The organism is Parapedobacter sp. (assembly GCF_035556095.1).
Classification (GTDB): Bacteria; Bacteroidota; Bacteroidia; order Sphingobacteriales; family Sphingobacteriaceae; genus Parapedobacter.
Window position 1 is genome coordinate 57,672 of record NZ_DATMFT010000011.1, and the last position, 230,686, is coordinate 288,357.

A 230,686-nucleotide genomic window follows, 5' to 3' on the forward strand; every position below is an offset into this window, starting at 1 on the left:
AAATCCGTAACGGCAACAACCGTCGTAAACAATTTCGGCGATTGGCGGACCAAAACCTGTATTTTTTCATCGCCGCTGGTTACTTCTATGGTTGCGTTGCGATGTTCGACAAGTAAGTTTTCCGAGACACTCACCTGTAAGGCGTCGCCGACTATACTCACCGTACACCATTCGCTATCCTCAGAGACTAATTTCACTTTGGTTTGGCCGGCAACTGGGTTTTCGATGCGGATCGTTTGGGTTGCCTCATTACTTTTGAAGTTCAAACTGGTTTCAGAAAGTGAAAAATAGGCCTTTAACTGCTCCAACTCACTGTCACTGCAGGCAACGATAAGAAATTGGACAACTAATGCGAATAAAATTTTTGTTCTCATATCGTTCTTAAGTAATAAGGGCAATAACCTTCTATAGCTATAGTTAACCAATGCAATTATTCGACCCTTGTTAATATTTCTACCACCTGCACCCAATCGGATTGCGTGGGTAACTTGTATCGGTAAGACAGGTTAAACGTTTGGAGTTCCGGATCATAATAACATTCGTCGGCATCATCGATTTGGATATCCCTAAACGGCTTTACCCGAACGGTATTATCATCGTTTATAATTAAAACAATGGTTTTATCCCTTATATCTTCCCAGACTGTCGAACTCGCCAAGTTTTCAGGAAACATCCTTACGCGATTACTCGCCAAAGGGACAATGGATTTGGTAGCGGTAATATTGGAGGAGCCCGCTCCCTCCCGCTGCCGAGAACCCTTCATTTTATAAAAACGCGACGCAGGCGAGGAATATACATTCGCTAATTCGGGCTGGTATAAAACAAATGATTTGACTGGATTTACCTCATGACCCGACGCTGATACGATTCGGAAAGGAATCATATACGTGGTATCGGGCGACAATTCATTGGCATCGATCTCTATCGGGAAAAAGGTGGTTGCTGCTGACTCCCCTTTCCGGAGAATGATTTGGAATGAGGGTAATACATATAAATTACTATCTACTAATTTTACGTGCTTTGAATACTCCAACCCGTAGTTTCGGTAATTATAACTATTTAAAATGGATGTATCGATTTCAAGTGTTACCCGTACGTCTTCATCCAAGGGCATACTTCCACCACTACCAAGCGTCAAGAAACCAGTGGATATGGAATCGTTCATTTTGTGTGTATAGGTGAAGATATTATTTTCGTCACTCTTCAGGTAAATTATCTTTTCGTAATGTTCCTGGTCGAGTAACTTTTCCTCACAGGACACCGCTCCTATAGCAATGACGATGCTACCAAGCCATATAAAAATTATCGTTTTTCTCATGAGCGAATAAAGATCATCGTTAATATTATTGTTCCCACCCCGGGTTCTGGTCGAGCGTTTGGACACGCATAATCTCTTGCCTATCTATGGGCAACAAAATCATTTTCGGCTTAAAGGTCCGGTTTCGCACGGCGGTATAATTAGCGATCACGCGGTTAAAATATCCCGCCCGTTCGGTTCGTTCCGTATCCATCCCCATAATTGGCTTAGCCTCCTCTTCTGCAACAATACCCCAACGTCTCGTATCGTAATAGCGCAATCCTTCATGTAAAAACTCCACTAGCCGTTCGCGTTTCAATGCTTCAAAAAAAAGGTCTGGGTTAGCTAGTTCATCTGGTGTTAGCCCCGGTAGTCCACTCCGGTATCGTACGCTGTTAAATGCGGTCGCGATTTCATTTACATCTCTTGAAAAGGAAAATGTATTTCCAGTGATGGTGTCCGTCATTTGGTATGAACGGGTCAGGTTGTTTAATGATTCGGCATACATTAGCCGTATGTCTGCAAGGCGTACAATTGAAAAAGACTTTTCCAGTACCGCGGCATTCGAGCCGCTCCAGGCATCATCGGGGTGGATGTATTTTTTAGAAACATAACCGGTAATTGGATAATTTCGGGTATCTCCACCCACCGAGGCGCTTTTACCCGCGTTGCCATCGATTGAATAAAACACTTGCTGCGCAAATTTACCACTCTCAGTTGTCGAATTCATAGGCCAAAAACACCCGTGGTAGCCAATAGAGGCATAAAAACGAGGCTCCCGATTCAGGTACATGGAGTTGACATTTGCCTTAATCAAATACCCGGAAAACGTAGAGTCCCTTGTACTGAACCCTTCTTCCGAATAGGGGAAAAGGGTACTCGAATTTTCAATGCCTCTTCCATCGGCCATTCGATAGGCATCGATTACCTTTTGCGGAATTCCATAACCGTTCCACCCACCAAATTGCGCAGGAAACGAAAGGTAGCTTGCGTTGGTTACTTCCGCCGACTTCATACCAAAGACAAACTCCTTATTTCTAAAGCCGAGCGTCTCGCCGTTAAACATTTCTGAGTATGACTTGAAATGATCGATGCCATTAGCACCCTCCGGCCAATTTTTGTAATAATTGGGATCGTGCAACACACCTTCGGGCAAGCGAGGTGTACTTGAAGAGGCCTCGACCGTATGGAGCTGGTAGCTCATATCCATAACACGTTTACAGGCTGCAGCAGCTACTGCCCATTTTTGTTCGTCATAGGTTTGCGAAATATAGTTGACCTTGTCAGATTGCCGTTTAAAGTCGGAAAAATAAATCCGCGCAGCTTGTCCACCATTGAATAGTGGACTGGCAGCATAAACGCGTAGCCTCGCAATCAAACCATAAGCGGCACCTTTAGTGGGTCTACCAAAAACAGGAATGGGTACATCCGCTGGGATATAACTTGCTGCGAGCTCCAGTTCATTACACACATAATCAACACTCTCGTCATACGTTGATCGATATTTCTGGTAGGCCTCCGCTGGAAGACTAGTATCGTATACTTGGTCGCCCACAATCAATAATGGCCCGTAGTTTAGTAACAGATAGTAGTACGAATAACCTCTTAAAAAGTGGGCATATCCAATAATTTCACGCCTTTCCTGACCGGACAACCCCGGACATTCGTTGATTCTGGCAAATATGGTGTTTGCTTTTCGGATAACCTGGTAAAGTGCAGCCCAGGTATTCATCGGACCCAAGTTGTCCGCATTGATCCGATCTAACGGGAAGCGTTGTGCAGCATAATCATCTTCCCACATGGTAAACCCTTCATCGCTTCCCAAAATAGCCGGATAATAACTATTCCGAAAGATATTGCTTGGATCTGGCAACAGTGCCGCAGCTCCCCATAGGTATCGCTCTAAGTATATCCTATTCTGAAAAACAGAATCGATATTAAGCGTATCTTCGAAATAGTCTGTCACATCCAAAAAGCTACACGATGAACTAAACGTCACAATGGAAGTGAGAATGAGCAGCATATTCCTTATCTTTTTCATATATCGAGAGTATTAATGGTATTTTCAATTAAAAGTTGACGTAGAGCTGAAAGGCAAAACGCATTGGAATGGGGTATGCATATCCATTTTGATTCGCCAATTCGGGATCCCATATTTTCACTGAGTCCCAAACCGCTAGATTGTATCCAACAAACTGTAAGTCGATTGACCGCATATTCAGATATTCGGTCAGAATGGTTGGCCGTAGGTTGTAATTTATGGAGACCTCCTGCAACCTAAGGTAGCGACCATCACCGAGCCAAAAAGACGAATAAACATCGTTGTTCTCATTCCGACCATAGGTCAACCGTGGGAAACGGACATCTTGTTTTTCAGTAGACGGATCTCCCGAATACCACGCAGGTGTCCACCGATTGGCTTGGTCATTTGCCACAGAAAGCACGTTGCCGATCATTCCGCCATAAAAAGGAAGATAGCCATACCCATTGTTGTTCATGAAAAAATCAGTGCGGCCTGTCCCTCTAAGCAATACACCAACGGTAAGGTCCCGACGGCGGAATTCGACACCAAAACCATACATCAAACGAGGTATCGGTGAATAGGACAACGGAATTCGATCGTCGTCCGTGATTACGCCATCGCCGGTTACATCTTTGTATTTGATATCGCCAGGCCGTACCTTTCCGAATTGTGTGGGACTATTGATGACGTCCTGCTCATCGACAAATAAACCGATGGCTTTAAAACCCCGAAGCACATTATAGGGCTTGCCGGTAAACGATAAATAGTCATATTTTTGATACGGTTGTTCCCAATTGGTCACCTTATTGGTAGCATAGGTAAAATTCCCCCTAAACGTTAGCGCCGACTGTTCGCCAATATCTAAAACATAACTCAGGTTACCGTCTGCACCGTAACTTTTCATGGAACCGACGTTGCCATATGGCATCGTGACTGCACCAACCCAAGTAGGCAGCTGCGTTCTCCGTTGAAAAATACCCTCGCGGTTGTCATTGAAAAAATCCACGATAAACTCCAGCTTATTATCAAACAATTTAGCCTCGAGACCTATATTCGCCTTTTTTGCAACCTCCCAAGCTAAATTATCTGCACCTACCACGCTTTCTATAAGCCCGGGACCACCCCAGCCACCCGCGGCGTTTGAATTAACGATGGTTAGGTATGGGAACCGATCGTCACTGATCCGGTCATTACCTACCGTGCCATACGATCCTCTGATCTTTAGAAAGTTGATTACGGGCAGATGATCTTTTACCCATTCGTATTGCGTTGGCACCCACCCTACGGCTATTGATGGGAAAAATCCAAACTGTTCGCCCCTTTTAAAGTTCTCCGATCCGGTGTAACCGAAATTTCCGTCAATCAAATAGGTATCCTTGTACCCATAGGTAATCCGCGACGATATCCCCTGGTATCTTTTTGGGATTGCCATCATGCTGGACCCTTCGTTGGTCGCACCTTCACTGCTCATGTAGTAGTAAAGCAGACCGCCTATCCGATGGCCGCTTTCATAAAACCGGTCAAAATTCAAATTTGCTTCCAGGTGGTATTTACGCCATTGGCTCTCGGTAGTTGAATACTGGACATCATACGCATTCACGCGCTTAATCATGATCAACTCGCCATTGGTATTGCGACCGGTAGAACTATACAAATCCGGCCGCTTATCTCGCCGCTCATTGAAGTATGCCCAATTATCAAATGCACCTTGAATTTTACCCTTCAAACCCTTAATTAGAAAACCAAAATCTTGGTTAACGGCTATTGTCGCCATGTTCCGGTATGTTTGATTGGTAGACATCCCTGTTTTGTTCAAAAGGATATAGGGAGATATTTCGTCGAAATTCCCAAATGCCGGTGCTGCTCCATTTGAGTACTGCATGGGTACGGTAAGCGGTGTCAATTTAGCTTGGGAAGACCATAGCCAGTCGGTATTTGCCATACCTGGCAGGAAATTCACCGAGTTATGACCATCAAGTCCAAGGTATACCGATGTAGTCTTGGTAACATTTACATCGAGATTGAGGCGGTAGTTATAGGTATTGTAACCAATATTCTTTTTGTACTTGCTCACATCATCTTGTTTGTAAGCAGCCGATTCATTAGACATTCCTAGACTAATGAAATACCGGGCAAGCGACCCACCTCCTCGCGCACTCAAATAATACGTCTGTTGCAATGACGTTCTCTTCAAGATTTCCTCCTGCCAATTCACATTGGGGTACAAATCGGGATCCAAGTTATTCTTGATCAACTCCATTTGCACATCATTATACAGCGGTTGATTGCCCGAAACCACAGAAGCTTCATTAGCCAAATTGGCATAATCATAGGCATCCAGGTAATCTGGTGTCTTATTCAAGTAGGAAACAGTCTGACTAAGTCGACCCGTGATTTGTAACTTTTGATCATCGCCCCGTTTGGTGGTGACCAGGATAACACCATTGGCGCCGCGAACACCGTATACAGCTGTTGCAGATGCGTCTTTTAATACAGAAAAAGACTCGATATCAGCCGGATCGATTTGGCTTAGTGTACCTTCTAAACCATCAACCAAGACCAATGCGCCACTATTGGCACCAAACGTGCCGATTCCGCGCACCCAAAATTCGGAAATGTTCTTTCCGGGTTCCCCGCTCTGTTGCATAGAAATAATACCCGGAACACGCCCGCCAATGAGGTTGTTGAGCGAAGTTGCCGGGACCTGTAAATCCTTGACATCTACACTTGTCACGGCGCCAACCAAACTTATTTTCCGCTGTGTTCCCAGGCCAATTACAACTGCTTCCTCAAGTACATTTTCTGATGCCACCATCACAATTTTGATGTCATTTTCGGGGTTTGTAATCGCATACTCCTGGCTTTCAAAGCCAGTAAATGAAAAAGCCAATACATCACCGGGACGGCCGCTTAGCTGAAACTGCCCGGCATCGTTGGTTGTCCACCCCACACCGGGCCGATTCTTGATATGGATACTTACCCCCTCCATGGCCTTGTCCATTTCATCGTACACCGCACCTTCCAACACAACCTCCTGTTTTTCTGTTGTACTTTGTTGAGCAGCAATGTGATTTGGAAAACAGAACATGACGATTGCGGCACATATTAGTTTCATCATTGGGCACGCTATTCTTTTTATAAATCTCTCCATGTTACTGTATAGTTATTTTACGAATACACCTATTATAATAATCAGAAATGTACAAGGTACCGTCCACATCGATTTTCATCCCCCAAAAGCGATCGAATAACGCTACGTCCGGGTCTCCGTCTAAATATCCGGAGGTTCCTGGAATTCCAGCGATGGTAGAAACAACACCCTGTGGCGTAATCATACGTACACAATAATTATCGGTATCGCCCACGTAAAGGTTGCCGTCACTATCAAAGCTTATTTGACAGGGATTACTAAATTGCGCCAGTTCTTTCGGCCCGTCGGAATGCCCTTTTATACCCGATCCTGCGTAATCTTCGACTTCCAATGTTCTCATGTCCATTCTATAAATTCTATCCGTGCCCGGTATAGGACCATCATTGGGGGCCATTGAAGAAGGGTTGACAAAATAGAGTATGTGCTTATCAATTGGATGGAAAGTCAAATATACTTGTAATGATGACTGGACCCTGTCCTTTAAGATACCTTTTTTAACCAGCGATGCTTCATGAGTCCTCGGATCAATCTTCACTAATTCGCCCTGCGTCGTTATCGTATAGAGTGAGCTGTCGAGTTCGTTGAATGCCAATGAATACTTACCGGTTAAATCGAAATCATCACCGGCACGCTTTGTCGGATTGACACGCCTCGCGAGCCATTGTTTCTCGGGATCAAATTCATAATAATACGGGGCACCATTCATCGGAAAATAAAACGTCTTACCATCCTTGTCCGTACAGCCTGAAGCCATTTCCCCGTATGCCGTAGTATTTAATAAAGTCACAACAGAGTTTCGCTCTTCATTAATCAACCTTGCACGTGCTTTCCATTCGCCGACAAGAATATTCTTTTCTCTATCTACCGCGATGTACCAAGGGTTATCGAATCTGGCCTCAACCAATGTTCCATCCACGCTTTCCCTTTCGCTATGCGGCGTACCCGAAATCGTTGACACCTGAACCTTCGGTCGATAATAGAAAGGCTTTTTGTACTGGATTGAATCGTTTCCCATGACAACCGAAACAATACAGGTATCGCCCGGCAAACGCGGCGCAAGCACATACGCGAGATCACCTATTGTCCGTACAACCTTGGCTTCCTTATGATTAAAATAAACTTTAAGCTGAGATGCGTCTGTGCCAAAGTTTGATCCCCGAATGATAACCTGTGTAGACATGCCGCCCGAATCGGGAATAAAGTCAGTTAACTGGATGGGTACATTCGGGTCATGTGGAATCGAGGGAACTTCCCTTGCTTTCTGCTTATCACACGCTAGCAGAAGTAGCGTGCAAACCGCTATAACAAACGAAAACTTGCTTTTCTCAACTATCATAAAAGTATATTTCAGTTTAAAATCAGTGGTTATAATGAGATAAATTCGCTTTGCGGCCTGCCGTGGTGCCAAATACCGCCGTAAATTCCGTACACTTCGGTTTATTGCACGGATTAACGAAGTATTTTTTTCAGCGCATCCACTTCAATAAGACTTGCCTGGATTTCGCGTAACAAGCAAAAACACTCAAACTACATTCGCGCCTGTGCGAATACTTTTCTTCTGATTAAATTGATTTTATTCATAATTTGGCCGATTAAAACCTCGTTAGTTCATCATCGCAAAATGGTTACGAATTGTTTAGCAAAGCTATTTTTTTTTTATTAATTTATCAAATAAATAATATATAAAACAATATAAATCACTATAAATCAGAATTATAAATATTATTTATTAACTGAACATACAATTAACAACTTAGGCGTACTCACCGTTTACTACTATTATAAGCGGACCCCAAGCTTTTACAATAATATTAAATGAATATACAATTAATCAAAAATCTAAATAATGTTGTAGATTTTTGTACTTTCGCACAGACTAATAAACGCTCAATTATGGGAAGGAAGAGCTTAAAAGAAATCCGACAACTCGAGATCATCAAGGTCTTTTACAAGGTTGCCAAGAAAGAAGGATTAGAAAACACGTCTATTGCAAAGATTGCAAAGGTAATGGACATCAACCCCAGTCTCATTATCCACTATTTCAAAACCAAAGAAGAGCTCACCTACGCACTCATCGATTACATCCTCGATAAATATTTGTTAATCTATAAAATTAAGCGAGAAAACGGCATCCCTTTGAAACAGTTGCTGGTAACCGTTATCGATGATCTGTTTTCAAGAAAATGGAACAAGCTATTTGACGACGGATTATTCTATAGTTGCTATGCACTCTCCTTTCGCGAAAAAAAAATAAAGAGCAAGTATAGAAAACTGACCGATTCACTTCGTGAGCATCTTACCGAGCTGATTGAAGAATGCAAAGAAGCGCAATTCATTGATGTTCGAAATCCGCGGCTTACAGCCGACATCATTTTCGCATTGATAGACGGTGCGTATTTTTATTTAAGTCTTTTAGAGAATACAAAAACCTTTGACGAAAAAATAGCCAAATATAAAATAGAAGCCTTGCGCCTACTCGGTCTCCCTCATCCGACTACTGTGCCTTAGGTCCGATCGTCTTCGCGAATATCGAATAACCCCAAACAATGCGATGAGTGCCCATATACCATTGGCCGCGAGGTTGGGTGTATCCTTAAAATAGAAAGCGCTAATAACCAATCCTACCCCACCGATCACATTCAAAACCTGATAAAGCGGATTGTCAAACCGCAATACTTTCAAGTTGAGGAGCATATAAGCCAATGAGCAAAAAATAAATCCAAACCATCCAATAATCATCACCGTTGTTTCCGTCATTTTAATGTTTTCAAATCTGTGAATATACGTAACCTTTTATCAGGGCCAAGCAGCATTGCGCGAACTAGCCCGCAGATTGAGTGGTTACCTATACGCCCCTGAAACAGCACCCTCATCGGTAAGTCAATCCAAATTGCTGGCTCTACCAATTATCGCCGTAAGCCTCGATGGCTCGAAAGCATAATCGTCAAGCAGCATATTGGGCTTTGGCGTTAAGGCAATTTCGGTTACCGAAAAAGGCTGAAGGCAGGCTGCATGGGCGGCCCGCTGGGCAACCGCAGCTTGGGCTGCCGATACGCCATCAGGGCGGTACCGATCTACTGGCGCCTCCTGACCAAACAACACTTCAAACCATGTGCAGGCTGCTATGAAGCGACCGATATGGAGGTCGAGGTGATATCCGTCGCGCGTTAGGTTATCACCGATAAAACTGTTCCGCGCGTTCTGAATCGCCGTACCACATGGAACCAACAGACCGATCGGGACCAACTTCTGCGCCTTTGCAGAAGCGCCCATGATGGCTTGGTACATTTCGTTTTGGTCGTTATGGTAGTTCGCAAAACCTTTATGGGTGGAATTAGCAGCGTAAGCCCAAGTTTGGTGCCAAATGTACTTCACACCGCCGGCCGTTGCACTATCGATGTAGTAATGCAGTGCGGTGAGTGGCGCAACATAACTATCGAACTGGCCCGACAGCGGACTAGCTTGCTGCAAGGAAACATAGTCCCAATGCTCGTCTCGTAATGCCGTGAGGATACTCACCTCTTCTTTTGTGGTTTTTACACCATCAACATCGATTTTCCGGTAACTGTATGCCGCCTTGTCTGTTCGCGCGTTCTCCCAATGTAGTGACAGCGGTGCCCCACCGATATACATATTGGCGATAACAATCGGCTTATCGGCCGCAGCAGCCAACTCATACAGGTATTGTTCAACAGCATCCTGTGAAAAACTATTCCCAATAGCCAATATCCGCAAGGTATCCGGTTGCCCTTGTGTATTTGCCCAGCAAAAACTTATTGTTAGCAAGTTTATAACCAGTAAAAAACGAGTAATTCGAAACATGCCCAATTATAGGTACTTTTTTCCTTGCATCAATGGATTTTTTACTATAGTTTTGCCGCCGAACCATTTGCATGTGGTAACATGCTGGTAAACAATTAATGTCTGCATGTTTCATAAAAAGGCAATTTAATGAACCCGACATGATTAATCCACCAGCTAGCGGATTAAATCATCAAAGGCTCCATCTGACAACTGAAAAAGAAGAAATAAACAGATGAAAAAGAAAACTTCAATAGCCTGCCTGCTATTCGCTTGTTTATTTGCCGTGTCACAAGCACAAACATCAGCCGACCAGTCTACAGATCCTTCGGACCCGGACAATTTAGCCAAAGATTACTTTTCCCAGATCATGGGCGTAGCGGTATCAGCTTCCACCAATACCAAACTATATCAGTTTATCTACGAGTGGATAGGCACCCCCTATCGTTTGGGTGGAAAGACCAAACGGGGAGTTGATTGCTCGAGATTTGCATACGAGCTATACGACAAAGTCTTCAACACCACACTTGGCCACAATAGCCGTAACATCTACACACAGGTAGACCCCATTGCGAAAGATCAGCTCATGCCCGGTGACTTGGTATTTTTTAAAATACGCAGCCGCAACATTACTCATGTGGGTGTTTATATCGGTGACGATAGATTTGCACACGCTTCGTCTAGCCGTGGGGTGATGATAAGCGACCTGAATGACGCCTATTGGAAACGCTATTATTATAACGGCGGTCGGATGCTGGCCGTTGCTACAGCCAGCAAATCAGATGACGAAGAGTCGACATTATCACCACCGATGCATTAATGCGTCTAACCATCCTTTTTATACCCTAAGCGCTTATTAGTTATCCATGAAAGGATGCTATTTTAGTACCCCCCCTTTGAGGGCTTGGTGAATATACTTACCTTTACCAAGCCATTGCATGACAATTAAGTATATGTCCACGAAAAAAGTATTAATTCTCAACCAAGAGCAGATAGCAAAAAAGATTACCCGTATTGCTTACCAGTTGATGGAAGACAATTTCGAGGAGGCTTCGCTGGTTTTGGTGGGAATCGCGGACCGCGGTTATGTGCTTGCTCAACGCCTAAGAGCCGAACTTGAACGGATTTCAACCTTCGATATTTCGCTGATCAAAGTTACGTTGGACAAAACAAGTAGCACGTTGCTCGCCCAGACAGATACTCCCGTCGAACAGGCAAAAGACAAAGTAGTTGTATTGATAGATGACGTGTTGAACAGCGGACGTACGTTAGCTTATGGTATCGGCGTGTTTTTCGACGTGCCATTAAAGAAGATGCGTACCGTGGTGCTGATTGACCGCAGCCATCATAAATTCCCAATCTTCAGCGATTTTTCGGGATTGAAACTCTCCACCATCCTCAAGGAACATGTAACCGTCCAGCTCCGCGAATGCGATGGAGGCGACGATGCTGCTTGGCTCATTTAATCGAACGACTTAACCGTTATTTCACTTTTATTTTCAATGTCATTCCCGGCTTAATCCGGTTGCTACGCAGGCCATTGTCTGACTTGATAGTCGAAACGCTGGCCTTTCGATACCGTTCGGCGATACCGGACAACGTATCTCCGCTTTTAACACGATATGTGATGTACGATGCTTTGGTAGACGGTGAGGTTGATTTATTGGATTGCTCACCGGCAGCCATAATGCGAAGCTGTTGTCCCGGGACAATCGTATTTTTCTTAAGTCCATTCCAGACCTTTAAATCCTGGACACTGACGTGGTATTGGTTTGCTATTTTCCCGAGCGTTTCACCCTTACGAACCCGATGCGTAGCCGCGATCGCCCCAACGTCCTGTTGTGCCTTCCCTTCGGCGGCGTAAAATGCCTGCATTTCATTGGGTGTATTCAATACGACATATAAAGCTGGGTACGCATGTGGAGGTGCCTCGGGCAATATCAGTCTTTTCGGCATGTCGGTAGTACCGTTCACGACCCCTCGTTTATAGGCCGGATTCAATGACTTAACGACCTCTTCTTCTACGCCCAATGCCTGGGCTACTCCACTCAGCGGCACGTGTTTCTGCACCCATATCGCTTCCGTCTGCTTGGGGATGCTGGTTGCCGCGGCCACAATACCATGTTCTTCATGATACTCCATCATATAAGTAATGGCAATAAAAGCAGGCACGTAATTGCGAGTTTCGCGCGGAAGGAAAGGACTAATGGCCCAGTAGTCCGGATTGGTCAATCCAGACCGTTGGATAGCCCGCAACACATTTCCTTTCCCACAATTGTAAGAAGCGATGGCCAACAACCAATCTCCGAATTCGTTGTACGCATCTGTCAAATAAGCGGCAGCCGCACGACTCGCCGCGATTGGATCCTTTCGTTCATCTACATAACTGTCAATAGCAAGGTCATACATCCGTGCTGTAGCATACATAAATTGCCACAATCCGGTAGCCCCGACCCGCGACACCGCATGGGGGTTCAATGCCGACTCAACGATGGATAAATATTTAATTTCTTTAGGAATACCTGCTTCGGAAAATGCCCGTTCATATATTGGGAAGTAATACTGGGACAATCCCATCATTTGCTCGAGATGTCGTTTATATCGCGCGGTGCTGTACGCATCAATGTAGGACTGGACTTGCGCGTTGTAGGTAAGTGGTACCATTTTCTGCAAGTATGCTAAGCGCCCCTCGACGGTAGCTGGCACGAACGTAAACATCGGAAACAACTCCAGTTCATCTTCCAAGTCGACAAAACTTATACTATCTGCTATCAGTTCAAGCCGAATATCAATCGCACTGTCGTCGCTATTCTCAGTGGTTAATGTGTCAGGCGGCAGATTAGGAGAGAAGGGTTCAGCGCATGCCACATGGACACACAACATACTGCCTACGGCTACTGCCGAAATCTTAGTTAACACCATGCTTTGCTAGTGGGTATGTATATGCCATAATTTCACATCTCAGCTATCGGTTAGCTTATTAGTGAGTTACCAATGTATACTGGGTAAGTATGCATTATGTGAAAAACGCAAGGATTTGCTTTTTATTGTACGGCCAATAAATAAAATTGCTATCGAGTAAGCGGCCGTTAAAATAAAGGGACTTTACACCAAGGTAGACAATCCGGCATAAAGTCCTTTCCGTAATTTGGATAGTTATTTACTGCTTGTTTCCTTCCAGCTCTTCCTTAGGCTCATTAGGGTTCTCTTTCTGCCCTTCTTTGAACTCTCGGATACCTCGTCCCATTCCACGCATCAGTTCCGGGATTTTCCGGCCACCAAATAATAAAAGGAGCGCTAAAACAATCAGGATAATCTCTTGAGCACCAAGAAATAACAACACTGAATCTACCATAACCGTTGTTTTAAATTTTCAAATCCACCCAGCCTTCAATAACTAGGCGATGCTGCAAATGTAAGTATAATATTTAATTTCATCTATTTTATTCTTTTCAATGGTGGATGAAGGCTCAATTTACAGCTCGGTTTCTGTCATATAAATTGCCCTCTACCTTGGCATCGCGAGAACGCCAATCACCACGTTATTTTGCTAACCACGGCTCCGGGTTTATGGGCGCTGCACCTTCCCATATTTCGAAGTGAACCTCTGACGTCCCGTCTTGCGGATCTACCAGTGCTGTCCCTAACGCCTGCCCGCGCTGAACCGTCTGTCCACGCTTCACGGTGGGATTGCCAAGTTTCGTATAGACCGTAAAATACTTACCATGCTGCACGATAACGGCATAAGATCCGGCCATATTTGCTACTTGAATAATCGTGCCGTCGAAAATCGCCTGCACCTGCGCGTTGTTATTCGTGCGAATCGTGATACCAGAATTTTCGACAGTCACGTTCCGACCAATCGTGTGCCGCCCGAAACGCTGGGTAATGACGCCCTGCTGGACAGGCCATGGCAAACGCCCGCGGTTGCCCGCAAAATCGGCCGAAAGTTTTGCTGCTGCCGGTGTATTGGCCAAGACCTCTGTATCGCTTTTTCGGACGACCGGCTTTTCCGCTTCTACCTCAGCGACGGTTTTACCGGTACGCTCGGCCTCAACTGCAAGCGCCGCCCGACGTGCCTCCTCTTCAATCCGTCGCTGCTCCTCAATTTCCCGCTGGATTGCCGTACGGATTGCCCTTGCCAAACGCTCATCTTCTTGCTGTTTCTTCCGCAGTTCCTGCTGGAATTTCTTCTCCTGCTGGGTTAGCGCCTGCAATACCTTAGATTGCGCCCCTTGCTCTTGCGCAATCGTCTTACGTTCACTCTCTTGCTCGCCAAGCAATGCTGCTTGTTCCGTTTTGCTGGCCTCCAGTTGTGCTACTTTTAAGGCAATCTCCTTCTGCGTCTCTTCAATATCTTGGGCGCGCAACTTTCGCGATTCATTGAATTGCTGCAGGTATTTGACACGCTTGAATGCCTGGTTGAAATCTTTGGCGGCAAAAATAAACATCATCTTATTGTATGCATTCCGGTTACGGAAGGCAAACATAATCATGCTCTCATAGTCTTTACGCAATTTTTCCAGCTGGTCACGAAGGTTTTGGATGGTCTTGTTATGGGACGCAATCTGATTGTTGATTAGCTTGATTTCACTACTGATGGTGCTGATTTTCTTTTCCCGCAGGCGCAACTGGGTGTTTAGCGCGTTTACTTGCTTGAGCGACAGGCTCCGATCGCTTGATGTGGCTTTTAGGCTTTCGTTAAGTCGCTCAATTTCCTTGTTCAACTGCTCACGTTGTTTCCTTAATTCAGCACTGCTCTGTGCATAGCCAGCAGCCAGTGTTAAAAAGAATACAACTACGCTTAATGTTCCTTTTAGATAACTCATCTATATACCACTTAATCTGTTATAGGTAATGATAACCTTCTTCCTATAACCACATCCCCCAGCCCGTTATTGTCTGCGAAAGTAATAAATCTACCCCGATAATCACGCATCGTTCTACATTATTGGACTTCAGTATACTTCGATGGGGCAATGAAGGGCAACTCAACCTTTTCGTCGTAAACCACCTTGCTGTATCTCATCTCGGATAGCAGGGTCAACTGGGGGGTAACTATTGAAATTTTCATCTGATGCGGGAAGGAGTTTTCGGCAACCGCCTGGTAGTCGGAGTAAAACGCTTCTAGTTGTTGGCCACGTGCCGGTGCCGCAATCGACGTATAACTATTTTGGTAAGCAGTATCCACGTGTACCGCATATTGCAGACTATCCGCTTGTCTTTGCAACAAGTACCCACTGGCACGTTTCCAAACTTCCAAATCACGTCCGCTAACCTGGTCAATTACGTCGCCTACAAGCAGTCGCTCTAAGCTGGAAAAATCCAACCCACTGCCCGTAAAACCACTTAGGTAGGCAAAGGGCTTTCTAGTGTATTCAGATTGCATGCGATTGATAATCTTTATGCTGTCGGGTGTGATAAACACACGCGCCACTTCGATACCCATGATTGCCGTCACCGAAATCCAAATCGCTTCATCGCGCACCACACGCACATTGGCTGTCACATCGTAACGTTCCTTCCCATTGATGGTGAGGTTGCTCTTGGCACGACCGCTGAAGGTAGCGTAGTGTAACTGTTGTTGGGCTACATGATCCATCACTGCCGCCCTTGCTGCTCCAGACACCGCTGTTTCATTACCCGCGGACGAAACGATCCGCTTTTTTGGCCCGCAAGAAAGCAAGAGCGCTAAAACAAAACAGAACCCCGCCGCCTTAGTCAATGTATTGCTTCGCATCAATTTTTTGGGATAGTTTATCAATATCCTTGCCAACCGCTTGAGACAGCGTTCTAGCCTTTTTCCATTGGGTCAAGGCTTTGCTGACATGCCCTAACTTCGCTAGGATATCGCCATAGTGCTCCAGCAATGTTTCCGATGCGGTATCGGAACTCGCTATCGCTTTTTCTATCCATGAAAGCGCCGTTTTATAGTCACCTTGCTGAAAAAGCACCCAAGCGTAGGTGTCTTGGTAGGACGGGTAATCGGGTGCCAACTCATTCGATCGCTTTGACATCTCGGCGGCAAGAGGCAGCTTCTCTTTGCGGAGCGCCAGGTAATAGGCATAGTTATTCAATGCGTATGCATTTGCACTGTCCAGCGCGATGGCTTCCTCGTACGCCACATCTGATTCGGCATACATGTCCATTGCGTTATAAACATCGCCCAAACTGCTATACAACTGAGTCAACAGTGGAACATGCTCCCCATTTGCCTGATTTAGCGCAGTCTCCAAATACGTACGGGCTTCTTGATAGCGCTTGTTCCCCAAATAACCATGGCCCGTAAAAAACAGGATGAGCGGTTGGTTGGGGAAGAGTGCCAACGCCTCTTTGCCATGTGATTCAACATCGTCATACCGCCCCAATTGAAGTTCTACCTGCAACAACTGCTGCCAGACGCCCTCGATATACCGATTAATATCCAGCGCACCCAAATAAGCATCACGGGCTTCATTTGGTCTTTGCAATTGCATATATATGTCACCACGCACCGCATGTGCCTTAGCCTCATTGGGGTAGGTCTGGGCAAATAAATCGGCCAATTCTGCAACATAAACTTTATCAAGTGGGTGCCGCGTATTTCCGAGTGTACTGTAAAGTAAACCCGCTTTGGCATCTATTCCCAAGCTATCGCTACTGAACGCTTCCTGAAGATAATGATAAGCCTGCCGTTGTTTTTCCATGGCTAGGTAAACATCAGATTTACCAAGCAACACGAGCGGGTCATCCGGAAAAATATCCGCCGCATCATCCAGCAGGGCAATGGCTTTCTTCGTCTCATCTGCTTTGGTATATAATTCGGCCAGCAGGATGTAAGCCTTACTTTCGTTGGGTGCTGTTGAGACCAACATCTCCAATTCATTGATTGCAGCGTCCATGTTGCCTTGGGCAAGGTAAATCTGATGCTTGGTGAGGTGTTGGTCTTCAGTTGCCCCGAATCGAGCACTCATGGTATCACAAACCGCTAATGCTGCATTATACTGCTTATCAACAAACAATGCGTAAGCTTTTTCACGATAAAGGGAAGCATTCTTCGGATTAAGCCGGATGAGCTCATCCAATACGACGGGAATGGCTTTCACGTTTCTTGTCTTCCGGTAAACATCCAATATGGTATTCCAGTAATTTTCATTATCCGGACTGAGTTCGGCCGCCCGTAATGCGGCCCGTTCCGCAGCGACAAGGTTTTCCGCATCGATGTATAGCTGGGCCAGCTGGAAATAAGCTCCGTCATGATTGGGCTGTAGCTGAATTACCTGTTCAAAGGTTTTCTCGGCCAGCGCCAATTGCCCGGCTGATTTTTGATGCATCCCTTTGTCATATAGACTTTTGGCCGACAAACTATCCGCAGATTTCGGTGTCTGCGATACCGCGGTTTCCTGGGCAAAGGCCGAACCCGTGGTATACCACATGCCACTAGTCATAACCAAAACCCGGAATACTATAATTATTACTCGCCACATAACTTTGAAAAATAAATTTTATTGTCGTACCTTTGCAGTCCCTTAAAATAAAGGGGTTAAATATATTTATTAATTATTTCAAAACAAAGCAAGTGAATACGTTAAGTTACAAAACTGTCTCTGCCAACAAAAACACCGTCAACAAGGAGTGGATTGTTGTTGATGCTGAAGGCGAGATTTTGGGGCGCTTGTCATCCCAGATTGCCAAGGTGATCCGGGGGAAACACAAGCCTTCGTACACCCCACACGTAGACTGCGGCGATAACGTGATCGTGATCAATGCAGACAAAGTAAAGTTGACTGGCAACAAGCTCGAAGACAAAGTGTACCAACGGTACACCGGCTATCCGGGCGGCCAGCGTTTCAATTCTCCTAAAGAGTTATTGGCGAAGCACCCCACGCGTATCGTAGAAAAAGCCGTACGCGGCATGTTGCCCAAGAATCGGTTGGGTCGTGCCTTGTTCAAGAACCTGTACGTATATGCAGGCAACGAACATCCCCATGCAGCGCAAAGTCCAAAAACTGTTAAATTCTAAGGAGTAAAGAAATGTCGACAACGAACACGTCAGGAAGAAGAAAAACCGCAGTAGCCCGCATTTATTTGTCTGCTGGCAGCGGTAACATTACTGTAAACGGCAAAGATTACAAGGAATATTTCCCTACCTTGCCATTGCAATACATTGTGACCCAAAGTACAGAAGTAGCCGGTGCGACTGGCAACTACGATGTAAAGGTTAACGTAGCCGGTGGCGGCATCAAGGGGCAGGCGGAAGCCGTTCGCCTGGCGATAGCCAAGGCATTGATCACGCTAGATCCGGAGGTAAAACCTGCTTTACGTGCAAAAGGACTGGTAACGCGCGATGACCGCATGGTGGAGCGTAAGAAACCAGGACGCCGCAAAGCGCGCAGGAAGTTCCAATTCAGTAAACGTTAATCTTTTAAGGAGAACAGAAAAATGGCAAGAGCTACATATCAAGAGTTGTTGGATGCAGGTGTACACTTCGGTCACCTTACCCGTAAATGGGATCCGAAAATGGCCAAGTACATTTTCATGGAACGCAACGGCATCCATATCATTGACTTAAACAAAACACTCACCAAACTGGAAGAAGCCGCATCCGCGATCAAACAGGTGGTGAAATCGGGAAGAAAAGTGCTATTCGTAGCCACTAAGAAACAAGCAAAGGAAATCGTCGCTGAACAAGCCAAGGCCGTAAACATGCCGTTTGTGACCGAACGGTGGCTCGGCGGGATGCTTACGAACTTCGCGACCGTCCGCAAGTCCATTAAAAAGATGTCGAACATCGACAAAATGACCAAGGACGGCACATTTGATGTATTGTCGAAAAAGGAAAAACTGATGATACAACGTGAGCGTGTTAAATTGGAAAACCTATTAGGAGGTATTGCCGATTTGAACCGCTTGCCTGCTGCCCTTTTCATTATCGACGTGAAAAAGGAGCACATTGCCGTAAGCGAAGCACTGAAATTGAATATCCCTACGTTTGCTATGGTAGATACCAACTCGGACCCTACCAACATCGACTTCCCAATCCCTTCCAATGATGACGCGTCCAAATCGATTGCCCTTATTACTGGGCTCATTGGTAAGGCGATTCAGGAAGGACTTGAAGAACGTAAGCGCGATAAAGAGGAAGAAGCCGAGCGGGAAGCTGCAGCTGCCAAAGCCAAGATAGACAATGGCGAAGAAGCCGAAGTTGAAGGCAAAGAAGAAGCTAAGGCAGAAACAACCGACACTGGCGGAAAACGCCCGCGTAAAGCAAAAGCTGAGGCGACAGCCGAAGCGGAAGGTAGCCAAGACGGAGAATAACTGGCATCTTAAAAGCCGGATGGGCAAGGGTGCTGGAAGCGATTAACTTCCGTCAACCAGTGTACCATCCGGTTTTTTTTATCCGATCCGTTAATGGAAACCCAAAATCTCTGCCTTTTTTCGGCACAATAGATTAAACTGGTTTAGCAACCAAGAATCGTACATAACAAAATAAGGAAAATAGCATGTCCACAGTACAAATTTCAGCATCAGACGTAAATAAGCTGCGCCAACAAACCGGTGCCGGCATGATGGATTGTAAAAAAGCGCTAATTGAAGCGAATGGAGATTTCCAAGCAGCCATCGATTACTTGCGTAAAAAAGGGGCAAAGGTGGCCGCTAGCCGCCAGGACCGAGACTCTAACGAAGGCGTAGTTATCGCGAAGACTACCGCAGATGGAAAAAAAGGCATCGTCATCGAACTGAATTGCGAAACCGACTTCGTAGCAAAAAACGCCGACTTTATTGCATTTGGCGAAAGCATTGCAGATGCAGCTGTAGCCCAAGCACCAGCAACGGTTGAGGCATTAAAACAACTGGAAATAGACGGTGTGAAAATTGCCGACCTATTGCTCGATCAAACAGGCAAAATCGGTGAGAAAATCGACGTGTCAAAATATGAAACAGTTGAAGCCGAAAAAGTAATTGCTTATATCCATGGCAATTATCGCTTAGGCGTTTTGGTAGGTCTCAACAGCGCAGCGGATGGTACGGATGAAGCGGGCAAGGATGTGGCCATGCAGATTGCTGCCATGAACCCCGTAGCGATCGACAAGAGCGACGTAGACAGCCGTACCGTTGAGCGCGAGTTGGAGATTGCAAAAGAACAAATCCGGGCAGAAGGCAAGCCTGAAGAAATGGTTGAAAAGATTGCCCAAGGTAAACTCAACAAGTTCTATAAGGAATCCACGCTCTTAAACCAAGAATTCGTGAAAGATTCTTCGAAAAACATTGCCCAGTTCCTGGATAGTGTTTCTAAGGGATTGACAGTTACTGTCTTCAAGCGGGTTCAATTGGGCGCGTAAATTCATTTAGTAAAATTAGAGCGGCAATCTTCTTCTACCGCAGCCGCTAATATGATTTTTGATGCCGTCTCCCTGTTTCCTTCGGGGGACGGCCTTTTAACCCATTGAGGGGTTCAACTATTACGAAACAAGTTTTCCCAAATAGACACGTCTGTTTCATAAATAGCCTGGTTTTATTATTAAAACGAGCTATATTAGCGTGTATATTTAAAATATTTTTGATTTTTGACTATTTGAGTGCGAAAATTAGTAACTTGGGATTGTTGAAATGACGGTCTTTTTCCCGGCAGGAGTAAACTTATAAAGGGTGACTGCCAAAATATTGCGTTGCTGTTTGTTGTAGAAATTGTTTTAAAAAAATGGGTATTGGCTTAAAATCCGCTGAAACATGGAAACGAAAATTTCCGTTCTGTATGTAGACGATGAAGAGAATAATTTGATTTCTTTCAAAGCTACCTTCCGTCTAAAATATAAGATATATACCGCTTTGAGTGGTATCGAGGCCATGCAAATCGTCGAACAGCATCCCATAGACATCATCATCACCGACCAGCGGATGCCACAAATGACAGGCGTCGAATTCCTTGAAGAGGTCATTAAGATAAACCCCGACCCTATGCGGATTTTACTCACAGGATATGCCGATATGAGTGCGGTGGTCGACGCGGTAAATAAAGGAAAGATATTCCATTACCTGAGTAAGCCTTGGAGTGAGGAAGAGTTGGATGAAACCATACAGCGGGCTTATGAGCTATTCTCCGAACGGAAGAAAATAAAGGAGTCTTTCTCGCAACTTGAAATCACAAATGATCAACTCGAGTTTTTGCTTAGGCAAAAACTACTCTCATAAACCCACTGTTGGAAATTCGACTATTTGCTTGGAATGGTCACAACAAAGGTCGTACCTTCGCCTTCGATTGAGCTGACTTCAATCTCGCCGCGAAGCTTGGCCAATGCACTTTTCACATTATAAAGCCCAAATCCCGTACCCTCAGCTTGGTCACTTCCCCTAAAAAACAATTTGAAAATCTCTCCAATATCTTGCGCTGCGATGCCTATCCCAGTGTCCATAACACGTATCGTTGCTTTCCCTCCTTCGACAACGACTGACAATCGAACTTTTTTATTGTCGTCTGCCTTCTTCTGGTACTTAAACGCGTTGGAAAGCAGGTTATGCAAGATAAGCTTCAATGTTGTCTCGTCACCCTTGAACCCCTCCCGTTGATCACTTTCAATAGAGAAGGTTACGCCGTTGTTCTGTGTATAGATACTGTAAAAGCTTTTCAGGTACTCAAAAAGGGTTTTAAAGTCAATATCTGAAATGGTCAGCTCTCCACGCTTCAACAGGTAATAGTCGTGCAAACTGTTGATGTAGGTGTTCAATCGCAATACCGAGCTTTCCATCAATGCTAGAATTTCGTGTATCCGTTCAACCGAATCAAACTCCAACCCCAATTTTATCGCCGACAATACACCGGTCAACGGATCACGCAGGTCGTGGCTGACACTGTAGGCAAATTTGTCGAGTTCATCATAGGCCTTCTGAAGTTCTTCATTTCGTAGCGCTAACATCGAATCGGTAATGAAAAACTTATTGGCTTCTTCAATAGACGAAATAATCTCCTCTTCTACCCACGGTTTACGTACAAATCTGAAAATGTGGCCTTTATTTACGGCGTCTACAACAGTTTCCAAATCAGCATAGGCAGTTAATAGGATTCTTACAGGCAAGGGAAAATCTTTCCTAATCTCATGTAAAAATTCAATCCCAGTCTCCCCGGGCATGCGCTGGTCACAAAAAATCACCCGTATATTCGGGTTTGAGCGCAATATCTCCCTGGCTTCATCGGTGCTTATTGCCGTATGAACCGGATACCGATACCTGAAAGTCGCCTTGAAACTGATCAGGTTATTGGCTTCGTCATCAATGTAAAGTATTTCCGGAGCTTGGAGCATCACACAAGGAAAAGTCTATATGGTTAATGATCTATTTTAGCAAAATTAACATAATTGATTTAATAACGTAAACTTATTGCACCTGTTGATTGAGCGGGATAATAATTAAAAAAGATACCCCTTCACCAAGCGACGATTCAACTTTGATTTCACCGCCGTGCTTTTTAATGGTATTATAGACTATTGACATGCCCAAGCCAGTACCTTCACCCACTTCCTTGGTCGTAAAAAAAGGTTCGAATATTTTCTCTTTCACCTGATCCGACATACCCACCCCGTTATCGCGAATAGCTATGTATGCATTTTCAGCGTCAACGGTTGTCTTGATTTCCAACACACCCCCCGGCTTTCCCTCGAACTTTTTATTTATGGCGTAAATACCGTTCGTAATGATATTTAGGAAAACTTGGTTTAGCTTACCTGGATAGCATTCTACCGGTGGTAATTTGCCGAATTCCTTATTGACCGTAATGCCTTCCTTAATCACACTATTAAGGATTACCAACGTAGATTCCAGCCCTTCGTTAATATCTGCAAATTTCAACGACTCCTCATCCACACGCGAGAATATGCGTAGGCTTTTAACAATCTCGGCTGTCCGTGTAGCACCCTCATGCATTCCCTTCAGGAGAAAATCTATCTCGGTTTTCAGATACGCCACATCTATTTCGTCTTTATAGGCCTGGATACGGCGCTCCTTTTCTTCGAACGGTATCCCGTCGGTCAGCGCAATACGCTCTACCTCGTCTAGTACGTCCCAAATCATACTGACATCCCGCTTGAGCGGTGCGACATTGGATGTCACAAAGTTTATGGGATTATTGATCTCATGAGCAACACCCGCCGTCAATTGCCCCAGAGAAGCCATCTTCTCCGCCTCCACCAATTGGGTTTGTGCCTCTTTTAAATGCGTTAGCGCTTCCTGCAAAGATCCATTCGATTCTTTCAATGCACGGGTGCGCTCTTCCACGCGTCGCTCAAGAACGACGTTCTGTTCACTGACAAGTTTTGCATTCTCCTCAATCATCGCCAATTCCCTCGCTTGAGACTCCTCTTTTTCCTTTTTATAAACATTGATCTTGTTTGCCAATGCAAGGGACAACAACGCCATCTCGATTCCCGACGCGGCTTGTACCGAATACACGGTAAACATATTATAGGGAAGGACGCCGTAATCTTTAAATAAGAAAATCAGAGAGCCCAGCAAAAGGATCGACCATGCGCCGAGGAATATCGTTGACGAAGACACTTTGGGCTGCCTATAAACTACGTATGCTGAAATCAAAAGTACGCCCACAGACGACAGGGTCGTCGATGATTGCATGATAGAAAAAGCAAGATAGTGGTCGAAAAACAGCGCGACAAGCGCACCGGCAAATAGCGAGATAAAAAACAATAGGACAAAATAAATCCTTCTAAAATTCCTTTTTACATCCAAAAACTTAATGGTGAAAAATAACGCGGCTATTCCAGTGAGTGATCCGAACAGTACGATGTCATAATTCTCGAATTCGGGATTGTTGGGCCAAAAAAATTGAAAGCTTGTCCCCTTTACTCCCATTTGCGTAAACCCAGCGCCGAAAACATAACATATGTAATAAAGATAGTTTTTGTCCTGCGTAGATAAATATAAACAAAAATTATAAATTCCCATGATTAACACGATACCCATGTATATCCCAGAAATCAAATATTCCCTGGCCACTGATTTGACATGCTGCTGCGGGCTTACAATATATATCGGTATAATGATGGGCATTTTGCTCTTAATACGAACGTAAAAATCTCTGGTTTGGTCCGACGGCACATTTAAATCGAATAAATAATTAACATCCAGGTATTTTCGCTCGCCGAACGGTTTATCTTTGGTAATCAATACACTATCTACCAATACAGATTGATCTGATAATGAATACAGGGTTACTTCATCAAAATTCGGGTTGGCCAGTTTCAGCAGGTTATCGGCACCATCGGCGGTGTTCGTTACCGAGAATTTCACCCACACTTCACCCTTCGTTATCCCTAAATTCGGAATCTTCGCAGTGGGTCGAAAAAAAGCTGCCTTCGTTGCAGAATCGATGGTGATACGCGTAGTTGTTTTTAATACCAGTAAGTCGTTGCTTTCCAACATGCGTTGCGTCGCCTCATGCGTATGAATGGTTTGCGCCAATCCAACAGCCAAAAACTGCATGAAAAGAAAGGTTGCACCAACGTATCTCCACATAGATAATCTTATTTCATGGCGGTAACGACAACCAAGTTGATGGAACAAACGAAGCAGCCCCTACTATCGGCCTGCTGCAAGGCATCAAGGAATGTACGATGCGCTTCCTGGGTGATATGGCCCTTTTGTTCCATCATGGTCAAGGCATAATCTATACGGAGGGTCGCCATGCACTGCTCAAGTATATGCGTGGTCAACGGATATAACCGGATGCGTAAGTCCGTAAAACCGGCCGTCTCCAAATCATGAATCAAATTAGTGGCAGCGTTCCCATTTTTTACCTGGTGCGCCGCAAGATATTCCCTGAGGCGCTGAACAGTCTGGAGATCGCCGTTGTAGAAAGATACGCTGTTCCAGTCCGTTTCAACAATCACTACCGGCGAACCGTCTTTTAAAACACGGTAAAACTCGCCAAATACCCGTGGTGGATTAGCTAAATGCTGCACCAGGCGCTCCGCACGCAATCCCGATAATTCAGCCTCGGCAAATGGAAGAGTGTCGGCATTTCCGACCAGGAACTGGACATTGCTACAATCCCCCTTATTGAGGTTTGCTTGATCAATCATCCCTTGATCGGCATCGACCCCTACAAATGCGCAATCCTTAGCACCTAATTTGGCCATATTACTGACATCAGCACCCACGCCACAGCCGATGTCTGCAATTTTACCGGAACGGCTTAGCAGCGGCCCATACGAATCCTGCTTCATGTTTTCCAGCAGTTTCTGCGTCTCCCGCAAATAGTCCGGATTGTAAAGGTGTGTGTTCATAAGTTAGCGATTACGAATCGACTTCCATTTGTCTGAGTTAGCAATTTCCAAATTATATTCAACCTCGAACGTTCCCCGAGGTCCCCGTTCGAACAGCTTCTGATGGTTATTGGCACGTAACGACATGATTTTTTCCTGTTCCGACTTATCAGCATGTTGTAAATCATGGATATCCCGCAGCCTCATCGCTGTTGCGATTAAGTCATCTTTGGGGTAGTAAAAGAGCCCATCATTGCCCAAACTGGCTTCAACAACCGCTCCTACACGTTTACCCATCCGTACCGTAATGGGGGCACAAAGCACAAAAATACTATTCACCGGTAACTGGACAGCTACCACTGCGCCAATCCGTGCCAAAATATAGCTACCTATTCCCATCCCAGCCACCTCTCTCGAATTCCAAAGTCCACATAACTCGCAAGTCCCGCCCCGTTCGCGATCGGCCCGCACCATGTCATATATCTTGGGATCATACTTACCTAGCGCAATCTCAATAGGCAATTCATACTCACCCGTCGCAATTTGCAATCTAGCCCCACCGTACACGGCCTTCGTTTCAGCATGCTCAACTAATATTACGACCGTATTTTCGTCATCCACCCAATCCTGTCGATTTGAGGTAATTTTGGTGATACCAAATATCTCCAACAACTTTTGATGGCCAATAATAAACTTTTCGCAAGCTTCCTTATCGTGTGGAGCTACAAATGTGCGGATCTGAATCATGTATCAATTTTGACGAATAGAATCGTAAACCGTGATCGGCTTAGCGCTACATCTACGGATTCTGAGCATAAAGTTAAAAAAATCATTTTTATTCACCCTATATTACTAAACATTAGCACGTTTTCTTTGCACAATCCCTTCCTAAGCTTTACAAATTGTCAATACTTAGCAAACGGATTTAACCATCGAAATACAACATGCAACTTGAGAAACCGCTGGTCATGGGCAACTCACCACACCGATGGAAGTGAAATAACGCCACATTGACGCTCAAAACGATAGAAGGAGAGTACCAAACCGGTCTCTCCTTCCTTGATTCGAGTAGCGGGGAGCAGGATCGAACTGCCGACCTCAGGGTTATGAATCCTGCGCTCTAACCATCTGAGCTACCCCGCCGAAAAATTGTTTGCAAATATAGTTTATTTTCCCTTTCTTTAGAAAAAAAGTTATTAAAGCTCAAAGAAGCAACATAGACGCTTAATCATCATAATTGGCATGGCAGAAAAAACCAAATTCCATTTGGAATACGAAATCAAGTCCTCCCCGAAAATTCTGTTTTCTTTCTTGCACGAGCCCAATGCGTTGGCCCAGTGGTTTGCGGATGACGTAAACTTTAAAGATGGTATTTATGAATTCAGTTGGGATGGTGAGCTGCACGTTGCCAAGCTAATCAGCCTTAGGGAAAATAAGCTGGTCAAATATAAATGGTTGGATGATGAGCCTTATCATTTCGAAATGGAAATCGTGCAGGATGAACTCACCAATGACGTTGCTCTTGCCATCACCGATTTTTCATGGGAAGAAACCCTTGATGACCGCAAACTCATTTGGGATAACCAAATCGAATATCTCCAAAGCGTTATCGGTGCTTAAAAAAATCGTACCTTTGCATTGAGGTAGTCCGGGGCACGTATTTTGATGAAAAAAATCCATCTTCTCATCCTGAAGTCTTTCATCAGGCCATTTATCGTCACGTTCTTTATCGTGATGTTTGTTCTCCTCATGCTTTTCCTTTTCAAGTATATCGATGACTTGATTGGCAAGGGATTCGAATGGTACGTGATCTTGGAATTGCTTTGGTATGCGGCCGCCACCAATGTCGCCATGGCGCTACCACTTTCCATGCTACTGTCATCTATTATGACCTTCGGCAACTTGGGCGAAAGCTATGAATTGGTGGCCATCAAAGCCGCCGGGGTTTCGCTACGGAAAGCCATGGCCCCGTTATTTATCCTTGTTGGCTTATTCAGTGTCGGCGGGTTCTTATTCAGCGATTACATCATGCCCGTCGCTAACCTTAAAATGGGGTCTTTGCTCTATGACGTCCGGATCAAGCAGGCCGACTTTTTCGTCAAACCCGGTATATTCAACAATACCATCCCAGGATACGCTATTCGTGCCAAAGGCAAAAGCCAAGATGGGAAAATCCTTTATGACCTGATGATCTATGATCATAAAACGAGTAATACAGCCAATAATGTACTGCTGGCCAAGGAGGGATACATCTACAATTCGCCGGACAACAACACGATGATCCTCAAACTTAAAGACGGTGTCCGCTATGAGGATACCAGGGTACAAAAGGCCCGCGTGTATAACCCCCGGCAACAATTCACCCGGTTTTATTTCGAGGAAACCGAGCAAAAGTTTGATATGTCCGCTTTTCAGATGAAACGAACGGATGAAAACCTATTCAAAAGCCATCACGCGATGCTCAACCTGAAGCAGCTAGCGCATTATACGGACTCCAATGCCCGCCAGATGGACAGCTTGCGAAATACCGTGTTTCGTGAGATCAAATCCTATTACCACTATTTCAATGACTATTATAAGACGAAGGATACCAGTGAGCGTTTATCAAACCCAATCCGTTATCAAAAAGACTTCATCACGACTATTCCAAGCGAAAAGCGAAATATGGCCATCAGTAGCGCCCTGAGCCAGGTGCGGTACATCAAGGATGTGGTTATGCTTAAGGCGGATGAAGATGCGTTTTACAGCAATAAAGACATTTTATACAATGTCGAATTCCAGCGTAAGTTCACCTTGGCGGTCTCTTGTCTGCTATTGTTTTGTATCGGCGCACCGCTAGGTGCTATCATTCGCAAGGGGGGACTGGGCTTACCTGTTGTCGTCGCTATCATTTTTTTCCTAATCTACCACATCATTTCGACGGTCAGCGAAAAATCGGCCAAAGAGGGCAATATCGACACCTTTTGGGGAATGTGGATGGCTATCTTTGTATTATCCCCATTGGCTATTTTTCTAGCCTATAAAGCGGCCACGGATTCCGCATTATTTGATATCGAGCAGTACCGCCTTAAGCTCAACAAAGCACTGGGGTGGGTCAAGGTACGGCTCGGCATGGCCGATCGAGCACCGATTACGCAGCGCAAATCTTTACATGACGATTATATGAAGTCGTCTTGATAAACGATACCTTTGTAGCGTGATAAAAGTAGATAAATGAGCATCAAGTTACATACCATTGAAGAGGCTATCAAAGAGATACAGCTTGGCAAAGTGGTCATCGTGGTGGATGATGAAGACCGTGAAAACGAAGGGGATTTCGTCACTGCCGCGCGCAATGCCACACCGGAAGTTGTCAATTTCATGGCCAACCACGGGCGTGGCTTAGTTTGTGTGCCCCTTACCGAAGAACGCTGCAAAGCGCTCGACCTGAACCTCATGGTCGGCAACAATACCGCTGTTTACGAAACTAATTTCACGGTGTCGGTCGACCTGCAAGGGTATGGCTGTACCACCGGCATATCAGCATCAGATCGTTCAAAAACCATCAAGGCACTCATCAATCCTAACATCAAACCTGAAGAATTCGGCCGCCCGGGGCATATCTTTCCGTTGATTGCTAAAGATGGCGGTGTACTTCGTCGTGCCGGTCACACTGAGGCAGCCGTCGACCTCGCCCGGCTCGCCGGGTTCGAATCGGCAGGCGTGCTGGTTGAAATCCTCAAAGATGACGGTGAAATGGCCCGATTACCCGATTTGATCGACGTAGCCAACCGGTTTGACTTGAAAATCATCTCTATCCAAGACCTGATTGAATATCGGCTCAACAAAGACTCACTGATTACCCGAGAGGTATCGGTCAATCTACCCACTGAATGGGGCCAGTTTAACCTCACGGCTTACACACAGAAAAACACCGGCGAGCAGCATGTCGCGCTTTATAAAGGTGAGTGGGTCACCGATGAGCCCATTCTGGTCCGCGTGCATAGTTCATGTGTCACAGGCGACATCTTCGGGTCCTGCCGATGCGACTGTGGGCCACAGCTACACCGGGCCATGCAAATGATCGAAGAAGCGGGGAAAGGCGTGGTTGTCTATATGAATCAGGAAGGCCGGGGCATTGGTTTGGTTAACAAACTCCATGCTTATAACCTACAGGAAAACGGCCTCGATACCGTCGATGCCAATCTTGAACTGGGCTTTAAGCCCGATCATCGCGACTACGGCGTTGGCGCCCAAATATTGCGGGACCTCGGCGTGACGAAAATGCGGCTGATGAGCAACAACCCTACAAAACGGGCGGGGTTGGTAGGCTATGGATTGGAAATCGTGGAAAACGTACCTATTGAGATTCCCTCCAATCCCTTTAACGAGCAATACCTCCGCGCCAAACGCGACCGCATGGGGCATACCATCATGCGGGATCGCCGTCCATGATTTGGCGGTAAATATGCCTCATCACTAGAACCAAACAGATAAGGACGCCCCCTAGGAAACCACCGATGATAATGGCCTTCGCCTTCCCTATTCGGTCACTTTCCAATGGGAGTATGGGCTTATCTAATACCTGAATAACCGGCTTTTCATTTCGTAGCGTTATTTTCGCAAGCTCTTGATTTTTAACTAATTCGGTCAATATCGCGGTATTAGCCTGAACATCCACGGCACGTAGCTGCGATCCCACGCGGAGGCTCTGAAATGCCCTGTTGGGGTTTGGATTAGCGTCTGCGGCAGCAGCCACTCCGCTGATAGCATCATTAAGCTCCTGACGCACGGAGTCTACTTGGTGTGTGAGTATAGCTAAATTCTCTTTGGCTTTCCGCGTTCTTGTTTCGATATAAAAATTGGATGCGTTCTCAATTAGTGTTTCAACGAAAGCTTTCGAAAATTTCGGGTCTGGAGATTCCATCTCGATGGCGATGATGTTGATTTTTTTGTCCGGTTTGCCGATAACCAGATTACGCGCCAAAATCAATTTGTAGAATTCGGCCATCAAGCTGTCTTGTAGATATACCCCGGTAGTGTCCTTGAATTGAATACCCGTCAAAGACGCTTTTTCTCTCCATTTCTCCCTAAATTTATTATATTCAATATACCGATTCACCAGTAAATCCCGCTCGCCGTCAATGACTACTTCCGTAAGCAACGTTTTATCCAACATCGATCTTGACTTGAGGAATTCAATAATATTATCTCCCTCGAAAAAGCCACCCGAGCTGCTTATTCCCCCAAGATTAAATCCAAATTGAGCAGCGATGCTAGCCGCTGCGCCTAAGCCCCCACCCGAGTTACTTTGGTCCTCTAGGATAAAGCTCAATTTAGCGGTATAGTTAATTTCCTTAGTTAATGAATATAATAGTCCGATACCACTAGAGAATACTACAACAATTAATATGACTAACCATTTTGTCAATAAATACCTCAACAAACCGTGTGTCTTTACAATCAATTCTCTAAGACTGATTTGACTCGCCTGCCGTTGGATTATTCTAGCGTTCTCGTTTTCTGTCATCTGTGAAAAGGTTGATTAACGGAATATCGTCACAATTATTGCTGCCAGCGAAGCTATACCCGTACCAAATCCTAACCACTGTTGAGCACCGATTGGGGGTTTGATTTCTTTCTGCGGCACAAAAATCTCTGCCCCCGGTTTGATAGGCGGATAATTATTGAAAAACAAAAAGCGGTTCGTGCTTTTCACCGATCCGTTGGCGTATAATACATACACACTTTTACGCAAGGCTCGCGATGAAAATCCCCCGGCTTGCGAAATGTATTGTTTGAAACCTTTGGAAGGCGAGTACACAGCCGTCGATGGTGCCAAAACTTCTCCCGATACCTTTACCGTTTGTAATTCTTTAGGTACGTGGATTACATCACCGTCTTCCAAAATCAAATCACCCCGATAGCCCGGCTTCATAATAATGCGTTCGAGGTTTATTCCCACAAGATTATTATCAAAGCTTTTGTCGATATTCAGTTTATTAAAAATTGACACATCACTTTGTAACTGTTGCAACGCAAGTAATCGGTCATATTCCTCCTGCTTCTTTCGCTCGCGATTAGCAGCTTCTGTTCCCGCTTCGGCCGCAACCGTCCCAGTGTCCGTCAACCCACCCCGTTTCAACGAGGCCCCATCTACATAGGCAAGTGGTGTAAGACCTCCTGCACGTTTGATAAGGTCCGAAATACGCTCATCTTTCCGATGAATAGTATATAATCCTGGATAAAGCACTTCGCCCACGATACGAATCGTCTTTTGCGTTTCATAACCAGTTGATGTGCGGACCACTACCCGATCAAATGGCATCAACACAAAATCCTCCTCCCGTTTACTTAGCCCCATATCGGCATCTACCTGAAAGATTTCGGCAATATGGGCCGATTGAGACATCACGTCCGCATTTGTTACCCGCCGCGATATCTCAATCCGGCTACCCGATGCACTCTCCCGGAATCCACCTGCCCGCACAATTAAGTCTTTCAAAGTCATTCCCTCAGAAAAGGCGAAATGACCAGGCGAACGAACCTCGCCGTCGATATCCACGGTATAAGCTTCCCTCAATTCGAAAATTGAAGATATGTTGACAACGTCCTCACGCTTTAACTCAATATCAGGTTCGATACCCGCCATAATCGCAGCAACATCGAACGATAAGTGTTCATGCTGTAAATCATCTTGCAATCGCAAGATACTGCCCCGATTCACAAAGGCGTCCTCTTTCAGTCCCTCGGCTTTTTTAATGAGCATTGATAGCGTTAATCCGGGACTGAGTTCATACTCGCCCGGACGAAATACCGCACCTTCAATCGTTACCCTGTTCTCGAATCGATTTAAAATACGTTCCACAACATAACTATCCCCTCCTTGAGGCTCATAGTGAGCATATTGACTGCTCAACAGGTCTTCAATACGCTGCTCAGTATCGGTTCGCTTGGTAACTTTGATCCTGGCGGTATAAGCTTCCTCAGTGAATCCACCCGCATAGGTCAACAACTTATCAAACGTTTCACCTTGCTTTAGTTCAAATATGGCCGGTCGCTTTACTTCCCCATTCACTCTTACCCTATTTTCATAGGGTGGAACCATCAATACATCCTGATCTTCCAAACGGATGTTCTGGCTAAAATTACCTGAAATTAAGAAATCATAGATATCCAGTTGGGCAATCTCCTCGCCGTTACGAATCAGTCTAATATTCCTGAACGAGCCATCCTCAGAAGGTCCCCCCGAATAGTAAAGTGCATTGAACACTGTAGCTACAGACGGCAAAGTATACGTACCCGGTTTAACAATTTCACCGGTTAGAATTACCTTGATACTCCGTATGTCCCCCAACGTAATGTTCACTTTGGTGGCACCTGTACGGACAGCACTATATACGGAAGACAGTTCGCTCTTGATGCGTACCGTAGCGTGCTCGATGGTCATACCGGCAACATGTACGATACCCACGTAAGGGATATTAATCGTTCCCTCGGGGGTAATAGTCAGCGAATAGTTTTCTTCAGACTGCCCATAAATATCAACTAAGATTTGGTCCCCTGGTCCGAGCACATAATTCCTAGGGGTAGCCAGACGTAAGTTGGGCTCAAACAAGGCGGGTGCACTTTGAAAAAGCGACGCTCCAAAGACCTTCAACCTCCTTTCGTCGGGCGTATGGGATGAGGGCGGCATCGGAGTAGCCAAGGTATCTACAAATCGACGTTCCGGGCGATATTCCGAAGTGTGGCTAGTAGGTGTTTCCTCGATTGGTAACGAATTCAGCGCTGTTATTCTCGCACGCAATTTATCCACTTCTGATGCCGGCATTCCACGTTGAAGCGCCGCCTGTGTTAATTCTTCCTCAGACAGCCCCATCGCCTCTGCCTGCCGCAAATACACCAAAACTTGTTCATCGGATAAATCATCAACGCGTACTTGAGAAAGGTCACTCGAACTTGCGGGCTGAGCAAAAACTCCATGACTTAAACTGAGGGCGAAGCTCCATATAATACATAAGAAATAACGTGCGACCTTATAATTCATTAGCATATTACCTTGTTTCAAACTCAAGCTAAACTGGCATTTATCGTTGTCCTCTCCAAGCACAAAGATAATTTAATAAAATTAGATTCTCCCCTTGGGTTTCCGATTGTTCTAGAACTGGTACATCAATCCGAGTTCGACCGCATTACAAATCGCAGTTTCCTTTTTTCATTGTTGACGCATTTCGCTTAATTATAATATTGGCATTCATCATTTGGATGATTAACGTAACAAACGATTACCTACCACGAACGGATGCTATTTCTACTTGGTATCTTTCAATAACCCGTTCTACCGAAAACTCGGCTACCATCTTTTCCCGCCCGGAATTTCCCATCATCCGTCTTTTACATTCCGATAACCTCAAAAACTTCTCCAATTGTTGGATGAGGCTTGCAACATTTTTCACCTCACATAGAAATCCCGTCACGCCATCATCGACAAGCTCCTTGCAGCCTGCAATGTCACTGGCTATTATCGGCTTCGCTAACGAAGCACTTTCCTGCAAGACGGTCGACATCCCTTCTCTATACGATGGCAGTACGACGCAATCCGCTTGGAGCACATATGGCCTAACATCATCCGTATGTCCCAAATACTCGACGATGTCATCTTTTACCCATTTCATCAATTCCTCTTTCCGCACCGCGGCCGGGTTATCCACATTTAAATATCCCAGTATTTGAAAGCATACGTTGCGATGGTGCTGACGGATATAAGCCGCTGCCTCTACGTATTCCTTAATACCCTTATCATACAATAACCGTCCAACAAATAAAAATCGCAGCACTTCCGATTCCGAAGTGTTTTGATTTAACTGGAGCGCTGGGTTAAAACGTCCATGGCAATCCACCCCTTCTCCGGGAATCAACGAAACTTTGTGTGCATCAACCAGTCGATAGCGAAAGAAATAATCCCTGTCGTCTTGATTCAAAAACCACGCTTGCGTAACCCTACTTAAGGCTAATCTATACAACCTTCTTACCACCCAAGTGACTAGTCCACTGTTGATGAAAGCATAGCCCAACCCGGTGATGACCGCGATCGTGGGAATACCTAATCGCGATGCCGCAAGCGAGCTATAGATATTTGGTTTAATGGTATACTGAAAAATCAAATCGGGTCTTTCATTTTGATAAATCGACTTGAACTCATAGTAGAGCCGGATATCATCAATCGGATTGAGACCTTTACGCGATAACTCCTTAAGTAAGATGACCCGAACGCCCAATGATTTAAGTGTAACCACGTCATCATCCGGTGGCGCTAACAACAACACCTCACACCCCGCATCACGTAGTGCCACGATAACATCAATACGAAATCGAACAAAACTCCAGGCAGTGTTTGATACAAGGCAAATCTTTACGGCTGTCATACACTTCATTCAGTTATCCATCTCCTCATCAAACGCATAAACCGGTTATGGCCACGCTGTCCAAATAAAATCACCAACAACCTATGCATATAAAACTTAAATGCCAGCCACCTTGTTTTTTTTACCCATCCCCCATCAAAATGATGGATACAAAAGGTCTCATCGTTAACAGCGTAATGTTGGGTAAAAGCATTTTTAGGGGAGAAAAAATAAAATGGAAATATATTAATCCCATCATAGGCCTCATTCATCTCCGCGCGTCCTGTTGTAACACCGAATTGAGATTTCAAAACATCAGCAATCAGTAGTGGCACAGTTTTCATAGTTAGCGTTCTGTCATCTTTGATGAAATGCTTGTCCTGATACGCGTCTAAGCAAGTTTTGATCCAAGGCATTCCAGGCTCCGCCCCGATCACTGCTCCTTCGATATAACCATTAATGTCATACCCTATAAAAGACCGGTTAATGAGCAAGGGGTCAAATGTTTTCAGTACCTCTACATCTACATCCAAATAAATTCCCCCAAATCGATACAACGCGTAAAAGCGAATATAATCAGCCGCAAATGCATATTTTTTTTGGTTATACGCTTCCATAACCCAAGGCACTTTCGGTGCCCGTGTGAGGTCCCATCGGCAAAACTCATATCCAGTCAAATTCTTTTTCCAGCTCGTGAGACATCGCTCAACCAATTCTGGATAAGGATCGTCGCTTAACCAACAATAATGGATCACCCTGGGAATCATAGTTCTTCTATAATATCGTAAGCAACTTAGAAATCAACCGCCCTATTCGTCCTAAAGAATTGAATAAGGCCTGACTAACTCTATATCAATCATCTTAAAACCATAGTAAAGTAAAAACATCATAGAAACAAATCGAATAAGCAAACCTAAATTACGCTCATTGGCATCATCTTCCATGATACAAAAAACATAGGGCATAACGAAAACAATAACCGTAAACAATAATGAGGACAACCGTTGCATAATAGCAAACGAGATAAATGTCAGGTTGATGAACGAACCTAAAGACAGTGCAACAAAAAAAAGATCTATAGCTCGTTCATTGTAAAACTCCAATAATTTACTTCTGTAAAAATAAATTACCAGCATAAAAATCTGTGCAATTGCAGATAACATATACCCCCCTCTCCCAAATTCCTCTTGCTGCACGTAACCAGCTAATGTAGGGGGTAAGCCCCCTAACGTAAATAAAAACATAACTGGATCAAAAAAGCTTACGATAAACCCTACAATTGGCAAAATCAAATAAAACAAATGATTTCGGATTAGCGCGTAAAACAAATAAAACAGCGGTACAATGAGTATCGAACTGTGGATAAAAGTAGCAAAGAAGATGAACGCCGCAGACCATATGTATTTTTTTTCTGCTAACAAACATATCACCCAAAGGCCCACTGCAGCCGAAAGCGCGTAACGAATTTGTGTAAAATCCCTATAGAGGTAAAAAAAACATAGGTAAATTAAGACCGAAAGAAAAGGCATCGGACTGTATTTAAAGATCAATGTGAAATTAACCAAGCCCGTTAGCAAGGCCATCACTATAAATACTACGTAGATATCACCACCTAAGGTAAACACTAACTTGTTAAACAGTAAATACCCACGTTCCATCGTTTCCGGGTAATTTCCCCTTAGCAAATCGGACCACGCATACTCGCCCGCCAATTGGAATGCATCTTGGTAAGCAATACCATCATTATCGACTCCCAATGACCGCAATCCTACGAAAGCGATTAATAGCAAGCAAAGCGGCACATAAGCAAAAAGCCTGATATACTGTGACTGTATGAAGTCAAAGACCGTAAACAAAAAAGTAACGAAGAAAAGTAGGTAATAAACTAACATCACTCGTGCGACCGGCTCAATGACTTATAAAATTTTAACACTACCATTGTAGGATACATGATGTAAGACCAACACGTGCCAATAGCTTTTCTATTTTCCATAAACGAAACCTGCCTATCATAAACTGCGAATCTCCAATAATTCAATGCGGCCTTGAACCGTTGAATCTTCGTCAATCCGGGCAGTTTCGCCATTTCTGCATAGTACAGGCAAGCCCCTTTAGGGCTGTTCTGTCGGAGCTTAACGGATGTATCCGTAATCCCCCCCGGTAAGTATTCACAGACATAAATGCCTTTATTGAAAAACCGCATCACATAATTAAGCGCTATACGGTTCCAAACCAATGCATCTGCGCAAAATCGCTCGCCACGAAAAGATGGGTATCGGAATTTTGCAATAATACTGGTTCGAACAACTTCCGCTCGATCCCCTTTGTAGCCTAACTTAAATCGGTAGTCTATGGCAGATACATCGAGCACGTCGTAATCTACATCACCGCCGATTACCCGACCATCTTGATGCACACGCAATCCACATACACCCGCGAACCGATCGGCATCTGGTCGCGCAAGCACGGCATTCCACTGCTCAGCTACAATGGAAAGTGCGTCGGGCGTTAAGGTATCGTCGCTATCGACAATAAAAAATAATTCACCATTCGCCAACTCCACGCCCTTATTTATAGCTACATGTTTCCCCGCATTCTCTTGGAAATGATACCGGACTGGAATCACGCCCTCAACGATAAAACCAGCAACTTCCTCACCCGTACCGTCTGTACTGCCATCATCCACAATTATCCATTCAAAACGGCGATAAGCTTGCTGTTTGATACTATTGTACAATGGAAGCAAGTAGGGTTTCCTATTATAGGCAGGTGTAAACAACGTAATAAACGGGCTAGCCTTTTCCATCCTAACTTTATGAAACGGGTCTCCGCAACAGTGTCTTCACTAGTAAGACCCCTCTTTTGTCTCCCAAGGTAAATTTATTTTCCAGCAAAATCAATAGCCGTTGAATGAGGTTTGCTTCCATAGCATAGCGGAAATAATTTTGAAACAACCTTTGTTGCGACGCGTTTAACGAATCTTTATATCGATTATAAAACGCCCTATTCGCTTCGTAATGCGTTCGACTGATTACGGGTTTGGACCGTACAAAAAAAGACAAAATTCGTTGAAATAAGCCGAGATCTTGGTTTCCAGTAACATTGGACTCGTGTTGACGATACAGGGTGAGCACTTCGTCGAGGTAAACCAGTTTCCCAAATACCACTGCACCCAACGTTAGCAGGTGATCGTGCATGGCAACCGTCTCTGGAAACGGTTTCAATTTCTCTAGCAACGCCCTGTTGATGATCATGGCACAACCTTGCATCCCCGAATTTAGAAAGAGCGTACTCCGCAATGAGGTCGGGTGAATCCGGGTTGATAATTGCCGCACTACCTGGCTGCCCACATACAAATAAGAATTGGCATAAGCCGCCGCGGCACCGCCATCGATCGAAATAGTTTCAACCATTTTGGCGACTTTATCACGTAGCCAGATATCGTCTTGATCGCAAAACATACATAAATCCGTGTTTACATGATCCAGTAAGTGGAGGAAATTACGAGTGGCGCCCAACCCAGTTATGCCGTCATCCAACAAGGCAATTCGTGCGTCCTGCCGCATATACTTATCGATTATGGTTAAGGTTCGGTCGGTCGAGCCATCATCGTGCACCAACAACCGCCAATACGGATATGTCTGCCCAATTAGCGAATCAAGCTGCTCCCGCAGGTGCGCCTCGCCGTTATAAGTGGCCATGACAATCGTTATTTCCACATGGTCAGTCACAGGCAATCAGTTGGGCAAAATTCACCGCACGGACGTCATGGATATAGCGTCCCATCAGTAGTCGGTTGTGTTCACTCTTTCTAGCAGGCAAATTTGCGGAAAAATCGGTATATCGAAGATATTCGTATCCCATTTCTTCAAAATCACCAATCTTTGGCGTCAATACGATGGGTATAATACCGGCCTGCAAGTACTCTACTAGCTTTGTGGGGCAAGAGACGCGATTGATTACCATATCCTCGCGCAAAACAAACCCATAGTGGGCGATTCTGTAATAATGCTGGAGCTCTTGTGGTGCAACTGTAATTACTGAAAGGCGTTTATCAGTTGCCATTCCAATCGCAGCCACCCGACGTAACATGGCTTCGCGCTGGCCAGTCAGGATCCAAAACCTCATCCTGCTCCCACGATGCTGGCTGATAAGGGATAACATCAGTTCGATATTTTGCCACGACTGAAGATTACCGCTATATACGACATTCACTATTTCGCCGGTATCCGATTCACCACCGGTACTCACGTCCGAATCTATTCCAATATGACTGGGCAGAATCGGATAAGTCATCGCCGGACCGCTCCATCGGGGATACTTTTCCCGAAAATGGCCGGTCATAGCGTCTGAAACGGAAATCAATTTGTCTACTCGACGGAACACTATTCGTTCTGCTATTCCGTACATCCTGCTTTTCACTTTACTGCCGGCAAATCGACTTTCTTCCGGCACCACGCCGTGTGCATCCAATATTACAGAGGTATGCCGGGGGATCGCCGATAGAAATGGAAGTAACGGCAGTACATTAATCACCGAATGAAAATAACAAATATCCGCCTGCCTAAACAGGCTATTGATAAAAGTGGCGTGGGCCACAGAATTGCATCGGTACTGTATAGCGTTTTCTCCGAGCTGCCGTCGCTCCTTGATCCAAAATCGACGGTGCGACACAAATAAGTATACTCGCCGATGTACCGCACAAAGCCGGTCGATGGCCATCACCCGTTGCGACATGCCTTCGTGTTGCGTCTTCGTGTCCGGGTATTCCGCCAAAATCAACAGCATCTTTGTCCCATTAAAAGTTCAACATAACATCGGCTATCCGCTCCGCACTTTGGCCGTCGCCGTAGACCATAGAGGTGACCGACATACGCCTGAATACCTCATCGTTATCCAACAACTCGGTGGCCGCCGCATATATCTGTTCGCTGTCCGTTCCCACAAGCTTTACAGAACCTGAATCGATGGCCTCTGGACGTTCTGAAACATCGCGCATCACCAATACGGGCTTACCCAAGCTCGGAGCTTCTTCCTGAATACCACCGCTATCAGTAATGATAAAATGCGAACGTAGCATCAGCCAAGTAAAGGCAGGATATCCAAGCGGATCCACCAATATGACATTTGGGAGGTTGCCCAATAAGTCGTACACGGGTTTATGTACTTCAGGGTTTAAATGTACAGGAAATACGATAACGATATCATTGCGTAGCGCGATCTGCTGCAATGCTTGACAGATACCGATAATGCCCTTACCATGGTTTTCCCGACGGTGCGCAGTGACAAGTATGACTCTACCGGCATTACTAATGACCTCATGTAAGGTTTTTATTTCATCATCTTGATAATAAAGCAGTTTTTCCTTCGCCCAATGCAGGGCATCGATCACCGTATTGCCGGTAACCTGGATTCGCGATGCCTGTATTCCCTCTTTTATGAGGTTTTCTTTAGCTTTCAGTGTCGGTGCAAAGTGTAAGTGGGCAATACGTCCTGTCATTTGCCTATTTATTTCCTCAGGAAAAGGGGCATAAGCATTGTATGTTCGAAGGCCAGCCTCTACGTGACAAACAGGAATCTGCTTATAATAAGCTGCTAAGGAAGCGACCATTGCGGTCGTCGTATCACCATGTACCAACACATAACCCGGTCGGCTAGCTTCAAGCACTTCCTTCATTTTAAGCAGTACACCCGCAGTCAGTTCGAAAAGATCAGGTTTACTACGCATCAGGTCCAAATCATAGTCAGGCACAATTTCAAAAAAAGAAAGCACCTGATCGAGCATATAGCGGTGTTGAGCGGTCACACAAACTTCCAGGAAGAAGTCATCTTTTCGCTGTTGAATAGCTCTAATCACAGGGGCCATTTTGATGGCCTCCGGTCGAGTACCAAACACAACTAATATTTTTTTCATATTCAAGACCGTACAATAATACGAAATACTTTAAGGTAATGTCCGTCCCAACGAAAGAGACCTCTTATCAATGTCTGAAAACTCAATATTACCTTAACCGTACAGGCAGCAATGCGCCCCTGTGTTTTCCTGAAATACAGCTGCCTACTTTTTTCAAACAGCCTGACTTTATCATACCGATATATGTCATCCTTCTTTTTAAAAGAAGCTCCCTCCAAATGGACGATACGGATCGAAGGAACCAGGACAGAAGAATAGCCACTACGCTTCATCCGATAAGCGAATTCGGTTTCTTCGAAATACATAAAAAAGTCCTCATCAAACCCGCCCAATTCATTAAACACAGATTTACGGACAAACATATCCGCACCGCAAATATAGTCAACAGCCACGGGCGTGTCGGAATGATTAACCCGGCTGATTGCCAATTTTTCGCGATAATACCTTGGATATAACCGCCAAAAACCGAATTGAGAAAAGAGTTCGAAAATCGTAGGAAAGTTCCCATAGCACACTTGTTGGTTCCCAAAGTCATCTATTAAGTCTCCCCCGCAACACCCCACACCCTGATTTTCCGCATGCTCCATAAAATCAAAAAAAAACTTAGGGGCATTATCTAACAGGTAAGTGTCTGGATTCAGAAAAAAAAGATACTTCCCTGTTGCTCTTGCGGCTCCGCGGTTATTCGCTCGCCCAAACCCGGCATTTTCGGATCGTTGGATATATATAATGGAATCCAATTTCCCCAAAACTTCTTTTGAATTGTCCGATGACGCGTTGTCGACGACGATGATTTCGTATGTTAGCGAGGAACAATATTTGACAATCGACTGGATACAATTTAATGTAAGCCGAGCAGTATTATAATTGACAATAACAAACGATATCTGCAATTCTATCATTGGCTGAGCTTTTTATCAATCGTTTCGACGATGTCAGGCCACCAAAAATTTTGATAAGCATAATCCTGAATTTGGCCACTAATCGACTCCATTATAGATTCACGTGCTACAAAATCCTTCAATGCGCTTGTTATTTCTTCAACCCCTTCAAAAGGGACAATTGCACCCAACTCACCGTTTTTTGTAATATCAAATGCAGCAGAAACCGGCGTCGTGATGATATAACACCCTGATGCCATGGCTTCAAGATATACTAAGGGAAACCCTTCCCAACGAGACGGAAGCACAAAAACTTTCGCCCGGTCGTAATATGAGACCAATAGCGCCCGATCAGCAACCTCATTGGCACGTATAACCCTGCCTCGCAAACACTCTTCTTCACCTAAAAGGTTATCCAAATAGTCACGGAAAGCCGGCTCTTCTGCGCCCACCAACATTAATGTCCACTCTGGATAAGCGGGGATAAACTTCAGAAACGCTTCACAGACAAGCTCCGTTGCTTTCTGTTCGGCACCCAACCTCCCTACGGAAAGAATGACATTAGATTTATCCGCATACTGAATCCTGCTATTTCGCCCTCTGTTCTTATAAAATCCGTTAGGAACGTATACCACTTCTTTTCCCATTCGGTGGCTGTGATTTAGGTTTGTACAAATTGGAATGGATTCCGCCGTGACTAAGGAGATGGAACGAAACAGAAAGCGGGCGAATAAACCACGGATTCCATGGTATTTGAAATTCCTTACACGGTCATCCGCATCAAGCTTGAGATACGTCTGCTTTCTGAATAGACCCAACATTCTAAACATGAACAACAGGACCAGTGTCTCTCTGGAATAGTGATACATCTGTAACACATCATACCTCCTGTGCTCCGATAAAACAAACACCACTAAATTCAGGAAATCGTTTTTAAACAATTTCCTTATTTGCCTTATTTTTAGTCCCTTAGCCTCTTGGTTAAGATAGGGGTAATTCCCTTTTCCAAAACAAGCGATTGTACATTCGTAACCCCTTTCACGGTGTAAAAAGTACGGTATCATGCCAACATCTTTCGCTAGATGAACATTTTCTAATTCGGGGAAAATTGTCAAAAACCTCTTCATCTGTAAAAAAGCATTACCCTCGAAATAATCGTTTCAGATACCTTCTCTCGTCAAGCCTAAAAACAACAACGAATGTAGCCACAGAAAACACCGCCACACCTGTATATAAGGTCAAACGTACTACATCGGATAACATGAACGTTATACAATGATCAAATACGTACATGATCCCCACCGTTGAACCGATTAATCCGAAATATTTAATCGTTTCAAAAAACAATTTCCTGATACGGAATGGAAAGAAAACAAACATTACGATAGCACCAACCGAATGGCCGGTGATGTACGCTACTGGAAAGGCTATTTCTCCTAAACGTTTCACCAATGCTAGGTTTAAACCTATAGCAATAACTTGGGCGACTACTGCGAAGTATGCATGTTTTTTTCGGTTGTTGGAAGATAGCAATGCCATACCGAATGCAAAATACAGGTATACGACAAGAACGCCCCACGCATATAACATTGATAACCTAGTTATCACTTCTAACTCACCTGCTTGTATAGAATCTTGACTATAAAATAAATTGACAAAGACATCAGGAATTACCGAAAATACAGCTACAAAAACAGCTATTATCAAAAGTCCCCATTGATAAATCAATCGGAAATCACCGAAAAAAGCATCATAATCCTTTTTTATAAAATGCTGAGAAATGGAGGGTACCATAAAAGTCATCAAAATACCCGACAATACCATGATTAGCATCTCCGAAAACTTCCTGCCATAATCCACCATAGATACCATGCCAATGCCTAGTGTGCTTGCTAAAGACTTCTCGAGAATCGTATTTACCTGGCCTAGAAAATACGAATAAAAAAACGGCAATGAAAAACCGAAGAAAACCCAAAAGTAGGAAAACCGTAAGGGACCGGCATTCGAAAACAATGCAATTTTTAATCGGGAGACCTGCCATAACAGCAACGCAGTAAGTAACAAAACCCCCAGATAGTAAGAAATTACCAATGAAAATATTCCAATAACTGGAGCAAGCAATATCAGCAGGATGATATTGGCCACCGTGCTAATGAATGCCACAACATCTGGGATAACATAAGAATGGTAAGCATTCAACAACCCGGTCAGCAACAGGTTTAGTTGATTTAAAAGCAACGCAGGAACGAGCAACAAAAGCATCAGCGACAGTGAGCTTAATGCAGCATCGTCAAAACCAGGTGCCAACAATCTAACAAATAAATCATGGAAACAAGCGATAAGGACAACTAAGACGACCGATACGATGAATGTATAAAAAAAAAGAGACTTTACCTTCACCAATGCTTGCTGCTCCCCTTCATCTTCACGGATAAAGATAAATTTCGTCCGAAAAATCTCATTCAATGGGCCCCATAATGCCGCATCTAATACGATGATGCCATTCAAAGCAAGCAACCATACATCCCGCCACACCGATGTACCGAAGTACTTAGCAGACAACCATAAGCTTAAAATCGATAAGACGATCTTGGCAAACCTTAAGACGAATAGAAAGCTTATTTTCTTTACCACAACAGGGAAACGATTACCGTTGCAATTCCAATTTATAGTCCAGATTTTCGATAATCACGTTCTCTCCCTTCATGGCGAAGGTATATCGTGGTAAAGCAGCGTTGATTGCCTCAAAAAAAGACCGAGAACAACCACTCTTGTCAGCGTCATGTAATTCTATTACAATAGTCTTTACCCTTCCCAACCACTCATGGCTATCACCCTCAAACAACTCTTTTTCACTGGATTCGATATCGAGTTTCAAAACATCTACGTATTCAATGTCATACTTATGGAATAATGACTGCATTGACATCGCTTTTATATCCCCATTTTCAACGTCCTCTTCAACAACTACTCCCCATTTTTCGGCATTAGGCTTATTGTAGGTTTTCAATACCGAATCATACTTCCACAGTCCAGCTTGCTCACTATAAATCTCATCATACATTACGGTATTTTTTTTCAAGATACCGAAGTTCTCGCTGTCTGGCTCAATACAGATAATCTTTGCATTGGGATATTTGTTTTTCATGAATATCGCAAAAAGCCCCACATTTGCTCCCCCATCGATAATGACGCTTGGATTACCAAATTCGATATCATAATGACCATTATAGAATACTTGGTAAAATACATCAATATCCGACGTATTAGCTCGCAATGAAAATGGATGTTTAACCGATGCCAGTTTAATGCAATCAACACGACCTGTCTTCACCTGAAAATATAACTTCAGACCAGGCCATAAGCCGTATCGTATACAAAAACTAACAAGCAATTTGATTCTTTCCATTGTGGTCAATTACCGTATTTTGAAATAAAATACTTTCGGTCATTCCTTAAAGCATCGGAAACAAAGGTACGCTTATTGACTAATATAACAATCAGGCGAAAAACCATTAGCATAGCAGAACGTTAACATGAAGCACATCAATAATTTTTAACAATGCAAAAATCCATAACTAATTTCAACGCCTACCTCAACGGCAAATTCGTTAAGGGCCGGAAAACCTTTGATGTCATCAACCCCGCCACAGGTAATACAATCGCTTCGGTACCCGACCTCACCGTGACCGACTGTAAAAAAGCAATCAACTACGCCCACAACGCATGGCCAGCCTGGCGCAACACCGACGTAACCCAACGCAGCCACATCGTACGGAAATGGTACGATCTCATCATAGCACATAAGCAGCAACTGGCGCGCACCATGACCATGGAGAGCGGCAAGCCGCTGTCCGAAAGCCTCGCCGAGGTGGATTACGGTGCTTCATTCGTCGAATGGTTTGCCGAAGAGGCTAAGCGGGCCTATGGCGAAACTGTCCCCGCGCCAAAAACAGGCCAGCGGATCGTTACCATCCGCCAGTCGGTGGGCGTTGTGGCAGCAATCACGCCGTGGAACTTCCCGCTCGCCATGATTACGCGGAAGGTAGCACCCGCCCTGGCCAGCGGCTGCACCGTGGTCTTACGACCGGCATCGCAAACACCGCTTACGGCATTGGCCCTAGCCAAACTAGCCCATGAGGCGGGCTTCCCGATCGGTGTGTTCAACGTCATAACCGGCAAAGACAGCAAAGGCATGGGCGAGGAACTGACAACCAACGAGCGCGTGCGTAAGATATCATTTACGGGCTCTACGGAAGTGGGGCGCGCACTGATGGAGAACGCCGCTGGTACAGTTAAAAAAGTTTCGTTTGAACTGGGCGGGAATGCACCGTTCCTCGTATTCGATGATGCCGACATCGATGCTGCCGTAAGCGGGGCAATCACCGCAAAATTCCGTAATTCGGGCCAAACGTGCGTAGCGGTAAACCGATTCTATGTACAGGACGCCGCATTTGATGCATTCGCCAACAAATTAACTGCGGCCGTCAAGAAGTTGAAAGTCGGCAACGGCCTCGATGAGGGCGTACAAGTGGGACCACTCATCAGTAAAGACGGACTGGACAAAGTAAAAGCGCACGTGAAAGACGCACTAGACGGAGGGGCTGACCTCCTTACCGGCGGCAGGGCAAAGAAAGGCCTTTTTTACCAACCTACCGTGCTGACTAATTTGGCTGCAACGGCATTGATCGCCCACGAAGAAACCTTCGGCCCGGTTTGCGCCTTGTTTCGCTTCAAGACAGAAGCGGAAGGTATTGCCAAAGCAAATGACACCGAATTCGGCTTGGCGGCCTACTTTTACAGCCGGGATGTCAACCGCTGTTGGCGTGTGGCCGAACAGCTGGAATCGGGTATGGTAGGCGTCAACACGGGGTTGGTCTCCAATGCGGCCGCGCCGTTTGGCGGGGTCAAACAATCTGGTATCGGCCGCGAGGGCTCCAAGCATGGATTGGATGAATATATGGAAATCAAATATCTTTGTTTTAGCGAATAATTTCGGCTATCGGCACCTACTTTTTTCCGCTCGTTAACCTGTAGTTGTCTTTTACCCAAGGTGAAAGACCCGATTTCAGCTGAAATAACGACAACTTGCTGAAGGTTCTAAAAAAATCAGAAACACATCTGCCTTGGAATGAGTTAGGAAGTTTACCGTAGTTTTCATACTTTAGAACGTTGTAACGACAATTATGGCGTCAGCGGAGTGAAAACTATTTTTTTAAGCAGGTACTAATTAGCAACATGTCCAGTAAACCGATTACAATAAAGGACCTCGCGTCCCGACTGCAGCTCTCTGTGTCCACCGTGTCCAAGGCGTTGAATGATCACCCGAATATTCACGAGAGCACAAAAAATCGCGTAAGGAAACTAGCGACAGAGCTCAATTACGTTCCAAACCGGGCTGCAATCTATTTTAAGCAACGTAGATCCTTTACATTGGGCATCATTGTTCCCAGTCTGATGGATCACTTCTATACCATTGCACTGGACGGTTTTGAAAAAATCGCTTCATCTCATGGTTACAATGTAATCGTTGGCCAAAGCCATGAAAGCTTTACCCGCGAAGCCGAGCTCGTGTCTGTGATGCAATCGAGTTCAATCGACGGCCTGCTTATTTCGGTATCCAAAGAGACAAAAGAATTCGAACATCTTAACAGGCTAGAACACGCCGATATACCCGTTGTCTATTTTGCCAGGAAACCCCAAATCCCGTGTTACAGCGTCGTTAGTGACGTTTATTCGGCAGCCATTGAGGCGGTATCCCTGTTCGTAGCCCGTGGTCATCACCACATTGGGTATCTAAATGGTCCCCGTTCATGGTCTACCAGCAAAGGCCGTCTACTAGGTTACCGTGATGGCCTTTTGCGCAATAACATTCCATTTGAGCGGTCTCTGGTCAAAGAAACCGACCTGAGTGCTGCGCAAACCGATGCTGCCGTCAGCGAGCTCCTCGGCCAGGTACCTGCACCTACCGCCATCTTGTGCTTCAAGGACTATATCATGCTGGACGTCATCAAATGCCTCCGTCAACGTTTCCCCGACAAAGTCAGTCCCGTAGAACTTATTGGTTTTGGCGCACTGCCCTTCTTCGATTACATCAACCATCCCCCATTAGCCTCCGTGCAGGAACAGCCGTATATGATTGGCGAAAAAGCAGCTGAACTGCTGCTCGACCTTATAAAATACCCAGACAAACAACGGACGGTAAAACAACTTTCATTTCCATGTTCCTTAAAAATCTTCGAATAAGCCAGCTATCTTTTACTAACCTACCCAATTGATCTGTAGGTTAGTGAAAGAAGGCTGGAGGCTGTTAATAGCGGTAAACACCGATCTCAGCCAAGGCGATGTTCTTGCCCCCGTCATGCGCATCTTTGGCAATCATTTGGAAATACCTGGCGTTAACGGGTGCATCAACATCAAAGAACTGTTTCTCCGCAACATTGGCCAACTCTCTGTTCCCATGGCTCTGCCATGTTTCCCCATCTTCACTGGTCTGAAATTCGACATTTTTCGCACGGGAAGCGGCAGATAGCCGGGAAATGATGGCGAAACCTTCGATACCTTCTTGCATTTCACCCATATCCACAGTAATTGTGTGCGGGAACTCGGTTTGCGGATTGATTTGATTCACCCACAAGGTTTCCGGATCCCCGTCGATTGCATTGCTAGACGGACGATAACTGGCTCCTGAACGCGTGTCAAAACTAGACGCAGTAGCCGTCCAATCAATCTTAGGCAATTCAATTGGATCACCCTTTAGGCGAGTGATTTCCGCGGTAAAATATTCGGTGTAAAAAGTGTCTATCGCAATGGGCGATGGTAAATATACCGTCCTGTAGCGCAACGGCACCGTATAGTTAGCGTCCGTGAGGTACAAGAGCTCCCGCTCTGGCAAGACAGTGATCACCTGTTCATTACCATCCAGATCCACGTACACCAGTTCCGAAAACACACCTTCCTCACTGGCATTCGCACCCCAATTCACCGTTACACTGTCCCGCTTCGAGGTGGCCTGATTAATAGGCCTCACTAACAGCGAGCGCTCGTAATCATCACCATAAGAACTGGCGTTCACTTCCGTTTTAACCGATCGGTTACCCAAATCATCGTAAACATAAATCTCAAACAGATACGAACCTTCTGGCAGGTTATTGATTAGGACATCGACGGTGTCGTTTGGTGGATTTTTGAGATCTACGATCATGGAGTCTGCACGGTCGTTCCAATAAATGTGTGCCCTGGCTGTTTTTGGATCCGGCGCAGCAGGCCATGAAAGTTGGATCCGGTCCCTACCAGGATGCACCTTCAGTGAATCACCTGGAGTTGCCGCATAGATAATGCGCCCATCCTTGATAAAATCCTTATACGTTTCGTCCATTTTACCGCATCCTGCCAGCCACACGCCAGCAAGCAGCAATGCTGCAAATAGCAGTCCGATGTTTTGATTGTTACGTTCCATAGCGTTCTTCGTTAATTTACGCGTTATCATTCTTCAACCCTCCCCCAAAAGCTCAGCTCTGCGATATAAAAATAATCCAGGTAATCCCAGGTTTCCAATATCCTGAACCTGAGGTAACGAACTGCTCCGATTTCGTTGTCTGTCGGGAATTCAAAATCTTCCCCGTTTACCGTAGCATAATCATTATCTTCTGCCGTGTTTGTTCCTACGGGATTCCCCGAGGGCTTGTAAGACTCAAACGTTCCCAATAATTCCCAACTGTCCCACTCGTCCGTCGGATCATTGGAGCCGTAGATTTCCCACGTCTTGGGAGCGCCAAGCTTATAGGAATACGTATTACCCGGACCGCGGTGCACCAGGTTATAGCGGCTCAACGTGCACTTTCTTCCCAGATCAAACGTAAAATGTTGGGGCATTCCGGCACCGGGCCTGGTGTGAAACACGGCGTCTGCATTTCGTTCATCCCAAAGTTTATCAATGGTATAAGACGCCGAAGGGTGCGGCGTAATGTAATCAGAAGGCAATGTATAGGCCCTAAAAGGCTTGGGAATGACCTCCTCAAAAATAGGCGTAATCACCGCAACCGCTGTATCCGACAAGCTGCCAAACCGGTCACGGACAACCGCACCGAACCTCCGCTCCTCCGCGGCGAATCCCCTCACGGTAAACCGGCCGTTTTTGGCCTCGCTATAATAGGTGTCAACCTCCACCCACTCGTTGTTCTCATCGGGAGTAAAGATACCTATCGCCATCGGTGCCTCCCCCGAGTTTTCGAAATTGATGGTTACGCCACCAAACGCTTCCGTAAACGTCAAGGTGTTGCGTACTTCTTGGAGCGGTGGCGTCAGCGGGTTTACTTTAACAACAACTGGTTCGGAGCTCTTTTCGCCTCCGTTTACCGAATACAGCTTGACCTCATACTCTTCAGTATCCGGAAAGCCATCGACAGTGACGAAATCCACATAATTGGATGACTTCGATACCCGGGCAGCGTCGCTCCTGATATTGTACTCTGCTCGAACGTAGCGGAAACTCGTTTCCGGTGGAATCGAATACGTGATCTTGGCACCGCCAGGCAGGGGTTCAACCCGGATGTTTGTTACCGGCGACGGAATCTCGCCGTCTTCCAGTCTGATGTAATTGCGATCTTCATCACATCCGCCGAATACTAAAATCAGCGCACAGATGATATAATTGATATATTGAAAACGTTTCATAATTTTCTTTATTAGTAATGGTGAGATTGCGTTACCAACCCGGATTCTGTACCGTATTTTTATTAGCCAGCAATTCGGCCTCACTCACCGGCCACAAATAATCCTTTTGAGCAAACCGGCGGTTATAAATCACATTTACACGGTAATATCCTTCCGCGGTCTGCTGCCTGATATCCCAGCCGGAAATAGGCGTATTCAACTCTTCCAATGCCAGTTTCCACCGTCGAAGGTCCCAGAGCCGCTTTCCTTCAAAGGCCAGCTCAATCAGCCGTTCCTGCCTGATGATGTCACGCAGACCATCCTGATTGGCTGGTTTCCCCGGATTGACGGAGTACGTCGCCCAAGACTCCTCCACGCCAGCCAAACCGGCCCTTTCCCTTACGCGATCGATCCATTCATAAACATCTGGACCAGGCCCTTGCACTTCATTGAGTGCTTCGGCATACATCAGGTATAGATCGGCCAAGCGAATGACCGGCCAGGGATAATCCGTACGGTTGTAGGTATTCTGCACCTGGGCATTGGTATAATAGACTAGTTTTTTCGGCCAATAACCGGTTACGTTGTGCGCATGGTTCGCAATGGTGGATGCTGCCTGCCCTTTTTTGGCCATCACATACCATAGGTCGTTATTTGAGTACTTACCCTGCCCAAACCAGATACCACCATCGAACCCTAGACTGGCGTAAAAACGCGGTTCCCGGGAAAAATGGAGATTAGCCGTCGTGTAGTTCTCCCTGATATAGAACCGATCATCCGTAGTGGCCGTACTGAGTCCATATCGGTTTGCGTAATCCCAGGTTTTATCCTCTTGGATGGGCACCCCGTTGTGTGAGTAGAACGTCTCTACGATTTTCAAGGGAACAGCCATATTGCCCGCAACAGATCCATTTGCCCGTAAAGCCGGATCCAGCCCGCGTGGATGCGACTGTACCTGAACGGTGTTGCCCATACTGTTGGTATTGCCCCATATGATTTCCTTATTCCATTTTTCCGTTACGCTATTTCGGATATTCATCTGTAAACGTAGCGTGTCCGACACGTTGTATTGTAGCGAACTTTGGTCATACGTATACAGGCGGTTTCCCATCTCCTCAGCAAGTTCGATTGCCTCTTTACAGGCAATTGCTGCTTTTTCCCATTTTTCCGAGCTATAAGTTGTGTTAAACAGCTGCTGACCTTCCTTGTCACGGAAATTAACATAATCGGCGTTGCCGTTAAAGAATGGACTAGCGGCCGTAAGCAATACCTGTGCCTTGACTGCAGCCGCGATAGGCCTGGTTATCCGTCCCATCTCCGATATTTCGATCATGATCTGATCCGGAAGCATGTTGGGGGCAAGTGCTTCATCCAATAGCTCCACAATATAGTCGAAACAGTCGTCAACCGGATCCCGCCTTACCTTCACTTCATTGATATCCGCATCCACAGGCAGGTTTTCCTTCTTCAATGGAATTGGGCCATACATGCGTACCAGCCAAAAGTGATAATAGGCCTTCAGAAACTTCGCCTCGGCGATCCACCGGTTCTTTTCATACTCATCTGCGTCCGGCACATTGCCTACGTTCTCCAGGAAAATATTGCAATCACGTATTCCCTGGAAAAGATCCTTGCCGTCTCGCCCCCCCTGCCAGAAGTTGAGGAATGGATTCACCACATTCTGTCCACCGCGGGCTATTTGAAAGCCGGATGTCAGGTAGTTATCGTGCACCCAGATCTCGTCACCCGTGGTAAATGCGGGGTTTCCGGCGAGGCTACTGTGCAACGGCATGTATGAATAGCACGTAAACAAAAAACGCTCTGCCGTAACCCTCATCGTAAATGCATTCTCCAGTGTAGGTATATCATCAGGTATCACATCGAGGTATTTTTGGCAGGATGAGGATACCGTAAGTGCCGTTATAAGCAAGCAAAATCTTATCGTTTTCATAATCTGATCTCCTAAAAAGTAGCACTAAGTCCAAAATTAAATACACGCTGAACGGGGTACCCCAACCCATTACCAGCCATCTCCACATCCCAAAGATTGAATTTGCTCAATGTAAACAAGTTTGTACCCGTTACATACAGCCTGAGACTGCTCATGCTAACCCGCTGAACCAGCTGCATTGGTAATGAGTAACCAACCTCAACCTGCTTCAACCGCAAAAAACTGCCGTCGCGCATAAACCAAGTACTGGTTTGTGCATTGTTGTCGCGGTAGGTGGTACTCAGCCTGGGCCACAGCGCATACACGTCACGATTCTCTTCAGACCAATGATCGTCGGCATAGGCCTTAAGCAGTTGCCGCTGGTTGCCGAGGAAAGGCAGGGTAGAATCTGGATTATCATCGGGGTGCCATTGCTTCGTATTCAGCCAAAACGATTCCCTAGCCAGTCCCTGCAGGAATCCGGATAGATCGAAACCCTTGTAGCTTGCCGAAAACACGAGCCCATAGATGATCTCCGGAGTTGTCGGGTAGCCGATAGGTACCTGATCCAACGTGGTGATCACACCATCACCGTTGATATCACGGTATTTGATGTCGCCCGCCATATACTCACCGAAGCTCTGTCGAGGCGAGTTCGCCACCTCATATTCGTCGACAAACAACCCTTCGGCAATGTATCCCCATTGCTGATGGATAGGATAACCAATCCGCGATCGCCACGGAGCATTTTGATAATCATATTCTTCAAAGACAGTATATTTACCCGTGGCGTAGGTAAAATTCCCTCTCCCCTGCAGGAGCAACCCATTTGTAAACGCATGGTTATACTCTAAGGCTAGATCAACACCCCGGCCTGTCGCTTCGCCGATATTGGCATAAGGTTGTGCAGCAAGCCCCATGGATGCAGGCGTAGCGACCCGTTGTTGTAAGATATTTTCCCGCTTTTCGGTATAATATTCTGCTACCAGCGACAACCTGTCCATCAGGCCCAATTCCATCGCGAAATTGGTTTTCTTGGCGGTCTCCCAAGTGATGTTTGGATCCGAGTAGCGGACCATTGTGATCCCTTGTCTCGAATAGCCGTTCTCCGTTCCAAACACCGCGCCATAGCTCGAATTAAACATATTGACCTCCGAGAGGTACAGGAAACGGCTGCTGCTGATGTTATCGTTGCCCACAATACCATAAGTAGCGCGGAACCTCAAATTGGAAATCACATCTTTCAAAGGCTCGAAGAATTTTTCGTTAGATACACTCCAAGCCAATCCCGCTGCCGGGAAAAACCCATACCGGTGGTCTTTATAAAAGCGTTCGGTACCATTGAAACCAAAGTTGAATTCTGCGAAATAACGACTGTCATATGCATAAGTAGCACGGCCAGATAACCCGAAATTGCGGAAAGGCAGCGACTCTTGCAGTGATTCCGACCTGCTGGTCAAGCTTTGCCGAAGGATATTCACCAACATACCGCTCACAGCATGCTTATCGAAAGTCCGGTTGTAGCTGGCTGCGGTCTCTATATAAAACTGCGACCGAATATCCCGTTCATTGAGTCCGTAAGTCAGGAAGTCCGTACCTGTATCTGGATTGAGGATATTTACACGGTACGTATTTTCCCGGCGGCTGTAATCACCCATTATGTAATAAAATGGGTTATACGCACGCAGTACGTCAAAAAACGAATATCGGGTAGTATTGACCATCGAACGTACAGCCAACCCCTCCGTCAGCATGGAAAGATCCTGCTTCAATTCCAATTGCGCAACAATGTTGGACCGGGCATACTCCTTGTAGCCCCTTACCATATCGGCATAGGGATTCATAAAGTTGCCATCACCGTAATTCCCAAACATGATGTGGTTCACAAACCGGTGGTCATCGTCTACCGGGTAGGTGGCAGGAAACAATACCGGGTTGGCCCACATGGATTTCCGATACATCCCTGTACCGCCGTCCAACGGCCCGGTATAATCATCAAAGCTACCGCTTAACAGTACTGCCATTTCCGTAGACTTGCTCAGGGAGATATCAACGTTCGTCCGCAGGCTGTATGTCTTCAGGTCGATGTTATTGTTGAAATTATTACGCCCGTTTACACGCAAAACACCGTTATCCTGCGTCAAGTTCCCAGCCACATAATACCTGGCTACAGAGCCACCGCCGGAAACATTCAGCGTAACACGCTGGTTGGTTGTATAATCTTTAAACAATTCCTGGCGCCAATCCGTTGCGGGATAAATAATAGAGCCCGAACCGGGCACGGTATTCTCTATTTTATCATCTTTATAAAACAGTTCCTCTAACGGATTTCTAGTCAAAATCGCCTCATTGTGGAGTTTCATATAGGTAACCGGATCGGCTAGTTCCACATTCTTGGTGGGTGCTGAGATCGAGTGTTCGAGCCTTAACATAATAGAAGGCTTACCCTCTTTACCCCGTTTTGTAGTAACCAGTATAACACCGTTTGCCGCTCTAGACCCATATAGTGCTGTTGCCGTCGCATCTTTCATGATCGAAAAGCTGGCAATATCATCGGGCGGTAGCCGTGCCAGGTCGGTCGTCGACAGCTCAATACCGTCAATCAAAATCAGCGGGTTCTGGTTAGCGCCGAAGGTCGTTATTCCCCGGACAAAGAAATTGGCATTATCCTGCCCAGGTTCACCACTCCGCTGGAAAGCGATGACACCAGCCAAACGACCAGCCAATGCCGTGGTCAAGTTGCTTGACGGAACCTTCAGTTCCTTTGGGCTGATGGTTGTTATGGAACCGATAACCGACTCTTTCTTCTGCGTACCGAAGGCCACGACAACGGCCTCATCCAGCGCCGAATGGGTCTCTATCATGGTCACATTAATCGCCTCTTTCCCAGCAACCGGGATTTCCTGGGTTTCAAAGCCCACCATACTGAAAACTAAGACCGCATCCTGAGGCACCTCCAATACAAATCTGCCATTCACGTCGGTCGTCGTGCCAACGCTCGGTGTGCTCTTCACCAAAACAGAAATGCCGACCAGCACACTCCCTGTAGAGTCGGTAACGGTGCCGTGCACGGTCTTCTGCTGCAAAAGCAAAGCTCCTGTATGGCCGCCTTCGTTCAAAGCCACACCATTGTCCTCCTCGGCAAAACCGGTTTGTACAATCAGCAACCATAAAATGGCTGCTAATGCCATGCCGTATCTCCTCACAGATAGGTTAGTTAAATTTTCCATCATAATTCGTTTTTTAAATGGTATTACATTAAAATCATTCAGATGATTTTTCGCTATCGCACAGCAACAATCAGTTCGTGTCGTATCACGTTGTGCAGATTGATCACTACAACTGCTACCGCCATGAACGGCCCTATCGGTACTTTAAAACCAAACAGACTCAGGATTTATCACAAGCGCGATTTACTTATTGAAATGTTCATTAGATTTATAAATGGTGATTAATAGTTTGTTTACTCCATAATTCCCTTATTTAAGATTATCCATAATTTATTTTGTTCTCCTTTATAATTTATGTTCAGGCATCCGCAATACCGATTTCCCTACTTTTCAATTGGTTAAGTGAAGCAAAACCAATCGCATTGCATAAACGAAACTATGGTTTATTTCTAAATACAGACGGATACAATATGAAACACTTCGGCTTAGAACCTTAAAACAGGCCTTTTCTCCGTATTCAAACGTTGTAATATTCCGACCCCCAATTGGTTGTAAGATAGCCGGGGTAAATCCGCGGCTGCGTAATGTCCTACGCGTACCTTTGACGCGCTATCACGATATACCGATATAGAGGTGCTTTTGCTTGTAACAGTTATCTATATTTTGCAACAATACTGTATAACTTATTGTTAATAACCAAATTATCAGTATCCTTGTGTAAAGAAACGGACGTTATGCAAAAACTCGTCGTTTGTTTTCTCGCTGCATACCTTGGCTACCTTCGATAGGAAGCGCCCAGCAGGAAGTTAAGCTCATCAAACTCGACGCATTGGAAGAGCGGCTTGCCAACGGTGGCGATACGACGTACGTCGTGAACCTATGGGCCACATGGTGTGAACCGTGTGTAGCGGAACTACCCTATTTCGAACAATTACAACAAACCCATAGTGCTCAGCCGTTGAAGATAATCCTGCTTAGCCTAGATGCACCCAAAAACCACGAACGCGTCGTTAAATTCGGTGAGAAAAACGGCTTACGCAACGAGGTGCTTATCCTCGATGAGCGAAACCAACAGGAGTATATCAACCGCGTAAGCGAGAAGTGGTCCGGAGCCATACCTGCGACATTGTTTATTAATAAAACGAAAGACGTACGGTTATTCCATGAGCGGGAATTTGATTTCGAAACACTAAACAAAACTTATTTGTCGATTGTTAACCCTTAAAATACACAGTTATGAAACCATCACCATTAAAACCGCCGAAGCCAGCATGAATGCCTTTAGAAAAAAAAACGATGAATAAACAAATTTAGATAGATGAAAAAAGCAGCCAGTTTATTTTTAGCAATGGTTTTTTCAGCTGCCCTATTCGTGCATGCACAAGAAACCGGCGGGTACCAGATCGGTGATGTCGTCGACGATTTTACCCTAGTCAACGTGGACGGGACAACCGTATCACTGGGTGACTACACTGATCAAAAAGGAATAATCCTCATATTCACCTGCAACACGTGTCCGGTTGCAGCAGCTTATGAAGACCGGATCATCGCGTTGGATGCCAAATACAAACCACAAGGCTTTCCAGTGGTGGCCGTGAACCCCAATGACCCTGGCGTGGATTCCAGGGAATCGGGGGAGGAGATGAAAAAGCGGGCGGCCGACAAAGGCTTTACGTTTCCCTACCTATTAGACCCCGGCCATCTGACCACCTTGAAATTTGGTGCAACCCGGACACCACATGCATTTGTCGTGGTCAATACCGATGCGGGTATGCAATTGCAATACATAGGAGCCATTGATGATGATAGCGAAGGCGGGGAGCCCGAAAACAACTATGTTGAGGACGCCATTGCGGCCATAAATGCAGGCCAAGCACCTACGCCGTCGTTTACTAAGGCAGTCGGTTGCACTATCAAATGGAAGAAAGGGGGCTGAGCCTTCGGGCTTGGTACTACCCCCGCTCCCTGATTTTCTTGTATAACCTCACAGCAACCATCAACATCATCCCCAAAAGCAGCAAACCCACCACCCCATAAATCCAATTGATAGCACTTTTGAGCACCACCACAAAAACAATCGCAAACAACAGTACAGTAGCGAGCTCGTTCCACAAACGCAGGCGCATGGAGGTCCACGTGTTCGTCTCAGCACGTAGGTTAAACATCACACGCTGGCATACGAAATGGTAGCCCACCAACCCAAGTACAAAGGCCAATTTCACATGCATCCACCCGGTCTGCAAAAGTGCCGGATTAACGTATAGCATCACGAGTCCCGCAACCACGGTTATGTACATAGCGGGTGTGGTAATGATCCACCACAGCTTGCGTTCCATCACCATAAACTGCCGATGCAGCACCTGATACTCCGCCGCCGGCCGTTGCCGTGCCTCCGTGTGGTAGATAAACAACCGTACCATATAGAACAACCCGGCCATCCAGCAGATAACGAAGATGATGTGTATGGCTTTTGCGTACAGGTACAGCATGGCAGCGCTAAGTTAAATCGTCGAATCTAATACCTAAAATCCTTCACGACTTCAATGGCATATTTGACATGATCGAATGGAATGTCCGGCATGATACCATGCCCTAGATTAAAGATAAACCCGTCCTGTCCGCGCATACGCTCAAACAGCTGCAAGATTTTATCCTTGATTACCTTTTTATCAGCGTACAATACAAACGGGTCCAAGTTACCCTGCACCGCTACACCCTGCGGGAGGTTATCTTTGATGTTACGCAGATCCGCGTTCCAATCGACGGAAACCACATCAGGGCCAGCTTCCGCCATGAGCGGTGCAAACACCGAGCTTCCCTTACAGAAAGAAATAACGGGGATATCCTTCCGGTGTAGCTTGGAAATGATTTGGGTGTTATATGCATGGGCAAACGCCTGGTAATCGTTCCACGAAAGCGCTTGTGCCCAGCTATCAAATAACTGTACCGCATTTACCCCTGCCGTAATCTGCATATTGAGGTATTCCACCGTCACATCGGCGATTTTCTGTAAAATCAGGTGTGCCAAGTCGGGTTCGTTGTTGAGCAGCAACTTGGTGCGCTTGAAATCGCGCGATGAACCGCCCTCTACCAGGTAGCTCAATACCGTAAACGGTGCACCCGCAAACCCAATGAGCGGAATACGTCCTTGTAGACGCTGCTGAATAACACGGATGGCGTCACCAACGTATTGCAGTTTGTCGAGCACATCGGTACGCAACGCTTCCGCATCCACCTGCGTACGTACCGGGTTTGCAAAGCGGGGCCCTACGCCTTGCTCAAAGCTCAGCTGCCCGCCCATCGCCTCGCCAGTCACGAGGATGTCGGAAAACAGGATAGCGGCATCCACGTCCAGCAAATCAACGGGCAACAGGGTCACGTCGGCCGCTATTTCGGGCGTCTTGCACATTTCCAAAAATGAATACTTGTTTTTGATGGCCCAGTATTCCTTCATGAACCGGCCCGCTTGCCGCATCATCCAAACCGGTGGCCGCTCAGTAGGCTGCGAGAAAGCCGCCCGGATGAGCAAATCGTTCTGTAAATTGTTTGTCACGCTTATTCTTTTGGTATTTCGTTTTCGATTTTATTAATGATTTGCGCTACGCGGGAGGTCACTTCCAGCTTGCGCGCCAGCTCGACATATGCCCGTACCCGTTCGTAGTCTTTTTTACGGAGATTAATGTTAGCCAAATGGACGAGAATAATGGCCTTGTCGTTCGGCCGGCGGAAAGGCAGCCGCGAAGCGATCTGGAAATGCCGCTCAGCAGCAACGTAGTCTTCCGCCTTAAGGGCAATATTGCCACACATAAACTCGTAGTAATTGCGCCGCCCTTTACGTAGGTACTCGGGCTTCCTGATATCTGCCAGCAGCAGCCGCGCCTTCTCATAATCCTTTTTCTGGAAAGCCTGCGTGGCGATAAAGACCGTACCTTCCCGGTAATGGCTCCAGATTAGGTAGCCCATGGCACCCGCCACCATCGCCGCAACTTGGTACGCTTCGGTGTAGATTGCCCACACCAGCAAAAAAAAAGCAAGTACCAACACGATGGCACGTGCTCGGGAAGTCATCATGATGTTTGCTGATTGTCGGTAAATTTATAACCTACCCCACGGATGGAATGGAAATATATCGGGTGTTTCTGGTCGGGCTCGAAGTACTTCCGAAAGGTAAGGATGAAATTATCAATCGTACGGGTAGATGGGTACACATCATAGTTCCACACCGTCTCCAATATCTGCTCCCGCGATACCGCTTCATTACGCCGCTCAATCAGCAACTTAAGTAGCATGGTCTCCTTTTTGGTCAGTGACGTCACCGTACCGTCTGCGTGATGGAGTTCGAACGAGTTAAAGTAAATGGTTTTGTCGCCAATCTGGTAGGAATTGAGCTCTTTGAGGTCATCTCCCTTCATTCCCCGGCGCACCAAAATCCCTACACGCAGGATCAACTCTTCCAAGTTGAACGGTTTCATGAGGTAATCATCCGCTCCTTTTTTGAGTCCTGTGATACGATCCTCGCTGCTATTTTTCGCTGTAAGGAACATAATGGGTACTTCCGTATTTTGCAACCGGATGGTTTCAGCCACTTGGAAACCGTCGATCTCAGGAATCATCACATCCAATATTACTAGGTTGAACCGCTCTTCCTTAAATATCTTCAGTGCCTTTTTCCCATCGGTGGCTGTAGACACGCGGTAACCTTCCAATTCGAGGTTGAGCTTGATGGCGTCCAACAGGTGCTCCTCATCTTCTACCAATAGAATGCGTTGCTTAGTTTGTTGCATAATGATTATTAAACTTAGATAAAGTTACTTTATCGCTTTTTCCGTTGCCGCTAAAAAAACAGTATTCGTTAACGGAAACATAACTTCAAAAATACTTCCCGATGGCGTATTGTCTTTCACACTGATGTGTGCACGATGCCGTTCAAGCACGGTTTTCACGATATATAGCCCCAACCCCGTTCCCTTGGTCTTTCGTGTATCCTCGTTACCTACCCGATAAAATTTATTGAAAATCAGCTTTTTTTCATTGTCTGCAATCCCAATACCATGGTCTGCAACGCTAAATACCACGCTACCGTTATCCTGGGCAAGCTTTACGGAAACGTGTGCACATGGTGGGGAGTACTTCACGGCATTCTCGATCAGGTTGGTCACCACGTTAGTGATTGCAAATCGGTCGCCCTCGATCTGCAAGCCGGGTTCGAGTTCGGTTTTGATCACTTGTGTGGTACAAGAGTGGATCTGCAGACGGCCGGCAACGTTCTTCACGAGTTCACTGAGGTTGATATCTTCTTTAGGGAAATTATAGCGCAGGTTTTCCAGTTTGGTCGCAATAAGCACATTTCCCACCAAATCATCCAACCGTTCGATATCTTTCAGCGAATTAGACAGGAACTGGTTACGCTGTTCTTCGCTCAAGCTTCGCTTGAGGATGGTCTGGATAGCCAATTTAATAGACGCAAGCGGCGATTTCAGCTCGTGGGTCACCGCCAGAAGAAAATTCTGCTGCTGTTGCTGTATTTTATGTTCACGTACGAATGCTTTTTTTAGCTTAAGCGCTCCCACAACGAAAATCAGCATAAAAAATATACCCTCACCAATGATCATCACCTTTCGGTGGGGCTGGGCTTCAATAAGCAACACCCCCCACCAAACCAGTTGTGCCGTGGCATAAAAAACGAGGAAATAAAACAACACCAAAGGCTTCCGCATAGCAAAACTCCTGAAAAGCAATCACAAAAGTATCGATTTACATCGGTTAGTTACAAACTACAGGTTACATTATGACAATATTAGGAAACTCCCACGGGGAGATTAAATATAAACCCGCGCCCCCGAGAAGTTCTCCCTGAATTCCCTCGGCGTGCAATTTTTCTTTCGTTTGAATATCCTGTTGAAATTCGAAATGTTGTTAAATCCGCAATCATAAGCGATCTCCGCAATCGTCCGGCTCGTATCAATCAGCAGTCGCGTAGCGTGCCCGAGCCGGATTTCATTGAGGCTATCGATAAATGTCTTCCCTGTACTTTTTTTAACAAACCTACTGAATGAGGCCTCGTGCATATTGGCGTATGCTGCCATATCGGCCAAGGCAATGGGCTCGCTGTAGTGTTCGTTCAAGTATTCGAATACTTTCATGATGCGCCTGCTGTTAGACCGCGCATGGTGGTCATCGAAACCTACGCTGCTCAATGTCTTCATGCCGTCGGCTTGGGAGAGTCGGTGTAAAATTGCCATCAGCTCCAGCACCGAGTCGAAGCCGGTCTTGGCTTTAAGGCCAATCAGCCGGTCTTTGAGCGAGAGGGTCGTTTCGCGGCTGAACAAGATACCTTGTTGCGACTTGTCAAACATGTTGCGGATAAAGTTCAACTGATTTTTGCGCAGAAAGTCTTCACTGAACAGGTTACGGTGGAACTGGATGGTCACCTCGGTGATTTTCCGGCTTTCGCACGCATCGTCAAACCAACCGTGGTACAGGTTAGACCCTACCAACACGAGCTCCACGTCATCGATACGGGCTACATGATCGCCAACGATACGCCGCGCACCTTCGGCATTAAGGATAAGGTTGAGCTCATATTCATCATGATAATGCAGTGGGAAATCAAAATGGTCCTTTATCCGCCAAAATAACGTGAAGCAATCGCTCTCTGTAAGCGGCGTTACTTCCCGGGTGATTTTCTGGAGCATGGGCGTTTCATAATCGGTGTAGCAAACTTATGGTATGGCAAACTTAGATAAAGTTGCCTCGAAATACAAGTTATAACCGTATGGAATCAAAAAACAATAAATCATGCAAAGAAATGTTCATCACATCGCAGTTGTAAGAAGTTCATCACAAAACGCTAAAAAAGTATTATTTTCGAACAGTAGACATCCCGTATGTTTGCTTTTGTAATAACCCGATTATTAACCGTAATGAGCATTGTTAAACAAATTGGTACCTCGATTATTGTTTTTTGCCTCGCCACATGTACGACGGTTGCCGACCGCTCTCCCGAAACAAATGCTTTACTGGCGGCACTGAAATCACTAAGTGGCCAATACATACTACTGGGACATCAGGATGCTACGGCATATGGGGTGGATTGGTCGGCCGAACCGAACAAGGCTGACGTAAAGAGTACCACCGGTGCATACCCTGCTGTTTATGGGTGGGATGTGGGTCACCTGGAAATCGGCAAGCCAGCCAATCTGGATAATGTATCGTTCAACCTAATGCGCACCCGTATCATCGAAGCGTACAGCCGGGGTGGCATCAACACCATTAGTTGGCACACCACCAATCCCACAAACGGGCAAAGTGCATGGGACACGACCCGAAATAGCGTAAAAGAAATTCTCCCCGGCGGTAAACACCACGATACCTATAACAACTACCTCAGCCGATTGGCCGCTTTCTTTAAAACGCTCAAAACCGACGACGGAACCGCCATTCCAATCATCTTCCGGCCATTCCATGAACACACGGGAAGTTGGTTCTGGTGGGGTGAAGCATTTTGCTCCCCCCAGGAATACGTGGCGCTATGGCAATACACCGTGCACTATCTCCGCAACAAAAATGGCCTAAAAAACCTGCTTTTTGCCTATTCCAGCAGTACCATCGAATCCGAGGCGCACTACTTGGCGCGTTACCCCGGAGACGATTATGTGGATATCATGGGGTTTGATGACTACTGCACGGGCGATGAAGCCGCCTATGTGAAGCGGATGGCCAATAGCTTACGTGTCCTTACGAAAGTCGCGAAAGAACGGGATAAGGCGGCCGCCGTGACTGAAACGGGATACGAACAGATTCCTAACGCCAACTGGTTTACCCAGGTGCTCTACCCCGCTATCAAAGATTATCCTGTGGTGTGGATACTGCTGTGGCGCAACGCCATCAATCGCCCCAACCATTATTATGTACCTTATCCAGCACATCCCGCTGCCGACGATTTCCGTGAGTTCTACCGGCTGCCGATCATATGCTTCGAAGACGGGCTCGCTCCCTTCGATATTTACCAACCGACTAAGCCCTAATCATCCATGCTACTCCAAACCATCGATATCGTCGTCATCCTGGTCTATTTGGCCGCCATGATCTTGTTAGGCATCTTGTTGAAAAAACGGGCCCAGCGCGATAAAGAGTCTTATTTGCTGGGTGGCAAAAAACTGCCCTGGTATATGCTGGGCATGTCCAACGCTTCCGATATGTTTGATATATCGGGAACTATGTGGATGGTTACGTTGGCGTTCGTATATGGCATGAAAAGCATCTGGATACCATGGCTCTGGCCGGTGTTCAACCAGATTTTCCTGATGATGTACCTTTCGGTGTGGCTGCGGCGCAGCAATGTCACCACCGGTGCCGAGTGGCTGGGTACACGCTTCGGCAACAAAGGGCAGGGCGTGACGGCGTCACACACCATCGTGGTTGTCTTCGCACTCATCAGCTGCTTCGGCTTCCTTGCTTACGGCTTTATCGGACTGGGTAAATTTGTCGAAATCTTCATTCCATGGAGCAGCGTGGAGCCGTATCTGCCATTCTCTGTCGCCCCGCAGTATGTGCCGCACTTTTACGGGGTGGTATGCTGTCTGCTCACCATGTTTTATTCCATTTTGGGAGGCATGACCAGTATCGTCATTGGCGATGTGGTTAAATACACCATTATGTCGGCGGCGGCCATTGTTATCGCCATTATCGCTGCCCAACACCTCGCCAGTAAACCACTGGATGTGCCCGACGGATGGCTCTCACCGTTTTTCGGATGGACGCTGGATGACCTCAACTGGACGGGTATCATCGATGAGGTAAACGGCAAAATCCAAAGCGACGGCTTCAACCTATTCACCATTTTCTTTATGATGATGCTGTTCAAAGGCGTTTTCGCGAGTCTCGCCGGTCCAGCACCCAATTACGATATGCAGAAAATCCTATCTACAAGATCGCCGAAAGATGCCGCCAAAATGAGCGGGCTGGTTTCCGTGGTGCTGCTACCCATTCGCTATGCGATGGTCATCGGCTTCGCCGTGTTAGGCCTCCTATATTACGACCAGCTTGATCTACAAACGGCTTCCGGCGTCGATTTCGAGCGGATTTTACCCTCGGCCATCCTCCAGTTTGTACCCGTAGGCCTGATGGGGCTGTTGCTGGCAGGCCTCATGGCAGCTTTCATGGGTACCTTTGCCGGCACGCTGAATGCCGCCCAGGCTTACTTCACTAACGACATCTACCTCAAATACGTCAATCCACAAGCCTCAAACAGGGCAATCCGCAACACCAATTACATCGCCGGCATCGTTATCGCCATCATCGGCATTTCATTGGGTTTCTTTGCGGAAGACGTAAACAGCATATTGCAATGGATTGTATCGGCACTGTACGGTGGGTATATCGCTGCCAATATGCTGAAATGGTACTGGTGGCGGTTCAATGCTTCAGGCTTCTTCTGGGGTATGCTGGCAGGTATCGTCCCTGCATTGGTATTCCCCCTGCTGTTCGACTTCCTCGATTTATATTATTTCCCATTACTTTTTGCCTTGTCACTGGCCGGGGCTATCATCGGTTCGCTATGCACCAAACCTACCGACACCGAGGTGCTGAAGGAATTTTACCGCACGGTAAAACCCTGGGGTTTCTGGAAACCCATCCGATTGATGGTCGCCGCCGAAGATCCCACATTTGTACGCAACAAGCATTTCAAGCGGGATATGTTCAATGTTGTACTTGGCATCATCGGGCAACTGTGTCTTACCATCCTGCCCATGTACCTTGTGCTGATGATGGAAACGGAACTGCTGGTTACCGTCGCGCTGCTGGCGGTGATCGCCTTTACGCTGAAGAAAACGTGGTGGAACAAACTGGAAAATTAATTAGTCAATATAACGATTGTGTCCTTGTCAATAACTGATTTCGAAGCCAAAAAGGCGGCCCTCATGGAGAGGCATAAGGAACTTCTCAGCCGGAAAAACGAAGCCATATGGCCGGATAACGGGATATTCACGCGGTTTCGGCACCCGGTACTCACGGCTGCACACGCACCGTTGGAATGGCAGTACGACTTCGACCGGCTGGCCAACCCATTCCTCATGCAGCGCATCGGTATCAATGCCACATTCAATGCTGGTGCTATCAAGTGGCAGGGGCAGTACCTACTCATGGTCCGCGTAGAAGGCACCGACCGAAAATCTTTCTTTGCTATTGCGGAGAGCCCCAATGGTGTCGATAATTTCCGCTTCCGCAAATATCCCATCGACATCCCGCGGTTAGCCGATTCCGATACGAACGTGTACGACATACGGCTCACACAACACGAAGATGGATGGATTTACGGCCTGTTCTGCACCGAGCGCCGCGATCCCAGCGCACCCCAATCCGATCAGTCTGCCGCCATTGCGCAATGCGGCATCATCCGCACGCGCGACATGGCCCAATGGGAACGGCTCCCTGACCTGAAAACGAATTCGCCACAACAACGCAATGTGGTGTTGCATCCCGAATTCGTGGACGGTAAATATGCACTATATACGCGGCCCCAAGATGGCTTTATTGAAGCCGGCAAGGGTGGCGGGATCGCCTTCGCGCTGACGGAGCGCATGGAAAATGCCGTGGTGCACGACGAGTGCATCATCGACGCCAAACAATACCACACCGTATATGAGGCCAAGAATGGACAGGGCCCTGCACCACTGAAAACACCCGAAGGATGGTTACACTTAGCACACGGCGTACGCCATACCGCCGCCGGGCTAAGGTACGTGCTGTACCTCTTTATGACAGCACTCGATGATGTTTCACGGATTATCCACAAACCGGGCGGTTATTTTTTGGCGCCGGAGGGCGATGAGCGCGTTGGCGACGTGTCCAACGTTGTTTTCTGCAACGGGTGGATTGCAGACAACGACGGTAAAGTTTTTATCTACTACGCCTCGTCCGATACGCGGATGCACGTGGCAATCAGTTCAATAGCACAATTGGTCGACTATGCCAAAAACACACCCGAAGACCGGTTTTTTTCGGCCTTTTCTGTAGAAAACATCCAAAAACTCACCCGGAAAAATGAACGCATTGAGCAACATAGCGGCGCCCGGTTTGAAGGCCATTGAATTCGAATCTGAGCTCGAACGCATATTGGATTATTGGAGCGATACGGTGTTTGACCATGCCAACGCTCGCTTTTACCCGAAAGTGGATCACGCAGACAATCGCCATCGCACTGCCGCTTCGGGCTCGGTAATGTATGCACGCATCTTATGGGCCTTCTCGGCAGGATACCGCCATACCGGCATACCCCGGTACCTAGAGCTAGCAAACATCGCTTTTCGGTATATCCAGCAGCACATGGTAGACACCGAATATGGCGGTGTATATTGGTCGGTACACCCCGATGGCAATCCGGCCGACAGCCGGAAACAGATCTACGCCATCGCATTCGCCATTTACGGGTTGGCAGAATACTATAAAGTCAATAACGATAACATGGTATTGGCCCTCGCCGAAGCGCTATATAAAGTCATTGAAAAATACAGCTGGGACAACTGCCATGGCGGGTACATCGAGGCGTTCGGTAGGGACTGGTCGCCTACCACGCACCTGAGCCTTAGTGCGAAAGACGACAATGAAAAGAAAACCCTGAATACACATCTCCACGTGTTGGAAGCTTTTACAAACTTATATGAAATATGGCCAAACGACATCCTAAAACAACGGATTACGGCGATACTCGAACTATTCGAAAAGCATTTTATCAATCAGCACGGCCACCTGACCTTATTTTTCGATGAACACTGGCAAGCGAAGTCATCCCTCCGTTCCTTCGGCCACGAAATCGAGGCTTCATGGCTGCTCTGCGAAGCAGCACGTGCCATTAACGACGGGCAACTCACCGATACCGTACGCACGCTAGCGCTACGCTTAGCTTCGGCAAGCGTAAAATGGCTCGACAAATCGGGCGCATTACTCTATGAATTCAACGCCGCTACAAATACGCTGGTCGCCGAGAAACATTGGTGGGTGCAAGCCGAAGCATTGGTGGGCTTCTACCATGCCGGGCTATTGGTTGGAGATGACAAGTACCTGGCAGCAGCCTCGGGGATATGGCAATATACTAAGAAACACCTCATCGACTATCAAAACGGCGAATGGTATTGGGGGCGGGATGCCAACGGGCAGGTAATGGCATACGAGGACAAAGCGGGGCTTTGGAAATGCCCCTACCACAATAGCCGGTGCTGCCTACAGCTGATCCGGTTGATTGGGTAATTACACAACCTTGTTTGTTTTTAACAACAATAGGCAAAAATAGTATTAACACAAGCGCAAAAATCAACATACATTTGATATCAGTTTAACCACCAATTTTTAACCTTATGATTCCACATTTATTAAAAAACGCAGGACTGCTTTTCTTGGCCATAGCCATTGTACAGCTAGCTATCGGCCAAAGCAACAACCAGCGCTTGGTGAGCGGAACCGTAACAGATGAGTCTGGAGCGACGCTCTCCGGGGTCTCCGTCAGTGTGAAAGGCCAATTACAATCTACCTCCACGGCAAACGACGGCGGCTACCGATTGACGGTACCCACAGAAAATGTTGTGCTCATATTCTCTTACTTAGGTATGCAAACAGTTGAGGAAGCCGTCGGCGACCGTAACATCGTCAATGTGGTGTTATTGAGCGCCACTTCCTCACTAGAAGAGGTAGTCGTGGTTGGGTACGGCACGAACAAGCGCGGCAACCTCACCAGCGCACAGACCACAGTAACGGCGGACGACATCGGAAAAACGGTAAACACGACCATCGAGCAAGCCATACAAGGCCGTGCAGCGGGCGTCTATATTACCCAAAACTCGGGCCAACCCGGCGGCGGGATATCGGTAAATATCAGAGGCATAAATTCCATTAACGGTACCAATGAACCGCTTTACGTAATCGATGGGGTTCAAATCGCCGGCCAAGCGGTTTCTTTCGGCGAGCAAAGCTCATCCAATCCGTTGGCCGGGCTTAATCCCGCCGACATCGAAGATATCCAAGTACTGCAAGGGCCATCCGCCACGGCCATCTATGGATCAAGGGCCACAAACGGTGTGCTATTGATCACTACCAAACGCGGTAAAGCGGGACAAACGAAAATCGACTACGGTGCCCAGTACACCATCCAAACGGCTCCGCCCCGGATGGAAGTGATGAACCTGCGGCAATACGCACAAATGGTGGGTGAATACCACGAAATAGCCGGAGGCGAAACGCCACTCGAATTTCTTGATCCCTCGCTTTTGGGTTCAGGTACCGACTGGCAACGGGAGTTATTCAAAAACGCGCCGATGCACAAACACCAATTGAGCCTTAGCGGCGGAAATGAAAAAACCACCTATTACCTCTCGGGTGAATACCTCAACCAAAAAGGCATCGCCGCAGGATCTGGGTTTGACCGGTATGGCACCCGGCTCAACGTCGATACGAAACCCCGTGACTGGTTCTCCATAGGCACCAACCTCAGTTTCAGCCAAACCGATGAAAACCTCACGACAAGTCAGGAAAACATCATATCCAATGCCTTGCGATTGACACCGCAAATCCCGGTAAAGAACCTGGATGGCTCATGGGGCGGCGGCGACGAAAATAATGGGGCCAATAATTTTGCCCCCGTCAATCCACTTGCCATCGCTAGCCTGACGACCAACAACTTGGTTAGGCGGCAATTTATCGGCGGAATTAACTTAGGCATCAATCTGATCGAAGGGCTCCAGTTCAGATCGTCATTCAATACCAACTTCGGCTTTTCGAATTCGTCGTATTACATCCCGGTTTACAAAATCGGCTGGGCCGAGAATGCGACCGCTTCGTTGCAAAGCCGGGCCAACCTCAACACGTATTGGAATTGGAACCAACTGTTGGAATACAACAAACAGCTTGGCGACCACCACTTCAATGTAATGGTTACCCATGAGGCACAGGAATCCACTTGGAAAAACCTAGGCGGTAGACGTACGGGATTCCTTACCAATGATATCCTCGACCTGGAAGCGGGTGATCCGCTAACAGCATCGGCCAACGGTGGCTCGGGCAAATGGGCTATGGAATCGTACTTGGGTAGGATAAACTACAACTATGCCGACCGATACATCGTTTCGGGCACCATCCGTAGCGATGGTTCGGTGAATTTCGGACAGGATAATAAATGGGGTATATTCCCCTCTGTATCGGCAGCATGGCGCATCTCACAAGAACCGTTCTTCGATATCCCTGCCATCAGCGAATTGAAATTGCGGTTTGAAACCGGAACTACCGGAAATCAGGGTGGCAGTGGATACATCTACTCACCCATGTCTCCGGGGGCCACACCGACTGGCACGGGCTTCTTACCTAGCCGGTATAACAATCCGGGATTACAATGGGAGGAAACTCTCACCTACAACTACGGCCTGAATATAGGCCTCCTGCAGAACCGTATCCAACTAGAGGCAGACTACTACATAAAAAACACCGACAACCTGTTGATGGAAAATCCGCTGCCGTGGTATATGGGTACCAACGGCACAGGCGCGGTAGCCGCTCCGCAAGTGAATATCGGGTCGCTGCAGAATAAAGGATGGGGGATCACACTGAATACCACAAACATCAGGAATGACCAGTTTACCTGGGAAACCAACTTCAATATTTCAGGATTTAAGACCACGATTGAAAAATTCTATTCCGATGCCGCACAAATAAACCGCACATCCTGGTGGCTGGATGATTGGACCCAGCAATCGGTGGTGGGCGTGGCACCGTGGCAATTCCTTGGCTATATCGAAGAAGGTATCTTCCAATCGGTGGAGGAAATCGAAAAGAGTGCCGTACCGGCAGACAACAATGGCAACCGGATGCCCACCAATGAGGCAAACATTTGGGTGGGCGATGTCAAATTCAAAGACATCAGCGGCCCCGAGGGTACACCCGATGGCATCATCGACGTGTATGACCAAACCTACATCGGCAATCCGTACCCCAAATTCTTTGCAGGATTTACCAATTCGTTCAGCTACAAAGGTATCGACCTGAGTATCCTATTCACCGGTGCATTTGGAAACGATATCTACAACTACATCGCCCGCGTAAACTCAAACCCAAATAACATCAACCTGAGTAGGAACCTCATGATACATGCGATGGATTATGCAAGGCCTATCACGGGTGAGGACGGTGTGGTGCGGCTCGAGAATCCCAATACCGATGTGGCACGGATTTCACACGGACCTAATGGGAATTACGAACGCCACACCGACAAGTGGGTGGAAAACGGCTCCTATATCCGTATCAAAAACATTACCCTGGGCTACAACCTGCCCCCGTCATTACTCGCAACGCAGAAGGTCCTGCAAAGCATACGAGTGTCGTTCAGCGCACAAAATGTCGCTACGTTTACCAAATATTCAGGATTCGACCCTGAAGTGGGTGCCTACATCGGGCGGGATGCCAGCAACGTAAACCAAGCAATCGGCTTGGACTTCGGCCGCTACCCGTTAACCCCCATCTATTCATTCAGTTTAGGACTAAGTTTTTAAATCCGACGATCATGACAATTACTAAACATATTCCTATCGGCGTAGCACTGACCACCGTCCTATTGGCCTTTTCCGCTTGCAACAACAGCTTTCTCGAAAAGCCACCTACGGACGCCATCGTGGACGCCAACTTTTACCAAACAGACGACCAGGTATTGGCGGCCACCGCACTACTCTATAGCAAGGTATGGTTTGATTACAACGATAAAGCCTCGTACAACTTGGGGGACTTCCGTGCCGGAACGGCATATTCCGCTTACAATGACCGCGGTAATGTGCTCTTCAATACAACTGGCGACACGCCCGATAATGGGGCCGCTTGGCGTTCATTCTTCATCGTAGTCGGCCAAGCCAATCTGGCTATTCAAAACATTCAGACGTATGCCGGCTCGGGCGTCTCACCGACAATCAAGCAATTGGCTATTGCAGAAGCCCGGTTTATGCGTGCACTAGCCTACCGTTTCCTGGTGATGAACTGGGGCGCTGTACCCATCATTGAAAATAACCTCACGCTCCTTTCCGACACGACCATCCAACGGAATACGCCCGAAAGCGTATGGAAATTCATCACTGACGAAATGCGGGCTGCCGCAGAACACTTACCCGACGAGCCTATTCGCCCGGGTAGGCTCACCAAATGGTCGGCCGAAGGGATGTTAGCCCGTTTTTACCTCACCCGTGCGGGCGTAGTGTCGGGCGGTGCCGGCACCCGCGACCAAGTCTTCCTCGACAGCGCAAAATATTATGCCGAGCGGGTCATTAGCCTCAGTGGGGCTTCCTTGCTGACAAACTATGCCGACCTGTTCCTGTATCCCTACGACAACAATGCCGAGTCGATATTCTCACTGCAATGGGCGTTCGCACCCGGTGCTTGGGGCATCCAGAATTCAACCCCGGCATACCTCGCCTATAGCGGCGATATCGCCAATGGCGACGGCTGGGGCGGCGATAAAGGGGCCACATGGTGGATGATGTCCTTATATGATGGCATCACACCTACAGAAAACGGCATGGAGGGGCGCACATTAGACCAACGGCTCAAAGCAACGTTCATGCTGCCCGGTGCGCATTACCCCGAAATTACGCAGACCATTCCCGGCGGTTCGCAAGAACTCGTATTCCCGTTTACCGGTACCGATGTCAATTTCGTATCCATCAAGAAATACGTTACCGGTAAAGCGGACGACGTGGGCGGCCAAGCGGCATCCCAAAACTACGGACATGACACCTACATGCAACGATTGGCAGAAATTTATCTTATCTATGCTGAAGCCGTACTAGGCAACAGCGCCTCCACCACAGATGCTACCGCACTCGAATACTTCAATAAGGTACATACACGATCAGGGTTACCGCCGTTTGAAGACCCGCTCACGCTGGATGTGATTCTCAAGGAGCGCTTCATTGAATTCGCCATGGAAGGTATGGCGTGGTACGATTTGGTAAGCTTACACTATTATAATCCTACCAAAGCGTATGAAATATTGAATGGACAGGACCGTGAACGGTTCTTTGTTGCGCCCGACCAATTCCCGAACCCCACGTCGTGGACATTTACGAAAACCCCTTGGGTAGAAGTCGATATCAGGAACATCGATGCCAATGCGGGCAATTTCCTCTTGCCCATCCCCACGGCAGAGTTGAGCCAGGCACCCAATTTAAGAAAACCGCCAGTGGATTATTTCAACAAATAGTGACAGATAAAACCGAATGATAATGAAATCGATATATACTCAGCTACTATTCCTTGCCATTGCGATAGCGATGGTGGGGAGTTATACATCGTGCTCCGAAGCCGACCTTCCAAATAATGGCGACCCAAGGATCAGATACATACGGATAACGGACCCGCTGTCTGCAGATTCACTGTTGATTGGTGCTGGCCAGGGCAACCTCATTGCCATTGTAGGTGAAAACCTCGGTGGTGCGCGCGAAATCTGGTTCAATGACCGGCAAGCCGTACTGACCACCACATACATCACCAACACGAGCATACTGGTCAGCGTACCCAGTTTAGTCCCCTTAGACATCACCAACCAAATGCGTATCGTTTTTGCCAATGGAAATACCTTGGAGCATGAATTTGAAGTGCAAATCAGTGAGCCACACGTCAACTCCATCAACAACGAATATGCTCTCGCAGGGGAAGTAGCCACCATTCGGGGCAACTATTTTTACGAGCCCCTCACGGTCACCTTCACAGGTGGTGCCGTGGGCGAATTGGTTTCTGTTGAAGACGACTTGCTGGAGGTGCGAATCCCAGAAGGAGCACAGCCGGGGCCAATCACCGTCGAAACCAACTTCGGGCAAACGCCGTCCGATTTCTGGTTTAGGGATGGTCGGAACATCATCCTCAGCAGCGATCCATTCACCGGTTGGTGGAACGCCGCATTTGTGGTCACCAATCCGGGGGCCGGCGATCCGCCCGCCATCAATGGCAACTACATACGGGTAACCCGCGCAATCTCGGGGTGGGCATGGACGGAAGTAGCGGGAGGGGCCGCCGACGCCATGGGCGATATCAGTAAGAATATTCCCGATGAAGCGATTCTCAAACCGGAAAATTATTACCTGAAATTCGAGATCAATACGTTGAAACCTTATAACAACAACATGATCAAATTCAATTTTGGTCTCCCCAGTGAAGTCAACGACGCCTACCAATGGGCTCCACCCTTCGACACAGGCGGCAAATGGCAGACCGTGGCCATTCCGTATGAGGTGGTAATGCAGAGTTACAAAGACCTTGGCACTACGCCGGTCGTCAATCCAAACGGATACTGGACGCGGATATTGATCCACGGTCCAGGCGATTTGGATTGTGACATTGCGTTCGACAATTTCCGGATTGTGCCCAAAATCGACGAAAATAAAAGCAAATGACACCTAAAACACGAAGACGATGAAACTGATAATACCCATGAGGATGATGGTTGCCTGTTTGGCAACGGTTACCCTACTGACAATAGGCGCCTGCGAGAAAAAAGAAGTTACATCCACCGCCGTGGAATTGCTTAGCTTCGGCCCCGCCGGTGTAGGGCACGGTGAGCAAATCCGGTTTATCGGAAATAACTTGGATAAGGTGACAGCCATCGACCTCGTTGGTGCGAGCATCCCAAGTGCTGATTTTGTTGAACACACCGCCGAATTGATTGTCGTTACGGTCCCCATAGCGGCCGAGCACGGCTTGGTTACACTGAAAACATCAGCAGGGGATATTGTGTCCAAGTCGCCCCTCAACCTTAGTGTACCCGTCGAAATAACGTCGATAACCGAAACGGTGAAACCCGGTGAAACAATCATCGTTGAGGGCCAATACCTCAATTGGATATCCGCGGTAACTTTCGAAGGTGGTGCGGTTGTTGACGAATTTGAAAGCCAATCTCGCACGGAATTGGTAGTTCGTGTCCCGCTGGAAGCACAAACTGGACACTTGATTTTCTCCTGTGGTGGCACCGAACCCATTGCGCTGGAAAGTGAAACACCTTTGGAAGTAATCCTTCCTTCACCTTCATCTTTTACACCATCTCCTGTGCGCCATGGCGATGAACTGACGATATTGGGCACCAATCTTGATTTGGTTAAAAGCGTACTTTTCACTGGACTCACCGAACCGATTGAAACGTTTATTAGCCAAACGGAGGAAGGTATTGTGCTGTCGATACCCAATGGTGTGAACAATGGGAGTTTCGAACTTATCGCATTTTCAGGGATAACCGTCGAAAGTGAAACACCACTACAGGTCGTATTACCAACCGTAACAGCGCTCTCACCAAACCCCGTAGCTCATGGCGGGACATTGACCCTATCGGGCACCGAATTGAAGTTAGTGAAAGGCGTGTTGTTCAAAGGAATGCAAGACACGATTACCGCATTTTCTAACCAGACCGACACGGAGCTAGAAATCGTCGTCCCCGAAAAAGCCAACAAAGGCACACTTACCCTAATTACCCATCCCTTGATCGATGTGGAAACGACAATCGCCTTGGAACTCCTCGGTGACCTTCCACCACTAGATCCTCTTCCCCTACCCATTTATGTCGATGCTATAGCGCCCGGTTGGTCTGATTGGAGCTGGCCGGCTAAATCGGTTGATTTCAATAATCAGGATAACGTCCGCAACGGCGAGGCTGCAATAAAAAAGACATACGACGGATCTTATGGCGGTCTCCGGCTCCATAGCGACGGAACAACGATCGGCTCATACGCGTTCGTTACCTTTTCTGTCTTTGGTACGACCGGCACGGATGGAAAAAAAATCAACGTAATTGCCAATGAGCAATGGGGCGCACCCCACGTGGTTACAATCATTGAAGGAGAATGGGTCACGTTCGATATCGCAAAATCCGATCTTGGCATCAGTGGCACCTTGAACGACCTGATACTCCAAGACACCGGTTGGTCGGGTGTTATATACATAGACCATATTGGATTAAAGTAAACTCGATGGCAAATCGAATCTGTCTATATTTTTACTGTTTTTTTGTTACTGCGGCGTGCGGCAAAGAACCCATTGCTAACCAAACGGAAGAGCGGGTGGATTCAACGCCTCCGCCAGCCGAAAGTAAGGAGCTTTCTCTTGCAGAAATAAAATTGCAGTTAGTAGATCAAAATGCAACCGACGAAACCGCCGCACTTTTCTATAACCTGAAGCAGGTAGCAGAAACGCACATCCTCTTCGGCCACCAGGATGCCACAAAGCGCGGCGTCGACGACGGAACGGAATGGGCAAACGAACAGCACCTACCTTCCGTCTCAACCGAAAGGTCGGATGTAAAAAACGTAACGGGCACGTATCCCGCAGTGTATGGGCACGATTTCAATCACATTGCGGGATTCTTCGACCCAAGTAATGGATGGTTTGGCTACGAAAAAGAGATAGCCCGCCGACTCACCATTGAAGCTTATGATCGGGGCGGCATCAATACGTACAGTTGGCATTATGGGAATCCAGTATCCGGCGGTTCTTTCTATTGGAGTGATTCACCCATTAAGGCCGTACATCGCATCTTGCCCGGAGGCGACTACCATGACGTCTATAAAAACTCCTTGAAAACGATTGCTGACTATGCCAAATCACTCATCGGAGCCAACGGAAAACCAGTTCCTATCTTATTCCGTCCGTTTCATGAGTTTGACGGTGACTGGTTTTGGTGGGGCCGCGCACATTGCACCGCAGAGGAGTACAAGCAATTGTTCCAATTCACGGTCACATACCTACGGGATGAATTGGGCGTACGCAATTTCTTATACGCTTGGTCTCCTGACCGGAATTTCAATACCGAAGCGCAGTACCTTGAGCACTACCCCGGCGATGCCTATGTAGACCTGGTAGGTATGGACAATTATGGCGACTTGCAGACCAGCGAAACCATGACAATCGCCGCACAAAAAATGAAAATCGTATCCGACTATGCCGAGCAACACCAGAAGGTAGCTGCCCTTACGGAAACGGGACTTTCAAACCTCGGCCAAGCCAATTGGTACACCGCAGTATTACTCAAGGCACTTCAACATCATCCTGTCCGGCTTTCCTATGTGCTTGTATGGGCAAACCGTAAAGATAGCTTCTGGACACCCTACAAAGGCCATCCCGCGGAAGCAGACTTCCTTTCATTCAAAAACAATGATTACATTTATTTCGCCGATGAAATGCCGGATATGTATCAGCTACCACAAGTAACCGAATGAACCCGACATCAATAAATAATCATCTTCAATGAAAGCTTTATACACTTCTATTCCCTTGGCACTGTGCCTGATTATTTGTGCATGCCGGACCGACGGTCGAGAAACCCCCACAATAGCAACGCCCGTCGCACAACACGGCGTGCTCCAAACAGTGGGCAATCGTATCGTTGACCAACACGGTGCGCCTCCCCAACTACGGGGCATAAGCTTCTCATGGAGCATATGGGAAGGACGGAAGTACTATAACGATGCCGTAGTGGATTGGCTGGTCGACGATTTCCATGTTTCCCTCATCCGGCTATCGATGGCCATAGAACCGGATGAAGGGTATCTTCAGCAACCCGAAAAACAAATGGCTTTGATTAGACAAATCGCCGACCGTGGAATTAAACGCGGCATTTACGTAATCATAGACTGGCACGACCACAACGCCGACCGAAACATTGAACAGGCGAAAGCCTTCTTTGGCGAGATGGCAAAACGATATACGGGTATACCCAATATCATATACGAAATATGGAACGAACCGGAGCGGCAATCGTGGCAGACCATCAAAGAATATTCCATTACCATTATCGATGAGATCCGAAAATACGACACCGAGAATATAATCGTTGTTGGAAGCCCCCATTGGGACCAAGATGTAGATGTGACAGCCAATGACCCCATCACCGGATACGACAATATAGCCTACTCCTTCCACTTCTATGCCAGTGACCCGCACCATCAAGACAACCTCAGGAAGAAGGCAGAGACGGCGCTGGCCAACGGGCTCCCGATAATCGTCACGGAATGGGGTGTGGGCGAGTCGAACGGAGACGGTGTATTTGACGAAGAGAAAACGGGACGCTGGATGGAATGGATGGAAGACCATCAACTCAGCTGGGCGAATTGGAACATCACGGATAAGGATGAAACCACGGCCATACTCGCTCCCGGCGCACCCATTTCGGGCAATTGGACACCAGCGCAACTCACCCCGGCAGGCAGATACATACGCGAACAGTTGCGGAAGTTCCATATCCGGTAGAATAGCTATCTTTGCTTGATGCAACACGCAGGCAAAACGGATATTTTTTTTGATTTAGATCACACCATCTGGGATTTCGAAAAGAACGCTGCGGAAACGCTAATGGAGTTGTTCGATACCTATCGTTTCAACAGCTTCGGCATCGCGTCTGCAACGGTGTTTATCGACACCTATAACCGGAATAACCACCGCCTATGGGCACTTTATCATCATGGTAAAATAACCAAAGCAGAACTCCGTGTTGCGCGGTTCGCCGATACCTTCCGCGAATTTGGAGTCGATCCGAAATGGTTTCCAACTGCTTTCGAAGAAGACTACCTCCGGTTATGCCCACAGAAAACGAATCTCTTCCCCCACGCGCATGAAACGCTCGCCCATCTGCAACAGAAATACACGTTGCATCTTATCTCCAATGGATTCGGAGATGCTTCAGAGACTAAAGTCACCGCGTGCGACCTGAAAAAATATTTTAGTACGATTGTTATATCCGAGGTGGTCGGCTTCCATAAACCACATCCGAAAATCTTCCACCATGCTGTCGGTAATGCCAATACAACCATCACAAACAGCGTCATGATAGGCGATAGTTTAGACGCAGACATCCGGGGTGCCCAGAATGTAGGCATGGATGCCATCTACTTCAACCCCAACAACGCAGAAGTACCCCCAGACGTCAAACAAAGCATCAACACCCTGGAAGAACTGAAACAGCTGTTTTAAAACTGCTGCTCACCGCCTCCGTTGCCGAAGTCTTCCGTACCTTCGTTACCCCGTTTGCGATCATCCCGCTTGAGGCTTTGGTCGCCAAAGCGATAGCTGAATGATAGCGTGAATGTACGCCGCATCCACCTGTGTTCGAAATACCGATGCACGCCGTTGCTCGTGGTAAACCCGCCAAACCGCCGTTGGTCCAACAGGTCACGAGCATTGAACATGATACTACCCTTACGGTTCAGCACATCGAGCTTCAATCCCGCATCGATGACATAATTTTCAATCATCTTTCCCTGCGCCATGATCCGGGGAGCCCGGTAGTCAAACCTAGCCTGCAGCGAAAATATCGGAGTGAACCGATAATTCGTCATCACGTTGCCGTTCCAACTGAAACCTTCAGATTCATCGATATCAAACTCCTCACTCCCCTGGAAGCGCGTGTGGAACGCATTCACATTGGCCATAACATCCCACTTCTTGGATATGTCTATTCGTGAAATCAGCTCCAAGCCGGTAGATTCATTCCGACTGATGTTTTGCCACTGCATGAGGGTGACACCTGTATTATCGTCCACTTCACGGATGATGGGCTGGGTTACATCGTTGACGATACGATGGTATACAGATGAAGTAACCAACAGCGACGGCCACGTTTTCGTATAGCCCAGTTCGAACGAATGGATATCTTCCGGCAACAGATTCGGATTCCCCTGCCGGTGGTTCAGGTTATCGGATACGTCTACAAAAGGATTGACCTGCCATCCACGCGGTCGGCTTACACGGCGTGTATAGCTTAGCTGTACCTGGTTCTGATTACCGAACTCCTGCGTTAGGAATACACTGGGATAAAGGCGGAAATAATCCAACCGCCCCGTTGTGGTACGGTCGTCTTCAGACAGGCCCGGCGTAAGCAGTCCAAGTTCCGTGTCGAGATAGGCCTGTTCGGCGCGGAGGCCTACTTGGTAACCCAACTTTTCGGTCAGCTTATTCTGATAATTCGCATACAGTGCGTGTACGCTACTGGTCATGTCAAAGTCGTTGCTCACCTGGTAGTCGGGGCGTAGGCCATTCGTAGAGTCCACTTGTGAATACTGGTGCTCTAAACTACTGCGCACCGTCGTGCGGTAGCCAGCCTCAAATTTGTGGTTGTCGCCAAACGGGCGTACATAATCCAGTTGGATATTGATATTTCTACCATCTTCCTCGGTGTCATTGATACGCATAAGCTCATACATTTCCTCGGGTGGCGTAGTATAGTCTTGGTTAAACCTATTTACCCCTTTTTCACCATCATACCCGAACGCGAAGTTAGCCAGCAGCTCCTCCCCTTCGTGCTCGAAGCTGCGTTTCACATCCAACGCGACCTCATACCCCAAATCGTCTTCGTCCTGGCGGGAGTACCTGCTACTATTACCCGATAGCTGGGGGTGGTTGAGGTATTGGTAAAATAGGTCCTCGTTGCGATCGTTACCGCGCAGGCTCAGGTTACCTGCCAAACCAATGAGTGTTTTTTCGCCGAGGTAATAATCGACGCCCAGCTGTACGCTGTGGTTGAGCCCCAACCGGGCGCTTTCGCTCACGTTATTGGTTTGGCTATTATTACTCAGTATCTCGGTATTATTCACACCTCCGCCTATCATATTCCGGCGGTTAAATGTATACCCCCCGTAGTAGTTAAAATTCCGGTTGCGGAAATTAAGGTTAAGGCCGGCCATATAATTATCATAGGACCCGCCGGAGGCATTAACCGATCCGTTGAAACCCAGATAGGTGTTTTTCTTCAATACAATATTGATAATGCCAGATTGCCCTTCCGCATCGTATTTTGAAGATGGGTTGGTCACGACTTCAATCCGCTCCACGGCATCGGCCGGCAATGCCTGCAAGAATTGCGACACATCACTGCCCGCCAGTGCCGACTCACGCCCATTAATCAAAATACGCACACTGCTGGAGCCACGCAAGCTAACCGTACCATCCATATCAACCTGCAATGAAGGTACATTAGCCAAGAGATCCGTAGCCGTTCCCCCTACACTCAGGGTACTTTGTGCAACGTTAAATATCTTGCGGTCTATACCCAACTGCATCGGTGGCGGCGTACCTTCCACCACAACTTCTTCGAGCACCTCCCCCGTGGCCTTCAACGGTAGGTCTCCCAAATCAACGTGTTTACCGGCTTCCACCCGCACATCCTCTTTCAAGTAACTGTCGTAACCAACGTACGAAACCCGAATGGCATAAACGCCCGGAGCGACATCGTTAAACACGATCTTGCCATCATCAACGGTTTGCATCCCTGCCACATGTGATTTGGCGGCTTGCGTAAGCAGCGCGGCACTGGCGAATCCGATAGGTTCTTTCGTTCCGGCATCAATCACCACTGCGGACACCCTACCGGATGTCTGTTGTGCAGACACCGCAAAAGGCAAAGCGAAAGCCAGCAATAACCCAATGTATTTCATCTCCCTCATCGTACGTGAAGCGTTCATCTGTTTGTTTTCTAAATAATAGTACCTGCGTATCGGCCGCAAAGATTGTGCTTTTATTGCAATCTAATCATGATGGTAACCGCTTTATTACAGCTGGGCCACTGCTTCACGTACATTGTTACCTTGGTATGAGCCGTTATTCTACACTTACCGTGAGACCTTCGGATTTAAGTATTTTCCGGTACACCTCCACCTCCGTGTAACTTCCTTCCAACACCGCGCATTTCCCTTCGTTATGTACCTTCCATGCGATATCTTCAGCCTCCGTTTCCGTGTACTGGAGATGCTTAACCAAGCAATTGATGACGTGATCAAAGGTATTGGTATCGTCATTCCATAGAATTAAACGATGACCGGGGGTTACAGCGGCCAATATCTGATCTAGTGTAAAGGTTTCTTCCTGCGTTTCGACCGTCATCCGCCAAAGTTACGTCTTTTTATAAAATTTCCGTAAAATTGCATCAAAGAACCCGGTTTAAATAGCTTCATATGTATCAATCGAAGATAGCAGGTATCGGCATGTATGTGCCAAGCAATGTGTATACCAATTCGGATTTGACCCGTTTCATGGAAACGAGCGATGAGTGGATCAGCGAGCGGACAGGTATACAAGAACGCCGTTTTGCGGACCGATACGATGAAACCACCACGACCATGGCCATAGAAGCCGCAAATATGGCTATATCACGGGCTGGCACAACAGTCCACGATATCGATTTCATCATCTTCGCCACATTAACCCCCGATTATTACTTCCCAGGCTGCGGCGTATTGTTGCAACGTGAAATGGGCATGCGCGAAGTAGGGGCGCTGGACGTTCGCAATCAATGTTCGGGATTCGTATACGCCTTATCGGTCGCCGACCAGTTCATAAAAACGGGCATGTACAAGAATATCCTGGTGGTGGGTAGCGAAAAACACTCTTTCGCCATGGATTTCGCGACCCGGAGCCGCAATGTATCGGTGATCTTCGGCGATGGCGCCGGAGCCGTAGTGCTTCAACCTATCGAAGAAGCGGGTAAAGGCATACTTAGCACACACCTCCACAGCGACGGCGCAGATGCCGAACTATTGGCGATGTACTACCCTGGCGCCCATGCCAACAAATGGCTAAGCGACGCTGAGCCGTTCCCCGAACAGGAACTGGGTGGGCTTTTCCTTACATCCGATCAGTTAGAAAGCGGCGCCGCCCTACCGTACATGGATGGACCAGCGGTATTCAAGAAGGCGGTTATCAAATTCCCCGAAGTTATTAAGGAAGCCCTCGCTGCCAATGGACTCTCCGAGCATGACATCGACCTCTTGATACCCCATCAAGCCAACTTACGAATCAGCCAATATGTGCAGAAATTATTAGGGTTATCAGACGACCAAGTCTTCAACAATATCCAAAAATACGGGAATACGACCGCAGCTTCTATACCCATTGCGCTTTGCGAAGCGTGGGAGGCAGGGAAAATCAACCCCGGCGACCTCGTCTGCTTGGCAGCCTTCGGCTCCGGATTTACGTGGGCTAGTGCCTTGATCAGGTGGTGAAGGTCATCGGAAAATTGGCGGCTGACCGCCGGGGCGGCTAATTGTCGATACGGTTTAACTTACCGAATCCAACGCCTCAAAGGGTGAATTCTTACTGACGAACTCCGGAACGATCTCTTTCATCTTCCTAACGACACCACTGCTGTTCTTTCGCTCATTTAGCGCTACAAGTTCATAAATCGTACGTTTTGCGTATTCGTAGTCTACAGGATTGACACGTGCAATATGAATCTTATCGTGATGCGTAGGCAACACTTTTTCACCGTCGTTCAACAACTCTTCATAAAGCTTTTCACCGCTCCTTAAACCCGTATAGATCACTTCAACATCTTTATCGGGCTTTAAGCCGGCAAGCTGAATCATCTTCCGGGCCAAATCAACGATCTTGACGGGTTTACCCATATCAAACACGTAGATTTCGCCACCTTTACCCATGGTGCCCGCCTCCAATACCAACTGCACCGCCTCGGGTATAGTCATGAAATACCGTGTAATTTCTGGGTGTGTCACCGTCAAGGGTCCGCCTTTTTCAATCTGCGCCCTAAAACGGGGTATTACGGACCCATTCGATCCGAGGACATTACCAAAACGGGTAGTGATAAAGCGCGTACCCTTCACTGTGGAACTCCGCCCTGAAGTGGAATCAACAAATTGCAGGGACTGCTGCCCATCCAAGCTTTGGGTATAAATCTCCGCGATACGTTTCGAGGCCCCCATCACATTGGTTGGATTCACGGCTTTGTCCGTGGATATCATTACGAACTTCTTCACACCAAAAAGGATGGATAAATCGGCGACGTTCTTGGTGCCACCTACATTGGTGCTTACCGCTTCGCCGGGGTTTCGCTCCATCATGGGAACATGCTTATAGGCAGCAGCATGGTACACCAATTCGGGCCGATAGTCATTGAAAATCTGGTGCATCCGCTCCAGGTTACGGATATCGGCAATCGCTACCACCACATTGCTACTTGGAAACTTCTCTTCGATCTCCAGCTGGATTTCATGCATGGGTGACTCCGCTTGATCGCAAAGCACGAGCATCTGGGGTTCGTAACGTAATACCTGCCGGACAATCTCGGAACCGATCGATCCCGCAGCACCCGTTATCAAAATACGTTTGCCACAAAGGTCATCGCATATTTTGTCATTATTGATCTTAATCGGTGCCCGCTGCAACAGATCTTCAATACGAAGATTCTTGATCTGCTGCAATCGCAGCCTGCCCGATACCCACTCCGACGCCGGGGGAACGGTCAATACTTTAATACCAAGCCGCAGGCAACGTTCCACGATGACCTTCTTATCCCGGCTTCCCAAGTGGTCTTTCACAAAAATCATCTGATCGATCGCATATCTGTCTTTCAGCGCCGGAAGATCTTTCACATGGTAAACCCGTTTCCGCTCAATATAACTGTTCAGCTTGCTCCGGTTGGTGTCGATGAAGCCGATGATAATAAATTTCGATTCTGTGCTGTTCTCCAATGCCTGCTTCGCCATGACAGCATTCTGGTCGGCCCCATAAATCAAAACCCGCACCGTATCCACGTCCTGGGCTTTCCTCATCAATATAAAATAAATGCTTTTCACTGTAATCCGCAACATAATGAGCAGCGAGGTCGCAATGAAAAAGTTGATGAGCATCACCAAGCCCAATTGGGCATCGCGGATATCCAAAAGCGGACCGAGAATCAAATAGACCACCATAAGGTACGCTGCGGACGTAAACAGCATCGCCGAAAATATCTTCAACATATCCCGCGTATCCGAGTACCGGATTAAACCCGTGTGTATACGCATTAAGAAAAAGACAGGCAGTGCAATACCACTATACATTACTGTATAGATAAAAAAGTGTCCACGTACAATCTCGTGGAAATTAAACTGCTTAGCTATAAAATAAGATAACGAGAACGACCAGGTCAATATCAATAAATCCAATAGTAGGATTGCCCAACGAGGCACCGTTTTGAAACGAAGAATAAGTTCTTTCATGTAAGCCGGATAACGTAGCCCTCTACACTTGGAATGATAATTAACCAAGTTTGCCCCACACTCGCTACAATAAAAATAGATAAATGATCAAAAACCTTGATCCCGCGCACGTTGCGATTCCTTTTAATCAATAACCTTGCCAAAGAGCGAAATCACATCGTACGTCAAAGACAACACAAATATAACCGATTTGTTTTCGGGAAAATATACCTATTTGTGGGTATTTTAAGCTTGTTTACTATCCATGAACAATATGAATAAAAAAAGGACATTGAATGTCCTTTTTAGTAAGCAATCTGTAACGTAGCTACCTAGCCATTAGACAGTGCAGCAGCACCGCTCACAATCTCTGTAAGTTCAGTGGTAATCGCCGCTTGGCGTGCCTGGTTGTAAGAGAGTTTCAAAGATTTGAGTAATTCACCGGCGTTATCGGTAGCCTTATCCATAGCTGTCATCCGTGCACCGTGTTCGGATGCGTGTGAATCCAATACCGCTTTGTACAGTTGCACCCGAATGGCTTTAGGGATCAACTCCTCAACGATTTTCTCTTTTGAAGGCTCGATGATGTAATCAACTTCGGTTTCCGATGTGGCGGAAGCCTCCTTTGCAGGCAATAGGGGAAGTAATTGCTCCGTAGTCAACAGCTGCACAGCGGCATTCTTGAAGCGGTTATACACCAGTTCCACCCGGTCGTACTCGCCTGCTGCAAAACCTTCCATGATTACTTCGGTAATCTTGGATGTATTTTCAAAATTAAGTGCCGTAAATAAATCATTATGGTTGCCTACCACCTGATAGTTTCGCCTAAGATAATAATCCTGCGCACGTTTCCCGATACCAATCACATGCACATTTCCGGCGCGCAACTGCTCACTGTACCGTTCGGCTATGAGTTGGTTGGCTGTTTTGATGACATTGGTATTGAATGCCCCGGCCAACCCACGGTTGGATGCGATGACAACAACCAGCACTTTATTGGGCTTACGGTCTACCGTGTAAGGCGATGCTCCGCTTTCCACACTACCGGAAACATTGGCCAAGATTTCCCGAAGCTTCTCAGCATAAGGGCGCAATTGAACAATAGCGTTTGTCGCCCGTTTGAGCTTGGCGGCCGAAACCATCTTCATCGCCTTCGTAATCTGCTGTGTAGACGAAACTGATGTGATCCGGTTCCTGACTTCCTTTAAATTTGCCATTTTTTATGCTTTAGACACTAGATATTAGACATTAGACCTGCTTCTATCAGACACGTCCGATGTCTCTTGTCTGATGTCTGATGTCTCTTGTCTAAATAATTAATACTTATCTGCCAACTCTTTTGCAACCTTCTCCAATACGCCTGTCAGTTCGTCGTTGTATTTGCCTTCTTTCAAGGCTTTTAACACCTCCGGATGACGCTGCTCCAGTTGCTGCAAGTACTCTGCTTCGAATTCTTTCACTTTATCTACCGGCACATTGCGGAATAGTCCTCTTACACCGGCGTAGATAATTGCTACCTGCTTCTCTACCGGCACCGGTGCAAACTGTCCCTGTTTCAGAATCTCCACGTTACGCACCCCCTTATCGAGTACGGCTTTCGTAGCCGCATCGAGGTCGGAACCGAATTTGGAGAACGCCTCCAATTCGCGGTACTGCGCTTGGTCGAGCTTCAACGTACCCGCCACCTTCTTCATCGACTTGATTTGGGCGTTACCACCTACACGTGATACGGAGATACCCACGTTGATTGCCGGGCGTACACCCGCGTTAAACAGATTGGATTCCAAAAAGATCTGTCCATCTGTAATGGAGATCACGTTGGTGGGGATATATGCCGACACGTCGCCCGCTTGGGTTTCGATGATCGGCAATGCCGTAAGGGAGCCACCACCTTTGACCAGCCCTTTGATTGAATCGGGCAGGTCATTCATATTCTGCGCAATGGTATCGGAGCTGTTGATTTTCGCGGCGCGCTCCAACAAACGGCTGTGTAGGTAAAACACATCACCCGGATATGCCTCACGGCCCGGTGGGCGACGCAACAGAAGTGATACTTCGCGATATGCTACCGCTTGCTTCGACAAATCGTCGTAGATAATCAATGCGGGCCGGCCGGTGTCACGGAAGAATTCACCGATAGCGGCACCCGCCATGGGTGCATAGAACTGCATCGGTGCGGGGTCGGCAGCAGAAGCCGCTACCACCACCGTGTAAGGCATGGCACCGCTCTCCTCCAATGTACGGACGATATTGGCAACCGTTGAGTTCTTTTGGCCTACGGCTACATATATACAGAATACGGGTTCACCAGCATCATAAAATTCCTTCTGGTTGATGATCGTATCGATACATACCGCGGTCTTCCCTGTCTGGCGGTCGCCGATAACCAATTCGCGCTGGCCACGGCCAATCGGAATCATCGCATCAATTGCCTTGATGCCCGTTTGCAACGGCTCGTTTACCGGTTGGCGATAAATGACACCCGGTGCCTTGCGCTCAATCGGCATCTCATACGTATCGCCCACGATTGGACCCTTACCATCAATGGGCTGTCCCAATGTATTCACCACGCGGCCCAACATGCCCTCACCTACCTTAATAGAGGCAATCCGGCGGGTCCTCCTGATGGTGTCACCCTCCTTGATCTCGTCGGACTTCCCAAGCAATACCACACCCACGTTATCTTCCTCGAGATTCAGTACAATGCCTTGCAATCCGTTGTCAAATTCAACCAATTCACCGGATTGGACTTTCGTTAAGCCGTATATCCGTGCAATACCGTCACCGATCTGCAGTACGGTACCGACTTCTTCAAGCTCGGCTTCTGATTTAAAGCTCGACAATTGTTCTCTCAAAATTGCCGACACTTCATCGGGTCTTACCTCTATCATCTTATTTGTATTAGGGGTTTCTTTATTATTTTGCTATTTGCTATATGCTTTACGCGGCATGCTTCAGGCATTAGCCTGCGTTTCAAAATGACGCTTCAGTTTATTCAATTTGCCACTGATGCTGGCATCAATCTGCTTGTCGCCTACCTTTACTACAAACCCGCCGATTAGTGACGGATCTACCGTATTCCGCAACACGACCTCCGCATTAATCTCACTGGCGATAACTTTTTGAAGCCCATCCAGGTTCTTCGCAGAAAGCTTGGTTGCCGAAACAACGGTAGCATGCACAATACCTTTCACCTCATTATATTCACGGATAAACTCGCGCGCTGTTGCATACAGGATACCTGCACGTCCCTTCCGTACCATGATATGGAAAAAAGCCACGATGGATGGATGGATTTTACCACCAAACAACGCATCAAGGATATTGCGCTTTTTATCCTGCTTCATGATGGGGTTCTTCAATACAGCTTGCAGTTCGCTATTGGCACGTAGTGTCGCTACGAACTGCACCATATCCTGCTTAACCACCTCCAAGTTCCCTTGTTCCTGTGCCAGGTCGATGAGTGACTTGGCATAGCGCGACGCAACTTTAAACTCCGACATATCGTTTTGCTGTTTGCCTCGGTGTGTTAATTCAACTTCACGTCCTTCAACAGGTCTGCCACCAAAGCCTCCTGCCGTTGTTCGTTTTCAAATTCCTTTTGCAGTACCTTGCGGGCAATGTCTAGCGAAAGTGATGACACTTGGTTCTTCACTTCTGCCAATGCTTGTTTTTTCTGATCGTCAATCTCTTTCCGCGCTTGCTCGATGAGCTTGGCCCCTTCTGCTTGGGCAAGCACCTTTGCATCGGCCACCAACTGATCTTTCAACTCCTTCGCTTCTTTCAGAATAACATCCCGTTCCGCACGAGCGGCCTTGAGCAATTGCTCATTCTCGTTGGTGAGCCTGGCCATTTCTTCTTTTGCCTTTTCGGCCGAAGCCAACGCGCCTTCGATTGATTGCTCACGTTCACCGATAGCCTCCATGATGGGCTTCCATGCAAATTTCCGCAGCAGAAGCAAAAGCAGGACGAAAGCAATCAGCGTCCAAAAAACCAATCCATAACTCGGATTACCAATATCAAAACTCATATACGATGTTTAAATTTCCTCTAAAAAACTTTCTCTCAACGGCAGCGGAGAGTCTAAGTCTGATGCTGTTTAAATGAAGGCCGGACATCGGACCAACCGTCGGTTGTCCGGCCCTCGATTCAGTACGCTTTGCGGATTAATTTAATCCCATCAAAGATACAACGACTGCAAACAGGGCCACACCTTCGATAAGGGCCGCTGCAATAATCATCGCAGTCTGAATTTTAGAAGCAGCCTCGGGCTGGCGCGCAATACCTTCCATGGCTTTGCCACCTACCTGTCCGATACCGAGTCCGGCACCGATCACTGCTAATCCGGCACCAATTGCCGCAATTGAACCTACCATAACAAATTGAATTTAATGTATATATTTATATATAGTGTAAAACTTATTAATGATGCTCCTCTACAGCCATCCCAATAAACAAAGCCGTCAGCAATGTGAAAATAAAGGCCTGCAAAGCCGCAACGAGCAGTTCCAATACGTTCATAAACAGCACAAATGCCACCGAAACCGGTGCTATAGCCATCGATTTAAACACGAAAATCAGTGAAATGAGGCTCAAGATGATGATGTGCCCAGCGGTGATGTTTGCAAACAAACGAATCATCAATGCAAACGGTTTAGAGATGACCCCAACCAATTCCACCGGAATCATGATGGGGTACAACCACCATGGTACGTCCGGTGCCAGAATATGTTTCCAGTAATACCTGTTGCCATTGATGTTCACGACAATCAATACGATAAAGGCCAATACGAACGTCACGGCGATATTACCGGTGACGTTGGCAGCACCTGGGAAAATCGGTATCAGCCCCAGTAGATTGTTAAACCAGATAAAAAAGAAGATCGTTAACAACAATGGCATGAAACGTGCATACTTATGGCCGATGTTCGGCCGGGCGATGTCGTCGCGAACAAAAAGGATAATGGGCTCGATGAACGACTGGAATCCTTTTGGTGCTTTCCCTTCCCGTTTTTTGTACGCACGCGCTACAGAGGTGAAAATCAACACCAACAAAAACACCGACAGAAATATGGCCGCCACGTTTTTCGTAATGGAAAAATCCCACACATGCTTAGACGCCGCTTCATCCACGGCCCCATCCGCGCCCACCACTTGTATTTTCTTTTTATCTACCAGCCGGTAAGTATAGTGTTTCCCTTGGTAATCGTGCTCGCCGTGGTGAAACTGGGAAGACAGGAAAAACTCAAACCCTTTGTCGGTGTAAAGAATCACCGGAAGTGGAACCGAATAATGGCCCACGATATGCCAATCATGGGAATCGCCAATGTGCTCCATAATCACCTCGGTGGGCTTGAATTCTTCTTCGCCATGGGTTTCATGGCTCACCGAAGCAGCGGCTGTGGTGGTGGAGTTGGCAGCTTGTGCAGCAGAAAAGGTTGTTAAAACGGCGAAAATCGCAATGAAGCTGATTTTTTTTGAGTTGAAAAAGTGCCTAAAATCCATCTATTCCCAATTTTTTACGTCTGATTTTGGTCGCGCAAGTTACGTAACAAACAACTAACTTCAAAGGCTGTAAACAAGAAATATAGCGAAAAAAAATTCAATGCCGTAAGCATCTTACTATCAGGGTATTTTATTATTAATACAGCGACTACAGCCAAACAGGCCAGCAGCTTCAGGAAAAGCCCTCCCATGAGGCTTAAAATGGACACTTCACCCCCTTTTCGGATTCCCAAATCGCTCAATAGGTAAGCCAACAGTGTCGTGGCAAATACGGCGGCAAAAAGCAACCAAAAATGGGGACTCAAAATGGGCACTCCCTCGAATAATAACGGCAACGCTATGGCGATGCCTGCGATGACCAATGAAAATCCGTGGAAATAAACGATAAAGCGCAACAACGTCATGGGTTACACGGTTATTTCGCCTTTAAATACAAAGCTAGCTGGGCCTTCCAACGACACGTCCGTGAATCGGCTTCCGTTGCTATGGAAACGGATGGTGAGGTTTCCACCAGCCACCCGGATAGGGATCGCCAATGCACCGCTTTTTCCCTCATGTTCGGCCATAGCCATGCCCACGGCGGTCGCCCCTGTTCCACAGGCTAGCGTTTCATCTTCCACGCCTCGTTCATAGGTCCGCACAAAATACCCAGCTCCCTCTGCCTCCACGAAATTCACGTTAATACCTTGTGCATGGTAGCGCTCGCTGTTACGTATACGGCGCCCCTCGGCCACCACGGGGAAAGTCGCTAGCCCATCTACGAGCACTACATAATGCGGCGACCCCGTATCGAGTACGTAGGCCTCTCCATCGCGTTCGATGACGCCGACATCAATCATCTGCAGGCGTACGGTGCCGTGCTGGCCGTCGATTTCCGCGTGGTGACGGCCATCTACTGCCAAAAAGTCGGTCGTTTTGCCAATTATTCCCGTATCTTTTGCGAACGCTACGATGCAGCGCCCCCCGTTCCCACACATACTCCCCTCCCGGCCATCCGCATTGAAATACACCATCTCGAAATCATATCCATCGGCATCCTGTAACAACATCAATCCGTCGGCACCGATGCCAAAGCGTCGGTCGCATAGTCGGTGCACCAAATCACTATTACCGCTATCAAACAAGAGGTTACGGTTATCGATGACAATAAAATCGTTGCCTGCTCCTTGGTATTTATAAAACGTATGCGTTGCCATGTATTTCCGTTAGCGGGTCAAAGGTAGTTATATCCGTTCAATAATTCATCACGGGCTGTCGGGTGCCGCACTGCGCTGCTTTAACATTATTTAACAGAAAAGTAGACCTTTCCACTTGCTTTGGCTGTCCAAATGGTATTACATTTGAACATCTTTTGCAAGCGCAGAATTTTTCGACTTACAACGAATTTGGAATGATCATGAAACCTGCCTCGCCAGCGATTCAAAACCGCAATGCAACTGCGGGTTCCATGAGCGGAATTTAAACACAACAAAATAGGATACGAATGAAAAAATTAGGATTAACATTATTGACCGCGTTGGTAGGAGGCTTGATTGCTGTAGGCGGTTATAAACTATTTGAAAGCAAACAGGAAAGCAAGATGTCTTTCGAAGAACGGCAACAACTGCATTATGCCAGCAATCCGGTACCGGATGTGGTTTCTTCAACAGGAAATCCAGACTTTACCCAAGCTGCGGCAATGGTTGCACCGGCCGTGGTTCACATTACTACCACCTACCCAGGGCGCTCGAGAGGGTATGGCGCCGCTCCGATGGATTTGTTTGAGGAGTTTTTCGGAATGCCTCGCCAACGTCAACAGCGGTCACAACCGCCCGCCCAAGCCACGGGGTCCGGTGTGATCATCTCGCAGGATGGTTACATTGTTACAAACAACCACGTCGTGGAGGATGCCAATAAAATAGAAGTACAGCTTACGGACAAACGCGTCGTGGAAGCCAAAATCATCGGCCGTGATCCCAATACCGATTTAGCGCTGATTAAAATCAACGAGAAAGGTCTCCCCTTTGTGAGATTCGGCGATTCAGACAAAGTCCGTATCGGCGAATGGGTGTTGGCCGTCGGTTACCCGCTCGGTCTGGAATCCACGGTAACCGCAGGGATTGTCAGTGCCACCGGCCGCTCAACGGGAATCATCGCACGTGAGTTGCAGCAACGGCAATACCAACAACGGGGCGGTTACCCGCAATCCGACGAAGAGCCGATCATCAATACCGCCGTAGAATCTTTTATCCAAACAGATGCCGTTATCAATAAAGGTAACAGTGGTGGGCCCTTGGTCAACGCAGCAGGCGAGCTGATCGGGATAAACTCCAACATCATGACCCCTACAGGTACGTATGCCGGTTATGGCTTTGCGGTACCCGTCAATTTGGTCAAGAAGATTTCCGATGATTTCATCAAGTTCGGCCGGGTAAAACGCGGCTTGATTGGCATTACATTCCGCGAGCTTAATCCCGCAGCGGCAAAACAACTGGAAATCAGTGACGTGAATGGTCTATATGTCATCGATGTCGTACCAGATGGTGCAGCCCAGGAGGCTGGCCTTAGGGAGGGAGACATCGTCACTAAGCTCGATGGACGCATCATCGCCTCGTCTTCGGATTTACAAGAGCGTATCTACCGATTACGGCCGGGCGACAAGGTGAAACTTACCTACAAGCGCGATGGCAAGGAACGTGATGTAACGGTTACTCTGAAGGAAGACATGAGTTCGGTTGAACGCGACACCGAATCGGACGAAGCAAAACGGAGTGCCACAGAAATCTACAACCAACTGGGTGCCGGTTTTGTGCCCACTACTGATGCCAAGAAAAAGGAGTTAGGCGTTTCTTCCGGCGTAACGGTTACGCAAGTACACCAAGGCGGATGGTTCGACTACCAAAACATCAAGCGTGGGCAGGTAATCACCCATATCAACGATGTGCCTGTCAACTCAACCGATGATGTGGAAAATGCACTTAGCAAAACCCAACGTGGAATGATCAAGGTGACCATCGTTCCCCAGCGCGGAGCGGTAAGCACCATCAGCGGACCGGTCGAGTACTGATCGCTGAGTCCCCGTACGGATACCAACAGGAAAGGCGCCCTCGGGCGCCTTTCCTGTTTTGTTTTACTTTTGAGTGCCTTATCTTTAGCAATACTCGTCAAAAGCAGCTACGAGGTTATCTGCTATCATCTGGGCAGGGCGACCTTCAATCTGGTGACGCTCGATCATATGCACCAACTTGCCATCCTTAAACAACGCCATAGCAGGCGACGATGGTGGGTACGGCAACATGTAGGCGCGTGCCTTATCTACGGCATCTTTTTCCATACCGGCAAATACGGTAACCACCTTATCGGGGTGTTTCTCATGCTTGATGGCGGCCACAGCAGCCGGGCGCGCATTGGCCGCTGCACAACCGCAAACCGAGTTAACCACCACGAACACGGTCCCTTCCTGTTTGATAGCCGCATCAACTTCCTCAGGGGTCTTTAATTCCTCAAAACCTACACTCGTAAGCTCATTGCGCATCGGCGCTACTAAGTATTCTGGATACATTGCTTAGTCCTTTCTGTTAGTTCCACTTTAATTATGCCTGCAAAGATACCATGCGAACGGGCGGAAAACAAATCACCAATTTCAAATCAGTGTCAATTTTTAACGGCAAGCTGCTAAGTAAGTTTGAATATAACCACCAAAACCAATACTTTTGCAGTTCACAAAAAAACAACGCATTATGTCATCGATAGACACCGCATACGTACCTTATAAGGTAAAAGATATCAACCTCGCCTCTTGGGGCCGCAAAGAAATTGAGCTGGCCGAGGCCGAAATGCCTGGCTTGATGGCGCTCCGCGAGGAATTCGGTGCTGCCAAGCCACTGGCTGGGGCCCGTATTGCAGGCTGTCTGCACATGACCATCCAAACCGCCGTACTTATCGAAACCCTCATCGAACTGGGTGCCGAAGTCACTTGGTCGTCCTGCAACATTTTTTCCACGCAGGACCATGCCGCCGCTGCCATCGCCGCAGCGGGCATACCGGTATACGCTTGGAAAGGCATGACGGAAGATGAGTTCAACTGGTGTATCGAGCAAACGTTGTTTTTCGGCGAGGACCGGCAGCCACTCAACATGATATTGGACGACGGCGGCGACCTCACCAACATGGTCTTCGACAAATACCCCGAATTGATTAAAGGTATAAAAGGCCTTTCGGAAGAAACCACTACGGGTGTGCACCGGCTTTACGAGCGGATGAAGAACGGCACGTTACACCTGCCGGCCATTAATGTAAACGACTCGGTGACCAAATCCAAATTCGACAATAAATACGGTTGCCGCGAGTCGCTCGTCGATGCCATCCGCCGAGCCACGGACCTGATGCTGGCCGGTAAGGTTGCTGTAGTAGCCGGCTACGGCGATGTGGGGAAAGGTTCTGCCGAATCGTTAAGCAGTGCCGGCGTTCGCGTCATCGTGACCGAAATTGATCCGATATGTGCTTTGCAGGCCGCCATGGAAGGCTACGAGGTGAAGAAATTCGCAAACGCTGTTAAAGAAGCTGACATTATCGTCACAACAACGGGCAACCGTGACATCGTCCGCGGCGAGCATTTCAAAACCATGAAAGACAAAGCCGTGGTGTGCAACATCGGCCATTTCGACAACGAGATTGACGTGGCTTGGCTTAATGGCAATTACGGCGACACCAAGGTGGAAATAAAGCCGCAGGTAGACAAGTATACCATCGACGGCAAAGACATCATCCTGTTGGCCGAAGGCCGCTTGGTTAACCTGGGCTGTGCTACGGGGCACCCTTCCTTCGTAATGAGTAATTCGTTTACCAACCAAACGCTGGCCCAGATTGAACTGTGGACCAATACCGCGAATTACGAGAACAAGGTTTACACACTCCCCAAACACCTCGACGAGAAAGTAGCCCGGCTCCACTTGGCGAAAATCGGCGTGGAACTGGATGTGTTGGAACCGCACCAAGCGGAATACATCGGCGTTTCAGTGGATGGACCCTATAAACCGGAGCATTACCGGTATTAAAAGACATAGAAAAATTCATACCACGGGGGCGCTAAGCTGCAAACTTAGCGCCCTTGTTTTTTATCGAGAAACCGCTTTACCGCTTCCCACGCATTTTCATGTCGTTTTTCGCCTAAGCCCGATACGACGGTATAATTGGCATTGATGGCTTTCAGTTCGTTATGCCACACCCCCATGAAATGTGCTCTCAACTCGGGGAAATCCCGTAGCGGATCGTCCACCCACGGCAGGTCGATATCCATCAATAAGTAAAGGTCGTAATCGGCTGCTCGGAGCGCATCCAACACGTCATCCGGGGTATGCCCGAATAGGTGGTCGCACCAGACTTTGATCGTCAGGAACATGGTATCGCAGACCAATATATTATTTTGCGCAAGTGGCACCAAACTGCGTTCCAATGCCAACTGCCCGTAAAACATGTTCATTTCGTCCTGCAACGTGTACTCCCGGTTAAGGTGGCGGCAGTATTCACGTGCATACTCCGGCACGCATACCGTGTCCAGTTGTCGGGCCAATTGCTCCGCAATAGTCGATTTGCCCGTCGACTCGGGGCCGACCACGGCTATTTTTAGGAGTTGCTTTTTATTTTCCATTCGCCTTCGGGTGCCTGCGTGCCATCAGTCTTCGTCGTCCAGCAAATCGCCCGGGGGCAGTTCCAACGCCTGTACAGGCTGTATCGCATTTCCAGCGATACCCTTAATCGAGCCGTACATATCGATGGTGTTGGTCACCACCTTGTCGATTTGCTTTTCGCGTTCTTTCCATATCCGTTGCATGGCCCGTTTCTCTTTTTCCAAGTCGTTTTTCATGCACGAAAAGCCCTCTACGATGGCTTCTACCTGCATACGGAATGTATTACTGGTAAGGAAATCGTAGAGCATATGCATCTTATCTCCCTTGTTTTCCTGCGAGGCAACCGCCAGTCCGATTTGGATAACCGTTTCGCGCAGCACGGCACACAGGCCTTTGAATTCCTCGTACGAACAAATCCATACCCCATCTTTGATGCCCATGCGTTCAAGTCCGGCGGGCATCGCATCGGTAACCAGTACGCCTACGTCTGCACCTTTCTCCCGCATATCGGCCTTGAATTTCTCGATCCAGCTTGGCTGGAAATCTTTGGTACGTTTGCTCTCATAATAGATTTTGCCGCAACCTACACGGCTATGCGTATTGACCACCTGGATGCAGTCGCCACCACGGGCGCCTTTTTTCACCTCTTCGATGCTATCCAGCGGAAACTGAGCCGACAGCCATTCCTCAATAGCGAGTTCCTGCACTTCGCCCTGCAACTGCATAGACCCCTGCTCCTGCTTGCGCTTCATTTCCTCGGTGAGTTTCTTCTGGTCGTCCAACTGCTTTTGGAGTTCACGTAGCTTCAGCTCGTTCTTTTCCTCCTCCAATTTTTTGATGCGTTCCCGCTCGGCAAGCAGTTGCTCGTTCATTTTCCGTTGCAGGTCGAGCTCGACAGCCTCCTTCAGCTCATCCTTCTCGCGTTTCAAGCGTTCGATGTCGGCCTTGGCACGATTGAGATCTTTGATTTGCTCCGATTTATCGTTGAGTTCCTGTTGCAGCGCTTTGAACTGATCGGCCTGTTCTTCGTTCAGCTTGGCTTTCAGCCGGTCTTCGATAGCCTTCCGTTCCTCCCGCAACTTGTTATCCAAGCGTTGCTGGAACAGCTCGTTTTCCTGTTTCTTCTTCTGTTCGAAGGCCTCACGTTCCTGCTGGAGTTTGGTCTGCTCCTGCTCATATCGCTGGCGTTCGGAAGCCAATTGGTTTTGGTACTTCTGTTTGATTTCGGCTTCCAACTGATGGGCAAGTATATCCTGCACATCAATGGAAGTACCACAGCTTGGACATTTTATCTGGGTGTTGTTTGTCATTTTGTGTGTTTTTTCTTTGGGTTGCGCTTCAGCTGTTTTCCGAGGTCGGTTAATACATACCGTTGCTTACTGCTGGTTGGTCTGTCTGGTATAGTCAACGCAATCAACCCAGCATCTATCGCTGGCTGCAAATATGATTTTCGAAAATGCTCCCTATCCAGTAAACCTAGTATAGACTGCAATTCAGTTCTATTATGTACCGTTTCAAAAACCTTTATAAGCTCTTTGACTTGCGGGGTGACTTGCGGGGTGACTTGCGGGGTGACCACTTCCGAAGCAGGGAACGTCATACGGATAAAGTTACCCATAAACCGGAAGCATTCCCTGCCGTAACTTTCCAAAATCCGTGGCACACCCGAACCAAGCTGCTCCACCAATTCCAAATCCCGATACACCCGCATCAATTCCCGGTTCCTGGGAATGGAAACCCCATCAAAGAAATCCTCCTCGCTCAATCCCTCTGGCAATGTGCCTGCGGAAGTGATTTCGATACGGTCGGCAAAAATTTCGAACTTGGGCGGCACCTCACGGGTAAAGTCGTTGTGCACAATTGAATTTATCACGGCTTCGCGGATGGCCACCGGATTCCAAAGTCTACGGTCTATCCGCTCTTTGGACGTAATTTGGGTTGCCGTCCGATTTTCCAATTCGATTTTATCCAATACGCTTTTCGTTGCCTTAATTAACGAACAATAGCCGTATTCGTTGTTTTCAATGAGGTCTACCCGATTCGTACCCCTGTATTTCGCTACCTTGATGGAAACACCGTTTTCATCGGCCAACAGGTAGGCTGCATAATTGAACACACCATCTTCCGTGAGCAATTCCAAACTTTTCTTGAATTGATTGTTGAGCGGCTTGCGCTTTTCCTCGTAATATATGCGAAGCTGCTCAAAGGTCAAATCCTGCCGGTTCGACCGGATTTTGCCAATGGAATTGCGGGTACGTGTGGAAAACAGTTTATCAATCATGGGCTGCGGCATAGGCTCCGCTGCTGTGCCGATACGGATAAAACAACCTTTCTCCGTCATCCCGTATTTCCTTTTGAAGTACGGCTTTTCACTGCCACTGGCCACGGTGATTTTGACAATTTCCTTACCCTCGCGCTCCTCAACCACCACATCAAACAAACCCATAGCCGATGGTGAAATATTGTTTTTGATACGGTCTTTGATTTTGAGGGCATCGCCATCCGCGTCCGCAATGCCAATTACGTTACCTGTCTTGTCGATGCCGATATAGATTACACCCCCCTCGTAGTAATTCAAAAAGGCAATGACTTCCTTTTCAATATCCACATCGACATGGAGTTCTCGTTTGTATTCTATGCGGTTGGTTTCGGGCATTGTCAATATTATTTCTTTTCCCAAGTTGTGAAAATGAAATCCCGTTATTTATAGCTGCCCCCCAACTCCTTTAAACTTTTCTACAAAGGCGACTATCTTTTGGAACACACGCTGTTTTTTGGTTAAATATTGTGGGTTCAATGGACTCATTTTTGGTAGCAGCGCATTCAACTCTGTTCCGTTTTCAGAAGCATACTCCCGTCTTAAAGAAGCTGTAATATAGCGTTTGGCGGCTTCTTCGTTTAGGTTCTCATCTGTCATTAATTCCGACGCCTCCGTTTTCTGTTTGCCTTGTGCATAGGTAAAAAAAGAATCGATGATACTCGCTTTGTCTTGAATGGTATCGAGATCGGTTTCATTGATAAAGTCAACTACCAAACTTTCTTTTGCCCTGTTACCTATGCTGGCGCGTATCACCCTTCGAATCTCGTCTACTAATTCCGTTTTGTTTTTGGTCTTTTTATTATGTTCGAAAATGAGTTCGAGTATATAGTCCAGATTAATTTCCTGCGATTTCAGCAAATCCACCTCAAAGACCACATCATCCCAATCAATGGTGGATTCTTCTGCTGCATTGCCTTTTTTCTGATGTCGTAACCAATCGCGAATGTCATTATAGGTAGAACGATAATCTTGGATTATACGCTCCGGAGGCATTTCAATAGCCTGCATGGCAGCAATGTCTTCATCGGTAACAAAATGCGTTTCTTTAAAAGCTTCTACCGCTTCCGTGTCGTTCATATCTATAGATTGAAGTTCTTTCAGATGGGTAAATTCATCGTAGTTCTGCAAGATATTTTCTACACGCAGGTATTCTCCAAAGAGCTTGGAGAACTCCTTTTTGGCTGCCTCGGTAGCTATTTCATCGGGATTAGGAAACTTTTCATTGAGTTCATTCACCACTTCAACATACCCTCTGCGGGCTTCGCCTGTAGAGCTATCGGTAAAGCCTTCTAAATATTCCTTGTAGCTTTTTTCCAGTACTACGTTTTTGGTGTTCTTATCCCCAAATAACGTAATGGCATCCACCGTAGCTTTTTCTAAATCGCGGAACGTAATGATGTTGCCAAAGGTTTTGGTAGCATCATAAATACGGTTGGTGCGTGAAAAGGCCTGCATCAACCCATGATAACGCAAATTCTTGTCTACGAACAGCGTGTTGAGTGTAGGTGCATCAAAACCGGTAAGGAACATACCGACTACAATGAGCAAATCTACTTCCTTATTCTTTACTCGTTTTGCGAGGTCGCGGTAATAGTTTTGGAATTCTTTGCTATCCACGCCAAAACTGGTTTTGAATAGGGCGTTATAATCAGCTATGGCTTTCGTTAAAAACTCTTTTGCACTAACGTCCAATGCCGAAGGCTCAAAAGTTTCATCCATTATTTCGCCAATGGCACTTTGCTCCTCATTGGCGGCAAAGGAGAAGATGGTCGCTATTCGTAAAGGCTTATCACTATCCTTTTGTAAGTTGGTTAATTCCTCGTAGTAACATTTGGCGGCATCTACACTGCTCACGGCAAACATGGCGTTAAAACCGCTATTGCCACCTTGTGTTCTATGTGTTTTTATTCTAAAATTATGTTGGATGTATTGGGAAATCTCCTTGATCCGGGCAGGATGCAAAAAGGCTTTTTTATTTTCTGCCGCACTTAATTTTTTCTCGTCGATTTCGGTTTCGATACTTTTGAACTGCGGACGCACATCGTTGTAATCCACCTTGAACTTCAACACTTTCTCATCCCGAATGGCATCTGTAATTACATAGGAGTGCAATTCACGGCCGAATACACTTGCCGTGGTGTCTGCACCCAACGCATTTTGTGGGAATATGGGTGTTCCCGTAAAGCCGAACTGATAGAATTTTTTGAATTTTTTCTTCAAGTTCTTCTGTGCTTCACCAAATTGCGAACGATGCGCTTCATCAAAAATAAAAACAACCTGTTTTTGGTAAATGGGCAGATCATTCTCTGTTTTCATGAGGTTATTCAACTTCTGAATAGTGGTGACAATGATCTTGTTGTCTTCTTTCTCTATATTCCGTTTTAATCCGGCCGTACTATCCGAGCCGTTTACGCTATCCGGTGAGAATCGTTGGTATTCTTTCATGGTTTGAAAGTCCAAATCCTTTCGATCGACCACAAAGAACACCTTATCAATAAAATCGAGTTGGGTAGCCAATCGTGCGGCTTTAAAACTCGTCAACGTTTTTCCCGAACCGGTGGTATGCCAAATATAACCGCCACCTTCCGGTTTAGACCAGTTTTTGGTTTCAAAAGAACTTTTTATTTTCCATAACATCCGCTCGGTAGCGGCAATTTGATATGGTCGCATGATCAGAAGCGTATCACTGGTGTCAAAAACCGAATAGGTCAATAGCACATTAAACAGCGTATGCTTTTGGAAAAATGTTGCCGTAAAATCCTTCAGGTCTTTGATCAACGAATTGTCCGCCTTTGCCCAATTCATGGTAAAGTCAAAGCTGTTTTTATTTCGCTCAACGGTATTTGCAAAATAACGGCTGTCGGTACCGTTTGAGATAACGAAAATCTGCACATATCTGAAGAGTGAGCTTTTACTGTTCAAACTCTCTTTCGTATAGCGATGCACTTGATTAAATGCTTCACGGATAGCGACGCCCCGTTTTTTAAGTTCGACCTGTACCAGAGGCAAGCCATTGACCAATATCGTAACGTCATAACGGTTGGCATGTGTTCCTTTCTGTTCAAATTGTTTGATGACCTGTATTTTATTGCGGGCAATATTTTTTTTATCTACCAGGTAGATGTTTTGGATATGTCCATCGTCAAAAACAAAGTCGTGAATATAATTATCGTGTATTTTCCGTGTTTTTTCAACCAAGTTATCGCTTGGTTTATCCAAATATTCCTCCACATAGCGTGCCCATTCACTATCTGAAAACGCCATGTTATTGAGCGTCTGGAGCTGTATTCTTGCATTCGCAAGCATGGCGTCAACAGTTTTAATGCCAATCGCATGTTCATATCCCTGGTTGATCAAGTCGTTGACGAATTCATGCTCAAGAGCTGCCTCTGTCTGATAGCCGACAGCAGGTTCATTCATCATTGAGTGCTTGATGTAGTTATCAAGTACGATAAAATTGTTGGATTCTGCTATGGTTTTATATTGCGACATTTTGTACTTCTTTCCAATAGTTAAAATTTGTAGTGAGATGCGCTAACAAAAACTTCACTGTTTGTTTTTCAGGCTCTGTCGGCTCTGGTACCACCTCATTCGATAATGTAGAATGGCTTGTAAATTGAATAACCCGATTATAGTATATTTGCTTGTCATCCGGTAGTAATTCTGACCACCTTGGGTATCCTAAGAAATTTGCCGTTTTCTCGTAAAGGTTCCGCAATAGTGTAAAATGGTATTTTTGAATATTATCCGAATTGATGGCCTCTTCAATGGTGTTTTTAAGAAAAAGATGATAGGAAAAGCTCTTGTTGGAGTCTCCATCCTTTTCAGCTAGTTCATAAGTGCCATCGTCAAATTTATGCAACATATAGCAAACTTTTTTCCCCAGTTCGTTGAACAGCACATTATAGAATATAGGGTTGTGTGTTGAAATGATAAATTTCAAACCGGTCGATTTCTTAATGAGTGCCGCCAAGTTAACAGCTAACGCTATCAAGTGATTATCATCCAAAGAGCTTACGGGATCGTCAATGAATACATACTCGAGGTTGTCAAACTGATCGGTGGCCCGCTCTTCAAGTTCCGAGACATTTAAAATTTCAATAACCTGTTCGAGCAAACTATAAAATACGCACCAAATGAAGTTGCTTTCTTCGCCTTTGGATATTTTAACATTATCTATACTTTCGTTATCACCACGTTCAATTGAAAATTTCACTTCAGAGAAGTCAGCGCTAAATTGAGGCGTTAAAAATTGATTTGTGAAATGTTGAAAATTTGAAACGATGTTGCCATCTAAACCTTGATCTTGAAGAAACCCAAGAACCAGATTGGTAAAACCATTGGGTCTAATCACAAGCTTTCTGTTCCTATCAGCATCCAAGTCGTTATCCCAATAGAATAGGTCTTCTGTAAAAGCGTTATAATAAAGCACTTTGATACCTGACTCACCTTGTTGTTCTTCGACGGTCATTTTTGGTGCATTCAATTCTTTGAATTCACGGGATAGCCGTGTTTTCCCTGTGCCATTAAAGGCATAAATCAACTGCACTTTTTTATCTGCGTCCTTTAGAGACTGTGCTATTTCTGGTAATGACTGCCCCATATTATGCGTTCAAATTATTTCTCGGAAAAGTTTAGTAACATATCCCTATAATATTGATACTGCTGTTGCCTCATTTTTATTTCGGTAGGCAACCCCACAGAAATATCATTTACCAAAACATCAAATTTGTCTAATATATCTACAATACGGCTTTGTTCTTCGAGAGAGGGGATAGGAATTTTGAAATTCTCCAGTTTACTGCCGTGAACACGAATGACCTTTGTACCTGTTACATTTTTCTTTTTATAATCGTAAAACATTGGTGTTTGCAGGTAATAAGCCAAATACTTCGGATTTTGATTGTGTTTAAAAATATATGTTTCACCACTTACACAAATCTCTTCGTCCCCGAGCCACACTACTGTTTTACATACATCATCTATATTCTCACTTGTGGTTGCAATGATTAAATCGCCTTTTTGTGCTTTTCGGAATTTCGTTGCAGATTCCTCCGATACAAATGATTTTGTCGTATTCGTAAACGTACCGTAATAGGTGTATATCTGTCCGTAATGAATACAACCAACCCCGCTTTCGGTAAAATCCTTTTTCTGTAACCCATTTCCTCTAACTAACATTCCTATCTCGTTGATTGTTAGCCATTTATACCCCCCCCCCATTTACATTGCTGAAATTCAACAGTTTATCTCGATAATACTCGTACTGCTTCTGCCTTGCGGTAAGCTCTGCGGTAAGCTCTGCGGTAAGCTCGGTGAACTTATCGAGAATGCCCGCAATTTTTTGTTGAACTTCGAGGGATGGAATGGGGATTTGGAGTTTTTCTAAAACGCCCTTTGACAATCGAGGAATACTCGCTCGCCTAACTTGTGATGAAATTTTCTGTTGTTGCGTTAGCAGATAGTGATATAAATATTTATCATCAATGTCATCAGGAGTAATAAAAGAATGAACGTCATCAGCAGCCCAATAATCAACGTCACTAAATCCGATTTCACCTGCTGCACCTGCACAAATTATAAATGCTGTATTTGCACTCACATTGCTTTCGTGATAATAGCCAAGTGGTGTCATCGCATTTTGATAAACAGCATATTGTCCTGTTTCTTCGAGTTGACTTTTTACAAGTCGTCTACCTCGTCGAAGAGTAACAACCTCCCCCAACGTTTTCCACTCCACCTCAGCGCCTTGTAATAGTTTATTTATGTTGTTCATTTTTTGTTTCCTTTTTTTTCCACCTTTTTAAGGTGTTCTAAATATTCTTTTTCAATAGGAGATAGCACTCTTTCTTCGTATGCCCGATATTCTTGTGTTGCTTTTTGGTCGGCTTGCTCTCTGCTAATTGTTCCTGCCGTTTGCAAAACACCTTTTCCGTACATTTCAGAAAATTTATCAAGTTCATCAATCCAGTTTTGCATATTCATTGGCGATTGTTCTTGTGCTTTTATCTCTGCCAAGTCAAAGAATGCCGTAACCAAACGGTTTAATCGGAACAATTCATCTTGTGTAAGATAATTTTTGGCAATTTTTGCTTCGTTTAGTGTGGGCATCGCTCCTTTGAAAGTAGTAAGTCCCATAAAATCTTTTGTGCTATCTGCTCGGTTATAGATAACTTCGGGGGCTGTTTGCTCATTGGTAGCATAGTGCAATTTATTCTGCACGATTTTAAAAAATTGGATGGTAACAGAGCTTTTGGGGTCGTAATCAATACTTGTGGCATATAAGTCCAATACCTGACGATAAATAACTTTTTCACTGCTGCGTATATCCCGAATACGGTCTAATAATTCTTTCCAATACTGTCCACCACCGTTTCCTTTCAGCCGTTCATCGTCCATAGCAAAACCTTTTGCAAGGTATTCCTTTAAAATTGTTGAGGCGTAGCGTCTGAATTGAACCCCACGAACGGAACGCACCCGATAACCTACAGCTAAAATAACATCAAGATTGTAGCTTGTAATTAGCCTTTCAACATTACGATTGCCTTCGTTTTGAACTGTCAACTTTTGGTTGACAGTTGAATTTATATCCAACTCCTGGTCGTCAAAAATTGCTTGTATGTGTTTGCTAATATTTTGTTTACTTGTTTGAAACAATTCTGCTATTTCGAGTTGGGAAAGCCACACAGTACCATCTTCTAAACGCAAATCAAGTTTCGTTAGACCGTCATCCGTCGTGTATAAAATTATTTCACTCATACTTCAATCTCCTTTATTATTGCATCAATATCTGCTCGCAATGTATTTATCTTTTCTACGGTTTTTGCAATCTCGGCGTTCAGCACATTTATATCAATCACTTCACGATTATCCTTTGCTTCTACATACGAACTTACAGAAAGGTTGTAGTCGTTTTCGGCTATTTTGCTATTGTCGATAGTGGTGGCTACGTGTGCTACTTCTTCTTTGCTATCGAATAGGGCCATGATCTTTTCGATATGCTCATCAAGAAGCACATTATTATTGGTTACTTTTTTAAAGAAACCTTCGCCGTTTGCATCGATAAACTGTGTTTTAGTTGAGGTTTTATGTTTTGAAAGAACGAGAATATTTACGGCAATAGACGTACCGTAGAACAGGTTGGGAGCTAAAGAAATAACGGTTTCCACAAAGTTGTTGTCCACCAAGTACTTTCTGATTTTTTGCTCCGCCCCTCCTCGATAAAAAATACCCGGAAAACAGACGATGGCTGCCCTTCCTTTGCCGGAAAGGTAACTTAGCGCATGTAGCACAAAGGCAAAATCGGCTTTTGACTTCGGAGCAAGCACACCGGCCGGGGCAAAACGGTCATCATTAATTAACGTAGGGTCATCGGAACCGATCCAATTTACCGAGTAAGGTGGGTTTGACACAATGGCATCAAAAGGTTTTTCATCGCCAAAATGAGGATCTATAAGCGTATTGCCAAGCGCAATATTAAACTTGTCGTAGTTGATGTTGTGTAAAAACATGTTCATACGGGCAAGGTTATACGTGGTGTGATTTATTTCCTGACCGTAGAAACCTTCTTCGATGATATGGTTGTCGAAGTGTTTTTTGGCTTGTAAAAGCAAAGAGCCCGAACCTGCTGCGGGGTCATATATTTTATTGACGGAAATCTGCTTATGCATCGCCAATTGCGCAATCAACTTGGATACATGTTGTGGTGTAAAAAACTCACCTCCTGATTTTCCGGCATTGGCGGCGTAATTGGAGATGAGAAATTCATAAGCATCCCCAAAAAGGTCGATTTGATTGTTTTCAAAATTCCCGAAATTCAACGCTTTTACACCTTCCAATACGGCAGCTAGTCGACTGTTTTTATTTTCAACGGTATTACCTAACCGTGTACTGGTGGTATCAAAGTCGGCAAATAGCCCTTTTATATCTTCTTCAGATGGATAGCCATTAGCGGAGCTTTCAATAGCGGCAAAAATCCTCGCTAAATCTGTATTGAGATTGGTGTTGGCGCGTGCATTTTTAGTGACATTGACAAATAACTGACTGGGGTAAATAAAATAGCCTTTCGTTTTAATGGCATCCTCTTTTATTTCCGGGGTAATGACATCATCCGACAAGCCCGAGTAGTTTACGCTCTCATCACCGCCCTCGATATAATTAGTGAAATTCTCACTGATAAAACGGTAGAAGAGTGTTCCTAACACAAACTGTTTGAAATCCCATCCATCCACCGAGCCACGCACATCGTTGGCTATTTTCCATATTTGATTTTGTAGTGCAATTCTTTGTGCAGTGCTCGTCATTTTTTATCTTTTAGTAGTTCTGTTGGTTTGACGTCTAATATCTCGGCAATTTCAAAAAGCACCTCCAGCCTTGGCTGTTGCCTATTCTGCACGTACGCATTCACCATGTTATAACTTTTACCCAATTGCTCGGACAACCACGTTTGCGTGACTCCCTTCTCCTGCAAGACCTCTTTGATTCGGTTCATTGTTCAGCTATTGAAATTGCTTCACAAGATACACAAAAATCCGACTATCATCTCATTTTGTGAGATACAATTAGATCGACTTATAACGCAGCATAAAAACCGACACCACGTCATCCAAAAATAATCAACGAAGCGTATTACAAAATACGGGAAACCGGAGACGGCTTATTGTGAGATTTATCAACAATGATGTGTGTGCCACCTGATAATTGTCATGCAATTGCCTACTTACTTCTCCGGCATGGATACGTAAATCATCCTTGGATGATTTCAGGGAACAGTGTTAGCGTGTAGGAAGTAAGCACAATCATCACCATAAACCTGTTTGTTTTTCTAAAGGGGTCGAATTCGACCCCTTTAGAAGCAGTATACAAAACTCAATTACCATCTCATTTTTTGAGATAAACTTATTCCAAGAGCCAGCTATTTTAGCTATATTTGTAATTCCTGAATTCAAAGAAATGAGTAAAAAATTAAATCACCCCTTGTTATGGTGCGGATCAGGCGAAAGCCCCCGGCGCCTCTTTGAAGCGTAGGACACCTAAAACAAGGGATTTTTTGTTTCCTAAATTCAAAGATTATGGTCACCATTGAACCAAACAAACTCATCATTGAGTTTGATCCCAAAGACGTTAGCGGTTTGGAAGCCGACACATTAAGCCGCCTCTATCCGGAATTGATTGAACTGCTCCAATGTGCGCTGATTCTTAATGAGAACGGCGAACGCAAAATCACGGAGCCGTTTTATGGCACGATGAGCTTGCTGAAAGCCATCGCACCGTCCCACGAAGATATCGAGGAGCGTATAATGTAAAAAAACGGCCGATTGCTATTGTTAGGAAGCCCGTTTTTACGAAAGCTGGCTTTCTTCTTTGGCTGATGTCTGATGTCGAGATTGTCTATTCTCATCAAGATTTATCACCACCGGATGATACACCAACTGGTAATGGTCGTCCAGCACACTGGCGTTCACGAACGTGGTATCACCGTTGGTGTATTGACCATAATCCTTATGGATATGTCCAAAAACATGGAGTCTGGGCTTCACTTGATAGACGTTCAGCAATAATTCCTCACATCCAGTCCGTTTGCTATAAACGGTCTCATCCACAATGCCAAAAGGTGGACCGTGGGTAATGAGGATATCAGTTTCTATGGGTATCAGATCCCAATGGAGTTTGATCTCGGCACCACGCTCCCGATTGAATGCCCAATTGTTGAACCACGGCGTGATGGGCGAACCCCGGCAAATATCGGTAATTTGTTTTTGGTTTCCCACCAAAATTCCCTATCTTCACCATACCGATTTACCGTATTGAAAAACATCCACCATGGAACCAACCCTATCGATCCGTTTCCCGGCATTGTCCGATCCTGCTGCACAAGCCACCGTGCGGACCGCTTCTGATGAAATCTCCGCTACGGCCAAAACGACTGTGATTATACACTATACACAAACGGTCATTACGATAGATACACCAGCAGCAACCCGCGCTTCCATCGAAATACCCGAAACTGGCCTATACCTTTTCGTATTGGCGGCCGGTTACCTCGTGATGGAACGTACGGGTACAGACGATGTGCCCGTTACCGCCTCAGACAACCATTGCCAAGCGCTTTATCTTTGCGAAGGCGATTATTACGTTTCCTTCGCGCCCGGTAAACACCGGGTGGTGTGCTTCGCATCCGGTACCGGATGGATACAGCGCATAAAACAGGCGCTTCCTATCATCAACGAAATATCGGCAAGCATGGAACCCCATCAGCAGGCACTGATCTTTCCGCGTTATGAATTGCCAGAAACCCTGGCCAAGTACCTCCTATCCCTCACCTACCAATCCGCTGAAGCTACATCGACCACTGAATTGGATCATTTCCATAAACTGAACGGAATCATAGCTTACTACGACACCTTATTGGCAAAAACCCGAAACAACAATGCACCCCGCCGCAACTACGAAGAAATCGTCTATGCCTTTCTCCGCCACTGTGAACACGCTATGCTCCTCCAGAAACTATTGAGTGCCGAAGCCGTAGCAGCAGCGATCCATGTATCGCCCAAAACCTTGAACCGTGCATTCCGAAGCGTTTCAAAAGGGGCCATCACGCCGGGCCGCATGCTACAGCACCTACGGATGGCAACGGCTCACCGGATCCTGTCGGGCAGTGAAGACGTATCGGTGCAACAAACGGCGCTGATGCTGGGGTATGCGGAAACATCGGCTTTCACGAAAACGTATCACAAAGCTTGGGGCCACTTACCGTCGGAAGCACGTAGCTTCGCCGGGGATAGCCTTCCCGCCATCGAACCCCGCCGTCCGGAATAAACCACAGGAAATGTCCGTAACGAACTAACCACAAGCCCCACAACGGATGATATTTGTTTCCGAATCATCTATACATCTATTATGGAAACAAATGCTACATTGACGCTCCTATTGGAAGAGACCAGAAAAATCCACGACCTGCTCGCTGAGCGTATACCGGACCCTAGCCAAGCAGACTCGGTGCCGCAACCGACTGACGAAGTGCCCGAACATGTCGACATCACGTGGTTAACCGACTATTTTCAAATCTCCAAGGGCACCTTCTACAACGAAGTGGATGGCAAGCTACTGGAGGCTATCCTGAATATCGGTCGCCGGCCCTACTACCTGAAATCGGACGTGATTGAGCTGATGACGGAACGCAAAAGGAAGCACCTCGGGTTCAAAAAACTAAACACCGAACGAAAAAGTAAGGCAACTAAGTGATCGCTTCCGTCCCGCAAGCAACGGCTTGTACATTGCCGGCCGTTGCTTGCGGGCGGGGAGCAATGGTTTCTCGCTTGGAAGGGATTACCTGCGCACGAGAAGTAAACACTTACGCTCCGTAAGCGGTCGTGGCCGTGCTGCAAGCGATGGCTGACGACCCATAAGCAACGGCTGACGCAGCTTAAACCGTTGCCGCCGCAGCGGAAGTAACGCCTTGCGCACCGCTAGTGATGGCTTCCGCACCGGGAGTAACGCCTTCCGGCCCGAGAATGACGACTGACGAACCGGGAGTAACGGCTGACGAGCCACAAGCCGTTGCTGCTGCACCGGGGGTAACGGCTGGCGACGCTTCAGCAACGGCTGGCGCCCCGCAAGCGATTGCTTGCGAGCCGGAAGTAACGGCTGACGGGTCGGAAGCGATCGCTTCCGAAGTGCAAGTAAGTTCATTTCAGTTCAAGTAGGTTCATCTTCGTCTAAAAAATTGACGCGGCCCGCCCCCCGCCCTATGTTTGCCCCTGTCTGTTGCAACGACCAGGGGAAATCCGAAAACCTGAGAACCAGAGTAGGAACGAGTTAATCACTTTAAAAACAACAATCATGTTAAAATCAATTCCATTACCTGCCCCACCGGGCACCATCTATTGGAGCGGTGGGCGCATCGCACGAAATGTATCAGCGTTGCTGGTTGCACTGCTGGCATTTGCCTTCAGCGGACCCTTGCTCCGCCAAGTGGATGCGACCGCGGCACCGTTCGACCCGGGCTTGCTGAGTGCGTTGGCTTTTGCCGCCGCAGCGGTACTGGCTGCCGGCTTGCTGGCCCGTGTACTTACGGTAGCGCTGGTACGCCACGCAACACTTTCTATGGTTAAACCCTCAAATCTGATGAAACCATGGCAACACCTGCTTATGCTGCTGGGCTTGTTCTGCTCGTTGTTCTGGGGCTTTGTGCTGGTGCTGATCGCCCTGCTGTAGCCACGCCCCCAGCCGATGCACGCCAACGGCTGCGAGACACCTACATGGCCGAACTGGGCGTGCGGGAAGCCACGGGCCGCAACGACGGCACCCGGGTCGAGGAGTACCTCCACTACTGCGGCCTCGGGCCCGGCCACGCATGGTGCGCGGCCTACGTAAGCTGGTGTTTTGGCAAAGCGGGATACCCCCAGCCCCGCAATCCCTGGAGCCCGGCGCTCTTCCCGGCCAGCCGTACGGTCTGGACGAAGGGTGACCACACCGGGGCGATCAGACAGGGCGACGTGTTCGGCATCTACTACCCCTCGTTGAAACGCATTGCCCATGTGGGGTTCGTAGACCGGATCGACGGCGACTGGCTGGTTATCGTAGAGGGCAATGCCGACAACCGGGTGCGTCGGAAACGGCGTCCCATCGGGAGCCTCCATGCCGTAGCCGATTGGCTATCGGACCCGGGCACTCGTTAATCCCTTCATTTAATAACTTTTAAATTTCTTCAATCATGAAACGACAAGTAAAAATCAATTACAGCGACTACCGCGATACAGACCTGGGCTACCTGGCCAGTACGGTACTCCAGGCAATCGGCGAGAATGCTACATTCTTCGCCGAACCGAACCCACCGCTGACGGAACTGGAAGCGGCCATTGCGGACTACGACGAGAAGATGCAGTTCACGAACCGCAAGGGTAGCCCGTACGACGCTGAAGCGAAGAATGCCAGCAAGGAAGTGTTGGTGGATGTGCTGCGCAGGTTGGCCTTTTACGTAAATACCACGTGCGACGGGGTGGTGCACCAACTGCTCAGTTCGGGGTTCCGGCTGAGGGATTTGCCCAAAGGCCTCACCGTGCCAAGCACCCCGACCCACGCACGCCTTGTAGATGGCGACCTGAGCGGCCAGCTGGCCCTGCTCTTCGACCCCGTACCCAACGCTACGGAGTTTGAGTACCAGATGGGCACGATGGCAGGCGGCGAAATCGCCTGGGGCGAAATCGCCTCGTTTCGCAGTGGTCGGTACAAGCGCGATAACATCATCGGATCTCTTACCCCAGCGGTAAGGTATTACGTACGTGTACGCGCACGCAATCCGCAGGGGGTAAGCGACTGGAGCGATCCCGTGTCGCAGATTGCCCGATAGCCTCGGATAGTTGAAACCATGAACCCCAACCCCGCCGGCAGCCTTTGTGCCGCCGGCGGGGTTGATTAATCGAAAAGAAAATGAAGTTTATCTTATTGTTATCTCTACTCTGGGCGTTATGCGCCTGCCAAACCCAACTTATGCGGCAGGCATCCCAACGCGACAGCACCCACGTGCGCTACGCAACGGCAGTGGCACACATCGAAAAGGCAACTAAACAGTCCATCCGCCAACATCAGCTGCGGTGGTCCGCTGGCTCAACCGCGGTGGTCATTCTCCCGAAAGGGCCGGTAGCTTACCACCCCGACCGTGGGTTTGAAGGCGAAGCGACGGCCATCGTATCCTACGGTACGCGAAGCGAGCAGACCGAATGGCGGCAAAGCCATGCAACGAACCAAACGGAGGGGCGATCGTCCGCAAGCCATAATACATCCGTTACGCACACCCATGCCCAAAAACGTGCATCGGAAACCGACCGCCAGCCCGCAACTGGCTTTTCGTTCCGGTGGCTGGCCATCGCCCTGATGACGGGCTGTGTATTGTTTGTATTACGCCGCCGTTCCGGGCATAAATAAAAAAATTGCCACTGGTTTTTTAAACCAATGGCAACCTTTCACAAAAAACAGCTCGTTTTTTAGAATACGTAACGGGCGGTCAGACCACTGTTAAATAAGAATCCATTGATTCCCCCATACGATTTTACAAAGTGTGCAGTAGGCCTTAAATCAGCAGAAAATGCAAAGGGAGCATTCTTTAATTTATAATCCACCCCTCCTGTAGGGAAAATACCAATCGAAACACCACCCCAATCTTCGTAGTCAGAAAATGTGTTAGCAATGATGGCACCACCACCTACAAACCATTTAAACCCCTCAATCGAACCAATAGGGAAATGATGTTGATAGGCACCGGATAGTGACAGGTTTGTAATCCCGTCGCTGTAAACTCCATAACCGATGCTCGGTTTAAAACCCAAATCAAACTCCAAAGCAGCAGGTTCAGAAATGAAGGTTTTGAAAGCAGCACCAATCAGATCGTAGTACCCTCCGCCGAGACGGATACCGATGGAATTTTTGTAATCACTCTGTGCAGATGCCGTGAAAGCAAATGCGGCAAACAGGGCCAATAACGTCAATTTAATTTTCATGGTTTTAATTTTATGTTATAAATAAAATAAACGCCCAAAAGTAAGACATTCCCTCGTTAGCAAAAAATAATTTATGTATGAGGAAGAAAAAATACCTAAAAACAGGTAGTTGGGTATGGCTGTTTGTCCCAATTAGCGGAGGTTATTAAAAATATCCATCGTTTATTCCATTAAAAAACATACCTTTGCACTCCGACAAAACAGTCGGAATAACCTCATTTATCACCCCAGGCATTCCTGCTGTTTCGCAAGCGTAGCGTTGAAAATTATTAACATTTTTCACCATATAATGCCCAGAAACACTTCCATCAACTCGGTTTTAATTATCGGTTCAGGCCCCATCGTTATCGGACAGGCCTGTGAATTTGACTATTCGGGATCACAAGCAGCCCTTTCACTCAAGGAGGAAGGGATTGAAGTATCCATCATCAACTCCAATCCGGCGACCATCATGACCGATAAGGTCATTGCCGATCACGTATATTTGCTACCGCTCACTTGCGAGAGCATCGAAGAGATCCTAAAGGAACAGCAGATCGACGCCGTACTCCCCACCATGGGTGGACAAACAGCACTCAACCTCTGCATTGAAGCTTCCGAGCGGGGCCTTTGGGAAAAATACAACGTACAGGTCATCGGTGTGGACGTTGCCGCTATCGAAAAAACGGAGAACCGGGAGGAATTCCGCAAGTTGATGGTTGAAATCGGCGTAGGTGTGGCGACATCCAAAATTGCCAACTCCTTTCTTGAAGGAAAGGAAGCAGCACAGCAAATCGGATTTCCACTGGTTATCCGGCCTTCATATACACTGGGTGGCACCGGCGGCGGATTCGTACATAAAAAAGAAGAATTCGAGGCCGCACTCAGCCGTGGGTTACAGGCTTCGCCCACACACGAGGTGTTGGTGGAACAAGCCGTATTGGGCTGGAAAGAGTTCGAGCTGGAATTGTTGCGCGACGGCGCCGACAATGTCATCATTATCTGTACCATCGAAAATTTCGACCCCATGGGTGTGCATACTGGTGATTCGATTACCGTAGCGCCCGGCATGACCTTGAGCGACCGTTGCTACCAGGAGATGCGCAACCAGGCCATCAAAATGATGCGCGCCATCGGCAACTTTGCCGGCGGCTGCAACGTGCAGTTTTCGGTTAATCCCGAAAATGAAGACATCATTGCCATCGAGATCAACCCACGTGTATCACGCTCTTCGGCGTTGGCGTCCAAAGCAACAGGGTATCCCATTGCCAAAATCGCCTCGAAACTTGCCATCGGTTATAATCTGGACGAAATCGAAAACCAAATCACCAAAACAACGTCGGCCTATTTTGAGCCCACACTGGATTATGTGATCGTAAAGGTACCCCGTTGGAACTTCGCCAAGTTCAAAGGTGCGAACCGCGAGCTCGGCCTGCAGATGAAATCGGTGGGTGAAGTGATGGCCATCGGCCGCACGTTTATCGAGGCGTTGCAGAAAGCCTGCCAAAGCCTTGAAACCGGCCGCCACGGCCTCGGTGCCGACGGAAAGCAACTGCGCAACCTCGAGGAAATTATGTACAGCCTCGAACACCCCAGCAGCGACCGGCTCTTCCACATCAAGGATGCGTTCGAACTTGGTGTTCCGTTGGAGTCCATCCGGAAAGCGACCAACATCGACAAATGGTTCCTTACCCAAATACAGGAGTTAGTTACCTTGGAGACGGAATTGCGCCGCTATCAACTCAACAATATCCCCAAGGATTTCTTCATCACGCTCAAACAAAAGGGTTACTCGGACGAGCAGATTGCCTGGTTGCTAGGCAATGTCTCTGAAGACGATGTTTATAACAGGCGGAAAGAATTAGGTATTCGCAGGGTATACAAAATGGTGGATACCTGCGCTGCGGAGTTCCCGGCCCACACCCCTTACTATTATTCCACCTTCGAAGAGGAAAACGAATCGGTGGCCTCCGATAAGAAAAAAATCATTGTGCTCGGCTCCGGCCCCAACCGCATCGGTCAGGGTATCGAATTCGATTACTCTTGCGTGCATGGCCTGCTTGCTGCCAAAGAAGCCGGGTTCGAGTCGATCATGGTCAATTGCAACCCTGAAACGGTATCGACGGATTTCAATATGGCCGACAAGCTCTATTTCGAGCCGGTCTATTGGGAGCACGTACGTGAAATTATCGAACTGGAAAAACCCGAAGGGGTGATTGTACAGCTAGGCGGCCAAACCGCCCTCAAGATGGCGGAGCAGCTCGAATCCAATGGCATCAAGATCATCGGCACATCCTTCCACGACATGGACCTGGCGGAAGATCGCGGGCGCTTCTCCGACCTGCTCAAATCACTGGACATCCCTTACCCGAAGTATGGCGTAGCAGAAAGTGCGGAAGAGGCACTCAAAGTAGCCAAAAATGTAGGCTATCCAGTACTTGTCCGCCCGAGTTACGTACTCGGTGGCGAGCGGATGAGCATCGTCATCAACGATGACGAATTGGAAACAGCTGTTGTGAAGCTGCTGCGCAACCTACCCGGCAACCGGGTGCTCATCGACCATTTTCTCGACCGGGCTGAAGAAGCGGAGTCCGATTCCATTTGCGATGGCGAAGATGTGCACATCATCGGTATGATGGAGCATATCGAACCGGCAGGTATACACTCTGGCGACTCGAGTGCGGTATTGCCACCATTCAGCCTGTCCGAAAACGTAAAAGACAAGATGGAAGAATACACCATCAAACTTGCTAAAGCATTGAATGTACGGGGACTACTGAACATCCAGTTCGCCATAAAAGACGAAAAGGTGTATGTAATTGAAGCCAATCCACGCGCTTCGCGCACGGTGCCATTCATCGCCAAGGCCTACGACGTGCCTTACGTCAATATTGCCACCAAGGTGATGTTGGGAGCCAACAAGCTCAAAGACTTTACCATCGAGCGCAAGCTCAAAGGATATGCCATCAAGGAACCGATTTTCTCATTCGATAAATTCCCCGATGTAGATAAACAACTCGGTCCCGAAATGAAATCCACTGGCGAAGCCATCCGTTTCATCAAGGATCTTGATGACCCATTCTTCCGGGAGATGTATGCTAAAAAGTCGATGTACCTCAGTAAATAAAAGGTTTGTCGCAAAAATATATACCGCCCCGATACCTGCACAGGTGTCGGGGTTTTTTGTTGGTTTATGGGAAATTAACAGCGCTCTACCACCTGTATATCGCCCGCCGATAATACCGATGGATTTTCGTCCCGCAGCGACCGGCCCAGTGTGCCGAGCACGGGCACACCGTTTACATAATGCTGGATGTAGTAGTTTCCTTTGTACGCATGTTGCTGTAGGAAGCTAACCATCGCCCGGAGGTCGTTTTGCGTTATCAGTTCACTATGCACCGTGGTGCGTACCTCAAACGGTACGTTGGAATTGTTTAACAATGCTAAACTCTCGGCGAACTGAGGAAACAGCCCCGATTTGGTAATCGCTTGGTAACGATGTTCCAGCGCTTTGAAATCGAGGGCGATGTAATCAACCAGCTGTTGCGTTATCAGTGCTTTCAATACGGTTGGTCGAGAGCCGTTGGTATCGATTTTCACCTTAAAACCGTACCCTTTCGCCGCTTCCAGCAACGGGAAAATCGTGGGATGAAGTGTACATTCACCCCCGCTCAATACCACCCCCTGCAACAAGCCTCGCCGCGATCGGATAAACTCCAATGCTTTGGCAATGGACATACGGCCCTTACCCAGCACAATTTCGGGGTTATAGCAGTAGGTACAACGCATATTACAGCCTGCAAACCAAATGATGCAGGCTGTTTTGCCGGGAAAATCCAATAGCGTAAAGGGCGTAATGCTATAGATGGGTGTCGGCACGGCGTTCGGTAAAATGCGTACGTTGCCGGTGTTCCCCTTTCTTTCCGATATTGAAACTCTCCACCGGACGGTGGTATCCCATTACTCGTGTGTAAACCAAGCACCTGCTTCGTTTCTCCTGATTTTGCTGCAAAACCAGATCATGTTGCTGTTGTGTATCCATTTTCTATTGTATGTTGGTGAGTTGCTAAAATTAAATCATCGCACTTCGGGCAGTATTCGTGTTCGCCGTTGAGGTATCCGTGCACCGGGCAGATACTGAATACCGGTGTAACGGTGATATAAGGCAGTTTGAAATTACTGATTACCGTATGCACAAAATTCCGGCATGCATCGGGCGAGCTAATCCGCTCATTCATGTACAGGTGCAATACCGTACCGCCGGTGTATTTACATTGCAGATTATCTTGCAATAACAAAGCCTCAAACGGATCTTCTGTGTAATCCACTGGCAGCTGCGAGCTATTGGTGTAGTAAATATTGTCGTCCTGCCCCGCTTGCAGGATATCGGGGAACCGCTTTTTATCTTCTTTGGCGAAGCGATACGTCGTCCCTTCCGCGGGTGTGGCCTCCAGGTTGTATAGGTTTCCCGTGCTTTCCTGAAACTCGCGCATGCGCATGCGGATATGTTCGAGGATATCGATCGCGAAAGCCATCCCGCTTTGGGAAACGATATCGTCGCGGTCTTCCGTAAAATTCCGTATCATCTCATTCATGCCGTTGACACCGATGGTGGAAAAATGGTTACGGAAATGCGGTAGGTAGCGCTTGGTATAGGGATATAGCCCTCGGTCATACAGCTCTTGAATGAATTTCCGCTTTTTCTCCAAGGTGGATTTGGCAACGTAAAGCCAGCAATCGAGCCGCTGGTATAACCCGGCCTTATCACCCCGGTACAAATAGCCCAGACGCGCCATATTGATGGTGACCACTCCAATGCTACCGGTCATCTCGGCACTACCGAACAAGCCATTCCCCCGTTTGAGCAGCTCCCGGAGGTCGAGCTGCAATCTGCAGCACATGCTCCGCACCGCATTGGGTTTGTACGCTTCTGGGTTTTCCACACGGTTGCCTGCCTCGTCTAACATATACTGGCTACCCACAAAGTTCTGGAAGTAGGATGATCCGATCTTGGCTGTGTTCTCAAATAGTAGGGTGGCATTTTCGCTTTCCCAGTCGAAATCCTCCGTGATATTGACGGTTGGAATGGGAAAAGTAAACGGCTGCCCGTTGGCATCGCCTTCGGTCATTACCGTATAATAGGCCTTGTTGATCATATCCATTTCGGGCTGGAAATGTTTGTAGCACAGGTCTTCCAGCGATAGGACACCGCGCTCACGAGTCAACTGAAGCAGCTCCCCATCTTCCAAACCTGAAAAGAGGTGAATTTCCTTTTTTGTGGGAATCTGGTCTTTCAGGTCGTCCGGTACATTCCAGTCCAGCGTGATGTTAGTAAAGGGCGACTGCCCCCACCGTGCCGGGACGTTGACGTTGTACACGAAGCTGCGGATAGCTTTTAACACTTCGGTATACGGCAACCGGTCCTTGAACACATAGGGAGCCAAATAGGTATCGAACGAGCTAAACGCCTGTGCGCCCGCCCATTCGCTCTGTAGGATACCCAAGAAATTGGCCATCTGCCCGAGCGCTTCCCGGAAGTGGGATGGCGGCCGGCTTTCCACCCGGCCCCGCACGCCGTTGAACCCCTCGTTGAGCAATACGCGTAGGCTCCACCCTGCACAGTATCCCGTTAGGCAGTCGAGGTCGTGGATATGGATATCGCCATTACGGTGCGCGTATCCCTCTTCCTTGCTGTATACCTTATCCAGCCAATAGTTGGCAATCACCTTACCGGCGGTATTGTTTATCAGTCCGGCGCTGGAATAGGAAACGTTCGCGTTAGCGTTGATACGCCAGTCTGTTTGGCTGATGTATTCTTCGATGGTTTGCGTACTGTCCACATAGGTGGTGTCTTCGTTGAAGCCGTGGATATGTTCGCGCTGAAGTTTTCGCGTATGCCGGTACAACATGAACGAACGCATCGCTTCGAAGTGGCCCCGCTGGTAGAGCGCCTTTTCGATACAGTCCTGGATTTCCTCCACTGCCCAAGTATCCTTGGCGTCCAACGACTCCATCACAGTATCAAACGCCGCTTCGTCCAGCTGTTGGGATACACTCTCGAACCCTTTTGCAATGGCATCACTGATTTTGTAAGGCATAAAGGGCTCGTACGCCCCGCTCCGTTTGATGACGTATTTTTCCATATCAATGTATCGTTAGACACACAAAATTATCCCACTTCTTTAGTCGGCTTTATGACCGCACGCACAATCTCAGGGAAAAGATATCCACAAACACGTCCGACTGTGGATAACATAAAAAACGGGGGCACATATGTTGACATGCGCCCCCGTTTTATACGGTATTGATATATTGTAATGATTACCTATCTGGAATCACTTCCAACGTACCATCTTCGTGTATCCGGATGTCTACCTCCTTGCTCCCGGATTGCAATTCGATATCATAATAGTTTCCGACCTCGGTCTCTACGAATTCCACATCGTCCACACGATATGATGCATAGGCCGAAGCAGCTAGAACAGCTTTTATGTTTGCAGGCACATCGGCAAGCATTAGATCCGTTGAGGTGCTTATCCAAGCACCATCCATGGCAAATTCGGCATCACGTTTAGCGTTTCCATCGATGAATTCGACTTCAATACGGCCGTCATCGACATCCACATCGATGATTTTATAGCCCGGATGATTGTCTGTAAGGAATTGTTCGACTTTTGCCGGAAGCTCATTTGGCAGGTAGTCGTTGTCGTCATCATTATCGGGAAATGCCTTAATCAGACTGCCATCGGCAAGGTAATAGAGGTCGTATTCCAAATCACCTTTCTCTACTTCCAAAACAAAAAATGGTTCTTGCCCTTCCCGCTCGATGTAATCGACATCGTCTACTTTCCAATCCTGGTATTCGCCGGACTCAAAGGACGCTTTCACCTCAGCTGGAAGATCTTGGTAGGGAATGTCAGTTTCCGTTAATTTCCATTTCCCTGACACGTCGAACCATGCCTCCGCTTCATGTTGGGATAGCCGGAACTCAGCTACGTAATGGCTATTCTTCTGCTCCCATTCCACCTGGGTAGCCTGGGGATATTTTTCACTAAAAGACACTTTTGCTGCGTGATTGGCAGGCTCATTCCCTTTGTCGGCGCAACCGACAACTGCCAATGCGGCCGCCGTGGCCAAAAATAAACTGTAATACTTCTTCATGTATTTATTCATATTATTATACGATCACGCCAAGCCAAAAATCATTCCATTTTTTCCCCAGCCACTTAGTTTCGATGGACAGCTTGATAATTCCATTGTCAAAAATCAGTGCTGTTTGCGTAGTCATGCAAATTTAACCCTACTTTCGCGGGCGCTTACCAGCGCATTTGTTATTTATGACGAACGAATCAAGAGGGACCACCCGTTGGGGAACATATATGCTGCTTACCGGCATTATCCTAGTGGCGTCCAACTTACGTGCGCCCATCACTAGCGTTGGGCCGGTCATTCCGCAGATCCAGGCGTCGTTGCACCTTTCCAATACGTTAGCCGGCCTTATCACCACGGTACCATTACTGGCGTTCGCACTCCTTTCGCCCGTAGCACCCAAATTGGCCGAACGGTGGACGATTGAAACGTTACTTTGGGCAGCGATTTGGGCCATCGGACTGGGACTGCTCATCCGTATATCGTCGTCGGTTGCGCTGTTGTTTGCTGGTACGGCACTTGTTGGGTGCGGCATCGCCTTTGGAAATGTGCTCGTACCGCCGTTTATCAAACAGCGATTTCCACAAAAAGTCGGTTTAGCCACGGGGATATATAGCGCAGCAATGAACATCACCGCATCACTGGCCTCGGGTTTCAGCATCGCCATCGGCCGTTGGACAGGCCAGGGTTGGAAAGGGTCTATCGGTGTGTGGCTTATCTTTTCATTGATTGCCATCGCGTTTTGGGCGCCACAGCTAAAACGCCGTTCGAGCGGGGCATCAGCTGATCGGTCTGTGGCTCACCCGGATACAGGGGCATCAATGCTTAGATCGCGGCTTGCTTGGTACATCACCATTTTCATGGGCCTCCAATCGTTCCTCTTCTACTGTTCCATCGCTTGGCTACCTGTCGTATTGCAGGATTGGGGTATGGCCTCCGAAACATCGGGCTGGGTATTGTCTTTCGTCCAGTTCACCCAGCTTCCCATTATGTTTGTTGGCCCAATCGTTGCCGACCGCCTTCGCAACCATACACCGCTGGTCTGGTTTATCGGCGTCACATTGGCGCTGAGCCTGTTGCTAATTATTGGCTGGCAAACGCAATTTATCATCCCCGCGGTCATCCTGTTCGGCCTGGGCACTGGCTTGGCGTTCAGTCTGGTGATGATGTGGTTCGTTCTTCGCACGAAAACGACCCGTGAGGCAGCCCGGATTTCCGGAATGGCCCAATCTTTCGGGTATGCACTTGCCGCCATGGGGCCGCCACTCTTTGGTGCGTTGTATGATTGGGTGGGGAATTGGGAAACGCCCTTTCTTCTGCTTGTTGTCGCCACCGTTGTACTCTTTATCACGGGCATTAAAGTCGCCAAGCCGGGATTTGCTAAGGGTTAAACCTTAACAACCCCCATATCCGCTCGATCTCTTCGTCCACCAAATGGGCGTTCTCATCCAGATTACTTTCCACTTAGTGCTTATTTAACCCTAAGTTATTTTTAACTTTTTATTTATTGTAAAATAACCCGTTAATCATTCGGGATTTATTCGCTTTTACCCGAATAAACTCCGAACAAACCCGGGGTAAACTCCGTTTTATCTCCTATTAATTAATAAGCAATAGGTAAATCGGTATCGAGTGGATAGTAAACGGGAATGAACGGTGGTAAGAAGTGGAGTTGCTTTTTTCACGCAAAGAACACGAAGACTTTTACGCAGAGGATGCTAAACATACTTCTCTGTGCCGGTATCTCGTCCTCTCAAACAGGCTGGAACATCGGCTTTTTAGCATTAAAAACCAGTTGAAGCAGTGTCTTCTCCGCATCTGCCATGGCGGATTTCATATCATCGATGTTGGTCTGTGCATATTGTTGCATGGCCGGCATGATGGACCGATAATAGGCGATACCGCCCAGTAAATTATCGCGGAATGTTTGGTAGTGGGCACTTCGCTTTTCAGTAAAATCATGCTGGTGTTTCTCGATTTCCTTTTTCAGGTAGTCGATATAAAGACGGAGCTCGTTGACGAACAGGTTTGACCGGAAGCGGCTATTCAGCAGGTTAGCCGTACCGTAAATATGGCCAACCATCTCCTTGAGTGATGCGATTTTAGAGAAGTAGGCCAAGTTGGGCCCCGGACATACCGTCACCGCTTTGAGGTTGTGCTTGGGCGGTATGCCATTGGTGAGCACGGCCGGTGCGGCAAGCCCTTCGCACAGGCAGTCCTTTTCCACAATCGCGGCTGCCGCTTTTTGGTAGGCTTGCTCGTCGGGGAACTTGATCCGCGTTTCCTTGAGTTTGAGGTGTTGGTATTGCCGGGATGCGGTACATATGGGCTTATCAGTAAACTCCGTATTAAACGAGAGAAATTTTTTATGGCATGGGCTACCCGGCCTGTTCCTAGCAACCCGTTGCTTCCGTTGTTCTTCCGAGCTGCTCGTCCGTAAATTATGGAACGGCACGCCCAGCGGCGAGGCATCACTCAGGTAGAAATCTTCAGGCGCCGCGTTCGTCAACTTCGCCAACGTGTCGTCATCCACATTGGTCGCTTCGGGAACCAGCAGGAACGGACTCCCCCACCCGGTGCCATCCAGCTCGTAGTAATCCAATAAAAAGCGGTCCTCTCCCGCCGTACCGATTCCGCCTTGCACCGTAATGCGCTGCACGGGGTCGGCTTGGAACCCCAACCGTTGCTTATGTCCGAGCGCTGCGTCGCACAGACTTTTCAGTTCGGCATACAGCGTCTCACGTTGTGTTTTAAATGCTTCCATGATCGGCCCCAGCAACATACCGTCACTTACAAACGCATGCCCGCCGCAGTTGAGTCCTGATTCAATCCGGAATTCAGATACCCACAGTCCTTTCTTGGCGAGCAATTTACCTTGGATCAATGCCGACCGGTAGTCACTTACTTTAAGCGTAATGCGTTTGGCAAGCGCTCCATCGCTACCGGGAAAGAAATCGTCAAATTGCTCAAAATAACTATACAGGCGCGGATTGAGCCCTGCCGATAGGATAACGGATGATCGCAGTTTACTCTGGGCAAATCCCCGCAGTGCAGCCAAGGCATCCGAATATTCCGGTGGCAAAGCGGTACCATCCGGCGCGTAATTGGTCTTATCCACCTTGGTCATGATATTTACATCGACTGCTCCCGCGGTAACGGCAGCTCGGAGATCTGCGGCCATTTTTTCGCGTTTATTACCGCTGCTGGCACACATGGTCAGGTAATTGCGTTTAATCGGCGATCCACCTGGCAGCAATTCAAAATAACGGGTAAGTTCGCTATCTGCCTCGAAAGAGTTTGCACGCAATTGTTTCATCTGCGCATTTATTATATCTTGTACGAGGTTGAGATATGCCGTAATCCGCTCGGCCCGATGGTCTTTAGTTTTTTGCGAAATGGGGGTAAAGGGTTGCCCGAACTGTGCAGTGTAAAATTCGCGCATCTGTTCGAGCAAGTGGTCGTCGGCCAAAGATAATGCCGATGAAATGCCAAACCGGGCTACTTTAAGTGGCGTATCGACGGTAAAACCCAGCCCCATGACGGGTATGTGGAACGTGTGTTGATTGGTATCGTTCATGGTGTATGTGTCTGTATGGCAAAATTAGGGTTTCCATACCCTCATCATGTGACGGTGGTCACCGCTATAAATGACAAGAATCATTCTCGTCAAATCATCTCTATTGCAGCCCCATCTGGGCCTTACCCTCGTCGGTAATCCTATCGTAATTCCATGGTGGTTCCCAGACGATCTCAATCTCGATTGCCCGCTCGGGAAAAGCGGCTCCCAGCACATTTTTCACCCATTCCACAATGGTACCGCCCATGGGACAACCGGGTGTGGTAAGCGTCATGGTCACCTTCACTTTTGCCGCGTCGGTAAAATCGACACCGTAAATGAAGCCGAGGTCAACAATATTGACACATAGCTCGGGATCGATCACCTGCATCAGCGCCGTGCGCGTCTTGAGCAATTCGGCGGCAAATGGGTCACTGAGTTTTATCTCCATCTGCTATTAAGGTTTTTGAAAAATTGGCCACATTGACCACGACAGTGGCCAACGTGACCTGCGGCGCCATCACACACCCGCCGCAACAAACCGCTGCTATGCTACCCGCAGGGCTACAATGCTCCTGCGCTACTCAAGCGTTCCTTCTCCAACTTCAGTGCTTTGGGAAACAGGATATTGTTTTCCAAATGAATATGTTGGAAGAGGTCGTTCTCAAATTCCTTGATTTTATCGAAGAGGTAGGTATAGGAATTGCAGGCATCTACCGGCAGCTCATAGTCTTTCGTCAATTTCCGTAACGCCTTGAGCTCGTCGCCTGCAGAGTCGTGCTCTGCCTCCATCATATGTACCGGCCCCTCAATTCCGAACGCCATCTGTGCGGGGTCATCGCTACGCTCCAAGGTCTTGATGGCTGGGAATAATACGCGCTCTTCTTTCTGTACGTGACTGTACAGCTCGGCCATCAGTTCTTTTAACCCCTTTGCCAACCCGAAAAGTTCCGGATGCACGGCGCCGTGGCGCGATGCCACTTTTTCTGCCAGTTGTTCGATAACCGGGCCGCTCTCACGGACGTACTTGTGATGTACGTTATAAATGTAGTCGGCCAAAAAACCCAGGTCCCACGAATCGAAATCATGCGTAGCCTGTCCGCTGCCAGCAGCCGCTGACCGTTCCAGCTCTTCCTTGACCTGCGCTTCCGTCAGTCCTAACTCTGCAATAGCCTCTTTCAGCGTCTTCTTACCACCACAGCAGAAATCGATACCCAGCTTCTTGAATACTTCGGCCTTGCGCATATCCTTTGCCGCAATCTCGCCCACGGTTTCTTCAGCTTCGGCAGCCGGTTTGGTTAGTTGTACCTGCCACGTTTCGGGGCCCGATTCCAGGTAATCCCAAGTAAAAATATTACCGCGTTCGCCCAGCAATTGGTAATAAAGCGGCCGCGGGTCGTGGTCGTTGTGAATGATGAAGCTCTCGCCTTGTTCCAACGCATCGAAATGCTCGAAAATGGTGGGATGTTTCAGCCGCGGTTCAATCTGCGTAACATCCAATACTGCTGTTTTAATCATGACTAATTCGTTTATTTGTTAAACACCTACTAATATCGGACATTTTTGTCCTTTATTTATTTACTACGTTATTTTTTGACATTGCGTTGTCATTTGCTGCAAGGGTTAGAGATCTCGCCGTTCAAAAAACCGCGTGGAGAAACATACGGGGACCGCAACCCATAGCAACAATACCAACGTTGTTATCGCCATGCCCCATCCCGTTCCGAAGAAATTGCGGAAAATGGCACCGGTGTAGCCCATCATTGCCGATAGATCGACCTGCAACAGAATCAATATCCTACTGATATCGATTGGATTGAGCATCGATACGGCAATCATCCCCTTTTCAATCGGGTAATCGGCAAACTGGAATAGAATAAACAGCACCAATGCATCGAAGAGCAGGGCGAAGTATAGCCATAACAAGATGGATAGGCCGATACCTTTTGCCTTATCGCGGATACGCACCGCGGCCCATAGAGCTACCGATACGAATACAACCGATAGTAGCATACCGCAAAGCAGCAGCATGATGCCCGAAGGGGTAAACGCATAAAGCAGGATGGGTATGCCTACGCCGACGAGGAAAGCGAGCGCCACGGCACCGGCCAATCCGGTGAATATACTTAGCCATATCGTACGGCGTTTCAATGGCTGGCTCACAAGCAATTCGATAAATTCGGCGCTGTTATACAGATATACCGTCGAAAAAATGATGCTCACCAAGGGGACGACGAACAGGATGATATTCAGCAGGCTGACCACCCCTTTGTCGGCATTGTCTTCAATACTGAACACACTGAATGATAACACCAGCAGTGCCGCTGCATATACCATGACGGTGCGGCTGCGCAACAGGTCTGCGATGACGTATTTTACAATCTTGTTCATACCGTTACCCCCTTCCCTGCGGCTTCTTTAGCCATGACCTTGGCGATGGCCTTGCCCAGTTTATCGGCGCCGGTTTCTTCTTTCAAGACATCCAATGATTTGTGGAACAAAGGCCGTCCGTCCTGCATGTAGATGATCTGGGTGGCCAAATCATCCAAATCGCTCAACACGTGCGAGGTAATGACAATCAACTTGTCTTTGCTTCTTTCTGCTAATATTTTATCTTTCAACAACTCCGTGGCCACCGGGTCGAGGCCCGCGGTGGGTTCATCGAGGATGAGCACCTCGGGCTTGAACATGAACGCCAGGCAGGCGCTCACTTTTTGCCTTGTCCCGCCCGACAGCGTACCCATGCGTTTATCGAGCATGTTATGTAGTTCGAACACGTCGAAAAGATCCTTATCTAACGTCGCTTCCGGCATTTTGCGGATATCGCGCATCATGTCCAGCACCTGTCCGATAGTCATATTTTCCGGATACCGGCCTATTTGCGGCATGTAGCCGATGTCGCGCCGGTACTCCCATTGCCGACCAATCGGGTTCCCCTTGAAAAAAATCGTCCCTGACTGCGGCACCACCATGCCCAGTATCGCTTTGATCAGCGTCGTTTTCCCGCTCCCATTGGGGCCGATCAGGGCCACGCATTCCCCTCCCAACAAGGTGAGCGAGACGTCATCGAGCACTTGCAGTTTGCCAAACCGCTTGGATAGTTGTTGTATGGTAATCATAGGGCGACAGGGTTCATCATCGGAAAATCATCCTTCAAATCTTCAGGGATAAGGCTGGGCATCACCCGTTCGGTACGGTCGAGCAGCGTAACCATGAAGCTACGAAACAGCAGCATGGCCGTGGGGTATTTCTCCACCACCATGGAAAACAGGCTAACCGGCCGGTACGGAACATCCCCCTCCTTGTCTTTATCCAGGTCGTATCCCTCGTATTTATCCCAGTAATTACGCACAAATGTATTGAGTTTCAAGGAACCGTTGGTCGCTAAATCAAAGGTATTTTGTACAAAATTGTTTTGTGTAAGCATATTGTCCATACAGCTGGATTGCATTTTCATCGCCCAGCCGTTCCCTTCAAATTGGTTGCGTTGTATCTGCACGCGGTTGCTTCCTTCCATCAGTATCCCCGTGGTATTCCGGGAAAACACGTTATGCTCGATGTGGCTATCGGTGATATCCTTGAGCAATAGCCCGTAGGCGGCATCTCCCCAGTTCTCGCTGAATACATTATTTTCCATGCGCACCCGTTTGGTATACATCACGGCCACACCCGCGCCGTTGCGGGAAAAGGTATTCCCGTAGTACCCGTTTTCGTGCGAAAACATAAAGTGGAGTCCATACCGCCGGTTATCCGATGCCACGTTATCGCGCACTTCCGTATGCGTGACGAACTCAAGGTATATCCCGTCGCGGTGGCCAGTGATGCTGTTGCCGATAATGTAGAGGCTATCACTTTTCCAACTGTGTATCCCGTTGCCGGTGAGTTGTTCGGTCTCGCCATACGCTGTAAGCTGATTGTTGCGCACGGTACATTGCTGGGAACCCTGTAAATAGATGCCGAAAAAGTTGTCATCAAGCATATTGTCCGCAATCGTGATGTGGTGCGTATCGTAAACCTTGATGGCCGCAATGTCCCGTATCGACGATTGGCCGGACGCTTTTATGGTAAAACCACTTATCGTCACATAGGGAACGAAAACGGAAAAGGGTTCGTATTCCTTTTCACCGTCGATGATCGGGTTGTCCACACCGATCAAGACAATACCCTTCCGGATTTCGATATTGCCCTCCCGGTATATCCCAGCGTGTACCCGGATGGTATCGCCAGCTACTGCTTTCGCCAAGGCTTGCTTAATGGAAGTTATGGGGTGGGATGGGCCAACCTGAATGGTAGCGGCATATCCCACGCCGCCCACCATCAGGCAAACACACATACAAAAAACACCGTAAACAGGCCTTAACATCGATACATTCCACTTATTTCCAGAGATCTGCCCATGTCAGTTCTTCACCGCCATGAGTCTCTTGCACTTGTGCCAGCTCTTCCCGGGTCGCAAATGCCGCGACATCACCGCGCATGGGACTTTTCAAGGACTCGCTTTTCAGGAAGAAAAGTCCGTCTGAAGGGAGCAATTTATTTGCATGGCTATAATCGGGCAGGTAGTATTCAGCCACATCTTCCTGGGCAACGCTACCAGCCTTCACAAAAGCAATCATACATTGCACATCGTCGAAATTGTACGCCCGGCCCTTCGTGGTAGCGAGCTGGCATCCGAAGCGCGCATCGCTAACCGTCATCCTACAATGACTGCATTGGTCATGCCCGTAGTTGATGGGTTCCGGTCCGTCGCCGCCACATGCCTGAACGGCCAATGCCAACACCACTCCCAATGCGAATAAACTTACTAATCGTATGATATTCATGATACCACTTGTTTTGTATTAACCAATCTCCATTCGGCAAAAACGCAGTATGCTAGCAGTACACCACAGGAAATAAATATCCATCCCCCCACATCGGGTATCGAAAATGCACCGAAGTTCAGCAACTGTTTGAACCCGATCAACGGTGGCTGGTAAGCCATGCCGGGCACCTGTATAGGTGCCGTCGGGTCGAGGTCGTGTCCGTATTCATACAGCCAGCGCCAAAAATCGACCATCGCGACGACCCCGAAAAGCAGGAATGCCCCAAACAGGATGTATAACAACCGCCGCCGCCCCAAAAGCCCCACCACAATAAAGGCAAGCCCGTAGATACCGATCAAGTAAGGCAGTACGGTAAATTCGATAAAATCCTCGGCATGGAGTACTTTCATCCCGATGTAGTGGTTCAATCCATTGATGATGTCGACCTGTCCATCCAGTTTATAACTGTATATCAACAGTTCGAGCCCTTCGGGATACTGTGCAGCGTCCAGTTCGATACGCCATATCGGCAATGCGATGACGGCAAGCAGGGCCACGCCGCTGATAGCGAGTATGGCCCTGTGCAATGATTTCATAGGATATTGGCTTTTCACGTCACTTATTTTTTGGTGCCGGTATAGGCTGTCATGGGTACGTTACTTCCTTTAGGAGAGACACGTACATAGCCTGACATTTCCTGATGCAATGCCGAACAGAAGTCGGTGCAATAGAATGGGAAGATACCCACGCGGTCCGGCACCCACTTGAGCGTTGTCGTCTCACCCGGCATGATGAGTAGCTCGGAGTTATTGGCGCCTTTGATAGCAAATCCATGGGGCATATCCCAATCCTGCTCCAGGTTGGTCACGTGGAAATAAACCTCATCGCCCAACCGTATGCCTTCGATGACGTCGGGAGTGAGGTGGGACCGGATGGTGGTCATGTACACCCGCACAATGTTACCCTCACGTTCTATACGGGCCTCGGCTTCGCCGTTCGTTTTATGCGGGTGTGCGTTGGCATTGATGTCGTATATCTTCAACGATTTATCCATCAGCATCTCCGCTGGTATGGCTTGCGCATAGTGGGGCTCGCCAATGGTCGGGAAATCGAGGAGTAATTCCATTTTATCGCCGCTGATGTCAAACAATTGGGCACTGTGCGCCAATTCGGGACCTGTAGGCAGGAACCGGTCTTTGGTGATCTTGTTGTACGCTACCAAATATTTGCCATAGGGGTTCTTGGAGTTTCCACCCGCCACCATCAAGTGGCCAACAGAATAATACGTAGGTTGCCTATCGAGGACTTCCAGCGACTCTACATTCCATTTTACCACTTCCGACGAAACGAAGAAAGAAGTATAGGCATTCCCTTTGGCGTCAAATTCGGTGTGTAGCGGTCCCAATCCGGGCTTTTGGACTTCCCCATGCAGTACTGACTCGTACTTCATGACGGGTATACCACCGTAACGCTCGCCTTCGAACTCCTTATTGGCAATGGCTTGCTGCAATTTCTCAAAACTGAATACCGGGATTAACGCGGCCAGCTTACCACTGCCTACAATGTATTCGCCAGTAGGGCTCACGTCAGCCCCGTGGGGTGATTTCGGACAGGGGAGCAAATACGCCAAGTCGTCAAATTCGGCCACATCCAACACGGTGACTTCGGTTTTTATTTCGTGGGTAGCGCTGTGGGTATGTTCATCCCATTTGTTGTGTGCATAGCGCACGTTGGTTTGCTTGGTACCACGCCCTGCCTTGAAATATTCTTCTGCTTTCTTCCAGTTGATGGCCATGATGAAGTCCTTGTCGTTCTGTGAGGCGTTGACCTCCTGCAAGGTGTGGGCCTGCTCCGAGTTGTAGCAACTGATAAACAACCATCCACCTGATATGCCTTTTCCAGCACCGGACAAGTCAAAATTCAGACCGGGGGTTTTTAATTGGAACGTGATATCGAATTCACCGGTTTCTTTATCCACACTTACGAAACTGATGTGGCCTTTGAAATTTTCCTTATAGGAATCGATAGGCACATCGCTCTCGGGCCCATCCGGCGGTACGCTGAAGCGTGTTGCGGCAATCACGTATTCCGAATTTTCCGTGGTAAACGGCGAGCAGTGGTTACCGCCCGTATTGGGGATTTCGATGATCTCCGCCGTACGGAACGTCGTAAGGTCGATCCGCGCCAGGCGAGGCGTGTTGTTGGAGTTGGCAAACACCCACTTACCGTCCGGCATACCATCCGTGAAAGACGATTCAATGTGGTGTAAGTCATCCCAGGGAACGAAACCATGTGAGGTCATCAGCATGGGTTTGGTTTCTTCGCTGAATCCCCACGCCTTTTCGGGGTCGACAGAAAAAACGGGGATCACCCGGAATAACCGGCCACTGGGCAAGCCATATACGCTCATCTGCCCGCTGAATCCACCAGAGGTAAAGGTATAAAACTCGTCATACTGCCCCGGCGGCACGTACGTCCGTTGGGCCGCATTTCCAGACACCGCGCTTCCAGCACCCTTGGGTCTGCAAGCATTGAAGGACAGGGATACCGCGGCTACGGCAACCATCCAAAAGAGATACTGTTTTGGGTTCATTATACAATATATTAGTGATCAATAAAAATAATCGCTATTGCACCCCGTCATTTTCACGCATGAACTCCAGGATCTTGCGCGCTTCCTCATCAGCGAGGTTCTGGTTGGGCATGCGCACCAAACAGATCTCCAACTGTGCCTGTAATTCGGGGTCCTTGTCAATCATGGGATCGGGGTTGGTAATAAAATTCATGATCCATTCGGGGCGGTGTTTCTCGGTAACCCCGGCCCATCCTGGGCCCACCAAGCGCTCATCGGTATATTTATGGCAGCTTGCACATTTCAGGTCGGCAATCACTTTCCCCTCCTGGGCCATGGCCGCATCCAATTTGTTGCCCACATCCACGTTTTCAAACTTTCCTTCACCCCGCTTCGGATCGTAGTCTTCGGGGTTAGCCGTAGACTGGGCGGGAGCATTGTTGTCGTTGTTTTGTTTTCCTCCTTGGGAGCATGCGTACAGCGCAACTCCCAGCGTCAGTAGAACCAGTAGCTTTTTCATTTTATTATTTTTTAGGGTTATTATTGTAACCCATGAAGGTACGAATTGTTTTTAATTTACCTTGTATGACGTTCCCTTCTTTCTGAAGCAAAACTAAGTAGCGTGCGCTAGTGATTTTATGCGTACGGTCACAAAACAACCTGTCGTATCGCACAAGGTAACACCAGATAATCATTAACACATTGTATTCCAATAATATAAATCACACTTTAATGATTTATGATTGTTGTCACTTCTACAGTTGACAGCAGTCATGCGGCCTTCATGTACCAGCCATTACCTTTGTATCTATCGCTTATTGCTAACGAAATGTTGATACTATTTTAATCTCAACATCATGATAGACACCGATTTACTATTAGAAAAAGGCGCAACCTATCGGCATACCGAGGCGGGTGAGATCATTTTCAATGAAGGTGCGCAGGCAACATTCTACTATCAATTGGTTTCGGGTAAGGTAAGGTGGTCGCACTTCGATGATAACGGGAAAGAAGTACTTCACAAAATCGTTGAAGCTGGAGAAGCTTTCGGTGAGCTGCCGCTTTTCGATGGGGAGCCCTACGGGGCCAGCGCAGTGGCCGATTCGCCCTGCACCCTCCTGCGGTTGAGCACCACCTCATTCCATGAGCTGCTTGCCGAACATCCCGACATTCACTTGGCATTTACCAAGTCTATGGTTTCCCATTTACGTTTCAAGGTCTTCTTGCTCAATGCGCTGGCTAAAAACAATCCCCAAACTGCCCTTGTTGAATTAATTGATTATTTCAACCGGCACGGCAAGCTGATATGCCAAGACTGCAACCGGTTGATGGTTACCCGGCAGCAACTAGCCAACATGGTCGGTCTACGGGTTGAAACGGTTATCCGGGCCATCAAGCAACTGCAACAAGAGGACAAGTTATGCATCGTAAAAGGCAAAGTATTCGTTCCGGCCGACGGGGTCTGATGGCTGCCCTCGGCCGTATCACTGTGCGCCAATGGCTGTTATTGGCACTTTTCAATCTATTATTGGTTGCCGCGCTCGGCCTATTGATGCGACTGAAAGTGTTGCTTCCTATGCCGGCAATCAACCAGAAATTCCTGCTCCATGCCCATTCCCACTTCGCGTTCGCCGGGTGGGTGTCGCATGCATTGATGGTGTTGGTGGTGGCAATGATCTTCAACCGGCAACAACACGAAAAGCTACCTTGGCGATATCAACTCACGGTTGTTGCCAACCTGCTGGCCAGCTATGGCATGCTCATCAGTTTCTTTCTCCAAGGCTATGGGCTTTACTCTATTGTGGCGTCAACGGCCACCGTTGCGGTTTCCTACGTATTTGCGGTGATGTGTTGGCGGGATATGGCGATCAGTGGCCGTCATTCTCTTGCCTTTAGTTGGCTTCGGGCAGCATTGCTGTTTCTCGTGCTATCATCCGTAGGTACATTTTACTTGGCCCACCTCATGACGTCAAACAATATAGACTCCCGGCTACAACTCGCCTCGGTATATTTTTACTTACATTTCCAGTATAACGGCTGGTTTTTCTTTGCGTGCATGGCCTTGGTGCAACATTGGTTCAATCGTATTGGCGTGTCCGTAAACCATCCAAAGACCATATTTTGGTTATTCGCGTTAACCTGTCCGATCAACTACCTGCTTTCCGTGCTCTGGTGGGATATGCCTGCCTGGCTCTACGTCGGCGTGGTAGTGGCAGTGGTGGCGCAAAGCATTGCTTGGGCCCAATGGCTGCGTAGCTGTGTGGTAAATCGACTGGTGTTCGGGCATTCATTAACCGCCGTGGCAAAATGGCTACTTATCGGCGTGGCCACCGCAGCGACCATCAAGTTCGTCCTCCAAGGGTTGCCGGTCATCCCGTCGCTGAGCCAATTGAGTTATAGTTTCCGCCCCATTGTCATCGGTTACCTGCACCTCGTTTTACTGGCTGTCATCAGCCTCTTCATCATCGCGTATAACTATATTGGTGGATTGCTGCACATCAACCGCCTAGCCGTTGCGTCGACAGCCATCTTCGTGGCCGGCGTTATATGGAATGAATTGCTCTTGATGGCACAGGGCATTTCGGGATTGGCGCGTACGCCCATCCATCATGTGCCCCTGTTGCTGGCGGTCGCGGCCGGTACGCTCTTTATTGGCGTTATGGGGTTATTGTGGAGCCAGCGGCATAAAGGTTCATGAGATACATTTTCACATCTCCTGTATCTTCGTACCTTTGCAACATATCAAAACAACGATTCCATGTCATACCGAATAGAACACGATACCATGGGCGAGGTGCAAGTACCTGCCGACAAGTACTGGGGTGCGCAAACGGAGCGTTCTCGTAACAATTTCAAGATAGGGCCTTCGGCGTCGATGCCCAAGGAAATCATCGAAGCATTTGCTTACCTTAAAAAAGCGGCCGCTTATACCAACACCGATGCAGGTATACTGCCTGCGGAAAAGCGCGACCTCATCGCCCAAGTATGTGATGAGATACTCGCGGGCCAGTTGGCCGACCAATTTCCCTTGGTTATCTGGCAGACCGGATCGGGCACACAGTCCAACATGAACGTCAACGAAGTGGTTTCCAACCGCGCCCATGTGCTGCAAGGCCAGAAGCTGGGTGAAGGGAAGGTCTTTATCCACCCCAATGACGATGTCAACAAGTCGCAATCGTCAAATGACACTTACCCCACGGCGATGCACATTGCCGCTTATAAACGCTTGGTTGAAACCACTATTCCGGGCGTCGAGAAACTACGTGACACGCTGAAAGCCAAATCCGAGGCCTTCGCCCAAGTTGTCAAGATCGGTCGTACGCATTTGATGGACGCTACGCCGCTTACCCTTGGACAGGAGTTTTCGGGTTATGTAGCCCAGCTTGACTACGGGCTCAAAGCACTCCGCAACACCATGGCCCATCTTTCCGAACTTGCCCTCGGTGGTACCGCCGTGGGTACGGGAATCAACACCCCGAAGGGATATGCGGAAAACGTGGCTAAGTATATCGCTGATTTTACGGGGCTTCCGTTCCGTACCGCGCCCAACAAATTCGAAGCATTGGCTTCACACGACGCCATCGTGGAAAGCCACGGCGCGTTGAAGCAATTGGCCGTGTCGTTGCATAAAATCGCCAACGACATCCGCATGCTGGCATCTGGTCCGCGGTCTGGTATTGGTGAGATCGTCATTCCGGAAAACGAGCCGGGCTCGTCCATTATGCCGGGCAAAGTAAACCCAACACAGTGCGAAGCTTTGACGATGGTAGCCGCGCAGGTCATCGGCAATGATGTCGCCATCGCGTTCGGCGGCGCCAACGGGCATTACGAATTGAACGTATTCAAACCCGTTATGGCAGCCAATTTCCTGCAATCCGCCCGGCTTATCGGTGATGCCTGCGTGTCATTCAACGATCACTGCGCTATCGGCATCGAGCCTAATCGCGATGGTATCAAAAACCACCTTGAAAACTCGTTGATGCTCGTGACAGCACTCAACCCACATATCGGCTATGAGCAAGCGGCCAAGATTGCCAAAAAAGCACACAAAGAGAACAAATCATTACGGGAAGCCGCGCTTGAATTGGAACTGTTGACCAACGAGCAGTTTGACGAATGGGTACGCCCCGAAGAGATGATTGGTGGACTGAAATGAGTTGTCGGCTATTCCTGGCCGGCATGTTTTTTTTACTTGCCGGCAGTTGTCGGTTCAATCCCGACGTCCAATACGAAGGCGCGGATTTCCTGCAAGGGATGTGGGTGCAAGACAGCATACCCATGCAGGATGCCTTGCTTCACTATACGCTGCATGACCTGAAGTTCACCTGTGATTCCATCTACGCTACCCTACACGTTACCTCTAAAACCAAGAACATCGCGGATTCATGCTATAACGGCGGACAGTGGACGGAATATGCCAAAGGAATCTATGTGGTACGGGGCGACAGCCTGATTGTGGATGGCTTGTATACAAAACCCGATTGGAGCCAGAAGATTTCGGGTTGCTACCGCAGTGGGCAATACCTTCCGCGATTCAAAATTGTTCGGCATACGACAGATTCGTTACTGCTCGAAAACCGCTACGATCCGCGGCCATTGCTATTGCGCAAAACGGCAGCTATCACCTGCGTCCCCAGAAAACGCTGGGAGTAGCACGCTATTCACCCTTTTTTTCGAATTCCAATTCAACATGGATTTCGGTGCCTTGGGCTGAGGAATAGATATGCACATCACCTTGGAAAGCCGCTACACGCTGCCGTACATTCTTCAAGCCCATACCTTCCGTCACCTGCTGCTGGTCAAACCCCTTGCCGTCATCCTGCACCGTAAACGATATGCGGTCTTCTTCCTGTACCAGCTGCACGTTGATATGATTGGCCTGCGCATGTTTGAGCGCGTTGTTGACCAACTCGTGGATACATCGGTAAATCATGATCTCCATTTTTTCCGGCAACCGCGCCTCATTGCCAAAATAGTGAAAGTCCGCAATAGGTATGGCCGAGCAGAAGTCGGTCAGTGACGCCTTAAGGCCATATCTCAATAGCGACTCGGGCATCATGTGGTGAGCCACACGACGAAGTTCCTGGATGGAATCATCGAGCATGCCGATCGCTCTCTGGAAGCGGGATACATCGATGGTCTCTAATACGGCCGCATCACCCGTTACCTGCGGCAGATTGAATTTAACTAAGGAGAGCATGCTCCCCAGGCCATCGTGCAGGTCTTTTGCCAGACGCGTGCGCTCAGCTGCTTCACCGTCCAGGGTAGCCTGCACGGCTACCAACTGTTTTTCCTGTTCCAGCCGCCGGGCTTCTTCCTCCGCCAGTTTTCTGCGATTCACCGCGAGGCGGTAGCGGATAAAGGCAAAAGCCAGGGCGACGAATAAGATAACCGCTATAGCAACACCAAGCCAAGTGTACAACTGTTTTTGCTTTTCCAACGATGCGATTTTGAGTTCTTTTTTTTCGGTTTGATATTCGGCTTCCAGAAATGCGATATGACGACGGCTATCTTCACCAAAAACGGTATCTTTCAGCAGGTAGGCTTCATGCATTTGTTGATAAGCCTCCTTGTGCTTGCCCATATGTGCATTGACTTGGGCCAATACCGACAGGCCAACCTGGCGGGTACCCTTTGCGCCCTGTAAGTCTGCCGATTGCAATGATTTTTCTGCTGCCTCATAGGCCCTTTCATACTCTTCATTCAACAGATATGCTTGAGATAAGGCGGAGTTGTAGTCTCTCAAATTCCAATCCTGACCCAATGAATCGACAATCTGTTTTGCTCTTTCAAACTCTTGTACAGCCAAATCGTATTTTTTTTCATGATATAGATAGTACTCTCCGTGGTTGAAATAATACGAAAACTTTTTATTCGGGTCGTTGTGCTTTTCCCCGTACTTCAGTACCTCTTGGAATAGGGGCAGCGCACGCTCATATTCTCCCTTTGACATCAAGATATCGCCCAGATTATTTTGGCTGGTAGCCACTAACAAGGCATTGCCCGCGTCGCGCGACAGCGCCAGGCACTGCCGGGCATATTTTTCGGCTTTATCAAGGTTATTCAAGGTTGAATATAAAGCAGACAGGTTATTGAGTGTATAGGGGCGTGTTTTCATGTCATTCACCTCATCGAACAAGCGTAGTGCTTGGATATAATGGTTCATAGCTGCTCCATAATCACCTTGGGTTTGCCGGATAGTTCCGGAATTATGTTGTATTCTGCCCATACTGACCGTGGACGTAGTCGATGGATGACGCCGATAGAGCTGTTCGGCCCTATCGAAATAAAAAAATGCCGAATCAAAATTTGTTTTGACTTGGGCAAAGCAAGCTCCTTGATATTGGAAACTGTTGGCAAGGTCCAGCGGATCCTTTTGTTTTTCAGACACGACAATAGCTTTACGGGCCAGTTCCATGGCGGCTTGTGGGTCGGAGTGCATAAGAACATTGCCTTGGGCCAGCAGAGAGTCTATATCCACTATTCCCTTACTATTCGTATTTTTCAAAATCAACGTATCGACCAATTGTCCTGATACCGTAGATGAAAAATAAACAGTCAGCCATAAAAACAAACCGTAGCGTAGTACCTTACTGCTATATATATTCATAATCGAAGGTTTATAGATAGACCTCTGACAATTTTAGCTCTTTTTCGTGTTCCTCCATCAGTTTATATATAAAGCGTTTATCTAGTTGCGCGGGTTCGTACAATAGCAAAGGTAGCGTGTTTTCGTCCAATTAAAAACCCCCTTTAGGGGGGTAAGTGCACCCGCCAACCCGCTGTATCTTTGCCCCGTACCTTACAAAGAAGACACGGGTCATTATACGTCGGGTTCATCTGACAGCAGAAAAATGAAAATAGAGTATATGAAACCGTCATGGTTTTCAAAAACCACATAGGGGAATGATTAAACCATGACAGCTTCATCACCATTAAAACCGCCGAAAGCAGCATGAATGCCTTTAGAAACAAAAAAGCGATGAATAAACAAATTTAGATAGATGAAAAACAACATGAAAACAACTGGTAAAATGCTAGCGCTAGGCTGCGGCATCTTGGTAGCATTGGCATCGTGTACCAAGGGGGACGTCAACGAAGACTTATCCGGTGGCGGCAACCTATTGCTCGTGGAATCGAAAGTAGACGGAAAGACACGTGCCCGTTATGAATATGATGGTCAAAACAAACTGGCCAAACTATACACACACGATGAGGCCGGCGTTCACACCGCTACCGTAACCTATCTGTACAGCGATGATTTACTGTCATTCGTGGAAATGATCAATGTTTCGGGCGATATCGAATACACCGAATCCTATACCTATGGCAGTGACAACAGGCCAATTTCTTCAAAAACGACCTTTGACCCACAGGATGCCGAAAACGCAATTAATACCACCTATAGCTATCCCGAAAATAAAGTCATCGAGAAAGCAGTCGTTCCGGGAGGCTACACTTCGGAGGTTACATATACCACGGACGACAAGGGAAACCTGTTAGCTATCGAAACGTCGGCCGAAGGACAATGGGCGTCAACGACGACATACGGCGACTACGATAATAAGCACGCTGCTGGTAGGCACGGAAATCCCTACAGGTGGAAATTCAATAGCCCCAACAACCACCGATCCGAGAAGACAACCTCCACTTACGATGGTGGCAACCTGGAGCGTACACTGAAATACACTTATAATAACGAAGGTTACCCCATCAAAATGGAGGTATATCCTAATGATTCGGAAACGGCAGCCGAAACCCACGAATACGTTTACAAAAAAGCTAACTAGTATCACTCATGAAATCAATCATTCAAAAAATCGTAAAAAAAGCCATTTTCATTTTCCTGTCCGTGGCGATTGCCTCATCGGTAAACGCACAGCCTTTTCAACAAGGAACAACCGCAGCCAACGTCGGCATCGGCTTAGGAACTGCATTAGGTGGTCTCGGAAAGGCTCGCCCAGCCATCAGTGTTTCAATTGATCATGGCTTTTGGGACATCGGAGGTCCGGGTGTCATCAGTCTGGGTGGCTACATTGGAAATACCGGTTACAAATACACTGACGCCGGATACACCGCGAAATGGAACTACATCGTTGTCGGCGCACGTGGCGCTTACCATTATAACGGTTTCACGGACCTGCCCAACCTGGATGTATATGGTGGCGCCATGCTCGCGTACAACATTGTTAAGTATAAAGCGGAAGGGGGTGGTACCGACTTAGGCAATAATTATGGTAGCGGCCTTGGCCTTTCCGGTTTCGTGGGCGGAAGGTGGCTCTTCACGGAAAGCTTAGGTGCCTATGCCGAACTGGGGTATGGCGTTTCGGTCCTGGCGGTAGGGTTGACGTTTAAATTCTGATCGCAAATGGCTGCACATCCATAGATCAGACATACAAAACGTACACAAAAAAAGCGTCCCGCCAATGGCGGGACACTTTTTGATTTACAATCAACTCAAACTATATTCGATTAAAATGGCAAGTCATCGTCTTTCCCATCATCAGCAGAAATATCGACCGTAGGGGGAGCATCAAATTGCTGCGGCCCCGATCCCTGTTGTCCAGTCGATACCGGTTCGGTGGTTACTTTGGCCACTCGCCATGCAACCAGGGAATTGAAATAGCTGGTTACCCCATCCTTATTTGTCCACGGCCGCCCACGCAAATTGAACGAAACCTCTACTTCATCACCTACACTCAAGTTATCAAATAAAGCTGTCCGGTCTTGGGTGGCTTCAAAACGGATATACTCCACAAACTGGGGGTTCTCCGCATATTGCACAACCAAATCCCGCTTCTTGAATGTATCGGTCACTTGCTGCACAGCGCCAATTTCGTGCACTTTTCCTCGTATTTCCATTACTTCTTTCTTTTTGCCATCACCTACCTAAGCAATTATTGCTGGCAGTCGATGGCATTGCGGTTATTACAATTACATGTTCTTAATGAAATGGTAAAATTAGGTATTTTTTGCTTATGATAATAAGTACCTTTGCCAAAATCTTATGGAAGTTTTCAACACCCCCCGGAAAATCATCATTACCTGCAACAGAAAACTCTCGCCCTATTTACAGGCGGAAGTAAGGCGGTTGGATTTCGATATTAAACGTGGTTTTGCCACCGGCGTAGAACTGTTTGCTACATTAAATGACTGCATCCGGCTGAACCTCAACCTACACTGCGCCAGCCAGATCCTTTACTCACTGGCCGCATTTCCCGCCCGTAATCCTGCTGAACTTTACGAAGCGTTATCCGCGATAGCTTGGGAAGAACTGATTGCGTTTGATGGATACGTCTCAGTTACGTCCAATGTCAACAATCCGACCATTACCACGCCGCTGTTCGCCAATCTAAAGGTAAAGGATGCTATTGCCGACCGTATTAAAGCCAAGAAAGGCCTTCGGCCGGATAGTGGTCCGGACCAGCATAAAACGGTGGTTCATCTGTATTGGCAGGATAATCAGGCGGAAATCTTTCTGGACACTTCGGGTGAAACACTGGCTAAGCACGGCTACCGCAAGCATCCGGGGAAAGCGCCCATGCTGGAGGCACTGGCAGCCGGCGTGGTATACGCTACGGGTTGGGATGGTCAGTCCGCTTTTGTGAATCCCATGTGCGGATCGGGTACATTAGCCATCGAAGCGGCGCTCATTGCAACGAACCGCAAACCCGGCCTGTTCCGCATGAACTATGCCTTTATGCATATTTTGGGCTATGACGAGCAGGTGTTTTTTGCCGAAAGGCGACGACTGAAAGAACAGGTAAACAAAAAAACCACGACAGTTATCATCGCCTCGGATTTATCGAAAGACGCCGTGGATATCGCGCGGGCAAATGCCAAGACCGCGGGGGTAGACCAGCTGATCGACTTCCATGTAGGTGATTTTGCAGATACGCCGCTTCCGGACGGAGCCGGCGTGGTGGTATTCAACCCCGAATATGGCGAGCGGATGGGTACCCATACCAAACTTGAGGCCACCTACAGCCGTATCGGCGACTTCCTGAAGCAACAGTGCGGCGGAAAACGCGGGTATGTGTTTACGGGCAATCCAGATTTAGCCAAAAAAATCGGCCTCCACACATCGCGCAGGGTAGAATTCTACAACGGCAAACTCGATTGCCGCCTGCTTGAATACGAAATTTACGAAGGGAGCCGCAGGCCGCGCAGTGAAAACACCGACTAATGCAAGCCTATATCGATCAGACGGCCGCGTTCGTACGCAAACAACTTGCCGACGCCGAGGCAGGGCACGATTGGTGGCATATCCTGCGCGTATGGAATCAGGTAAAGCTGCTCTTGCAGTACGAAAAGGGCGACCGATTAGTCTGTGAGCTCGCCGCGTTGCTGCACGACATCGCAGACAGCAAATTCCACAACGGCGACGAAACCATCGGCCCACGGATCGCAGGCGAATTTCTCGACAGCATCGGTATCGATGCCCGGGTGGTTGTCCATGTGCAGCATATCATCCGAAATATTTCCTATAAGGCCAGTTTAGAAGTCGTACTCTTTCAATCCAAAGAGCTCGAAATCGTTCAGGATGCTGACCGACTGGATGCAATGGGCGCTATCGGTATTGCACGTGCATTTCATTATGGCGGTTACAAAAACCGGGAACTATATCATCCCGGTATTCCGCCGCAACCCAACCAAGATAAAGCGGCATACAAAAATAGCACAGCCCCTACCATCAACCATTTTTATGAAAAGCTGCTGCTGCTAAAAGACAAAATGAATACGGCTACCGCGAAGCGAGTAGCCGAAGAACGGCATCAATTCATGGAACGATACCTGGCGCAGTTTTATCGGGAATGGGAAGGAAAACTCCCTAACGATTAGATATAGCCCCCCATCACCATCATTGCTGCATCCCGAGCCATCCGCTGGTTGTACTCATCGGTCATACTCTTATGGTTAATCAGGTCTACTACCGTGCCAATCCAACAAAATCCCAACGTAAGGAAATAAATAATACCCATCGCTACCTGATTGAGTACAAAACGCTGGATACCCGCAAAACCAAGAAAACCCAACAATGTAAATAACAAAATGTCTTGGGTATTTTTTCGTTTACCGCTATAAATAAACACAAAATGCTTTGTCTGCTCTTCGCTGAACGTTTTGGTAGCGTGTTCCAGGTACATCAATTCCTCGGGAGAAATGCCCCTGATGGTCATCAGTATATTTCGGTTGCTCATGATGGTTATGTTTTAATCCAAATACTATATGTTCGTCTTGATAAATTATAAATCCGATGTACGATGACTAAAAAAGCTGGAATTCCCAACCGGTGCATTCGAATCGATTCCTGCAATTCCCCGTGCATAAGCAGCGCAATTGAACGCCCCAACCCGCACCCCGGACACCACGCTATGCCCACATTATCCAACGGACACAGTGAAAAGTGGTGTGTGTGCGGATTGGAAAAATAAAGCAAGAACAACGCCGACACCCAACATACCCATTCGATGGGCAACTTCGAAAACGAATACCTGCCGTACACTTCCATTAGGATGCTTAACTAGGTCATAAAGTTACAATAGATTTCTAAATTATTACCACCCCAATTTCACCCCTTTAATAAAATGCTTACCTTTAACCCATCTAATCAGGTTGATTGGTATAATCCGATTTATAAAAAGCAACAAATGAAACCTCTTATTCGCATTTTTTTCACGTTAATCGTATGCACTATGTGGCATGTTTCTTCTGCCCAATCCGTGAGTCAGGTCATTGCCCACCGCGGCGCATGGAAAGTGGATAGCCTTCCCCAAAACTCCATCGCTTCACTGCATCGCGCCATTGAACTGAAGTGTGCAGGCACCGAGTTTGACGTACATCTCACCAAAGATGACATACTGGTCGTGAACCACGACAACGATTTTTACGGCATCGATATCGGTACTGCTACCTATGACGAATTGTTGGCTAAGAAGCATCCCAACGGCGAGGCTATCCCCACAGCAGAGGCTTACCTCCGCGAGGGAATGAAACAGAAAAAAACGAAACTTATATTCGAACTAAAAACATCCAAGTTGGGCAAGGAGCGCACGCTGCATTCGGCTGATTTGTCCGTTGAACTCGTTAAGCGCCTCGGCGCTGAATCGATGGTAGAATACATCGCGTTTGATTACGACGCCTGCAAGCGCATCGTTGAACTCGATCCAGATGCCAAAGTCTATTATCTCAACGGCGATATCACACCTGCCCAAGCCAAACAAGATGGTTTTACAGGTTTGGATTACCATTTCAACGTATTCGCGAAAAATCCTACGTGGATAAGAGAATCGCACGACCTCGGTCTAGCCGTAAACGTTTGGACCGTCAATACCGAAGAGGGCATGCGCACGCTATTAAACCAACAGGTGGAGTTTATCACTACTGACGAACCTGCTTTGTTGTTTGAAGTCATTAAGCAGTTCAAAAAGGAAAACAAAAAGCAAAAGAGAACAAGGAATAAAGATTAAGGATTAAGGAACAAAGATTAAGGACTAAGGCTTAAAGCGCATATGAACAGAATTGTCTTTATCATCGCCTTCCTCGCTACGGGCTTGTCTATCGCCATTGCCCAAGAGTTCAACGTGGCGACATACAACATCCGGTATGATGCCGCCAGCGATACAGGCAACCTATGGAAGGATCGGTCACCCCATTTGGCCCAGCTTATCAAATTTCACGGGTTCGATATTTTCGGCACACAAGAAGGTCTCAAGCACCAGCTGGACGACCTTTCCGGTATGCTTCCCGGCTATGCATACATCGGTGCGGGTCGTGATGATGGAAAAGACGGTGGTGAACATTCTGCCATATTTTTCCGGTCCGATCGATTTGAAGTAGTTAAGAATGGGGATTTTTGGCTCGCTGAAAATACCGAAACCCCCAATAAGGGCTGGGACGCGGCGTTACCACGCATCTGTACATGGGGGCTTTTCAAAGATAAGCAAACAGGTTTTTCGTTTTTTCTATTCAACGCACACTTCGACCACATCGGGGTAGAAGCACGTAAAGAGAGCGCCAAGCTGATTGTCGAAAAAGCACACGAATTGGGTGCCGGTATTCCCATGGTCGTTATGGGTGACTTCAATGTAAATCAGCACAACGAAAGCTATCGCGTACTTAATGAAGGCGGAGAAGTAACCGATGCTTATGAACTCGCCGAATTGAGGTATGCACCCAGTGCAACGTTTAACGGATTCGATGTCAAGAGAAAAGGGGACAGCCGTATTGACCATATTTTCGTGTCCAAGCCATTCCGCGTAATTAGATATGGTATTCTTACCGACAGTTACGAGGGGAAAACGCCTTCCGACCATTTCCCGGTGATGGCAACGGTTCGCTATCAATAAGAAAAATCACATTAAAAATACCATCCCATGAAGGGCTTAAAAACACTTTCGCTAGCATCCTGTTTGCTGTTGTTCACGCAATGCGATACGCTTAGCCAATTGTCTACCACCGATGGCTCATCCGGATCAACAACATCCAGTAGCAGTGCGTCATCAGTGAGTTCGAGCGAAGCTGCCTCGGGCATAAAACAAGCATTAAGCCAAAGCCTGGATCGCAGCATCAAGTCATTATCGGTTACCGATGGTTTCTTGGGCAATGCGGCGGTGAAAATCCTTATGCCCCCCGAAGCGCAGAAAGTAGAAAGTGCGCTCCGTGGCATCGGCTTAGGTTCGCTTTGCGATAACCTGATTCAAAGCCTTAACCGCGCGGCCGAAAGTGCCGTGAACGAGGCCGCGCCGGTTTTCGTATCCTCACTTTCCAAGTTGACCGTCCGCGACGCCACCAACATCCTGCTCAGCGGGCAGCCGGATGCCGCTACCCAGTTCTTTAAACGGACCACTACCGAAGAGCTAGCCAAGCGGTTCAGCCCCATCGTGGAAGGCGCTCTCGGTAAACATAACGTAGCCCAGTATTGGAGTGCGGTGGTAGACCGTTACAACCAGATTCCGCTGGTGAACGAAAAAATAGAAACCGATTTAACAAAATACGTCACCGGCAAAGCGATAGACGGCCTCTTCCATCAGGTAGCCCAAGAGGAGTTAAAGATACGCGACAACCTGGGTGGTGCCCGGACCACGCCCTTACTGCAGAAGGTATTTGGTTACGCCGATAAGCAAAAAAACTAATCCCCCGCGCCGTGAAGACGTTTCTCGTACCAGTCGATTTTTCCGACGTATCGTACACCGCCGCGCAATATGCAGTTGACTTGGCTGGGTACCTCCGTGCGAGAAATGTTGTTTTTTACCATTCCTACGCCCACCGACCGCCGGATGGCTTTGACGAACAAGCGGGGTATCGGGCATCTACCTTACGGCACCTGGAGAAAATGGCCGCAAGGCTACGTGTCCCATCCTCTTTATCGACCGATGGCTTTGTGTTTATCTCGGATGACAAGCCGGTCGAGGCCGGGGTTGAGGCCATCGTAGACCAATACGCAATTTCCTTGATTGTCATGGGCATCGCCGGCCTCTCCGATATAGAGAATACGCTGGTCGGCCATAACACGATGGCGGTTGCCAGATCGGGTTCCGCCCCATTGCTCATCGTACCTCGAAACCATGATTTCGAGCCCATAAGCCAGATGGTATATGCCACGGACCTGAGAGATATCCGGCATGTCACTCCTGTTGAAAGCATCATCCGCTTGACAAACCAATTAGCGGCATCGTTACATATCGTCCATGTAGATCCAGCAACGCAGGGGCAGACCCCAGATAAGATTCACCGCAAAAACGAGTTACTCAAGATGCTAGGCACGGTCAGCCCCTTGTTTGAAGTGGTGGGCGAGGCGCGCGACAAAGCGGATGGCATCTTCAAATACGTAAAAACGAACCAAATCGACCTCATCCTGATGGCGTCACGAGACTACGGTTTCTTCGAAAGGTTGTTCCACAGCAGTGTCAGCAAAAAACTGCTCAATATCGCCGATGTACCCGTGGTGCTGTTAAAGAATAAACCGGTGGGCTAGTCGACGACTTATCAAACTTTAGCCTTTTAATTAAAACCAATCCACCGATATCATGTTTATGCATGGTAGAACGTCGAACATGCAGCCTGGTTATGGTTGCATATCAGCACAACTTTAGCTAAGTTTGAATATGCTTACTATCTTAACCCAACGGAACAGCATCGCCAACCACTTCCTCGCCGAACTGCGGAACGTCGAGGTTCAACAGGACCGTATGCGCTTCCGGCGTAACTTGGAACGATTGGGAGAAATCTTTGCCTACGAAATCAGCAAGACCTTCATCTACGAGCCTGCCGAGATAGAAACGCCACTGGGCATTGCTGAAACCGCACTCCTCGCCGAACAACCCGTATTAGCTACGATCTTGCGGGCCGGCGTAGCCATGCATCAAGGGATGCTGAACGTATTCGACCAAGCGGAGAGTACGTTCATCGGGGCCTATCGTAAGACCAAAAAAAGCGGCGCGTTCGAAGTCCGCAAAGAATATGTAAGCAGCGTAGACCTGAACAACCGCATTGTCATCCTCGTTGACCCTATGCTTGCTACGGGCAGAACGATGGTACTTACCTGCAAAGAGTTGCTTGACGACTTCGACATCAAATCACTCATTATCATATCGGCCATTGCCAGCGAAGAAGGCATCGGACACATACAGGCATTCCTTCCCCAAGCCCAACTGTGGATCGGTGATGTAGATAGTGAGCTCACCAGCAAGGCGTATATTGTGCCAGGCTTGGGCGATGCGGGCGATCTGGCCTACGGGGCGAAAGATTAAGCGTGCACCCCGCCGAAACACCGTACGCGATGTTAAAAACCGCGTACGTGTTAATAAAAACTTCACACTAAGTTATTGGTATCAAGCTGCTTTTATCTTTACCTTTAACTCGCATTCAATAGCGTTCTTTTCCGTATCGTTCATTAAAAACCAATTTTATGACTTGGAAAAAATTCAGTGGCGAACCCATACGCCAGCCCATTCTTGACGAAGTATCCACCACCATTGCCCGCGAATATGCCTTGGGCAACAAGCTCAAAGTCTGTATTGGCACCGACTCACAAGTAAAGGGTGGCACCACCGAATTCGCTACTGTTATTGTGTTTGTCCGCGAAGGCAGGGGCGGCTTTATGTACATTCATCAGGACCGCACCAGCCTCAAAATGAGCATCAAAGAGCGTATGCTCGCCGAAGTGCAGCGCTCCATTGAAATCGCATACGCACTCTGTGATTTACTTGATCGCTACCATGTTGACCTCGAGGTGCATGCCGACATCAACACCAACCCCATGTTCAAATCAAACCTCGCCCTGCATGATGCTATGGGCTACATCCTCAGCATGGGCTTTGTGTTTAAAGCAAAGCCCGAAGCATTCGCGAGTTCGGCCTGTGCAAACAAGGTGGTGCAGTGATAATAAGAAAGACTCACTCGATCACGAATAATCCTTCGAACGAGCGATAGTGTTTCTTGATACCGAGTTGTTTCATTAATTCCCGAATCTCGACAGTTTCCCATGTATGGGTATTATAGCCCTGTCCTGCATCATTGTCATACAGCCAAGAAGGCGTTGACCACAGACAAGCGCTAAATTTAATCTGACGATAAAACTCCTTACGCACTCCTGACTGCCCGTGATGTGCCAATTGTAGATAATCACAATCAAGCTCCCTGGCATACGGGCTGGCTAACAGTTTGTCTCCACCTTCTCTACCTAAATCTGCCAAAAACAATATCGATTTGTTCGCGTCAGCCACCTTGATAACCATACTGGAATTGTTGTATGGATTTACAATTATTTCTTCATTACTTACACCTAATATCTTGAAAATCGTTTTTGAAATACGAACCTCATAGCCAGGTTCTCGTATGTCAATAACGTTGATGCCTGATTTGACAAGGTTATCATAAAACGTAAACGTAAGATCCTTCGAGTCGATCTCATACGTGTTAACAAATGCGTTTGAAAGTTTGGAGTGGTAAATTGTCTTAATTTTTATGCCGTTGGGATTTTCCAATATTTCATTCAAAGCTTCAATGTGATCGCTATGCGGGTGACTTACAAACCACGCCTCAACCTCATTTCCCAATGCTCCGATAAAACCCCTGAGATAAGTAGTCTCTGCATTTGTCCCCCCATCAAACACACATACTTTACCATTAGCCATCTGAAAAACGTAGGAATTCATTATTGTGTTTACCTGGGAGGGTAGCTGCCACATTATGAAATCGCTTTTACGCTGGGCCTGGGTGTACAAGGTGAAAAAAACGAGAATAAGCAGTAGTAAAATACGATTCATAAATACTTTATCTAATAATTTGGTTTTCAATACACTTTTATATTTCCCGTCAGAAACGCTTTCATATCCCCGTAGTAGGATAGCGGTGACAATGTGTTCTCTTTTAAATAATTGACCTTGTTTTCATTACACAACGCATAAAACTCCTCCAGTCGGCTTAATAGCAATTCCTTGCTCCACTGCCTATCGCCTATTTTATAAAAATCGCTTCCGTCAGGTTCACCGGCCTTTTTAATTATTTCCAATATGGCATAAGTCAATGGCATACGGGCAACTTTAACCCGCTTGAGCAGTGTGGTGTCAGAAGCTATTTTACGTTCCGCTTGGTCGAAAAGATGTTCATAACGCACCAAAGCCTCAGGACTTAAAAAACCAGCTAAATGATTTTCCGGAGAGCCGTAGATGGTGAGTTTGATTTTAGATGCTTCCAGCAAATCATGTGTCGATTGTATATATTCATCAATGTAGGGCGCCGCTTTTCCATAATATCCGTTTAGAAAGTCAGCCATTTCCTTAGCGATGTCCACTTGAGGATTCCACAACAATTTAGCAATAAGGTATGGCCGCAGTTCTGCAAACTCCCCGCCCTTGCTAATATTCCCCTGCTGAAAATGAACATGCACACCGTGATTGCTGAAATATTGAATATTCGGTTGCAATATTCGCAAGTTCGGAAAAGGCGCATATAAGTTTGAAAATTGCACAACATAATCCCACATCATGATGTTGTCGGTTAGTTGTCCCCAACCTTCAACGTCCTTGCGAAAGTCAGTGCTAAGCGTATCGGTAGCAATCGGCTGCTGTCGGTCGCACTCAATGGAACACAACATGATGTTCACGTTGCTGTCGACATCAAGGTGTTGCGGAGGCCGACGGCTATAACGGTAAGCCAACGTTGATATCACATGGTCGGGAAATTGCTCGGCAATTCCGTTCACAAACGTAACAAGTGAGCCGCTTGGCGAGCCGGTCAGCAAATCAATTTCTGCGCAGTCATTGCATGTGCATTCATACCCACTATTCGGATAGGTATCATTCTGGCTAACCGACCAATATTTGGCTTCTGGGTTTTCTTTAATGAAGTTTCTTAACTTTTCCACGATGAGGTGGCGGACTTCCCGATTGCTTAAGCACAATTGTGCCTGCAGATGCGGGTCGTCCTGAAACCCACGCCGCTTACCATCCACCAACGCAAAATATTCCGGGTGCGTTGCAAAATACTCGCCGGCAGGTATAAATGTACTGAAGGTGTGTACCCACAGACCCCAGTCGGGTTTCATTTGGTCAAGTTTATGCCAGTCTCGATAAAATGGATCTTTCACCACATCGTAAAAGACGTTGCGATAGCTGTTTTGTGGCTGTTGCACTTCGTAAAGCCCTACCGGCAATGTGATCCGTTTCCGCTTGGGATATGTAAGCACGTCTGGGGCGTAGCAACGGTATCCTAAATATTTCTCGAAAAACGTATATACACCATATAATACACCCTTGCCCGCACCACCTTCGATAAAAATCCGATCTCCACGTACTTTAATTACAAATCCATCTTCTTCAAGCGCCTCCCCGGTTTCAAGCAAGCCGTTGGAACCTTCTCCAATAACCACTTCCTTATCATTAGTCGAATTACTTGTAACCAACGGCAAAGAAACGCCCGCCCGCATTTCGAACAGGCGTTGGAATTCGTTGGCAGCATGCTTTGTTAACGCAGAAGCGTCTGGCGATATTTTTATTTGGTATGCAGAACGGCCATGATTAGCTAGCTGTAGCGACTGTTCTGCAAACAGAATAAGCGGAATAAACTGAATAAAAAGAAATAATGTGCTTCTTGTTTTCATCGCATCTTATTGAAAAGGGATTAAAAATCCCACCCTGGGTTTTGCCAATTCGCTCCGGTATTTTCCCTAATCTTTGTTATTTCTGTTATGTTAATGGGGAAAATTAAAAACTTGTCAGCAATAGCCTTCCTTTTGGGAAACGCAAATCGGTTATAAATATACGTACCATCTGCTTCTTTTTCGATGCGCATACCGGTTACAGTTTCCTCCTGTTCAGCCAAAATCTTCCAACGTCGCAGGTCAAATGGCCGCTGCCCTTCGAACGCTAACTCTACACGTCTTTCATTTCGATATTTATCCTCAAACGCTTCTTTCGTCATACCCGCCGGGAAATGAGGCATACCCGCACGATCGCGAATAGCGTTGACCGCATCTACGGCGCTCATCTCCCTTCCCCCCTGAAGCGGAATCTTAGTGTCTGGGCCATGCGAATGATAAGCACCTTCGGCGAAGTTTAAGTACAGTGTCGCCAATCGGAACATCCGCATTGCCCCATCTGCATTCGCGGCGTTGGTAGAATTTGGGTGATTATACTTCCGCAAGTAGTAGCCCGTCGGTGTATGTCGCCGGTCATTATTCGCAATGCCCTCTGCCCCACCAACGAAGGTCTCAATGCGTTTATCATCCGGCCGATTAGGGTAACGGGCCGCCCCATTAAATTGCACAGTAGCATAGAACCTCGGATCCCTGCCTTCATATGGTGCCTGAGGATTATACCCCGAATTCGGGTTGATGATCGGAACCAGACGATTCGTGTCTTCGTAACCTAAGATGGGCGGTTGCCCGCTACTTCGCATCTCATACGCATCCACCAGGTTTTGGGTAGGCGTCTGACCGGCGGTAACCATGCCTGGATTGGTCGGGAGGCCGGCGTTACTCCAAATTGATAGCTGCCCCCCACCCCAAAAAATGGTTTCCCTATCGACGGAGCGTGTAACATCTTGCATCAGGAAATAATTTTCATACGCATTATAGCTGGTACCATCCGTGGGAGCCGCTTTAAAGAGCTCATAACCATGTTCAAGGCATTCAGCCAACGCCCTGCCGGTAATTTCCGTAGCCTGTTCCCAAGTAATCGTTCCATCAGCCCATAACGGGCTGGCTGCATACAATGCAGCCTCCGACATGATGGCGTAAACCGAAGCCCGGTTTAATCGCCCAACCAATCGATCGTGATGACCCCATGGAAACCCAAGTTGAGTGTCGGGGCCTTTCAATGCTTCTTCGCATTCGGACAAAACAAAATTGACAACCTCGCCAAACGATGGCCTCACATCCGACGAATAATCGTAATCCACGGGAAGTGGTTTGGTGACAATGGGGACACCTCCATAGCGCTTTGCAAGCTGCCAATAGTAGTATGCACGCATCGCGTGGACTTCCGCAATGTAGCCAGCCTTTTGATCTGCTGGCAATCCAGCAGTCTCGTCATGAATATATGTTAAAAAAACATTACAGCGCCTGATAAACGTATATAGTGTATTCCATGGATCGCCACCGAAGGTATTGATTCCGTGATTAGCTGCTGTAATATTACCATTATACCAATTAATCAATGAACTATTGGTTAAGTAATCTGCATCCTGTGCTTCATCGGTAAAAGACGCACTCATGATATTCGGCGACACGATTGTCGAAAAACATGAGCTATATAACTGTTGAATCTTGAATTGATTGCTAAAGATAAATTCGTAAGTCACCCGCCCATCATCTTCCGGGTCCAACATACTGGAGCACGAAGTGCCAAAGAACAATCCAACTAATACCAGTAACTGAATGAATATTTTTGATTTCTTTTTATTTTCCATAATAAATCTCCCTTAGAAGCTTACATTAACACCGAAATTAAAAACCCGGGCGGGTGACAATGTATTGTAATGATTTTCCGGTCCAAACTCGTAATCGCCCAACCGATCCCATGTAATCAGGTTATGGCCACTAACAAACACCCGTATTTCTTTGCTGTCAATTGCATTTACTACACTGGCCGGAAGTTGATAAGAAACTTCGACATTTCTGAGCCGCACATAGGATCGGTCTATAACGAAGAAATCACTCGCTGCAGCATTGGTTGTTGTTGACACCAATGACAACGCGGGATGTAAAATTGGTTCACCGTTTTCATACCGCTCTTCGGTCCACGCGGAAAGATGGGTCGGAGAATACAAACCGTCGCGTATGGCTGATTCATAGAATCCTGCATTACCATGGACCAAGTTCTTGATTTTTGCACGGCCATTGAATAAAGCGGAAAAGCTAAATGCCCTATAAGTAAGCCCAATCTGAAATCCGAACGTATAACGGGGAAGGATACCATAGCCAATCGGTACCTGATCTTTCTCATCTACCACTCCGTCTTCGTTTAAGTCCACATACTTTAGGTCGCCGACTCGCGGATTCCCAAAGGCATAGTTCGTTGTGGAAAGGTAATCATCAAGTTCTGTTTGACTATTGAAAAACCCATTGCCGTTGGAATAGTCAACCTGGTATCCCCACGCCTGGCCAATCGGAAATCCTTGCACACGCTTGCCGTACACATAGTCGGAAGTTCGCAGGTTTTCACCGGCCTTTTGTATCTTGTTGTCGCCGATATTTAGATAACCGTAGGTACTTACGGAAAGCTTGTCATTGACCTGTTTATCGTAACCCAATTCAATTTCGACACCTGTGTTTTCAGCACTTCCACCGTTTATTAACGGAAACGATGACACCAGTCCGTTATATGCGGGGATATACGCGGTATTGTTAATCATTAAATTATCCGTTTTCAATGCGTACCACTCGGCCGCCACGCTGACCCCATTTTTGAATTTAGTTTCTATACCTATATTCGTTTTATGGACTTTCTCAGGTTCGTACAGTGGATTGCCCGAGCTCACTTCCGTGACACCGCTTATATTATCAAGGTAGCCATATCGCGGTACCCCGGTCTGGTCGTTGCCGTTTATTCCGTACGAGGCTTTCAGCTTAAGGAACTCCAACCACTGCATCTGATCGAAAAAGTGTTCGTTTGATGCAATCCATGCCGCAGCAACCGCCGGTGTGGCATGGAACCTGCGTCCGCGGGCAAAATTATCCGATCCGGAATATCCAGTACCCAAGGTAACTACATAACGGTTATCAAACACATAGGTGCCTATTGCACCCGTGTAAATACGTTTATATAACAAGGGGTCTCCATTGAGGTATTTCTGAAACATACCATACAGATAGCCGCTTACCTGATGATTTCCAAACCTTCTATCGTACATACCGGATACTTGATAATTTAAATTATAAAACAGCCTTCCTACCTTAGATATGGTAAGCGGCGTATGCTCGTTTGTACCCTTTTTCTGAAACATCAGTTCGTTCCAATCGCCATCTCGGGTCCATCTTTCGTAATCCCGCAGCGAGCCCAGCGTATTGGGACTGTTGGTTTGAAAACCGATATTTCCGAGCACCTTAAGTCCCTTGATTACCTGATTCAGATCTGCTTCGAGACCAAAATTAGAATAGATATTGGTAGCAGTATGCTGTCGGTATCCCTGTCTGTTCAAACGACCATACGTGCTATTGGATGCGTCTGAATTGATGGAAGTGACTACTTCGCCCCCCGGGTGAATGATATCGCCCGTATTGGGATCGATAATAACGGGAGTAACGTCGTAAATGATGGGCGGCATTTCAAATATGCTTGTATAGGTGTCCGCCATATTCTCATCGGTGGTTTTTTCCCGTACGGCATTACCCGCTACATTCAAGTATGCCCGGAATACACTGTTTAATTTGGCGTCGACATTCGTTCGAAAATTAATCCACCGGTACAACGGATCGGGTTTGTATTTTTCATTTTTCTCGACGATGAAATTCGATGTTTGATTCATGAAGTTTACGTTCGAGAAAAAAGTTACTTTTTCGCCCCCTCCTTGCATGTTGAGCGATGAGCGCTGCACGTGGGCAAATCGATTTATATATCGGTCAAACCAATTATTATCCGGATAGTGCTCCGGGTCCCCCCCGGCTGTGTATGCGTTTACGACCTCTTCTGGGAATAGCTGGAATTTCCCCAATGCGTTGTTATCATTATACGCCGCTTGATTCCGTAGCGATACGTATTCGAACGCGTTAAGCGTCCGTGGTCTTTCTGATAATTCTTGCAACGAATAATCCACGCGCCCGTTAACTTCAAGCTTTCCTATCCGTCCTCGTTTGGTTGAGATTACAATAGCTCCATCCGCACCGCTAATCCCATATAAGGCTAACGTTGATGCGTCTTTCAAAACGGCCACCGTATTGATCTCATTGGGATTGATGTATTCCAATACCAATTCGGGTCTGACCAGAATCATCAATCCGTCGACAATGATTATGGGGTTTCTCATTTCTCCCGTCGCTCCGCCCCGTACCCAAAATTGATTTTTAACCCGTGCCCATTCCGATGACGTCTCATTGGTGAGTAATCCTGAAAAGCGACCTGCAAAGGTGGAAGACAGATTAGGCATAGGAGTTTTCGCGAGTTCACTTCCGGTTACAACGGATATCGAACCCGCTAAGTGGTCCTTTTGCTGGCGAATGAAACCTAAATCAATTATTTCTTCCATACCGAGGGAATCCTCACCTCCATTCACCTCGGTATTCAGGCTTTGAGCAGCGGCTTGGGCATGCATTAGGAAGCAACATAGCACGCCGCAAATATATCTTTTAAACATATTTAATTGTCTTTAAAACGATGTAAACCATTATTACCAACCAGGGTTTTGCCAGTTCTCGCCAGATACGCCAAAAATCTTATTGACCTCTGCCTGGGGAATGGGAGCTTTCAAATATTTATTAGTATAGTTTTGTCTTTCAGCAAGCCGCACAGGTCGCCGACGATATGTAAAATGGGAAAATTCACCACCTGCGTTGGTATGTCGGGTTATTTCCATCGCCGTAACCCACTTATCTGTTGCGGAAAGGTCACCATCCGGCTCCTGCCAGCGTCTCACGTCAAAAAAACGGTGCCCTTCGAGTGCCAGTTCAACCCGGCGCTCGTGCCGAATACGCAAAATCAACTCTTCTTTGGAAAATCCGCCTGACAGTGACGGCATGGCGGCACGTGCCCTCACTTCATTAACCACGGCAATTGCCTCGTCCGCATAACCGGCATGCGCCGCAGCTTCAGCGAAGTTGAGGAGCATTTCAGCTAACCGAAAGATTTTCTCACGTGGACCGGGTATTTCGTTGAAAGAGCCCGCATTGGGCGAAATAAACTTCCGTAGGTAGTAGCCTGTACGCGTGCGGTAACGAACGTTCTCACTAATACCGAACAACGGATCATCTTTCCAAGTAGAAATAGTACGCGTTGCAAATCCGAATCCGTTATTGCCATCTGGTGTATAATTATCCAAATTTTCCGGGCTTAAACTGGTATGCCAGTAACAATACCGCTCACTTCCGTTATAATAAATCGACGCGTAAAAGCGGGGATCCCGTTTCTCGTAGGGGTTTTGCGGATCATATAGGCTATTAGCCGGATTGTAATTGGGTTGGGTATGCCGCTCATCCAAGTAAGGATTATCCAAGTTCAGTATTGTCTGACCGTTGATAGTTTCAAAGGCATCAACTAGTTCCTGCGATGGACAAGTTGCCGCTCGGTATCCGGCTTGCGCTCCCACTCCTTCAGCATGAAAGTTCCCATTCATCGGGGCCCAATGGCTATAAATGGTCTCTCGATCTCTCGGAGAAGGCGTAAAATCCAGATCCCTCGTGTAATATTCATTTAATATTGCTGCGGCGGTCGTATATTCGTCGGCCTGATCCGCAGGGAAATTAGCAGTATGATTGGGAAGATAAGATTGGAAACCTTTATATACAGAGGGGAAATTGAGCGCATTATATAACTGATATCCGTTTGTTTCTAATGCTTCCACTGCGGCTTTATTTACCTCATACGCTTCTTGCCAATGATCTTCCCCTTCGTTATACAACGGACTTGCCGCATACAGGATGGCACGAGATTTTATCGCTTCTGCCATTGCTTTGGTCACGCGATAGGCCTCCGTTTGATTGGTTATACGCCACGGCAACGAAGCCGTGGCCAATGCGTTATTACAGTCTTCTATGATAAACTGAACAGTCTCATAATACGATGCACGCTTTACCGTCGAAAAGTCGGTATCAAGGGAAAATGGCTCGCTGATTAACGGCAACCCGGTACCGTACCATTTTAATAATTCTAAGTAATAAAAGGCACGAAGAATATGTGCTTCGGCTTTCCATCGGGCTCTGTCAGTATCATTATTCACCGCTGCGGTCTCAATCCTGCCGATAAAATACGCGCAGTTCCGGATGGCCTCAAAATAACGCTCCCAATATAGTCCATTGCTTACATTCTGAAAACCTACCATGTCTGTCATCGGATAGTTGCCAGCCGCCGCATCACCATTATACATTCGCGGACCCATTCCGGATGGATAGTCTATGTCGTCTGCATCCCAGGCTTCATCGCTTGCTACCACGGGGCCTCTAGTGTTATACCAGTATTCATTCCCATATGCAGGAATATTCGTATAACATGTATTTAAAAAAGCGGCTACCCGGTTATGATCGGAAAAAACTTCATCAAGTGAAACTTTTCCGTCTGGAGCCTGATCCAATATATCTTCACAGGAGGTCAGCACAAACACTAAAAGCAAAAGTGAAAATCTGCTGTATATTTTAGTCATTATAGTTAAATTAATAAGGCCGATAAATCAAAAAGAAACATTCATCCCGAAGCCAACGAACTTAGTAATGGGATATTGTACCGGGTGCGTTTTCTCAGGGTCTTGATGCGACATCTTCAACTTATCCCACAGGAAGAGATTCTGGCCTGACGCAAAAATACGGAGGTTTCCCACGCCAAGCCTTTCGAGTACCTTATCCGAGAGGGTGTATCCGACTTGAAGATTACGTAAACGGATAAAAGACCGATCCTGCAAAAAAAACTCATTGGCGACATGATTGGATGTGGTACCTGTACTTAATCGCGGGTATGTGATTTCTGCTCCCTGCTCAAACCGTTCTCTCGTCCACGCATTATGATGATAGCCAAAATACGTTCCCTGCTTGACGTTTTCATAGATGCCATCTCCGCTCCAAATTGATGAATAACGCCCGACTCCCGACAAAAACACACTGAAGTCAAATCCTTTGTATTCGAAATTAACATCAAAGCCAAAGGTAACACCCGGAATGCTGGTATAACCTATTGGGGCCATATCCCGTTGATCGATGATTTCATCGCCATTCAGATCGACGTATTTCAGGTCACCGGGTTGGGGGCTCCCAAATGAATAAGTCAGGCCGCTCGCTTCGATTTCCTCGCCCGATGTCCAGTAACCTTTGCCCGGGGAGCTCCAATCAACTTTGTATCCCCACTGCTGTCCTAATCCGTAACCTGTCGAAGTATACGCGTAGGCATATGTTTCATCCCGCCGGGGTTCGTCGTTGTAGACGACAACATTTTTATTAAATCCGAGATTCCCCTTCGCGGTTATAAAAAAGTCATTCGAGAGTTTTCCATTATAAACGAGTTCCAGCTCTACGCCTCGATTATTGACCTTTCCAAGATTAGCCTTCGGGATGTTGCCAGCCGGAATTCCCTGATAAACCGGCACAGCACTGCGCTGAATCAAGATCTGTGACCGCCTTTCGCTAAAGACATCGACGGACCCGCTCAATACGTTCAATAGTTTAAAATCCATACCTATATTCAGTTTGTCGGCCACTTCCCACGTAAGCCCCAGGTTTCCCAATAACCCTTGATTGATGACTTCACCGATGCCGAGCCCCCCAACATTGTTGTTCTGTCCGATGGTGATGTTATCTAAATATAGAAATCGGGAACCACCGATCTTATCATTACCAACACGTCCATAGGATCCTCTGATCTTGAATAACTGCAAAATAGCATCGGCTGTATAGAACTGTTCATTGGATAACACCCAGGCTGCAGAATAAGCAGGAAAAAAACCGAACCTTTTCTTTGGAGAGAATTGTTCAGAACCATTATACCCCATGTTTATTTCAGCAAAATAACGTTCATCATAATTGTAAGTACCCCGAGCAGCGACACCAACTACATTGTAAGGTAAATCGGCCAATACCGCTTCCCAGTAGTCCCGCTGGGCTAAGAATAAGCCCGAGACCTGATGCTTATTGAAGCTTCTATTATAATTGAGCGATGCTTGGAAATTGATATTATAATTTGAGAAGGAATGACGTGTCAATGTCATCGGATTCTCGGCCGAGGCTTTCTCGGAATATCCCACACTGTTCCTTTCGTATTCTGGCTCCGCATAATAGGTTCTTTCACTACGCTGGCCAAAAAGTCTTGTTTGTGGAAATACATCATAGGCAGCCAGCACCTTTCCTGATAGCCCCGGGGTAACCATTTTTCCAAAATCGAATTCAAATTCCAATGAAGAGTTGAGATTTGTGCGTGTATATACTTCATATCCATTTCTGTTTATCATGCCGTAAGGTGCCCAGTCGGCATAAATAGGAATTATGATATGGTCGCCTGGCACGTCCGGGTTCACTCCCGCCATTGTAGTTGGCCCTATAGACACGGGAGTCATCAACATCGTTGTCAACATAATCCCGCGTAGCATTTCTTCCGTCGAGCTGAACGGAAAGGAAGTGGGCGTATTTTGATCTTCAATATAGGATGCGATATTAAGTCGTGCGGTCAGAAAATCAGACATTTGATAATCTAGATTTGACCGGAAGCTCCACCTGTCCAATCGTATTGCAGGGTCGTAACCCAACTTATCCTTAGGTTCGGTATTAAGGTGACCACCTTGCTTGATGTAACCCACATTAAAAAAATATTGTGTACGCTCAGTACCACCCCGTACATTGGCGTTCAAGTGCGTTTCAGGAGCATACGGTTTAAATACCTGCTCATAAAAGTAATTGTCTGGGTAAATATGTCGTCTCAGGGCCGCTTTGGTTTCGTAGTCTGGATCATTCGGGTCAAGGCCCAATAATGGGTTCTCGTATTTTTCACGAATCTCAGCAGCATAAACAGGATCGTAACCGTCGTTAATATAAGCTTGGTTTCGAAGATCGATATAGTCTACAGAATGCAACCGCTCAGGTTTCCTAGTAAACGAGGAATACGTCTGTAACGCCGAAATGGACAAGTTGGCTTTACCTACTTCGCCTCGCTTCGTGGTAATGATGATTACGCCATTTGCACCCCGGACGCCGTACACCGCTGTAGCCGATGCATCTTTCAACACGCTTACCGATTCGACTTCATTAATATCGAGGGTACGGATATTATCACGCGGAACACCATCGATAATGATTAATGGACTTGAACTATTCATCGTTGCGGCGCCCCTTAGGTATATCGTTGGATCGTCACTGCCGGGCATTCCTCCTCCAGATTGTGTTGCGGATAAACCGGTTAATCTGCCTGCCAGCGCATTCCCAAAACTGGTAACCGCGGTTTTCCGGAGGTCTGACGACTGAACGGTGGAGATGGCGCCAGTTAACGAAACTTTGGCCTGCTTGCCGTATGCAACCACCACAACTTCTTCCAAATCACTGACCTCAGTCGCTAACCTCATATTCACTACGGCAGCACTGCCCGTTGTGATTTCCCGGGTGGAGAACCCTACGCCACTGAATATTAGCATTGCGGCACTATTGAGGGTCTCGATTTGATAGTTTCCTGCATTATCCGTAGTTGTCGCGATACTTGTTCCCTTTACCGAAACTGTGATGCCTTCTAATGGGTTTCCTTGTTCATCAGTCACCTTTCCCGTTATCATCCGTTGGACAGGCCTTGTTATTATGGGAGCCGAAACCTCCTTTTTTGGCCCTATCAAAATGGTGTTTTCTCGGATACTGAACGTTAGTGCCTGTTCTTCCAGCACGTCCGAGAGGAACCGCTGCAACGGCACCTCCTTAGCTGAAACCGAAACCGTCTTGGTGTCTTTTAAAAAACGTACATTGTAGATGACTTTGTACGCGGTTTGCTTCTCGATTACTTTGAACACCTGAGGCAACGAATAGTCGTCGCCAACCAACGTGACAGTTTGCGAATAAGACGCTGCGCTGAGGTGTATGCATCCGACCAACACCAATAGTGCTGTTAATCTCATTACTCGAAATACCTGCTTTCGTTTTATTCCCCTCGCTGTATGTATGGGGAAATGAATTATCATATTCATGGCATGTTATAGCCACGGCAATACTTTTTTCCTTAAGTTTGCAGTGACTGGATAGCTTAATTTATTAATTATAACAGAAGTTCGGTTGTCCAATATCGCAGGGAGGATGGTGAAGCGTCTTCCCTGTGTGTTTTTCTGGACTTCTGGTCAAGTGGTATCTCTCATATCCATACGCATCGGTGGTTTTATATCGTTAGTGATTCATATTATTTAATAATCAGGTCGTTTCCTTGTATATGGTAATCGATTCCAGAAATACGCAACAGCTCCAACACCGTCTGTAGCGTGACATTCCGAGACATCGTTCCGCTAAACCGCTCGTCCGGCACGTTACTTTCATAGATCACGTCCACGTCATACCATCTAGCCATTTGCTTCATCATGTCCGATAGTGTTGTGTTGTCAAAATTAAAGTCGCCATCCTTCCAAGCGATATACGGCCTGACGTCGACAGCCCGTTTAGTTATCCTAGCCCCTGAAAGCACACTTTGGTCACTGGGAGCCAACAGCATGCGCTCGCCGCTAGCATGGATTTGCAGCTTCACACTTCCCTCCACTAAGGTTGTTTTCACTTCATTTTCGTCGGTATAGGCAGAAACGTTGAACTCCGTACCCAGTACTTCAATCTGCTGACCTAGACTTACCACCCTAAATGGCCTTTGCGAATCTTTCGTTACTGAAAAATAAGCTTCGCCTTCAATTTCAACAACGCGCTCTTCGCTTGCAAACCGCGAAGGATATTTAAGCGTAGATTCCGCATTTAACCACACCTTGGTTCCATCTGAGAGTGTAATATCGTACGTCCCCCCTTTGGGAGTCGTGAGTTGTAAGTAGTGGGTCGTGCGTTCGGTTTCCGCTAGTTTTCCATCCCATACATCATCGCCATCAGTGTACATAATTCTGTCGCCAATGACGATTCCTGTTTTCTCTTCGCTCAAATCAATCGTGTGCCCATCTGCGAGGGTAAGCGTGGCTCGGTTTCCGCCCGGTGCGACGTCATTTGGTTCCAACACGATTTCCGGTTTTGGGCTTTCGACCGAATCATTGGATACGTACCACACAAATGCGAAGGCGAGTATCGCTACTGCCGCCGCATAGGGAAACCACCGCAACAATCGTTTTTTCTTAAACGCGCGTTTAGCGTAGTACAATTTATCTAAATCATCCAGCCCGTGCGCTTCATTCCCGGCATACTGATTAAACCAAGCATGCAAGCGCGCCTGCTCTTCGGGCGTACAACGACCCGATCGATAACGCTCAAATAATTGCCTGATTTTTTCTCGCTCTTGCATATCATTTACAATTGGGCTCCAAAGGTTCTCATCCCTTTTATAGCTATACTAATGGGATGGATAAAGGTTATAGTTGACTTGAACTTCTTTTTAAAAAAATAATAAGACGGATACCAACCGCTGCAATTTGCCGCGTAGAATACGCATTGCTTGATGCTTATGTTGTTTTACGGTACCCTCACTGATAGCCATACGTTCAGCAATTTCCTTATTGTTTAGGTGATCTTTCCATGAAAGCTGGTATACTTCCCGCATTTTGGGGGGCAACTGTTCGATTTTTTCTTCTAACAGCCTCTCCAGTTCACGCGCGAGTACGGCCTCTTCAGTGGTGCTAACAGATTGCTGCTCGAAAGCAAGATATGAATTAATGTATTCATCGAAGTGTTTACTCCGGCTCATCACGGTAAGAATCCGGTTTCGTAGCACAGTATAAAGGTAACCTTTGATATTGCCTTTTGGGTCTATACGGTCTGCATACTGCCACACCGTCACAAACAATTCTTGTACAGCATCACGTGAATCTTCTTCATCACGCAACAAATGGTAGGCTGATAAATACATGGCAGTCCGGTGGCGCTCATAAAATAGTGCGTACGCTTCCTTGTCGCCTTGCTGGATACGCTCGATGAGCATCTCGTCTGAGAGACTGCCTTGATAGCTTCGATTCATATTTTCTCCTTTTTATACCATGATGAGAACCTTAGGAGGAAATGATATATTCGTATCGACGACATGAAAAGCCATTCTAGCAGACTTACGCTATAACAATGGTGTTTGAATTGGTTATAAAACACCCACATTGGTAGCGAACTTACTGGTTTATAAACGAAGGTGCAACCTGTACCGTACTGGGTTATCGTTTTAAACAGGTTCACCAATCACCTAATTGTTGAAGGAATTGAATCTAAACTATAGTATTGATGGCTCACGTGACCACTGTCATATTTGATAATCCGGAAACCAGAAGGATCGTCTCCCAATGGCCGGCCCACAGGCCCAGTGACGACCATTTCCAATTCACCGTCTTTCCCATAAGCGTTCCGATGTAGGTGACCGGCAAAAACATGGCTCACCTGATACTTTTTAAACAGAGTCAAATACCGCTTTCTAACTTCCCTTTTTATATTGAAATACTGGTCATCTTCATCCGGCTCTTCTAAAAACAAGGGGTGATGCTGAAAAACGATAATGTGAAAATTGTGCGATGCAGCGTCCAACAAGATCTCCTGTAACCATTCGAATTGTTTGTCGGCTTCGTCCTGAACTAGACTCGGATCTGAAATCAACGACGAATTGAGTACAATCCCCATTAACTTCCCATGAAAGAAGGTATAGTAATCCTTTCCGAATTGGCGCCTGTAGTCAGCCAGCAATTCATTTGTAACTTGATTTTCTAATTCATGATTGCCAGGCAAATTGTACAACGGTATGTTCGGATCAAGTTTATCCGCTATAGCTTTATACGCAGCTATCTGTATAGTGTCGCCGGGGATATTGATTAAATCACCGGTAACGATTACAAATTTGGGTTTTAATCGGTTTGCTTCCGAAATGGCCCGCTCAAAATTGATTGTTTCTTGAATGAAATCCTCGTTATTATTAAAAAAGCCAAACTGCGTATCCGACATTTGAAAAAAGAAAAATGATTCATCGTTATCGATACTGCCACCAGTGCATTGTACGATCATCAGAAAAACAAGGCTGCCAACGACTTGAAAAAGGTATTTTAACATATCAAAGGTATCAGAAAACTAAATTACTTTATCAATCCGAAACAACCGAGTACCTCCCGGTGGGATAACCAATTCGACAAAACCATTATTCGCTTCTATGGTACCGCCAGAAATCACATCTGTTATTTGGGCTCGGAAAGGCAAAAACAGCTGTCTTCCCCCGCCGGCTAGAGAATGAATGCAAATCCAACCCCGACCCGCATAGACGACATCTTCTTGTTCATTGTAACGATGTGCGCCGGCCTGCTGCCACAATTCACCCAATTCTGCTGCTGACCACTGATTTTTTTGAGGATAACGCTCGATTTTCTCGCCTTTGGCTTTCAAGACAGTCCCTTCACCATCGGAATGTAGCAGCCAATTGCCTATTGCCAACCGGTCAACGATAAGCTGTTCTTCCCTACTCAAATCACGAAGTCCCAGCAGCCAAATAGCCTTGTATTGGTCCACTTCGATTTTGTCTAAATCGGTGCGTAGGTATAAGTCATAAGGTACGCCGCATTTACCCAGCGCATAACGGTTGGCCATCAGTTCAGCGGTTTGCTGACCAAAACTTTTATCCCAGAACTGCAACCGCTCATCAACCACGACAGCTACTTCTGTATGCATGTCTGGACAGTCGTCCGGCGAGTACCTCTGGTGCAGTTCCTGCCCCTCCTGAATCACCCTCATCAACCGGGGATCGCTGAACCAACCTCCCCACATGTCAAACCACCAACCTCCATACCCATATGCCAACATCCTTCCCAAGTTTTTCCATAAGAGGGATACCGATGTTTCCATATTCTCGGGTCCTATCCACACACCTTTGCTATACCAGTCGCCCGGCGGATCAATGTTGGGAGCCCTGTCTTTCAACAGGGTGGTGATACTGGTACGGGTGTCGTTTTCAGCCAGCCATAGCTTGCCATGGAGCTGAACAGATTTAATTGCCGCAAACGGTGCCCAATCTTCTCCAGCAACGCGGTGATAGTCGTTGGGACTGGAAAGATAGTCGAGATTCGGAAAATCCAGCAGCTTCGCTAGCGCACCGTGCCCGCGGCGGGGATCGGTCACAAAGTAATGGTACCCATAAAACGCCCCGGTGAGTAACCGACCGGCACTGGCATCTTTGACGATATCACAAAAATACATGATATGATCAGCCATCAGGCCAGCGTGGAAATCAAACGTATCGAAATAAGATCGGTCGCTACCGGCATTTCGCCAACCTTCTTCACGGTTCTTGCCGCTGATATCTTCTGGCCGAGCGGCTTCAAAGGTTAGTGATTTATCGTTCCACGCCTCACGTAAGGCTGCCACATCTGCAGCGTACTTCTCTCGAAGCCATAGCTGGAAGCTTTTCAAGCGCGCCGGACTCCCATCATAAAAGAAATCGCGGTAATGGTAGAACCATTCTTCTGTAAACCCACCCGCCACGTGGATACCAACAAGATGTGGCGCATAGTTAGATTCCAACAGCCAGTCGACGGTCTTCCGCAGCACCTCCCCAGCATCATGCCGCCATTTCATCGACGCGAAACTCGTCCGAATCGAGGTACCGTCTGGCTGCCGACTCACTTCATCGGGATGTGCATTCTCCCACCATATCGGTGGATCGAGGTGCAGCCGAATAATTACCCGAGCGGCAGAATCAGCCTTGATAAGATCGTCGAAATCCTCCTGGATGCTCGAAAAATCAAATACATGTGGTGCTTGCCAAATAGCCTTACGGAACGGCCCGATACCAGACGTGGAATTAATACCTTGGTCGCCGAGGTATGCGGGTATATTGTAAAGGTGGAGGCCCGCATCTGCCATCTCCTCGTAAAATCGGGTCTCGCCAAGATAGGACATATACGCATAGGGGGGCCATTTTTGGCCGTTGATGTATAGCGCAGGGACATCATTCTCCACGCGTACCTCTGCAGTACGCTCGCCCTGCTTTGTAAAGCGCGCCAAACCACATCCCGAAAGTGCGATGACACTAAACCCAATAAGCAGTCCGAACTTACCCCTCCCAAGCATACACCAATACATCACCGGGTGCCACAGGCAATTTACTGACATATGCATCGGCCTTTACAATGCTCCCGTCTTTCAATACGCGATTCAATCGACTATCACCCTCGATCGTCACCGACATGCTTTCCTGGAAATCCCGGTTCACGATAACCAGATAGGAAGTATTTCCCTTCTTCAACACCGAGACGATTGCCCCTGTTCCCGCTGTTTCAAATTTGGTAATTACCTCAGGTAGCTTTTCCAACCGTCGGGTCCCTTGTGGAATCGATTCGCCCGTGTGGGCTACCGAAACCACCTCTGCATTTAAAAACACCTTGGACAGTCCACGGATTTCGCGGTTCATTTGCGTGATATAGTCATAAACTTCTGTACGCTTTCTGGTATCGTATTCAATCGGAGCATGGTGAAAATCCCATGTACCCGGCTTCGGCGTCCAATAGGTGAAATATTGGATGCCCTGCGCGCCGTAAGCCAAATTGCTATAAACCTGCACGCGTATTTCCGCAGGTGTGGGAATGGGATAAGGTGTATGGGCCACCGTCAGCGCAAATGCCCAAAATGGCTTCCCGGCTTTGCGTGCCTCATCCGAAAAAATCTCCAAATTTTCATAGAACCCTGCTCGCATCGTCCGGTCACCCGATTCATCCTCGACAATGGGGTAATGATCAAAAGATAACAACTGAAGGGGCACTTCTTCAATAAATAATTGTACATGCTCCCGGTATGTTTCCGTGCCTAGCGCTTCTTTCCCGGCGTAGTTCGGGAAAAGATTCAAGTAGCAAAAATGCTCACTATCAACCGCTTGTATACGCCTTGCCCACTTTCCAAGTGCCGGAAAGTCAACCCGGCCAGGTTCATCCCGCAAGAAATAACCGGCCAACGCTGGGTGGTCCTTAAATCGCTGTACGATTTTCTCGGGCTCCTTCTCCAATTCGGGACAGTGGATAATCATTTTAACACCCGCCTTTTGTGCCGACTCCATAGCCACAGCAAGTTCGTCGACACTATTGAAAAAGGTGAAGTTATGCGTGATTCCCGATTGGCGCAATTCGATATAGCGCTCCACCGTGCTTTCCTCCGGAGAAACCCCATACCATGCCAGAATCGGAAGCTGTTCTGCTGTGCTATTTCCCTGTTGCGCAAACGATAGGATGGAACATCCAATTAGACTTATCAATAAAAATAGGTGCTTCATAATAGTTTATAGTGTTTAATAAAAGGCAAATATTATAATGCTATTCGATTATCCTATCTCAATGTCTTGTCTATGACATGAAATAGCCTATAAAATTGATTCCCAAATGAAATCAATCGTTCAATTGGTTACAAAACAAACAAACCGCTAGCGAACATAGCGGTTTGTGAGCGCAGGTGCAACCTGCACCATGCTGTAGTGGAATACAATATTGATGTTACGGGCCTATTCGTGCTTTCTTAAAGGTCGTCGCCCCAAAGGGTGATTTCGCCAATATTTACACAATTTGAGCCCTGCCAATTGGAATTTTTAATGACCAGCCGTATATAGCGAACCTTACCGGCATCGTCGGCGACTATGTATTCCCAACCTTCTTTCCATTCGGTCGATTGACCGGCAGCATCTACGGGCTTTATGATTTCATGATCGCCCAACAGCTTCCAATCGCTCTTCCAGTCATCGGATGTCCAATAGGAATTATCATCGGCGGGCCGCTGCAGCTCGTCGGTTGCCCAGACCTCGAAATACCGGGGGCTGTGTCCTGTGAACGCACCAGCATCCGTACGGGGCCACAATCGGAAACGGCTGAGTTCTGCCGGAACCCCCATGTCAAAAGTAAAATGATGGGGGAAGTTAAACCCAGCGGCATTTTCTACCGTATGCAGGATATCCGGATTGCTTATTTTGCCATCCCATATCTTTGCCAAGTTCCGGTCACCATTGACGGAAGTATTATCTCCAGCCAACGTGACAATGGCAAAATTCCCCTTGTTGATTTCACGTTCCAATTTAGGCATGGCATACTCCCTTACCAAAGCATTCAGCGGTTCCAGCGCATTTTCAGACAGGTGTGTAGTGGATATGCCTATTACATCGCCCGTCTTGAGGCCTGTCAATATGGTTTCTGTTTCGTCATTCGCCACTTGGACGGTCTGCTCGCTACCATCCACTTCATAGCTTACGGTAACGTACTGCACCGTGTTACTGGCAATCGGCTCCCATTCGATCACCATCGTTTCATCCGGTTGCTTTGTTATGGCAGCGACACCCCTATTCCGCAGCGACTGTATATAGAACTCACCGTAAACATCGACAACCAATTCGGTTGCCATCGAGAAATGCCCTTGATTGTCACGCGTAATGAATTCAAACGTATAGGTGCCTTCGTTTAAGTTTTCCAGATCGTATGATAAACTCATCCTGCCGTGTTGGGTACGGTTTATATCAACTACGACAGAGTCGGACCGCTGATTCCAGTAAATCACTGTTTTATTAACCCTCGGATCTGCGTTAACTTCCCAATCGAACCTAACCCGTTCATATCCCGACAGAGCTTTTAACGAATCGACAACCCCTGTATAGATTCCCTCTCCCATCTCATAATACTCCTGGTGGATGCTATTCATATCGTCACAACTCATCACGCAAAACGTGGCGACGACAGCGCACATCGTGGCAATTTTTTTCACCACGTTGTCCTGAACTTTTTTTATGCTTTTATTCATGTTTATCTTCTTTAGAAAACCATTATTCCGCTATCACTCCATCATCGCCATAGATGGATACTTCCGCAATATGTAGGGCGGCCGTTCTTGCCCAGGTTTCTTTCACCACAAACCGGATATAGCGCATTTCTCCAACCCCCGATTCAAATATAAATTCACTTCCAGCCCGCGTAGCCGCATCGTCATCTGCGTTTGATTGGCCTAAAGGCAATCCCGACGGCTTGATCTGTTCGAAATCTCCAATCAAAATCCAGTCATCTTTCCAAGCTTCACTTCTCCAGTATGCATCATTGATATCGTGGGTCAGTTCGTTGGTACCCCACACTTCAAAATACCGTACGTTATGTTGGCTAAAAATAAATTCACCCTGTCTATTCCAAAGCATCATACGGCTTAACTTGGCTTCTGCACCGAGGTCGATCGTAAAGGTTTGCGGTGGGGTAAAACCCGCGGTAGGACTTGTATGCCAGATCACGTTAATATCTCCATCCCAGATATTGTTGATGGGACGGCTGGTATGCGACGTATAATTGTCTCCGGCCAAATGCCCATCCTTAAATTTGCTTTTATCCAGCAATTTCTCATAAAGTGGCTCGGCAGCTACCACCATTGTGTCCGATGTATTACCAAACCGATCGATTAAGCTTACACCGAATTGACGCTCATCCGTACTGTAGCCCCTGATGGAACGCTTTTCTTCCGCTGTTGACGAGTACACCAAATCGTACTCTTCCCATTCACCGTCGTCATTCATCGCGTATAAAAATGCGCCTATCAAAGCGTTCGATTCATTTTCCCATCGAATAACCACGCCGCCGAAATCCGGCTCTACCGTAATGGTCTTAAATACCGATTGAAAAGGCGGCTCTAGTGGAATGAATGATCCTGTATAAGGTTCCGATTTGTTCTCGCTATGATCTACCAAGTAAAGGGTAAAGTCACAAGGAACAATGTCCGCCAGTCCTTCTATAACAACATAATTATTGTAAATCGAAGACCGGGACACCTTTTTTTCGTTATTGAACATATATTCGCATGTGATATACGAGATATCTGTTTCGTCCGGAAGGTCATAACTGATTTTTGCACCCCCCGGCAACGCTTCGATACTAACATTCCTCACCGCTGAAGGAGGCGTGCTATCAACAGGGGTTTGGCCTATTTTTTCTTCTTTGCAAGATACCATAACCAACACCCCTACCGAAATGACATACCGGACTAGGAGTGACGAAAGGCTTATATTTTTCTTCATGATTTCTACGATATATTATTGACAAAAGACTTACCACCCCGGGTTTTGCTGTAAGTTGGGGTTTTGAATGATCGTGGTCATCCATAATGGCCATAAGTAATCTTTAGTCGTATAGTTCCTATTATTGAAATAGGTTACAACTTGGTAATAATCCTCTGCTTTTACCCCTTGGTGATCCCAGCCTTGCACGGGTTGGTTCATGTATCGCATCGCATCTTTCCAGCGGCGTAAATCAAACATGCGTTGCCCTTCAAAAGCCAACTCGATCAGTCTTTCCCGTTTGATGATCTCCCGCATTCCTTCTTTCGTGGTTGGCTTTCCGGGAATAGTCCCATACTTGGACCACGACGCAACGACACCTTCTAGTCCCGCACGATGACGGACGCTATCAACCCACTGATAAACGTCGTTATCGGGATCGGTCTTCACTTCATTCGCTGCTTCCGCGCGCAACAGATAAAGGTCGCTCAGCCGGATGAGGGGTATTGAAAACCGATAGGGGCCGGGCGATGCAGTGGTAGTGGCGGACCTGAAACTGACCAACTTTTTAATGAAATACCCGGTCTTAATGTGTGCATCGCTGAACACCACACCGTGCGGGTCGCCGCTACGGTTTTTTATCACGATTGTTTGGTCTTCGGCTTGCGCCAATGCCTCATATAGACTGCGATCAAAAGCTAGATGTGCGTAAAACCGGGGCTCTCGGTAATAGTTAAGGTTAGCCGTTGTTTCCCCTTTGCTGATGTAGTACCGGTGAAAATCCCCGGTATCCCTCCTCATTTCGTATCGCTCCGCATAATTCCAGAAACGATCCTCATCGATGGGTATCCCGTTTTGTGAGTAATATTGTTCCGCTATTTTCAGCGTAGCACTAAGCTCCGATGTTCCGCCATAATTTTCAAAGAACTTCGGTATGCAATAGTTCTGGAATTGGTTAGTATTGTTATATGCAGGGTGTGCCCAGATGATTTCCGGATTGTCAATCGGCCTTTCCGACACCGTTCCACGTAGTGTATATTTGAGGAGTGTCGTATCAGACATCGTTTCAAAGCCCCGTTGGAATTTGAAAAGCGAATGACCGTTTTGATGACTGATTTCAATGGCTTCATCGATGGCATTCAATGCCCGTTCCCATTTGGCCGGGTCGGCTTGTGAAGGGATAAGCTGTATATCTCTTTTATCTTTGTAGTTTGCATAATCCGGGTTCCCGTTGAGGAGTGGGCTTGCCGCCCATACAAGTGCTTTAGCCTTCACGGAAGCCGCGATAGACTTCGTAATCCTTCCCATCTCGGTAGTCGTTTCGTCAATCTTGTCCGGAAGGTTTTCCATAGATTCGTCCAATAAGCGGACAACAAAGTTGACGACGGAATCTACCGGCTCACGGTACACCCTGACGTCCTCCGGATTTGCGTTTACGGGTTGGTTCACATCAACAATAGGGATTGGCCCGTAAAGCTGTAAAAGGAAATAATGCAAATACGCCTTGATGAACTTCACTTCCGACACCCACCGTACCCGTTCCCAAGCTTGTAAATCCGGCACCCTATCGATGTTCTCCAAAAAAATATTGCAATCCCGAATGCCTACCCATAGATTCCTCCCATCGCGTCTACCATCCCAATAATTCTGGAATGGATCGGCTGAGTTCTGGTCGTTCGTAGCGATTCTCGCTCCACTTCTAGCATTCAGCCCCCCTACATTCGTATCCCACCAGATTTCGTCAAAGCCTACATTGCCTGGATAAACAAAAGGGTCGTTCTGGTTGGGAATCATATTATAACACGAGAAGAGAAACTTCTCTGAATTGATCCGATTGGAGAAAGCGTTGTCTAACGTGGCCACACCATCGGGAACAACATTCAGGTATTCAGAACAATTGGTCAAGCTGAATAAGCTAAAAACCATGATGAGTTGTTTAACTATTTTGATTAGATTTTTCATGATGTTTCGTTGTTCTAAAATTCTACACTCACGCCCATATTGATAACACGCTGCAGCGGGTAATTAAATGCATTACCAGCTTGCTCTGGATCCCATAATTTGAACGTGCGCACTTGGAATAGGTTACTACCGGACGCATAAACCCGCACGTTCTTCACCCCAAACCTATCCAAATAATGCGTGGGCAATGTGTATCCCACTTCTGCTGTCTTCAGTCGCATAAATGAACCATTCCGCATCCACCAGGTGCTTGATACATCATTGTTACTGATTGCCCTTTCGGACAAACGTGGCCAGAAGGCATAGATATTCCGATTGTCTTCCGACCAATGGTCGTCTGCAATGGCCTGCAACAAGGCCCTATTATTTGTCCTTGTCGTGAAATCGGTACTACCTGCAACGAATGGTGCAACCTGACCAGGGTTTATCCAAAAGGATGAGCGGTCAGACCCTTGGAAGAAAACGGAAAGGTCAAAATTCTTGTAGCCCATTGACAATCCGAATCCATAAATGATTTCAGGTGTCGTCGGGTAGCCAATCGGCACTTGGTCGTTTTCGTCTATCCTACCGTCCCTGTTGATGTCTTTATATTTGATATCTCCGGCTCCATATTCACCAAACGTTTGCACAGGCGAGTTCCTCACCTCGTCATCGTCGAGGAAAAGCCGTTCGGCGATATACCCCCATCGCTGAGAAATTTTCTGACCCTCCCTCGTTCTCCACGGCGTCGCTGAATAATCAGGTTCTTCATATACTTCAAATTTGCTGGCAGCATAAGAGAAATTACCTCTCACAATCGCCCAAAGCCCCGACGCGAAGGCCTTATTGTAATCCACCGAAATCTCACCACCTTGTCCGATTGCCTCTCCGATATTCGCTTTGGGCGTGGCTTGGAGTCCCATGGTGGTAGGTATATCAGCCCGTGTTTGCAGAATGTTGCTCCGTTGTTCCCTGAAATAATCTGCTTGTATCTCCAAGCTCCTCCACAGGTTCAATTCGAGACCCAAGTTGCTTTTACGGCTGATTTCCCATGTGATATAAGGATCTTCGTAACGCGAGATGGAAATCCCGCTGCGATTATAGCCGTAGGTGTCGCCAAAGCTGATACCCCTGCCCCCATCGTTCATGTTCACGTTGGATAGGTAGTAAAAGCGATCTTCCTTCAGTCCAATTTCATCATTTCCAACGAGTCCATAAGTAGCTCTCAGTTTTAACTTGGAAATCACGCTACTGTATTTTTCCATGAAGGGTTCATTGGATATGATCCATCCCAATCCAGCGGAGGGGAAAAAGCCCCATCGCTCGTTCTGCGAAAAGCGTTCCGACCCATTGTACCCAAAATTCGCTTCCAGGAAATATCGGTTGTCATAACTATACGTAGCCCTTCCGGCGAGGCCCAAGTTGCGTTGCGGCAACGATAGTTGTAATGTATTGTACGTATTGTCTTTCCGTTCACGGAGTGTACCGACAAGCAAGCCTGCAATCGAATGCTTTTCTGCAATATCCGTTTGATACTGCAATGCAGTTTCTGCATACATGGTGTTTTCCATCTGCCTGCTTCCGGGCACGTAGTCGAGGTAGTCTGTGCCGCCATCGGGATTAAGGGCGATTAGACTATAGTCGTCCATTCCCGCTATTTGAGGTGATAATGCATAGTAGAACGGATTGTACTGTCGCCTCACTTCCAACTGGGCAAACCTATTCACGTTTAGCAAGCCCCGTGCAGAAAGTCCTTCCGTAATGAAATCGAGCTTTTGTTTCAGCTCGAATTGAACATACATCGAAGAGCGGTCATTCGACCGATACCCTTTTAGCATCTCGGTATACGGATTCAGGTAATCGCCAGATGCAGTATTTCCATAAAGGATATGTTTTGCGTAAACGGTTGACTCGTCGGGTTCATAGTACGGTAAAAAATAAACCGGATTCGCCAGTACGGCTTTATTATATAAATCCGTACCGCCATCCAACGGCCCTTGGTAATCATCAAACACGCCATTCAGCCGTACGATTGCCTCTGTCGTTTTCGTAAGGTTTACATTGATATTAGATCGTAATGAATACCGATTTATATCGATGTTATTATTGAAATTTTGCCGGTTATCTACATTAAGAATACCTTGGTCTTTTGTGTATGCCGCAGCGATATAATACCGTGCGACATTTCCGCCGCCGCTGATATTTAAATTGTATCGCTGATTGAAGGTGTTTTTATCAAACAATAAATCCTGCCAATCGACTGCCGGATAATACAAGGGATCGATTCCCCGTTCCGTATAGTTCACCTTCTTTTGGTCATAAGGCAAGCGCGTACCGGGCGTTCTTGTTTGCACGGCTTCGTTATGGGCCTTCATAAACGTTACCGGATCAGCAAACTGCACATTTTCGGTAGGAGCGGAATACGAGCCTTCTGCCCTGAATTGCACCTTCACCTCGCCCGTACGTCCCTCTTTCGTCGTCACCAAAATCACGCCGTTGGCTCCTCTGGCACCATATAGCGCCGTTGCATTGGCATCTTTCATGATCGAAAAACTGGCGATATCATCCACGGTCAATCGGGAGAGATCTTCCGTTGTCATTTCCACATTATCTATCAGCACCAGTGGGTCTACTTTGCCTGTTCCGAAAGTGGTTACGCCGCGAATGAAAAACTGCGCATTGTCCTGCCCGGGTTCGCCGGTTCGCTGATAAGAAATCATGCCAGCAATGCGCCCGGCGAATGAGGTGGTCAGGTTACTGGAAGGCACCCTTAAATCGGCAGGATTCACGGTGGTGATTGAAGCGATTACGCTTTCCTTTTTCTGGGTTCCAAACGCAACCACCACGACTTCGTCTACTTGCTGAGACGCCCCCTTTAGTACGACGTCGAACGTACTTCCTCCTCCCACGGGTATCTCTTGGCTTTCATATCCCACCATGGAGAATACCAGGACCGCTCCCTCGGGAACTTCCAATGAATACCTACCATTTTGGTCGGTACTGATCCCAATGGAGGTCCGGTTCTTTACCACGACGGATACCCCTGGAAGGGGCTCGCCGGCTTCATCAGTGATCCGGCCCGTCACCACACGATTTTGCTGGCGTGTAATCGGGCGGAGTTCTACTTTGGACAGCATGCCCCTAATATCACGTCCGCTAATGGCTATAGCCTTATCCTTTATCTCGTAAATCAATCCCCTCCGCGTTAACATTTCGTCCAATACCATCTTTAGCGGCTTGTCTTTCACATCAAGCGAAACGAGCATGTCCTTTTTTACATATTGATCGTTATAGATAACCAAGTAATCGGTTTGCGATTCGATGGCTTCAAGGACCTTGATAATGGATTGTTGTTTGACCTTCAGCGTCACGGTTTGAGATAACGATGCTCCACTTACATGCAGGCAAGCGATTGCTAACAACAGCGATGTCAATCTCATAATGCGGAGTATTTGGCGAATGCCATTGGGCGTTTTTATCTTACCCAATGGATAAAATACATAATTTATCATTACGTTTGTGCGTTTAGATAGCTTTAAATGGTTATACTTTCGGTTTTAAACTGTTACTGTCTGAACAAGGGGGAGTGTGGCAGCACTTCCCTTTCTTGTCTTTTCATTAGTCATTTTTTCCTCATAGTTTCGCGTTTTTAGTATATTAAATTGGTTATCTATTTGTTGGATAGACCTTGTTGAATGACCAATGTCCGGTCTTCCAACCGTATTTTTGCTTTGGTCGAGACATCCAGTAAGTTTAAAGCGGTCATGAGCGACAGCCCCCGCCTCATTTTCCCACTAAACGTCTCCTTGGGCACAGCGCCTTCGTACACGACTTGCACGTCATACCAACGGGCAATCTCACGAATCAGCTCGTTGAACGGAGTCTGCTTAAAATAAAAGAGACCGTCTTTCCAAGCCGTATATTTGTAAACGTCTACTGTTACCACATCCAGCACCACACCATTGACGATGGCTTGCTCTCCTGGTGAAATAGGGCTAGCAAGACCGGATGAGGGATTGGTGACCGTCACAGCACCTTCCACGAGCGTCGTCTTCTTCGATTCCCCGGGATAGGCCGAAACATTAAATTCAGTACCCAACACTTCAACCGATTGCCCGTCAACCAGCACACGGAACGGCCAACGGCCAGACTCAGTTTTGGTTACTGAAAAATAAGCCTCACCCTCAAGCTCCACCACCCTTTCGTTGCCATCAAAACGTGACGGGTACTTCAATGTAGATTCGGCATTAAGCCAAACCTTAGTCCCGTCTGCCAACGTAATCTGGTAGGTGCCCCCTCGGGGTACCGACAACTCCAAGGGGACAACCTCACCCCCTTCCAAGTCCACGAGCTCCTGTTCGCCCTCTTCATATAAAATCTGCCCTTGGCCTACTACGATACCCGTTTGCGTTTCACTTAGGTTAATCCGACGGCCGTCGGCCAAGGTAAGCGTTGCACGATTACCACCGGACGCTACATCTGCCGGTGGCAATAAAGCCACTTCCGTTTCATCGACAGCCCGGTTGGCATAAAAAATCCACGTTATCGAAAGCGGGAGGATAAACAAAGCAGCTGCATAGGGAAACCACCCCCATAGTCGGCGCCGCCGTGGCTGCCCCTCGGCGGCAAGTCCGGCCCGGCGGCGTACCTCTTCGAATATCGTATCGCTATCCAGCAAAAAACGCAAATCATCCTCCTGCATGGGATGGTCCCGCCCCTGTTGGTAATACCAATTTTCCAGTAGCTTACGTTCCCGATCGGTCGCCTCGCCTCGTAGGTATTTATGGATAATTTGCCGTACGGTTTCCTCAGTTATCACTATTCATTATCGGTTTACTAAGGGTATAACCGGTAATAAAGGGGTTGGGGGTAGAAGAATTTTAAATTTTTTTGGAATTCTTATCCAAAAAACAACCATACCATAATTGCACCCAAATTTTGGAGCTTGGGTTTGATGATTTTCAATGCGTTCTGCACTTGTTTTTTTACCGTCTGTTCGGAAAGCCCCAAGACCTCTGCGATTTCTTTATGTGAGTGGCCTTCTTTACGACTCAGTATAAAAATCTCCCGCATGCGCGAAGGCAGCTCTTGAATCTCCTGTTCAACACGGACAGCAATCTCCTTCGCCTCTAGCAGGTCGACCGTGTTTATGTCAGCTTGCTCCATAAATTGGGCAATCGAGTTAACGTAATCCCTACGCACCCGTTGCTTGGCGATGATATTGAACACCCTGTTTCGCCCCTGCACATATAGATAAGCACCGATATTCGTATTTTCGGTCAGTTGCCCGCGCTTAAGCCAAAGATTGCTGAAGACTTCTTGTACTACATCCTTGCACTCATCATCGTCTCGCAAGATGCGGTAAACCTGTTGATACAGGACGGCCCAGTGCCGCTGGTACAAAGCATTAAAAGCCCCTTCTTCCCCTTTCTTAAGTAAGTTCACCAATGCTGTATCGGGCTGGTTTTTATAGCTTGTTTTGACCGTCATTCACATCTAAATTGCCCCATTTGCCCATCCTTCGTTTACCCCCGCATGAGCAGAGTTTCACAATACGCTATCATACAATTTATCCAGTTGATGCAGTAAGTGCCTTTAATTGGATGTGCCGGATTTTGAGCGCCGTATTGGTTCAATTCACTTGGGTGAATATCACTAGCGACAAACTTAGATAAAGTTGCTTTTATATGCAATTATAATCGCGTTCAATAAAAAAGCAACTTTATCGATCTCTCCGGCTGCCGCTGAGAGCCAGCTTTTATAAAGGAATACTTCGATATGATGTGAACCATCCCCGCCAGAAAAAAGTGTATACCAGCACAGTACAGGTTGGATCTTACCGTCAATGGGATAACTTTACGCATCAGATTTAAGTCTAACAGCACCAACAATATGGAAAGGATACGTATTTTCGTCAACGTACTCAAATACTTTTTATTGATCGCCTATTTCGGAATCGTGAGTACGGGAAGTAGCCTGGCTCAAGAAGTACCCCTATATTTTGGCATCTACCAATTCCCCCCCAATCGTATCCCGTCTATTGATGGCAACGCCTCCGATTGGCAGCTCGTGCCAGACAGCCTAGCCATTGGCATCGATGCACTGAAGAATGTGAATGCCCCTGATGGCAGCATCGATACCAACAACATGAACGTAACCGTCAAAGTGGGCTGGGTAAATGGTCTGAATCGACTTTACTTCCTTTACGAGGCGTATGACAACTATTGGAATTTCTCGCGCGCCAGCCTCGCAAGCGATATTTTCGAATTGGTTGTTGACGGCGACCGGTCGGGTGGCCCATTCATCGATCGTTTCCATCCCGATACGACGATAGACCTCATGGATGCTTACTTCACATTCCATGGTGTGCACGCCCAGAATTATCACATCTTCACGCCACCGGGTGATAAAGATTGGGCCATGCTTTGGGGGCCGCAGACTTGGCTGAAGTCGCTGCCGTATGCACAATCAGCATATCGTTATGAATTTGCTCCCGGGGGGCGCGGCCGACTTACCCTTGAATTCTACATCACGCCGTTTGATTTTGCAAGTGCAGCGGGACCTGCCCACTCCATACCCTCACAATTGGTGGAACATAAGACTATCGGACTTGGCTGGGGAGTGATTGATTACGATGACGAACCCGATGCCCTCCCCGATTTCTGGATTCTTGGGAGCGATCGTACGATGTATAGCAACGCATCCCACCTTCGGCCGTTCAAGCTGTTGCCGCTAGCGCCAGAATGGCTACCGGACCTTCAGAGTGAGTGGCATTTCCATGTTGACCCGAATGATGTTCGATTGGTATCTTTCCGCGACGAATCTTTAGGCCACGTGACAACGTGGTATTGGGATTTTGGCGATGGTAGCCATTCCACAGAACAACATCCCCACCACCGATACGAAGCACCGGGCCTCTACGTGGTTAGCCTTCGCGTCAGCGATGGGGCTACCGAATCTACCCGAACGAAAATATGGGACGTTGCTATCAGGCAATAACATGGCGCTGCTATTTTGTTAAAACATACAACCAGCAGTCAATTTTATCTGCTATTTTTGGTGGATGTTGTTCCATATCGACACCATAGATTTACAAACGCATTCCTTTCCGGAAGACAGCTCATGCTATCAAATCATCTTGCTGCCTTCCCCCTCAGAATTCGTTGTTGATTTCACGGATTATAAGAATGCAACCACCGCACTGTTGTTCCTCAGCCCTTACCAACACCTGTCGTGGAAAACAGCATCCATAACGTCTGCCACACGGGTGTTGTTCCATGGCGACTTTTATTGCATCGAATTTCACAAAGAAGAAGTTGCCTGCAATGGGTTACTCTTCAATAACATTTATCTGCAACCGATTGTTAGTGTTGATGAGAGCGTCTATCAGGAAGTGGAGCTCATTGTCTACAAAATGCAAGTAGAAAGCACTGCTATTTCTACGTTTTCCGAATCGGTCGTCAAAGCATATCTACAACTCATCCTGGCACTTGCGAGCAAGGCAAAAAAACAGTTGATCGATTCGAAGTTATTGGCCAATACTGCGCTGAGGGCAGAAGGCACGCTATTCCAGCGAGCGCTGGAAGATCATTTCACGGCGGAACGCTCCGCCCATTTTTATGCAGAAAGGCTGAGCCTCAGCCTAAGTGCATTCAGTAAAAAAATAAAGCAACAGCTTGGTAAGTCACCCTCCGTTTTAATCCATGAACGTGTCATACTCGAATCGAAAAAACAACTTCATCTTACCTACCTGTCTATCAAGGAAATCGCCGGCAAGCTAGGGTTTGGCGATGAACATTATTTCAGTAGGTATTTCAAGAAATATGTCGGCGTTTCGCCATCCAAATTCAGGGAACGGGTCGGCATTTCCATTGTAGCGCAGAAAAATCCATGACGAAACCGTATTTGTCCATTTGATGCGGTGTTGAGACCCACTATTTTCGCAGCCTTAAACATCAAATGACATGAATTATCTTGTGGATTTCTTGGTACGCGGACAACGGGGCTTCATTCATTTTGTGCGAATTGCCATTTTTATCGTTATGGCTTGGATCGGTGGGTTGAAAGTATTTCAGTATGAAGCGGACGGCATTGTTCCGTTTGTGGCAAACAGTCCTTTCATGAGCTTCTTCTATAGCAAGGAGGCCCCCGAGTACCAGCAATATAAAAACCCAGAAGGCAAAACAGTGGCTAAGCATATCGAATGGCATCAAGCGAATAACACGTACGTGTTTTCGTATGGTTTGGGTACGGTTATCGTTATTATCGGCCTATTGACGCTGGCCGGTATCTGGTCGGCAAAGCTAGGTCTCATCGGCGGGGTACTAACCTTCTTGATGTCAATTGTCACGCTTTCTTTCCTTATTACCACGCCTGAAGTGTATGTTCCAAACTTAGGTGGCGATTTCCCAACCCCGCGTTACGGATTCCCCTACCTTTCCGGCGCTGGGCGGTTGGTATTGAAGGATGTGATTATGATGGCTGCCGGGCTGGTTGTCTCCGCTGAGGCAGCCCAACGGTTGAAAAAATAGGCTTACGAATAACTTGGTTGCAGACATCCTGGAATTGCCGATTGAAGAGGTCGAGAAGCTGTAATTGCTTCTTTAAATTATGTAGCCATACTCCAGCGGTGTGGCTTTTATTTTTCAGATCATTGTTTCAGATCCATTGATACCAATTCCCAGCTGCCTTCTCCCCTTCAGGACGGTCCACGATTTTCACCTGTCCATTTCGAGGGTGGCGGGTCAATAGGTCAGTGACTTCCGGAAGTGCTATCCAACTCGTATTGCGCTTTGATATACGCCGCAATCATGGCACTGGTCATCGGCACTTTCATGAAATCGGTGGCAACGACTTTATCGAGGTAATGCGCCAAGGGTTTGCGAGGTTGCTTTTTGCGATTCTCACGCTTATTCTTTACCTTATCAAGTATTTATAGAGCTCATTGGGTATCCTACGAAACGGCAATATCCGGAATATAGGATTCGCCGTCGAACGCATCGGGTACGGCAAACCATTCTCCGAGTCCGGCCACCAAACGGCTAACTTCTACTGTTTTTCGGTTATTGCCCCTGCTTAACTTTCTCTTTAATATAGACGCCCCAAGCCCTCACAAACTAGATAAAGCTTGTCGGGTACCCCGCCCACTCGCGGCACGGCCTGCGTGTAGTGAACTTACAAACCGCCGACAACCGGTTCAAAAGAAAAGCGACAACAGGTAAACTGCGCTAACAGCCACGCACGCCATGATAAATGTGGCGACCGTATACACCCGCAGCATCGCGTCCATACCGACCCCAGAAAACCGGGATATCACCCAAAAATAGGAATCGTTGGCGTGCGACACCATCATCGAACCGGCCCCCATGGCCAGCACGGCAAAAACTTTCCCCATTTCATGGTCGAGTCCTAGGGCGGGCAGCACCGGCAGCATCATCGTGGCCGACGTGATAATGGCCACCGAAGAGGAACCCTGGGCGGTCTTCAGCACCGCCGCCACGAGGAAAGGAAATAAGACACCCATGTTGCCGACCATGCTGCTTCCGGCCAGATGCCCGGCAAGGTCCGTCTGCGCGATCAGCGCGCCGAAAGCACCACCAGCACCGATGATTAGCAGGATATCGCCCGCCTTCTCCACGGCGCTGCGCAGCAATGCGTTCAGGTCCGCCTGCTTCCACCGCCGCTTGCCCAGCAGCGCCAGTAGTATGCCGATGCCTAACGCCGCCTCAGGCATGCCCGCCGCCTGCACGATGCGCAGTGGTAGAGAAGCCCCCTCTACCGGGGTGAATGAACGGATACTGATCAACAGGATAGGTACCGCCACAGGGAGCACCGACAGCAGCAGCGACGGCAGCCGGTCGGGTGCCGGGGGCGTATCATCCTCCCCGGCAGTTTGCCTGTCCACCGGCAATCGCCGCACCGCAAAACGCGCCCACAGCCAGCCGCTGCAGGCAGTGGGAATAGCCACCACCATGCCGTACAGGATCACGCGGCCGAAATCAGCCCCCAGCGTTTCGGTGGCCGCCGCCGCACCCGGGTGGGGTGGGACCAAGCAATGCACGGCATACAGCCCGGCGGCCAGCGAGGTGGCCATCAGGGCCATCGCGGTCCCGGTCTGCCGGGCCAGTCCGCGGTTCAGCCCGCTCAGCACGATATATCCCGAATCACAGAAAATCGGAAGCCCCACCACATAGCCGGTAACGTTCATGGCCTGCGCCGCCCGGTGGCGGCCCGTCAGGCGCAGGATGCCCCCGGCAAGCACCAGCGTGGCCCCGGTGTGTTCCAGGATAATCCCCAGCGTGGTGCCGAAAACGATGATCAAGCCCAGCGAGCCGATAATGTCCCCGAAACCCGACTTGCCCGTAGCCAGAACCTCGCCGAAAGGCATACCCACCCCAAAGCCCACCACCAAGCAGGCCACCAGCAGGGCAAAGAACGCATGCACCCTGAACCGGGTGGTAAGCAACACGATGGCCGCAACGCCGGCCAGCAGGGCCGAAAGACTATGCAAAAATGAGATCTCCATCAGAGTGCCCATGCCCCGTCGCCTTTCTTATACGGATAGTTCCCATCGTACCGGCCCGGAATCTGTATGTACCGAAGCGCCTTGGTGACGCCCAGTTCTGAGGTGAAATACCCGAGCAAGGTCAGTTGCTTCAAGAGATGGAAATAATGGTTAGGAGCTTCTCCCAGCTTACTGCGCTGGTATTCCTTGGATTCCATATCGATCGCTACCAACAGCTCGGTACGTTCCGAAATATCCAGTTCCTGGAATTTACGGCCGAACCTGCCTGACGAAGCTGCCTCCAGCTTGTCGAGGCCGTCGATCACGACATGCTGATCTTCCGATGTGTAACAATCCCTTACCATAACCGGGATAAAAGACCCTACGCCGGCCTCCTTCGCCCCCGGACTAGCGGTAGGCGGTAGGATGGTATCGGCGATATTGCCTAGAAAATCGACCTTATCAACCTCAAAAAGGCCCTCAACCCTCGGAGTTGCTTTACGGGCGCATCCCTCCAGGAATAAGTTGGCCCCTACTATGGCCCCGCCCATAATCCAGGCGACCCTTTTCACCGCTTCTCTTCTATTCATTGCACCGTGTTTTTTTTATGATTATTTTCCCGCAGACAGATGGGATTACAGGTTACGCCTCTTGAGCTCACCGACCGCAAAATCCACGGCTCGTGCGGTTAGGGCCATGTATGTAAGTGATGGGTTCACGCACGAGCCAGAAGTCATACATGCGCCATCGGTCACGAATACGTTCAACGCGTCCCAGACCTGGTTGTGGCCATTGAGTACCGAGGTTTTCGGGTCGCGTCCCATTCGGGCTGTACCCATCTCGTGGATTCCTTGGCCGAAACCGTAGGCATTGTCAAACGTACCCACGTCTTTTACCCCTGCCGCTTCCAGCATCTCCGCGCAGTCGTTCATCATGTCCTCGCGCATCTTCAACTCGTTTTCCTTGATTTCCATGTCCATGGACAACACCGGCAACCCCCATTTGTCCTTCACCGTTTTATCGAGGGAAATGCGGTTCTCATGGTAAGGCAGTATCTCACCGAATGCACCGAAGCCCACGGACCAGCCCCCCGGTTCACACATTGCATCTTTCCATTCGCCACCGATGCTCATCTCGGCAATCTCGCCGCTCCACCGCCCACGACTGGCGCCCCCTTGGTAACCGAAGCCCCGGAGATAGTCGCGCCTGTCATCGCCAACATTACGGAAACGAGGGATATACAGCCCATTGGCCCGACGTCCATAATAGTATCTGTCTTCATATCCTTCCACGCGGCCGCTTGCGCCGCAACGGAAATGGTGGTCCATGGCATTGTGACCCAGTTCGCCGCTGCTGCTACCCAGTCCCCCTTCCCAGACATCCGTTGCCGAATTCATCAATACCCAAGTAGAATTGAACGCCGAGGCGCAAACGAACACGACTTTCGCGAAGTATTCGTAAGTCTGGTGGGTTTCCCCATCAATAATCTCCACGCCCTTGGCCTTTTTGGCATCTTTATCATAAAGTATCCGCGTAACGATGGAAAACGGACGCAAGGTCAGGTTGCCTGTGGCCACCGCCGCTGGCAGGGTGGACGACTGCGTGCTGAAGTAGGCACCGAAGTTACATCCTAGCCAGCATTGGCTCTGGTATTGGCAATTGATTCGACCCTCGTGGGGTACCGTAAGGTTTGCTGCCCGGCCGATGATGAAATGTCGCTTGCCCTTGTAGTGAGATTTTATCCGGGCGGCGAGATCCTTCTCCACAACATTCATTTCCATTGGTGGAAGGAATTCGCCATCGGGAAGCACATCCAAACCATCCTGGTTGCCGCTGATGCCCGTCCACTTCTCTACATGGCTATACCAGGGTGCGATGTCTTTGTATCGGATAGGCCAATCCACGCCGTGCCCATCCTTTGCGTTGGCTTTGAAATCCAGATCACTGAGCCGATAGCTCTGGCGACCCCATGTCAACGAACGGCCACCGACGTGGTAACCGCGATACCAATCAAAGCGTTTTTTCTCTACATAAGGATTCTCTTTCTCATTGACCCAGAAATCGAGGTTCTTTTCATTCAGCGGGTAATCCCGCTTTAAAACGGGGTAATCTTCGATCATCTGCTGCGTACGTCCACCCCGGTGCGGGAACTCCCAAATATCTTTGGTGGCCGAAGGGTAATCCTTTACGTGCTCCACATTCCGCCCCCGCTCCAGCATGATGGTCTTCAGTCCTTTTTGGGTCAATTCCTTTGCGGCCCATCCGCCGCTAATTCCTGATCCGATCACAATCGCATCATATTCATTATCCGTCATAAATCATCAATCAGTAAGTATCTAACTAAATTTCTGCCGATTCCAATTCTTCAAATTCGAGGTCCATCAGGCCGTACTGTTCCCAGTCCCTGAAATCGAAGTGCCACCATTCGTCGGCGTATACTGTGAAGCCGTGGCTGGCCATCGTGCGGATCAGCAGTTCCCTGTTCTGCAGCACCGCTGCCGGCAGGTCGCTGAAATCCACATGGGCCTTCGGCGTGAATTCATCAAATAGGGTGGGCATGGCCAGCTCCTCACCGGTTGCCTTGTCGATCAACGTGAGGTCAACCGCGCAACCCCGGTTGTGCTTGGAGCCCGTGTAGGGCGAGGCGGCGAAGGTGGAGTCCAGCACATGCTCGTAGAAAGCCACCGTAACCCGGTACGGCCGGTAGGCGTCCCAGATTTTCAGCCCGTAGCCCATTTCCGCCAGTTCGGCCTGCACCGCCTGCAGGGCTACCGCAGCCGGCCGACACAGGTAAGCGCCGGGGCTGGTATAAACGGGCTCCCCCATGAAATTGCGGGAGGTTGCATACACCACATCAAATACCGCATCGGGCAGGTAAGCACGGAGGTCAACCAGCTCCCGGTCCGGGTTCTGCGCCACCTGCCGGCGGTATTCTTCCACGGTCGACACCGTGGGCGCACCATACTTCTGCTGGTAGGCCTCCTTGGGCGAGGGCGGCGCGCACGAAACCGCCAGGAATACAGCTGCAACAAGCGGTTGCAACACGTGAAATTTCAGCGTAATCATGTCTTCAGATTTGAATAGTTAATGAATAATACAGCGCACTAATTAGGTATCTGCCGCATAACGGAACCGTTGCCGGGCATCGATCTCCCAGCTGTCCGTCACTACGCCCCCTTCCACCACGTTATAGGCGTCGTACAGGTTCACCGTCGGGCAGATATGGTACGGGATGCCGTAAAGCATGTCGCCCAGACCGATCCCATGCCCCGCGGGCGCCTGCAGCACCAAGTGCTCCTCGCTCTGGCGCAGGGCTAGGAGCCTCGGCGCGTTCAGGAAATGCACCCGCCGCTCGATGGCATTCTCCGCTCCCACCGCCTTGTGGCCTAGGTCCACGCAGATCGTCTCCGGACCCGGGAGGGAGATCACCCGAGTGAAGAGCACCGCCGCGGGAAGGAATGCCTGATCCGGGCAGTCAACCGCGTAGCCATGGTCCCACAGCACGAACGTGCCGGGGCTGCACTGCACCTCGGCCATCTCCGCATAATACGGGAACGACGGGGAGCCGCCGATGATGATTTCCAGCCGAGGGAAGCCCTGCCCCGAAAGCCGCTCCACCAGCGCAGCCAGCGGACGGAAGTTCGTCTCGCATTGCTGCCGCAGCCTCTCCGGATCTCGCTCGCGCACCTGCCCGTCGTAGGCGTGCAGGCCCGCCACGTGCAGCCCCGCAAGGGAGTGGCAATGCACGTAAAGCGCTTCGGCTTCCGCACCGATCGGGATACCCGTACGGCCCATGCCGATGTCTAGGTCGAGGTACACGTCCACGGAGGCACCCTGCGAAACGGCAGCCGCAGACAGCCGGTCGACGGCGGAACGGTGGTCCACGATGGCCGAAAACCGGCTACCGGGAAACTGCTTCGAAAGCTGGAGGAAGGCGCCCACCCGTGGGCCAAGCAGCGGGTAGGCCACCAGCACATCCGGCGCCCCGCAACGCCCGAGCATTGCAGCCTCGGCCAGCGTGGCGCATTTGTAGCGGGTGATGCCCGCTGCCAACTGAAACCGGGTGATGGCTGACGACTTATGAGTTTTCACGTGCGGCCGCAAGCGCTGGGCATCGCCCACCATACCGGTGGCCACATCTATGTTATGTTTTACCCGGTCGGGGTACACCAATAGGGCTGGCGAATCGATTTCCTGCGCGTTACCCACTTCGTACCAAGATCCGGCGGTAGTTGTACTTTTCACTCTATCCATAATTGTTCTTCCTAGCTGTTTGCTGTGTTCTTGTATTTTCCGCCCTTCCTTTCCCCTCCCGTCTCATCCGCCGGCCGTGCTGGCCGGCTGGCCCGTGATGGCCATGCAGTCGATCTCCACCAGCACGCCTTTGGGGAGCTCCCGGGCAGCGATGGTGGTCCGCGCAGGCGCGGCATCGGTGAAGAAGGTCTGGTACACCGCGTTCATCTCCTGGAAAAGCGCCATGTCTGCCAGGAAACACGTGGTCTTCACCACGTCGGCCAGCGTGCAGCCGCTGGCGGCCAGCACATGCCGCATGTTTTCCAGCGACTGCCGTGTCTGGGCGGCTATGCCCCTAGGGACCGTCCCGTCGGTCGCGTCGATCGGCAGCTGGCCGGAAAGGAATACGAGGTTGCCATGCCGGATGGCCTGGCTATAGGGCCCGATGGCGGCCGGCGCCGCTTTGCTTGCTATGACTTGTTTCATCGTTTTATTTGGTTATTTTCTACATTCCGTTTGGTGAAGGCCATGCCCGACACCCCGCCGTTGCTGACCGTGAAACCGGTGACACGGCCACGGCGGTCGCGGTTGAAGGTCATCTCGTTGAAGATCCAGTAGGTGCCTTTGAACCGGTCGGCCACTGTGGGTAGCAGCCGGACGTCGGATATCCGCTTGTGGCTGAGGTACAGCCGGCCATCCCGTTCCGCGATGCGGTACTCGGTACGGATCTCCGGGTTGTAGTATACCCCGGTGTAATCCGAGGCTGGTGCCTCCGGCTCGTAATCCGTCGTACCGTGGAGCCGTGCCGGTGCCTTCGGTGAGAGGTCCATGGGCGCCTCGGCAGGCAGGTCCAGCAGGATATCGGCCGTACGCCGCGCCAGCTCCACAGTATTGCATGAGGCCAGGTTGCTCAGCACGATGACGCCCACGTCCTGGTCGGGGAAACAAAGCATGAACGAGCGGTAGCCCGCATCGACTCCCGAATGGTCGATGGTGCGTAGCCCCTTGTAGTTGCCCACGGCGACCCCCAGCGCGTAATTCAGTTGCGTGCCGTCATCGAGCTTCCCGGGTGTGGTCATCAGTTCGAAGATCCGGGCATTGCCCACGTGGTGGTGGCGATAATTGGGCATCCACTTCACGAAGTCGTGTACGGTGGTGAACAGGCTCGTGGCACCCGAGTTGGCGAAGCTGAGCACACTCTTCTTCATCTCGCCCGAGCGGTCGTCGTAGGAGTAGGCCCGCTCAGGGAGGATTTCCTCGTGGTCGTCGTAGAAGAACGTGCGCCGCATCCCCAGCGGCTCGAAAATTTCGGCCGTGGTCCATTCGCGCAGGGTCTTCCCCGTCACCCGGCGCACGATTTCGGCCGCCAGCGTGTAGTTGGCATTGGAATACTGGTACTTCGTGCCGGGGGGAAAGTTCAGTGCCTCCTGATTGAAGATCAGCCCCAGCAGCTGCTCCTGCGTAATCACGTCGTCCATGCGCCAACCCGCCAGGGCGGCCACCACCCACTGGTCGCGCAGGCCGCTGGTGTGGTTCAGCATCTGCCGGATGGTGATCGGCTCGCGCGTCTTCAGTTCGGGCAGGTATCGGTGGACGTCGTCTTCCAGCGACAACTTACCGGCGTCGTGCAGCGCCGCCAGGGCATAAGCCGCGAACTGCTTCGACACCGAAGCGATATGGAACGGGGTGTGCGGCGACACCGGGATGCCGTACTCCAGGTTGGCCAGACCGAAACCGCGCGCGAACAGCATCGCCCCGTCTTTCACGATGCCGACGGCGACACCAGCCGAACCGGCTGTGGCATAGGGCCGGAAAAGTCGGTCGATCCTATCGAGCTTCTTCCCGCCCCCGTCGGCCTGACGGGCGGTCAGCGTATAAGCACCAGCATCGTTGGTCTGCTTGTACGGTACACGGCGCTCACCGTCCCACACGAAGGCGTTGCCATCCAGCCCCGTCTGGATGGCATAGCCGGGCTGCGGCGTTAGCCGGATCCGGTAAGTGCCCCCTTCGGTCGCATCAAACCCGAGCCACTCTGTGGCATCCACATGCCGCTGGTGGTCGCCAGCGACAAGCACCGTGCCGTCCGGCGCCGAGACGGTCACCCCCAGATTGATGCCCCGCTGGGCCAATTCGATATCCACATGGCGGCCCGCTTCCGCATCCAGCGCATAAACATGTTCCTCGTCGTGCTGGATGGGCCGCGACACGGACTGGTCGAAATCAAGCGCTGGAGCCGGCTGGGCCGACGTGTTGGCCATGGCCCCCGATACGACCAGAAAGGCCATCGATACCGGTTTCAAAAATCGGAAATTCAGTTCCATAACAATTCTTGAGTTTATCCCCACAGTCGTTAACTGCCTGATTAGCTACTTTTAGACAGCCTAAAGTTCGCAAAATAATAAATGATTCGGCTATCTGGATCGAACGGAACCGGCGGCTCGCCCCCAATATTCATGATGATCACCCGGTTATGTCGATTTACCGCTTCCGACAGATCTACCGTCACGTCATGCCATTTTGAGAGGTCGGCGTCGTTGATCCGGAAATTGTCGGGGTTGGGTGCCCAATATTCCTGACCGTATACGCTTTCGTGGTCAAATCCCCACAGGTGGTTCAGGAACCGTGGCCAGAGCCGCTGGTACCATGAAGCGTTATGCGCTTCCAACACCGATTTTTCGGGCATATATACTTTAAACTTCAGGTATCTGTATTCCTCGAAATTATACCGGTATTGTGTCGGCAGGGCAAAGACAAACGATGCGTTACGAGCAATCATGGTCGTTTTGAGTACGTTAGCAAGCCCATCGCCGGCGGGCGCATCGCCTGGATTGCGCATTACCTCCATCCGCCAGGCACCGTCCTGGATCACGCCGTCCATGAGGAGTTTCATGGGCATGAGAGCCTCATCGGGCAGGTTGACGAGCTCAACAACGCCCGATTCCACGTACGGGCGGAGGATGTCATCCAGGCCCAACGAGTGAGGAATGTACCGTACATGCTCCAATATGCCGGTTTCCAACAGGTCTTTCAGCGTCTGTGCATTAGCCGCAGAGACATTTCCCACGTTCCGGACAAATGGCGGAAAATCACCGCCACCAACCGTAGACTGTGCACCGTTACGATCGTACTGGAGCGTCGCCATTTCAAACAGGTCGCCCCCGGTTAGGTCGAGTTGCTTCAGGCTAGAGAAATAAAAGATATCCTGCAACGAATTCACATGAATCGGAAAAACCAGTTTGGTGAATGCGGCCACCCCGTCGGCCGTAAAGGTAGTCACCCCATTGGCTTCCAATATTGCCCGTTCTACCGGTGTAAATATACTGCTGCCGGTCGGCATGTCTATCACCAACGGCTTTTCCACCAAAACGGTGTCAAGGATCGGGACGTTATTCACTTTGGGCACCACCTTGTACGTCAGCGATATCGTGGCTGGTTGTCCCGCCGGCAGATTGGCCACGAAAAAACGGGAATCCGCCTCCCGGCTACCGTTCAGCGTCTCGCCATCCTTATTGGTATAACTGAACGATAGCCCCTTATAGTCGAGCAAAACGGAAGAAAGACCATTCGGCCAATCGACCGCAGCCGAGGTGGGCGAGGCGAGTACACGTGGCGAATTGATGGCCAGGCCTGACGCATCGCTGGCGGTATAGGGAATCAGTGCAATCTCTTGCGCCACCGATCTATTGTCGAACTCGTCTACGGTATAAATCCGGAAACGGTACAACTTGGGCTGGGTAAGGTCCGTTACGTTCACCCACGATACCAGCGAATCAATGACGATCCGTTGGTCGTCATACTCCACAACGGTTTTTTTTGCTTTCCCGAGTTTAATCTTATTGGACGGAATCCGGCCGGCCTTCATCAGGTTGATCTCGACCCGCTCATACCCTATTCGGCCTACAATGGTATCATATTTGGCGGGGTATACCACTTCGCCGGAATATTCTTCCAAGCTGTCATACATGCCACTGCATGCACTTAAAAAGGTGCCAGCCAACACGACGAGATATATTATTCTGTACATCATATCAATTTTATTTTTGTTTACACAACATCGCTAGTCGACCTTACGGCCGAACAGGGTGATTTCGGACAAACAGTTGGCGTCTTCGAGCGTGTAGTTTCCGTTGAAACTCTTCACCGCCTCGTACCTAAACCAACGTGTAGGCTTGGTATACTTCGGATCATCAGGGAACATGTACGCCTCATCGCCAGCCTCGCCAGCCTGTACATACTCCAATTCGCTGAGTCCTACCGGCACGGGTATCTTGTGCTGTGAGATGAACACCCACTCATTGGTCTCCTCATCCCACACGTACATGTTATACATACCTACGTTCTCCCAGCGGTAATAGTGCCCCCTTTCGATATTGGCCAACCCACCTGAGTGCCGTTGAACGGTAACGATTCGGCTCAACTCGTAATAATCGCCCAGATCGATGATAAAATTCCACGGCATGTTGCCATCTGCCGTGCGGCCCGTGCGGCCGCGGCTACTGGTATGCATAAAATTGAGGTTATCTCCTTGGTCAATAATGCCGTCGATCACCTTGGACGACCGTCCTTCGAGGCCATCGCCGAACACCATAGGTACCCCACCGATGCTGTCGTTCGCATCAGGCAACATCCACTTAGCCTTCGGAATCTCAATATCTTCATACAACGTCAGCGAACCCTTTTCAATGTAATCACTGGTATTCCCGAACTGGTCTTCCACCCGCACACTGACCTCGACCGGGTCATCGGGCGAGAGGTAAAGGTCATTGATGAAGCGCCGGTCTATGGGGAGATTGGATGAAAACACCGTGGTTAATTGCCTCTCTTGACCGTCCAGCCGGAAATGGTAATCCACATACACGTTTACGTTTTGTTCGAGCTCATTAGTCCAGTCGACAAAAAACGAGCTGAATCCCGGCTTAACCGATATGGAAGCCGCCACGCGGCTGAACGCAGGTTCCAGTGGAATGACTGATACGACTACCGGTGCGGAGCGGTTGCCTGAGCGGTCCACGGTATACAGTGTAACTTCATGGGCCTCCGTGCTCCCGAAACCGAATACGTCTATTGAGTCGACAAAATACGACGCCGAGAAGGTATATGGTTTACCATTCTTTGCGATATAGACCGCCTCCACCTGCAATAGGTCCTCATCGGCTGGCAGGTTATAAAAAAAGCGTGCGCCACCATACAGCGGCTTTTGGTTGGTAATCGTTACTTTGCCCGGAGGTACATCGTCGGTAACGTGGCTTGCGAAGCGGTTTTCCTCTTTGCAGGATGCTGATATCAGCACAGCCATGATCATTATTACAAATATTCTAATCTTCATATCTATCCTTGTATTGGGGGATGGTTACCATCCCGGATTTTGGATCAAGTTTCCATTCGTATTCAATTCGTTCAGATCAATCGGCCATAGGTAGTCGGTTATGGTAAACCGCCTAGCCTGCTTAGCCTCAAGTACAAAGAAGGTCTCGCCGGTCGATCCGGTATGCGTCCATCCCCAAACCGGCGAGGAAAATTCGGCTACTGCGCGCTTGTGCCGCCACATGTCCCAGAAACGCTGGCCTTCGAAGGCAAGTTCAACCGAACGCTCGTCTAGTATGATATCGCGCATCCCCTCTTTCGTCAAGTGCTTATTTACCGATTTGGCTAAGGTGGCATCCGACCAAACCGTTTCGACATTTGGAATGCCCGCCCGCTCACGTACCCGATTTATGGAAGCGTACACTTCTTGGCTCGGACCGCTATATTCATTGAGGGCTTCAGCCTTCATTAAGTACAGGTCGGCCATCCGCATAATGGGGTAAGGGAATCGGATCACGCGTTGCCAGGCATTTGATTGCGACTCCGGATGTACCAGCTTCTGTATACCGATACCGGTTGTCAGGAAGTCGGTGGAATGCGTCGACGAGTTGTATCCACCATCCGCTCCATTATACATCATCGTATTGATGCGCACCGTATGCGCCCGCCAGAATCCGCCGGTTATCCCCAGATTTGCATAAAAGCGGGGTTCCCGATTGAGGTAGAGATTGATGGTTTCGGCGCCCGGTTGCATAATGCCGTTCAACTCCTCATATTCGGGATCGAGTAGGCCCGGGGTCCGGGTCAATTCGTGCATGGTATTTGTGTTGAAAGAAAGGTCTTCATCAATAGGAAGCCCGTTTCGAGTATAATAGCGTTCGGTCATCCGGTAGGTTGCTGCCATCCATTGCCAGGAAAAAGCAGCGGTATTGATAACGCCATCCCCATAGCCAGCAGGAAGCCGGATATTAGTCGAATGGGCCAGTTCGCCCTGGTTGTAGTAATCATGGTTGGAATACCCCCACACCAGCTCGCGGTTCCAGGGGTCACAAACCACCATCCGCAGGTCATAGAGCGTCTGCATGTGCTCGCGGTTCGCTTCAAATGCAGCGCGGTCATAAATAAACGGCTCCTTTTCGAACTTGTAAAGGCCTAGGCCATTCCGTTCACAAAGTGCGATGGACTCGTTGATGGCGTCGAGTGCTTGCTTCCATTTTTCACCATCGTACTGCAACGGGAAGAATGGCTGGCCGTCGTGGTCCATAAAATCGCCGAAGTACTCTTGGTTACCGTTGAAGAACGGACTCGCCCGGAAAAACAATACGCGGGCCTTGATAGCCATCGCGGATACCTGGTCTACCTGTCCCATATTACTTTCGGTCGACCGTTCGGGAAGGTTCGGAATGGCTTCATCCATCCGCGCGAGAATAAAGGCAAAGCAATCTTCCACTTTTGATCGTTGCAGGAACAGTTGTTCTTTCGTAGCTTCCGGTGTAATCATTTCGGTTGGCAGCACGATGGGACCGTACTGTTTGACCAGAAGAAAGGCATAGTATCCCTTCAAAAAGGTCACCTGCGCACTCCATTCACGCTTTTCCTGATCACCCATGTCTCGTACCAAACCGATATTCTCGAGAAATACGTCGCATTGACGGAAACCTTCGTAGAGGCTCTTCGCCCCTTCGGTCCCCGACCAAGTGCCAAGTTGCGGATTCGTGACGCTCTGTAAGCCACGCATGATGCGGATGGCCCGCATGTCGCCGGTTGCATTATTAAGATCCAGTCGTCCGACAAACTCATCGCCCAACGTCCAGGTGGTCAACGCCGTGTTGTCCATCCTAGGGATGTAACTATACACCCTTGCCAACGCTTCATAGGCGGTTTCCCGCGTATCGAAAAGGTCTTTAAGGGTCATCGTATTGTCTGGTACCACGTCGAGGTACTTCGAACAAGAAGGAGCCAACAGGGTAAAAAACGCCAAGAGCCCCACTATTGAAAATTTCTTCATCTTTATAACGATTAAAGCGATAACTGAATTCCTATATTAAAGCGTTTGTTTGGTGGATAGCGCAGCCCGCGTCTGCCCATCTCAGGATCCCAGAGCTTGAAACTGCTAACTACCCAAGGGTTCTCCATCGTCACGTAGATCCGGGTACCCTCCCCAAGGCCGAGGTGTTTCAATCCTTTGGGGCTGTACCCAAGCTCGACACTTTTCAAGCGCATAAATGAACCGTCGCGCAGCCACCATGACGATTGCTGCAGGTTGTTATTGATCGGCGTGGTGGAAAGCCGTGGCCAGAAGGCATGTACATCCGGATCGGTTTCCGTCCAGTAATCCCGCGCTACCACCTGCAGCGCATTCCGGCGGCTCACGAATGGGGCAATGCCCTCATCGTTATCATTCCCTCCACCCACACCCGGGTTGATAAAGAACGACACACGGTCATTGCCTTGGAAGAAGAACGAGAAATCAAACTGCTTAAAGCCCGCTGACAAACCAAATCCATACTGGATTTCCGGTACCGCAGGAAATCCGATGGGTACCTGGTCATTGCCGTTGATGACGCCATCACCGTTAACATCCTTATATTTGATATCACCGGCCATATACTCCCCAAAGTCCTGTCTCGGCGAATTGGCGATTTCCGCCTCATCGACGAATAGCCGCTCCGCTATCAGGCCCCACTGCTGGTTGATGTTATGGCCGAGCCGACTGAGATATTTATCCGCGTAATCACGCTCGTCAAGTTCCAGGTACTCATTTGTGGCATACGTGAAGTTGGCCCTTCCATTCAGCCAGAATTCGTTGTTAAAGAAATGCTGGTACGTGATGGACCCATCGAAGCCTTGCGACATCGCTTTTCCCACGTTGCCGCTGATACTGGCTTCGAGGCCAGCAGTGGCAGGGAAGTTCTGCCTTACCATGTAGATATTGCTCCGGATGTCGCGGAAGAAATCGCCTTCTAACCGGAGTGCATCGTTTAGCAAGCCGAGCTCGATGCCGAAGTTATATTTTTCAGATACCTCCCAGGTAATATCCGAGTTAGCATACCTGTTGATGAAGTAGCCGTTATAGGCGTTCATGAAATTGGTACCCCACCGGTAGCCGTTGGATCCACCGATGCCAATGTCCGATAGATAGAAGAACCGCCCGGCTCGATCGGCGATAGCGTCGTTTCCAACGAGCCCCCAGGTGGCACGAAGCTTCAGGGTACTGAACACGTTCTTGGTCCGTTCGAAAAAGCGTTCATTGGAGACCATCCAGCCGCCGCCAAAGGATGGGAAAAAACCATAGCGTTTCGATCCGTCGAATTTTTCCGATCCATTATAGCCATAGGCAAATTCAAAGAAATATCGGTCGTCGTAGCCGTAGGTAGCGCGTCCGGAGTTACCCATATTGCGTTCAGGTAATGTTTCGTAAATCGACGTGCTATTACCGCCAGTTAATAGCTTCTCCTCCATCATTCCGACAGTCATCAGGCTGACATTATGTTTCCCGAACAGTCTATCCCAATTGAAGCGCCCTTCGAAATAATAATGCCCATCGGCGTTCCGGCCGGGCTCTACGTTGCCAAGAAACACTGACCCGGAGTTGGGGTTCAGCTCATAAAGCGTATAGTCGCCAGTCACCTGGTTATAGTCCTGCAACGAGTAGAAAAAGGGCGCGTAGGTGCGTCTGCTGGAATAAAGCCCCCAGATGTTGGCTGATACACGGCCCTGGAATTTCAACCCTTCGGCAAGGAAATCCAAATCCTGCATCAGGGTGGCCTGGGTGGTCAGCCGGCTTTCGTTGCGGTCTTCGTACCCGCGCACCATAGACGCATAAGGGTTGGGTTTCATGCCGCCATCCACCCAGGTGTTACCGAACAGGGTGTGGCTAGCGAACTGGTTCTTTGCGTCGGGCTCATACACCGCCGGGAAATCCACCGGGTTGCTTTGCATGATCTGATGGAAAATACCTGTCGCCGACTCCCAAGGACCGTTGTAGCGCTCAAACTGCCCGGTGATACGGGTATCAAGCGTGGTCGTTGGCGTCAATTTAAATACGACATTCGAACGGATGAATGCCCGGTTGATATCGATATTATTATTGAAATTATTGCGCTGGTCCACCTTCAGCAGGCCCGACTCCTTCTCCCATCCGGCCGACACGTAATAATTGGCTACCTGGCCACCGCCAGAAAGATTGACATTCGCTTTCGTGTTGTTCGTCGACTTGTTGAATAAGGTCTCCTGCCAGTCGATATTGGGGAACAGCATGGGGTCTACGCCGTCGATGGTTGATTGAATCTGCTGCTGCGAGTAAAATGCGCCCAGCAGCGGGTCGCGGGTCATCCGTGCCTCGTTATAAAGTTGCATGTACTCCACCCCATCGAGCAGCTTGGTCATCTGCACGGGAGTGGTGACGTTAAAGTCGATGCGCGCATTCACCTGCACTGGCCCTTCTTGGCCTGACTTGGTGGTGATCATCACGATCCCGTTGGCCCCTCTGGCACCGTAAAGCACGGTGGCTGAGGCATCCTTCAGGATGGAAAAGCTCTCGATGTCGTCCGGCCGCAATCTCGCCAGTGCGTCGGTGGATGCCTCAAAACCATCGATCAGGATGAGGGGCGAGGTCTGGTAACCGAACGTCGTTACCCCGCGGATGAAGAACTGCGCATTGTCGGCGCCGGGTTCACCCGTAGTCTGAAAGGAAATCATACCCGGTATCCGGCCGGCAAATGAGCTGGTGAGGTTAGAAGACGGGATGCGTAGATCGGACGCCTTCACCGTGGTGATGGAACCCACCACGCTCGACTTTTTCTGGGTACCAAAAGCCACCACCGTGACTTCATCCAGCTGGCTTTGGTCATCATACAGGAGGATCTCCATTACATTGCGGTTTCCTACCGCCTCTTTCGCAGGCAATTTGCCCACAAACGAGAAAACCAGCGTGTCGCCCACGGCCGCCTCGATTGAAAATTCGCCATTGGCGTCCGTCTGGGCCGCAGTGGCTTTCCCCGGCACGGTCAGGCTGACCCCGGCCAGCAACGAACCGTCGGTGGCGTCTTTCACCACCCCTGAGACTTGCTTGGTCTGGGCCACGCACACCTCGTGCATCAGCAGTAAAACTAAAAATCCAATAATTCTCATAATCATATAAAAGGTTGTTAAAAAATGCGTAAACACACCGTAATCTTTGGTCACGCCAATGGCATGGCCGTGTTCTCACGGTCTTTTTTCATAAAGGCTACTTAATTCGTTTACAGGTTTATCGTTTGACTCACTTCATACGCGTTGGTTTTTAAGGCTTAAGATCTACCGTGCGGCTAATCCACGGGCGACCGGTCAATTGCATAAAAAATGCCCCCCAGCACATGGTCCAGGAAATGCTTATCCGCATAGCACTCCTCGCCATGGCCCAATGCCGTGTAGAACATCCGCCCGCCCTCAAAAGGTTTATACCACGAGATGGGGTGGTGGTCGGGGTGCCGCCCCCCGTGGTAGGTGCTTTCGTCTACGGTAAGCAGGAGGTTAAAGTCCTGATCCACCCAACGGAAGTTGTACCATTCTTCAAAATGCGTCCATTTGTGGGGCAACTTACAGGTGGAAATATGGGTGGTATCGTGCACGATGAGGGTCGCCGGCTGTGGCTCGGGATGCCCGGCGAAGTATGCCCCCACGAACCGGCCAAACCAATCCCACTCATATTCGGTGGTGGAAGCGCCATGGATGCCCACAAAACCGCCGCCGCCGCGGATGTAGTCGCGGAATGCATCCTGTTGCTCCTTATTGAATACATCGCCGCTAGAATTCAGGAAGATGATGGCCGCATATTCCTGGAGCTTCTCCGGTCGGAACCATTCCGAATCCTCGGTAGCATCCACCAGGATACCGTTCTGTTCGCACAGCTTGCTGATGGCCACAATACTTACTTCCGTGGACTCGTGGCGGTAATCGAGGGTTTTGGTAAAAATCAGTACTTTCTCGGCGGGGTCATTGCCGGATCCGGCTAACGGCACACTCCACATCAATCCAAATAGGCATATCGCCATCATCAATCGTTTACTATTCATCTGTTCCTCCAACTATTAAGTGTATATTCCATTATTCTGCCATCCCCCATCAGGGATGGGTGGTCGCTTTCAGGTACGTTAAAATCGATGCCGTCTGCGCGTCGGACAATACCCCTTTGAAGCTGGGCATGCCGTTTTTCTGCCGGCTGCCGCTCATCAGGATCGCGTCGAACTCGTCCGCCACCCGCACCTTCAGTGGCAGCAGCGACGGTGCGCGGCCACCATCGTGGCACCCCGCACAATAGGTGTAAAACAATTCTTGGCCTTGCTCAACCACCTCCCGGGGGAAGGCAGAACGGTCTACCGCCGGCACCAATTTCTCGCGGCGGTCCAGCATGGGCCTGTGGGGTACCGGCCCTCCATCCATCCGAAAAGCCACAATCCGTCCTTTATTGCCATATAGGTAGTCGGCATTGGTGGGCTGGTCGCCATTTACGCCGGCCATCACCGCTACGTATTGCACGCCATCTATCTTATAGGTCATCGGTGCAGCCACCATACTGGTCCCCACGTCAACGTTATGCAGTTCTTCGCCGGTGGAAGCATCGAACACCCGCAGGTACCCGTCTATCCCCCCCTGGAAGACCAGTCTGCCCTGCGTGGTCATCACCCCGCCGTAGCGTCGGTCAAAGCGCCAGGTATCCATCCGGTATTTCAGTGGCACTTCCCACACCACTTCGGCCTTTACAGGGTCCCACGCTTTCAGGAACGATCGCGGGGAAGCGTCGGGTTCACCCCGGGTGATTTCCTCGATCGACGGCCATTCGTCGGGGAAAGATGCACTATCGCGTACCGCCCGGAACGAAACGCCTGTATTCCACCCCTTTTCCCGCACTTGGAACGGTGCATTGACTAGGCTGTATACCTGCCCCGCCTCGTTGGTAGGGATGTAGACCAGGCCGGTTTCGGGATTGAACGCCATAGGCTGCCAGTTGTGGCCGCCCTGGCTGCTGGGAAACACGAGTTTGGGGCCCTTACTGTAGTCGCCCTTGCCGGTTTCCACCGGCTTTCCCGTTGCGAGGTCTACGTGGCTTGCCCAATTGACATATACATACGGCTCTGCCGAGAGCAGCTCGCCCGTTTCGCGGTCCAACACGTAGAAGAACCCATTCTTCGGTGCCTGCATAATCACTTTCCTGGTCTTGCCGTTCATCGGTAGCTCGGCCAAGATCATCTTTTGTGCGGTGGTATAGTCCCAGTTGTCAGCAGGCGTAGTCTGGTAGTGCCAAACCAGGCGGCCGTTGTCGGGATTTATCGCGAGGATACAATTTAAAAAAAGATTATCACCCCCGGCAGGGCTGCGCAAGTCTCTGCTCCACGGCGCCCCGTTGCTGGTACCCACATAGAGGAGATTCAGCTCGGGATCATAGGCCATTCCATCCCATGCGGTTCCGCCGAGCCCGTTTTCCCACACGCTGTTGGGGTCCCATGTTTTTGCTGCCATTTCCAGCTCCGGGTGTTCGAACCCTTTCGCTGGGTCGCCTGGCACGGTATAGAAGCGCCACGCCAGTTCGCCGGTTTTATAGTCGTAGGCGGAGATATAGCCCCGGGCATTGTATTCCGCGCCACTGTTGCCGATGACCACTAGGTTTTTCGCGATGTATGGCGCTCCGGTACTGGAGTAGCCTTTGCTCCGGTCTACTATGGCATCGGCCTTCCACACTTCGGCGCCGGTTTCGGCATCCAGCGCATATAAGTAACCATCGAGTGCCCCGACATAGACCAAGCCTTTCCACACGGCCACGCCGCGGTTCGGGCCGCCGCAACAGTGATTATCGAACGTCTCCTGCGCTACCTCGGGAATAAACGACCACCGCAGCTCGCCCGTTGCGGCATCGAGTGCATAAACGTTCCCGCGGTTTCCAGCGGTGAACATCATGCCATCAACGACTACCGGTGTCGCCTGGAAGGCGGTTTCGAAATCGATATCGTAGTGCCACGCAAACCCCAGCCGGCCCACGTTATCCTTATCGATATCGTCCAAGGGTGAATAATACGATTGCTTGTAGTCCCTTCCGCCGGTCAGCCACGATTCGGGTTCACTGTCGGCGTTGATCAAGCGGCGTTCGGTGACGTGGCCTGCGTTCCCGTCTGGATTTGACCCGTTAGATGACAAGCAGCCGACAAAAGCGCCCAATAGCGGCAAGATCATCAATGGGTGTAAGACTTTTAAGCGTTGGCTTTTCATTGTTCTTTTTTTTGGTGTTGTTCGATCATTTTGAGCAACTCCGCCACCGCCCTTTCGGCATATACGACGTCGTTGATATTTGCATCCACTTCGATGACGCGGATGGACGGGTCCAGGCTCCCCTTCAATGCATCGACAAACGATTGATCGGCCGCGGGATCCCAGAACACCTGGGGCTCCTGCTTTTCGTTGACGGAATCGAGCATCGAGTAGCCCTTCATCGGGATGATGAACCGGGTTTCTCCCTTGGCGGTGTTTGCCTTTTGCGCGAAAATCTCGCCCATTTGGCGATTTTCCTCCGGCGTGGTCCGCATCAACGTGACGTTGGGATTCCACTGGTAAAATAAGCGGTCATTGTACCGCGGAGGGACCGTTTCGGGGCTCCCGAAATTACACATATCGATGCAGCCGGGCGCGATAAGGTGCGGAATGCCCGCTATACCCGGGGCGTCCAGTCGTGATGTGCCCGCATCGAATACGCCGCCACACAATGTGTCGGCCCATTCGGTGGTGGTGAGATCGAGTACGGCGTCGATAAAGCCTTCTTTGACGAGCTTTTCCATCATCCGGCCGCCAGTGCCGGTTGCGTGGAACACCAGCACATCGAACCCGGCCGTTTCCAGCATGACCCTGCACCGGTCGATGCATGCGGTGGTGTTGCCGAACATGGTGGCGGCAACCACGGGTTTATCTTTACTGACGGTCACCTCCGTTTGGAGCATACCCATCAGCGCCGCTACCGCCCGGGTGATGAATACCCTGCTGATGGGATTGATGCCAGAGATATCGGTGAGTGCGGGGAACAGCACGATATCACTAATACCCAAATAAGGAGCTACATTGCCCGAGGCTACGGTCGAGATGCATATTTTCGGCACCCCGACAGGCAAGCCGCGCATGGCGGCCGTGACGATATTGGTACCGGCGGTGCCCCCCATCCCGATGATGGCATCGAACCCTTCATCTGCATACAAGCGTTCCACGATGGTACTAATTCCTTTCGATACGGCAGCGATGGCTTTCCCGCGGTCGTTTGCTGCACGGAGCGCCTCCAGTTCGGCTCCCCCGGCCTTGGCGACCGTCTCGACAGGGATGTCGATACGGAACAGATCGGTGGCTTTCATGATGCCGGTATTGATGGTCACCACGTCGAAACCCGGATTTGCCTGCAGCTGGTCGATCAGGAATTTATACTCGGCGGCCTTGGTGTCGAAAGTACCGACGACGGCGATCCGTTTAGCCATGTTTGGCCTCCTTCCTCCCCAGGATCATCTGGTTGAACTTACGCACCTGCGCCGTTATGGCGGTTTCCGTTGGTAACCGTTCCATCGAACTCGCGCCGTAAAATCCATCGACCCCCTTTACGCGATCCAGAATATACTGGGCATCCTCTGGCTGCGCGATCGGACCACCATGGCAAAGCACAATGATTTCGCTGTTTATATTCTTGCAGGTATCAACGATTGCCTGTATTTCCACGATACATTCCTCGAGGGTTTTGGCGGTGATGGCCCCGATCTTACCCGTGGTGGTGAGCCCCATATGTGCAACGATGATATCGGCGCCGGCTTCCACCATCAAATGGGCCTCCTCTACGTTAAATACGTAGGGTGTGGTTAACATATCCAGGTTATGAGCGGCGTGGATACATTCCACTTCCTTCTGGAATGACATCCCCGTTTCTTCTAGGTTTGCCCTGAAACTGCCGTCTATCAGCCCTACCGTCGGGAAATTCTGTATCCCGGCAATCCCCATTTCTTTCAGGTCTTTCAGGAATGCTGTTCGCAACATAAACGGATCAGTGCCGCATACACCCGCCAGGATAGGGGTATATTCAACCGCGGGCAGGATTTCATAGGCCATTTCTTTGACCACTTCATTGGCGTTGCCATAGGGCAGCAATCCCGCTAACGAACCCCTTCCGGCCATTCTGTAACGACCCGAGTTATAAATCACGATGAGGTCGATACCCCCGGCTTCCTCGCATTGAGCGGATATGCCCGTCCCCGCTCCCGCGCCGATAATGGGTTTTCCCTCGGCTATTTTCTTTTTAAAATTTGCAATAATTTCCTGTCTCGATAATTCGTTCATGCTGGTTCTGTTTACAATGTTACCCCGGAAAGGCAAACTCCATTCCGTTTTAGGTCAATAAAAAAATAATCTCATTAAAATACTAATTTACAGTGCATTAAAATTTAATATTTTTAAAATTTTAATATGGAAGTATATAAATTTAAATTAATTATGTTACCTTTGGAAACAATAGTGTAACCCTAGTAACTTTTTTTTTAAAACTGCTAATTCATGCCGTCACTGAAACAGTTGATACAAACGGATTCCCGAACGGCTTCGCCAATCATATCGGTCGTTGCCGGGAATGGCCGTGTAGCCAAATCGTCAATTTCATCCGGAGCCGACCTGATTATCGCCCTAAATGCGGGGTTATACCGTCACATGGGTTATGGTTCGCTGACCTCCTTCATGCCCTTTCACAACGCCAATGACCAGACCGAACAATTATTGCGACGGCATATCCTTCCTCATACGAGCAATGTCCCGGTCGTCGCCGGCGTATTTTCATCGGATCCCACGCGACCGTTATCTGCGCGGTTCTCCCGGCTGAAGGAGCTGGGCATTGAAGGTGTAACCAACTGGCCGGCGATCGGCTTTTTTGACGGTGCATTCCGCGCACATTTGGAAGACGCGGGATTAGGCATTGCCAATGAAATCGAAATGCTTAAACAGGCAAAAAACCGAGGCTTTGTTACCTTTGGCTTTGTTTTATCGGCCGACGATGCCTACTCGTTTGCGAAAAGCGGCGTGGACGCCCTCATCCTCAACGTGGGTATTACCTCTGAGCTTGAAGACATCATTGAAAAACGCAATCAGTTACAACTGTCGATTACGAAAGGGAAGGATATGTTAGCTCACGCACACAAGTCGGGCAATAAGCCCTTTTCGCTCGTATATGGAGGCGCGATAACCGAGCCGGAAGATTTCGCTGCATTTCTTGACCAGGTTCCGATTGACGGCTATGCCGGCGGGTCTGCGTTTGAGCGCTTCCCACTTAGCGAAGCGATAGACACGCGGGTAGGAAGTTTTAAGGATGTTGTCTTATATCATCTCGGAAAAAGCCGCCACGCTAAATTCGGACAGTTAATCGGTTCTTCCAAGGCGATGAAGGACCTATTCAAACTCATTCAAAAAATAGCCCCTTACGACGTGAACGTTTGTATTGACGGAGAATCAGGCACGGGAAAAGAACTAGTAGCCAACCAAATACACGCGCTCAGTCCAAGAAAGAAAAACCCGTTCATCACCGTTAATTGTGGGGCCATTCCGGACACGCTAATCGAAAGCGAATTTTTCGGTTATGAGAAGGGCGCATTCACCGGTGCGGTATTCCAGAAGCCCGGAAAATTTGAACTTGCCGACAAGGGCACGCTCTTTCTCGACGAGATTGCCGATTTGAGCCTGCATGCCCAAGCGGCACTTCTTCGGGTTATCCAGCAAGGGGAGGTCGTCCGTCTGGGTGGGCAAAAGCCGATTTCTGTTGACGTTCGGATTGTCTGCGCATCCAACCAGAACCTCGCAAAATTGGTTCAGGAAAACAAATTCAGGGTCGATCTTTATTTCCGGTTAAGCGCCATTGTAGTTAAAATTCCGCCCTTGCGGGATCGAAAAAGTGATATTCCACTATTGGTGGCTAACCAGCTCGACAAATTATCTCTGAAATTTGACAAAAAGTTCGTGGGTACAACAACGGCATTTATGGAACAGCTCAAAGCCCATTCCTGGCCCGGCAATGTCCGTGAGCTTGAGCAGGTGATTACCCGGCATGCCATCATTGAAGAGAAACCGGTTCTGGAAGGAGACCCGACGCTATTGCCTGACCTTATTGACACGCCGCCAACCAGTCCGTTTAACAAAAGCCGTGCAGCCCAAAAAGCGCTGGATGAAGCTGGACAAAACAAAACGAAAGCGGCGGCATCGTTAGGCATTAGCCGCAAAACACTTTATCAGTGGCTAAGCTCGGACGGCAGATTGGTATAACGGACTGACGTTCAACACCAAAATGAATTTGAAGTTCACCGGAATGCCGGCTCTCCCGTGTAAGCACACAAAAAGCCTTCCAGTTGATTCTACCGGAAGACTTTAATGAGTAGCTTGCGGCGGCTATTTATATTTACGCCACTTCTGAAAGTACTACCGAAAAAAACAGTCTATTTCTTGATAACCGATGACCTAGCCTTACCTAGGTTGCCGCCATATCCTAACTCTTTTTTGACAGCTCCTTCACGGCGTGGTCTACGGCTCGTGCGGTCAGTGCCATGTAGGTGAGCGTCGGATTCTGCGTTGCCGTGGACGTCATACACGCCCCGTCCGTCACGTAGACGTTTTTACATAAGTGCAGCTGGTTCCATTTATTCAACAGTGAAGTCCTCGGGTCGTGCCCCATGCGGATACCGCCCATCTCATGGATGTCGTTACCTGGCCGCCGGCCATCGTCCTGGGTCTTAATGTTGGTGAATCCCGCGGTCTCATACATTTCCGTCATTTGCTCGTAGTAGTCTTGCCGGCGCTGCCAGTCGTCGTCGGCATAGTCAACAGACACATGCAATAACGGTACCCCCCATTTATCTTTCTTGTCCGTGTCGAGCCATACGCGGTTATGTTCTTTGGGGATGGTCTCTGCCATCATGTGCGAATGCACGCGCCAGTTGCTCCACGTTCCGTTAAGCAGACCGTGTTTCAATTCGCTACCGATGCCGCTGCTGTTGCGGTTTTCATACCGGCTGGCTCCGAATGCTGCTGCCCAGCCGCGTAGGAAATCGACCTCCTGCCTTTCCACATTCCTGAAGTTAGGGATGTATCCGCCACCCGCAGGGTTTCGCCCATCCGTCCGGTATTCGAGCAACCCGTCATACTCGGCACTGATCCGTGCGGTATAATTATGGAAGGCCACAAATTTACCCATCAGCCCGTTGTCATTCCCCAACCCATCCGGAAATCGGTCCGAAACCGAGTTGAGCAAAATAACGTTTGTATTCAACGTCGACGCATTGACAAAAATGACCTTGGCATAGAAATCCATCTCTTCCAGCGATTCGGCATCAATCACCTTTACACCGGTCGCCCTGCCGGACTCTTTATCGTACAATACCGAATGCGCCACCGAATGGGGGCGGAGTGTGAGGTTGCCCGTCTTTTGCGCCCACGGTATGGTGGACGAGTTGCTGCTGAAATAGCCACCAAACGGGCAGCCGCGCTGGCAAAGCTTCCGGTGCTGGCACTGTACCCGCCCCTGTTGAATATGTATGGGTTGGGGTTGCGATAGATGTGCACAGCGTGCGCTGATGATGTGGCGGCCTTTATAGTGCTTGTTTACCACATTGCGGAAATGGTCTTCCACGGCGTTCAGCGGATACCCCGGCAGGAATTCCCCATCGGGCAGCGTTGCCAGCCCGTCCCTATCGCCGGCAATACCTACAAAACGTTCCACGTGGCTATACCAAGGGGCGATATCGGCGTACCGGATAGGCCAGTCAACCGCAAAGCCGTCGCGGGCAGGGCCCTCGAAATCATATTCGCTCCACCGCTGTGTCTGCCGCGCCCACAATAACGATTTGCCTCCCACCTGGTAGCCTCTTATCCAATCGAAATCCTTCTCCTGGATATACGGATGCTCTTCGTCCTTCACAAAAAAATGCTGTGAATCTTCTTTATAAGCATAACACCTATTGGCGATGGGATTGGCCATTTTGTCTGCATGGGTTGTTTCGCCCCGATATTTCAATTCGTAAGGATACAGGTTCGTGGTTGGGTAATCTTTTACGTGAACCACGTCGCGGCCCCGTTCCAGCAGTAAGGTTTTCATCCCCTTCTCGGTCAACTCCTTAGCAGCCCACCCACCGCTTGCACCGGATCCGATCACGATGGCGTCAAATGTCCGCTCCTTCACATTGTCTATTACAAGGTTTGCCATGTTTATTGTTGTTGTTCTACTTAACCGGTTGCACCATCTGCCTTTCCCATCGGAAAGTAACCATCATATCTCCCCGGCGCCAACTCGTACTTGACCAGGTTTGTCATCACATATTCGGAATTCATATATCCTTGGATGGCGCGTCTTTTTACCAGCGAGAAAAAAGTGTCTACGGAATCAACTTCTGCCTCACCGATACGTTTCAACAGCGCTTCGCGCTCGTCCTTTCCGGCATCCTCGAAAGGACCGCCGAGTTCTTCCTGGGCCCACCCCTCGAATGCCCGCAATCCTTCCATGAATGATTGCTGGTCTTCCGGTCCGTGGCAGTCGTCTATCATTTTCAGCACGAACAGGTGCAACAACAAAGCCTTGCCGCCCGGCGTGTCGGTTTCCGGGATAAGCGTTTCAACGAGCGCTTCCAATGAAGCTTCGTCTTTCTCATTCACTGTTAAATTGGCCAGCTCAATGCTCGGCCGGCCCGATTGCCTGAAACACGCTGGAAGCACCAGTGTGCCCCCCGCGATATATAACATCGTGCGTATGGAAGCTCTACGATTCATATGTCTCTTGATTTAACTAGCTGCAAATTTACATTATCTCCACGAGCAAACATCCACTTATGGAGTAGGTAAAACCAATACTTGTTTTTCTTTCAGCAACTCCTTTGCAAGTGTTGCATATGCCACATCCTGCACAGCTGTTCCGTTATCGATGGCCAGTGAAGCCGCCAATGCCACGCTTTGGCCGAGTATCATGAATACCGGTTCCATGCGTATACTGCCGAAGGCAATGTGCGAACTCGACATACATACCGGCACAAGCAAGTTCGTACATTCTTCCCGTTTCGGAATCAATGCGCCATACGAAATCTGGTAGGGCCCTTTCGCGGGATGTACGCCAATATCACCTTCGTTCTGCACAAAGCCATCGGGTTTTATATACCGTTGTACGTTATGCGAATCAAGCGTATAGGAACCCATTCCCACGGGGTCGGTAACCTCACGTTCGCTGAATGTATCATGCTCGGTCATTATATACTGGCCCACCATCCGGCGAGCCTCCCTGATGTACAACTGATGGGGCCAGTTTCCATTGTCTGTAAACTCGTCTTTAGCCAATCCCCATTGTGCCATTTCATCCCGCACCTCCGCGGGTACTTTGGGATCGTTTGCCAGAAAATACATTAAGCCCTGCTGGTAGTCTTCGTGTTCTTGGATAATCTGCTTACGCCGCTCGTAGCTGGCCGTTGGATAATCGTAGTTCATCCCGATAAAGTCCGTGCTGAACGGACCGTGGTTGTTTGTGTCCGTTTTCCGGTTCGGAATCGGATCGAACTTCTGGAACGTTTCCCGCCATCCTGAAGCGAACACCCGTGCGAGCAGCTCGTAGTTTTCGGGATTGTAATTATCAGGTTTGGGGAATGGTACCCGGTTTTCGGGGTGATTGCTCAGGCACATCCGGAAGCAATAGGCTTGCACCCGGTGGTCACCGGCCCCGTATTCGCCGGGATGCTCACCAGATACGCCGTACAGCAGTCCACTCGTGCTGTCGCCGGGTACTTTATATGGACTGATATTTGAGGCGAACCAGTGCTTGTGGTGCAGCACCCCAGTTTGCACGCCATTCCATTGCTCGCCATAAGTAGCGTTTGCCTCCCGGCCTACGTGGTAGCTCACGTCAGCCGCGGCTATAAGGTCTCCCTCATAGGTCGCATCGATAAACATTTTGCCCTTATAGGTATTTCCGCTAAGCGTGGTGAGCGACACGATGCGGCCATTCCGCTTCCTCACACCACGTTCGCGATCAAGCCATTCGTTCCGCCGTACATCCAGCTGAAACTCCTTCACATAATCCTCGAAAACCTTTTCAGCGACATGGGGTTCAAAGATCCACATGGTCCGGGCATCCCCATCCATGGCCGGAGTGCCTTGACCTTTATTGCCGTATTCCTCTTGCTTTTGCCAGCGCCATGCCGCACTGTGTTGGTAATGCATATAAACTCGGTGGTAAAAATCGCGCGCCAGACCTCCGATTACCGACTTATTTCCGGTGTCGGTGAAACCCAGGCCACCCGAAGACAACCCACCAAGATGTTTGTCGGGCGAAACGACAATTACAGACTTACCCGATTTCTTCAATTGTACGGCCGCGGTGATCGCCGCAGAGGTACCGCCATAAACGATAACATCGGCTTCCTCCGTTTTCCCCTCGGTACCCCGAACAGGAGTGGTGAAGGTGAGCGAAACAATTAACATACTAATGAACCCAACCATAGACTATTTGCTGTTTATAATTACTAAACATATGAACTAAACACCCATTACCTATTTATATTCCAACCACGTTGTCGCCTTGCAATCTGTATCCGCCTCAAACCGTATCCATCGCGCTTGAAACGCATCGGGAAATTGGTAATCAAATGTCTCACCGGGATTAACTGCTATTTCCATATAGTCCATCCAAGGGCCATGGCCAACGGGTTCAACCTGTAATTTAAACATCACAGCAACGGGTTGGTCGTGTGAAATCTCCAAGTGCTTCTCGTCGTAAAAGCCAATTAGATACGGATCCGATGGTATATGCTTAGTCACCTGTGTCTCTTTCCACGGGCCGCCCTGCCCGGTTGGTTTTCCCAGTTCCCAGAGGTCGTCAATGGCCCCTACCCATACGCTCGCCTTTCCATCTGCAGAAGAGATGATGTGCTCATTGGCCTGGCGGTTTTTATCGATTCCTGTCATCACGAGCAGCCCCCTGTACGACGCATAGTCATGAACGGCCAGTCCATGCGATGCAACCGAACGGACTTTCGCAAACCCATCTGCATTTTCGGCAGGCAATTCGTAAAATGTCCCGTGTAGGTTCAGCAGATCCCGTTCGGTAGCCACCTCCCGGCAGATTCTCAGTTTGCCACTTTCCGTGAGTTCGGTATACGCCTCCGCACCCCGCGGTAAGCGCCATCGCCTTCCGCTGTCATCTACCACCAAAATGGACGATTCTTCAACCGTTATCACATCTCTTGGAATCGTAAAGTTTTGCCTAATGAAAGCTGCGGTTTCCGTATCTTCTTTTTTCACGAGGTTCATTTCGCCATCTAGCTCGTAGTAGCCTGCTTCCGACGTCTCACCATTGGATGTATTCGTAGCGAGTATGCCGAGCGCGCGCCGATCATCTCCCAAACCGTACAGTAGCCCACCCATTACCGGTGCATCTGAATCGGCCATTGCCATGCCATCAAACAACCTGCTCTCGCCCGATGGGTACCGTGCATGATCGGTATAAGAAAAATGAGCGGTTGCTTTGGTATCGCCATCACTCGTTATCCGAATCCACTCACCAGCTTCATTCTTCTCAAAAACCAAATCAACAGCCTCGCCCGCTTTTAGTTTGACCGTTTTGAGCGGGGTCCAATTTCCATTTCCTACGTTATCTATTTCAAAGAGAAGCGAAATGGGCTTATCCCCTTCATTAGCCACCCAAACGGACCGGCTTGCCCACCCGGCAAATAAAAACGGCTCCGAAGGCTCATTGGCACTCACGTTTTCTGAAAGCCACACGGATCCCCCTGCGGTATTAGGCCCTAAGTTATCGGGTTTATCCACGCTGGTAAACCATAAATTGGAATTCGATTGCCCGGGCCCTTCAATTCCGCCTTTTATTTTCCGTTTGTTCAAGAACTCCTTCTGTGCCGAGTCGTCACATCCGAACACCAGCTGATCCTGCCACCGTGTATAATCACCGATTACTTTCAAGTACGCTGACCGTGGCCGTATGCCGGCACTGTTTGCCGGTGTAAACGATCCGGGAAACCGCCAGAACATCCCGTGCATGGTCATTAGGTAATCGGGGTTACTTTCGGTACCAACGTCTCGGATACGCGGCCATTCGGTGTTCCACCCGTGCGCACCGTCGTAGGAGTGGCTTGCTTTGGGGAGGCGATAGAAGGACCATCCTGATTCGGGTGCACGCACACCCAAGATTACGGATTTATGGTCCCATCCGGTTACCCATATCGGGTCGGTCTCTGGGTTTGCGTTCCCATAAACTCCGCCCGGGCCAGTTACTTCCACAAACTGGTTCCGCCTAACCGTGGTCCACTCTTTGCCATCCCATTCAGACAACGAGCCGGATTCGATGTCAAACTGGCGAAGAGCCTCACTTGTGGCTTCTCCGTTGTTCGAATAGACCATAACGCCTTGTCCGGAATATAGGCCCTTGCCATGCGCACCGGGAAGCAGGTGGGCTTCTTGCCCCATTTCTCCCTCCTTCCGGCTTACATTTCCATCCTCATACAGCGTATCCACATGATACGAATGAACGTCTACCGCATAAAACCCTTCTTCCATGGTACCGTAATATATCTTGTTTGCCGGATCGGTTAAATGCCGGGCGATACCTGTGTGCCGGCCGGGCATAACAGTGTAGGGAATCGCACGCACATCGGCCTCCGAATCAATGGCATACGGCCCGATGAACAGCTGGTTGCTTTCGCGATGAATCATCCGGTTTGCCGGCGTTCCGCCAATACTTTCTTCCCGTACGATCTGATCGAGGTCGGGAGTTATTTCATACAATTTGTCGGATGAGCCGAAAGGCTGGTGGGGACCGTAAGTGATCACCCATAGCCTATCTGCCCAGGGCATTACCGCCCCGGTACCACATTCGCCTTCGTTATTGTAGTAGGCTAAATGTGGGTAAATACCGCTAAAAGCGGGATAATCAGCGGTAGAAGTCAATGTCTTATTTGTCCCAACGCAGCCTAGTAACAACGCAACTGGTAAAAGAGTTATGATTATATTTCTCATCTAATTTTTTTCTGTTATTGGCTGATGAGCGCTCCGACCCAAGTGCCAGCACTCCGTTACCATGTGATAATCAGATCTGCGATAATGGGCAGGTGATCCTGGTCATTCAACCCGGTTTGCGGGGCAGATACATTCATGATTTTAATATTTTGGGTAGTGATGATGTTATCGATATTCTTGTCGGCCCCAGCCTCACGGCCTGCCAGTTTTAGCGACCCGAACGCAGTACCGAACCATCCTTGGTGGCCGCCATTGGCAATATTGAATCCCTCTTCTTTAAACCGTAGTTGCTCGGCATCTTTGGCGTTCATGTCACCCATGCAAATGAGGTATTCATATTTCTTCATCTCAGCCAAAAGCGAGTCCAACGCCGGGGCATGCGTATCCTTCTGCCAAGGTATATGGGTGGAAATGACGGTAATCACCTTATCGCCAATTTGCAAATCCCCGATTAACGCATAATACTCACCCGCCCAATATTGCTGGCGGAGGTTGGTTAATTTATAGTTCGTCGCAATGCCATTATATATCCAAGTACCTTCATCGCCGAAATAGACGTTGTTATAGAAAGGCTTTAACAGTTCTTCTTCGGCATGCAATACACTATCGGCATCGAAATATCTGTTCCACTCCTGCAGGCCAATGATGTCCAGGCTTTGGCGGCTTATCCAATCCCTCCAATTTAACATTTCCAGTCGCGCATACTTTTGTTTGCCCTCCTTGCCATAAACCGCTTCCCCTCTTACTTCAAGCCCCCCTGCTACCCCTTGGTTGAAATGGCCCACATTATAAGTTGCCACCCGTAATTTCAGTGGCGCATCGTCAGGCGATTGTGCTGCCACACTTGCGGCGAATACCATGAGTATACAAAACTGTATTATCTTCTTCATCTGTCTAAATTTTTCTTCAATGGCGGTGAAGTTGTCATGATTTAATCATACCACCGAGTGATTTTTGAAAACCATAAGGGTTTCATATTAGGATTATTGATTCATTGTTTGTGATCCGTAGCTTAGTAAAATCTGCACACGAAATATGCGAAAATAAGAAAAAAATGCACATCAGAAAGTGCCTGTCAGCCTTCATTAACCGTCGGCTTTCGTATTTTTGTTCCATATGAAGCCATTTTTCGAAGAGTTATTCCAGTATAACCAGCATTGCAACCAGCAACTAGCAAGTATTTTTGAGCAAGAACGGAAGAAAACGGATGCAAAATCTGTGGCATTATTTAGTCACCTATTGAACGCACACCATATCTGGAACAGCCGTATATTGGAACGGAAAACAGACTACGGTGTATGGGATAATCACGCCATCAACGCATTTGCGGCGATAGATCGACTCAACCACGAGGAAACATGGGGCATTCTCGCCGCGTTCGACCTTGCCAACAAAATTACCTATCAAACTACCGCCGGAACGCCATTCGTTAATACGGTACGTGATACGTTGTTCCACGTCGTTAACCACGCTACATATCACCGCGGGCAGCTGGCATTGTTATTCAGGCAGAACGGAATTGAACCGCTGGTCTCAGATTATATCCGCTATAAACAGTAATGCGACCATCACCACATTCAATACAGCTAAATCCCGAGCAACATACACGCCCATCTTATCGCGAAAGATTTTTTCAAACAGATTACCAAAAAAGCAAGTCTGTATGGATGAAATTTGCTTGGAAACCCGTAATATGCGTTGATTTTTCATCAACACAATCAATGACGACGAATATGAACGCTTTTAAAGTCGATATGGTAACCATCTCGTGGTTACTCTTAGCGATGTGTATGCCATGCCTGCATGCACTAGGGCAAGAGACAATCGTTACCTACGTGAAGGAAAATGGTGGTTACACCGCCCATAAAGATTCCGCGGCGTACACGAATGTACTGCAAATTGCTCCCAACGAAGAGGGCCTATACGAACTGAATGACTACTACCCCGATGGCAATCTAAAGCGGCACGGGTTTGTCAAAACAGCTGACCCTCGGCGCATCAACTTCGTGGGGTTGGTAGCATCTTACTACGATAACGGAACCTTAGAATCTGCTGTACAATATGTAGACAACCAGCCTGCCGACACCGCACTATACTATTATAGGAATGGCGTGTTAAAGGAACGCCGGGCCTATATGCCGGTGGCCAAAGAATCCCGAACGTCGCCGGATAATGAGGTCGGCATCCGCGTATTATACTATGCTGACTCACTGGGAAACACCTATGTGAAGGAAGGCAACGGCGATGCCGAAATAGCGGTTGGCGATTCCGACATTGAGCGTGGTCGGTATACAGATGGGCTTCGCGAAGGACGCTGGGAAGGCACGTTCTATAAAGCCAAATACCGGTTTGAAGAATGGTATACACGGGGAATGGTTACCAAAGGAATCACGACCGACAGCCTAGGCAGGAAGTTCACTTATAACCAACGGGGACTCCCTCCCGTATACCCCGGTGGCATACAAAACCTGATGCAGTTTGTCGCCAAGAATTACCGGTATCCAGCAGAGGCCGTCCGTGCGCGCGTAAATGGGCAGGTACTGATCAGCTTTGTCGTGGACACCACTGGTGCGCCAGTAGAAATTGAAATCGTGAACGATCTGGGTTATGGTACTGGTGCCGCCGGGGTGGAAGTCTTGAAGAGAGCGCCGGATTGGACGCCAGGTTACCAGCGGGGCGTGCCGGTCCGGGTAAAATACGTCATACCGATACGGCTGAATCCATCCCCGCCGCCACGCAACGATAGCGAGGCTAAATCATCATAGGTACGTGGCTGACCCATCATAAAAATATCTACTTATTTTTTCAACCGCTCTTTAAACACCTCCTTAAACTTCTCCAGCTTAGGCACGATAACGTACTGGCAATACGCCTGCTGTGGATTAAGGTTGTAGTAATTTTGGTGGTAGTCTTCTGCAATGTAGAAATCGGTATAGAGTTCCAGCTTAGTCACGATGGGTTGGTCGTAAACCTTCTCCTCCGTGAGCCGCCGGATGTAATATTCGGCCTTTTCCTTCTCGGCATCGTCATGGTAAAAAATAGCCGATCGATATTGCGTACCGATATCATTGCCCTGCCTGTTGAGTTGTGTAGGGTCGTGGGCGATGAAAAATGCTTCGAGTAATTCGTCATATGAAATCTCATCCGGGCGATAAACCACATTGATGGCCTCGGCATGGCCCGTGCGGCCCGTGGTTACCTGCTTGTACGTGGGGTTGGCCACCTTACCACCCGTATATCCCGAAATCACGGTATCGACACCGGCCAATTGCTGGAATTGCACTTCGGTACACCAAAAACACCCGCCTGCGAAGGTGGCGGTATCTACCCCAACTAATGAATCACCACTGGCTTTGAACAGTTGCGTACCGGCAGACTGCGAATCGGTGGCTTGCAAACATGCGGCTTGCAGCATCACCCCACCCATCAACATGAATAATAACCTCATCATCTCGGTTCCTTTCTACACAAAGGTACGAAGGCTTTGGTGGTTTTTCGAAGGAAACGCGCAAAATACACCATATTAGGTAGTGCACGGAACTGGATAATGTGCAGAATCATCAAGAAACGTTCAGCACGATTTTGCCGAACTGCGTCGATCGGTCCATTTGGCGCAGTGCGGCCTCCGCCTCTTCCAACGGATAAGTAGCATGGATAACCGGCACGATACGATGCTGGTTTACGAAAGCCAGCATAGCAGCGAAATCGGCCGGTGAGCCCATTGTCGTGCCCAACAGGGAGAGTTGTTTCCAGAACAATTTCCGCGCGTTCAGTGCTGGGATATCCCCTGCCGTACCACCGAAAAAGACAATCCGGCCACCGGGATTAGCCAAGTCAGGGTAATGTGCCACCCCTTCGCCTAATGCGCTATCCACGATAATGTCAAATCCGCCCGCCTGTTCTTGGAGTTGCTTCGCCCAATTCTCATTGGTATATAATACACCCCCTTCAGCACCCAATGTCTTGGCCTGCTCAATCTTCGACGGTGCACTGGAGGTAACGAACACCCTGGCACCGCCATGCAAGGCCCACTGCAAGGCAAAGGTTGCCACGCCCCCGCCCGCACCCACCACGAGTACGTTATCGCCGTCCTTCAATCCGGCCCGGCTGAAAAGCGCCCGATACGCCGTAAGACCACCGAGGGGCAGCGCGGCAGCTTCTTCAAACGAAAGATGATCGGGCTTTTCATGTAAATTGGTCACGGGCACAGTCACAAACTCCGCAAAGGTGCCATCGTCCGGCAGCCCGAGGATACGGAATGATTTCCCCTGAAAGGCCTCATTATCGCCCCACCAAAGAGACGGGTTGATCACGACCTCACGACCCACCCAATAGCGGTGGTCATCGCCCCCGACTCGCTCCACAACACCAGCACCATCCGAACCCAGTACAATGGGGAACTTCAATCCAGCGTACCGCCCTTGCTGTATCCACCAGTCGCGCCGGTTGAATGCCGCCGCCTTGACGCGTACCAACGCTTCATCTTGGCCAATCGCGGGGATGGGCACTTCTTTTAAGATCAACGGCTCATTGGCGCCGTGAAGAACGATTGCTTTCTGGGTAGTCATAAGGTTTTGAGATGTTAAACGCTAAACACGAAACATTAGACGACGGAAACAGGGGCGCCGAAACAAACCATAGCCAAAAAAGCGGCACATACACTGGTATATGGCCGCCTTCTTTACTAGCTAATTTTTATTTCATTATTTCGCATCGGCATAGCGCTTAGCTACGGCATCCCAATCGATAACATTAAAGATGGCCTCCAGGTATCCCGGACGCTTGTTTTGGTATTTCAGGTAATACGCATGCTCCCACACATCGATACCCAAAATAGGTGTACCTTTCACTTCTGCGATATCAAACAGCGGGTTGTCTTGGTTGGGTGTCGAGGTTACCTGCAGCTTGCCGGAATCATCTACTACAAGCCATGCCCAGCCCGAACCGAACCGAGTAGCGCCCGCTTCCTGCAGTTTTTTCTTCAACTCATCGAACGAACCAAAAGCTTCGTCGATTGCCGCGGCTAAATCACCGGACGGTGTACCGCCGCCATTTGCCGACAAAACAGTCCAGAACAAGGAGTGATTGTAATGGCCGCCACCGTTATTGCGCACAGCACCGCTGTATTTGGAGATGTTTTTGCAGATATCCTCAATAGACAGGTTCTCTGCATCTGTCCCAGCAATCGCCTTATTTAGGTTATCAACATAAGCCTGATGGTGCTTGCCATGGTGGATTTCCATGGTTTCTTTATCGATATGGGGTTCCAGTGCATCTGTGGCGTAGGGTAACGCCGGTAGTTCAAAAGCCATAGTATGTATTGTTTTTAGTTAAAAATTAATAATTCGTGTTGGACAAACTTAGCCAAAGTTGCAGATAATTGCAACCACTCTACGCCCTTCCAGCGGCGAGATACCGCGGTAAGGGTGTAATGTCAACGTTTATCGGGACAGTTTTGTTTGGCAAGGTGGTTTCGAATCATCGGGCGGAGCGTTTATTACGGAAAAATGACGTAACGAGGGCCGCACACTCCGCTTCCAGTATGCCATTGGTCAACGTTGTTTTAGGGTGCAATATAGCAGTGCCTAATTTCGAAAAGCCGCGCTTTTCATCCAACGCACCGAATACAATACGGCCCACTTGCGTCCAGTAGGCCGCGCCTGCACACATCACACAGGGCTCAATGGTAACGTATAAGGTACAATCACGTAAATACTTCCCTCCCATGTAACTTGCAGCCGCCGTAAATGCCTGCATTTCGGCATGGGCGGTTACATCGTTTAGCCGTTCGGTGAGGTTATGGCCACGCCCGATAATACGCCCGCCAGCAACAACCACCGCACCGATGGGCACTTCGCCTTGCTCCAACGCCTTCTCGGCTTCACGAAGGGCCTCTTTCATATAAACTTCATCCGGAATCGCGTCGCCGGAATCTTCAAAGTTGATGTATTTCATCGGAAGACGCTAGATGTAAGATATGAGACGCACAACAACAACATTTGTCAAATCAATTTGGCACCGTTGGGTACGGGGTGTTCAACCGTGCTTAGTACAATGTCACCGTTTTCGTCAGCGAAACCGGTAACCAAACATTCCGACAAGAAATCGGCGATCTGTTTCTTCGGGAAATTGACCACACCAATGATTTGTTTCCCTAGTAACTGTTCTTTGCAGTAATGCTTAGTGATTTGGGCACTGCTTTGCCGTATTCCAATCTCGCTTCCAAAATCAACCCTCAGCTTATATGCTGGTTTCCGCGCTTTTGGGAATTCATCGACTTGGATGATCGTTCCGACACGCAGTTCTACCTTTTCAAAATCGTGCCATGAAATTTCATTCATCGGGGTACGCTTGCGAAAGGTTATAACCGATTACTTTCCAGATCGGCGATTCCCTTCTTCAGCGTAAACAGAATATAATCGGTGCTACGCCTCACACGCTTCGCCAAACGGTTAATCAATTCGTCTTCTTTTCCCGGCTCAAAAGCGAGATCATCATCAGAGAGGTGATTGTATTTACGCCGGAATTTCGCTTTCGCGATTTCCCACTCTTCCGGAGTCATGTTGATATCAGCCATATACCATTGATTTGCCACAAAATTAGCTAAAGTTGGGATGATGTGCAAACGGCCGATGTTTTTACAAGGTTTGCCTTACCTGTTCCTTACCATTTGCTTAGTCTTAACCTACGAGTTGCCCTTAATCGAGAAGTAAGGCAGCCATAGGCCTTGGCTAGGAATTTTCGGCTTGAATTTTGCTATGGTTGGACGACAAACAGTATGTTCGAAGAAACAATTAAAAATGATTATGCTATGAAAAAGTACCTTATTATTGCCTTTCTTGTAACCGCTACGATTTTTGGCGCAAACGCCCAATTGCTGCCGAGCCTCCAGTTCGGGGTAAAAGCGGGACTTAACTTTTCCAACCTGAAAACTGACGAAGGGAACTGGTTAGATGCAAGTACGCGTACCGGTTACCAAGCAGGTGTGTGGGCCCGCATTGGAGGCGCTGGTGTCCATTTTCAACCGGAGCTCTATCTGACCGGTAAAAGCTCTGAGGCTAAATTGGTGGAAGAAAACGAAGAAGGCAAAGTGAGCTTCACATCGCTCGACCTCCCATTGTTGTTGGGCACACGCATTGGCTTAGGCCCTGCAGGACTGCGGATCGTTGCCGGCCCGGTAGTGTCATTCGTCGTCGACAAAAATATCGGTGATGCGCTTGCACAAGTCCCTGAATTCAGTGAATACAAAAACCAAGCTTGGGCTGTAACTGGCGGACTCGGGCTAGATATCAGCAACTTCCGCGTCGATGCACGTTACGAGCACGGATTAAGCGAATTGAGCAAAAATGACAGTGCGCCGCAGAAGGTAAACCTCTGGACAGTGGGTATCGGCTATCGGTTGTTTTAACAACCCTTTCTAGCGAAAATAATATCTGGCGCCACGTAGCTATCTGCGTGGCGCTTTTGTTTTGGCACACCCAAAACATTAGAACAGTTCTAAATTAATGATTTTGCTTGTTTGTTTCCCGGTGTATTGAATCAATTGGTAGATTTGCTTACCAAAATTTAATATTCGAGGAGAATGAATAAGTCCAAACCACTACTTTCCTCATCGCTTGGGAAGAAGCTCGTCATGAGCTTAACCGGTCTGTTTTTGTGCACATTTCTGATTGTCCACCTTATCGGTAACCTTCAGCTATTTTATAACGACCATGGGAAAGCATTCAACGACTACGCTCATTTCATGACGCACTTTACACCTATTAAAGTCGTTTCATATTTGCTTTACGCATCCATCGTTATACACGCTATTTATGCGGTGATTATAACCATACACAATAAAAGGGCAAGGCCGGTGGGTTATGCAGTTTATCACGGGTCGGCCAACAGTGCTTGGAACTCACGCAATATGGGGATACTGGGGACGGTATTGCTGGTATTTATTGTAACCCATATGAGTAATTTCTGGTGGAAATATCATAATGAAGACGTACCTTACGTCGAATACCGCACCGATTTGGCCACTCAGGAAACTACCGTAACCGAATTGATTGGCAAAGAGTATACGGACTATGTTAAGTATGTAGACAACGATATCGAGATACTCAAGGCCAAAGACCTGTATAAGCAGGTGCAGTTTGCGTTTAACAATTGGATTCTGGTTGCATTTTACGTTATCGCCATGGGTGCCCTTTCGTTCCACCTGATCCACGGATTCAAGAGCGCGTTTCAAACGTTGGGTTGGGACCATAAAAAATATGCACCCGTTATCCGATTCATTGGTATCTGGTTATTTGGTGTGGCCATCCCCCTTGGGTTTGCGGCTATGCCGTTATATTTCTATTTCGTTAACTAGCTATTTTGTGATGCCCGCGCAGGGTTTGCCGGGCACAACGATATAACAGACATCATTATATGTTAGATTCGAAAGTACCAGCAGGGCCACTGGCCGAAAAATGGTCGACACATAAGTTCAACCTGAAGTTGGTCAATCCGGCCAATAAGCGAAAATATACCATCATTGTGGTCGGTACCGGCTTGGCCGGCTCATCGGCCGCTGCTTCACTCGCAGAGCTCGGCTACAATGTGAAGGCATTTTGCTACCAGGACAGCCCACGCCGGGCGCACTCCATTGCTGCCCAAGGCGGAATCAATGCGGCTAAGAATTATCAGAACGACGGTGACAGCGTTTACCGGCTGTTTTACGACACGGTAAAGGGCGGCGATTACCGCTCGCGCGAAGCTAACGTACACCGCTTGGCAGAAGTATCGGTGAATATTATCGATCAGTGCGTGGCGCAGGGCGTACCTTTCGCCCGTGAATATGGCGGATTGCTAGATAACCGTTCGTTTGGTGGTGCCCAAGTTTCCCGTACATTCTACGCCCGTGGCCAAACGGGTCAGCAGCTGTTGTTGGGCGCCTATTCTGCATTAAACCGCCAAATCAATAAAGGCACGGTGAAAATGTACAATCGGCATGAAATGCTGGATTTGGTGACGATCGATGGCCATGCTCGCGGTATCATTGCTCGCAACATGGTAACGGGGGCTATCGAATCGCACGAAGGCCACGCGGTGCTCCTATGCACAGGGGGATATGGTAATGTGTTTTTCCTCTCGACTAATGCCATGGGTTGTAACGTCACCGCCGCGTGGCGAGCCCATAAACGAGGGGCTTTCTTTGCCAACCCATGTTATACACAAATACACCCTACTTGTATCCCCGTAACGGGCGACCACCAATCCAAACTGACACTGATGTCAGAATCATTGCGTAACGATGGTCGCGTATGGGTACCTAAAACGGTGGAACTCTCCCAAAAATTACGTAAAGGTGAAATCAAAATCGCGGACATCAAAGAAGCAGACCGTGATTATTACCTGGAACGCAAATACCCTTCTTTCGGTAACCTCGTACCCCGTGATGTCGCGTCGCGCAACGCAAAAGAGGTCGTAGACGAAGGCCGCGGCGTAGGCGCTTCGGGTGTGGCGGTATTCCTCGATTTCGAAGATGCCATCAAGCGATTGGGAGAGGATGCGGTACGCGCAAAATACGGCAACCTGTTTGATATGTATTATCAGATTACAGACGAAAACCCGTATAAGCAGCCCATGCGTATCTATCCAGCCGTACACTACACCATGGGCGGCGTTTGGGTGGATTACAACCTGATGACAACCGTTCCCGGATTGTATGCCCTCGGCGAGTGTAATTTCTCCGACCACGGCGCCAATCGCCTAGGTGCCTCGGCATTGATGCAGGGCTTGGCCGATGGATATTTTGTCATTCCTTACACCGTTGGTGATTACCTGGCAAGTTTGGGCTTCGCGCCGGTTGATAAGAATCACCCGAATTTCGAAAAAACCCGTAAAGAGGTGGAAGATCGCGTAAATCGGCTACTTTCGCTGAAAGGGAATAAAACGGTGGATGACATCCACAAAAAGCTCGGCCACATCATGTGGGAATACTGCGGCATGGCACGTAACGAGGCAGGTCTCACCAAAGCCAAAGGACTTATCAGAGAACTGCGACAGGAGTTTTGGGATGATGTGACTGTATTGGGTGAGAACGAAGAGATGAACCAATCGCTCGAAAAAGCGGGCCGTGTAGCTGATTTCCTCGAGTTGGGCGAACTGATGGTAGACGATGCCCTCAATCGCCGCGAATCGTGTGGCGGCCACTTCCGCGAAGAGAGTCAGACCGAAGAAGGCGAGGCCAAACGCGATGATGAGAATTTTAGCTACGTAGCCGCATGGGAGTACAAAGGATCCGACCAACCTGAGGTACTCCACAAAGAAACATTGGCGTTTGAGAATGTTAAATTGACACAACGGAGTTATAAGTGATTGTAGATTTTGGATTGTAGATTTTGGATTGATAGGTAAACGGGCTTTGTGAAATCGTACATCTAAAATCGTAAATAGAGAAACAATGAGCGGAAACATGAACCTGACGCTAAAAGTATGGCGCCAAAAGAATAACAATACCAGGGGTAAGTTTGTAACCTACCAAGCGAACGGCATATCGCCGGACATGTCTTTCCTCGAAATGCTGGACGTGGTGAACGAAGAACTGGTGCGGAAAGGTGAAGATCCCATCCACTTCGACCACGATTGCCGCGAAGGCATATGTGGCATGTGTTCGCTCTACATCAATGGCCGGCCACATGGCCCAAAACAATTGACCACCACCTGCCAGCTCCATATGCGAAGCTTCCACGATGGGCAGACAGTTGTCATCGAGCCTTGGCGTGCTTCGGCATTCCCCGTAATCAAGGATCTGGCGGTAGATCGGACTGCATTCGACCGTATCCAACAAGCGGGCGGGTATATCAATGTAAATACGGGAGGAGTTCCCGATGCAAACGGCATTCCGATTCCAAAGGTGGTTGCCGACGAAGCATTTGAATCGGCTACATGCATCGGTTGCGGGGCTTGCGTGGCAGCCTGTAAAAATTCATCGGCCATGCTGTTTGTTTCAGCCAAAATATCGCAATACGCCTTATTACCACAAGGCCAAACAGAACGGTACAGCCGTGCGCAAGCCATGGTTGACCAAATGGACGCGGAAGGCTTCGGCAGCTGCACCAATACCGGCGCCTGCGAGGCGGAGTGTCCTGTGGGAATTAAACTGACGAATATTGCTCGGATGAACCGTGAATACCTTACCGCCAAGATTTTTAAGGAAGAAGAAGTGCATTAAGCTAACGGCATATTAGTCCACTAGGAAGCCCTCGCAATTACGTAATATTGCGGGGGTTTCTATTTTTATTGCGTAAATTAGCAGCTATAAACGGTGAGTACGGTTGTCAAAATAAGGCTATTGTTACTGGTGTTGACGTTGTGCTTCATAGGCACCGCCGTCACCATAAACCTTACATTTAATCAAGAGGAAATCTTACTCCTCGATGGTCGACGTATCCAAAACAACCTCCATAAGAAGGAACACGTTGTATTCGACTTCCTGAACGACAACAACCGATTTAACGCCCTTAAAACGATAGAAACCGATGTAAACCAAGCCGAGGAAATAATCGACTACTTCGTGGATCAGCATGATATCTACCCGTTCGTCTATATCAATAGCGAGCTGGTCATCTGGGGTACCGACAAATTTGTCCCAAAAACGGATGCAGGTATTACCGACGGCGTGGATATCATCAAAACCGGCAACGGATGGTATGAGTCCATCAAAAGAAGTACGGGTAATTTTTCGGTGCTATTCCTAATCCCGATCAAGTCTGACTTCCAGAAGAACAATGAGTACCTGCAGGACAGATTCTCTAAAAACCTCATCGAAACCAATAATCTGGAGATTGCGAATTATGATGACCACCTGATTTATAACATCAGGAGTACGACCGGCGAGTATCTTTTTTCCGTAAAGCTCAGTGAAGGTCGCCACGATACCTTTTTTTCCAAGCTGGAACTGACCATGTGGATGCTCGCGGGGCTTTCCGTGGTACTTCTGCTCAATATCATGTGCAGCTGGTTAGCCCGGCGGGGTTGGGTATGGTCTTCGGTAGTATTATTTGCGTGCTGTTTGGCGGGAATCCGTTATTTGGACCTCCACTATGGCTGGTTGTCTTCCCATTTCTACACAGGACTGTTCGACTCGCGCAATTTCGCATCCAGCTTCCTCTTTCCGCATTTAGGCGGATTTCTCCTCAACATCATCGCATTCACTTGGTTCATTGGCTACCTATACACCTTCAGAAAACAGCTTGACCTACCCGCAATAGCACGTACCAAGGTAGGGAGCATCCTGATGATCTTTATTCTAGGTGCTGTGATTTATGGCGTTAGCTATGCAATGACCAATGTGTTTTCAGGGTTGGTAACAAATTCCGACATCAATTTTGATGTTACCAATATAATGGACCTTAGCTTTTACAGCTGGATCGGCATATTCGCGTTATGCTTGAGCATGATGTCGCTCCTACTGCTCGTCGACTTACTGGTTGGAGCCGCGCATGCACTCATTCCCAACCAAAAGCGATTACTCCTCATCGGGATAACCGTAGTGATTATCGTCGGAATACTCATATACATCGATGGTTTTTCATTCCATAATCCACCGCTCACTTTCCTGCTGCTAAGCGCGTTGATTGGATTGCGGGCATGGTATACCCGGCGCGAACGCCGATTCGACTTGGCCGTATTCATTGCTACCTTATTGTTGCTGGCCTCCATCACGGCAATAAAACATGGTCAGTTTCAACGCTACAAAAAAGAGGAAAAACAAAAAATCGCCATATCCCGGCTGGAGTCCGTTGATGATGCTAACGCGATTGCACTTTTCCATGATTTGGAGAAAGAGATCGTGAAGGATACCACCCTCATCGACTATTTCAAGAGACCGCGAAGTGAAAACCGCGAGTTGCTCAACGAGCATCTAAAAAGGACCTACTTGAGCGGGTATCTCTCGCGCTACGAATTCGTGGCCAACGAATATGACACCGATTGGGTACCCATCGGCAACAGTTCGGCCAGCAAGCGGCAGGCCTATCGCGAAAAGGTCATTTCGGGTGCGATTAAAGTATCTGAAAACTTCTACCGTGGAAACAGCAGGTTCGGCAATTTTGAATACTTTGCTCAATTACCTGTGCAGGAAGGAGGTGAACTATTGGGTATTCTGCTCATCGAACTTCAAAATCGGTCGTTCAGTCAGCTATCTTCCTATCCGGATATCCTTGCCGATAGTAGAATCGACCAACAGCAAACCGAATTAATAGCTGGATATGCCTATGCATTTTACCGGCATGGTAATCTTGTAAGCCAATACGGAGACTACGTATACCCGTTGTCTGCGGATGCTTATCCTAATGAACTGCGAAAGTTTATCTCGCTTGGCACCGATGATAGCTATGAGCACATGATGCGCAGACCCAATAGCCATACCTTGATTGTGGTGAGCTGGCCGCAGCGCAGCAGTTGGATGCAACTGGCCGCACTATCGTTTATTTTCCTAGTGTTTCTATTGTTTGCCATACTAGCATTCATCTCCCGCTGGCTCGTTTTGACGCTGAATAGTAATGACTTCAGTTTGCGAAACCTCCGATGGAGTTTCCTGATTCTCTCCAATAAAATATTATATAGTACCCGTATCCAAACATTTATGGTTGTAGCGGTAGTGACCACACTGATCGTAGCCGGCATCATCACGTTCTTCAGTATCAGTAGCCAGTTTAAAAAACAACAGGAAAGTGGAGTATTGCAATATGTAGTGGATATTGCATCTAGGCTGGAATCCCGTTGGCTTAAGGAACTGGACTTGAATCGAGGGTTGTCGGCAGATGAGCAATTCAATACCATTGCCGAGGCTGTTGCTGCCGACCTCAATCTTTACGATACGGATGGGCAGCTGATTTATTCGACGCAGCCGCGCATCTATGACCTCCGTCTTCTGTCGCGTTACATGCAACCGCACGCCTGGTTGCATATGGCAAAGTACCAGCGGTCTGAAGTTTTACAGCACGAGCAGATCGGTGGATTGAACTTTATTGCCGCTTATGCCCCCATCAGAAACGACGAGTATGAAGCGGTGGCTTTCCTCAGTTTGCCCCATTATAGCTATCGGAAAGAATTCGACCAGAACGTGGGTCTCTTACTCAACACACTCATCAATATCTATGCATTGGTCATTTTGGTCCTCGGACTGTTCGCGGTATTTGTGGCCAATAAAATTACCGCACCGCTTGCGCTTGTACAACGCAGCCTCGCCAAGACCAGCATCGGCAAGCCGAACGAACCTATTTTCTGGAAACGGCACGATGAAATCGGTAGTCTAATCAAGGAATACAACCTGATGATCGTTGCGCTCGAACAGAGCGCAAACACTATTATGCGCTCCGAACGTGAATCGGCTTGGCGTGAAATGGCCAAGCAGGTAGCCCATGAAATCAAGAATCCGCTTACGCCTTTAAAACTCGGCATCCAGCAATTGGAGCGTTCTTGGAAAGAAAAAGACCCTCGGTTTGAAGAACGGTTTGAAAAGTTCAGTGAATCATTTATCGAACAGATAGACAGCCTCTCGCACATCGCATCCGAGTTTTCGGAATTTGCCAAAATGCCCGATACGCAGCTCAAGGAGGTCGATGTACTGGACATTCTGGCGAAGGCTGTCGAAGTATTCCGTAATAACGTGGGCGTGCGGATAACGATCACAAATACCTGTGGTGAAAATACCATTACCATACAGGGCGACCGCGACCAATTGCTACGATCTTTCAATAATTTGATCAAGAACTCGATTGAGGCGGCAATTACGAAACGGCGATGTCAAATCAATATTGCCATTAACTATGACACAGACCATTTTGTGGCGATAGCCATTCAGGATAATGGTGAAGGTATCAATCCCGAAGCCAGGGGAAAGCTGTTCCAGCCCAATTTCACCACAAAGAGTTCGGGCACGGGACTGGGATTGGCATTTGTAAAACAAGCGGTAGAGGGAATGGGCGGTAGCATTTGGTACGAAACTTTCGTCGGTAAGGGGACTACGTTTTTCATACGCATTCCATCGGTGAAAGTCCAACAAGCGGTGGACTGATGCTGCAAGACCTATTTCAATACAACACTGCTTTGCCCCATTACCGCATTATCGGCATAGAGTAGAATGGTATAGGTTCCTTTCTGAAAGCCCCTTACATCGGCCCATTCGATGGTGTATGCAGCACCATCGTTCTCAAAACCTATCGTGGTTTTGTAGGTGTATTGCATTTGCCTGCCATCTGCTTCGAAAAGCCCGTAGTCATCCGTGGTCCGCAGGTTGCCATTGGGATCGATAACACGCATGTAGACATCGTGCTCTCCGATTTCAGCCAGTGGGTTGTCTGCCAGTGAAAAATCAATCCGCAATTTGTCAACCCTGCGTGCTCGGGTCTCCATATTCTCCCGGTCGTTACTTCGTTGTCTAACCCCGTTGATGGAAATGCTCGATATCTTAATGGCCGATGCCAACTTCACGATATCGACCAAATCGGTATGCTGCGCCTCGAGCTCGGCAAGGCGATCGGAAGAAGTTGAGACTTCCTCCTTCAATTCATCCCGCTCGGTAATTAATTGGGCGTTCCGCTTACGAAGCACTTCCACTTCCTGTAAATAACTCGATACTTGCTGCTTCAATTGGTTGATTTCCTGTTGGGCTTTACCCAACTCTTCCCGGGTAAGATTGCTTTTAGCCAGCTCTGCGCGCAACATCGCTATTGTAGTGCGTGCACTGTCTTGCGCACTCATCAACGTGGCGTTGAGTTCAATATTATTATCCGTTAACCGATCTAGCTCCGCTTCGATACGGTCTATTTCGGCTTCCATACTTACTTTCTCCTCGGTGAGCTCATACACCTTATCGTCTGTACTTTTGTATTTAACATAAAAATACACGTTGGTTGCGAGCAACGCTGCAATGGCCACCACAAAGAAGTAAATCTTGGTGGAATCCTTTCTCGACTCTTCCGGAACGGACTCGATACCTTTTTCTTGCATCGTACGTATTTCTTGCATGGTTTATAGACAACAAGCCTTCGCTAACACAGCAGCTCAACACAATGCAAAAATTGTTCCAACATACACCGTCTACCCAAACTCGTTGTTGACGGCAGGTTCTTATTGCGTTTCCCAGAAAGGTTCAATGATTAAAAACCACCGCCACGAAGGTATTCCTCTTTGCGCATCAGTTGAAGATCGGCTTGTACCATGTCTTTTATCAACGCATCAAGGTCGTATTTCGGTTGCCAGCCAAGTTGGCGTTGCGCCTTGGTCGCGTCGCCGATCAGCATATCCACTTCGGTGGGCCTAAAATAGGTAGGGTCTATCTTAACAACGGTTTGACCGAACTTGATACGTGTTGTATCAATGCCCAATGCGGCCAACCTTGTCTCATCAACATCAATGATAACACCCTTTTCACGATCACCCTTTCCGCTGAATTCAACATCGATCCCCAGCTCGGCGAAGCTCAGCTTCACGAAATCGCGTACCGTAGTGGTAATGCCGGTAGCCACTACGTAGTCTTCAGGCATTTCTTGTTGCAGCATGAGCCACATTGCCTCGACATAATCCTTCGCATGACCCCAGTCGCGTTGTGCCGATAGATTACCAAGGAATAGCTTATCCTGCAATCCCAATGCAATGCGGGCGACCGCGCGCGTGATTTTCCGCGTCACAAATGTTTCGCCCCGAATTGGGCTCTCGTGGTTGAAGAGTATACCATTGCAGGCATAAAGCTGATACGCTTCCCGGTAATTGACGGTGATCCAATAGGCATACAACTTGGCAACTGCATACGGGCTCCGCGGATAGAAAGGCGTCCGCTCGTTCTGTGGCACTTCCTGCACCAAACCATATAATTCTGACGTTGCCGCTTGGTAAAAACGGCATTTGTTGCCCAGCCCTAACAACCGGATAGCTTCCAGCAGCCGTAAGGTACCCAGCCCGTCGGCATTTGCGGTATATTCGGGGGTATCAAAACTCACTTTTACATGGCTTTGCGCTGCTAGGTTATAAATCTCGTCAGGCTGCGTTTCCTGGACAATACGGATAAGATTCGTGGCGTCGGTAAGGTCACCATAGTGCAATGTGAAATGCCGATTGGTCTCGTGCGGATCCTGGTACAAATGATCTATACGATCCGTATTGAATAATGAGCTTCGACGCTTTACGCCATGCACAATATATCCTTTTCCGAGAAGGAGTTCAGCCAAATAAGCACCGTCTTGCCCGGTTATACCCGTGATTAATGCAGTCTTAGCCATGTAATCAACGATGTTGTTTTAATACCGATTTCAATAGATACTGCCCATAACCGCTTTTTAACAACGGACGAGCAACGGCATCGAGCTGCGCCGCATCGATATAGCCCATACGGTAGGCGACTTCCTCGATGCAACCGATTTTTAGACCCTGCCGCTCTTCAATAACCTGCACAAATTGCCCGGCCTGCATAAGGGACGTAAAAGTGCCGGTATCTAACCATGCGGTTCCGCGACTGAACACTCCTACTTTTAATCGACCCTGCTGAAGGTAGACTTTATTCACATCCGTTATCTCATATTCACCACGTGCTGATGGCTGAATATTTTTAGCAATGTCGATGACAGAATTATCATAAAAGTATAACCCCGGCACGGCATAATTTGATTTGGGCTGAATTGGCTTCTCTTCGATGGATACGACCCGCTGGTCGCTGTCAAACTCAACCACACCATATCGCTCCGGGTCGGAAACCGGATAGGCAAAGACCACCCCTCCCTCAGGGTCGGCACTTTGCTGCAGCAAGCGCGACAAGCCCTCACCGTGGAATATGTTGTCGCCTAATATCAGCGCCACTTTATCATTCCCCACAAAATCCTCACCGATTACAAACGCCTTAGCTAACCCATTAGGCTCCTCTTGTACTTTATAGGAAAACGAACAACCGATTTGCGACCCATCGCCCAATAACTTACGGAAAGCGGGTAGGTCATGTGGCGTCGAAATAATCAACACTTCCCGGATCCCGGCCAACATAAGTGTAGAGAGGGGGTAATAAATCATCGGCTTATCGTAAACCGGCATCAACTGCTTGCTTACAGCCAGTGTTAACGGATGCAACCTGGTGCCGGACCCCCCAGCCAAAATAATACCTTTCACTTTTTGTGCTTCTAATGAACAGAAAGGCAAAGCTATTAATTTTTAAGCGAACTGCCCGAAAAAGGTGAAAGATCGCCGCTATTGTACAGAGACCGAGAACGGAACAGCATAAGCGCCCCATAGCAGGGTTACCGTTCCATCTTTATCGCCGGTGATGGTGAATTGCTCCACGGCATCATCGGTCTCTGAAGGGGTGGCGTCTGCGCGCAATGCATCCTGTGCTTCGTCATAACGTGTACCCCATTGGTCCCAGACCTTATTGAAAATTAGCGTGACGTTCTTTTCGCCAGGAATGGAATACAGGCTATACTTTCCAGCAGCAAGGGGCTGCCCCTGCACCAATACGTCTTTGTTTATTTCAAATGTTGTCGCTTCATTAGCACCGGTACGCCAAACCTTACCGAAAGGAGCAATATCGACACCGATTTCACGGCCTTTCAATGAGGGTTTGCTGTAATGGATGGCTATCGTTACGCCGTCATCGGTCGTCACGGTAATGCTGTCTGGCGGACTGGCCCGCTTGCTTTTATCTTGCTGCGCAAAAGCGACGGTAGACATAACCACTACCGCCAACAAGGATAACAGGGTTGCTTTCATAACGTTTCTATTTTACGTGTTCATCAATTATTTTACTGGAGACGTTCGAAATTGAATACCAGATAACCGGTTTGGCCATCCAAATCAAGCGGCATCCGCATCGTCAACTGATCCGCATCAGCATATGACAAATCCAACCGGTATCCAGCTGTCACATTACTCGGCTTATCGCCCGGATAGATTTTCTTGAACTGAAATTTTGGCTCCCCATTGCCTTTACCAGGATTATAAACGGACCATACGATATTTCGCACCGCACCGGGAGCACAAAGCGTTCCTTCCGCGTCGAAGGTAATGCTACCCTTGCCATTGTTGGGCAAATTCCACACGCTACCTATAAAACACTCGGCAGGCGCTTCTTCAAAAATCGTTTTCACACTGTATGCCGTGGGAACATTCTCCTTATCTACCGAGTATAGTACCCATTGACCTTTTACCCCTTTACGCCATGAAGCTGCGGAAGGTGCGCCGTCTACCGCACCTTGCTGGGCTGTACAGGAAGTTAATAAAAAAGATGCCGATAGCAGGGCTACAAAGAAAAATAACGTTTTATTCATGTTTTTAAACTTACTAAATGGATTACATAACCAAGCTTTACCTAAGCTTTTTCATGACGTAAAGATACGGATTCAGCTACGAAATGAATTATTTTTATGCGCCATAGGGATATTCATGTATGTTTGTTGTAAGAAAGACACATTATCCACTTTGCATGGCAATTCAGTCCAAAAACCATACCATCAGTCAATTTGCGGCAAAATTATTGGTACGCCTTTTCATTTTACTTCTACTGTTCGCTTTCGCACCCATTGTTCTTGAACAAGAGACTACACGGTCATACGGCGAAACGTTTGTATATATCGAAAACAAATGGGCACTAATATTTCCCGGCTTACTCTTTGCAAGTTTCCTTGTGCTGCTTTTTCTGACCCTCCGTTATAAGTACCAGAAAACTGACCTCAACTGGATGCTGTCGTTAAACACCGCGCTCCTCATCAGCTATGTAGCCATGGTATACGTACGGCTTTACCCCATCATCTTCGGCTGATGCTTGGCGCGATAGTCATCGTCTTTTGCTACCTTTGGGGCTTCATGCATCATTTTCTTTCGGGCATTTGTCCAAACAACGTGCGATAACATCCATGACAAAGAAGCAGATATGGCGAATCTCGAAGACCATTTTAAAGGTTTGCATTACCGCTATTGCGTTATATTGGGTATTCAGTAAAGTGGAGGCCGACTACCACGAACAGGCGATGGAAAACATCGAAGCTGGTTCGGATGAATACCCCCCCAGTTTCTGGCAATTTATCGGGCAGACCATTGCTGACTCCAACCCGCTTTTTTTAGGCCTAGCCTTCGTCGCCTATGGATGTTCGATCGTGATTGCCGCCTCACGCCTCAACGGCTTTTTCAAGGGTGTGGGACTGGTACTTTCCGAGCGGTATAATTTCCGACTGTATCTCTTGGGGTTGTTCTACAACCTTTTCCTTCCCGGTGGTGTGGGCGGCGACGGTTACAAAATTTACTTCTTACGGCGTAAATTCAGTATAAAGGGCCGCAAACTCTTATCTGCGGTCTTCTTCGACCGGTTGAGTGGGTTATGGGCATTATGTTTGATTACCTCCGCTTTGGTGATTTTCATTCCGCGCCTACAAATCCCAAACCAAGTGCCCATCATCGTTGTTGTCATCGGATCGGTGGTGTATTATACCATTGTACGAAGGTACTTTTCCGACTACAGCAAACGTTTCTTCCGCACACACCTCAAAGCATTAGGCACGCAATCGATGCAGGTAATCTGTGCTATTTTTTTACTTTATGCATTGGGTTTCGACGGTAAATTCGCTCCTTACTTATTGATGTTCCTCGTCTCTTCGTTGGTAGCGGTTGTACCATTCACTGTTGGTGGGCTTGGCGCACGTGAAATGGTGTTCGTTTTTGGTGCAAAGTATTTCCAGCTCGACGCCCATCTCGCCATACTCATCAGCCTCTTATTCTACCTCACTTCGGCGTTGTTGGCCGCAATTGGCTCGTATTTTATCTTCCGCCCACAGGGATTGGGCGAAGATAAGCTACCTACTGCCACCGAGGCCGACTTGGACCGCTTGGACGATGATGCAATGACTGAATCAATATAAAAACCATGGCTACTATTGTAATTACCGGAGCAAGCAAGGGAATCGGGTTTGAGACAGCGCTGGCACTAACCCATGCGGGGCACCCTGTGGTTGCCGTTGCCCGTTCACGGGACGGATTGGAAAAGCTG

At 48.2% G+C, this 230,686-nt stretch carries 197 protein-coding genes and 1 tRNA gene (2 of these 198 only partly in view); 67 read left to right on the forward strand and 131 right to left on the reverse strand.

Features of this window, described 5'->3' with window-relative positions:
• The 5 genes in view from VNQ80_RS05045 to VNQ80_RS05065 are tightly spaced (at most 56 nt apart) and all read right to left on the reverse strand, a layout consistent with a single transcriptional unit that may run on beyond the window.
• Nucleotides 1-374: the 5' portion of a BT_3987 domain-containing protein gene (locus VNQ80_RS05045; protein ID WP_325636366.1), read on the reverse strand. 1,015 nt of this gene lie to the left of the window's left edge; only the first 374 of its 1,389 coding nucleotides appear in the window; it begins with the start codon at nt 372-374; its stop codon lies beyond the left edge, outside the window.
• Nucleotides 375-430: 56 nt separating this feature from the next.
• Nucleotides 431-1,318 carry a BT_3044 domain-containing protein gene (locus tag VNQ80_RS05050; protein ID WP_325636367.1) on the reverse strand — a complete coding sequence of 296 codons (888 nt, stop codon included), beginning with the start codon at nt 1,316-1,318 and terminating at the stop codon, nt 431-433.
• A gap of 25 nt (nt 1,319-1,343) precedes the next feature.
• The gene (locus tag VNQ80_RS05055) at nt 1,344-3,338 is read right to left on the reverse strand and encodes a RagB/SusD family nutrient uptake outer membrane protein (RefSeq protein WP_325636368.1); all 1,995 of its coding nucleotides are present in this window, start codon (nt 3,336-3,338) and stop codon (nt 1,344-1,346) included.
• A gap of 28 nt (nt 3,339-3,366) precedes the next feature.
• Nucleotides 3,367-6,438, reverse strand: a complete 3,072-nt coding sequence (locus tag VNQ80_RS05060) for a TonB-dependent receptor (protein ID WP_325636369.1) — start codon at nt 6,436-6,438, stop codon at nt 3,367-3,369.
• 34 nt (nt 6,439-6,472) lie between these two features.
• On the reverse strand, nt 6,473-7,807 hold the full coding sequence (locus tag VNQ80_RS05065) for an IPT/TIG domain-containing protein (RefSeq protein WP_325636370.1): 1,335 nt from the start codon (nt 7,805-7,807) through the stop codon (nt 6,473-6,475).
• Between the two features lie 557 nt (nt 7,808-8,364).
• On the opposite strand from VNQ80_RS05065, the gene VNQ80_RS05070 reads away from it, so the two are divergent.
• Nucleotides 8,365-8,979: a TetR family transcriptional regulator gene (locus VNQ80_RS05070; protein WP_325636371.1), complete on the forward strand. Its 615-nt coding sequence runs from the start codon at nt 8,365-8,367 to the stop codon at nt 8,977-8,979.
• Here VNQ80_RS05070 and VNQ80_RS05075 read toward each other — a convergent pair.
• A complete protein-coding gene (locus VNQ80_RS05075; RefSeq protein ID WP_325636372.1) occupies nt 8,944-9,228 on the reverse strand; it encodes a CBU_0592 family membrane protein in 285 nt (94 codons plus the stop codon). The genes VNQ80_RS05070 and VNQ80_RS05075 overlap by 36 nt on opposite strands.
• 123 nt (nt 9,229-9,351) lie before the next feature.
• Nucleotides 9,352-10,257 carry a DUF4886 domain-containing protein gene (locus VNQ80_RS05080; RefSeq protein ID WP_325636373.1) on the reverse strand — a complete coding sequence of 302 codons (906 nt, stop codon included), beginning with the start codon at nt 10,255-10,257 and terminating at the stop codon, nt 9,352-9,354.
• Nucleotides 10,258-10,507: 250 nt separating this feature from the next.
• Here VNQ80_RS05080 and VNQ80_RS05085 point away from each other — a divergent pair, with 250 nt between their 5' ends.
• Both VNQ80_RS05085 and VNQ80_RS05090 read left to right on the forward strand, forming a co-directional pair.
• The gene (locus VNQ80_RS05085) at nt 10,508-11,092 is read left to right on the forward strand and encodes a C40 family peptidase (protein ID WP_325636374.1); all 585 of its coding nucleotides are present in this window, start codon (nt 10,508-10,510) and stop codon (nt 11,090-11,092) included.
• 133 nt (nt 11,093-11,225) lie between these two features.
• A complete protein-coding gene (locus tag VNQ80_RS05090) occupies nt 11,226-11,738 on the forward strand; it encodes a phosphoribosyltransferase family protein (protein WP_325636375.1) in 513 nt (170 codons plus the stop codon).
• Between the two features lie 16 nt (nt 11,739-11,754).
• Here VNQ80_RS05090 and VNQ80_RS05095 read toward each other — a convergent pair whose 3' ends face one another.
• The 5 genes from VNQ80_RS05095 to VNQ80_RS05115 form a co-directional block, all read right to left on the reverse strand.
• Entirely contained in the window at nt 11,755-13,194 is a 1,440-nt protein-coding gene (locus VNQ80_RS05095) for a lytic transglycosylase domain-containing protein (protein WP_325636376.1), read from the reverse strand.
• Nucleotides 13,195-13,432: 238 nt separating this feature from the next.
• Nucleotides 13,433-13,627, reverse strand: coding sequence for a twin-arginine translocase TatA/TatE family subunit (gene tatA / locus VNQ80_RS05100; protein WP_325636377.1), 195 nt, complete (start codon nt 13,625-13,627; stop codon nt 13,433-13,435).
• Nucleotides 13,628-13,814: 187 nt separating this feature from the next.
• The gene (locus tag VNQ80_RS05105) at nt 13,815-15,101 is read right to left on the reverse strand and encodes a murein hydrolase activator EnvC family protein (protein WP_325636378.1); all 1,287 of its coding nucleotides are present in this window, start codon (nt 15,099-15,101) and stop codon (nt 13,815-13,817) included.
• A 119-nt stretch (nt 15,102-15,220) separates the two neighbouring features.
• On the reverse strand, nt 15,221-16,012 hold the full coding sequence (locus VNQ80_RS05110; protein WP_325636379.1) for a DUF4292 domain-containing protein: 792 nt from the start codon (nt 16,010-16,012) through the stop codon (nt 15,221-15,223).
• Nucleotides 15,990-17,687 carry a tetratricopeptide repeat protein gene (locus tag VNQ80_RS05115; protein WP_325636380.1) on the reverse strand — a complete coding sequence of 566 codons (1,698 nt, stop codon included), beginning with the start codon at nt 17,685-17,687 and terminating at the stop codon, nt 15,990-15,992. The genes VNQ80_RS05110 and VNQ80_RS05115 overlap by 23 nt, the downstream gene beginning before the upstream one ends.
• A gap of 143 nt (nt 17,688-17,830) precedes the next feature.
• Between VNQ80_RS05115 and rplM the strand changes: the two genes are divergently transcribed.
• The 5 genes from rplM (at nt 17,831) to VNQ80_RS05140 (ending at nt 21,444) form a co-directional block, all read left to right on the forward strand.
• Nucleotides 17,831-18,274, forward strand: a complete 444-nt coding sequence (gene rplM, locus VNQ80_RS05120; protein ID WP_325636381.1) for a 50S ribosomal protein L13 — start codon at nt 17,831-17,833, stop codon at nt 18,272-18,274.
• A gap of 11 nt (nt 18,275-18,285) precedes the next feature.
• Nucleotides 18,286-18,672 carry a 30S ribosomal protein S9 gene (rpsI, locus tag VNQ80_RS05125; protein WP_262249355.1) on the forward strand — a complete coding sequence of 129 codons (387 nt, stop codon included), beginning with the start codon at nt 18,286-18,288 and terminating at the stop codon, nt 18,670-18,672.
• Between the two features lie 21 nt (nt 18,673-18,693).
• Nucleotides 18,694-19,569, forward strand: a complete 876-nt coding sequence (gene rpsB, locus VNQ80_RS05130; RefSeq protein ID WP_325636382.1) for a 30S ribosomal protein S2 — start codon at nt 18,694-18,696, stop codon at nt 19,567-19,569.
• 185 nt (nt 19,570-19,754) lie between these two features.
• A complete protein-coding gene (gene tsf / locus VNQ80_RS05135) occupies nt 19,755-20,594 on the forward strand; it encodes a translation elongation factor Ts (RefSeq protein WP_325636383.1) in 840 nt (279 codons plus the stop codon).
• 388 nt (nt 20,595-20,982) lie between these two features.
• Nucleotides 20,983-21,444 carry a response regulator gene (locus tag VNQ80_RS05140; protein ID WP_325636384.1) on the forward strand — a complete coding sequence of 154 codons (462 nt, stop codon included), beginning with the start codon at nt 20,983-20,985 and terminating at the stop codon, nt 21,442-21,444.
• Nucleotides 21,445-21,464: 20 nt separating this feature from the next.
• Here VNQ80_RS05140 and VNQ80_RS05145 read toward each other — a convergent pair whose 3' ends face one another.
• The 5 genes from VNQ80_RS05145 to VNQ80_RS05165 form a co-directional block, all read right to left on the reverse strand.
• Nucleotides 21,465-22,550: a hybrid sensor histidine kinase/response regulator gene (locus VNQ80_RS05145; protein ID WP_325636574.1), complete on the reverse strand. Its 1,086-nt coding sequence runs from the start codon at nt 22,548-22,550 to the stop codon at nt 21,465-21,467.
• Between the two features lie 73 nt (nt 22,551-22,623).
• Nucleotides 22,624-24,774, reverse strand: coding sequence for a sensor histidine kinase (locus tag VNQ80_RS05150; protein WP_325636385.1), 2,151 nt, complete (start codon nt 24,772-24,774; stop codon nt 22,624-22,626).
• Nucleotides 24,775-24,782: 8 nt separating this feature from the next.
• Entirely contained in the window at nt 24,783-25,544 is a 762-nt protein-coding gene (locus VNQ80_RS05155) for a methyltransferase domain-containing protein (protein ID WP_325636386.1), read from the reverse strand.
• 3 nt (nt 25,545-25,547) lie between these two features.
• Nucleotides 25,548-26,270 (reverse strand): hypothetical protein, encoded by a 723-nt coding sequence (locus VNQ80_RS05160; RefSeq protein WP_325636387.1) that lies wholly within the window; start codon nt 26,268-26,270, stop codon nt 25,548-25,550.
• Nucleotides 26,271-26,592: 322 nt separating this feature from the next.
• Nucleotides 26,593-26,666: transfer RNA gene (locus VNQ80_RS05165), tRNA-Met, on the reverse strand.
• A 99-nt stretch (nt 26,667-26,765) separates the two neighbouring features.
• Between VNQ80_RS05165 and VNQ80_RS05170 the strand changes: the two genes are divergently transcribed.
• Genes VNQ80_RS05170 through VNQ80_RS05180 form a run of 3 tightly spaced genes read left to right on the forward strand, consistent with a single transcriptional unit; the run spans nt 26,766 to nt 29,957 of the window.
• Entirely contained in the window at nt 26,766-27,143 is a 378-nt protein-coding gene (locus tag VNQ80_RS05170; RefSeq protein ID WP_325636388.1) for an START-like domain-containing protein, read from the forward strand.
• A 45-nt stretch (nt 27,144-27,188) separates the two neighbouring features.
• Complete coding sequence (locus VNQ80_RS05175; protein ID WP_325636389.1) at nt 27,189-28,700, forward strand: LptF/LptG family permease; 1,512 nt, start codon at nt 27,189-27,191, stop codon at nt 28,698-28,700.
• 36 nt (nt 28,701-28,736) lie between these two features.
• Nucleotides 28,737-29,957, forward strand: a complete 1,221-nt coding sequence (locus VNQ80_RS05180; RefSeq protein WP_325636390.1) for a bifunctional 3,4-dihydroxy-2-butanone-4-phosphate synthase/GTP cyclohydrolase II — start codon at nt 28,737-28,739, stop codon at nt 29,955-29,957.
• On the opposite strand, the gene VNQ80_RS05185 is transcribed toward VNQ80_RS05180, so the two are convergent.
• From VNQ80_RS05185 to VNQ80_RS05245, 13 genes are all read right to left on the reverse strand, one after another.
• Nucleotides 29,935-30,837: a lipopolysaccharide biosynthesis protein gene (locus VNQ80_RS05185; RefSeq protein WP_325636391.1), complete on the reverse strand. Its 903-nt coding sequence runs from the start codon at nt 30,835-30,837 to the stop codon at nt 29,935-29,937. The two genes, VNQ80_RS05180 and VNQ80_RS05185, sit on opposite strands and share 23 nt — an antisense overlap.
• A gap of 210 nt (nt 30,838-31,047) precedes the next feature.
• Nucleotides 31,048-33,549, reverse strand: coding sequence for an SLBB domain-containing protein (locus tag VNQ80_RS05190; protein WP_325636392.1), 2,502 nt, complete (start codon nt 33,547-33,549; stop codon nt 31,048-31,050).
• Nucleotides 33,550-33,787: 238 nt separating this feature from the next.
• Nucleotides 33,788-34,936 (reverse strand): glycosyltransferase family 4 protein, encoded by a 1,149-nt coding sequence (locus VNQ80_RS05195; RefSeq protein WP_325636393.1) that lies wholly within the window; start codon nt 34,934-34,936, stop codon nt 33,788-33,790.
• A complete protein-coding gene (locus VNQ80_RS05200; protein WP_325636394.1) occupies nt 34,933-35,673 on the reverse strand; it encodes a glycosyltransferase family 32 protein in 741 nt (246 codons plus the stop codon). The genes VNQ80_RS05195 and VNQ80_RS05200 overlap by 4 nt, the downstream gene beginning before the upstream one ends.
• Nucleotides 35,674-35,724: 51 nt before the next feature.
• Nucleotides 35,725-36,798 (reverse strand): EpsG family protein, encoded by a 1,074-nt coding sequence (locus tag VNQ80_RS05205; protein WP_325636395.1) that lies wholly within the window; start codon nt 36,796-36,798, stop codon nt 35,725-35,727.
• Nucleotides 36,798-37,712: a glycosyltransferase family A protein gene (locus VNQ80_RS05210; protein WP_325636396.1), complete on the reverse strand. Its 915-nt coding sequence runs from the start codon at nt 37,710-37,712 to the stop codon at nt 36,798-36,800. Before VNQ80_RS05210 ends, VNQ80_RS05205 begins: the two co-directional genes overlap by 1 nt.
• A gap of 7 nt (nt 37,713-37,719) precedes the next feature.
• A complete protein-coding gene (locus VNQ80_RS05215; RefSeq protein WP_325636397.1) occupies nt 37,720-38,607 on the reverse strand; it encodes a glycosyltransferase family 2 protein in 888 nt (295 codons plus the stop codon).
• A gap of 22 nt (nt 38,608-38,629) precedes the next feature.
• The gene (locus VNQ80_RS05220; RefSeq protein ID WP_325636398.1) at nt 38,630-39,694 is read right to left on the reverse strand and encodes a hypothetical protein; all 1,065 of its coding nucleotides are present in this window, start codon (nt 39,692-39,694) and stop codon (nt 38,630-38,632) included.
• A gap of 10 nt (nt 39,695-39,704) precedes the next feature.
• On the reverse strand, nt 39,705-40,820 hold the full coding sequence (gene wecB, locus VNQ80_RS05225; protein ID WP_325636399.1) for a non-hydrolyzing UDP-N-acetylglucosamine 2-epimerase: 1,116 nt from the start codon (nt 40,818-40,820) through the stop codon (nt 39,705-39,707).
• A gap of 2 nt (nt 40,821-40,822) precedes the next feature.
• Nucleotides 40,823-41,722 carry a glycosyltransferase family 2 protein gene (locus VNQ80_RS05230; RefSeq protein WP_325636400.1) on the reverse strand — a complete coding sequence of 300 codons (900 nt, stop codon included), beginning with the start codon at nt 41,720-41,722 and terminating at the stop codon, nt 40,823-40,825.
• A complete protein-coding gene (locus VNQ80_RS05235) occupies nt 41,719-42,828 on the reverse strand; it encodes a glycosyltransferase family 4 protein (RefSeq protein WP_325636401.1) in 1,110 nt (369 codons plus the stop codon). The genes VNQ80_RS05230 and VNQ80_RS05235 overlap by 4 nt, the downstream gene beginning before the upstream one ends.
• A 13-nt stretch (nt 42,829-42,841) precedes the next feature.
• Entirely contained in the window at nt 42,842-44,335 is a 1,494-nt protein-coding gene (locus VNQ80_RS05240) for a lipid II flippase MurJ (protein ID WP_325636402.1), read from the reverse strand.
• 13 nt (nt 44,336-44,348) lie between these two features.
• Nucleotides 44,349-45,110 (reverse strand): FkbM family methyltransferase, encoded by a 762-nt coding sequence (locus VNQ80_RS05245; RefSeq protein WP_325636403.1) that lies wholly within the window; start codon nt 45,108-45,110, stop codon nt 44,349-44,351.
• A gap of 153 nt (nt 45,111-45,263) precedes the next feature.
• Here VNQ80_RS05245 and VNQ80_RS05250 point away from each other — a divergent pair, with 153 nt between their 5' ends.
• A complete protein-coding gene (locus VNQ80_RS05250) occupies nt 45,264-46,694 on the forward strand; it encodes an NAD-dependent succinate-semialdehyde dehydrogenase (RefSeq protein ID WP_325636404.1) in 1,431 nt (476 codons plus the stop codon).
• A gap of 245 nt (nt 46,695-46,939) precedes the next feature.
• Entirely contained in the window at nt 46,940-47,947 is a 1,008-nt protein-coding gene (locus VNQ80_RS05255; RefSeq protein ID WP_325636405.1) for a LacI family DNA-binding transcriptional regulator, read from the forward strand.
• Nucleotides 47,948-48,011: 64 nt separating this feature from the next.
• Here the strand turns inward: VNQ80_RS05255 and VNQ80_RS05260 are convergent, their stop codons facing one another.
• Genes VNQ80_RS05260 through VNQ80_RS05275 form a run of 4 tightly spaced genes read right to left on the reverse strand, consistent with a single transcriptional unit; the run spans nt 48,012 to nt 55,519 of the window.
• Nucleotides 48,012-49,160 carry a DUF4998 domain-containing protein gene (locus VNQ80_RS05260; protein ID WP_325636406.1) on the reverse strand — a complete coding sequence of 383 codons (1,149 nt, stop codon included), beginning with the start codon at nt 49,158-49,160 and terminating at the stop codon, nt 48,012-48,014.
• Nucleotides 49,161-49,186: 26 nt separating this feature from the next.
• Complete coding sequence (locus VNQ80_RS05265) at nt 49,187-50,377, reverse strand: DUF5000 domain-containing lipoprotein (RefSeq protein ID WP_325636407.1); 1,191 nt, start codon at nt 50,375-50,377, stop codon at nt 49,187-49,189.
• A gap of 31 nt (nt 50,378-50,408) precedes the next feature.
• A complete protein-coding gene (locus tag VNQ80_RS05270) occupies nt 50,409-52,307 on the reverse strand; it encodes a RagB/SusD family nutrient uptake outer membrane protein (protein ID WP_325636408.1) in 1,899 nt (632 codons plus the stop codon).
• Between the two features lie 11 nt (nt 52,308-52,318).
• On the reverse strand, nt 52,319-55,519 hold the full coding sequence (locus tag VNQ80_RS05275) for a TonB-dependent receptor (RefSeq protein WP_325636409.1): 3,201 nt from the start codon (nt 55,517-55,519) through the stop codon (nt 52,319-52,321).
• A 688-nt stretch (nt 55,520-56,207) separates the two neighbouring features.
• On the opposite strand from VNQ80_RS05275, the gene VNQ80_RS05280 reads away from it, so the two are divergent.
• Nucleotides 56,208-56,681 carry a TlpA disulfide reductase family protein gene (locus VNQ80_RS05280; RefSeq protein ID WP_325636410.1) on the forward strand — a complete coding sequence of 158 codons (474 nt, stop codon included), beginning with the start codon at nt 56,208-56,210 and terminating at the stop codon, nt 56,679-56,681.
• Between the two features lie 93 nt (nt 56,682-56,774).
• Nucleotides 56,775-57,392, forward strand: a complete 618-nt coding sequence (locus VNQ80_RS05285) for a thioredoxin family protein (RefSeq protein ID WP_325636411.1) — start codon at nt 56,775-56,777, stop codon at nt 57,390-57,392.
• Between the two features lie 16 nt (nt 57,393-57,408).
• Here the strand turns inward: VNQ80_RS05285 and hemJ are convergent, their stop codons facing one another.
• From hemJ to VNQ80_RS05315, 6 genes are all read right to left on the reverse strand, one after another.
• Entirely contained in the window at nt 57,409-57,945 is a 537-nt protein-coding gene (gene hemJ, locus VNQ80_RS05290; RefSeq protein ID WP_325636412.1) for a protoporphyrinogen oxidase HemJ, read from the reverse strand.
• Nucleotides 57,946-57,971: 26 nt separating this feature from the next.
• Complete coding sequence (gene hemE, locus VNQ80_RS05295) at nt 57,972-59,009, reverse strand: uroporphyrinogen decarboxylase (protein ID WP_325636413.1); 1,038 nt, start codon at nt 59,007-59,009, stop codon at nt 57,972-57,974.
• Between the two features lie 2 nt (nt 59,010-59,011).
• Nucleotides 59,012-59,527, reverse strand: coding sequence for a hypothetical protein (locus VNQ80_RS05300; protein ID WP_325636414.1), 516 nt, complete (start codon nt 59,525-59,527; stop codon nt 59,012-59,014).
• Nucleotides 59,524-60,240: a response regulator transcription factor gene (locus VNQ80_RS05305; RefSeq protein ID WP_325636415.1), complete on the reverse strand. Its 717-nt coding sequence runs from the start codon at nt 60,238-60,240 to the stop codon at nt 59,524-59,526. The genes VNQ80_RS05300 and VNQ80_RS05305 overlap by 4 nt, the downstream gene beginning before the upstream one ends.
• 24 nt (nt 60,241-60,264) lie before the next feature.
• On the reverse strand, nt 60,265-61,173 hold the full coding sequence (locus VNQ80_RS05310; protein WP_325636416.1) for a sensor histidine kinase: 909 nt from the start codon (nt 61,171-61,173) through the stop codon (nt 60,265-60,267).
• Nucleotides 61,174-61,275: 102 nt separating this feature from the next.
• Complete coding sequence (locus VNQ80_RS05315) at nt 61,276-62,151, reverse strand: AraC family transcriptional regulator (protein ID WP_325636417.1); 876 nt, start codon at nt 62,149-62,151, stop codon at nt 61,276-61,278.
• A 228-nt stretch (nt 62,152-62,379) separates the two neighbouring features.
• Here VNQ80_RS05315 and VNQ80_RS05320 point away from each other — a divergent pair, with 228 nt between their 5' ends.
• The 11 genes from VNQ80_RS05320 to VNQ80_RS05370 all read left to right on the forward strand — a co-directional run bounded on the left by VNQ80_RS05320 (nt 62,380) and on the right by VNQ80_RS05370 (nt 78,430).
• Entirely contained in the window at nt 62,380-63,483 is a 1,104-nt protein-coding gene (locus tag VNQ80_RS05320) for a glycoside hydrolase family 26 protein (protein WP_325636418.1), read from the forward strand.
• Nucleotides 63,484-63,489: 6 nt separating this feature from the next.
• Nucleotides 63,490-65,316, forward strand: coding sequence for a sodium:solute symporter family protein (locus VNQ80_RS05325; protein WP_325636419.1), 1,827 nt, complete (start codon nt 63,490-63,492; stop codon nt 65,314-65,316).
• A 63-nt stretch (nt 65,317-65,379) separates the two neighbouring features.
• Nucleotides 65,380-66,549 (forward strand): glycosidase, encoded by a 1,170-nt coding sequence (locus VNQ80_RS05330; RefSeq protein WP_325636575.1) that lies wholly within the window; start codon nt 65,380-65,382, stop codon nt 66,547-66,549.
• The gene (locus tag VNQ80_RS05335) at nt 66,503-67,705 is read left to right on the forward strand and encodes an AGE family epimerase/isomerase (protein WP_325636420.1); all 1,203 of its coding nucleotides are present in this window, start codon (nt 66,503-66,505) and stop codon (nt 67,703-67,705) included. Before VNQ80_RS05330 ends, VNQ80_RS05335 begins: the two co-directional genes overlap by 47 nt.
• Before the next feature lie 107 nt (nt 67,706-67,812).
• Nucleotides 67,813-70,989 carry a TonB-dependent receptor gene (locus tag VNQ80_RS05340; protein ID WP_325636421.1) on the forward strand — a complete coding sequence of 1,059 codons (3,177 nt, stop codon included), beginning with the start codon at nt 67,813-67,815 and terminating at the stop codon, nt 70,987-70,989.
• An 11-nt stretch (nt 70,990-71,000) separates the two neighbouring features.
• Nucleotides 71,001-72,683 carry a RagB/SusD family nutrient uptake outer membrane protein gene (locus VNQ80_RS05345; RefSeq protein ID WP_325636422.1) on the forward strand — a complete coding sequence of 561 codons (1,683 nt, stop codon included), beginning with the start codon at nt 71,001-71,003 and terminating at the stop codon, nt 72,681-72,683.
• Between the two features lie 22 nt (nt 72,684-72,705).
• Entirely contained in the window at nt 72,706-73,872 is a 1,167-nt protein-coding gene (locus VNQ80_RS05350) for a glycan-binding surface protein (protein WP_325636423.1), read from the forward strand.
• 19 nt (nt 73,873-73,891) lie between these two features.
• The gene (locus VNQ80_RS05355) at nt 73,892-75,430 is read left to right on the forward strand and encodes a hypothetical protein (RefSeq protein ID WP_325636424.1); all 1,539 of its coding nucleotides are present in this window, start codon (nt 73,892-73,894) and stop codon (nt 75,428-75,430) included.
• Nucleotides 75,431-75,435: 5 nt separating this feature from the next.
• The gene (locus VNQ80_RS05360; protein WP_325636425.1) at nt 75,436-76,680 is read left to right on the forward strand and encodes a glycoside hydrolase family 26 protein; all 1,245 of its coding nucleotides are present in this window, start codon (nt 75,436-75,438) and stop codon (nt 76,678-76,680) included.
• Between the two features lie 28 nt (nt 76,681-76,708).
• Nucleotides 76,709-77,710 carry a glycoside hydrolase family 5 protein gene (locus tag VNQ80_RS05365; protein WP_325636426.1) on the forward strand — a complete coding sequence of 334 codons (1,002 nt, stop codon included), beginning with the start codon at nt 76,709-76,711 and terminating at the stop codon, nt 77,708-77,710.
• Nucleotides 77,711-77,728: 18 nt separating this feature from the next.
• Nucleotides 77,729-78,430, forward strand: a complete 702-nt coding sequence (locus tag VNQ80_RS05370) for a YjjG family noncanonical pyrimidine nucleotidase (RefSeq protein ID WP_325636427.1) — start codon at nt 77,729-77,731, stop codon at nt 78,428-78,430.
• Here the strand turns inward: VNQ80_RS05370 and VNQ80_RS05375 are convergent.
• Both VNQ80_RS05375 and VNQ80_RS05380 read right to left on the reverse strand, forming a co-directional pair.
• Nucleotides 78,427-80,916: a TonB-dependent receptor domain-containing protein gene (locus tag VNQ80_RS05375; protein ID WP_325636428.1), complete on the reverse strand. Its 2,490-nt coding sequence runs from the start codon at nt 80,914-80,916 to the stop codon at nt 78,427-78,429. The genes VNQ80_RS05370 and VNQ80_RS05375 overlap by 4 nt on opposite strands.
• A gap of 136 nt (nt 80,917-81,052) precedes the next feature.
• Nucleotides 81,053-81,334, reverse strand: a complete 282-nt coding sequence (locus tag VNQ80_RS05380; protein WP_325636429.1) for an ATP-dependent Clp protease adaptor ClpS — start codon at nt 81,332-81,334, stop codon at nt 81,053-81,055.
• 71 nt (nt 81,335-81,405) lie between these two features.
• On the opposite strand from VNQ80_RS05380, the gene VNQ80_RS05385 reads away from it, so the two are divergent.
• Nucleotides 81,406-82,452, forward strand: coding sequence for a beta-ketoacyl-ACP synthase III (locus VNQ80_RS05385; protein ID WP_325636430.1), 1,047 nt, complete (start codon nt 81,406-81,408; stop codon nt 82,450-82,452).
• Between the two features lie 54 nt (nt 82,453-82,506).
• Here VNQ80_RS05385 and VNQ80_RS05390 read toward each other — a convergent pair whose 3' ends face one another.
• The 9 genes from VNQ80_RS05390 to dapF all read right to left on the reverse strand — a co-directional run bounded on the left by VNQ80_RS05390 (nt 82,507) and on the right by dapF (nt 91,127).
• Entirely contained in the window at nt 82,507-84,447 is a 1,941-nt protein-coding gene (locus tag VNQ80_RS05390) for a nucleoside-diphosphate sugar epimerase/dehydratase (protein ID WP_325636431.1), read from the reverse strand.
• Between the two features lie 311 nt (nt 84,448-84,758).
• Nucleotides 84,759-85,643 carry an ATP synthase F1 subunit gamma gene (gene atpG / locus VNQ80_RS05395; RefSeq protein ID WP_325636432.1) on the reverse strand — a complete coding sequence of 295 codons (885 nt, stop codon included), beginning with the start codon at nt 85,641-85,643 and terminating at the stop codon, nt 84,759-84,761.
• 99 nt (nt 85,644-85,742) lie between these two features.
• The gene (atpA, locus tag VNQ80_RS05400) at nt 85,743-87,317 is read right to left on the reverse strand and encodes a F0F1 ATP synthase subunit alpha (protein WP_325636433.1); all 1,575 of its coding nucleotides are present in this window, start codon (nt 87,315-87,317) and stop codon (nt 85,743-85,745) included.
• A gap of 63 nt (nt 87,318-87,380) precedes the next feature.
• A complete protein-coding gene (gene atpH / locus VNQ80_RS05405; RefSeq protein WP_325636434.1) occupies nt 87,381-87,929 on the reverse strand; it encodes an ATP synthase F1 subunit delta in 549 nt (182 codons plus the stop codon).
• Between the two features lie 26 nt (nt 87,930-87,955).
• Nucleotides 87,956-88,456, reverse strand: coding sequence for a F0F1 ATP synthase subunit B (locus VNQ80_RS05410; protein WP_325636435.1), 501 nt, complete (start codon nt 88,454-88,456; stop codon nt 87,956-87,958).
• 136 nt (nt 88,457-88,592) lie between these two features.
• Entirely contained in the window at nt 88,593-88,802 is a 210-nt protein-coding gene (gene atpE, locus VNQ80_RS05415; protein ID WP_325636436.1) for an ATP synthase F0 subunit C, read from the reverse strand.
• A gap of 46 nt (nt 88,803-88,848) precedes the next feature.
• Nucleotides 88,849-89,931 carry a F0F1 ATP synthase subunit A gene (gene atpB, locus VNQ80_RS05420; protein WP_325636437.1) on the reverse strand — a complete coding sequence of 361 codons (1,083 nt, stop codon included), beginning with the start codon at nt 89,929-89,931 and terminating at the stop codon, nt 88,849-88,851.
• A 14-nt stretch (nt 89,932-89,945) separates the two neighbouring features.
• Complete coding sequence (locus tag VNQ80_RS05425) at nt 89,946-90,335, reverse strand: hypothetical protein (RefSeq protein ID WP_325636438.1); 390 nt, start codon at nt 90,333-90,335, stop codon at nt 89,946-89,948.
• Between the two features lie 3 nt (nt 90,336-90,338).
• Entirely contained in the window at nt 90,339-91,127 is a 789-nt protein-coding gene (gene dapF, locus VNQ80_RS05430; RefSeq protein WP_325636439.1) for a diaminopimelate epimerase, read from the reverse strand.
• Between the two features lie 287 nt (nt 91,128-91,414).
• On the opposite strand from dapF, the gene VNQ80_RS05435 reads away from it, so the two are divergent.
• Nucleotides 91,415-92,977: a Do family serine endopeptidase gene (locus tag VNQ80_RS05435; RefSeq protein ID WP_325636440.1), complete on the forward strand. Its 1,563-nt coding sequence runs from the start codon at nt 91,415-91,417 to the stop codon at nt 92,975-92,977.
• Nucleotides 92,978-93,061: 84 nt separating this feature from the next.
• Here VNQ80_RS05435 and VNQ80_RS05440 read toward each other — a convergent pair whose 3' ends face one another.
• A complete protein-coding gene (locus VNQ80_RS05440) occupies nt 93,062-93,472 on the reverse strand; it encodes a BrxA/BrxB family bacilliredoxin (protein WP_325636441.1) in 411 nt (136 codons plus the stop codon).
• Nucleotides 93,473-93,650: 178 nt separating this feature from the next.
• Here VNQ80_RS05440 and ahcY point away from each other — a divergent pair, with 178 nt between their 5' ends.
• The gene (gene ahcY, locus VNQ80_RS05445) at nt 93,651-94,967 is read left to right on the forward strand and encodes an adenosylhomocysteinase (protein WP_325636442.1); all 1,317 of its coding nucleotides are present in this window, start codon (nt 93,651-93,653) and stop codon (nt 94,965-94,967) included.
• Between the two features lie 44 nt (nt 94,968-95,011).
• Here the strand turns inward: ahcY and VNQ80_RS05450 are convergent, their stop codons facing one another.
• Genes VNQ80_RS05450 through VNQ80_RS05495 form a run of 10 tightly spaced genes read right to left on the reverse strand, consistent with a single transcriptional unit; the run spans nt 95,012 to nt 106,351 of the window.
• A complete protein-coding gene (locus VNQ80_RS05450; protein WP_325636443.1) occupies nt 95,012-95,560 on the reverse strand; it encodes an ATP-binding protein in 549 nt (182 codons plus the stop codon).
• A 24-nt stretch (nt 95,561-95,584) separates the two neighbouring features.
• The gene (locus tag VNQ80_RS05455) at nt 95,585-96,850 is read right to left on the reverse strand and encodes a DUF2130 domain-containing protein (protein WP_325636444.1); all 1,266 of its coding nucleotides are present in this window, start codon (nt 96,848-96,850) and stop codon (nt 95,585-95,587) included.
• On the reverse strand, nt 96,847-98,196 hold the full coding sequence (locus VNQ80_RS05460; protein ID WP_325636445.1) for a Fic family protein: 1,350 nt from the start codon (nt 98,194-98,196) through the stop codon (nt 96,847-96,849). The genes VNQ80_RS05455 and VNQ80_RS05460 overlap by 4 nt, the downstream gene beginning before the upstream one ends.
• A gap of 48 nt (nt 98,197-98,244) precedes the next feature.
• Nucleotides 98,245-101,352 (reverse strand): type I restriction endonuclease subunit R, encoded by a 3,108-nt coding sequence (locus VNQ80_RS05465; RefSeq protein ID WP_325636446.1) that lies wholly within the window; start codon nt 101,350-101,352, stop codon nt 98,245-98,247.
• Nucleotides 101,339-102,463 carry an AAA family ATPase gene (locus VNQ80_RS05470; RefSeq protein ID WP_325636447.1) on the reverse strand — a complete coding sequence of 375 codons (1,125 nt, stop codon included), beginning with the start codon at nt 102,461-102,463 and terminating at the stop codon, nt 101,339-101,341. The genes VNQ80_RS05465 and VNQ80_RS05470 overlap by 14 nt, the downstream gene beginning before the upstream one ends.
• Nucleotides 102,464-102,477: 14 nt before the next feature.
• Nucleotides 102,478-103,083 carry a restriction endonuclease subunit S gene (locus tag VNQ80_RS05475; RefSeq protein WP_325636448.1) on the reverse strand — a complete coding sequence of 202 codons (606 nt, stop codon included), beginning with the start codon at nt 103,081-103,083 and terminating at the stop codon, nt 102,478-102,480.
• Nucleotides 103,067-103,636 (reverse strand): restriction endonuclease subunit S, encoded by a 570-nt coding sequence (locus tag VNQ80_RS05480; RefSeq protein ID WP_325636449.1) that lies wholly within the window; start codon nt 103,634-103,636, stop codon nt 103,067-103,069. Before VNQ80_RS05480 ends, VNQ80_RS05475 begins: the two co-directional genes overlap by 17 nt.
• Nucleotides 103,633-104,619 (reverse strand): virulence RhuM family protein, encoded by a 987-nt coding sequence (locus VNQ80_RS05485; RefSeq protein ID WP_325636450.1) that lies wholly within the window; start codon nt 104,617-104,619, stop codon nt 103,633-103,635. The genes VNQ80_RS05480 and VNQ80_RS05485 overlap by 4 nt, the downstream gene beginning before the upstream one ends.
• The gene (locus VNQ80_RS05490; RefSeq protein ID WP_325636451.1) at nt 104,616-106,163 is read right to left on the reverse strand and encodes a type I restriction-modification system subunit M; all 1,548 of its coding nucleotides are present in this window, start codon (nt 106,161-106,163) and stop codon (nt 104,616-104,618) included. The genes VNQ80_RS05485 and VNQ80_RS05490 overlap by 4 nt, the downstream gene beginning before the upstream one ends.
• Complete coding sequence (locus VNQ80_RS05495) at nt 106,160-106,351, reverse strand: helix-turn-helix transcriptional regulator (protein ID WP_325636452.1); 192 nt, start codon at nt 106,349-106,351, stop codon at nt 106,160-106,162. Before VNQ80_RS05495 ends, VNQ80_RS05490 begins: the two co-directional genes overlap by 4 nt.
• Before the next feature lie 580 nt (nt 106,352-106,931).
• Here VNQ80_RS05495 and VNQ80_RS05500 point away from each other — a divergent pair.
• The gene (locus VNQ80_RS05500) at nt 106,932-107,165 is read left to right on the forward strand and encodes a hypothetical protein (protein ID WP_325636453.1); all 234 of its coding nucleotides are present in this window, start codon (nt 106,932-106,934) and stop codon (nt 107,163-107,165) included.
• Between the two features lie 36 nt (nt 107,166-107,201).
• On the opposite strand, the gene VNQ80_RS05505 is transcribed toward VNQ80_RS05500, so the two are convergent.
• On the reverse strand, nt 107,202-107,630 hold the full coding sequence (locus VNQ80_RS05505; RefSeq protein WP_325636454.1) for a hypothetical protein: 429 nt from the start codon (nt 107,628-107,630) through the stop codon (nt 107,202-107,204).
• A gap of 52 nt (nt 107,631-107,682) precedes the next feature.
• Here VNQ80_RS05505 and VNQ80_RS05510 point away from each other — a divergent pair, with 52 nt between their 5' ends.
• The 7 genes from VNQ80_RS05510 to VNQ80_RS05540 all read left to right on the forward strand — a co-directional run bounded on the left by VNQ80_RS05510 (nt 107,683) and on the right by VNQ80_RS05540 (nt 111,786).
• Nucleotides 107,683-108,678 (forward strand): helix-turn-helix transcriptional regulator, encoded by a 996-nt coding sequence (locus VNQ80_RS05510; RefSeq protein WP_325636455.1) that lies wholly within the window; start codon nt 107,683-107,685, stop codon nt 108,676-108,678.
• Nucleotides 108,679-108,759: 81 nt separating this feature from the next.
• Nucleotides 108,760-109,104: a hypothetical protein gene (locus VNQ80_RS05515; RefSeq protein WP_325636456.1), complete on the forward strand. Its 345-nt coding sequence runs from the start codon at nt 108,760-108,762 to the stop codon at nt 109,102-109,104.
• A 227-nt stretch (nt 109,105-109,331) separates the two neighbouring features.
• On the forward strand, nt 109,332-109,565 hold the full coding sequence (locus VNQ80_RS05520; RefSeq protein ID WP_325636457.1) for a hypothetical protein: 234 nt from the start codon (nt 109,332-109,334) through the stop codon (nt 109,563-109,565).
• A 136-nt stretch (nt 109,566-109,701) separates the two neighbouring features.
• On the forward strand, nt 109,702-110,076 hold the full coding sequence (locus tag VNQ80_RS05525; protein WP_325636458.1) for a hypothetical protein: 375 nt from the start codon (nt 109,702-109,704) through the stop codon (nt 110,074-110,076).
• Nucleotides 110,077-110,120: 44 nt separating this feature from the next.
• Nucleotides 110,121-110,540 (forward strand): CHAP domain-containing protein, encoded by a 420-nt coding sequence (locus VNQ80_RS05530; protein ID WP_325636459.1) that lies wholly within the window; start codon nt 110,121-110,123, stop codon nt 110,538-110,540.
• A 35-nt stretch (nt 110,541-110,575) separates the two neighbouring features.
• On the forward strand, nt 110,576-111,211 hold the full coding sequence (locus tag VNQ80_RS05535; RefSeq protein WP_325636460.1) for a fibronectin type III domain-containing protein: 636 nt from the start codon (nt 110,576-110,578) through the stop codon (nt 111,209-111,211).
• A gap of 80 nt (nt 111,212-111,291) precedes the next feature.
• Nucleotides 111,292-111,786: a hypothetical protein gene (locus tag VNQ80_RS05540; RefSeq protein ID WP_325636461.1), complete on the forward strand. Its 495-nt coding sequence runs from the start codon at nt 111,292-111,294 to the stop codon at nt 111,784-111,786.
• A gap of 59 nt (nt 111,787-111,845) precedes the next feature.
• Here VNQ80_RS05540 and VNQ80_RS05545 read toward each other — a convergent pair whose 3' ends face one another.
• Nucleotides 111,846-112,358, reverse strand: a complete 513-nt coding sequence (locus VNQ80_RS05545) for a hypothetical protein (protein ID WP_325636462.1) — start codon at nt 112,356-112,358, stop codon at nt 111,846-111,848.
• A gap of 289 nt (nt 112,359-112,647) precedes the next feature.
• On the opposite strand from VNQ80_RS05545, the gene carB reads away from it, so the two are divergent.
• Complete coding sequence (gene carB / locus VNQ80_RS05550; RefSeq protein WP_325636463.1) at nt 112,648-115,464, forward strand: carbamoyl-phosphate synthase large subunit; 2,817 nt, start codon at nt 112,648-112,650, stop codon at nt 115,462-115,464.
• A 74-nt stretch (nt 115,465-115,538) separates the two neighbouring features.
• On the opposite strand, the gene VNQ80_RS05555 is transcribed toward carB, so the two are convergent.
• From VNQ80_RS05555 to VNQ80_RS05570, 4 genes are all read right to left on the reverse strand, one after another.
• Nucleotides 115,539-116,216: an anaerobic ribonucleoside-triphosphate reductase activating protein gene (locus VNQ80_RS05555; protein WP_325636464.1), complete on the reverse strand. Its 678-nt coding sequence runs from the start codon at nt 116,214-116,216 to the stop codon at nt 115,539-115,541.
• Nucleotides 116,197-116,379, reverse strand: a complete 183-nt coding sequence (gene nrdD / locus VNQ80_RS05560) for an anaerobic ribonucleoside-triphosphate reductase (protein WP_325636465.1) — start codon at nt 116,377-116,379, stop codon at nt 116,197-116,199. The genes VNQ80_RS05555 and nrdD overlap by 20 nt, the downstream gene beginning before the upstream one ends.
• Nucleotides 116,357-118,480: a ribonucleoside triphosphate reductase gene (locus VNQ80_RS05565; protein WP_325636466.1), complete on the reverse strand. Its 2,124-nt coding sequence runs from the start codon at nt 118,478-118,480 to the stop codon at nt 116,357-116,359. The genes nrdD and VNQ80_RS05565 overlap by 23 nt, the downstream gene beginning before the upstream one ends.
• 178 nt (nt 118,481-118,658) lie before the next feature.
• Nucleotides 118,659-119,498, reverse strand: a complete 840-nt coding sequence (locus VNQ80_RS05570; protein ID WP_325636467.1) for a PepSY-like domain-containing protein — start codon at nt 119,496-119,498, stop codon at nt 118,659-118,661.
• Nucleotides 119,499-119,674: 176 nt separating this feature from the next.
• Here VNQ80_RS05570 and VNQ80_RS05575 point away from each other — a divergent pair, with 176 nt between their 5' ends.
• A complete protein-coding gene (locus VNQ80_RS05575; protein WP_325636468.1) occupies nt 119,675-120,877 on the forward strand; it encodes an MFS transporter in 1,203 nt (400 codons plus the stop codon).
• 362 nt (nt 120,878-121,239) lie between these two features.
• Here VNQ80_RS05575 and VNQ80_RS05580 read toward each other — a convergent pair whose 3' ends face one another.
• The 10 genes from VNQ80_RS05580 to VNQ80_RS05625 all read right to left on the reverse strand — a co-directional run bounded on the left by VNQ80_RS05580 (nt 121,240) and on the right by VNQ80_RS05625 (nt 130,939).
• Complete coding sequence (locus VNQ80_RS05580; RefSeq protein ID WP_325636469.1) at nt 121,240-123,063, reverse strand: hypothetical protein; 1,824 nt, start codon at nt 123,061-123,063, stop codon at nt 121,240-121,242.
• Nucleotides 123,064-123,163: 100 nt separating this feature from the next.
• Nucleotides 123,164-123,493, reverse strand: a complete 330-nt coding sequence (locus VNQ80_RS05585) for a metal-sulfur cluster assembly factor (protein WP_325636470.1) — start codon at nt 123,491-123,493, stop codon at nt 123,164-123,166.
• Between the two features lie 113 nt (nt 123,494-123,606).
• Nucleotides 123,607-124,560: an iron-sulfur cluster repair di-iron protein gene (gene ric, locus VNQ80_RS05590; RefSeq protein WP_325636471.1), complete on the reverse strand. Its 954-nt coding sequence runs from the start codon at nt 124,558-124,560 to the stop codon at nt 123,607-123,609.
• 105 nt (nt 124,561-124,665) lie between these two features.
• Nucleotides 124,666-125,433, reverse strand: a complete 768-nt coding sequence (locus VNQ80_RS05595; protein ID WP_325636472.1) for an ABC transporter permease — start codon at nt 125,431-125,433, stop codon at nt 124,666-124,668.
• On the reverse strand, nt 125,430-126,161 hold the full coding sequence (locus tag VNQ80_RS05600) for an ABC transporter ATP-binding protein (protein ID WP_325636473.1): 732 nt from the start codon (nt 126,159-126,161) through the stop codon (nt 125,430-125,432). The genes VNQ80_RS05595 and VNQ80_RS05600 overlap by 4 nt, the downstream gene beginning before the upstream one ends.
• A complete protein-coding gene (locus tag VNQ80_RS05605) occupies nt 126,158-127,375 on the reverse strand; it encodes a nitrous oxide reductase family maturation protein NosD (protein ID WP_325636474.1) in 1,218 nt (405 codons plus the stop codon). Before VNQ80_RS05605 ends, VNQ80_RS05600 begins: the two co-directional genes overlap by 4 nt.
• A 43-nt stretch (nt 127,376-127,418) precedes the next feature.
• Nucleotides 127,419-127,865, reverse strand: a complete 447-nt coding sequence (locus tag VNQ80_RS05610) for a nitrous oxide reductase accessory protein NosL (protein ID WP_325636475.1) — start codon at nt 127,863-127,865, stop codon at nt 127,419-127,421.
• Nucleotides 127,862-128,443: a hypothetical protein gene (locus tag VNQ80_RS05615; protein ID WP_325636476.1), complete on the reverse strand. Its 582-nt coding sequence runs from the start codon at nt 128,441-128,443 to the stop codon at nt 127,862-127,864. The genes VNQ80_RS05610 and VNQ80_RS05615 overlap by 4 nt, the downstream gene beginning before the upstream one ends.
• A 23-nt stretch (nt 128,444-128,466) precedes the next feature.
• Nucleotides 128,467-130,440, reverse strand: a complete 1,974-nt coding sequence (gene nosZ / locus VNQ80_RS05620) for a Sec-dependent nitrous-oxide reductase (RefSeq protein ID WP_325636477.1) — start codon at nt 130,438-130,440, stop codon at nt 128,467-128,469.
• Between the two features lie 34 nt (nt 130,441-130,474).
• The gene (locus VNQ80_RS05625; protein ID WP_325636478.1) at nt 130,475-130,939 is read right to left on the reverse strand and encodes a c-type cytochrome; all 465 of its coding nucleotides are present in this window, start codon (nt 130,937-130,939) and stop codon (nt 130,475-130,477) included.
• A 337-nt stretch (nt 130,940-131,276) separates the two neighbouring features.
• Here VNQ80_RS05625 and VNQ80_RS05630 point away from each other — a divergent pair, with 337 nt between their 5' ends.
• The 4 genes from VNQ80_RS05630 to VNQ80_RS05645 are packed head-to-tail and all read left to right on the forward strand — an operon-like array spanning nt 131,277 to nt 135,072.
• Nucleotides 131,277-131,885: a Crp/Fnr family transcriptional regulator gene (locus VNQ80_RS05630; protein ID WP_325636479.1), complete on the forward strand. Its 609-nt coding sequence runs from the start codon at nt 131,277-131,279 to the stop codon at nt 131,883-131,885.
• On the forward strand, nt 131,840-133,117 hold the full coding sequence (locus VNQ80_RS05635) for a hypothetical protein (protein ID WP_325636480.1): 1,278 nt from the start codon (nt 131,840-131,842) through the stop codon (nt 133,115-133,117). The genes VNQ80_RS05630 and VNQ80_RS05635 overlap by 46 nt, the downstream gene beginning before the upstream one ends.
• A 60-nt stretch (nt 133,118-133,177) precedes the next feature.
• Nucleotides 133,178-134,575 (forward strand): class II fumarate hydratase, encoded by a 1,398-nt coding sequence (gene fumC / locus VNQ80_RS05640; RefSeq protein ID WP_325636481.1) that lies wholly within the window; start codon nt 133,178-133,180, stop codon nt 134,573-134,575.
• Nucleotides 134,536-135,072, forward strand: a complete 537-nt coding sequence (locus tag VNQ80_RS05645) for a fumarate hydratase (protein WP_325636482.1) — start codon at nt 134,536-134,538, stop codon at nt 135,070-135,072. Before fumC ends, VNQ80_RS05645 begins: the two co-directional genes overlap by 40 nt.
• Nucleotides 135,073-135,076: 4 nt before the next feature.
• Here VNQ80_RS05645 and VNQ80_RS05650 read toward each other — a convergent pair whose 3' ends face one another.
• The gene (locus tag VNQ80_RS05650; RefSeq protein WP_325636483.1) at nt 135,077-137,029 is read right to left on the reverse strand and encodes a sensor histidine kinase; all 1,953 of its coding nucleotides are present in this window, start codon (nt 137,027-137,029) and stop codon (nt 135,077-135,079) included.
• Nucleotides 137,030-137,423: 394 nt separating this feature from the next.
• On the opposite strand from VNQ80_RS05650, the gene VNQ80_RS05655 reads away from it, so the two are divergent.
• Together VNQ80_RS05655 and VNQ80_RS05660 are read left to right on the forward strand one after the other, a co-directional pair.
• Nucleotides 137,424-138,209: a hypothetical protein gene (locus tag VNQ80_RS05655; protein WP_325636484.1), complete on the forward strand. Its 786-nt coding sequence runs from the start codon at nt 137,424-137,426 to the stop codon at nt 138,207-138,209.
• A gap of 8 nt (nt 138,210-138,217) precedes the next feature.
• Nucleotides 138,218-138,781 carry a hypothetical protein gene (locus tag VNQ80_RS05660; RefSeq protein WP_325636485.1) on the forward strand — a complete coding sequence of 188 codons (564 nt, stop codon included), beginning with the start codon at nt 138,218-138,220 and terminating at the stop codon, nt 138,779-138,781.
• A gap of 110 nt (nt 138,782-138,891) precedes the next feature.
• Here the strand turns inward: VNQ80_RS05660 and VNQ80_RS05665 are convergent, their stop codons facing one another.
• The gene (locus VNQ80_RS05665; RefSeq protein WP_325636486.1) at nt 138,892-139,281 is read right to left on the reverse strand and encodes a DUF3127 domain-containing protein; all 390 of its coding nucleotides are present in this window, start codon (nt 139,279-139,281) and stop codon (nt 138,892-138,894) included.
• Nucleotides 139,282-139,426: 145 nt separating this feature from the next.
• Here VNQ80_RS05665 and VNQ80_RS05670 point away from each other — a divergent pair, with 145 nt between their 5' ends.
• Entirely contained in the window at nt 139,427-140,605 is a 1,179-nt protein-coding gene (locus VNQ80_RS05670; RefSeq protein WP_325636487.1) for a THUMP domain-containing class I SAM-dependent RNA methyltransferase, read from the forward strand.
• On the forward strand, nt 140,605-141,261 hold the full coding sequence (locus VNQ80_RS05675) for an HD domain-containing protein (RefSeq protein WP_325636488.1): 657 nt from the start codon (nt 140,605-140,607) through the stop codon (nt 141,259-141,261). The genes VNQ80_RS05670 and VNQ80_RS05675 overlap by 1 nt, the downstream gene beginning before the upstream one ends.
• Here VNQ80_RS05675 and VNQ80_RS05680 read toward each other — a convergent pair.
• Entirely contained in the window at nt 141,258-141,620 is a 363-nt protein-coding gene (locus VNQ80_RS05680; RefSeq protein WP_325636489.1) for a TM2 domain-containing protein, read from the reverse strand. The genes VNQ80_RS05675 and VNQ80_RS05680 overlap by 4 nt on opposite strands.
• 5 nt (nt 141,621-141,625) lie before the next feature.
• Nucleotides 141,626-141,931: a DUF2752 domain-containing protein gene (locus tag VNQ80_RS05685; protein WP_325636490.1), complete on the reverse strand. Its 306-nt coding sequence runs from the start codon at nt 141,929-141,931 to the stop codon at nt 141,626-141,628.
• 184 nt (nt 141,932-142,115) lie between these two features.
• Between VNQ80_RS05685 and VNQ80_RS05690 the strand changes: the two genes are divergently transcribed.
• The 6 genes from VNQ80_RS05690 (at nt 142,116) to VNQ80_RS05715 (ending at nt 146,803) form a co-directional block, all read left to right on the forward strand.
• Nucleotides 142,116-142,889, forward strand: coding sequence for a glycerophosphodiester phosphodiesterase (locus tag VNQ80_RS05690; RefSeq protein ID WP_325636491.1), 774 nt, complete (start codon nt 142,116-142,118; stop codon nt 142,887-142,889).
• Between the two features lie 42 nt (nt 142,890-142,931).
• Nucleotides 142,932-143,768, forward strand: coding sequence for an endonuclease/exonuclease/phosphatase family protein (locus tag VNQ80_RS05695; protein WP_325636492.1), 837 nt, complete (start codon nt 142,932-142,934; stop codon nt 143,766-143,768).
• A gap of 27 nt (nt 143,769-143,795) precedes the next feature.
• Complete coding sequence (locus VNQ80_RS05700; protein WP_325636493.1) at nt 143,796-144,554, forward strand: DUF4197 domain-containing protein; 759 nt, start codon at nt 143,796-143,798, stop codon at nt 144,552-144,554.
• Between the two features lie 11 nt (nt 144,555-144,565).
• On the forward strand, nt 144,566-145,396 hold the full coding sequence (locus VNQ80_RS05705; protein WP_325636494.1) for a universal stress protein: 831 nt from the start codon (nt 144,566-144,568) through the stop codon (nt 145,394-145,396).
• A 130-nt stretch (nt 145,397-145,526) separates the two neighbouring features.
• Entirely contained in the window at nt 145,527-146,171 is a 645-nt protein-coding gene (upp, locus tag VNQ80_RS05710) for a uracil phosphoribosyltransferase (protein ID WP_325636495.1), read from the forward strand.
• A gap of 158 nt (nt 146,172-146,329) precedes the next feature.
• On the forward strand, nt 146,330-146,803 hold the full coding sequence (locus VNQ80_RS05715) for a ribonuclease H-like YkuK family protein (protein WP_325636496.1): 474 nt from the start codon (nt 146,330-146,332) through the stop codon (nt 146,801-146,803).
• Nucleotides 146,804-146,816: 13 nt separating this feature from the next.
• Here VNQ80_RS05715 and VNQ80_RS05720 read toward each other — a convergent pair whose 3' ends face one another.
• From VNQ80_RS05720 to VNQ80_RS05800, 17 genes are all read right to left on the reverse strand, one after another.
• On the reverse strand, nt 146,817-147,719 hold the full coding sequence (locus VNQ80_RS05720; protein ID WP_325636497.1) for a ComEC/Rec2 family competence protein: 903 nt from the start codon (nt 147,717-147,719) through the stop codon (nt 146,817-146,819).
• Complete coding sequence (locus VNQ80_RS05725; RefSeq protein ID WP_325636498.1) at nt 147,716-149,524, reverse strand: DUF4838 domain-containing protein; 1,809 nt, start codon at nt 149,522-149,524, stop codon at nt 147,716-147,718. The genes VNQ80_RS05720 and VNQ80_RS05725 overlap by 4 nt, the downstream gene beginning before the upstream one ends.
• Before the next feature lie 20 nt (nt 149,525-149,544).
• Nucleotides 149,545-151,332 carry a RagB/SusD family nutrient uptake outer membrane protein gene (locus VNQ80_RS05730; RefSeq protein ID WP_325636499.1) on the reverse strand — a complete coding sequence of 596 codons (1,788 nt, stop codon included), beginning with the start codon at nt 151,330-151,332 and terminating at the stop codon, nt 149,545-149,547.
• A gap of 12 nt (nt 151,333-151,344) precedes the next feature.
• Nucleotides 151,345-154,215: a SusC/RagA family TonB-linked outer membrane protein gene (locus VNQ80_RS05735; protein ID WP_325636500.1), complete on the reverse strand. Its 2,871-nt coding sequence runs from the start codon at nt 154,213-154,215 to the stop codon at nt 151,345-151,347.
• Between the two features lie 33 nt (nt 154,216-154,248).
• Entirely contained in the window at nt 154,249-156,213 is a 1,965-nt protein-coding gene (locus VNQ80_RS05740; RefSeq protein ID WP_325636501.1) for a RagB/SusD family nutrient uptake outer membrane protein, read from the reverse strand.
• A gap of 27 nt (nt 156,214-156,240) precedes the next feature.
• Nucleotides 156,241-159,645 carry a TonB-dependent receptor gene (locus VNQ80_RS05745; protein WP_325636502.1) on the reverse strand — a complete coding sequence of 1,135 codons (3,405 nt, stop codon included), beginning with the start codon at nt 159,643-159,645 and terminating at the stop codon, nt 156,241-156,243.
• A 275-nt stretch (nt 159,646-159,920) separates the two neighbouring features.
• Nucleotides 159,921-161,006 (reverse strand): FecR family protein, encoded by a 1,086-nt coding sequence (locus VNQ80_RS05750; protein ID WP_325636503.1) that lies wholly within the window; start codon nt 161,004-161,006, stop codon nt 159,921-159,923.
• A 90-nt stretch (nt 161,007-161,096) separates the two neighbouring features.
• Entirely contained in the window at nt 161,097-161,675 is a 579-nt protein-coding gene (locus VNQ80_RS05755) for an RNA polymerase sigma-70 factor (RefSeq protein WP_325636504.1), read from the reverse strand.
• Between the two features lie 209 nt (nt 161,676-161,884).
• Nucleotides 161,885-162,739: a metallophosphoesterase gene (locus VNQ80_RS05760; protein ID WP_325636505.1), complete on the reverse strand. Its 855-nt coding sequence runs from the start codon at nt 162,737-162,739 to the stop codon at nt 161,885-161,887.
• Nucleotides 162,740-162,757: 18 nt separating this feature from the next.
• Nucleotides 162,758-164,788, reverse strand: coding sequence for a beta-galactosidase (locus VNQ80_RS05765; protein WP_325636506.1), 2,031 nt, complete (start codon nt 164,786-164,788; stop codon nt 162,758-162,760).
• On the reverse strand, nt 164,730-165,938 hold the full coding sequence (locus VNQ80_RS05770) for a beta-galactosidase (RefSeq protein ID WP_325636507.1): 1,209 nt from the start codon (nt 165,936-165,938) through the stop codon (nt 164,730-164,732). Before VNQ80_RS05770 ends, VNQ80_RS05765 begins: the two co-directional genes overlap by 59 nt.
• A gap of 239 nt (nt 165,939-166,177) precedes the next feature.
• On the reverse strand, nt 166,178-167,443 hold the full coding sequence (locus VNQ80_RS05775) for a DUF4998 domain-containing protein (protein WP_325636508.1): 1,266 nt from the start codon (nt 167,441-167,443) through the stop codon (nt 166,178-166,180).
• A 22-nt stretch (nt 167,444-167,465) separates the two neighbouring features.
• The gene (locus VNQ80_RS05780) at nt 167,466-168,695 is read right to left on the reverse strand and encodes a DUF5000 domain-containing lipoprotein (RefSeq protein WP_325636509.1); all 1,230 of its coding nucleotides are present in this window, start codon (nt 168,693-168,695) and stop codon (nt 167,466-167,468) included.
• 30 nt (nt 168,696-168,725) lie between these two features.
• Complete coding sequence (locus VNQ80_RS05785) at nt 168,726-170,636, reverse strand: RagB/SusD family nutrient uptake outer membrane protein (RefSeq protein ID WP_325636510.1); 1,911 nt, start codon at nt 170,634-170,636, stop codon at nt 168,726-168,728.
• A 14-nt stretch (nt 170,637-170,650) separates the two neighbouring features.
• Nucleotides 170,651-174,055 carry a TonB-dependent receptor gene (locus VNQ80_RS05790; RefSeq protein ID WP_325636511.1) on the reverse strand — a complete coding sequence of 1,135 codons (3,405 nt, stop codon included), beginning with the start codon at nt 174,053-174,055 and terminating at the stop codon, nt 170,651-170,653.
• A gap of 230 nt (nt 174,056-174,285) precedes the next feature.
• Nucleotides 174,286-175,434, reverse strand: coding sequence for a FecR family protein (locus tag VNQ80_RS05795; RefSeq protein ID WP_325636512.1), 1,149 nt, complete (start codon nt 175,432-175,434; stop codon nt 174,286-174,288).
• An 80-nt stretch (nt 175,435-175,514) separates the two neighbouring features.
• Nucleotides 175,515-176,105: an RNA polymerase sigma-70 factor gene (locus tag VNQ80_RS05800; RefSeq protein WP_325636513.1), complete on the reverse strand. Its 591-nt coding sequence runs from the start codon at nt 176,103-176,105 to the stop codon at nt 175,515-175,517.
• Between the two features lie 402 nt (nt 176,106-176,507).
• Between VNQ80_RS05800 and VNQ80_RS05805 the strand changes: the two genes are divergently transcribed.
• The 3 genes from VNQ80_RS05805 to VNQ80_RS05815 all read left to right on the forward strand — a co-directional run bounded on the left by VNQ80_RS05805 (nt 176,508) and on the right by VNQ80_RS05815 (nt 179,146).
• On the forward strand, nt 176,508-177,614 hold the full coding sequence (locus VNQ80_RS05805) for a PKD domain-containing protein (RefSeq protein WP_325636514.1): 1,107 nt from the start codon (nt 176,508-176,510) through the stop codon (nt 177,612-177,614).
• A gap of 64 nt (nt 177,615-177,678) precedes the next feature.
• On the forward strand, nt 177,679-178,509 hold the full coding sequence (locus VNQ80_RS05810) for a helix-turn-helix domain-containing protein (RefSeq protein WP_325636515.1): 831 nt from the start codon (nt 177,679-177,681) through the stop codon (nt 178,507-178,509).
• A 70-nt stretch (nt 178,510-178,579) separates the two neighbouring features.
• The gene (locus tag VNQ80_RS05815) at nt 178,580-179,146 is read left to right on the forward strand and encodes a DUF417 family protein (protein WP_325636516.1); all 567 of its coding nucleotides are present in this window, start codon (nt 178,580-178,582) and stop codon (nt 179,144-179,146) included.
• Nucleotides 179,147-179,367: 221 nt separating this feature from the next.
• On the opposite strand, the gene VNQ80_RS05820 is transcribed toward VNQ80_RS05815, so the two are convergent.
• The 16 genes from VNQ80_RS05820 to VNQ80_RS05895 form a co-directional block, all read right to left on the reverse strand.
• A complete protein-coding gene (locus VNQ80_RS05820) occupies nt 179,368-179,490 on the reverse strand; it encodes a hypothetical protein (protein ID WP_325636517.1) in 123 nt (40 codons plus the stop codon).
• Nucleotides 179,491-179,811: 321 nt separating this feature from the next.
• Nucleotides 179,812-181,152 (reverse strand): GntP family permease, encoded by a 1,341-nt coding sequence (locus VNQ80_RS05825; protein ID WP_325636518.1) that lies wholly within the window; start codon nt 181,150-181,152, stop codon nt 179,812-179,814.
• Entirely contained in the window at nt 181,140-181,709 is a 570-nt protein-coding gene (locus VNQ80_RS05830) for a gluconate 2-dehydrogenase subunit 3 family protein (RefSeq protein ID WP_325636519.1), read from the reverse strand. The genes VNQ80_RS05825 and VNQ80_RS05830 overlap by 13 nt, the downstream gene beginning before the upstream one ends.
• A 45-nt stretch (nt 181,710-181,754) precedes the next feature.
• On the reverse strand, nt 181,755-183,434 hold the full coding sequence (locus tag VNQ80_RS05835) for a GMC family oxidoreductase (protein WP_325636520.1): 1,680 nt from the start codon (nt 183,432-183,434) through the stop codon (nt 181,755-181,757).
• 25 nt (nt 183,435-183,459) lie between these two features.
• Entirely contained in the window at nt 183,460-184,185 is a 726-nt protein-coding gene (locus VNQ80_RS05840) for a M15 family metallopeptidase (RefSeq protein ID WP_325636521.1), read from the reverse strand.
• A gap of 42 nt (nt 184,186-184,227) precedes the next feature.
• Nucleotides 184,228-185,373 (reverse strand): D-TA family PLP-dependent enzyme, encoded by a 1,146-nt coding sequence (locus tag VNQ80_RS05845; RefSeq protein ID WP_325636522.1) that lies wholly within the window; start codon nt 185,371-185,373, stop codon nt 184,228-184,230.
• Between the two features lie 63 nt (nt 185,374-185,436).
• A complete protein-coding gene (locus VNQ80_RS05850; RefSeq protein ID WP_325636523.1) occupies nt 185,437-185,838 on the reverse strand; it encodes a Rid family detoxifying hydrolase in 402 nt (133 codons plus the stop codon).
• Nucleotides 185,835-187,673: a serine hydrolase gene (locus VNQ80_RS05855; protein ID WP_325636524.1), complete on the reverse strand. Its 1,839-nt coding sequence runs from the start codon at nt 187,671-187,673 to the stop codon at nt 185,835-185,837. Before VNQ80_RS05855 ends, VNQ80_RS05850 begins: the two co-directional genes overlap by 4 nt.
• 41 nt (nt 187,674-187,714) lie before the next feature.
• Complete coding sequence (locus VNQ80_RS05860) at nt 187,715-189,379, reverse strand: DUF4998 domain-containing protein (protein ID WP_325636525.1); 1,665 nt, start codon at nt 189,377-189,379, stop codon at nt 187,715-187,717.
• 30 nt (nt 189,380-189,409) lie between these two features.
• Nucleotides 189,410-190,678, reverse strand: a complete 1,269-nt coding sequence (locus VNQ80_RS05865; RefSeq protein ID WP_325636526.1) for a DUF4959 domain-containing protein — start codon at nt 190,676-190,678, stop codon at nt 189,410-189,412.
• Nucleotides 190,679-190,702: 24 nt separating this feature from the next.
• Nucleotides 190,703-192,664: a RagB/SusD family nutrient uptake outer membrane protein gene (locus VNQ80_RS05870; RefSeq protein ID WP_325636527.1), complete on the reverse strand. Its 1,962-nt coding sequence runs from the start codon at nt 192,662-192,664 to the stop codon at nt 190,703-190,705.
• 11 nt (nt 192,665-192,675) lie between these two features.
• A complete protein-coding gene (locus VNQ80_RS05875) occupies nt 192,676-195,789 on the reverse strand; it encodes a TonB-dependent receptor (RefSeq protein ID WP_325636528.1) in 3,114 nt (1,037 codons plus the stop codon).
• Between the two features lie 176 nt (nt 195,790-195,965).
• The gene (locus VNQ80_RS05880; RefSeq protein WP_325636529.1) at nt 195,966-196,712 is read right to left on the reverse strand and encodes a ThuA domain-containing protein; all 747 of its coding nucleotides are present in this window, start codon (nt 196,710-196,712) and stop codon (nt 195,966-195,968) included.
• Between the two features lie 49 nt (nt 196,713-196,761).
• Nucleotides 196,762-198,900 (reverse strand): PQQ-dependent dehydrogenase, methanol/ethanol family, encoded by a 2,139-nt coding sequence (locus VNQ80_RS05885; RefSeq protein ID WP_325636530.1) that lies wholly within the window; start codon nt 198,898-198,900, stop codon nt 196,762-196,764.
• Nucleotides 198,897-200,144 carry a Tm-1-like ATP-binding domain-containing protein gene (locus VNQ80_RS05890; RefSeq protein WP_325636531.1) on the reverse strand — a complete coding sequence of 416 codons (1,248 nt, stop codon included), beginning with the start codon at nt 200,142-200,144 and terminating at the stop codon, nt 198,897-198,899. Before VNQ80_RS05890 ends, VNQ80_RS05885 begins: the two co-directional genes overlap by 4 nt.
• On the reverse strand, nt 200,137-200,991 hold the full coding sequence (locus tag VNQ80_RS05895; RefSeq protein ID WP_325636532.1) for a phosphoenolpyruvate hydrolase family protein: 855 nt from the start codon (nt 200,989-200,991) through the stop codon (nt 200,137-200,139). The genes VNQ80_RS05890 and VNQ80_RS05895 overlap by 8 nt, the downstream gene beginning before the upstream one ends.
• A gap of 213 nt (nt 200,992-201,204) precedes the next feature.
• Here VNQ80_RS05895 and VNQ80_RS05900 point away from each other — a divergent pair, with 213 nt between their 5' ends.
• Nucleotides 201,205-202,953: a phosphoenolpyruvate hydrolase family protein gene (locus tag VNQ80_RS05900; protein ID WP_325636533.1), complete on the forward strand. Its 1,749-nt coding sequence runs from the start codon at nt 201,205-201,207 to the stop codon at nt 202,951-202,953.
• A 220-nt stretch (nt 202,954-203,173) separates the two neighbouring features.
• Here VNQ80_RS05900 and VNQ80_RS05905 read toward each other — a convergent pair whose 3' ends face one another.
• Genes VNQ80_RS05905 through VNQ80_RS05925 form a run of 5 tightly spaced genes read right to left on the reverse strand, consistent with a single transcriptional unit; the run spans nt 203,174 to nt 210,578 of the window.
• Nucleotides 203,174-204,886: a GMC family oxidoreductase gene (locus tag VNQ80_RS05905; RefSeq protein ID WP_325636534.1), complete on the reverse strand. Its 1,713-nt coding sequence runs from the start codon at nt 204,884-204,886 to the stop codon at nt 203,174-203,176.
• 20 nt (nt 204,887-204,906) lie between these two features.
• Nucleotides 204,907-205,446, reverse strand: a complete 540-nt coding sequence (locus VNQ80_RS05910) for a gluconate 2-dehydrogenase subunit 3 family protein (RefSeq protein WP_325636535.1) — start codon at nt 205,444-205,446, stop codon at nt 204,907-204,909.
• A 57-nt stretch (nt 205,447-205,503) separates the two neighbouring features.
• Nucleotides 205,504-207,159: an FAD-dependent oxidoreductase gene (locus tag VNQ80_RS05915; protein ID WP_325636536.1), complete on the reverse strand. Its 1,656-nt coding sequence runs from the start codon at nt 207,157-207,159 to the stop codon at nt 205,504-205,506.
• Between the two features lie 51 nt (nt 207,160-207,210).
• Nucleotides 207,211-209,688 carry a hypothetical protein gene (locus VNQ80_RS05920; protein ID WP_325636537.1) on the reverse strand — a complete coding sequence of 826 codons (2,478 nt, stop codon included), beginning with the start codon at nt 209,686-209,688 and terminating at the stop codon, nt 207,211-207,213.
• 56 nt (nt 209,689-209,744) lie between these two features.
• Entirely contained in the window at nt 209,745-210,578 is an 834-nt protein-coding gene (locus VNQ80_RS05925) for an endonuclease/exonuclease/phosphatase family protein (protein ID WP_325636538.1), read from the reverse strand.
• 226 nt (nt 210,579-210,804) lie between these two features.
• On the opposite strand from VNQ80_RS05925, the gene VNQ80_RS05930 reads away from it, so the two are divergent.
• Together VNQ80_RS05930 and VNQ80_RS05935 are read left to right on the forward strand one after the other, a co-directional pair.
• Nucleotides 210,805-211,248, forward strand: coding sequence for a DinB family protein (locus tag VNQ80_RS05930; RefSeq protein ID WP_325636539.1), 444 nt, complete (start codon nt 210,805-210,807; stop codon nt 211,246-211,248).
• Between the two features lie 173 nt (nt 211,249-211,421).
• Nucleotides 211,422-212,453 carry an energy transducer TonB gene (locus VNQ80_RS05935; protein ID WP_325636540.1) on the forward strand — a complete coding sequence of 344 codons (1,032 nt, stop codon included), beginning with the start codon at nt 211,422-211,424 and terminating at the stop codon, nt 212,451-212,453.
• Nucleotides 212,454-212,485: 32 nt separating this feature from the next.
• Here VNQ80_RS05935 and msrA read toward each other — a convergent pair whose 3' ends face one another.
• The 6 genes from msrA to VNQ80_RS05965 all read right to left on the reverse strand — a co-directional run bounded on the left by msrA (nt 212,486) and on the right by VNQ80_RS05965 (nt 216,265).
• A complete protein-coding gene (msrA, locus tag VNQ80_RS05940) occupies nt 212,486-213,139 on the reverse strand; it encodes a peptide-methionine (S)-S-oxide reductase MsrA (protein ID WP_325636541.1) in 654 nt (217 codons plus the stop codon).
• A 109-nt stretch (nt 213,140-213,248) separates the two neighbouring features.
• The gene (locus VNQ80_RS05945; RefSeq protein WP_325636542.1) at nt 213,249-214,256 is read right to left on the reverse strand and encodes a zinc-binding dehydrogenase; all 1,008 of its coding nucleotides are present in this window, start codon (nt 214,254-214,256) and stop codon (nt 213,249-213,251) included.
• A 135-nt stretch (nt 214,257-214,391) separates the two neighbouring features.
• Complete coding sequence (locus VNQ80_RS05950) at nt 214,392-215,000, reverse strand: superoxide dismutase (protein ID WP_325636543.1); 609 nt, start codon at nt 214,998-215,000, stop codon at nt 214,392-214,394.
• A gap of 166 nt (nt 215,001-215,166) precedes the next feature.
• Complete coding sequence (locus tag VNQ80_RS05955) at nt 215,167-215,643, reverse strand: nucleoside deaminase (RefSeq protein WP_325636544.1); 477 nt, start codon at nt 215,641-215,643, stop codon at nt 215,167-215,169.
• A gap of 47 nt (nt 215,644-215,690) precedes the next feature.
• Nucleotides 215,691-216,029 (reverse strand): tRNA-binding protein, encoded by a 339-nt coding sequence (locus VNQ80_RS05960; RefSeq protein WP_325636545.1) that lies wholly within the window; start codon nt 216,027-216,029, stop codon nt 215,691-215,693.
• Nucleotides 216,030-216,049: 20 nt separating this feature from the next.
• Nucleotides 216,050-216,265 (reverse strand): hypothetical protein, encoded by a 216-nt coding sequence (locus VNQ80_RS05965; RefSeq protein ID WP_325636546.1) that lies wholly within the window; start codon nt 216,263-216,265, stop codon nt 216,050-216,052.
• A gap of 234 nt (nt 216,266-216,499) precedes the next feature.
• Here VNQ80_RS05965 and VNQ80_RS05970 point away from each other — a divergent pair, with 234 nt between their 5' ends.
• The 5 genes from VNQ80_RS05970 (at nt 216,500) to VNQ80_RS05990 (ending at nt 224,740) form a co-directional block, all read left to right on the forward strand.
• Nucleotides 216,500-217,096: a porin family protein gene (locus tag VNQ80_RS05970; RefSeq protein ID WP_325636547.1), complete on the forward strand. Its 597-nt coding sequence runs from the start codon at nt 216,500-216,502 to the stop codon at nt 217,094-217,096.
• 174 nt (nt 217,097-217,270) lie between these two features.
• Entirely contained in the window at nt 217,271-218,044 is a 774-nt protein-coding gene (locus VNQ80_RS05975; RefSeq protein WP_325636548.1) for a succinate dehydrogenase cytochrome b subunit, read from the forward strand.
• A 59-nt stretch (nt 218,045-218,103) separates the two neighbouring features.
• On the forward strand, nt 218,104-220,035 hold the full coding sequence (locus VNQ80_RS05980; protein ID WP_325636549.1) for a fumarate reductase/succinate dehydrogenase flavoprotein subunit: 1,932 nt from the start codon (nt 218,104-218,106) through the stop codon (nt 220,033-220,035).
• Nucleotides 220,036-220,120: 85 nt separating this feature from the next.
• Nucleotides 220,121-220,891: a succinate dehydrogenase/fumarate reductase iron-sulfur subunit gene (locus VNQ80_RS05985; RefSeq protein WP_325636550.1), complete on the forward strand. Its 771-nt coding sequence runs from the start codon at nt 220,121-220,123 to the stop codon at nt 220,889-220,891.
• A 93-nt stretch (nt 220,892-220,984) separates the two neighbouring features.
• Nucleotides 220,985-224,740 carry an ATP-binding protein gene (locus VNQ80_RS05990; RefSeq protein ID WP_325636551.1) on the forward strand — a complete coding sequence of 1,252 codons (3,756 nt, stop codon included), beginning with the start codon at nt 220,985-220,987 and terminating at the stop codon, nt 224,738-224,740.
• Nucleotides 224,741-224,751: 11 nt separating this feature from the next.
• On the opposite strand, the gene VNQ80_RS05995 is transcribed toward VNQ80_RS05990, so the two are convergent.
• From VNQ80_RS05995 to VNQ80_RS06015, 5 genes are all read right to left on the reverse strand, one after another.
• The gene (locus tag VNQ80_RS05995; RefSeq protein WP_325636552.1) at nt 224,752-225,693 is read right to left on the reverse strand and encodes a hypothetical protein; all 942 of its coding nucleotides are present in this window, start codon (nt 225,691-225,693) and stop codon (nt 224,752-224,754) included.
• Nucleotides 225,694-225,824: 131 nt separating this feature from the next.
• Nucleotides 225,825-226,943 carry a GDP-mannose 4,6-dehydratase gene (gene gmd, locus VNQ80_RS06000; RefSeq protein WP_325636553.1) on the reverse strand — a complete coding sequence of 373 codons (1,119 nt, stop codon included), beginning with the start codon at nt 226,941-226,943 and terminating at the stop codon, nt 225,825-225,827.
• Between the two features lie 4 nt (nt 226,944-226,947).
• The gene (gene rfbA, locus VNQ80_RS06005) at nt 226,948-227,820 is read right to left on the reverse strand and encodes a glucose-1-phosphate thymidylyltransferase RfbA (RefSeq protein ID WP_325636554.1); all 873 of its coding nucleotides are present in this window, start codon (nt 227,818-227,820) and stop codon (nt 226,948-226,950) included.
• 78 nt (nt 227,821-227,898) lie between these two features.
• Nucleotides 227,899-228,417, reverse strand: coding sequence for a DUF2911 domain-containing protein (locus VNQ80_RS06010; RefSeq protein ID WP_325636555.1), 519 nt, complete (start codon nt 228,415-228,417; stop codon nt 227,899-227,901).
• Between the two features lie 32 nt (nt 228,418-228,449).
• The gene (locus tag VNQ80_RS06015; RefSeq protein ID WP_325636556.1) at nt 228,450-228,974 is read right to left on the reverse strand and encodes a hypothetical protein; all 525 of its coding nucleotides are present in this window, start codon (nt 228,972-228,974) and stop codon (nt 228,450-228,452) included.
• Between the two features lie 155 nt (nt 228,975-229,129).
• Here VNQ80_RS06015 and VNQ80_RS06020 point away from each other — a divergent pair, with 155 nt between their 5' ends.
• The 3 genes from VNQ80_RS06020 to VNQ80_RS06030 form a co-directional block, all read left to right on the forward strand.
• Complete coding sequence (locus VNQ80_RS06020; RefSeq protein ID WP_325636557.1) at nt 229,130-229,465, forward strand: hypothetical protein; 336 nt, start codon at nt 229,130-229,132, stop codon at nt 229,463-229,465.
• A 94-nt stretch (nt 229,466-229,559) separates the two neighbouring features.
• A complete protein-coding gene (locus VNQ80_RS06025; protein WP_325636558.1) occupies nt 229,560-230,558 on the forward strand; it encodes a lysylphosphatidylglycerol synthase transmembrane domain-containing protein in 999 nt (332 codons plus the stop codon).
• A gap of 5 nt (nt 230,559-230,563) precedes the next feature.
• On the forward strand, nt 230,564-230,686 hold the start of the coding sequence (locus VNQ80_RS06030) for an SDR family oxidoreductase (protein WP_325636559.1). 582 nt of this gene lie beyond the right edge of the window; 123 of the gene's 705 nt are visible here — the first part of the coding sequence; its start codon is at nt 230,564-230,566; the stop codon falls past the right edge of the window.

Excerpts from the sequence above, each read along its gene's own strand:
- VNQ80_RS05610 (WP_325636475.1), bottom strand. The coding sequence starts at position 127,865 with ATGAATATCATACGATTAGTAAGTTTATTCGCATTGGGAGTGGTGTTG.
- VNQ80_RS05960 (WP_325636545.1), bottom strand. The coding sequence starts at position 216,029 with ATGAATGAAATTTCATGGCACGATTTTGAAAAGGTAGAACTGCGTGTC.
- VNQ80_RS05730 (WP_325636499.1), bottom strand. The coding sequence starts at position 151,332 with ATGGAAAATAAAAAGAAATCAAAAATATTCATTCAGTTACTGGTATTA.
- VNQ80_RS05975 (WP_325636548.1), top strand. The coding sequence starts at position 217,271 with ATGAATAAGTCCAAACCACTACTTTCCTCATCGCTTGGGAAGAAGCTC.
- nosZ (WP_325636477.1), bottom strand. The coding sequence starts at position 130,440 with ATGAACCCAAAACAGTATCTCTTTTGGATGGTTGCCGTAGCCGCGGTA.
- VNQ80_RS05545 (WP_325636462.1), bottom strand. The coding sequence starts at position 112,358 with ATGAAAATTAAATTGACGTTATTGGCCCTGTTTGCCGCATTTGCTTTC.
- VNQ80_RS05580 (WP_325636469.1), bottom strand. The coding sequence starts at position 123,063 with ATGAACGATACCAATCAACACACGTTCCACATACCCGTCATGGGGCTG.
- VNQ80_RS05790 (WP_325636511.1), bottom strand. The coding sequence starts at position 174,055 with ATGAGATTGACATCGCTGTTGTTAGCAATCGCTTGCCTGCATGTAAGT.
- VNQ80_RS05700 (WP_325636493.1), top strand. The coding sequence starts at position 143,796 with ATGAAGGGCTTAAAAACACTTTCGCTAGCATCCTGTTTGCTGTTGTTC.
- VNQ80_RS05315 (WP_325636417.1), bottom strand. The coding sequence starts at position 62,151 with ATGCTCCAGAAAATCACCCGGGAAGTAACGCCGCTTACAGAGAGCGAT.
- VNQ80_RS05205 (WP_325636395.1), bottom strand. The coding sequence starts at position 36,798 with ATGTTAGTTTATTACCTACTTTTCTTCGTTACTTTTTTGTTTACGGTC.
- VNQ80_RS05695 (WP_325636492.1), top strand. The coding sequence starts at position 142,932 with ATGAACAGAATTGTCTTTATCATCGCCTTCCTCGCTACGGGCTTGTCT.
- VNQ80_RS05870 (WP_325636527.1), bottom strand. The coding sequence starts at position 192,664 with ATGAAGAAATTTTCAATAGTGGGGCTCTTGGCGTTTTTTACCCTGTTG.
- VNQ80_RS05855 (WP_325636524.1), bottom strand. The coding sequence starts at position 187,673 with ATGGAACTGAATTTCCGATTTTTGAAACCGGTATCGATGGCCTTTCTG.
- VNQ80_RS05915 (WP_325636536.1), bottom strand. The coding sequence starts at position 207,159 with ATGGTTGGGTTCATTAGTATGTTAATTGTTTCGCTCACCTTCACCACT.
- VNQ80_RS05750 (WP_325636503.1), bottom strand. The coding sequence starts at position 161,006 with ATGCAAGAGCGAGAAAAAATCAGGCAATTATTTGAGCGTTATCGATCG.
- VNQ80_RS05725 (WP_325636498.1), bottom strand. The coding sequence starts at position 149,524 with ATGAAAACAAGAAGCACATTATTTCTTTTTATTCAGTTTATTCCGCTT.
- VNQ80_RS05075 (WP_325636372.1), bottom strand. The coding sequence starts at position 9,228 with ATGACGGAAACAACGGTGATGATTATTGGATGGTTTGGATTTATTTTT.
- VNQ80_RS05065 (WP_325636370.1), bottom strand. The coding sequence starts at position 7,807 with ATGATAGTTGAGAAAAGCAAGTTTTCGTTTGTTATAGCGGTTTGCACG.
- VNQ80_RS05955 (WP_325636544.1), bottom strand. The coding sequence starts at position 215,643 with ATGAAATACATCAACTTTGAAGATTCCGGCGACGCGATTCCGGATGAA.
- VNQ80_RS05875 (WP_325636528.1), bottom strand. The coding sequence starts at position 195,789 with ATGAGAATTATTGGATTTTTAGTTTTACTGCTGATGCACGAGGTGTGC.
- VNQ80_RS05965 (WP_325636546.1), bottom strand. The coding sequence starts at position 216,265 with ATGGCTGATATCAACATGACTCCGGAAGAGTGGGAAATCGCGAAAGCG.
- VNQ80_RS05335 (WP_325636420.1), top strand. The coding sequence starts at position 66,503 with ATGAACGCATTGAGCAACATAGCGGCGCCCGGTTTGAAGGCCATTGAA.
- VNQ80_RS05160 (WP_325636387.1), bottom strand. The coding sequence starts at position 26,270 with ATGATTCAGATCCGCACATTTGTAGCTCCACACGATAAGGAAGCTTGC.
- VNQ80_RS05625 (WP_325636478.1), bottom strand. The coding sequence starts at position 130,939 with ATGAAAAAGCTACTGGTTCTACTGACGCTGGGAGTTGCGCTGTACGCA.
- VNQ80_RS05880 (WP_325636529.1), bottom strand. The coding sequence starts at position 196,712 with ATGAATAGTAAACGATTGATGATGGCGATATGCCTATTTGGATTGATG.
- msrA (WP_325636541.1), bottom strand. The coding sequence starts at position 213,139 with ATGATGAGGTTATTATTCATGTTGATGGGTGGGGTGATGCTGCAAGCC.
- VNQ80_RS05440 (WP_325636441.1), bottom strand. The coding sequence starts at position 93,472 with ATGTATCCAGAATACTTAGTAGCGCCGATGCGCAATGAGCTTACGAGT.
- VNQ80_RS05845 (WP_325636522.1), bottom strand. The coding sequence starts at position 185,373 with ATGGATAGAGTGAAAAGTACAACTACCGCCGGATCTTGGTACGAAGTG.
- VNQ80_RS05665 (WP_325636486.1), bottom strand. The coding sequence starts at position 139,281 with ATGGAAATACGAGGAAAAGTGCACGAAATTGGCGCTGTGCAGCAAGTG.
- VNQ80_RS05380 (WP_325636429.1), bottom strand. The coding sequence starts at position 81,334 with ATGACGGTCGAAACGCAGGAAGAAACCTTTACACTAGATCAGATATTG.
- VNQ80_RS05925 (WP_325636538.1), bottom strand. The coding sequence starts at position 210,578 with ATGAAGAAGATAATACAGTTTTGTATACTCATGGTATTCGCCGCAAGT.
- VNQ80_RS05930 (WP_325636539.1), top strand. The coding sequence starts at position 210,805 with ATGAAGCCATTTTTCGAAGAGTTATTCCAGTATAACCAGCATTGCAAC.
- VNQ80_RS06020 (WP_325636557.1), top strand. The coding sequence starts at position 229,130 with ATGGCAATTCAGTCCAAAAACCATACCATCAGTCAATTTGCGGCAAAA.
- atpA (WP_325636433.1), bottom strand. The coding sequence starts at position 87,317 with ATGATAGAGGTAAGACCCGATGAAGTGTCGGCAATTTTGAGAGAACAA.
- ric (WP_325636471.1), bottom strand. The coding sequence starts at position 124,560 with ATGATTAAAACAGCAGTATTGGATGTTACGCAGATTGAACCGCGGCTG.
- VNQ80_RS05745 (WP_325636502.1), bottom strand. The coding sequence starts at position 159,645 with ATGAGATTAACAGCACTATTGGTGTTGGTCGGATGCATACACCTCAGC.
- VNQ80_RS05775 (WP_325636508.1), bottom strand. The coding sequence starts at position 167,443 with ATGAATAAAAGCATAAAAAAAGTTCAGGACAACGTGGTGAAAAAAATT.
- VNQ80_RS05390 (WP_325636431.1), bottom strand. The coding sequence starts at position 84,447 with ATGAAAGAACTTATTCTTCGTTTCAAAACGGTGCCTCGTTGGGCAATC.
- VNQ80_RS05585 (WP_325636470.1), bottom strand. The coding sequence starts at position 123,493 with ATGGAGATAAAACTCAGTGACCCATTTGCCGCCGAATTGCTCAAGACG.
- VNQ80_RS05370 (WP_325636427.1), top strand. The coding sequence starts at position 77,729 with ATGCAACACGCAGGCAAAACGGATATTTTTTTTGATTTAGATCACACC.
- hemJ (WP_325636412.1), bottom strand. The coding sequence starts at position 57,945 with ATGCTGTACCTGTACGCAAAAGCCATACACATCATCTTCGTTATCTGC.
- VNQ80_RS06010 (WP_325636555.1), bottom strand. The coding sequence starts at position 228,417 with ATGAAAGCAACCCTGTTATCCTTGTTGGCGGTAGTGGTTATGTCTACC.
- VNQ80_RS05425 (WP_325636438.1), bottom strand. The coding sequence starts at position 90,335 with ATGACGTTGTTGCGCTTTATCGTTTATTTCCACGGATTTTCATTGGTC.
- VNQ80_RS05540 (WP_325636461.1), top strand. The coding sequence starts at position 111,292 with ATGAAGTTTATCTTATTGTTATCTCTACTCTGGGCGTTATGCGCCTGC.
- VNQ80_RS05950 (WP_325636543.1), bottom strand. The coding sequence starts at position 215,000 with ATGGCTTTTGAACTACCGGCGTTACCCTACGCCACAGATGCACTGGAA.
- VNQ80_RS05215 (WP_325636397.1), bottom strand. The coding sequence starts at position 38,607 with ATGGCCACTTATAACGGCGAGGCGCACCTGCGGGAGCAGCTTGATTCG.
- VNQ80_RS05210 (WP_325636396.1), bottom strand. The coding sequence starts at position 37,712 with ATGGAAAAGGCTAGCCCGTTTATTACGTTGTTTACACCTGCCTATAAT.
- VNQ80_RS05765 (WP_325636506.1), bottom strand. The coding sequence starts at position 164,788 with ATGTCAGTAAATTGCCTGTGGCACCCGGTGATGTATTGGTGTATGCTT.
- VNQ80_RS05890 (WP_325636531.1), bottom strand. The coding sequence starts at position 200,144 with ATGGCTAAACGGATCGCCGTCGTCGGTACTTTCGACACCAAGGCCGCC.
- VNQ80_RS05735 (WP_325636500.1), bottom strand. The coding sequence starts at position 154,215 with ATGTTTAAAAGATATATTTGCGGCGTGCTATGTTGCTTCCTAATGCAT.
- VNQ80_RS05325 (WP_325636419.1), top strand. The coding sequence starts at position 63,490 with ATGCTACTCCAAACCATCGATATCGTCGTCATCCTGGTCTATTTGGCC.
- VNQ80_RS05350 (WP_325636423.1), top strand. The coding sequence starts at position 72,706 with ATGAAATCGATATATACTCAGCTACTATTCCTTGCCATTGCGATAGCG.
- VNQ80_RS05780 (WP_325636509.1), bottom strand. The coding sequence starts at position 168,695 with ATGAAGAAAAATATAAGCCTTTCGTCACTCCTAGTCCGGTATGTCATT.
- VNQ80_RS05515 (WP_325636456.1), top strand. The coding sequence starts at position 108,760 with ATGGAAACAAATGCTACATTGACGCTCCTATTGGAAGAGACCAGAAAA.
- gmd (WP_325636553.1), bottom strand. The coding sequence starts at position 226,943 with ATGGCTAAGACTGCATTAATCACGGGTATAACCGGGCAAGACGGTGCT.
- VNQ80_RS05815 (WP_325636516.1), top strand. The coding sequence starts at position 178,580 with ATGAATTATCTTGTGGATTTCTTGGTACGCGGACAACGGGGCTTCATT.
- VNQ80_RS05740 (WP_325636501.1), bottom strand. The coding sequence starts at position 156,213 with ATGACTAAAATATACAGCAGATTTTCACTTTTGCTTTTAGTGTTTGTG.
- rpsB (WP_325636382.1), top strand. The coding sequence starts at position 18,694 with ATGGCAAGAGCTACATATCAAGAGTTGTTGGATGCAGGTGTACACTTC.
- VNQ80_RS05935 (WP_325636540.1), top strand. The coding sequence starts at position 211,422 with ATGAACGCTTTTAAAGTCGATATGGTAACCATCTCGTGGTTACTCTTA.
- VNQ80_RS05805 (WP_325636514.1), top strand. The coding sequence starts at position 176,508 with ATGGAAAGGATACGTATTTTCGTCAACGTACTCAAATACTTTTTATTG.
- VNQ80_RS05435 (WP_325636440.1), top strand. The coding sequence starts at position 91,415 with ATGAAAAAATTAGGATTAACATTATTGACCGCGTTGGTAGGAGGCTTG.
- VNQ80_RS05865 (WP_325636526.1), bottom strand. The coding sequence starts at position 190,678 with ATGAAGATTAGAATATTTGTAATAATGATCATGGCTGTGCTGATATCA.
- VNQ80_RS05985 (WP_325636550.1), top strand. The coding sequence starts at position 220,121 with ATGAGCGGAAACATGAACCTGACGCTAAAAGTATGGCGCCAAAAGAAT.
- VNQ80_RS05060 (WP_325636369.1), bottom strand. The coding sequence starts at position 6,438 with ATGATGAAACTAATATGTGCCGCAATCGTCATGTTCTGTTTTCCAAAT.
- VNQ80_RS05900 (WP_325636533.1), top strand. The coding sequence starts at position 201,205 with ATGCCGTCACTGAAACAGTTGATACAAACGGATTCCCGAACGGCTTCG.
- VNQ80_RS05090 (WP_325636375.1), top strand. The coding sequence starts at position 11,226 with ATGTCCACGAAAAAAGTATTAATTCTCAACCAAGAGCAGATAGCAAAA.
- VNQ80_RS05470 (WP_325636447.1), bottom strand. The coding sequence starts at position 102,463 with ATGGGGCAGTCATTACCAGAAATAGCACAGTCTCTAAAGGACGCAGAT.
- VNQ80_RS05595 (WP_325636472.1), bottom strand. The coding sequence starts at position 125,433 with ATGAACAAGATTGTAAAATACGTCATCGCAGACCTGTTGCGCAGCCGC.
- fumC (WP_325636481.1), top strand. The coding sequence starts at position 133,178 with ATGTCATACCGAATAGAACACGATACCATGGGCGAGGTGCAAGTACCT.
- VNQ80_RS05170 (WP_325636388.1), top strand. The coding sequence starts at position 26,766 with ATGGCAGAAAAAACCAAATTCCATTTGGAATACGAAATCAAGTCCTCC.
- VNQ80_RS05910 (WP_325636535.1), bottom strand. The coding sequence starts at position 205,446 with ATGAATCGTAGAGCTTCCATACGCACGATGTTATATATCGCGGGGGGC.
- VNQ80_RS05635 (WP_325636480.1), top strand. The coding sequence starts at position 131,840 with ATGCATCGTAAAAGGCAAAGTATTCGTTCCGGCCGACGGGGTCTGATG.
- VNQ80_RS05475 (WP_325636448.1), bottom strand. The coding sequence starts at position 103,083 with ATGGGGGGGGGGTATAAATGGCTAACAATCAACGAGATAGGAATGTTA.
- atpG (WP_325636432.1), bottom strand. The coding sequence starts at position 85,643 with ATGGCAAATTTAAAGGAAGTCAGGAACCGGATCACATCAGTTTCGTCT.
- VNQ80_RS05365 (WP_325636426.1), top strand. The coding sequence starts at position 76,709 with ATGAAAGCTTTATACACTTCTATTCCCTTGGCACTGTGCCTGATTATT.
- VNQ80_RS05340 (WP_325636421.1), top strand. The coding sequence starts at position 67,813 with ATGATTCCACATTTATTAAAAAACGCAGGACTGCTTTTCTTGGCCATA.
- VNQ80_RS05220 (WP_325636398.1), bottom strand. The coding sequence starts at position 39,694 with ATGCTGTTGATTTTGGCGGAATACCCGGACACGAAGACGCAACACGAA.
- atpE (WP_325636436.1), bottom strand. The coding sequence starts at position 88,802 with ATGGTAGGTTCAATTGCGGCAATTGGTGCCGGATTAGCAGTGATCGGT.
- VNQ80_RS05375 (WP_325636428.1), bottom strand. The coding sequence starts at position 80,916 with ATGAACGCTTCACGTACGATGAGGGAGATGAAATACATTGGGTTATTG.
- VNQ80_RS05495 (WP_325636452.1), bottom strand. The coding sequence starts at position 106,351 with ATGAACCGAATCAAAGAGGTCTTGCAGGAGAAGGGAGTCACGCAAACG.
- VNQ80_RS05180 (WP_325636390.1), top strand. The coding sequence starts at position 28,737 with ATGAGCATCAAGTTACATACCATTGAAGAGGCTATCAAAGAGATACAG.
- upp (WP_325636495.1), top strand. The coding sequence starts at position 145,527 with ATGCTTACTATCTTAACCCAACGGAACAGCATCGCCAACCACTTCCTC.
- VNQ80_RS05565 (WP_325636466.1), bottom strand. The coding sequence starts at position 118,480 with ATGGAAAAATACGTCATCAAACGGAGCGGGGCGTACGAGCCCTTTATG.
- VNQ80_RS05510 (WP_325636455.1), top strand. The coding sequence starts at position 107,683 with ATGGAACCAACCCTATCGATCCGTTTCCCGGCATTGTCCGATCCTGCT.
- wecB (WP_325636399.1), bottom strand. The coding sequence starts at position 40,820 with ATGAAAAAAATATTAGTTGTGTTTGGTACTCGACCGGAGGCCATCAAA.
- VNQ80_RS05945 (WP_325636542.1), bottom strand. The coding sequence starts at position 214,256 with ATGACTACCCAGAAAGCAATCGTTCTTCACGGCGCCAATGAGCCGTTG.
- VNQ80_RS05105 (WP_325636378.1), bottom strand. The coding sequence starts at position 15,101 with ATGAGTTATCTAAAAGGAACATTAAGCGTAGTTGTATTCTTTTTAACA.
- VNQ80_RS05050 (WP_325636367.1), bottom strand. The coding sequence starts at position 1,318 with ATGAGAAAAACGATAATTTTTATATGGCTTGGTAGCATCGTCATTGCT.
- VNQ80_RS05630 (WP_325636479.1), top strand. The coding sequence starts at position 131,277 with ATGATAGACACCGATTTACTATTAGAAAAAGGCGCAACCTATCGGCAT.
- VNQ80_RS05575 (WP_325636468.1), top strand. The coding sequence starts at position 119,675 with ATGACGAACGAATCAAGAGGGACCACCCGTTGGGGAACATATATGCTG.
- VNQ80_RS05360 (WP_325636425.1), top strand. The coding sequence starts at position 75,436 with ATGGCAAATCGAATCTGTCTATATTTTTACTGTTTTTTTGTTACTGCG.
- VNQ80_RS05320 (WP_325636418.1), top strand. The coding sequence starts at position 62,380 with ATGAGCATTGTTAAACAAATTGGTACCTCGATTATTGTTTTTTGCCTC.
- VNQ80_RS05250 (WP_325636404.1), top strand. The coding sequence starts at position 45,264 with ATGCAAAAATCCATAACTAATTTCAACGCCTACCTCAACGGCAAATTC.
- VNQ80_RS05310 (WP_325636416.1), bottom strand. The coding sequence starts at position 61,173 with ATGCGGAAGCCTTTGGTGTTGTTTTATTTCCTCGTTTTTTATGCCACG.
- VNQ80_RS05850 (WP_325636523.1), bottom strand. The coding sequence starts at position 185,838 with ATGAAACAAGTCATAGCAAGCAAAGCGGCGCCGGCCGCCATCGGGCCC.
- VNQ80_RS05245 (WP_325636403.1), bottom strand. The coding sequence starts at position 45,110 with ATGGAAAGAATCAAATTGCTTGTTAGTTTTTGTATACGATACGGCTTA.
- VNQ80_RS05255 (WP_325636405.1), top strand. The coding sequence starts at position 46,940 with ATGTCCAGTAAACCGATTACAATAAAGGACCTCGCGTCCCGACTGCAG.
- VNQ80_RS05155 (WP_325636386.1), bottom strand. The coding sequence starts at position 25,544 with ATGAACACACACCTTTACAATCCGGACTATTTGCGGGAGACGCAGAAA.
- VNQ80_RS05140 (WP_325636384.1), top strand. The coding sequence starts at position 20,983 with ATGGAAACGAAAATTTCCGTTCTGTATGTAGACGATGAAGAGAATAAT.
- atpH (WP_325636434.1), bottom strand. The coding sequence starts at position 87,929 with ATGTCGGAGTTTAAAGTTGCGTCGCGCTATGCCAAGTCACTCATCGAC.
- VNQ80_RS05095 (WP_325636376.1), bottom strand. The coding sequence starts at position 13,194 with ATGGTGTTAACTAAGATTTCGGCAGTAGCCGTAGGCAGTATGTTGTGT.
- VNQ80_RS05840 (WP_325636521.1), bottom strand. The coding sequence starts at position 184,185 with ATGATTACGCTGAAATTTCACGTGTTGCAACCGCTTGTTGCAGCTGTA.
- carB (WP_325636463.1), top strand. The coding sequence starts at position 112,648 with ATGCCCAGAAACACTTCCATCAACTCGGTTTTAATTATCGGTTCAGGC.
- VNQ80_RS05715 (WP_325636496.1), top strand. The coding sequence starts at position 146,330 with ATGACTTGGAAAAAATTCAGTGGCGAACCCATACGCCAGCCCATTCTT.
- VNQ80_RS05175 (WP_325636389.1), top strand. The coding sequence starts at position 27,189 with ATGAAAAAAATCCATCTTCTCATCCTGAAGTCTTTCATCAGGCCATTT.
- VNQ80_RS05675 (WP_325636488.1), top strand. The coding sequence starts at position 140,605 with ATGCAAGCCTATATCGATCAGACGGCCGCGTTCGTACGCAAACAACTT.
- VNQ80_RS05650 (WP_325636483.1), bottom strand. The coding sequence starts at position 137,029 with ATGAATATATATAGCAGTAAGGTACTACGCTACGGTTTGTTTTTATGG.
- tsf (WP_325636383.1), top strand. The coding sequence starts at position 19,755 with ATGTCCACAGTACAAATTTCAGCATCAGACGTAAATAAGCTGCGCCAA.
- tatA (WP_325636377.1), bottom strand. The coding sequence starts at position 13,627 with ATGGTAGATTCAGTGTTGTTATTTCTTGGTGCTCAAGAGATTATCCTG.
- VNQ80_RS05285 (WP_325636411.1), top strand. The coding sequence starts at position 56,775 with ATGAAAAAAGCAGCCAGTTTATTTTTAGCAATGGTTTTTTCAGCTGCC.
- VNQ80_RS05485 (WP_325636450.1), bottom strand. The coding sequence starts at position 104,619 with ATGAGTGAAATAATTTTATACACGACGGATGACGGTCTAACGAAACTT.
- VNQ80_RS05345 (WP_325636422.1), top strand. The coding sequence starts at position 71,001 with ATGACAATTACTAAACATATTCCTATCGGCGTAGCACTGACCACCGTC.
- VNQ80_RS05835 (WP_325636520.1), bottom strand. The coding sequence starts at position 183,434 with ATGACGGATAATGAATATGATGCGATTGTGATCGGATCAGGAATTAGC.
- VNQ80_RS05270 (WP_325636408.1), bottom strand. The coding sequence starts at position 52,307 with ATGAAAACGATAAGATTTTGCTTGCTTATAACGGCACTTACGGTATCC.
- VNQ80_RS05195 (WP_325636393.1), bottom strand. The coding sequence starts at position 34,936 with ATGAAGTGTATGACAGCCGTAAAGATTTGCCTTGTATCAAACACTGCC.
- VNQ80_RS05450 (WP_325636443.1), bottom strand. The coding sequence starts at position 95,560 with ATGGAAAATAAAAAGCAACTCCTAAAAATAGCCGTGGTCGGCCCCGAG.
- VNQ80_RS05070 (WP_325636371.1), top strand. The coding sequence starts at position 8,365 with ATGGGAAGGAAGAGCTTAAAAGAAATCCGACAACTCGAGATCATCAAG.
- VNQ80_RS05995 (WP_325636552.1), bottom strand. The coding sequence starts at position 225,693 with ATGCAAGAAATACGTACGATGCAAGAAAAAGGTATCGAGTCCGTTCCG.
- VNQ80_RS05115 (WP_325636380.1), bottom strand. The coding sequence starts at position 17,687 with ATGTGGTATACCACGGGTTCGGCCTTTGCCCAGGAAACCGCGGTATCG.
- VNQ80_RS05605 (WP_325636474.1), bottom strand. The coding sequence starts at position 127,375 with ATGTGTGTTTGCCTGATGGTGGGCGGCGTGGGATATGCCGCTACCATT.
- dapF (WP_325636439.1), bottom strand. The coding sequence starts at position 91,127 with ATGGCAACGCATACGTTTTATAAATACCAAGGAGCAGGCAACGATTTT.
- VNQ80_RS05655 (WP_325636484.1), top strand. The coding sequence starts at position 137,424 with ATGAAAAACAACATGAAAACAACTGGTAAAATGCTAGCGCTAGGCTGC.
- VNQ80_RS05085 (WP_325636374.1), top strand. The coding sequence starts at position 10,508 with ATGAAAAAGAAAACTTCAATAGCCTGCCTGCTATTCGCTTGTTTATTT.
- nrdD (WP_325636465.1), bottom strand. The coding sequence starts at position 116,379 with ATGGATACACAACAGCAACATGATCTGGTTTTGCAGCAAAATCAGGAG.
- rpsI (WP_262249355.1), top strand. The coding sequence starts at position 18,286 with ATGTCGACAACGAACACGTCAGGAAGAAGAAAAACCGCAGTAGCCCGC.
- VNQ80_RS05490 (WP_325636451.1), bottom strand. The coding sequence starts at position 106,163 with ATGACGAGCACTGCACAAAGAATTGCACTACAAAATCAAATATGGAAA.
- VNQ80_RS05410 (WP_325636435.1), bottom strand. The coding sequence starts at position 88,456 with ATGAGTTTTGATATTGGTAATCCGAGTTATGGATTGGTTTTTTGGACG.
- VNQ80_RS05265 (WP_325636407.1), bottom strand. The coding sequence starts at position 50,377 with ATGAAACGTTTTCAATATATCAATTATATCATCTGTGCGCTGATTTTA.
- VNQ80_RS05685 (WP_325636490.1), bottom strand. The coding sequence starts at position 141,931 with ATGGAAGTGTACGGCAGGTATTCGTTTTCGAAGTTGCCCATCGAATGG.
- VNQ80_RS05500 (WP_325636453.1), top strand. The coding sequence starts at position 106,932 with ATGGTCACCATTGAACCAAACAAACTCATCATTGAGTTTGATCCCAAA.
- atpB (WP_325636437.1), bottom strand. The coding sequence starts at position 89,931 with ATGGATTTTAGGCACTTTTTCAACTCAAAAAAAATCAGCTTCATTGCG.
- VNQ80_RS05980 (WP_325636549.1), top strand. The coding sequence starts at position 218,104 with ATGTTAGATTCGAAAGTACCAGCAGGGCCACTGGCCGAAAAATGGTCG.
- VNQ80_RS05800 (WP_325636513.1), bottom strand. The coding sequence starts at position 176,105 with ATGACGGTCAAAACAAGCTATAAAAACCAGCCCGATACAGCATTGGTG.
- VNQ80_RS05230 (WP_325636400.1), bottom strand. The coding sequence starts at position 41,722 with ATGATAGAATTGCAGATATCGTTTGTTATTGTCAATTATAATACTGCT.
- VNQ80_RS05480 (WP_325636449.1), bottom strand. The coding sequence starts at position 103,636 with ATGAACAACATAAATAAACTATTACAAGGCGCTGAGGTGGAGTGGAAA.
- VNQ80_RS05300 (WP_325636414.1), bottom strand. The coding sequence starts at position 59,527 with ATGATGACTTCCCGAGCACGTGCCATCGTGTTGGTACTTGCTTTTTTT.
- VNQ80_RS05570 (WP_325636467.1), bottom strand. The coding sequence starts at position 119,498 with ATGAAGAAGTATTACAGTTTATTTTTGGCCACGGCGGCCGCATTGGCA.
- VNQ80_RS05810 (WP_325636515.1), top strand. The coding sequence starts at position 177,679 with ATGTTGTTCCATATCGACACCATAGATTTACAAACGCATTCCTTTCCG.
- VNQ80_RS05200 (WP_325636394.1), bottom strand. The coding sequence starts at position 35,673 with ATGATTCCCAGGGTGATCCATTATTGTTGGTTAAGCGACGATCCTTAT.
- VNQ80_RS05535 (WP_325636460.1), top strand. The coding sequence starts at position 110,576 with ATGAAACGACAAGTAAAAATCAATTACAGCGACTACCGCGATACAGAC.
- VNQ80_RS05525 (WP_325636458.1), top strand. The coding sequence starts at position 109,702 with ATGTTAAAATCAATTCCATTACCTGCCCCACCGGGCACCATCTATTGG.
- VNQ80_RS05690 (WP_325636491.1), top strand. The coding sequence starts at position 142,116 with ATGTGGCATGTTTCTTCTGCCCAATCCGTGAGTCAGGTCATTGCCCAC.
- VNQ80_RS05235 (WP_325636401.1), bottom strand. The coding sequence starts at position 42,828 with ATGAAGAGGTTTTTGACAATTTTCCCCGAATTAGAAAATGTTCATCTA.
- VNQ80_RS05355 (WP_325636424.1), top strand. The coding sequence starts at position 73,892 with ATGAAACTGATAATACCCATGAGGATGATGGTTGCCTGTTTGGCAACG.
- VNQ80_RS05885 (WP_325636530.1), bottom strand. The coding sequence starts at position 198,900 with ATGAAAAGCCAACGCTTAAAAGTCTTACACCCATTGATGATCTTGCCG.
- VNQ80_RS05455 (WP_325636444.1), bottom strand. The coding sequence starts at position 96,850 with ATGACAAACAACACCCAGATAAAATGTCCAAGCTGTGGTACTTCCATT.
- VNQ80_RS05600 (WP_325636473.1), bottom strand. The coding sequence starts at position 126,161 with ATGATTACCATACAACAACTATCCAAGCGGTTTGGCAAACTGCAAGTG.
- VNQ80_RS05260 (WP_325636406.1), bottom strand. The coding sequence starts at position 49,160 with ATGGAACGTAACAATCAAAACATCGGACTGCTATTTGCAGCATTGCTG.
- VNQ80_RS05615 (WP_325636476.1), bottom strand. The coding sequence starts at position 128,443 with ATGAAATCATTGCACAGGGCCATACTCGCTATCAGCGGCGTGGCCCTG.
- VNQ80_RS05970 (WP_325636547.1), top strand. The coding sequence starts at position 216,500 with ATGAAAAAGTACCTTATTATTGCCTTTCTTGTAACCGCTACGATTTTT.
- VNQ80_RS05645 (WP_325636482.1), top strand. The coding sequence starts at position 134,536 with ATGGGTACGCCCCGAAGAGATGATTGGTGGACTGAAATGAGTTGTCGG.
- VNQ80_RS05785 (WP_325636510.1), bottom strand. The coding sequence starts at position 170,636 with ATGAAAAATCTAATCAAAATAGTTAAACAACTCATCATGGTTTTTAGC.
- VNQ80_RS05670 (WP_325636487.1), top strand. The coding sequence starts at position 139,427 with ATGGAAGTTTTCAACACCCCCCGGAAAATCATCATTACCTGCAACAGA.
- VNQ80_RS05055 (WP_325636368.1), bottom strand. The coding sequence starts at position 3,338 with ATGAAAAAGATAAGGAATATGCTGCTCATTCTCACTTCCATTGTGACG.
- VNQ80_RS05110 (WP_325636379.1), bottom strand. The coding sequence starts at position 16,012 with ATGCGAAGCAATACATTGACTAAGGCGGCGGGGTTCTGTTTTGTTTTA.
- VNQ80_RS05150 (WP_325636385.1), bottom strand. The coding sequence starts at position 24,774 with ATGTGGAGATACGTTGGTGCAACCTTTCTTTTCATGCAGTTTTTGGCT.
- VNQ80_RS05770 (WP_325636507.1), bottom strand. The coding sequence starts at position 165,938 with ATGAAGCACCTATTTTTATTGATAAGTCTAATTGGATGTTCCATCCTA.
- VNQ80_RS05660 (WP_325636485.1), top strand. The coding sequence starts at position 138,218 with ATGAAATCAATCATTCAAAAAATCGTAAAAAAAGCCATTTTCATTTTC.
- VNQ80_RS05755 (WP_325636504.1), bottom strand. The coding sequence starts at position 161,675 with ATGAATCGAAGCTATCAAGGCAGTCTCTCAGACGAGATGCTCATCGAG.
- VNQ80_RS05530 (WP_325636459.1), top strand. The coding sequence starts at position 110,121 with ATGGCCGAACTGGGCGTGCGGGAAGCCACGGGCCGCAACGACGGCACC.
- VNQ80_RS05680 (WP_325636489.1), bottom strand. The coding sequence starts at position 141,620 with ATGAGCAACCGAAATATACTGATGACCATCAGGGGCATTTCTCCCGAG.
- VNQ80_RS05860 (WP_325636525.1), bottom strand. The coding sequence starts at position 189,379 with ATGATGTACAGAATAATATATCTCGTCGTGTTGGCTGGCACCTTTTTA.
- VNQ80_RS05145 (WP_325636574.1), bottom strand. The coding sequence starts at position 22,550 with ATGCTCCAAGCTCCGGAAATACTTTACATTGATGACGAAGCCAATAAC.
- ahcY (WP_325636442.1), top strand. The coding sequence starts at position 93,651 with ATGTCATCGATAGACACCGCATACGTACCTTATAAGGTAAAAGATATC.
- VNQ80_RS05330 (WP_325636575.1), top strand. The coding sequence starts at position 65,380 with ATGGAGAGGCATAAGGAACTTCTCAGCCGGAAAAACGAAGCCATATGG.
- VNQ80_RS05275 (WP_325636409.1), bottom strand. The coding sequence starts at position 55,519 with ATGATGGAAAATTTAACTAACCTATCTGTGAGGAGATACGGCATGGCA.
- VNQ80_RS05895 (WP_325636532.1), bottom strand. The coding sequence starts at position 200,991 with ATGAACGAATTATCGAGACAGGAAATTATTGCAAATTTTAAAAAGAAA.
- VNQ80_RS05305 (WP_325636415.1), bottom strand. The coding sequence starts at position 60,240 with ATGCAACAAACTAAGCAACGCATTCTATTGGTAGAAGATGAGGAGCAC.
- VNQ80_RS05465 (WP_325636446.1), bottom strand. The coding sequence starts at position 101,352 with ATGTCGCAATATAAAACCATAGCAGAATCCAACAATTTTATCGTACTT.
- VNQ80_RS05460 (WP_325636445.1), bottom strand. The coding sequence starts at position 98,196 with ATGCCCGAAACCAACCGCATAGAATACAAACGAGAACTCCATGTCGAT.
- VNQ80_RS05190 (WP_325636392.1), bottom strand. The coding sequence starts at position 33,549 with ATGAATTATAAGGTCGCACGTTATTTCTTATGTATTATATGGAGCTTC.
- VNQ80_RS05760 (WP_325636505.1), bottom strand. The coding sequence starts at position 162,739 with ATGTTAAAATACCTTTTTCAAGTCGTTGGCAGCCTTGTTTTTCTGATG.
- VNQ80_RS05920 (WP_325636537.1), bottom strand. The coding sequence starts at position 209,688 with ATGAGAAATATAATCATAACTCTTTTACCAGTTGCGTTGTTACTAGGC.
- VNQ80_RS05905 (WP_325636534.1), bottom strand. The coding sequence starts at position 204,886 with ATGGCAAACCTTGTAATAGACAATGTGAAGGAGCGGACATTTGACGCC.
- VNQ80_RS05830 (WP_325636519.1), bottom strand. The coding sequence starts at position 181,709 with ATGAATAGAAGAGAAGCGGTGAAAAGGGTCGCCTGGATTATGGGCGGG.
- VNQ80_RS06015 (WP_325636556.1), bottom strand. The coding sequence starts at position 228,974 with ATGAATAAAACGTTATTTTTCTTTGTAGCCCTGCTATCGGCATCTTTT.
- VNQ80_RS06025 (WP_325636558.1), top strand. The coding sequence starts at position 229,560 with ATGACAAAGAAGCAGATATGGCGAATCTCGAAGACCATTTTAAAGGTT.
- VNQ80_RS05385 (WP_325636430.1), top strand. The coding sequence starts at position 81,406 with ATGTATCAATCGAAGATAGCAGGTATCGGCATGTATGTGCCAAGCAAT.
- VNQ80_RS05825 (WP_325636518.1), bottom strand. The coding sequence starts at position 181,152 with ATGGGCACTCTGATGGAGATCTCATTTTTGCATAGTCTTTCGGCCCTG.